The sequence below is a fragment of the Mycolicibacterium hodleri genome (assembly GCF_025822245.1).
Lineage (GTDB): Bacteria > Actinomycetota > Actinomycetes > Mycobacteriales > Mycobacteriaceae > Mycobacterium > Mycobacterium hodleri.
Genome location: NZ_JACKTL010000036.1, coordinates 113,861 through 282,541 on the forward strand (window position 1 = coordinate 113,861; position 168,681 = coordinate 282,541).

Here is a 168,681-nt window from a genome sequence, read left to right on the forward strand (position 1 = left end):
GCAACATTCTCGAGAACCCCGCCTGGTACACGGCGTACACGCCGTATCAGCCGGAGATCAGCCAGGGCAGGCTCGAAGCCTTGCTCAACTTTCAGACGATGGTCGAGGAGCTGACGGGCCTCGAGGTGGCGAACGCCTCCATGCTCGACGAGGCCACCGCGGCCGCAGAGGCCATGACGCTCATGCACCGGGCCGTGAAGGGTTCGGGGAACACCCTGCTCGTCGACTCCGACGTCTACGCGCAAAGCGCAGCCGTGCTGGCCACCCGGGCCGCCCCGCTGGGCATCCGGATCGTCACCGCCGATCTGCGCAACGGCCTGCCGGACGACCTGGCCGACGGCGAACTCTTCGGCGTCGTGGTCCAGCTGCCCGGTGCCAGCGGACGCGTCACCGACTGGAGCGCACTCGTCGAGCAGGCCCACGAGCGCGGCGCACTGGTCGCCGTCGGCGCCGATCTGCTGGCGTGCACGCTCATCACCCCGCCGGGCGAGATCGGCGCGGACGTCGGCTTCGGCACCACTCAACGGTTCGGCGTCCCAATGGGATTCGGCGGCCCGCACGCCGGCTACCTCGCCGTGCACACCAAGCACGCTCGTCAGCTGCCGGGTCGCCTCGTCGGCGTCTCGGTCGACGCGGACGGCTCGCCGGCGTACCGCCTCGCGCTGCAGACCCGCGAACAACACATCCGTCGCGACAAGGCCACCAGCAACATCTGCACGGCGCAGGTGCTGCTGGCGGTGGTGGCCGCGATGTACGCCAGCTACCACGGTGCCGACGGACTCAAGGCCATCGCCCACAAGGTGCACGGCAACGCGCTGGCGGTGGCGACCGCACTGGTCGAGGCCGACGTCGAGGTGGTGCACGACGCCTTCTTCGACACCGTGCTGGCCCGCGTTCCCGGCCGGGCCGAGGAGATCCGCACGGCAGCCAAGGCGCGCGGGATCAACGTCTGGCTGGTCGACGCCGACCACGTCTCGGTCTCCTGCGACGAGGCCACCACCGCCAACCACGTCGAGGACGTCCTGGCCGCCTTCGGTGCGACCCGGGGCGGACACCACTGGGCGGGTCCCGAGATCGCCACCCGCAGGTCGGCGTTCCTCACGCACCCGGCGTTCACCCGCTACCGCACCGAGACCGACATGATGCGGTACCTCCGGTCGCTGTCGGACAAGGACATCGCGCTGGACCGCAGCATGATTCCGCTGGGGTCGTGCACGATGAAGCTCAACGCCGCCGCCGAGATGGAACCCATCACGTGGCCGGAGTTCGGCAAGCAGCATCCCTTCGCCCCCGCCTCGGACACACCGGGTCTGCGCAAGCTCATCGCCGACTTGGAGGGCTGGCTGACTCAGCTCACGGGCTACGACTCCGTGTCGTTGCAGCCCAACGCGGGATCGCAGGGCGAGTACGCCGGCCTGCTCGCGATCCAGGCCTACCACCTCAGTCGCGGTGACGCGCAACGCAACATCTGCCTGATCCCGTCGAGCGCGCACGGCACCAATGCGGCGTCGGCAGCGCTGGCCGGGATGCGCGTGGTGGTCGTCGCCTGCCGCGAGAACGGCGACGTCGACCTCGACGACCTGCGGGCCAAGATCGCCGAACACGGTGACAACGTGGCGGCGCTGATGATCACCTATCCGTCGACGCACGGGGTCTTCGAACACGACGTCGAGGAGATCTGTGCGGCCGTGCACGACGTCGGCGGGCAGGTCTACGTCGACGGCGCGAACCTGAACGCGCTCGTCGGCCTCGCCCGGCCCGGTCGGTTCGGCGGCGACGTCAGCCACCTCAACCTGCACAAGACGTTCTGCATCCCGCACGGTGGTGGCGGCCCTGGTGTCGGTCCGGTCGCGGTGCGCAGCCACCTGGCCCCGTTCCTGCCGGGTCACCCGCTGGCCGACGAGCTCACCGACACCTACACCGTGTCGGCGGCGCCGTACGGATCGGCGTCGATCCTGCCGATCACGTGGGCCTACATCCGCATGATGGGCGCACCCGGCCTGCGCGCGGCGACGCTCACGGCCATCGCGTCGGCCAACTACGTCGCCCGTCGGTTGGACGAGTACTACCCGGTGCTCTACACCGGTGAGAACGGGATGGTCGCTCACGAGTGCATCCTCGACCTGCGCGGCATCACCAAGGCCACCGGCGTGACGGTCGACGACGTGGCAAAGCGCTTGGCGGACTACGGCTTCCACGCACCGACCATGAGCTTCCCCGTGGCGGGCACGCTGATGGTCGAGCCCACCGAGAGTGAAAGCCTCACCGAGGTGGATGCCTTCTGCGAGGCCATGATCTCGATCCGCGCCGAGATCGACCAGGTCGGCTCGGGGGCATGGCCCAAGGACGACAACCCGCTGCGCGGTGCCCCGCACACGGCCGAATGCCTCCTGGTCGAGAATTGGGAGCACCCGTACACCAGGGAGCAGGCCGCCTACCCGATGGGCAAGGGCTTCCGGCCCAAGGTGTGGCCGCCGGTGCGTCGCATCGACAGCGCCTACGGCGATCGCAACCTGGTCTGCTCGTGCCCACCGGTGGAGGCGTTCGCCTGAGGCACCCTCCCCGCGAGCAGACGGAAAGGGCCCTCATTTCCTAGGAATGAGGGCCCTTTCCGTCTGCTCGCGGGGGTCGGGACTAGCCCAGCGCCGCGGTCAGCGCCGTGGTGAGCTCGGGGCCCGCCGAACTGTTCAGGTTTTGGTAGTCCCCGCCGGTGGCCTGTGCCACTGCCTCCCACGTGCTCCGGTCGGGATCGCCGCCGAAGTCGACGACGTTGACCGCGACGGGCCGCGCCTGGTTGAAGTTCTGCTTGATGAAGTCCTGCAGACCCGGGCCGTCGAGCGACTGGTCGGTGTGCGGACCCGCCGTGATGACGAGCACCGAATTGGGTTGACCCTCACGGAAGTTGGCGACCGCCTCCGGGTACAGCAGGCGCAGGGTGGTGAAGGACACCGCACCACCGTTGCTGGGCACCTGACCGTTGAGGTTGGTGGTCAGCACCTGCGAGCGCGGCGTGCCGCCGACCTGTTCGTCGAGCGGCCCCATCGGCACCTCCGAACGCCCTGCCACGCCGTCGAAGGTCCACAGCCCTACCGCCGAGGTCGACGGCAAGGCCTGTAGCCGAGCGGTGAGCGCGGCAGTGACGTTGGCCAGTCTGGACTTACCGCCCTCGTCGGCGCTCATGGACTGGTCCAGCAGCACCGTGACTGCCGGGTCCTGCGCCGGCGCACTGACCAGGTTGGCCAGGGTGGCCCGCAGCCCAGTGTCACCGATCGAGAGCGGGGCGGGCAGCGCGGCGAAGTCCGTCACGTCGCTTTGCGGCGGGTTGGTCCCCTCGGCGCGGAAGCCTGCCGCCGCGAGGTCGGCGAGGGCTTCGGGCTTGCGCAGGAATCGCGCGAACTCGCTTGCCGCGCTGACCTGTTCCTGGCTCAGCCAGGTGCCGGCCAGCAACACGGTGGGATAGTCGGCCACGGCGGTCGGTCCGGACGGCAGCCAGCCGGCGAGCTTGTCCTTGGCGTCGGCCTGCGAGCCCCGCTGGAAGATTTGCTGCTCGGTGGCGACCACCGCGTGCACGTCGGCGGTGGCCGGGTCGGTCGCGTTCAGCATCGCGTCCATCGCCGTCGACGACTTGTCGTCGGCCAGCTTGGGCTGCGCGGCCCGCAGTGTCGCGATGGCGTTCGCCCCGGACGTCGTGGGTTGGCCCTGCGGTGCCGACGCCGACGCGACGGCCTCGGCGGCCAGATAGGTGGCGTCGCTGTCGCCGGTCATCGGCAACGCCAACTTCAGCGATCCCCAGCCGGGCAGGTTCATCCCGTCCAGTGCGGTGGGATTGCTCTGCAGGCCGGGCAGTGCGTCCCAATTACGTTGTCCGAGAGCGCTCTTCAACTGCGGCCGCATGGCGATCATCACCGGTGAGGTGACCAGGGAGCGACTGTCGCTGACGGTCTTCTCGCCGGACGCGGCTTCCAGGCGAGCCTCGGAGATCGAACTGCCGGGGATCCAGAGGGCGGGCTGGTCACCCAGGTCGGCGGGCCAGGGACCGGCGAAACCGTTGACCACCTGGTCGGACTCGGCGGCCTTGACCCCGACCTTGACGCACTTGTCACCGACCGGGGCCGCGGACTGGTTGTACTTCTCGGCCAGCGGGGTGATCTGGTCGGCGATGGAGGGGTCGACCACCACGGCGACAGCCACCTCGCCGGCCACGCATCGAGCGGCGCCTGCCTGGGAGCGTTCCGAGAGTGAGTCCCCGAAGAATCGCCAGGCGATGACGGCGCCGACCACCACGACCACGGTTACCAGCGCGACGATCACCCCGACGCTGATACCACGCCGTTTGGGGGTGATGGCACGGTGGCTGCCGGTCCACTCACTGCTCTCCCAATCGCGACGATTGGGAGATCCGGGCGTCGTGGCGAACGCCGTGGTGGCGGCTTCCTGCTCCTCGAGGTAGGAGTAGTCGCCCTCGTCCTCGCGTGGGTCCGCCGGTTCGCCGTGCCCCGGTTGGTCGTACTCCTCGTCCTCGAAACCGGGGTCGTCGTAACCGGTTTCGTACTCCTCGACGACGTCGTCGTCGGGGTGATACGACGGGTACCGGTCCTCATACGGTGCGCCCGGCCGATCGTCGCCCGCGCCCGGTCCCGCCTCCGAGGAATCCTCCGGGTCGGGAATGCTATGCCTGCCCATTCCAACCCCTGTACTCGTTGACTCTCGTGGTCACCTGAACCCGCCGAATCCTAGTCACCGGTTGGCGTGACGAGCCTTGAACTCCCGGCGACGGCGATGCAGGATCGGCTCGGTATAGCCGTTGGGTTGCGCGGCGCCGGACAGAATCAGCTCCTGGGCCGCTTCGAAGGCGATGCTGGCCTCGGGATCGGGCGCCATGGGCAGATAGTCGGAGTCCTTGGCGTTCTGCTCGTCGACCACGCCGGCCATCCGCCGCAGGCTGGCCTTGACGTCCTCCTCGGTGATCACGCCATGCCGCAGCCAGTTGGCCAGCAACTGGCTGGAGATCCGCAGGGTGGCGCGGTCCTCCATCAGCGCGACGTCGTGGATGTCGGGGACCTTGGAGCAGCCGACGCCCGCGTCGACCCAGCGCACCACGTAGCCGAGGATCGACTGGCAGTTGTTGTCGACCTCCTCGCGGATCTCCTCCGGCGCCCACGCGAGCTCCTTGGCCAGCGGGATGGTCAGCAGCTGGTCGAGGGTGGTCCGCTTCTTGCCGGCGAGTTCCTTCTGCACCTCGAACACGTCCACCTGGTGGTAGTGCATCGCGTGCAGCGTGGCACCGGTCGGCGACGGCACCCATGCCGTGGTGGCGCCCGCCTTGGGCTGACCGATCTTCTGCTCGACCATGTCGGCCATCAGCTCGGTCATGGCCCACATGCCCTTGCCGATCTGGGCCTTGCCGGACAGGCCCGCGGCCAGACCGACGTCGACGTTGGCGTCTTCGTAGGCCTTGATCCACGGCTGGCTCTTCATCGTGCCCTTGCGGACCATCGGACCGGCCTCCATGGAGGTGTGGATCTCGTCGCCGGTGCGGTCCAGGAAGCCGGTGTTGATGAACACCACCCGGTCGGCGGCGGCCTTGATGCAGGCCTTCAGGTTCACCGTGGTGCGCCGCTCCTCGTCCATGATGCCGACCTTCATGGTGGCCTGCGGCAGGCCGAGCACGTCCTCGACCCGGCTGAACAGCTCGCAGGTGAACGCCACCTCGTCGGGGCCGTGCATCTTGGGCTTGACGATGTAGATGGACCCGCTGCGGCTGTTCAGCAGGGGCCCGTTCTGGTCGTCGGCCTTGAGGCCGTGCATGGCGATCAGCCCGGTGAACAGCGCGTCCTGGATGCCCTCGGGCACCTCGGAGCCGTCCTCGAAGACGATGGCGTCGTTGGTCATCAGGTGGCCGACGTTGCGCACGAACAACAGGCTGCGGCCGGGCAGGGTCAGTTCGGACTCGCCGTCCGGGGCGGTGAAGGTGCGGTCGGCGTTCAGCACCCGGGTGAACGACTTGCCGCCCTTGCTGACCTCTTCGGTCAGGTCGCCGCGGTTGAGCCCCAACCAGTTGCGGTAGCCGAGCACCTTGTCGTCGGCGTCGACGGCGGCGACCGAGTCCTCGAAGTCCATGATCGTGGTGACGGCCGACTCCAGTACGACGTCCTTGACGCCCGCCTTGTCGGTCGACCCGACGGGGGATTCGGGGTCGACCAGGATCTCGACGTGCAGGCCGTGGTGGACCAGGAGGATCGACCACTGGGGCGAGCCGAGTTCGCCGGTGTAGCCGGCGAACTCGTCGGGGTCGGCGAGGCCGACCGCAAGGTCGTCACCGACGGTGACGAGCAGCTGGCCGTCGTCGATCGTGAACCCGGTGGCATCTGCCCACGACCCCGACGCCAGGGGCACGGACTCGTCGAGGAAGTTGCGGGCGTAGGCGATGACCTTGTCGCCGCGCACCTGGTTGTAGCCGTCGGTGCCCTTCTCGGCGCCGTCGGTCTCGGGGATGACGTCGGTGCCGTACAGCGCGTCGTACAGCGAACCCCACCGCGCGTTGGAGGCGTTCAGTGCGAACCGGGCGTTGAGGATGGGCACCACCAGCTGCGGGCCCGCGGTGCTGGTGATTTCCTCGTCGACGCCCGAGGTGGTGATCGTGAAGTCGTCCGGCTCCGGAAGCAGGTAGCCGATGTCGGTGAGGAACGTCTGGTATTCCGCGGCGTCGAACGGTCCGATCACGCGCTGGCGGTGCCACTTGTCGATCTGGGCCTGCAGTTCGTCCCGGCGGGCCAGCAGATCCTGGTTCTGGGGCGCGAGATCGGCGACGACCTTGTCCACGCCCGCCCAGAAGCTGTCGGGGTCGACACCGGTACCGGGCAGCGCTTCGTTGGTGATGAAGTCGTGCAGCACCCGTGCCACTCGCAGATTTCCGACGGTCACGCGGTCAGTCATGATTTCCTCTCTCAAGCGTCGATCCAGCTTACCCGTGGGTAAACCTCGTCCAATCGACCTGCTGCCGCCAGCATCTCGTCACACCGGCTCAGCAATGCCGCCCGCAACGGAGCCGAGCGATCGGCGACGTCCCGCTGCCGGCGCACGTACTCGGTGCGGCCGGCCGCATTCTCGACGGCGATCGGCTCGATGCCGAAGTCCGCCAGATCGTAGGGGCTGGCCCGCATGTCGAGTTCCCTGGCCAGGGCGGCGAGGTCCAGGCAGTCCATCAGCAACTCCGAGGGCACCAGTGCCCCGAGCTTGTAACACCACTTGTACAGGTCCATGTTGGCGTGCACGCACCCCGGTTGTTCGGTGGCGACCTGGGTCTCGCGGCTCAGCGCCTCGGCGTTGCGCGGCGCGGCGGGCGCGGTGAAGAATCGATAGGCGTCGAAGTGGCTGCAGCGCAACGGATTCGACTCAACTACCTCGTCGGTCCCCGCGGCGCCGAGTCGCAGGGGCACCTGCTCGTGGCGCACGTCGGTGGTCCGGTAGACCATCGCCCACTCGTGCAGCCCGAAGCAGTTGAGCCGGGCGGGGCGCTCGGCGGTGGCGCGGAGCAACCCGGCGACGAAGGCCACCGTGTCCAAGCGCGTGCGCAGGTGCTCGTGGCTCGCCGTGACGACGCCTCCGCGCCGGTGGTAGCCCGCGCGTTCGAGGAACGGCTCCGCCGCCGCACCCTGGAGGGCGACACCGAACCCGGGGTGCCAGCGGCGCAACTGCCGGGGTCGCAGGCTGTAGTAGCTGAACAGGAAGTCCCACACCGGATGCGCTTCACCACGCCGAGCCCGCTCCCGGTGGGGCCCCAGGAAGGACTCGGCCCGCTCCAGGTGCGTGCGCTCGCGCTGCGTCCAGTCGGATTCCTCGAGCACCCGGTGCCCCAGGACCACCTCAGACACGGTGGGTCCCGTCGCGCACCGTCCCCACCAGGTCCTCGACCAGGTCCTCCAGCGCCACCAGGGCCGTCACCCGGTCGTCGTTGGTGACGAGGGCCAAGTGGCTGTTGTCCCGCCGCAGCCGCGTCAACGCGTCCGGGACCGGCAACGACGCGGCCAGCCGTGGCAGCGCGCGGACCGTGGTCAGGTCGACGACCGCATCGGGGTCGCTCATCAGCCCGAGCACGTCCTTGATGTGCAGGTAACCGAGGAACTCTCCGGCGGTGTCCGTGACGGGGAAGCGGGAGTAGCCGGTGTCGACCAGGGCCCGTTCGATCGCCGCGACGGTGGGTCCGAGTCCCGGACCGGCCACCGGGACCGCCCGGATGTCGGACAGGGGGATCGCGACGTCGGACACCACGTGGGTACGCACCTGCAGGGCGCGGGTCAGCCTGCCGTGCTCCTCGGGGTCCAGCAGGCCCTCCGACAGCGATTCGGCGATCATCTCCGAGAGTTCCACCGTGGACACCGTGACGTCGAGCTCGTCCTTGGGTTCCACCCCGAACGAGCGCAGGGTCGTGTTGGCACACCAGTTGTAGAAGGCGATGAACGGCTTCGCCAGCCTCATGTAGACGAGGTACGGCGGAATCAGCAGCATCGCGGCCGACTCCGGCCCGGCGATGGCGATGTTCTTGGGCACCATCTCACCGAGGAGCACGTGAAGGGTGACGACGACGCCGAGCGCGATGACTAACGACACCGTGTGCAGGATCGTGTCGGGAATGCCGACGACGGCGAACGGCACCTCCAGGAGGTGCGCGACCGCGGGCTCGCCGACGCGACCCAGCAGGATCGAGCAGATCGTGATGCCCAGCTGGGCACCGGCGAGCATCAACGAGAGCCGCTCACCGGCCCGGATGACCGTGACGGCGCTCTTCTTGCCCTGTTCGGCAAGGGCTTCGAGACGGTCACGGCGCGCCGAGATCAAGGCGAACTCCGCGCCCACGAAGAACGCGTTGGCGCCGAGCAGCACCACGGTGAGGAACACGCCGAAGACGTCGGATCCCATCAGCGCCCCTCCTCCTCGGACTCGCCGCGGCGGCCCAGTTCGGTGAGCTCGAGCAGGTCGATGCGACGGCCGTCCATCTGGGTCACGGTCGCCTGCCAGTGCACGGGATCGTCCAACGGGCCGTCGGGGTCGAATTCGGTGAGCTCGACGGTTTCGCCGGGCTCGGGGATGTGGCCAAGCTCCTGCAGGATGAGCCCGCCAATCGTTTCGTAGTCGCCCTCCGGCGGCCGGAACGACGTCTCGCTCTCGACCTCGTCGATGCGCAGCAGCCCCGAGATGCGCCATCCGTTGCGGACCTCGACCACGTCCAGGGTGGCGTCGTCGTGCTCGTCGCGGACGTCGCCGACGATCTCCTCGATGAGGTCCTCGACGGTGACCATGCCCGCCGTACCACCGTATTCGTCGACCACCAGCGCGGTCTGCAGTCCGTTGGCGCGGATCTGGGTCATCACGGCGTCGCCGTCCAGGCTCGACGGCACCGTGGACACGGGCCGGGCGATGGCCACCAGTTGCGTGGTGGCGCGGTCGGCGACCGGCACGGCGAACGCCTGCTTGACGTGCACGATGCCGACCGTCTCGTCCAGGTCGCCCGCGGTGATGGGAAACCGGGAGAACCCGGTGTCGATGGCCTTGAGCACGAGGTCCGCGACCGTGTCGTCGACGTGCAGCGACTCGATCTTCGAGCGCGGCGTCATGAGTTCCTCGGCGGAGCGCTCACCGAACTGCAGCGAGCGGTCCACCAGGTCGGCGGTGCTGGCGTCCAGGGAGCCGCTGCGCTTGGACGTGCGCACCAAGGAGACGAGCTCCTGTGGTGAGCGGGCGGACCGCAGTTCCTCGGCGGGTTCGATGCCGAGCCGGCGAAGTATCCAGTTGGCGGTGCCGTTGGTCACCTTGATCGCCGGTGTGAGGAACCGGGAGAACCACCATTGCGGCGGGGCCGCCCAGCGCGCGGTGGGCGACGGTTTGGCGACGGCCAGGTTCTTCGGCACCAGCTCGCCGAAGATCATCGACACCGACGTGGCGATCAGCAGCGCCAGGCCAAGTGCGATGCCGTCTCGCGTGTTCTCTGGCACGCCGATCAGGTCGAGCGGCGCGTGAAGCAGCGTGGCGACCACGGGTTCGGCGAGATAACCGGTGGCCAGCGTCGTGATCGAGATGCCCAGCTGTGCGCCGGAGAGCTGAAACGACAGGCTGCGGTGCGCCTTCTGGACGTAGGCGTCGCGCCAGCCGCCGGACTTCGCGTTGGCTTCGACGGTGCTGCGTTCCAGTGCCGTCAGCGAGAATTCGGCGGCGACGAACAGAGCCGTCCCCGCCGTCAGCAGGAGGAAGGCGAGCAGACTGAGGGCAAGACTCATCGGAGCCTCGCACCACGGGCGCCGGGCACGTGGCCCGGCTTCCTACTGGAGGGTTCGGCGTCGGATGGCTCCGAGGAGGCCCGTTCAGGTTCCGGGGCCTCGGCGGGTGCCTGCGGCACGTGTTCCCCTTCGATCGGCGGCGAGATGGCCCAATCGTAGCGGGGCCGCCGCCATTCAGGACACCGTGGAGGTCACCAGCCCGACGGCAGCGGATGACCCTCGGCGAAGCCGGCGGCGGACTGCACGCCGAGGACCACCTTGTCGTGGAGTTCCTCCAGCGTCGTCGCACCGACGTAGGTGCAAGTGCTCCGGACGCCGGAGGTGATGTGGTCCAGGAGGTCCTCGACGCCGCCGCGGGCCGGGTCGAGGCTCATCCGCGACGTCGAGATGCCCTCCTCGAACAAGGCCTTGCGGGCCCGGTCGAACTGGCTGTCGCCCGAGGTCCGTGCGGCGACCGCACGCTTGGACGCCATGCCGTAGCTCTCCTTGTACAGCCGGTCGTCCCGGTCGTACAGCAGGTCGCCCGGCGACTCGTAGGTGCCGGCGAACCAGGAACCGATCATGACGTTGGCGGCGCCGGCGGCCAGGGCCAGTGCGACGTCCCGAGGATGACGCACGCCGCCGTCGGCCCAGACGTGCCCGCCCAGTTGCCGTGCGGCCGCGGAACATTCGACGACCGCCGAGAACTGCGGGCGTCCGACGCCGGTCATCATCCGCGTGGTGCACATCGCGCCCGGGCCGACGCCCACCTTGACGATCGACGCGCCCGCGCTGATCAGGTCGCGCGTGCCCTCGGCCGACACCACGTTGCCCGCGGCCAGCGGCAGGCCGAGGTCGAGGGAGGACACGGCCTTGATGGCGTCGAGCATCTTCAGCTGGTGGCCGTGGGCGGTGTCGACGACCAGCAGGTCGACGCCAGCCTCGGCCAGTGCCTGCGCCTTGGCGGCGACGTCGCCGTTGATGCCGACCGCGGCCGCGATCCGCAGGCGACCCGTGTCGTCGACCGCGGGGGAGTAGATGCCCGCCCGAATGGCACCCGTGCGCGTCAGCACCCCGGCCAGGCGGCCGTCGGGACCGGTCATCACGGCGACCCCGATCGGGTTGTGCTCGAGCTGGTCGAACACGGTGCGCGGGTCGGTGCCCACCGGTGCGGTGACGAAGTCGACCGTCGCGACGTCGCGAACCCGGGCGAAGCGGTCGACCCCACGACACGACGCCTCGGTGACCAGTCCGACCGGTGCACCGGCGGCGTCGACCACCACGGCGGCGCCGTGGGCGCGCTTGTGGATCAGCGCGGTGGCGTCGGAGACCGAGTCCTCCGGCGACAGGGTCACGGGGGTGTCGACGACCACGTCGCGACTCTTCACGAACTCGACCATGTCGCGCACTGCCGAGGTCGGAAGATCTTGCGGCAGAACGACGATGCCGCCACGACGGGCCACCGTCTCGGCCATCCGGCGGCCCGCCACGGCGGTCATGTTGGCCACGACCACCGGGATCGTCGTGCCCGATCCGTCGGCGGTGGAGAGGTCGACGTCGAACCGGGACGCGACGTCCGAGCGTCCCGGTACGACGAAGACGTCGTTGTAGGTCAGGTCATAGGGCGGGTGGTGCCCATCCAGGAATCTCACGCAGGCGACTCACTGCGGTCACCGCTCCACTGGGTGTGGAACTTCTTGCTCGGATCCTCGTCGACGCGTCCGTAGGTGTGGGCGCCGAAGAAGTCGCGCAGACCCTGGGTCAGGGCCGCGGGCAGCCGCTCGGTGCGCAGCGCGTCGTAGTACGACAGCGCGGAGGCGAAACCGGGGATCGGGATTCCCAGCTCGGTGGCCTTGACCACGACCCGGCGCCAGCTGTCGATGCCTGCCTCGACCGCGTCCCGGAAGTACGGCGCGGCGATCAGCGTGGCCAGCTCGCCGTTCTCGTCGTAGGCCTCCTTGATGCGGTTGAGGAACTTCGCGCGGATGATGCAGCCGCCACGCCAGATGGTCGCCATGTCGCCGAGCGTGATGTTCCAGCCGTATTCGGCGCTGCCCGCCTGAATCTGGTTAAAGCCCTGGGCGTAGGCGATGATCTTCGACGCATACAGCGCCTTGCTGACGTCGTCGACGAACTGGGCCGCGTCGTCGGGCTTGGCGCCCAGTTCACCCGAGGCCAGCCCGGTGGTGGCCTTGCGCTGGGCGACCGAGCCGGACAGGGCGCGGGCGAACACGGCCTCGGCGATGCCGGTCACGGGCACCCCGAGGTCGAGGGCCGACTTGACCGTCCAGCGCCCGGTGCCCTTCTGCTCGGCCTCGTCGAGGATGACGTCGACCAGGGGCTTGCCGGTCTTGGCGTCGACCTGCTTGAGCACCTCGGCGGTGATCTCGATCAGGTAGCTGTCCAGGTCGCCCTTGTTCCATTCGGCGAAGATGTCGGCGATCTCGGGGGCGGTCTTTCCGAGCCCGTCACGCAGCAGCTGGTAGGCCTCGCCGATGAGCTGCATGTCGGAGTACTCGATGCCGTTGTGCACCATCTTGACGAAGTGGCCCGCGCCATCGGGCCCGATGTGCGTGCAGCACGGGACGCCGTCGACGTGGGCGGAGATTTCCTCCAGCAGCGGGCCGAGCGACGTGTAGGACTCGGCGGGGCCGCCGGGCATGATCGACGGCCCGTTGAGGGCGCCCTCCTCGCCACCGGAGATGCCGGCGCCGACGTAGTGCAGACCGCGCTCGCGGATGGCCTTCTCGCGGCGGATGGTGTCGGTGAAGAGGGAGTTGCCGCCGTCGATGATGATGTCGCCCTCCTCCATCGCGTCGGCGAGCTCGTTGATCACCGCGTCGGTCGGATCGCCCGCCTTGACCATGATCAGCACCCGGCGCGGCTTCTCAAGCGTCGCAAGGAATTCCGGAATGGTGTCGCCGCGCACGAAGTTGCCCTCGGAGCCGTGTGCCTCGAGCAGCGCGTCGATCTTGGCGGTCGTGCGGTTGTGCAGCGCCACGGTGTAGCCGTGGTGGGCGAAGTTGCGGGCGATGTTGGACCCCATCACGGCCAGTCCGGTGACGCCGATCTGAGCTGTTGCGTTTTTTTCGGGCGAGCTCACGGGCAGCCTTTCGTAGTTGGGTCGACGCGGGAGGGTTCGAGAAACGAATCTAGCCGGTGATCAGTCGCCGCAGCTCGGTGAGCCACGGCACCGCGAGCGCCACGGTGGGCACGACGAGCAGCGCCGCCGCGGTGACGTAGGCCGCGACGGCGAGGGGAACGCTGTTGGGCTTTCCGCAGAGCCGGCGTACCCGGGTCACGGTGTGAGGCCCGCCCGCGGCGAGCGCGCCGGACGGTGCTCGGCACGATGCGCAGGCCACCAGTGCCCTGGCCAGCGGTGTCGGACCGGCGGTCCGGACTGCGGCGTCGTCGGCGAGCAGTTCGATCAGCAGGCGGACGGCGTCGAGCGCGTTGGCGCTGCGGACGAACCGGGGGAACGCGGCGTGGACGGCGGTGAACATCTCGAGCACCAGGTCGTGACGGGCTCGCAGGTGTGCGTGTTCGTGGCTGAGGATGGCCGACATCTCGGCGTCGGACAGGGCGATGAGCGTGCCCTCGCTGACCACGACCCGACTGCGGACGCCGGGCAGGCAGTACGCCAGCGGCTGCGCGACGTCGAGGATGCGCAGTCCGTGGGACCGGCGCAGCGACGGATCGTGGCACCTGCCGACGAGGTCGACCACCATTCGGTGGTGGGCTCGCCGGCGCCGGGTGGCGATCGCGACCTGCACGACGGCGACGACGAGGCGGGCGCCGATCAGCAGGGTGATCGCGAAGACCACGACGTAGAGCACCCACAGCGGCCAACCGAGGACGGCGATTTCGCTGGTGATCGTCGCGGTGGGTCGACCGTCTGGACCTGGGACGAAGAGTCTGCTCGCGATCGCGATGCCGGCGCTGAAGGCGGACAACACCGCGGCCAGCGCGACCGACTGCCACAGCACCACGGCGGCCCGGGGTGCGCGCAACGGCCACGACGAGCGCGCCAACAACGCTGGCACTGGTCCTATGAGGAGCAGCGCGACTGCGGCGAAGGCCAGCGCGGACACACTGTCAGTGTCCCTCAGGCGGTACCCGGATTGCCAGCGGCCGGGCCAGAACCATCCTTGGCCTCCAGTTCGGCCAGGGCGCGTCGCAACGCGGCGGCCTCGTCGGCCCCCACCCGCTCGACGAAGTGGACCAGCGCAGCCTGTCTGCTGCCGGAGTCCGAGGCCTGGTCGAGGGCGTCGACCATGAGGCCGGCGACCAGCTCGTCGCGGCCGTGGGTCGGTGCGTAGCGGTGTGCTCTGTCGTCGCGGTGCTGCACGACGAGGTTCTTCTTGGCGAGGCGCTGGAGGACGGTCATGATCGTCGTGTAGGCCAGGTCTCGCCGTGCCGCCAGTGCTTCGTGCACCTGGCGGACGGTCTGGGGTTCGCGCGAGGACCAGAGGTGATCCATCACTTCGCGTTCGAGTTCCCCGAGTCGCGTCTGTTTGGCCATGTTTCGTTCACTCTCCTGAGCAATGGAATCAGGGTACTACGCGCTTACTACCGTGTGTCGTATGAGTCGTGGGGCGGCGCTGCCCGCACGGCCTGTGAGTCGAGTCACGAAGGGTTTCCCTGCTCGTTAGCCCCACTATAGTAAGGCTAACCTAACTGCAGGAGGTGCCCATGACAGTCGTGATAGACGATCCACTCATCGCACGGATGGCGATCGACCGGCCGCTGCCCCTTCACGAGTCCAGCCGGCGTCTGCGCGAGCTCTACCCCGAGTGTCCGCGCGTGTACGGCGTCGCCGTCATGGGCGACCTGTCCCGGCGGCGATGGTGGCCGTTGACCGACGCGCTGGCCACTGATCGGCTGCAGGCGATGTTCGAGGCGGCGGCTGCCGAGACCGACAACTGCGTCGCCGTCGCCCAGCAGCTCGCCGCGACGCTGGCACACGTGGTCATCGGGCGCGTGGTTCCGCTGCTGGTGCTCGAGGGCAGGGCCTGGGACACCGGGCTGGAGAACCTCTGGGTGCACGTGGACTCCGAGGGCGCCATCGACTGGGTCGGCGTCGTCGACCCCACACTGCGGGCCCTGCCCGACGACGCGCACTTCCGCGCCGGTGCGGGAAACCCTGGCGACCGGATCGTCGCGCTTCCCAACGAGGCGGCGCTGACGACGTGGGTGGCACATCGGAGCCACCGATCGCTCGGGCCGCTGTTCGACAAGCTCGTGCAGGTCAGTGGCGGAGCCATGTCGACGGCCGCGATGTGGCACGTCGTCGGTACCGCCGTCGTGAGCGCGGCCACCCAGGTCCCGTTGCTCGCCGGTTCGAGCGAGCTGACGAGCATGCGGCGCGGGCAGGCCGTCCTCGACGCACTCGTCGGCTTCGGCGCTCCCGTCCGGGGCGTCCGTCGGACGTGCGCGGGGAAGGCCTTGCTAAATTAGGGCAGCCTTGCCTATGCTCATGGCACGCTCGACGACAACTTCACACGACCACCGGACCGCCGCGGAATCCTGAGGGCTGCAGAGATCCCCGGTCCATTCGAGGGTGGGCCCCGCACACGTCACGTGTGCGGGGCCCACCCGTTTTACCGGGGTGTGTTTCCCCGCGGCACTCCGAGCGTGTAGACAATTCCCTTGTGACGACTTGGATGCCCAACGGCGTGGGTGGCGGATTCGACGACGAGATCGGCCTCACCTACTTGGACGTGACGCCCGACGGTGCCAAGGCGCAGCTGACCATCGACGCCAGGCACCTCCAGCCGCACGGCATCGTGCACGGCGGGGTCTACTGCGCCATCGTCGAAAGCGTCGCCAGCGTCTCGGCGGCCACGTGGCTGCAGGCCAAGGGCGCCGGAAGCAACGTCGTCGGGGTGAACAACAACACCGACTTCCTGCGCGCGATCACCGCGGGCATGGTCACCGCGGTGTCCACGCCAATCCACCGCGGTCGCCGGCAACAGATCTGGCTCATCGAGATCACCGACACCAACGACAAGCTGGTCGCCCGCGGCCAGGTACGTCTGCAGAACCTGCCCAACGAGGCCTGACCGCCGGAGCATTCGCGCGTGCGCTGCTGAGTGCGGCCCGCCGTGGCAGGATCGCGACCTATGCGTCTGTCACCGCACGAGCAGGATCGACTGCTCGTCTCCTATGCGGCCGAACTCGCCCGCCGCCGTCAGGCCCGCGGCCTGCGGCTGAACCACCCCGAAGCGGTCGCACTGATCACCGACCACATCCTCGAGGGCGCCCGCGACGGTCGCACCGTCGCCGAGCTGATGAACAGCGGGCGCGAGGTGCTCAGCCGTGACGACGTGATGGAGGGCGTGCCCGAGATGCTCGACGACGTCCAGGCCGAGGCGACCTTTCCGGACGGCACCAAGCTCGTCACCGTCCATCACCCGATCTCCTGAGGTGAGCCGATGATTCCTGGAGAAATCGTCTTCGGCGACGGCGACATCGCGATCAACGACGGTGCCGAGCGCCTCGAGATGGCGATAGTCAACACCGGCGACCGGCCCGTGCAGGTCGGCAGCCACGTCCATCTGCCGCAAGCCAACGCCGCGCTGGAGTTCGACCGCGACGCCGCCCACGGCCACCGTCTCGACATCCCGGCAGGCACGGCGGTGCGCTTCGAACCCGGTATCGCCCAAGACGTTTCGCTGGTGCCGCTCAGTGGCAGTCGCGAGGTCCACGGATTGTCCCTGAACCCGCCAGGAAGGCTGGATACGTGAGCGATCTGTCGCGGAGTCGCTACGCCGCCCTCTTCGGCCCCACCACGGGGGACCGGATCCGGCTGGCCGACACCGACCTGTTCATCGAGATCACCGAGGACCGCAGCGGCGGTCCCGGGCGAGCCGGCGACGAAGCGGTGTTCGGCGGGGGCAAGGTGCTCCGGGAATCCATGGGCCAGTCCAGGGCCACCAGGGCCGACGGGGCGCCCGACACCGTCATCACCGGCGCGGTGATCGTCGACTACTGGGGAATCATCAAGGCAGACGTCGGGATTCGCGACGGCCGCATCACCGCCATCGGCAAGGCCGGCAACCCGGACATCATGTCCGGCGTGCACCCGGACCTGGTGGTGGGACCGTCCACCGAGATCATCGCGGGCAACGGTCGCATCCTCACCGCGGGCGCGATCGACTGTCACGTGCACCTGATTTGCCCGCAGATCATGGAGGAGGCCCTTGGCGGCGGCATCACCACGATCGTCGCCGGTGGCACCGGCCCCGCGGAGGGCAGCAAGGCCACTACGGTCACCCCGGGCTCCTGGCACCTGGCCCGCATGTTGGAGGCGCTCGACCACTGGCCGCTGAACGTGCTGCTCCTTGGCAAGGGGAACACCGTCAGCGCCGAGTCGATGTGGGAGCAATTGCGCGGCGGCGCAGCCGGATTCAAGCTACACGAGGACTGGGGCACCACACCCGCCGCCATCGACGCCTGCCTGACCGTCGCCGACGCCGCGGGAGTGCAGGTCAACCTGCACTCCGACACCCTCAACGAAGCGGGCTTCGTCGAGGACACGCTGGCGGCGATCAACGGTCGCGCCATCCACGCCTATCACACCGAGGGTGCCGGCGGCGGGCACGCTCCCGACATCATCACGGTGGTCTCCCACGCCAACGTGCTGCCCAGTTCCACCAACCCGACGCGGCCGCACACCGTCAACACCCTCGACGAGCACCTCGACATGCTCATGGTGTGCCACCACCTGAACCCAAGCGTGCCAGAGGATCTCGCGTTCGCCGAGAGCCGGATCCGGCCGTCGACGATCGCTGCGGAGGACCTGCTGCACGACATCGGGGCGATCTCGATGATCGGCAGTGACGCCCAGGCCATGGGCCGCATCGGCGAGGTGGTGCTGCGCACCTGGCAGACGGCGCACGTGATGAAGAAGCGCCGCGGGGCGTTGGAGGGAGACGGTGCGGCCGACAACAACCGGGTCCGCCGCTACGTGGCGAAGTACACGATCTGCCCGGCGGTTGCCCACGGCGTCGACCACGAGATCGGCTCCGTCGAAGTCGGCAAGCTCGCCGACCTGGTGCTGTGGGAGCCGGCCTTCTTCGGGGTCCGGCCACACGCCGTCGTCAAGGGCGGCATGATCGCGTGGGCGGCGATGGGCGACGCCAACGCGTCGATCCCGACCCCCCAGCCCGTGTTGCCCCGACCGATGTTCGGTGCCTCACCCGCGGCGGCCGCCGCCACGTCGGTGCACTTCGTCGCACCCCAGGCCGTGGACGACGGCCTCGCCGACCGACTCGCCGTCAACCGGCGGCTCGTCCCCGTGCGCGACGTGCGGAAGGTGGGCAAGGCCGACATGCCGCTGAACGACGCACTGCCGCGCATCGAGGTCGACCCCGACACGTTCACCGTGACGATCGACGGTGACGTCTGGGCCGAGCAGCCTGCGGTGGAACTGCCGATGGCGCAGAGATACTTCCTGTTCTGAGATGTCGAACCTCTCCACCCTGCTGGTCCTAGCGGACTCCCGGCTGCCGACCGGTGGTCACGTCCACTCCGGTGGCGTCGAGGAGGCCGTCACCAGCGGGCTGGTGGTCGACCTGAGCACGCTCCGGGCCTTTCTGCGCCGCCGCATCCGCACCAGCGGACTGGTCACCGCGTCGGTGGCCGCCGCCGTGCACGGCGGCTCGCTGAGCCTGATGGCCGCCGATCTCGAAACAGACGCGCGCACACCGGCTCCCGCCGCCCGCAGGGCCTCGCGCGCCCAGGGCAGAGGCCTCGTCCGGCTGGCTCGCAAGGTGTGGCCCGACACTGACTGGGATGCCGTCGGCACCAGGCCACACCTGGGGGTCGCGGCTGGTGCCGTCGGCGCGGCCAGCGGACTGCTGCCCGAGCAGACGGCCACCTCGGTGGTCTACACGACGATGACCGGGTCGGCCACGGCCGCCCAGCGCCTGCTGGCACTCGACCCCGGTGACGTCGCGGCGCTCACCTTCGAGCTGTCCGCGCTGTGCGACCAGACCGCGGCCGACGCGTCGAAGGAACTCGCCGACCTGTCCGACCCCCTGCTCGACGTGCTCGCCCAGCGACACGCCGAGCGCGACCGCCCGTTGTTCGCTTCCTGAAAGGCCCGCCATGCCACCACATCTGCTCGACGGCGAACCCCACGGCCACGTCGAACGCCCCCGCCGCGTCCGCCACGAAGGTGAACCGCTGCGCATCGGCATCGGCGGCCCGGTGGGCTCCGGCAAGACCGCACTGGTGGCCGCCCTGTGCCGTCAGCTGCGCAACGAGCTGTCGCTCGCGGTGTTGACCAACGACATCTACACCACCGAGGACGCCGACTTCTTGCGCCGCAACGCCGTCCTGCCCGACGAGCGGATCGCCGCCGTGCAGACCGGCGGCTGCCCGCACACCGCGATCCGCGACGACATCACCGCCAACCTCGACGCGATCGACGACCTGATCGCCGGAAACCCGCGACTCGACCTGATCCTCGTCGAATCGGGTGGCGACAACCTGACCGCCACCTTCTCCTCGGGCCTGGTGGACGTGCAGATCTTCGTGATCGACGTGGCGGGCGGGGACAAGGTGCCCCGCAAGGGCGGCCCCGGCGTGACGTTCTCGGATCTGTTGGTGATCAACAAGACCGACCTGGCGCCCATGGTCGGCGCCGACCTCGACGTGATGCGCCGTGACGCGGCGACGGTCCGTGGCGACCGTCCGTTCGTGTTGATCTCGCTGACCGAGGACCCGGCGGCGACGCTGGTGCTGGACTGGGTGCGGCAGCAACTGCGCGTGCCGGTCTAAGCGGATGCTCTCGGAGGTCCTGATCGTCGCGTCTGCCGGCCGCGCACCACGCATCGAGTGCGCGGGTGGCGTGGCGGGCCGGCGCACCGACGCCGACACGGTCCACCTCGTCTCGGCCGCGGCGACGCCGCTGGGTGGGGACACGATCAGGTATCGGGTCGTCGTCGAACGCGGCGCGGTGCTCCGAGTGCGCAGTGCCGCGGCGACGATGGCGATGCCGGGCCCGGTCACCATGGAGAGCAGGGCGGTGTGGGAGCTCGAGGTCGACGGGCTCCTCGACCTGGATCCGCAGCCCACCATCGTGGCGGGGGAGGCCCGGCACGTGACGACGACCCGGTTGGCGCTCGGCGACGGCGGCGGTGTGCGGCTACGCGAGCGCGTGCAGATCGGCAGATCCCACGAGCGTCAGGGCTTCTGGTCGGGCGCGGTGCACGCAGACGTCGGCGGCGCGCCGTTGCTCCGGCATCGCGTCGAGATCGGCGCCGGCGCGGTGACCGACGACGATCTCGGCGCACCGCGGGCGTGCGTCAGCGAATTGCGTTATCCCGAACCGGCTTTCGCCGGGGCGGGCACGATGCTCGAGCTCGCCGCCGGCGGTTGCCTGGCGACCTGGCAGGGCGAGCGACTCTAGCCGCCCGCCCACCGGGTCGATTCCCCGGTCGCTGCGCTCCCGCCCGCCGGGATCAGCTCGCAGCCTTCTCCGTCTCGCGCAGCGACGCGGCCATGTCCTCGAGTTGCTCGATGCGCGTTCGTGCGTAGGCCTGCTGCTCGGTGATGGTCAGCTGACCCCGCTCGCGGCTGAGGAACGTCACCGCCCACGACAACAGCGTCGCGACCTTCGTCTTGAACCCGACCAGGTAGATCAGGTGCAGCCCCAACCATGCCAGCCACGCGATGAACCCGCCGAATTCGAGCTTTCCGACCTGGGCGACCGCGTTGTACTTCGACACCGTGGCCATCGAGCCCTTGTCGAAGTAGCTGAACGGCTCGCGCGGCTTGGGAATGGTGCCGTGCTCGCGTGCCTTGGCCTCGTTCTGGATGATCTTCGAGACGTACTTGGCACCCTGGATGGCACCCTGGGCCATGCCCGGTACGCCCTCGACGAACGCCATGTCGCCGATCACGAAGACGTTCGGGTGACCCGGAATCGACAGATCTGGCAGCACCTTCACGCGGCCGGCGCGGTCGATCTCGGTCTCCGACTGCTCGGCGAGGTCGCGGCCCAGGGGACTGGCCTGCACACCGGCGGACCACACCTTGCAGGCCGCCTCGATGCGCCGGATGGTGCCGTCGGCGTCCTTGACGGTGATGCCGTTGCGGTCGACGTCGGTGACCATCGCGTTGAGCTGGACCTCGACGCCCATCTTCTCCAGGCGCGCCTGGGCCTTCAGGCCCAGCTTCTTGCCCATCGGAGGCAGCACCGCGGGTGCCGCGTCCAGCAGGATCACGTGGGCCTCGGTGGGATCGATGTGGCGGAAGCTGCCCTTGAGCGTCTGGTCGGCCAGTTCCTGGATCTGCCCGGCCATCTCGACACCGGTCGGACCCGCCCCGACGACGACGAAGGTCAGCAGCTTCTTGCGGCGTTCGGGGTCGCTCGACCGTTCGGCCTGTTCGAAGGCGCCGAGGATGCGTCCGCGCAGCTCCAGCGCGTCGTCGATCGACTTCATGCCCGGCGCGAACTCGGCGAAGTGGTCGTTGCCGAAGTAGGACTGCCCTGCGCCGGCCGCGATGACGAGGCTGTCGTAGGGAGTGACGTAGTCGTGCCCCAGCAGCTCGGAGGTCACGGTCTTGTTGGCGAGGTCGACGTGGGTGACGTCGCCGAGTAGGACCTGGGCGTTCTCCTGCTTGCGCAGGATCAACCGGGTGGGCGGGGCGATCTCGCCCTCGGAGATGATGCCGGTGGCCACCTGGTACAGCAGCGGCTGGAACAGGTGGTGTGTCGTACGCGCGATCAGCTTGATGTCCACGTCGGCCCTCTTGAGCTTCTGGGCGGTGTTGAGACCGCCGAAGCCAGATCCGATGATGACGACCTTATGCCGATCCGTTGCCGTAGCTCCGGGGTGGCTCATTGCTGCTCCTCGCGTGCGAAAACCTGTCCAGTACGACTACTAGGTTAGTCGGACACGTTCCCCGGAGTGCGGTGAGATGACCCACCGCACTCCGGGGACACCCGAGGTCTTCGCGCCGGACCCCTGCCGTTTACCCGGCGAGCAGCGGCTTGAGCAGCTCGCCGACCGCGGTCACTCCGCCGGGGTGGTACCCGTCGATGCTGGTGACCGGGCTGAGGATGACACCGTCCACGCCGGCGTCGAGGACCTTCTCCTTGACCTGCTCGGCGATCTGCTCCGGGCTGCCGAACACCGCCTGCTGCCGGAAGTCCTCCGGAATGAAGTCGGCGGTGACGCCCTCGCCGATGATTGCGACGACGAGCATGCTCGTCTCCAGCGTCGCGGGATCCCGGTCGATCTTCTCGCAGTTCTCCTTGACCACCTGAATCTTGCGGGGGAGCTCGTCGAAGCCGGCGATGATGTTGAGGTGGTCGAAGTGCTTGGCGGCCAACGGAATCGTCTTCTTCTCGCCACTGCCGCCGATCATCAGCGGGATGTGGTCACGGAAGCGTGGTTCGGCCATCGCCTCCTGCGTCTTGTAGTACGTGCCGGAGAACGTCGGCCGCTCGCCCTCGAGCATGGGCAGGATGATCTGCAGGGCCTCGCCGAGGCGGTTGAACCGGTCGGTGAAGGTGCCGAAGTCGTAGCCCAGCGAGTCGTGCTCCAGCTCGTACCAGCCGGTGCCGATGCCGAGGATCGCCCGGCCCTGGCTGATGACGTCCAGCGTGGTGATGGCCTTGGCCAGGAGCGTCGGGTTGCGGTAGGTGTTGCCGGTGACGAGGGTGCCGAGCTGCACGCGCTCGGTGGCCGCCGCCAGTGCGCCGAGGGCGGTGTAGGCCTCGAGCATCGGCTGGTCGGGGGTGCCCAGGCCGGGCAGCTGATAGAAGTGGTCCATCACGAAGACGGAGTCGAAGCCGGCGGCCTCGGCCTCCTGCGCTTGGGCGATGACGGTGGGAAAGAGCTGCTCAATCCCGGTGCCGTAGGAGAAGTTGGGGATCTGAAGTCCGAGTCGAATGGTCACGTGTGTGACCCTAGCCACGCCTAACCGGAACGTGTACCCCGTTTCGCTCTCGGCGGACGCCGGAATGAATCCGGGCTCAGGCGAAGCTGGCGAGCGCCCCGTGGCTTACGTGCAGCGTCTGCCCGGTGATGTGCCTGGCCGCCGGGGTGGTCAGGAACAGCGCCAGCCGGGTGATCTCCGCGGCCACGGACGGTGAGGTGGTCGCGATGCCGTCGTAGCCGGGCTCGGCGCCCCGGCCGGACGCGACCGCGTTGAGCGTGACGCCTCGGATTCCGAAGTGCGTCGCCTGTCCCGCAGTCCAATTCGACAGGGCGGCCTTGACCGCGGCCTCGGCGCTGCCCTCCGTGGCGTTGTCGGCGACGACGTTGACGATGGTGCCGCCGGAGCGGAGGTGGTCGCCGAGGATCTGCACGGTCAGCACGGCCGAGAGCACCGTGGCGTCCATCGCCGCGCGCCAGGTGTTGGCGCGCTCGGTCAGCGTGTAGGTGCGGGGGTCGCCACCGTCCCAGCGCAGTGCCGGCACGTTGACGATCGTGTCGAGATGATGCGGGAACTGGCTGCGGGCCTCTTCGAGACTGGACGGGTCGGTGTTGTCGAAGACGATCGAGTCGACGTCGAGTTCCTTGGCCGCCACCTCGAGTTCGTCCCGCCGAGAACCGGCGATGACCACCTGATGACCCGCGTCGCGGAATCCCTCGGCGATGATGCGCCCCAGTTCGGTGTCGCCACCGGTCAGCAGCACGTCCATCATCACGACCTCCTCGTGTTCGACGCTGAACCCAGCGAGTCGCCGTTCATGTTACTGGACAGTAGCTAGGCGATCGAACGCGCCACGCGAAGAATCGTGGGTGTCACCGCGTTGCAGTCGGCCGTGTCCCCGGCGCCGTGAGCAACTCGGGCGGTCTGCCGCGGTGGATCTACGTGCCGGGGTCAACCTGGTCTGCGGACTGCTCGGCGACGGCTCTCCGGGGCTAGCGGCCGACATCACCGCGGCGTCGGCAACCGACCTGCGGCTGGGACCGGGGCAACGGGTCGCCTTCACCGTGAAGGCCCGCAAAGTGTCGATTCATCGCGCGCGGTAACGCTTGCCGAGGCGGCCGCGATCAAGCAGAAGTCGACACCCGCGCACCGCGCGGGTGCCGAGCCGCGCCCCCGTGTGCTCAGCAATCCCTCAAATGCTGACTGCCATTGGGTTTGATTGCTCAGCAATCTCCAAGTTTGGCACTCTAAGAGCAACTCACACTTGCGTCACGGCCGTAACACGGTAGTTTCTTCCCCATGCAGCACCCTCCTCGACGCAGGCGCTTTCCCAAGGCACTGGCCACGGCCGTCCTTGCGGGCGTCACTGCCGTGACAGTCGCGCTTCCCGGTACCGTCGCCCACGCCGATCCCGTCCCGCCGCCGGAGCCGGTTCCCGCACCGGCCCCGGCTCCTGCGCCCGTGCCCGCCCCCGCGCCGGCTCCCGTGGATCCGAACGCTCCGCCGCCGCCGCCCGCCGATCCGAACGCTCCGCCGCCGGCCGATCCCAGCGCGCCGCCAGCGCCACCCCCGGAGCCGGGCCGCGTCGACAACGCCGCCGGCGGCTTCAGCTACGTCGTCCCGGCGGGCTGGAAGGTCTCGGACAACACGCAGCTCTCCTACGGGCAGGCGTTGCTCACCAAGATTCCCGAGGCCGGAGCCGAAGCGCCGTCGGACACGAGCGTCCTACTTGGTCGGCTCGACCTGAAGCTGTTCGCCGGTGCCGAGACCGACAACGCGAAGGCCGCCACCCGCCTGGCGTCCGACATGGGCGAGTTCTTCATGCCCTTCGCCGGCACTCGCCAGGGTCAGGAAGCCGGACCGCTCGACGCGGCCGGCCTCCCGGGCGCCTTCTCCTCCTACGAGGTCAAGTTCACCGACACCACCAAGCCCAATGGCCAGATCTGGGCCGGCGTCGTAGGCGACGTTCCGCCGCCCGGGTCGCCGCGTGGTCAGCGGACGCCGGAACGCTGGTTCGTCGTGTGGCTGGGTTCGGCGAACCACCCGGTCGACAAGGGTGCGGCGGCGACGCTCGCGCAGTCGATTCGGTCGTTCACGCCGCCGCCACCTCCGCCGCCGCCCGCGCCGGATCCCAACGCGCCCGCACCCGATCCCAACGCGCCACCGGCGCGGCCCGGCGTCGGCGTTCCCGTTCCCGTGACGGACGCGCCCCCCGGGATGATGCCGGCTGGCTAATGCGTCGATCGACGGCCGACCGTGCATGTTTCATGCGTCTAATCGTTACCGTCGCCGGGTAGACCGGAACCTGACCCGGCGACGTCGCCGGGCTGGTTCGGCTACTGGCAGGAGTGCGTCATGAACATGGTTTTGGCAACGGAGTTCGTCGCCGCACGATCCAGCACACTCACCAGCGTGGGGTGGATCGGGTACATCATCATCGGCGCCCTCGCGGGCTGGATCGCCGGGAAGATCGTCAAGGGCGGCGGCTCGGGCATTCTGCTCAACATCGTCATCGGCATCATCGGTGCGTTGATCGGCGGCTTCCTGCTGAGCTTCTTCGTCGACACCGCGGCGGGCGGATGGTGGTTCACGCTGTTCACCGCCATCCTCGGCTCGGTCATCCTGCTGGCCATCGTCGGCGCGGTACGCAAGAGGTAACCGCAGCGCGGCTCGGTGTGCCCGCGAGCGGCGGGGGGTCCAGTACCTAGGTCGACAGGTGCCAGACCACGGCCGCCGCGAGCGCACCGAGTCCGTTGAGCGACCAGTGCAGGGCAATGGGCGCGATCAGGCTACCGCTGCGTCGGCGCAGCCAGGTGAAGACGAAACCGGCCGCGCCCGTGGCAATCACGGCCATCACGACGCCGGCGACCATGCCGACGACGCCCGCGCCGAACAGGTCGGTGAAGCCGACGTTGCTGCTGGTCAAGCCGAAGGACGTGGCGATGTGCCACATTCCGAACAACAGCGAACCGGCCGCGGCGACACCCCTGAACCCCCACGCCCGGTCGAGCGCACCGTGCAGCACCCCGCGGAAGGCAAGCTCCTCGGGGATCACGGTTTGCAGGGGAATGATGATCATCGACGCGAGCAGCGCCCCCGAGATGGTGGCGTAGTGGTTGTTCATGAACATCGGCCGGGTCCACGGCAACAGTGCGCCGACGCCGATGACGGTCCCGACCAGGGCGACGGCGCCGATCGCGTACCAGGCACCGGACCGCCAGTGGTCCCGGCCGAGTCCGAGTTCGGTCCAGCCGAGACCTCGGGATCGCACCAGCAGCACCAGGACGATCGCCGCCGCCGGAACGACGACGACGTTGGCCAGGGGGGTGGTGAAGTGTGCGAGCAGGTTCGTCATGATCAACACGACCACCACGACGCCCACGTCGACGTACACCCGGAAGTGATGCAGCGCCGCCATCTGACCGATGAGCGGATGAGGCGGCGCTTCGGCCGTGACGACGTCGGACATAACTCGCCGAGCATACGTCAGGAGCCCATATTGGCAGGTCAACACCGGTACATCGCAGCTGCTCCGACCGGACGCCGACCCGGCCCCCGCGACCTTCGGCCGCTGCACGATACTGATCCGCATGCTTGACACGTGTCAGCTTTTGGCGTCGACGAGGGTGCTGGACCTCGGTGGTGCGGACTCGGACGGGGTCGGCAGGATCTTCGCCGACCTCGGCGCCGACGTGCTGCTGGTCGAGGAACCGGGTGGCGCGGCGCATCGCGCGGCCCGGCCGACCGTGGCGGGATCGTCGATCGCCTTCACGCTGAACAACGCCAACAAGCGCAGCATCGTGCTCGACCCGACCGACGCCGCCGACCGCGCGCGGTTCGCCGAACTCGTCGGCGGGGCCGACGTGCTGGTCGACGGCAGGGGAGCCGCCGGTGCTGCGGCGTTCGGGCCGTCGGTCTCGGAGCTGGCCACGCGGCACGAGCACCTGGTCGCGCTCGAGATCACCGACTTCGGGACGACGGGTCCGCGGGCTGGCTGGCAAGCCACCGACTCCGTGTTCTACGCGATGTCGACCGCGCTGTCGCGGTCCGGTCCGACGGCGGGCCGGCCCGTGCTGCCACCGTCCGGTTTGGCGACGTCGACTGCCGCGGTCCAGGCGGCGTGGGTGGCGCTCGTCGCGTACTACCACCGGCTGCGTACCGGCACGGGCGACTACGTCGACTTCTCCCGGTACGAGGCGGTCGTCCAGTGCCTCGATCCGCCGTTCGGGTCCGAGGGGCAGGCGGCCGTCGGGCAGAAGCAGTCCGGGGAGTTGTGGCGAGGACGCCCACGCAACCAGCAGATCTACCCGACGTTCCCGTGCCGCGACGGGTTCGTCCGGATCTGCCTGCTGTCGGCCCGCCAGTGGCACGGCATGCGGGCCTGGCTCGGCGAGCCCGAGCAGTTCGCCGACCCGAAGTTCGAGACGATCGTCGCCCGCTTCCTCGCCTCGGCAGAACTCAACGCCGCGATCGGGGAGCTCTTCGCGTTGGAGTCGATGGACGATCTGGTGTCGGAGGGACAGCGCCGCGGTGTCCCGATCGCCGCCGTGTTCGCCCCGGCGGAGGCGTTGGCCTCGGAACACTTTCGGTCGGTCGGCGCGCTGACCGAGACCCGGGTCGGCGCCGACTCCACGCTGGCGGTCCCGGCCGGCCCGTTCGTCGTCGACGGTCACCGCGCCGGAATCTCGCGTCCCAGCCCGGTGGCGGGCGACGGCGACGACGGCTGGCTGCAGACGTCGGGTCCGGGGCGGGCGTCGGCCGGCGAGGCCGGGCCGCTGCCGTTCGATGGACTGCGCGTACTCGACCTCGGTGTCATCGTCGCCGGAGGTGAACTCGGTCGGCTGTTCGCCGACCACGGCGCCCAGGTGATCAAAGTCGAGAGCGCCGCCTATCCGGACGGTCTGCGGCAGACCCCACCCGGGCAGCCCATGAGTCGGTCGTGGGCGCTGACCCATCGCAACGAGTACAGCCTCGGACTGGATCTGCGCTCGCCGGAGGGGGCCGCACTCTTCCGCCGTCTCGTCTCGGCCTCCGACGCCGTGTTCGCCAACTTCAAGCCGGGTACCCTTGCCGCACTGGGGTTCTCGCACGACGAGCTGACGAAGGTCAACCCGCGCATCGTGCTGGCCGAGAGCAGTGCGTTCGGTGCGACCGGGCCGTGGAGCGATCGCATGGGCTACGGCCCGCTGGTGCGGGCCACCACCGGCGTCAGCCGGCTGTGGACGTCGGACGATCCCGGGGACACCGGCTTCTACGACGCGACCACGATCTTCCCCGACCACGTCGTCGCGAGGATCACCGCGATCGCCACCCTCGCGGCGTTGATCGGCGGAGGGGATTCCGGCGTCCGCGTGCACATTTCCCAGGCCGAGGCCGCCGTCAACCAACTCGCCACGGCCTACGTCGCCGACGCCGCGCAGGCCGCCGGGCTCGAGCTGGGCGTCGACGACGCGGTGCACGCGGTCTACCCGTGCGCCGGGGACGACGAATGGTGCGTGATCTCCGTGCGCTCCGACGACGACCGCGCCGCTCTGGCTAAGGTGCTGGACGACGAATTGTCCAGCACGGCAGACGGACTCGTCGAACAGGTAGCGCAGTGGACGGCCACCCTGGACAAGGCCGAGGTCGTCGCGGCCGTACAGGCCGCGGGCGTACCGGCCGGACCGATGAACCGTGCGGTGGACGTGCTCCACGATCCGCAACTCGTCCACCGCCACCTCTACGCCGAGATGGTGCATCCGCTGTTCGCGGCGCCCATCTCGACCGAGACCCACCCGGCGCCGTTTCGGCGGATCGCCGACGCGCCCCTGCGGCCCGCTCCGATGCCGGGCGAACACACCCGGCAGATCGTCGGCGACGTCCTCGGCCTCGACGCCACCGAGACCGACCGGCTGATCGCCGACGGCGTGCTCTTCACCTGGACCCCCGACCCCCCACTCGCGTAACGGAAGAAAGGCCATCGTGCCCCTTGATCCCAGAACACCCGTGCTCGTCGGCTATGGCCAGGTCAACCAGCACGACAGCGACGCAGAAGTCGAGCCCGTCGATCTGATGGAGCGGGCGGCGCGGGCCGCGGCCGACGCCCGGGTGCTCGAAGCCGTCGATTCGGTGCGCATCGTCAACCTGCTGTCGTGGCGGTACCGCAACCCCGGTGTGCTGCTGGCCGAACGGATCGGGGCGACCGGGGCCGACGGGCGCTACACCAGCATCGGTGGCAACGTCCCGCAATCCCTGGTCAACCAGGCCTGTCTCGACATTCAGTCGGGAAGCGCCGACACCGTGATGATCGCGGGGGCCGAGACCTGGCGTACCCGGACCAAGGTGCGCGCGGCCGGCGGCAAGCTCGACTACACCAAGCAGGACGACTCGGTGCCCGTGCCGCAGGGCGGCGACGACGAGTTCGTGTTGGCGGGCCCGGTCGAGCTCCGCATTCACCTGGACCGACCGTCGTACGTGTATCCGATGTTCGAGCAGGCACTGCGGATCTCGGCGGGGGAGGCGCCCGACGGGCATCGCCGCCGGATCGGCGAGCTGTGGGCTGGGTTCAGCGCCGTCGCCCAGGGCAATCCGCACGCGTGGAACCGCAATCCCGTTACCGCCGAGGAGATCTCGGAACCGAGTGCGAGCAACCGCATGATCAGCTGGCCGTACACCAAGCTGATGAACTCCAACAACATGGTCGACCAGGGTGCCGTTCTGATCCTGACGTCGGTGGAGAAGGCCCGGCAGCTTGGGATTCCGACCGACCGCTGGGTGTTCCCGTATGCCGGGACCGACGCCCACGACACCTATCTGATTGCCGAGCGCGCCGAGCTCGACCGCTCACCCGCCATTCGGATCGCGGGCGGCCGCGCACTGGAGCTGGCCGGCAAGGGGGTCGACGACATGGACTTCGTCGACTTGTACTCCTGCTTCCCCTCGGCCGTCCAGGTGGCGGCGCGCGAACTGGGGCTCTCGCTCGACGGCGACCGCGCGTTGACCGTCACCGGTGGTCTGACGTTCGCCGGCGGGCCCTGGAACAACTACGTGACCCACTCCATCGCCACGATGGCCGAGCACCTGGTGGCCGCCCCGGGCACGCTGGGCCTGGTGACGGCCAACGGCGGCTACCTGACCAAGCACAGCTTCGGTGTGTACGGCACCGAACCGCCGACGGGCGAATTCCGTTGGGAGGATCTGCAATCCGCCGTCGACGCGGAGCCGACCGTGGTCGCCGAGGATCACTGGGAAGGCGTCGGGACCGTCGAGTCGTGGACGACGCCGGTGAGCCGTGAGGGCGCCGCGGAGAAGGTCTTCCTCGCGGTGCGCACACCAGCCGACACCCGGGCGCTGGCCGTCGTCACCGACGCGTCGGAGGCGGAGACGAGTACCCGCGAGGACATCGCCGGCGTGAAGGTTCGGGTCGACGCCGACGGGACCGCCACCCTCCTCTAGCGCACCCCCCGGCGATTTGTGGCGTTTCGGGAGCGCTGAGCGCTCCTGAGCGACCGCAAATCGCGTCGGGGTCCCTGTTGACTTCGTCGCCACCGCTGCCTATCGTGAGCGCGGTCACGTATTGAAACGTTTCAATGCAGCGGAAGGTGAGCGGTGGATCACGTCGCGAACACTCGGGTGTGCTTCGTCCTACACCTCAAACCCGACCGCGTCGACGAGTACGTCGCCGCCCACGAACACGTGTGGCCCGACATGCTCGACGCGCTGAGGGACGCAGGCTGGCAGCATTATTCGTTGTTCGTCCGACCCGAGGACGGACTCGTCGTCGGATACCTCGAGACCGACGACTTCGCGGCAGCCCAATCCCGCATGGCCGCGACCGAGGTCAACGCTCGCTGGCAGGCCGGGATGGCCGACTTCTTCGAGCACCCCTCCGGCGTCGCGCCCGACCAGGTGATGACACCGCTCACCGAGTACTTCCACCTCGACTGAAGGAACCCATGAAAATCGGAGCGCGCACCACGACCGGATGGCGGGCGACCATCGCGGTCGCCATGTCCAACTACATCGAGGCCGGGTCGATCATCGCGATCGCCACCAGCCTGGCCTTCTGGCAGTCCCAGTTCCACCTCGGCAACTTCGCCGTCGGCCTCCTCGCGGCGTTGAGCGCCAACGCCTTCGGCGCGGCCATCGGCGCCATCCTCGGCGGACCGTTGTGCGACCGGTACGGCCGCAAGGCGATCTACACCTACGACCTGCTGGTCTACATGGTCGGCGTGCTGCTGGCGGCCTTCGCCGTCAACTACGCAATGCTGTTGGCCGCCTTCGTCATCACCGGCGTCGCCGTCGGTGCGGGCGTCCCGGCGTCGTGGACCTACATCGCGGAGCAGGCGCCTGCCGACGGTCGCGCAAAGCACGTCGGCACCGCCCAGTTGGCGTGGTCGGTCGGCCCGCTGATCGGCTTCGGCCTGGCTGCGGCCCTGGCTCCGCTGGGCCTGCTCGGATCGCGCCTGATCTTCCTGCACCTCTTCGTCGTCGCCGCCGTGGTCTGGTGGGTGCGCCAGGGCCTGGCGGAATCCGAGATTTGGGCCGAGGAGGGCCGCGACGAGCCGACGACGGTCAAGAACGCGGTCGGCCTGCGCGGGCTGCGAGGTCTGTTCTCCCGCAAGGTCAACGTCACCGCGCTGCTGTTCCTCGGCGGCATCTATCTGTTCTGGAACACCGTCGCCGGCCAGGCGGGCATCTTCATGCCGCGGGTCTACGACGCCGCCGGGCTGCACAGTGCGATCGCGCAGAACATGCTGCAGGTCCTGGTGTGGGGCTGCACGGTGGCCGCGACGTACTTCGGGTTCATGCGCTACGCCGACCGGGTCTCGCAGCGGCTGCTGTACGTCGTCGGCGCCGGACTCGGCATCCTCGGCTGGATCGTGCTCGTGGCGTTCACCGACGGTGGCGTGCCGACCATGCTGGCGTTCGCCGTGCTGTGGGGCGTCTCGGCGGGCATCGGCGCGCAGGCGTTTTACGGCCTCTGGGCCAGCGAGCTGTTCGCCACCCCGTACCGGGCCAGCGCCCAGGGCGTGATGTTCTGCGTGGTGCGTAGCTTCACCGGCCTGCTGAGCTACTTCTTCCCGACGTTGCTGGCCGTCACCGGGCTGACGGGCGTCGGTCTGCTGCTCATCGGCCTGCTGGCGGTAGCCCTGGTCATCGGCGCCGTGTGGGCCCCGGAGACCAGGGGAAAGTCATTGCGGCAGATCGAACTCGAGCGGTACGGCCCACAGGCGAGCGCAGCGACGCACAATGATGGTGCGGAGAGTCCGACCGCGACGGAGGTGGCAGTCTGATGAACCTGCTCGACAACGTATCCATCGAACTGCCCTCGTGGGCGTTCGGGAACTCTGGCACCCGATTCAAGGTGTTCGGCACCCCCGGCACCCCGCGCACCGTCGAGGAGAAGATCGCCGACGCGGCGACGGTGCACCGCTTCACCGGGATGGCGCCGACGGTCGCCCTGCACATCCCGTGGGACCGGGTCGACGACTACACCGCCCTCGCTGCACACGCCACCGAGCACGGCGTGACGCTGGGGACGGTCAACTCCAACACCTTCCAAGACGACGACTACAAGTTCGGCAGCCTGACCCACGTGGACAAGATGGTCCGGCAGAAGGCGATCGACCATCACCTGGCCTGCATCGAGATCATGAACCAGACCGGGTCTCGGGACCTGAAGATCTGGCTGGCCGACGGCACCAACTATCCCGGCCAGGGCGACATCCGCGGCAGGCAGGACCGGCTGGCCGAGTCGCTCGCGGCCATCTACCAGCACATCGGCGAGGATCAGCGAATGGTGTTGGAGTACAAGTTCTTCGAGCCCGCCATGTACATGACCGACGTGCCGGACTGGGGCACCTCGTATGCTCAGGTGTCGGCTCTCGGCGAGCGCGCGAAGGTCTGCCTCGACACCGGTCATCACGCGCCCGGCACCAACATCGAGTTCATCGTCGCTCAGTTGCTCCGGCTCGGGAAGCTGGGTTCGTTCGACTTCAACTCGCGCTTCTACGCCGACGACGACCTCATTGTCGGGGCGGCCGATCCGTTCCAGCTGTTCCGCATCATGTTCGAGGTGATCCGCGGCGGTGGCCTTGACGCCGGCAGCGACCTCGCCCTGATGCTGGACCAGTGCCACAACGTCGAGGCCAAGATCCCCGGCCAGATCCGCTCGGTGCTCAACGTCGCCGAGATGACCGCGCGGGCAGAGCTCGTCGACGTGGCCGCGTTGACCGTCGCGCAGGAGTCCGGTGACGTACTGGGCGCCAACGAGATCTTCATGGACGCGTTCTACACCGACGTCCGACCGGCAATGGCTCGGTGGCGCGCCGAGCGCGGCCTTCCCGAGCATCCGATGCGAGCCTTCGCCGAATCGGGTTACCAGGACACCGTTGCCGCCGAGCGTGTCGGCGGCACCCAATCTTCGTGGGGAGCATGACCACCATGACCAATCCAACCGTCGACGAGCTGATCGCCCGGTCCAACCGGCTGGGGGCCGACCCGAAGAACACCAACTACGCGGGCGGCAACACCTCGGCCAAGGGGTCCGACGTGGACCCCGTGACCGGCGCGCCCGTAGACCTGTTGTGGGTCAAGGGTTCCGGTGGTGACCTCGGCACGCTGACCGAGAACGGACTGGCGGTGCTGCGGCTGGACCGCATGCGCGCGCTGGTCGACGTCTACCCCGGCGTCGAGCGCGAGGACGAGATGGTCGCCGCCTTCGACTACTGCCTGCACGGACGGGGAGGTGCGGCGCCGTCGATCGACACCGCGATGCACGGCCTGGTCGACGCCGCCCACGTCGACCACCTGCACCCCGACTCCGGCATCGCGCTGGCGACCGCGGCCGACGGCGAGGCCCTGACCAAGCAGATCTTCGGCGATCGCGTGGTGTGGATTCCCTGGCGCAGACCCGGTTTCCAACTCGGCCTCGACATCGCCGAGATCAAGGCGCGCAACCCGCAGGCGATCGGCACCATCCTCGGCGGCCACGGCATCACCGCGTGGGGCGACACCTCGGCCGAGGCCGAGGCGCGGTCACTGGAGATCATCGACACGGTGCAGCGGTACCTCGACGCCAACGGCCGGCCACAGCCCTTCGGCGCACCGTTGGACGGTTACGCGGCGCTCCCCGACGAGCGTCGTCGATCGAGGGCCGCGGAGTTGGCGCCGTTCGTCCGCGGTCTCGCGTCCACCGACAAGCCCCAGGTCGGCCATTTCACCGACGACCCGCGGGTGCTCGAATTCCTGGGCAGCAGTGAGCATCCGAGGTTGGCGGCGCTGGGAACCAGTTGCCCCGACCACTTCCTGCGCACCAAGGTCAAGCCAATGGTGCTCGACCTGCCCGCGGAAGCGTCCGTCGAGGACGCCAAGGCCAGGTTGGCCGAACTGCACGAGCAGTACCGCGCCGACTACGCCGGCTACTACCAGCGGCACGCGGCGCCGGATTCGCCCGCGATGCGCGGCGCCGATCCGGCGATCGTGTTGATTCCCGGCGTCGGCATGTTCAGCTACGGCAAGGACAAGCAGACCGCGCGGGTGGCGGGTGAGTTCTACCTCAACGCGATCAACGTGATGCGCGGGGCCGAGGCCATCTCCACCTACGCCCCGATCGACGAGGCCGAGAAGTTCCGCATCGAATACTGGTCGCTCGAGGAGGCCAAGCTGGCGCGGATGCCCAAGCCGAAACCCCTGGCCACCCGCATCGCGCTGGTCACCGGCGCCGCCTCCGGCATCGGCAAGGCCATCGCGCAACGCCTGGCCGCCGAGGGCGCGTGCGTCGTCATCGCCGACCTGGACGCCGAGAAGGCCAGTGCCGCAGCCGAACAGATCGGTTCCACCGACGTGGCGGTCGGGATCGCCGCCGACGTCACCGACCAGGCGGCCGTGCAGGCCGCCGTCGACGCCACCGTGCTGGCATTCGGTGGGATCGACATCGTGGTCAACAACGCCGGTCTGTCCCTGTCGAAGTCCCTGCTGGAGACGACGGCCCAGGATTGGGATCTGCAGCACAACGTGATGGCCCGCGGTTCCTTCCTGGTGTCGAAGGCGGCCGCCCGCGCACTGATCGACCAGAAGCTCGGCGGCGACATCATCTACATCTCGTCGAAGAACTCGGTGTTCGCCGGGCCCAACAACATCGCCTATTCGGCGACCAAGGCCGACCAGGCGCATCAGGTTCGCCTGCTGGCGGCCGAACTGGGCGAGCACGGAATCAAGGTCAACGGCATCAATCCCGACGGCGTGGTCCGCGGCTCCGGCATCTTCGCGGGTGGCTGGGGTGCGAAGCGCGCCGCTGTCTACGGCGTGCCCGAGGAAGAGTTGGGTGCCTACTACGCGCAGCGCACCCTGCTCAAACGCGAAGTGCTGCCGGAGAACATCGCCAACGCGGCCTTCGCGCTGTGCACCTCGGACTTTTCGCACACGACGGGCCTGCACGTGCCGGTGGACGCGGGCGTCGCAGCGGCCTTCCTCCGATGAGCACCGGCCGGTTCGTCGCGGTCGACCTCGGTGCCACCAGTGGCCGGGTCATGCTGGCCGACGTCGGACCCGGCACCCTGGAGATGCGCCAGCTGAACCGGTTCGCCAACGACCCGGTCTACCTCTGGAATGGCCGGCGCACGGCGATGCACTGGGATCTGCCGGGCCTGTTCGGCCACGTGTGTGCGGGGCTGGCCGAGGCCGGTCGCGTCGCGCCCGACGCGACCAGCGTCGGGGTGGACTCGTGGGCCGTCGACTACGGGCTGCTGCGGGACGGCACATTGCTGGGGCTGCCGTACAACTACCGGGACGCCCGGTGCGCGCGTGGCGCCGACGCGGTGCACGCGACGCTGCCGCAGGACCGCATCCACGCCCGCAACGGGCTGCAGTTCCTGCCGTTCAACACGATGTTCCAGCTGGCCGCGGACAAGCTCGACGGTCTGCTCGACCTCGCCGACACCGCCCTGCTGGTGCCGGACCTGGTCTCCTATTGGCTGACCGGGCGCACGTCGACGGAGCGGACCAACGCCTCGACCACCGGACTACTCGGCGTCGACGGGACGTGGGACACCGAACTGGAGTCGCTGCTCGGTCTGCCGCGCGGCCTGTTCCCCGAGCTCGCCGAGCCCGGCGCCGATCGTGGTGAGGTGTTGCCCGACCTGGCCGAACGGGCGGGGTTCGACGCCGGGCTGCGCGTCACCACCGTGGCGTCCCACGACACCGCCTCGGCCGTCGTCGCCATCCCGATGAACGCGGCGTCGGCGGCCTACGTCTCCTGCGGCACCTGGGCGCTGGTGGGCGTCGAGCTGGGTGCGCCGGTGATGAGCGCGGCCGCCCGCTCCGCCAACTTCACCAACGAGGTGGGTGCCGACGGGCGAATTCGGTTCCTGCGCAACGTGATGGGACTCTGGCTGCTCAGCGAGTCGGTGCGCCACTGGGAGCGCGACGGCTCCCGCGTCGACCTGCCCCTGCTGCTGGAGCAGGCGGCGGCTTGCCCGCCGCCGTCGGAGGTGTTCGACGGTGACGACCCGCGGTTCGTCGAGCCCGGCGACATGCCGGGGCGGATCGCGGCGTGGTACCGGGAACGGGGTCTGCAAGCGCCGGCGAATCGCCCCGAGATGGCGCGCGCGATCGTCGAGAGTCTCGCCGCCGGGTTCGCCAGGGGCGTGGAACAGTCGGCCGCGCTGAGCGGTGTTCCCGTGGAGACCGTCCATCTGGTCGGCGGCGGGGCGAGGAACCGGCTGCTGTGTCAGTTGCTGGCCAACCGGGTGGAGAAGCCGGTGGTCGCCGGGCCGGTGGAGGCCACCGCGATCGGCAACGTGCTGCTGCAGGCGCGGGCCCACGGCCTACTGCGTGGTGACCTCGACGACCTCCGTGGGACGATGGCCACCACGTTGGCAGGCGAACGCATCGAACCGCAACGGACTCCGGCAGGGAGGGTATGACGATGAACGACTCGACGAACCACTTGACGAGGCGACGGATACCGAGCAGGCACGACCTCGCGCCGCTGATGCAATTCAAGAAGCCCGAGTTCGACGCGACCAAGCGCCGGCTCGACAAGGCGCTGACCATCGAGGACCTGCGCCGCATCGCCAAGCGCCGCACGCCGCGCGCCGCGTTCGACTACACCGACGGTTCGGCGGAGGCCGAGCTGTCCATCGCCAGGGCCCGACAGGCGTTCTCCGACGTCGAGTTCCACCCGGCCATCCTTCGCGACGTGTCCAAGGTCAGCACCGGCTGGGACGTGCTCGGCGCGCCGGTGGCGATGCCCTTCGGAATCGCGCCCACCGGATTCACCCGGATGATGCACACCGAGGGCGAGATCGCCGGTGCGCACGCCGCGGCGCGGGCGGGCATCCCGTTCTCGCTGTCGACGATGGGCACCACCGCCATCGAAGACGTCAAGGCCGCGAACCCGCTGGGCCGCAACTGGTTTCAGCTATACATGTGGAAGGACCGCGACAAGTCGATGGCCCTGGTCGAGCGTGCGGTCGCCGCGGGCTACGACACGCTCCTGGTCACGGTCGACGTGCCCGTCGCGGGTGCCCGCCTGCGCGACAAGCGCAACGGCATGTCGATCCCGCCGGCGCTGACCCTGCGGACGGTGGCCAACGCGCTGCCGCGTCCGCAGTGGTGGATCGACTTCCTGACCACCGAACCGCTGGCGTTCGCATCGCTGGACCGGTGGTCGGGCACCGTCGCGGAGTTGCTGGACACCATGTTCGACCCCACGGTGACGTTCGAGGACCTCGCCTGGATCAAGTCGCAGTGGCCGGGCAAGTTCGTGGTCAAGGGCGTGCAGACCGTCGCCGACGCCCGCGCCGTCGCCGACCTCGGGGTCGACGCGGTGCTGCTGTCCAATCACGGTGGGCGCCAACTGGACCGCGCACCCATCCCGTTCCACCTGCTGCCCGAGGTGGTCCGCGAGGTCGGCAAGGACGTCGAGGTGCACCTCGACACCGGCATCATGTCGGGTGCCGACGTGGTGGCCGCGATCGCGATGGGCGCACGGTTCACGCTGATCGGGCGGGCCTACCTCTACGGGTTGATGGCCGGTGGCGAGGCCGGTGTCGACCGGGCGATCGAGATCCTCTCGGGCCAGGTCGAGCGGACCATGCGCCTCCTGGGCGTCACCGCACTCGAGGAGCTCACCCCCGACCACGTCACGCAGCTGGAGCGGCTGACGCCGCGCCGGTTGGCAGCCGAGTCGGGGGACTAGCTTCGGTGGCCGCCGGAATTCGCGACGTCGCCGCGGCGGCGTCGGTGTCCGTCGGCACCGTCTCCAACGTGCTCAACGCCCCGGAGCGGGTGGCGCCCGCGACCGTCGCACGGGTGCAGGCGGCGATCGAGCAGCTGGGCTTCGTGCGCAACGACGCCGCGCGGCAGCTGCGCGCCGGTCGGTCCCGCTGCGTTGGGCTGCTGGTCCTCGACGTGGGCAACCCGTTCTTCACCGACGTGGCGCGGTCCGCGGAAGTCCGTGCCGCACAACACAATTTGATCGTGCTGTTGGGCACCTCGGACGACGATCCCGGACGCGAGCGCGCGTACCTGGAGACGTTCGAGGAGCAACGCGTCTTCGGGCTGCTGATCTCACCGGTGGGTGAGGATCTCGACCGCCTGCTCGCACTGCACCGACGCGGCGTGCCGGTGGTGCTTGTCGACCGTGACGGCACGGGAACGCCATTCGCCTCGGTGGCGGTCGACGACGTCGCGGGGGGTCGCCTCGCGGCGACGCATCTGTGTGAACGGGGGCGACGGCGCATCGCCTACGTCGGGGGTCCCCTGGGTCTCCGCCAGGTCGCGGACCGACTGGCGGGGGCGCGCGCGGCGGTCGACGAATTCCCGGGCGCGACACTGGAAGTGGTGGCCACCGACGAACCCAGTGTGCTGGCGGGCCGCGCGGCCGGGGAACTGCTGTGCGAGCGCCCCGCCGATCGCCGGCCCGACGCCGTCTTCTGTGCCAACGACCTGTTGGCGATCGGCATGCTGCAGGGTCTGGCCGGCGGCGGGGTGAGCGTTCCCGGCGACGTCGCCTTGATCGGCTACGACGACATCGACTTTGCGCGGTCGGCGGCGGTGGCACTGTCGTCGATCCGCCAGCCGAGTGCGGACATCGGCACGACGGCGCTCGACCTGCTGCTGGCCTCCGCGGAGGAGGGCGTGGCCGAGCCCCGGCAGGTGGTGTTCCGACCTGAACTGGTGGCCCGCGCCTCGACTGCGGTGTGACGTCTACTTGATGGTGTACCCGCCGTCGACCACGAGGTCCGCCCCGTTCACCATAGCAGCGGCATCGGAGGCGAGATAGATTGCCGCGGCCGCGATCTCGTTCGGGTAGGCGAATCTTCCGGTGGGGATCAGCTTCTTGAGCGCCTCGCCCTTGGGGTTGTCCCACGCCTTGATGCCGAGGTCGGTCAGCACGACGGTGGGGGAGATGCTGTTGACCCGCACGCCTCGGCCGGCCCATTCGGTGGCGAGCACCTTGGTGATGCCGAGGACGCCGAACTTGGAGGCGCAGTAGGCGACGTGCTCGTCGATGGCGACGCTCGCGGCCTGGGAGGCCATGTTGACGATCGCGCCGCGCCCCGCGGCGAGCATGTGTCTGCCGGCGGTCTGACACATCAGGAAGGTGCCCTTGAGGTTGACGGCCATCGTCGAGTCCCAGTCCGAGAGCGAAAGTTCCTCTGCCGGTGCGAGTCTGGCGATTCCGGCACTGTTGACGAGAATGTCGACCCTGCCGTGGTCGGCGATGACGGCGTCCACGGTGGCCTCGACCGACGTGGGATCGGACACGTCACAGGTGTAGCCGTCGTCGGTGGCGAGGTCCGCGATCGCGACGGTGGCCCCCTTGGTCGCGAAGGCCGCCGCGATGGCCGCCCCGATTCCGGAGGCGCCGCCGGTCACCAGGGCGACCCGATCGGTCAGCCGGAAGTCGAAGTCCACGGTGGGTTCGGTTGCGTCGGGCATGTCTCTCAATCTCTCCTTGTCGGTGGTGGGCATGATCAGGCGAGGACTGCGGTGGCGATGTCGATGTCGGTGACCAGCGACGACACCAGGCCCGAGTTGAGCACGGCCTGGGTGGCGGCGGCCTTTTCCTTGCCCGCCGCGATGGCGATCCTGGTGGGAATCGCACGCAACACCGATTCGTCGATGCCCATCCGGCGCTCGTCGAGCCCGGGCACTCGCTGGCCGTCCGCGTCAAGCAGCAGCGCACAGGTTTCGGCGCACACGCCTGCCGCGTCGAGGGCGCTGGTCTCCTCGTGGGTCAACGCCTCGTAGACCTGGGACGCGCCCGCGGTCCACGCGCCGACCGAGACGATGGCGCAGCTGACCGACGAGTGGCGCGCGGTGGTCTCGCGGATCTGCGGGGTGTCGCCGAGGCTCCGTGCGGTACGGGCGTCGGTGACGACCAGCGGCGCGTACAGCGGCCAGGAGTCGCCCCCGCTGACCTCGCTGATCCGTCGGACGAGGTCGGTGCCGTTGGAGGCGATGGCGCCCGCCATGCCGGTGAGTTGGACGACGTCGCAGCGGGGCAACGCGGTCAGATACGGCGCGATGTGGGTCAGGGTGCGGCCGCAGTCGACGCCGACGACGTCTCCGTCGCGCAGGATCGACTGCAGCAGTTCGGCCATGGCCTTGGCGACGGCGTCGACGTGGTCGGCGGTGTTGGTGGAGTCCGCCGAGACCGCGTAGGCGTGCTCGAGTCCATACCGGCGCTGCAGGGCCGTCGACAGTTCGACGTCGACGGCGCCGGGATTGTGAATCTTGATCTCCACCATGCCCGATTCGAGTGCCTCGTCGAGCATTCGGGCGACCTTGAACCGGGACAACCCGAACTCCTCGGCGATCTGGATCCGCGTCCGCCCCTCGAGGTAGTACCGACGGGCGATCACCGCGCGCTGGAACAGCTCATCGGGCCCCATGGGTCGCCTCCCGTGATTCCTGAACCGTTAGGCTCACACCGCTTCTGCACATATGTGCAGAGACGTTGACATGTGAGCATAGCCATTGCATGATCCACATCACAAAGAAAACTCACGAGCAGCAAGGTTGACAGTTGAGCAGCGACGCCCACGGTCTTGACGACCAAGACCTGGCCGACCTCGCCGGCGAGGTGTTGTCCCGGGAGTCCGCCGCGCTCGGTGCGCTCGTCGGAACGATCGAGTCGTCCGTCGTCGCCGTCGCCCGCCGAATGATCGCCGTGCCGGGCAAGGTCGTCACGACCGGTTCGGGCACCTCGGGAATCATGGCCGAGCGGATGGCGCATCTGCTGTCGGTCTGCGGAACGCCCGCGGTGTACCTCCCGTCGATGGACGCACTGCACGGCGGGATGGGTGCGATCACGCCGGCCGACCTCGTCGTCGCGATCTCGAAGACCGGCCAGAGCAGCGAACTCACCAGCCTCGTCGAACGACTCGGCGTCCGCGGCATCCACGTCGTCGCCGTCACCGAGAGCCCCGACTCGCCCTTCGCCGCCGCGGCGAGCAGCGTCGCGGCGCTGCCGCCGACGCCGGCCGGCGCCGATCCCGGCGACATGATCGCGATGGCGAGCACCCTCGCCGTCGGCGCGTGGAGTGACGCGGTGGCGGTGGTGACCATGTCGATGCGTGGGCACACACTTGGCGACGTCGTCGACGGTCACCCCGCGGGCGGCGTCGGTCAGCGCGTCCTCGGCGACCAGTCGGCACCGGTGGTGCGCGGCGCATGACGACACCGGCGGTCATGGGCGTCGACTCGTCGACCCAATCGTGCAAGGTGGAGATCCGCGACCTGGGCTCCGGGCGGATCCTCGGATCGGGCGCCGCGCCACACCCGCCCGCCTTTCCGCCGTCGAGCGAACAGCATCCGCGGGACTGGGTCGGCGCATTGGTCGCGGCCGCGAATCAGGCCGTCGCCGCGTGCGACGAGAAGCCCGACGTCCGCGCGATCTCCGTCGCGGCGCAGTGCCACGGCTTGGTACTCCTCGACGAACACGGCGAGGTGCTCCGCGCCGCCAAGCTCTGGAACGACACCACCGGGTCGCCCAACCTGGCGCGCCTGGTCGAGCGCATCGGTGCGCGCCGCTGGGTGATGCGGATCGGCACGCTGCCGACGGCCGCCTTCACCATCGCGAAGCTTGCCTGGGTCGCCGAGCACGAACCAGGTCTGCTGGACCGGGTCGCGACGATTCTCCTGCCGCACGACTACCTCACCTACTGGCTGACCGGGGAGAAGGTGACGGATCGCTCCGACGCGTCCGGCACCGGCTACTTCGACGCCGTTGAGGGACAGTGGATTCCGTCGTACCTCGAGGTGGCCGGCGGGGCCAGGGACTGGGCTGCCAAACTGCCGACCGTCCTCGGGCCCGCCGACGCCGCGGGCCGGGTGCTGCCGGCCCGGGCCGCCCTGCTCGGCATCGGTGACGACGTCGTGGTCGGGGCCGGCGGCGGCGACCAGCACGCGGCATACCTCGGTCTCGGGCTGACCGACGGCGACCAGTACTTCAGCATCGGCACCTCCGGCGTGGTGGCGACGTCGTCGCGGGGGCCGGTGTTCGACACGACCGGCGCCGTGGACGGCGTGGCCGACATGACGGGCGGGTATCTGCCCCTGATGAGCACACTCAACGCCGCGCGGGTCGTCGACCGGGCCGCGGTGTTGTTGGGCACCGACCTGGCGGGCATCTCCGAGTTGGCGCTGGCCGCCGGACCCACCCAGGGGCCCGTCCTGGTGCCGTTCCTCGACGGGGAGCGCACCCCGGACCGGCCCGACGCCCGCGGCGCCTTCGCCGACCTGACGTCGTCGACGACCCGGGAGGAACTCGCCCGCGCCTTCGTGGAGGGCCCGCTGCTCTCACTCCTGTCCGGTCGTGACAGCTTGCTGGCGTGCGGTGTCGAAATGCGCGGCGCCGCAACGGCCGTCGGCGGCGGCACGCGCTCGCCCGCGGCACTGCAACTGCTGGCCGACCTGCTCGGCGACGAGGTCACGTTGCCCGACGTGGACGAGGCAACTGCACGCGGCGCCTGCATCCAGGCCGCCGCGGTGGCGACCAAGGCCGACCGTGCCGGGCTGGTCGACCTGGCCAAGCGGTGGCAGCCCGAGGCCAGGATCCGCGTCGAACCTCGCGAGCACGGCCGCGATCTGAGCTGCCTGCGAGCCCGGTGGGCGGCCCTGGCGGCGTCACCCATCCTCGACGGAGCGGGCCGATGATCGCGCTCAACGGGTGGCACCGTGACTTCCCCGGTCTGCTGGCCGGCTCGGTCTACTCCACGCCGGATTCCCGGGTCGCCGCCGCGCAGACCCTGGCCGACACCGGCCTCGACGTGCACGTCGACGTCATGGCGGCCTCGGAGGGCTTGCCCGTTGGCGTGAGTCTGGCCGAGCTGCAGATGATTTCGAGCAGCGTCGACCGCGCGCGGATCGGTGTGCACCTGATCGGCTCCGCCGACTTCGTCGACGCGGTGCTCCCGAAGATCCTCGCGCTCCACCCGGGGGTGGTGTTCCTGCCGTGGGAGGCCTTCACCGCCGAGCGGACCCATGCCATCCGCGCCGCCGGCGGCGCGGCGTGGATCGCGGTCTGGCGGGAATGGGACGGCCTCACCGACCCGCAGTGGCCCGCCGAGCCCGACGGCGTCCTGGTGATGCTGATCGAACCCGGCACCAAGGACCGGTGCCGACTCGAGCGACTGAGTCTGGTCACCGCCTGCACCACCAGATCCCCACTGCCCGTCGCCGTCGACGGTGGCGTCACCGAGGAGATCGCGCCCCTGTGCGCGGCCGCGGGCGTCAGCCAGATGATCGTCGGCCGGGCTCTCTTGACCTCAGAACGAAGGGAAGCGATATGACCACCGATACCAACACGATGCGCGCCAGTGTGATGACGGGCGTCGGCACGCTGCAGATCGAGGACCGACCCGTCCCGACGCCGGGACCCCACGAGGTCCTCGTCGAGGTGGCCGCGGTCGGCGTCTGCGGCTCCGACGTGCACTACTACCGCCACGGTCGCATCGGCGACTTCGTCGTCGAAGCCCCGATGATCCTCGGCCACGAATTGTCGGGCCGCATCTCCGCCGTCGGCGACCAGGTCGACCCCACCCGGGTCGGACAGCGGGTGGCCGTCGAGCCGCAGCACCCGTGCCGCCGGTGCAAGCAGTGCATGGCCGGGCGGTACAACCTGTGCCCGTACATGGAGTTCTACGCCACCCCGCCGATCGACGGCGCGTTCTGCCGCTACGTCGTCATCGACGCCGAATTCGCCCACCCGGTACCGGATTCCATGTCCGACGAGGCCGCCGCGCTGCTCGAGCCGCTGTCGGTTGCCGTGACCACGATGCGCAAGGCACACGTCGCGCCTGGCACCTCGGTGCTGATCGCGGGCGCCGGCCCGATCGGCGTGATCTGCGCACAGACCGCACGCGCCTTCGGCGCCTCTCGCGTCGTCGTATCGGATCCGCTCGAGTCCCGGCGCGAGGCCGTGCTGCGCTTCGGCGCGACCGAAGTCCTCGACCCGATGGTCGACGACGTCGCCGCACTCGATCCTCAGGTCGACGCGTTCGTCGACGCCAGTGGCGCCGCGCCGGCGGTGACGAGCGGCATCAAGGCCGTCGGCCCGGCGGGCTACGTCGTGCTGGTCGGCATGGGCTCCGGCGACTACCCGTTGCCGATCGGCCACATCCAGAACATGGAGATCAACGTGACCGGAGTGTTCCGCTACACCGACACCTGGCCCGCGGCAATCCATTTGGTGAACTCGGGGGCCGTCGACCTCGACGGGATGGTGACCGGGCGATACGACCTCGAGCACGTCGGCGAGGCCCTCGACAGCGACACCGACCCGGCCAGCCTCAAGTCGATCGTCGTCCCGAAGTGAAGGACAGTGCCCTCGTGACCAAGCGCTCACCATTCGACCTGACCGGCCGCACCGCCCTGGTCACCGGCGGAAACCAGGGGCTCGGGCGGGCGTTCGCGTTCGGTCTCGCCGACGCGGGTGCCACCGTGGCGATCGCCGGCCGCAGCGCCGAGCGCAACGAGAAGGTGGTCGCCGAGGCTGCCGCCGCCGGGCACACGTTCCATCCGATCACCGCCGACATCACCAACTCGGCGGACGTGGCGCGGATGACGGCAGAGGCCATCGAGGCACTCGGACACGTCGACGTCCTGGTGAACAACGCCGGCACCTGCTATCACGCCGACTCGTGGGACGTCACCGAGGAGCAGTGGGACGACGTGTTCGACCTCAACGTCAAGGCGCTGTGGGCCTGCTCGCTCGCCGTGGGCGCCCACATGCGCGAGCGCGGATCGGGCTCGGTGGTCAACATCGGGTCGATGTCCGGGCTCATCGTGAACCGGCCACAGATGCAGCCGGCGTACAACGCGTCGAAGGCTGCGGTGCACCACCTGACCAAATCGCTTGCGGCCGAATGGGGTCCGCTGGGCATCCGCGTCAACGCCCTGGCGCCCGGTTACTGCAAGACCGAGATGGCGCCCGTCGACCGACCCGATCTCAAGCGGTATTGGATCGACGACGCACCCCAGCAGCGCTATGCGATGCCCGAGGAGATCGCCCCGAGCGTGGTCTTCCTCGCCAGCGACGCCGCGTCGTTCATCACGGGGTCGGTGCTGGTCGCCGACGGCGGGTACACCGCATGGTGAGCCCGGCCGCCCCCGGGGCCAACCGCCGCGTCGTCGTCAACGCCATCGACGACGTCGTCTTCGAAACCGTTCCCGAGACCGGTCCCGAGGCCGGCGAGGTCCGCATCCGCGGCACCGTCGTCGGCATCTGCGGGTCGGACACCCACGCCGCGTGCGGCCACCATCCGTTCATCGACCTGCCGTACCGCCCCGGGCACGAGGTGATCGGTGTCGTCGACGCCGTCGGCGCCGGGGTCGACGACGCGTGGCTCGGCGCCCGCGTCGTCGTCGAGCCGAACCTCGCCTGCGGGCATTGCACGCAGTGTCGGGCCGGTCGGTACAACATCTGTCAGGAGCTACTGGTTCTTGGCTGCCAGACGCCCGGCGGCCTGGCCGACAGCTTCACCGTCGCCGTCGACCGGGTGATCGCCCTGGATCCCGAACTCGACGACGACCACGCCATCCTGATCGAACCGCTGGCCACCCCGGTGCACGCCGTTCGTCGGGCCGCCGAGACGGTCGGCGACCTGCGGGACCGTCCCGTCGTGGTGATCGGTGCCGGTCCCATCGGGCTGTTCGTGCTGCTGGCGCTGCGCAACGCAGGCGCAAGGGTCGTGGTCGCCGACCTGTTGGCCTCCAAGCGCGAGCGCGCCGAAAGGCTGGGCGCTGCTGGCACGTTCGACCCCACCGCACCGGATGCGGTCGCCTCGGCGCTGGCCCTGCTCGGCGGTCCGGCGGCCGTCGTCGTGGACTGCGTGGCCAGGGAGAGCTCGGTGGGCCAGGCGATCGAGTTGGTCGACAAGGGCGGTGCCGTGATGGTCGTCGGCGTCGCTGCGGGTGCCGTCCCGGTGCGACTCGACCTGATCCAGGACCGGGAGATCGCGCTGATCGGCAGCCTGATGTACGTCCGCGAGGACTACACCGCCGCGATGGAAATGCTCGCCTCGGGTGCCGTCCCGGTCGACGAGATCATCACGGCCCGCTATGACTTCGAACATTCCGCCGAGGCGTTTGGTGCCTCGATGGACCCGGAGAACGTGAAGGTGTTGGTGACGATCGGTGGGGCGAGCGAAGCGACGGGGAGTGTGAGATGAGTTCAGCCATCCTCGAATGTGCCGACATCACCAAGAGTTTCGGCGGGGTCCCGGTGCTCAAGGGCATCACCCTCGACCTGGAACCCGGGTCGGTCACCGCGCTGGCCGGTGAGAACGGCGCGGGCAAGTCGACGCTGATGAAGATCGTCAGCGGCCAGTACAGCGCCGACGCCGGCACGGTGTCGGTGTCGGGCACCCATCTGGCTCCCGGCAACCCGCGCGACGCGGTCCGCCACGGCGTGGCGATCGTCCCTCAGGAGCTGGCGTCCATCGAGGACATGACGGTCTATGAAAACCTGTTCGTGGGACGGGAGATCAAGACCGGACCGTTCCTGAACCGCAAGGCGATGATCGGCGAGGCGAAGGAAGCCCTGGCGGTGTTCGGCGTGGACATCTCGCCCACCGCCCGGATGGGCAGCCTGCCGGTCGGTCTGCGCCAGATCGTGGAGATCGTCAAGGCGGCCCGCACGGGAGCTCAGGTCGTCATGCTCGACGAGCCGACCTCGGCCATCTCCGAACGCGAGGTCGAGGGGCTGTACGGCATCGTCCGGCGGCTGCGCGAGCACGGCGTCGCGATGGTCTACACCACTCACAAGATGGCCGAGATCCGGGCCATCGCCGACCGCGTGGTGGTGCTTCGAGACGGTGGACTGATACTCGACAAGTTGCTCACCGAGGTCTCCGACGACGACATCGTGACCGCGATGATCGGCCGCGAACTCAACGGATTGTTCCCGGATCGGGTCGCACCCAAGTCCGACGCCGTGCTCGAGGTCCGCGACCTGCACGTCGACGGCGCCTCCGAACCGGTGTCGTTCACCGTCGGGTCGGGGGAGATCGTCGGTCTGGCCGGGCTGGTCGGCGCGGGGCGAACCGAATTGCTGGAGGCCATCTTCGGGGCTCGGCACACCAGCTCCGGTGAGATCGTCGTGCGGGGCGCCAAGGTCAAGCGCAACTCGCCGGCCGCCGCGATCACCGCGGGTATGGCGATGGTGCCGGAGGACCGCAAGATCTCCGGTGTCGTGCTGTCGATGAGCGTGCTCGACAACGGGTCGCTGCCGCGGCTGTCGTCGTTCAGCGTCGCGGGCTGGCTCAAGGGCAAGTCCCGCACGACGGCCGTGTCCGACGTGATGAAGTCGGTGCGGCTGCGCAGCAGCGGAATGGGCCAACTCGTCGGCACCCTCTCGGGCGGCAACCAGCAGAAGGTCGTATTGGCCCGCTGGCTGACCGGCGACGTCAACGTGCTGCTGCTCGACGAACCGACCCGCGGGGTCGACGTCGGTGCTCGCAGCGAGATCTACCGCATCATCACCGAATTCGCCGAAGCCGGCATGGCGGTGCTGATGGCGTCGTCGGACATGCCGGAGATCATCGGGCTGTCCCACCGGGCCTTCGTCATGCGCGACGGCACCTTCGTCGGCGAGCTCGACCGCGACGCCCTCGACCATCCGGCGGTGCAGGAATCCGTGTTCCGGATGGCGACTGCACTCGACGGACCCACACACGTCCAACATCCCGACCCGGAGGAACAATCGTGACCACCCCAGTCGACACCGACACGACCCCGGAGCCGTCCGGTAGCACACCGGTCGTCACGTCGCCGATCACGGGGGAGCCCGTGCGGCTGTTCTCCCGTGAGTGGATCGGCGGCATCGCGCTGCGCTACTCGATGGTCATCATCATGCTGCTGGTGATCGCCTACTTCAGTTACCGCAGTGCGCGTTTCGGCACCGTGGACAACCTGCTCACCATCCTGGTCGCGGCGGCGCCGTTCGCGCTGATCGCGCTGGGGCAGACGCTCGTGGTCCTCACCGGCGGCATCGACCTGTCGGTCGGCTCGGTGATCGCCGTGTCCGCCATGGCGGGTGCGGCGACCGCGAAGGCCAACCCGGGCCAGGTGTGGATGACCGTCGGCGTGGCCATGCTCGTCGGTCTGGCGGTCGGCTCGCTCAACGGAATCATGGTGTCGCGCATCAACGTGCCACCGTTCATCGCCACCTTGGGTACGTTGACGGCCGGCTCGGGTCTGGCCTACGTGATCGGTGGCGGCGCCCCGATCAACGGCCTGCCCGCCGAATTCGGCTCCATCGCCAACACCAAGATCTTCGGTCTCACCATCCCGGTCGTCGTCATGATCCTCGGCATCATCGTGCTGGCGATCGTGATGAAGCGGACCACCTACGGCATGCGCGTCTACGCCGTTGGCGGCAACCGCAACGCCGCCGAGATCGCCGGCATCAACGCCAAGAACGTGCTCTTCAGCGTGTATGCGCTCTCGGGTCTGCTGGCGGGCATCTCCGGGGTCATGCTGGCCTCCCGCGTCATCTCGGGACCACCCAACCTCGGGCAGGGCTACGAGCTCGACGCCATCGCGGCGGTCGTCATCGGTGGCGCCAGCCTGATGGGTGGCCGCGGCACCATCTGGGGAACGGTGCTGGGCCTGTTCATCATTCAGACGCTGAACAACGGCTTGGACATCCTCGTCGTGCCCGCCTACTGGCAGGACGTGATCAAGGGTGTGCTGATCGTCGCAGCGGTCGCGGTCGACGTCTGGTCGACGCGGCGAAGAACGTAATCCCTCGTCCTAGAGAACTGCTTCACGACAACGAATGAGAGTGAGTGACCAGATGAGACTGACAACGAAGTTCGTCGCCATCGCCTCGGCGGGGGTGCTGGGCTTGGGCTTGACCGCGTGCGGCGCGGGCGACACCGAGTCCCAGAGCGGCAAGATCCGGATCGGCGTCTCGGTGTACGACATGAGCTCGTTCATCACCGCGGGCAAGGAGGGCATGGACCAGTACGCCAAGGACAACAACATCGAGTTGGTGTGGAACTCGGCCAACCTCGACGTCTCCACCCAGGCCACGCAGGTCGACTCGATGATCAACCAGGGCGTCTCCGCGATCATCGTCGTTCCCGTGCAGGCTGATTCGCTCGCCCCGCAGGTGGCGTCGGCGAAGGCCAAGGGCATCCCGCTGGTCCCGGTCAACGCAGCGCTCAACAGCAAGGACATCGCCGCCAACGTGCAGCCCGACGACGTCAAGGCCGGTGAGCAGGAAATGCAGATGATGGCCGACAAGCTCGGCGGCAAGGGCAACATCGTCGTGCTGCAGGGTCCGCTCGGCCAGTCCGGCGAACTCGACCGCACGAAGGGCATTCAGAACGTGCTCGCGAAGTACCCGGACATCAAGGTGCTGGCGATGGACACCGCGAACTGGAAGCGCGACGAAGCCGTCAACAAGACGAAGAACTGGATCTCGGGCTTCGGACCGCAGATCACCGGCGTGGTCGCCGAGAACGACGACATGGGCCTCGGTGCGCTGCAGGCGCTCAAGGAGGCCGGTCGCACCGGTGTGCCGATCGTGGGCATCGACGGCATCGAGGACGGCCTGAACGCGGTCAAGAGCGGTGAGTTCATCGGCACCTCGCTGCAGAACGGCACCGTCGAGCTCTCCGCGGGTCTGGCGGTCGCCAACGCGCTGGCCAAGAAGGAGCAGGTCAACACCAACCCGGTCTACATCATGCCGGCGATCACGCAGGCCAACGTCGACGTCGCGATCGAGCACGTCGTCACCAAGCGCGCCGAATTCCTGGCCGGACTGTCCGAGCTGACCAAGAAGAACCTCGAGACCGGCGACATCGCCTACGAGGGAATTCCCGGTCAGAAGCAACCGTAAGAACTCGTCCCACAACCCAATTCGTACGACGACTGGAGAGAACACGTATGAGATTGACCACGAAGCTGGGCGTCATCGCCTCGGCTGGCGCGCTGACACTCGGCATGACCGCCTGCGGCGCCGGTGACACCGACGCCAACAGCGGCACCACGAAGATCGGCGTCACGGTGTACGACATGAGCTCGTTCATCACCGCCGGCAAGGAGGGCATGGACACCTATGCCAAGGCCAACAACATCGAATTGGTGTGGAACTCGGCCAACAACGACGTGTCCACCCAGGCCAGCCAGGTCGACTCGCTGATCAACCAGGGTGTCGCCGCCATCATCGTCGTTCCGGTGCAGGCGGATTCGCTCGGCCCGCAGATCGCGACGGCGAAGTCCAAGGGCATTCCGCTGCTGGCCGTCAACGCCGCGCTGGACAGCCCCGACCTGGCGGGCAACGTGCAGCCCGACGACGTGGCTGCCGGCGCGCAGGAGATGCAGATGATGGCCGACCGCCTCGGCGGCAAGGGCAACATCGTCATCCTGCAGGGCCCGCTCGGCGGCTCCGGTGAGATCAACCGCGGCAAGGGCATCGACCAGGTGCTGGCCAAGTACCCGGACATCAAGGTGCTGGCCAAGGACACCGCGAACTGGAAGCGCGACGAAGCGGTCAACAAGATGAAGAACTGGATCTCCAGCTTCGGGCCGCAGATCAACGGCGTCGTGTCCCAGAACGACGACATGGGCCTCGGCGCCCTGCAGGCGCTGAAGGAAGCCAACCGCACCGACGTGCCGATCGTGGGCATCGACGGCATCGAGGACGGCCTCAACGCCGTCAAGAGCGGTGAGTTCATCGGCACGTCGCTGCAGAACGGCACCGTGGAGCTGTCCGCCGGTCTGGCGGTGGCCAACGCGCTGGTGAAGAAGGAAGAGGTCAACAAGGCGCCGGTCTATGTGATGCCCGCCATCACCAAGGACAACGTCGACGTCGCCATCCAGCACGTCGTCACCGAGCGCCAGAAGTTCCTCGACGGACTCGGCGAGCTGACCGCCCAGAACCTCAAGACCGGCGACATCGCCTACGAGGGCATTCCGGGACAGAAGCAGCCGTAACGCAGGTCCGACGACGCGGGGCCGGTCACGTCCGTGGCCGGCCCCGTGTCGTCGCTCGCGATGAGTTCTCGCGCCCTGGGCGGTCCGTACCGACATGACCTTTGAACACGTGCTGGCCGTCGTCCCCGTCACCGACCTGGACACGGCGAAGGCCTTCTACGAGAAGCTCTTCGGTCGCGCACCCGACAACAACCCCATGCCGGTGCTCGTCGAGTGGCAGGTGGTCCCCGGCGGCTGGGTGCAGGTGTTCGTCGACTCCGAGCGGGCCGGCTCCGGCCTGGTGAACTTCGCCGTCGACGATCTGGCGGCGCACGTCGCCGAGGCCGCGGACCGCGGGCTGAGGCCCGGCGAGATCGAGGCCGTGAACAAGGGCGTCGAACTCTCGACGATCGCCGACCCGGACGGCAATCTCATTCGGCTGATCGGCAACTTCCGCGTGGAGTACTGATCACGTAGCGTCGCCGTTACGCCCGTCTCATCGCGCCGACACGTGACTTGGGTACGTGTTGTCGATGACTGACTCACCCACGACCACGACCGTCGACGCCCCGCCGCGCTCGCGGTGGTACACGTCGCTGTTCACCCAACTCCTGGTCGCCATCGTCGCGGGCATCCTGGTCGGCTGGCTCTGGCCCTCGTTCGGTGCCGATCTCAAGCCGGTCGCCGACGCCTTCATCAAGCTGATCAAGATGCTGATCGCCCCAATCATCTTCTGCACGGTGGTGATCGGGATCGCGCACGTCGGCGATCTCAAGTCCGTCGGCCGCATCGGGGTCAAGGCCCTGATCTACTTCGAGGTCGTCACCACCTTCGCGCTGCTGTTCGGACTGGTGATCGCCAACGTCGTCAAACCCGGCGCGGGCTTCGACATCGATCCTCAGACGCTGGCCTCCGGGGCCGACGCCGTCGCCAAGAAGACCGGGAGCGGGGAACTGCCCCACACCGTGGAGTTCTTGCTGAACATCATTCCGACGTCGGTGTTCTCGGCCTTCGCGGAGAATCAGCTGCTGCAGGTCCTCTTCTTTGCGGTGCTCTTCGGGTTGGCGCTCGCCAAGTTCGGTGAGCACGGTCCGCCGGTGGTCTTCGAGCTGATCGAACACCTCAGCAGCCTGCTGTTCACCATCATCGGATGGATCATGAAGCTGGCGCCGCTGGCGGCGTTCGGGGCGATGGCGTACATCATCGGTCAGTACGGCATCTCGTCGTTGGGCAGCTACGCCAAGCTGATCGGCGCCTGCTATCTCGGGGCCGCGCTGTTCATCCTGGTGCTCGGGGTGATCGTGTGGTTCCTCGCCGGCGTCAACCTGTGGCGCTTCGTGGTCTACATCAAGGACGAGCTGTTCCTCGCGTTGGGAACGGCCTCCACCGAAGTGGTGCTGCCACGCATCATGGACAAGCTGATCTTCGCCGGATGTTCGCGCACCACAACGGGCTTGGTGGTCCCAACCGGATACTCCTTCAACCTCGACGGTGCCACCCTGTACCTGTCCATCTGCGTACTGTTCCTGGCGCAGGCGCTCGGCGTCGACCTGAGCCTCGGCGAGCAGATCACGGCCGTGCTGGTGCTCATGCTGACCTCCAAGGGCATGGCTGGCGTACCCGGGTCGTCGTTCCTGGCGTTGTCGGCGACCGTGGCCGCCATCGGGCACGGAGCGATTCCCGTGGCCGCGGTGGCGCTGCTGCTCGGCGCCGACCGGATCATGGATTCGATGCGGGTGTCGGTCAATCTGCTCGGCAACTGCGTGGCGACCATCGTGGTGGCGCGCTGGGAGGGCCAGTTGGACTCCGAGCGCATGAGCGCCGTGCTCCGCGGCGACGTGACCGAACCCGTCGAGGCCGAGGCCGAGGACGTTCCCGACGTCGTCGTGTCGTCACGCTAGGGCTACACCCGCGTCGAGCGTGGGCCTCGTGCACGCGAATTCGCGAAAGTTCGAGCGTAAGGCCCACGCTCGGGGTCAGGGCATCGGGCCCAGCGGTCGTCTCGCCAGCTCCAGCACTTCCTCGGTGGTCAGCGGACTGTGCGGGTGCTGGGACAGGCACCACGGCGCCGTGATCTTGTGAAAGGCAGTGCCTTCGAGCGCCGCGTAGAAGTTTCCGGCCCGCAGTCTGCTGATGTCGGGTACCAGGCCGCCCTTGACCCGCGCCATCTCCTTGGCGACGGCGATCTGGACGGGTGCATTCAGCAGTCCGAACAACTGCGTTGCCGCGTTGCCGGGAATGTTCGGGTTCAGGCCCTTCGGCGCCTGGGTGGCGTAGACCAACCCCAACCCGTACTTACGGGCTTGCGACGACAGCGCCAACGTGCTGCGCGTCGCCACCGTGGTTCGGCCCGAGGGCGCGAAGTTCTGCGCCTCGTCCATCACCAGCAGACCACCGAGCGGTCGGTCGCCGGCGGGATTGCGCTTGATCCAGGCAAACAGCGCCATTTGCAGTTGGTTCACGAACCCTTCGCGCTGCGTTCCGTCAGACAGTCCGACCATGCTGATCACCGACACCCTGGCGCGGTAGCCGTCCGACGGAGTCAGCAGTGCGCCGGGGTCGGCCGGGGCGCCACCGCCACCGAACATCGGGTCGTTGACCATGGCCGCGCGCAGGTTCTGGCTCAACTCCGCGCCCCGGTCACGGGCATTCGCGATGACGCTGACGCCGTCGGGCAGATCGGCGAGTGCGCCGAGGAAGCCGGTCAGCGTGGGCGACGGCCGCCGGCCGTACCACTGCAGCGCTTCTCGAAGCACCGCTCGCGATTGGTTGGCCTTGGGGGTCTTGCCCGCGATGTGGGCGTGGGGTTCCATTGCCGCAAAGGCGGATTCGACTGCCTCGTTGAATTCGTCGTGATCGTCGACGACGCTGGCGAAGTCGGGAAGCGGCTGAAAGGACAGCGGTCGTCCGGCTGAGCGACGCGGCGTCCACACCACCACTTCGGTGTGGTCGAAGTAGTCAGCGGCCAATGCCGAGTCGGCCGCCCGCCAACCGCTGGGGTGTTCAGTCCAGGGCACGCCGAGCCGCGCCAGGTCGTTGTTGGGATCCAACACGATCGACGACACCCCGCGAAGGGCGCACTCCTCGACCAGCCGACGGATCAGCACCGTCTTGCCCGATCCCGATCCCGCGAAGATGGCGGTGTGCTTGCGCAGGGCAAGCAACTCCACGCTGAGCGGCTGCCCGGTGGCGTCGTCGACGCCGAGGGGAATCGCCGTGCTGTTGGCGTGGTCGCGGGGGGCGTCCTTCGTCAACCGCTTGGCCCACGGCTCGCGCTCCGGCTCGGGGATCGGCTCGGGTTCGGGAACCGCCGACGGCGTGGGGATCTCGGCCGCCTCGGGTCCAGCCTCGTCGCCGAGCGCCTCGCGCAGGAAACCCAGCCCATGTGCGGGCTTACGGCTCGTCAACCATCCGACGAGGTCGGGATGGTCGTCGGCGATGAGATCGCGCAGCGCCGATGCGGTACGCAGATCGTCATCCGACAGCGTGAGCGTGCGACCACCGGACTCCCCAAATGCGGCGACCACCTCCGCCGTCTTCGCGCCACCCGGCCACGGGGCGTTCCGCAGAAGGAACAGCTGACGCTTGTCCGCGTTGCTGCCGAAACCAGCTGCGACACAGGCGTTCTTGATCCGATTCTGGACCGCGATGGCGTTACCGCTCGCGATCGCCCGGAATGCCCAGTGCCGTTCGTCGTCGGTCGCCGCGTCGAGGCGCTGCCGAAGTCTGCCGTGCAACGGAACCTGCTTGCCCGGAGGCGGGTCGAGTGCGAACGTCTGCTCGACGTCGCCGCGTTCGATGATCCACGCGTCCAACGCGGCCGACAGCAGGCCTGGCACCGTGATGTCCTCGCCCTCGGGATCCAGAGCCGCCGCACCGACCGCTCGCCTGCGGAAGTCGGCGAACAAACGGTCCAGATCGGTCGTCTCCAACGGTGCGTCGACGGGTGCGGGTTGCCCCGAGTCGGCAGGCGCACTGAGGTGGGCCAGCTCCTCGACCACGTCGCGATCGAGGCATGCGCGGACATGGGCGTCGGCGCGCTGAAGCAGTCGTCGTGGGGTGTATTGCTGCGCGTCGTCGAACGCCGACGGCAGAATAGGCCAACTCGGGTAGGGCGGCGTGAAGTCGACGGCCCGGTAGCTCGCGGTGAACCGGCGTTCGAGAATGGCCCGGCCGATGTCGGCACTCGGAAGTTCGTGCAGCGGCGCGGTTTCGCGGAACCGATCCGCCACCGTGGCCGTTGCCCTCGATCGGATCGACTCCCACACCGACGGCAAGCAGGCCACCACCTCTGCGGTGCGGCGCATCGTCTCGCGGATCGACATGAGCCCATGCGCGACGTGCTCCAGATCGCGGTTGTCGGTGGCGCCGTCATCGCGGCCACCCGTCGACGTGGCGGACTGCGCCAGCAGGGTGTCGATCTGATCGATCGCCATCACCGACGGGCCGGCAAGAGCGACCAAGCGCGAGATGTCCCGCACGCATTCCTGTGGCGTCAACGTCGACACCCCGATCGCCCAATGCCTGCGACCGGTGTCGTCCACGTCTTCTGCGGAGTTGAGGTAGGCCTGCCCGATGTCCTGGATACCGAGATCGTCGGCGCCGAGCAGAGTGAGGGCGCGCAGGGTGTGCTGGGTTTGGCGGACCGTCTGCGGTGCCGCCTTGTGGAGAGCGTTGAGGAAGGTGCTGAGCACCTCCGGTGTCAGTTCGTCCTCCCCGGAGACGGCTCGACGGTCGGCGCGGGAAACGTGAGCCACCGATGCAAGTTCCCACAGCAGTTGCTTCAGCTGGGTTTCGCGGTCCCGAGCCGGCCTGCCGAGACTCTCCAGAATGCTGCTTCGCGCCGACTCCCAGAAGCTGGTGGCGTCGAGGAGTTGCAACAGGAAGAAGAACCCGCCGCCGGCCTGAACCCGTTCGCGGACCTGGCCCAGCAGATGGGTCTTGCCGGAGCCTGCCGTGCCGCGCACGACCACACCCAGCGGGCTGGATTCTGGGTGCCGGTCGGCGTCGGCGAACGCGTCCATCACCTGCTCGAGCGCCTTGTCGTGAATGCCCGGGACGTGGAAGGCGCCTTGGGCGTTCCACAGATCGTCAGCCGACGGCGCGAAGGACAGGCGAAGGGACTTGAGGGCGTCGCGTGCCGCAGGATCCATCACGAGTCGATCGCGATCAGGTGCCGAGCCCGGTTGCCGATCTCGACGGCGGCCGCGTGGTCCTCGTCGGTCAGCGTCTTCTGATTCTCCTCGGGAATGAGGCTGACGCCCGGTGTGCGCTGCATCTGCGTCAGCGCGCGGTCCAACTCGGATTTGGACACGTCGGGCAGTTCGGCGCGCAGTCGCACCAGGTCCACCCAGCCTCCAGCGCGAGCCGCCAGTGTGACGTACGCGGCCCGGACTTGCCCCTCGACGTCCACCTCGTCGTCCAGCGCAGTGAAGACGTCGGCGGGGGCAAGGCCCGCCCGATCGAAGTACCGCCGCAGCGCGCCGAGCACGGTGTAGAGCGCCTTGCCCGGACCCGTGGCGCGCTCAGGTGCCTCAGCACCGATGAGGGCCGCGCACGTCTTCCAACCCCGGTCGGTCAGGTCTAGCGTGATCGCCGGCTTCGTCGCGGTGATCTCGACCAACCCCTTCTCGATCAGCCGTTCCCGGTTGGGCTTGGGCAGCCTGGGGCCCAGTGCGGCGAGGTCGGGGTTACGGACGGGGCGCGCTTCGGCCATCAGAACCAGCAGCACGGCTTGCTCGGTGCCGGTGAGTTCATCGGGGGCGACGCTCAAGGCAGATTCCCTTCATTGGTCTCTTCTGTGACAACAGACTTTCGATGACGTCAACCACGTCCTTGGCCGACGACACGGCACGGGGGAGCTGATGGCGAATGACGACGGGGGCCCCGGCGGGGAGGCGGGTCGACGACAGCGGTAGCCCGCATGCCGCTGAACTCACCCGACCTCCTGCACCGTCGTCGTATCGCACCCATTGTGTCCTACGCGCCGCGTAGGGGTCAGACGACGGCGGCGCGCAGGTCGTCGTCGAGCGACGCCCGGACCAGAGCGGCGGCGAAATCGGCGTCCCGGCCTGCGGCGAGTGCGCTCAACTCCTGCGGATCGGTCGGCAGGCCAAGCTGTTTGGCGGCGTCGCGCGCCCGCTCGTCGTAGTAGGGCCGCACCCACGTCCAGGTGTCCTGCACCTCGCGCAGGAAGATGTCGGACCCGGTCGCCCCGATGCCCTTGAATTGCTGGAGCAGCTTGGCCGCGGCGGCCGAATCCCCGTCGGCGGCGTCGGCGAGCTTGCGCAGGTCGTCACCGTACTCGTCACCGACGGTCTGCGCCATCTCCGTGAGCCGGGTGGCCGAACTCTCGTCGTAGCGGGCGTACCCGGCGCGTCCGAACGCGTCGATCATGGTCTTGCGGTCGGCGTCGCGGACGGCTTCCGGCGTGCGCAGGCCGGCGTGGAACACCTCGCGGGCGGCGGCGACCGCGACGCCCGCGTCGATGGGCTTGCTGGCCAGCATGCACAGGACCAGCAGTTCGAACAGCGGCATCGGGGTGTCCTTGAGCGTGATGCCTGCCTCGCGGGCGTAGGTGGTGCCCGCCTCCTTCAGTAGCCGCTTGGCGATGTCGCCGCGGCGAGAGTCGTTCTGCGCCATGGCGCGGGCATACCCGAGGACGATGGCGGCCAACCGCTACTTCGCGGGAAGTCCTTCGGCGTAGCGAGCGCCCTTGTCGACCCACGTGCGCAGTTGCCGCTTGGTCGCCACACCGGCGGTGTCGACGCGAATCCAGCCGCGCGTCTCACGCCCGGCCATCACCATCGGCTCGACGTGCGCGCGTTCGAGCAGCGCGTCGGTCTCCTCGGTGGGGACGCGGACCATTAACCCGCCCTTGCCGCTGACGCACACGGCCATGTTGCCGCCGACCATGAACGCCAGACCGCCGAACATCCGCTTCTCCTGCACGCCTGCAGTCCCAGCGAGCAGTTCCCGGACACGGTGCGCCAGGTCCTCGTCATAGGCCACCGTCCGAGGTTCTCACGTCGCGGGCGTCCAGCCCAGCCGTGGCCCGAGCTTTTCAGCCAGGTCGGCGACGATCTGGCTGTAGTCGGCCTCCTCGAAGGAGAAGGGCAACGCGAAGGCAATTTCGTCGGCGCGCTGGAATCCGGCGTGCTCGAACAGCTGGTCGGCAAGTTCGTCGGACGTACCGACGTAGTCCTGGGAGAACAGCATGCCCTTCGGTCCCTGCGGAGCCTTGGTGCGCTCGAACCGGCTTGCCGCGTATTCGCGGTAGCGCCGGATCTGGTCGTCGGTCGCGGAATCGGTGGGGATGACGACCAGTCCCTGTGACACCCGGGCGCTTTCGGGCCGGGGGTGGTGGGCGCGGTAGGCGTCGATCTGCTCGCCCTGGATGGTGGCGAAGTCGCGCGACTCGGTGCCCTCGATGCTGACCACCGAACTCGTCAGGTAGTTGACGCCCTGCGCGCCGGCCCACTTCGCCGATTCCAGCCCGCCGCCGTACCACACCCGGTTGGCAAGGCCGGGGGAGTGCGGCTGGACGCGACGGGTGAAGCGTTCGATGCCGACGACGCCCTCGAAGTCGCTGACCGGCTCACCGCGCAGCGCGCGCAACAGCCGCAGCACCCGCTCCTTGGAGAAGTCCTCCACGTCGTGGGTGTCGGGGTAGAGCGCCGTCTTGTAATGGTCGTACATCATCGGAGTACCCACCGAGACACCCGGATTGACGCGACCGCCGGACAGCACGTCGACGGTGGCCAGATCCTCGGCCAGCCGGAACGGGTTCTCCAGGCCAAGCGGAATGACGGCGGTGCCCAGCTCGATGCGCGACGTGCGCTGACTGGCCGCGGCCATGATCGCCACCGGGCTCGAGATGCCGGGTTGCAGGTGCCGGTCGCGCAGCCACACGCTGTCGAAGCCCAGGGCCTCGGCGCGCTCGATGACCTGCAGGGTCTCCTCGATTCCCGGGCCGGGGTTGGCGTCGTCGAATCGACCGATGGTCAGGAACCCGAGCTTGCGCAACGGTTCTCCGCGTCTGGGCATCAGGTGGTCTCCGTATCCATTGCCGTGGTTGTGGGGTGATCTAGGGTGGGTGTGGCGGTGGGGGCCGTCAGGTTTTGTTGACGTTCGTCATCGAATGATGACGGGTGTGGGGATGTGGTGTGGTTCGGGGTGGGTGTGGCGGACGGGCGCGAGCCAGTCACGGCGTCACCCCGGCGTCGCATACTGCGCACGTGACGACACCGACACCGTGGTGGGACAACGACCCCGAGATCGCGGAGATTCGCCGTCGCACGGCCGAGGAGTTCGGAATCGTCCTTGACGCAACCGAATCCGGCGCCACAGGGACCGACGATCCCGACGACTATGACGACTTCGACGACGGCTACTCCGCAGAGCCCGCCAAGCACGATCCCGTCATGGCGGAATTGCTCGACGGCCGCAGCTTGCGACGACTCTCGGAAGCTCGCGAGGCGCTGATGGACGCCCGCGAGGGGTATGACGACGCTCCTGGAGGCTCGCACCGCCGGCTACTCCTGGGGTGAGATCGGCACCGTGCTTGGCGTGTCCAAACAGCAGCTGCACCGCCGGTTCGGCGCACGACAGCGGGGCCGACGGTAGTCGACCCCGCTGTTCGTGCCATCGATCAGGCGGCGACGGTCGCCGCATCGGCCACTGGCTCCAACGCCTGCGCGACGATGTCGGCGACGTCGGTCATCGGCCGGACGTCCAGCGCGTCGAGCACTTCGGCTGGGACGTCGTCCAGGTCCGGCTCGTTGCGAGCCGGGATGAACACCGTCTTCAACCCGTTGCGCTGCGCGGCGAGCAACTTCTGCTTCACCCCGCCGATCGGGAGCACCCGACCGTTCAGCGTGACCTCACCGGTCATGCCGACGTCACCGCGAACCTTGCGGCCGGTGGCCATCGACACCAGCGCCGTGACCATCGTGACGCCCGCCGACGGGCCGTCCTTCGGCACCGCGCCCGCCGGGAAGTGGACGTGGATCTGACGATCCAGCTCCGCGCGGTCGACGCCCAACTGCTCGGCGTGCGCCTTGACGTAGGAGAGCGCGATCTGCGCCGACTCCTTCATCACGTCACCCAGCTGGCCGGTCAACTGCAGGCCGGCGTCGCCGGAGTTCGAGTTCGCCTCGATGAAGAGCACGTCGCCACCCAGGCCCGTGACGGCCAGGCCGGTCGCCACGCCGGGCACCGCGGTGCGTTCCTCGGACTCCGGGGTGAAGCGCGGACGCCCAAGGTAGGCAACCAGATCCGGCTCGTCGATGACGAGGTTCTGCGGATCGACCGCCAACTTCGTGGTCGCCTTGCGCAGCGCCTTGGCGAGCAGCCGCTCGAACTGACGCATGCCGGGCTCACGGGTGTAGTCCGCGGCGATCTTGCGCAGCGCGTCGTCGGTCACCGACACCTCCTCGGGCGTCAGCGCCGCGCGGTCCCGCTGCCGCGGCAACAGGAAGTCCCGGGCGATGGCCACCTTGTCGTCCTCGGTGTAGCCGTCGATCTGCACCAGCTCCATCCGGTCCAGCAGGGCCGACGGGATGTTCTCGATGACGTTGGCCGTCGCCAGGAACACGACGTCGGACAGGTCCAGGTCGAGATCCAGGTAGTGGTCGCGGAACGTGTGGTTCTGCGCCGGGTCCAGCACCTCGAGAAGAGCCGCGCTCGGATCGCCCCGGTAGTCCGAACCCACCTTGTCGATCTCGTCGAGCAGCACGACGGGGTTCATCGAACCCGCTTCGCCGATGGCCCGAACCAGCCGCCCGGGTAGAGCGCCGACGTAGGTGCGCCGGTGTCCGCGGATCTCGGCCTCGTCGCGCACGCCGCCGAGGGCGACGCGAACGAACTTGCGGCCCAGCGCCCGTGCCACTGATTCACCCAGTGACGTCTTGCCGACACCGGGAGGGCCAGCCAGCACCATCACGGCACCGGAGCCACGCCCCCCGACGACCTGCAGCCCTCGCTGGGTGCGGCGGGCCCGCACGGCCAGGTACTCGACGATGCGGTCCTTCACGTCGTCCAACCCGTGGTGGTCGGCGTCCAGGATCTCCCGCGCCGACAACAGGTCGGTGGAGTCCTCGGTCGTCACGTTCCACGGCAGGTCGAGCACGGTGTCCAGCCAGGTCCGGATCCAGCCACCCTCGGGGCTCTGCTCGCTGGAGCGTTCCAGCTTGCCGACCTCGCGCAGCGCGGCCTCGCGCACCTTCTCGGGCAGCTCGGCAGCCTCGACCTTGGCCCGATAGTCATCGGACCCCTCGGGCTCACCCTCGCCGAGCTCCTTGCGGATCGCGGCCAGCTGCTGGCGCAGCAGGAACTCCTTCTGCGTCTTCTCCATGCCGCTGCGGACGTCGTCGGCGATCTTGTCGTTCACCTCGACCTCGGCCAGGTGTTCGGTGGTCCACTCGACGAGGCTGCGAAGCCGCTCGGCCACGTCCTCGGTCTCCAGCAGCTGCCGCTTCTGCACGTCGGTCAGGTACGACGCGTAACCGGCGGTGTCGGCCAGCGCCGACGGGTCGCTGATCTTGTTGACCACGTCGACGATCTGCCACGCCTCTCGGCGCTGCAACATGGCCAGCAGCAGCTTCTTGTACTCGGCGCCCAGCGCCTTGGTCTCGTCGGTCGGCTCGGCGTCGGCGGCCTCGGTGACCTCGACCCACAGGGCGGCACCGGGACCGGTGGTGCCGGACCCGATGTGGGCCCGCTTCTCACCGCGGACGACGGCGGCGGCGCCACCGCCGGGGATGCGTCCCACCTGCACGATGGACGCGATTACGCCGTAGGTGGGGTAGCGGTCCTCGAGCCGGGGCGCGATCAGCAGCTTGCCGCTCTCACTCGCCTGGGCGGCGTCGACCGCGGTCCGCGCAGCGTCGTCCAGTTCGATGGGGACGACCATTCCTGGCAGCACGATCGGCTCGCTGACGAAGAGCACGGGCACTGCGATGTTTTCAGACATCAGACTCCTTCAAAGTTCAGCCTGATGCGCTCAACTATGCGTGGGGGCGGTTTGTTCCCAGGGTGCTAGGCGGCAGCGGCAGCAGCCTCGGCGGCCGCCGAGGCCCGGCGGCCGACCACGACGGTCGCCAGCACGAGGAGCCCGATGACCGGAATGGTGATCGCCGAGTTCACGCCGTTGGCGGCGTCGACGGACAGGTGCGCGATGACCACGAGCCGAATGGCCACCTCGACCAGCAGGCCGACGCCCCACATCGCCGAGAGCCGAACGTGCACGCGGCGGATCCGCCTGCTCTCGTCCGGCGTCGGGTCGGCCTCCCCGGCGGGTCGGAAGCGTTCGCCGACCACCTGGGTCAGCGGCGTACCGACGACGCAGCTGCCGAGGAAGAGCAGGCCGCCGATGCCGTTGACGAACGTGTTGCCGATCAAGATGAGCTTGGGGTCGGTGGTGGCCAGGCCGACGGCCAGGCTCAGTCCGAAGGTCAGCAGCAGGTAGACGGCGAAGGGGTCGAGTCGTCGACTCTTCACCACGCCGTATACGACCCGCGCCCCCGACAGCACGGTCGCCGACAGCAGGGCGACGTACTCGGAGACCCCCAACGCCCGTAGTCCGTAGTAGGCGAGCAGGGGAGGTGCCACGTCGAGCAGGATCGTCTGGAACAGCGGACGCATCGAACGGCGCTGGGCGGAAGCCGGTTCTGTCACCACGGCCACTCTAGCCACGGCACCTGACCGGCGCCTGTGAGGGAATAGTCGGCGGCGTACCCGTGTCGTAGGACACATGGCAAGGGCTGTTCGATACGACCGGTACGGCGAGCTCGACGTCCTGGAGGTGCGTGACGTTCCGCGCCCGCGCCCCGCCAGCGGCGAGGTGGTGGTCGCCGTGAGGGCGGCGGGCATCAATCCCGGGGAGTCGATGATCAGGCGCGGCCTGCTACACGACCGTTGGCCCGCCACGTTCCCGGAGGGCGAGGGGAGCGACCTGGCGGGAGTCGTCGACGAGTTGGGCAGCGGCGTCACCGAATTCGCCGTCGGCGACGAGGTGGTCGGCTTCTCGCTGACGCGCTCCAGTCACGCCGAGTACACCAGGGTGCCCACCGGACAACTGGTCCCGAAACCGGCCGGCGTGCCGTGGGAGGTGGCGGGCAGCCTTTACACGGCCGGCGCCGCCGCCTACGCCGCAGTGCGGTCGGTGGCCCTCGGCGCCGGCGACGTCGTAGCGGTGTCCGGGGCCTCCGGCGGCGTCGGCACCATCGCCGTCCAACTCGCGAAGCACACGGGTGCAACGGTTCTCGGCATCGCGGGCCCGGACAACGACGACTGGTTGACTGCTCGCGGTGTCACGCCGGTCAACTACGGCGACGAGCTGGCCAGCCGCCTGCGCGCCGCGTCGCCGACCGGTCGCGTCGACGCGTTCCTCGACCTGTTCGGCGGCGGTTACGTCGAACTCGCAGTCGACGACCTCGGCATCGCACCCCAGCGCGTCGACACGATCATCGACTTCGCCGCCGTCGAAGCCCATGGGGTCAAGATGGAGGGCACCGCGTCGGCGTCCAGCGCGGCGGTGGTGGCGGAACTCGCCGAGCTGGTCGCCGCCCGTCGACTGGAGATTCCGATCGCCGGAGTGTTCCCACTCGATCAGGTACGCGAGGCGTACCGCACCCTCGAGCGGCGGCACACCCGCGGCAAGCTCGTGCTGAGCATGCGATGACGCCGGTCGAATCGGGCGGCCGCCGTCACGAGGTCGCGGTCGCCAACTCGACGGACTCGACCGCCGCCGGGCCGATCCGCAGGACGCTCGCGGTGGCCACGTCGTAGAACATGCCGTAGACCTCGACCTCACCCCGTCGACACCGCTCCTCGATCATCGGGTGCCGGGTGAGTGCCTCGACCTGCCGCGACACGTTGACCATGCTCAGCTGGTCGACGGGCCCGAAGCCGGCGTCGGCCGCAGCCTGCGCGACCGGGTGGGCGCCGTCGTCGAACGCCGCCACCGCGCCCCGTCCGTTCGCGAGCCACCTCGACATGTGCCGCTCACCCTCGCTGCGTGGCGGCTTGGCACCCAGCAGGGCGTGCATCGCCCCGCAGCTGGAGTGGCCGCACACCACGATCGACGAGACACCCATCTTCTCCACCGCGAACGCCAGGGCTGCCTCGGTCGACGCGTCCGTCTGGTGTTCTGGCACCAGGTTGCCGACGTTGCGGACCGTGAACAGGTCGCCGGGTCCGCTGCCGGTGATCTGGTCGGGCGCGATGCGCGAGTCGGTGCACGTGATGAACAGGGTGTCGGGCCGTTGTGCGTGGGCCAGGCTCTCGACCAGCGGTGAGGTCCGGCTCTGGATGTCGCGTACCGGCGGGCCGTCGAGTGCACTGTCCATGTCGACGGTGCCGTGTTGGCAGATGTCCACCGAGCCGCCGGAGGCTTGATGCTGACGCCGCCAGTCGTCGATCGCCCCGTGGGCCGCGTGGTCGATGAAGTCCACCGACAGGTCGACGGTGACCTTGGCCCCCGGCGGCACCGAGGCCAGCACGCTCGTCAGGCGTGGCAGCGACAGGAAGCTGCACGACCCCTCGATCACGATGCGCCAGTTCCCGTCGTCCTCGCCCTCGCCGACGGGCGTGGCGACGATGCGGGTGCGCACCACGCGCCAGACGGTCAGCGCAATCGACAACGCCAACCCGATCAGCACCCCTTCGAGCAGGTTGAGGAAGACGACGCCGAGGACGGTGACCACGTAGACCGCGATGTCGCCTGTGCGGCGGGCGGTTTCGATGTGCACCCGCTTGACCAGCTGAATGCCGATGACGATCAGCAGGCCGGCGAGCGCCGCCATCGGAATTCGTTCGGCCAGCTCGGCGAAGGGGAGCGCGAACACCAGCACCCACACGCCGTGCATGACCGCCGAGGCCCGGGTCCGCGCACCGGCCGCCACGTTCGTCGAGCTCCGCACGATCACGCCCGTCACGGGCAGGCCGCCCAGGGTGCCCGAGGCGATGTTCGCGGTGCCCTGGCCGATCAGTTCGCGGTCGAAGTTGGTGCGCGGACCGTTTTGCATCCGGTCGACGGACACCGCCGAGAGCAGGCTCTCCACACTCGCGATCAGGGCGACGGTGAGCACGCCCACGGCGAAGGCTCCCCACTGGCCCTCCGGCAGACTCGGCAGAGCGATCGCGTCGAGCAGCGAACCGTCCAACGTGACGCGGTCCACGTCGAACCGGAAGATCACCGCGACCATCGTCGCCGTGACGATGGCGACCAGGGGGCCCGGCACCTTGCCGAGCCGCCCCGGTACCCATCGCCAGCCGACCAGGATGGCGATGACGAGCACGCCGAGGAACACTCCCGGGCCGTGCGCGCCGAGCACCTGTCCTGGTAGTTCCGTGACGTTGCCCCAGGCAGAACTCTGCGAATCGCCGCCCAGCAATACGTGGACTTGTTGCAAGGCGATCGTGAGTCCGATGCCGGCGAGCATCGCGTGAACCACCACCGGCGAGATCGCCAGCGCGGCGCGCGCCACCTTGCTCAGCCCGAAGAGCACCTGGAGGACGCCAGCCGCAACGGTGATGGCACAGGTGACCTTCCAGCCGAACTGGCCGATGAGGCCGGCGACGACGACGGTGAGGCCCGCTGCCGGCCCACTGACCTGAAGCGGTGAACCGCCCAGGGCGCCTGCGACGACGCCGCCCACCACCGCTGCGATCAGGCCGGCGAGGGCCGGCGCGCCCGAGGCTATGGCGATGCCCAACGACAGCGGCAGGGCCACCAGGAACACCACCAGGGACGCGGGCAGGTCGTAGCGAAGAATGGGACCGATCCGTTGGGAGAGTGAACTCCCCGAGCGTTGCAAGATGTCGAGCTCCTGTCGGTCACGGCCACCGGGATCGGCGGCCTCGTGCTCAGCGGTTCACGCCAGTCGGGTATTGACGTGGGCGAAAGCGATTCTCCTGCAATCCAACTAGCTGGACTGCGGGTCAATTCACAAGGGCGAGAGTATTAATGGCGGTTCTGCTCGGCAAGGACATCGGTGCGACGCATAGAGAATGCAAATTTGGCCCGTCATGCGGTGTTGGTGCCGTCACACCCCGGGACGTGCCTTCGGACGTCCACCAGCCATGGAAACGGCTGGCGTGCAACGGGATTGATGTCAAATCGACGACGTGTGTCGGGGAGCCGCCGCTGCGGGCATCATGAGAGGAACCTGTGAGTTGGGTGACAGCCCGGCCGATCGTCGGGACACTCGGAGGCATGACGATGACGTCGACGAACACCGCCCCCCGGCAACCCCGCTCGGCCGTGCTCGGCCAGCTGCCCCCGATCCGGCGGCCCGACGGCTCTGCGATCAAGGTACTGCTGATCGACGACGAGCGCGCGTTGACGAACCTGGTCACCATGGCCTTGAAGTACGAGGGCTGGGAGGTCGACGTCGCGCACGACGGACGCGAGGCGCTGACTAAGTTCGCTGCGACCGACCCGGACATCCTGGTGCTGGACATCATGTTGCCCGACGTCGACGGACTCCGGATCTTGCAGCGGGTCCGCGCCGCGGGCACCTACACCCCGGTGCTGTTCCTGACCGCACGCGACTCGGTGAGCGACCGCGTCACCGGACTCACCGCCGGCGCCGACGACTATCTGACCAAGCCGTTCGACCTGGAGGAGTTGGTTCTGCGGTTGCGCAGTCTGCTGCGACGCGGAGGTGACCCCGTCGCGTCCGCCGACGAACCCGCGGACGAGACCCTCCACGTCGGCGACCTCACCCTCGACGTGGCCAGCCGCGAAGTCACCAGGGCCGACGAGCGCATCGAACTGACCACGACGGAGTTCGACCTGCTCCGGTACCTCATGCGCAACCCGCGCCGGGCGTTGACGCGCGAGCAGATCCTCGAGCAGGTGTGGAACTACTCCTTCGGTGGGCGGACCAGCATCGTCGACCTGTACGTGTCGTATCTTCGAAAGAAGCTGGATCGCGGCCGCGAGCCACTGATTCACACCATTCGCGGTGTGGGATACCAAATTCGGCCACCGCGATGACCGCGGCGTCGACGACCCCGTGGTGGCGCCCCCGCACACTCAGCAGGCAGCTCGTCGGCGGTGTCGCCGTGCTCGTCACCGTCGTCACCTTCGGTACCGGTGCCCTGTCGGTCTACAGCCTGCACACCTACATGACGACGATGAGCGACGCCGAGGTGGAGCATTCCCTGGCAGCGTTCGAGCATTCCTACGAGAAGGTACGGGTTGGCCCGTCCGGCGCCGGCGGTGAGCCGCTGACCGACTTCATCGGGCAGGCGCCGGGCACGCTCATCGCGGTGATGGACGGGGACTCGGTCGTCGACTCGGCGATGTTCTCCGAAGGTGACACCGACGAGACACCGGGCCCGGCGGTCAATTCGCTGCAGTTGGCGTCCTGGAACACCGACCAGCCGCAGACCATCGAACTGGACGGGCTGGGCCGCTATCGCGCCGTCAGCACCGAGGTGGACGACGGCCGGCGGTTGGTGTCGGCGGTCTCGATGGAGAGCGCCAATCGCGTGGTTGCGGCGAAGACCGTTGCCGTGGTGGTCATTACGTTGGTGGCGGCACTGCTGGCTGGGGTCGGAACCGTACTGCTGGTGCGCTGGGCGCTGCGTCCACTGCGCCGGGTCGCGGCCACCGCGGCGAGGGCGGCCAAGATGCCGCTGGCCGATGAGGACCACCGCATCACCACGCGAGTGCGTCAAGCCGACTCCGATCCCGACAACGAGGTCGGCATCGTCGGTGAGACGCTGAATCGCCTGCTGGCCAACATCGACTCGGCCTTGGCGGCGCGCGCGATGTCCGACCGGCGCATGCGCCGGTTCCTCACCGACGCCAGTCACGAACTCCGCACGCCGCTGGCCGCCATCCAGGGCTATGCCCAGCTGACCCGTCAGGAGAGTGCGTCCCTGCCACCCACAACGGAATATGCGTTGGCGCGCATCGAGTCTGAGTCTCGTCGGATGACGTCACTGGTTGGCGACATGCTGCTGCTGTCCCGCCTCGACGAGGGGCAGGGTCTGGAGAATCGTCGGGTCGACCTGACCGCGCTGGTCGCCGACGCGGTGAACGACGCCATCGTCTCCTCTCCCGACCATCGGTGGTCGACCGACCTGCCCGTGGAGTCCGTGTGGGTGATGGGGGACAGGGCGCGGCTCCACCAGGTGGTGAGCAACCTGCTGTCCAATGCGCGCCACCACACTCCGCCCGGTGTCACCGTCACCACCGCACTACGACTGGTGCGCGACGAGGCCGGAGAGGCCGTGCAGCTGACCGTCACCGACGACGGGCCGGGGATCGACGCCACGCTGCTGCCGGAACTGTTCGAGCGGTTCGTCCGAGGCGACCGAGCGAGCGCCGACCAGCCGGAGTCCACGGGCCTGGGCCTGTCGATCGTGGCGTCCGTCGTCGAAGCCCATGGCGGCGCCGTGTCGGCACGCTCCGGCGGAGGCAGCACGCAGTTCGAGGTGCGGCTGCCTCCGGCGGTCGTGACTGCCGGCTAGTGGTTGTGGCACACGACGTCGACGTAGACCGTGTTGTGCAGGTCTGGGTCGATCTTGTTGCCCGACTCGTCGAGGTTCGAGTTGTTCAGCCCGCTCGTGCCGGTGACCTTGCACTGTGACAGCGGCACGGCCGTCGAGCCGTTGAGCTGAACGTGGTGGCCCTGCGCTTCGAGCTGGGCGATGGTGTCGGCGGTCGAGTTGACGCTTGCCGCCGCCGGGGCAGCCAGGCCGAAGCCCACGATCGCGGTCAGGCTGACACTCGCGGCGGCGATTCCGAAGGTACTCATTGAACTCCTTTGTCCAGGTGTCGATTTGATGCTTCTTCACCAGCCTACGGACGGTCGCAGGCGACCCGAGGCGCGGACGACGCACCATCGGGTCGGTCGAGAGTCGTTGAATCACTTGTCTAGCAGCATCTTTCGCCAGTATGTCTCACGGTCTCCGCATGGATGATCGCCCGAGTCACATATCCGACGCATATGTTTGCGTTTCGCATGAAGGAGTTCTGACTCAGTGAAAGATGCTGTTCGATAGGTAAATTGGAACTTGTCAGGCGAGAGTGAATCTCGAAGCACCGAGCAAGGGAGTAGAAGATGAAGATGCGTTACATCGCCGCCAGTGTCATGACCGGACTCGCCGCTGCGGCCGTCGCCGCGGCCCCGATCGCCGGCGCGGCTGCCAACCCCAGCACCGTCACCGACAACGGGCGCGCCACCATCACCGACAAGAAGGGGCACAACGCGATCGTCGTGCAACCGCCGACGGTCTCGTCGCCGAACTCCTACGGCAACTTCTCCTCGCCGCAGCCGTTCATGTTCTTCGACTGATGCTTGGCCGGCGGGCGACCGGCCGCGAAGCGCCACCAGGAAAGGCCCTGACACACCACGGGTGTCAGGGCCTTTGCTCGTGCTGCTCGGTACCGCTCGCACGTGGGGACGGACATGAAAGAGGGGAACCTGCCGTCCGGGGGTGACGGCAGGTTCCCCTTGCTCCTTCTAGCCAGGTTGCTCCGTTACGCGGAGGCCTGTGCTCCCAGCGTCCGCTGGACGTCGGGGATCATCTGCTGCAGCTGCTGACCCCAGTATCCCCAGCTGTGCGTGCCGGTGGCCGGGAAGTTGAACACGCCGTTGGTGCCGCCCGCGGCGACGTAGTTGTCGCGGAAGGCCTGGTTGGTGCGCAGCGTGAAGCCCTCGAGGAACTGCGCCGACATCAGGTTGCCACCATCGGAGCCGGTGTCGAGATCCGACGGCGTGCCGGTGCCGCAGTAGATCCAGATTCGGGTGTTGTTGGCGACCAGCTGGTTGATGTTGACCATGGGGTCGTTGCGCTTCCAGGCCGGGTCACTGGACGGGCCCCACATGCTCTCGGCGTTGTAGCCACCCGCGTCGTTCATGGCCAGCCCGATCAGCATCGGCCACCAGCCCTCGGAGGGGTTGAGGAAGCCCGACAGCGACGAGGCGTAGATCCAGTTCTGCGGGTGGTAGATGGCGTAGGTCAGCGCACTGCCGCCGGCCATCGACAGGCCGACGACCGCGTTGCCGGTCTGCGACACACCGTAATTGGCCTCCAGGTAGGCGGGCAGCTCCTGGTTCAGGAACGTCTCCCACTTGTAGGTGTAGTCCTGGCCGTTGCCCTGCGACGGCTGGTACCAGTCGGTGTAGAAGCTCGACTGACCACCGACGGGCATCACGGTCGACAGGCCGGACTGGTAGGTCCACTCGAACGCGGCGGTGTTGATGTCCCACCCGCTGAAGTCGTCCTGCGCGCGCAGGCCGTCGAGCAGGTAGATCGCGTGTGGTCCACCGCCCTGGAACTGGACCTTGATGTCCCGGTTCATCGCCGCCGAGTGCACCATCAGGTATTCGACCGGCAGGCCCGGTCGAGAGAACGCCCCAGCCGTCGCCGATCCCCCGACGAAGCCGATCAGCCCGGGCAAGGCCACCGCTGCCATCAGTCCAACGGCCAACCGGCGCAACCCCGTACCACGAATCATTCTGACGAACTTCATAACGGCAACAGACCGCCTCTCTCTTTGCTTCTCATGTCTTCAAGCAATCGCCGTTGCTCTTCGAGAGTTAGTGAATCACGCGCTCGTGGTTCGATCCGGCTCTCAACGCCGTCCGGCGACGTCGCAGTTGGCTAACGATTCCGACTCGACGCAGAGACCTTGGCCGCTCGCCGACCGCTGATTTCCGGTGTGACCTGTGTGAATGGAGTGGCCAAAGTGATGACAACCGGGGCCGCGATACGCTGTGTTCGCCACGGGTCGCGGCGCGAACCGGCGCGGTGATCAGGCAAGACTCCGCGAGGCGCCCTCGTACCGGTCGCGGCAGAGGAGGACCCCTCGACGCCGGACGGCGTGTCGCACCCGGCCCGCAGACCCGCTGACGTCGGCGGCGCCGCAGCCGCCAGCAAACTCTCGTGCCGGCGCCAGAGCCGTCAGTCGGCCGTGGCGACCGCGAGCGCTCGCCGCACGTCGGCGTCGCGCTCCTCGATGGTGCGGCCGATCTCTTGCAACAGCAACGGCTTTCGCGCCACCAGCTCCTCGACGTCGGCGCGCTCGATCTGCAGCACGGTGACTTCGTCGAGGGCATAGGCCCCGCCGGTGACGGGTTCGCGGGTCAGCGTGCTCGAGCCGAGGAAGTCACCTTCCTCCAGTGTGCGGACCGGGATGATCGCACCGTCCTCACCGCGGGCGATCAGGCGTACCCGGCCCCTCACGATGAAGGTCATCCGCGTGGGCACCGTGCCCGGGGTCTGGATCGCCTCGTCCGCGCCGTAGCGGGTGAGTCGAAGCGCCGGGATCAGCGCCTGCTGATCGGCCTCGTTGAGGCGCAACGTCGGCGCCACCATCCGCATGGACCTCTCCATCCGGTCCTCGGTCGCGAAGTCGTCCTCGACGTCGTCCAACCGCAGACCCGCCCGCCGCGACGCGTACCAGACCCACCGCAAGAACGTTGCGCGAGTGGCGGTGTCGTCAGCGGGGGAGCGAAGCGGAATGGCCGTGGTGTACTCCCCGGCACCGCTGGTGACGGTCGTCGGATCGGCTTCGCTGCGCAGGTGCGGCAGCGCGCGGGCGACCCCAGTCAGCACCGCGCAGACGTCGTCGGGTGGGTCGTTGGCGGCGAACGTGGTCGTCACCGTGATGGAGTGCTCGCCCGGCGGTCTACTCAGGTTGGCGAAGGACGCCGCGGCGAGCACCGAGTTCGGAATGATGCGTAGACCGCTGCCCGTGTCGATGTGGGTTGCGCGCCAGTTGACTTCGACGACGCGTCCACGCGCCGAGGTCACGTCGACCCAGTCCCCGATCCGGAAGGGCTGTTCGAAGAGCAGCAGCAGGCCCGAGATGATCTGTCCGACGGAATTCTGCAGGGTCAGGCCCAGGACGATCGACGTGATGCCGAGCGCGGTGAACAGGCCACCGACGTTGGCGCCCCAGATGTAGGAGAAGATGATCGCCAGGCCGACGGCGATGACCACGAAGCGAGCCACGTCCAGGAAGATCGACGGCATTCGCTTGCGCCACGAACCTTCTGGTGCGCCCTGGAACAGCGTGGCGTTCAACCCCGACAGCATCAGGATGAGCAGGACGAAGCCCAGCACGGTGGAGATGATGCGGACCGGGGTCGCCTGGGCGGGCACCTCGGTGGCCTTGACGAGCAGCAGCAGCAGCGCAGCCAACGGCAGAATGTAGTTGCGCACCAACCCGACCGGACGCGCCAGGCCGCTGCCGCGCCGGGCTAGTGCAACGCGCAGCTCGGTGAGCGCCACCAACCCGATCGGGAGCCCGATCGCGACGCCGACCGCCCAGTAGAACCAGGTGGAGTCGACGATCCTGGTCACGACCGACGCTCCTTGAGCCGCCAGATGGGTTGCGACTCGGTCCCCACGGTGACCTCGCCGGCGGGGGTGAACTCCCGGGTGTCGCGCATCGCGTCGTAGACGTCGGCCGTCACGTAGACCCCAGGCTGCGGTGAACCGCTCTGCACCTGGTAGGCGAGGTCGACGGCCGCGCCCCACATGTCGTAGGCCACGCTGGCCCGCCCGACGAGCCCGCTGCTGACCCGACCGGTGTCGATGCCGGCCCGCAGGCGCAGGGCGTGCCTGCCCTCGGCGTTGAACCGGTCGACGATCCGGTTCATCTCGACCGCGAAGTCCACGGTGCGCCGGACGTTGTCGATGCGCGGCACGTTGAGACCGCAGCTCGCGAGGTACCCGTTGCGTAGCGAGCGGACCCGCTCGATCCCGAGACCCTCTGCCGCAGCGTCGAATTGACGAACCAGCTTGTTGACGATCGCCAGCGATTCCGCGGAGGTCAAGCCAGCCGACAATTCGTCGAGGCCGACGACGTCGGCGAAGATGACGGTGACGTCCTGGTGGTCCTGGGAGATGGTCTCCTCGCCCTCGCGGTACCGCGCCACCACCTGCTCCGGCATCAGCGACAACATGATGCGGTCGTTCTCCCGCCGCTGCTCGTTGAGCAGGCCCTCCTTGATGGCCAGGTTGCGGCTCATGTCGTTGAAGGCCACCGTCAGGTCGCCGAACTCGTCGCGGGACACCACGGGGATCGTCGTGCCGTAGTCGCCGGAACTGATCTGCTGCGCTCCGCTCTCCAGCCGTCGGATGGGCCGGACGAACAACCGTGCCAACAGCATCGCGGCCAAGCAGACCACGAAGATGATGGCCACCGTCGACAACACCAGCTTTCTGGTGAACGCCGAGACCGGTGCGAACGCCTCGGAGGTGTCGATCTTGGCGACCACGGCCCAGCGCAGCCCGGGAATCTCGGCGGGAGCGTAGGCCTGCAGCGTCTCGTGTCCCAAGTAGTCGTCGGCGATCAGCGTGCCCCGTTGGCCTTGTTGGGCCAGCTTCGTCGCTTCGGTCGCGACGGGTTGCACCAGCGTGGTGCCGTGCTGGCGGATCGAGTTCTGAGCCACGTCGGGCGGCGTGCCCGCCTCGACGGCGTCACGCTCGTAGGCCGGGGCATCTTCGATGAACAGCCGGGAGTTGGAGCGCATCAGATCGTCGGGACCGACGATGAAGGTCTCGCCGGTCATGCCCATCCCGGACCGTTCCCACTGTCCGTCGAAGGTCATCAACTGGTTGATCTTGGAGATGGGGAACTGCAGCGCGAGCACCCCGTCCACCCGTCCCTGCGGCCCGACCGGGGACACGAACCAGGCCGTCGGCTCGGTGGCGGGCTGGTAGTCGCCGAAGTCGGTGATTCCCACGTAGTCCACCGCGTTGGAGTCGAGCGCCTCCCGGTAGGCGTCGCCGAGTTTGCTGCCCTTGTACGGTCCGGTGAGGATGTTGGTGCCGAGGTCGACGCCCTTGTAGGCGCTGTAGACGACGTTGCCCCGGGTGTCGAGCAGCAGGGCGTCCTCGAATTGGAAGCGGGTGACGATCTCGCGGAAGAAGTCGTTGTATCGGGCGTTGGCGGCCGACCACGCGCTGCCGTCGCGGGCGTCGTCGAAGTCGATGGCGGCGTCCCAGTCGGCGGTGGGCTTGTCGTAGGCCCCAAAGGGCACGGTGTAGAGCGACTGGAGATAGGCCGGGGCGCCGGACGTCGGCAGGAGCGCCTGGACGTCGACGTTCTCCCCGGTTTGCGCGTACTCGTCCTTGGCGAAGCGTTTCGTGTAGTAGTCGTCGAGGGCCTGTTCCTGTGCCGGGGTGACGGTGGCGGTGGCGAGTTGGTCGTACCCCGCGGTGAAGTCGGTGATGGCCTGGGTCGCCGTGGACCCCCGTGAATACACGACCAACGAGTTCTTCAGATCCGCGATTCCGTTCTGCAGGCTGCGGCTCTGCGACTGCCGGATCTCGGTCAGCCGGTCGAAGACCGACGCACGCAAGGAACTCCGCCCCGACTGGTAGCCGATCGCACCCACGACGGCCGCGGACAAGATGCTCGTCAGGAGCAGCATCACCAGCAGCTTGGACTGGATGCTGACGCGCGACATCAGCCGGCGGCGGCTTCGCGTGGTGGACGTGGTCGAGTCGGCCGTCCCAACCTGCGCTTGGTTCTCCGTGGAGGTCGTCATCGGTTGCACAGAGTAGCGGGCAAACCCGCTGGTCGCGCCGACTCGCGAATGTTCGGCGCGGTCGACGGGAGCCCGGACTTCGGGCACGGTGGACACATGGCCGATCCGCACCACTTGGAACGTTTCGTCGAGGCGCAAGAACCGGTCGTCGACGCCGTGCTCGACGAGCTTCGTGCGGGGCGCAAACGGTCCCATTGGATGTGGTTCGTGTTCCCGCAACTGCGGGGGCTTGGCCGGACCCCGACGGCCGAGTTCTACGGGATCGCCTCCGGCGACGAGGCGTCGGCCTACCTCGCCCACGACGTGCTCGGTCCGCGCCTGCGGGAGTGCGCGCGGTTGGTCGTCGGGTCCGGAGCGGTCAGCGCCGAAGCGCTGATGGGCCAGGTGGACGCGCTGAAGCTGTGGTCGTCGATGACGTTGTTCGCCGAGGTGGCCGAGGACGACCGGGACTTCGTGGCCGTGCTCGAGACCTACTACGGCGGCGAGCGCGACGCGAAGACCCAGGCAATGCTCTCCGGCCGTTAGACGGTGAGGACGGCCCAGCCGTGCGGCTCGACGTCGAGCGCGTCGACGACGTCCTCCGGCGGCACGCCCGATCCCGCGACGACCCTTCCGCTGCCGCACCCCAACTCCGCCAACGACATCTGCAACGGCGAGTCGTCTACGTTGAGGGCGACGACGAGTGACCCCTCGTCCGACGACGTCCGGTAGACGTACTGACCGTTGGTCAGGTGCAGGGCCGACGTGCGCGCTCGATGCAGCCACGGATGGCGGCGCCGCAGGCCGATCAGGTGCTGGTGCAGACGGAAGGTGTCGTGGCCGAGGTGCTCGGATTCGCTTGGTTGCGTGGGGAACTCCGGACGGACGGCGTCGTCGCCGCCGACGCGCTCCTCCTTGACGCCGCGGTACGCCCACTCGTCGCCGGCGTACACGCTCGGGGTGCCGCCGACGGTCAGCATCACCGCGAGCGCGTGGCCGACGTGGCGTTCGTCGGTGAGTTGGCTGGCGATGCGGGTGACGTCGTGGTTGCCGACGAACGTCAACGGGGCGAAGGTCTCCAGGAACGTGTCATGTCTGCTCAGCGCATGGTCGAGTTCGTGGAAGTTGACGTCGTTGAGACTGCTCCACATCGCCTTCCACAGTTCGTACTGCGTCACGGAGTCGAACGTCGAGGCGGACACGGTGCCCGCGTAGTCGCCGTGGATCACCTCGCCCACGAACCACGCGTCGGGGAATTCCTCGCGGACGCGGGGCAGCACCTTGGCCCAGAATTCGTCGGGCACCGCGTAGGCGGCGTCGAGGCGCCAGCCGTCGGCGCCGCGCCGCAGCCAATGGGTCATGACGTCGACCACGTAGTCGACGACCTCGGGGTTGCGATGGTTGAGGGTGATCAAACCGTCGTGTCCCTCGAAGGTGGCGAAACCGTTGCGGCCCTTGCGGAACCACGAGTCATCCCCGCCCGTCAGCGCGTCTTGGTGCCGGCCGAACTCGCTGCCGACGTGGTTGAAGACGCCGTCGAGCAGGATCCTGAGTCCGCGGCCGCGCGCCTGCTCGACGAGGTGGTCGAAGTCGGAGTCGTCGCCGAGGCGGGGGTCGACGGCGTAGTGGTCCGTCGTGTCGTAGCCGTGCGTCTGGGAGGCGAACAGCGGGCCCAGCGCAATGCCGGACGCGCCGAGTTCGAGGGCGTGGTCGAACCACTCCGCGACGCGGCGCAGTCGGTGTTCGTCGGCGGTGGGAGCCGGGTCGGCGGGGAAGGCGCCGACGAATCCCAACGGGTACACCTGCCACCAGATCGCGTGCTCGACCCAGGCCGGACCGCTCATGCTCGGAACGCCCTTTCGTACATCGCCTTCATCTCCTCGGCCAATTCAGGTGCGGGACCATCGATCTGGACGCCGGGGGCAATGGTCGAGATCGGCAACGGCGCCACCGGCGACGCCGCCACCCCCCACACTTGTTGCCAGCCGACCAGCTGGGCGGTGGACGCCGCGTAGACGATCCGCCCCAGGCCTACCCACGCATGGGCGGCGGCACACATCGGGCAGTGCTCACCGGAGGTGTACACCGTGGCGCGGCCGCGTTCGTCGGCGGTGAGGTTGGCGGTCGACCAGCGGGCGATGGCGAATTCGGGATGACGCGTCGCGTCCCCGTCGCCGATCCGGTTGCGATCCTCGAAGCGCACCACGCCCTCGGCGTCGACCAACAGCGATCCAAACGGCTCGTCGCCGGCGTCCACGGCCTCCCTGGCCAGTTCCACGCAGCGGCGAAGGTGCCCGAGGTCGTCGTCGCTGATCGCCACAGCCGGAGTGTACGCAGCCCCGGGTCTGCGCCGTCCGCGCGTCAGGGGGTAGCACGCCAGGCCGATGAGCAGTGCGCAGAGATGGCCGAGCGAAGTGAAGCTGGTCTGGTAGAGCAGACCGCCCACCACGAGCGCGGCCATGGCCGCCAGATAGCCCCAGCGCCACCGCCGTGGCATGGCATGGAACAGCACCCCGGCGATTCCGACCACGAAGTAGCTGACGCCGACGTCGCGGGCGTCGACGAGCCGGGAGGACGCCACGTTCTCGTGGATGATCCAGTAGAGGTAGCCCTCGCTGACGTAGGTCGCGCCCACGTGACAGATCAGTCCGACGACCGCCCAGCGTAGGTGTCCCAGCCACCGCTCGGCCGGCGCCAGGAACACGGTGAAGATCAGCAGGTACGGCCACCAGTACCGGCCGTCGATCCACAGCAGGCTCTGGAACAGCACGCGCAGCGGGTCGGACGCCAGGTGGTGGATGTTCGTCGAGGTCGACTGCAGCAGGGTCCGCAGGGTCCGCGCAGTCAGCTGATGCTGCACCAGCGTCGTCGCCAGCAGGACCGCCAGCCACGCATAGGTCAGGGGAGCGCTGCGGACGTAGTCCTGGACCCGGTCCCACAGACGATTCACGGTCACCGACGATAGAGGGCGTTGCTGGCAACCAGGGGATGACTAGCCGGAGCCGCAGCACCCGTCGTCGACCGTGGCCGTCCGGCAGGCGCACGACGCCACGATCGGGACGTCGGCGCGGGCGGTGGCACGGTGCAGTTGCTCGGCCACGGCGGCCGCCTCGTCCTCGCGTCCCAACCGGATCAGGCATTCGTGGTACCCGTGCAGGCTCCACACGTTGCCCGGGTGCTGGCAGCAGCGGCTCAGCGTGTCGTCGAGCCCGAGGTCCGCGGCGTACACCGCCGCCGCCTCCTGCACCCGGCCCTGCTCGAGCAACAGCGCCCCGTAGGCGTGCCGGGTCGGCTGCATCCAGCCCCACGGCTCGTCGTACGGCAGGGAGTCGTCGAGTTCGATTGCCCGCCTCAGTATTTCGAAGGCCTCGTCGAAACGTCCTTCGCGATAGGCGATCTCACCGTCCAGCATCGCCACGGCGACGGCGAGGATGTCGCGGCTGGTGTTGTTGAACAGATATCTGCTCTCCGGGATGCCGGCGTAGACGAGGTGCAGGGCGTCGCGTTCGGCGCGCGCCCGAGCCACCCGTCCGGTGGCGGCGTAGGCGATCCCGCGCCCGTAGTGGACGGTCGCCGCCGTGGTGCAGTAGAGCTCGGGGTCGTCGGGCAGGGGATGGGCGATCAGTTCCTCCCAGCGGCCGAAGCGGATCAGCACGTGCACCCGCAACGGCACGAACGCCTCGAGCCAGTCGGCCATCGGCGGCGACTCGATCGACAACAGCTCGGGAGTCAACTGGGCGGCCAGTTCGTCGGCCGCCTGGATCGCCGTCTGGTAGCGGCCCTCGAACATCGCCGAGTAGACGATGAAGTGCAGGTCGTGCGCCCGGTACAGGGAGTAGAAGTTGAGCGGGCCCTCGCGCTCGACGAACCGCCGGTCTGCCTGCACCGCAGCGACATTGGCGTCGACGGAGCTGCGGTAGTCGCCACAGAGCATGTCGATGTGGCTCGGCATGTGCTGGAGGTGGCCGGCGTCGGGCACCAGCCCGCGCAGCAGGTTGGCCGCGGGCAGGGCGACCTCGGGCCGCGCCGACATCTCCATCGCGTGCAGGTACAGGTGGAGCACGCCGGGGTGTCGTCGACCCTCCTCGGTGGCGAGTGCGTCGTCGAGGATCTTCGTAGCTTCCACGACCCGCGAGCCCGGCGCCGGCTCACCGGTCCTGGTGTCCCACAACGCCCACGCCGAGACGTTCATGGCCGCGTCGGCCGCCAGCGCTTGGACGTCCACGTCGTGGGGATGCGCGCGGGCGAGGCTGGCCATCGCGTCGGCGTAGCGAGCGTGACCGGCCGCCAGATCGTCGGTGGGGAAGCGCATGACGAGGGCGTCGACCAAGCCTCGCTCGACGTCGGTCGCGCGGCCGCGACCCGCCAGCGCCAGCTCGTTGCGCGCCCTGCTCAGCGAGGCTTCGAGGTCCTTCGGGTCGAACGCCTCCCACGGCTTGTTGTAGTTCGGACCGATCGAGTAGGCGATGCCCCACCGGGCGACGGCCAGGTCGGGGTCGAACTCCAGCGCCCGTTCGAAGCAGCGGATCGACTCCTCGTGGTTGAACGCATACGCCCAGACCAAGCCGCGGTTGAACCACAGCTGGGCCTGGGCGGACGGCGTCTCAGTCGACCGATGAAAGGACCCGAGGTCGTAATACGGTTCCTCCGGCGCGGACGCGGTAGCGGTCATGACTCGCACGATAAGTCGTCCACGCCTTGGGGGCGAGCACTGCGATCACGGCGAGCGCGAGACCGACGGCGCCCCAGGTGGTCAGGGTGAGAATCGAGGTCAGGGCGCCGTTGCCGCCGAAGTAGGTGACGCTGCGCAGCAGTGCCACCCCCGAGCCCTGCGGGACGATCGAGTTGAACGTCCGGTAGAAGCCCGTGAGCAGCGGCAGTCCGACGGGTCCGGCGGCGGCGGCATTGCCGACGATGATCAAGAACACCGTCACCACGGCCGACGCGACGGTGCCGAAGGCGGCGGCGACACCGGTGACGGCGCCCGCGACGCCGAATGCGTAGAGCCACAGCGCGCCGAACACCTGCCAGGTGTGGGCGGTCAGGGCGCCGAGGACGGCGTCGACGTACCCGGTGACGGCGCCCGCGAGCAGCGCGCAGTACGCCGCGAGGCTGAGGGTGCGAAGGCCCAGGGTGGAGAGCCTGCGGACGCTGCCCATCATCAAGCCGAAGGCGGCGGCGCCCATGGTCGCGCCGATGGACAAGAAGATGACGGCGTAGAACTCGACGGTGCCTTGCGGGTCGGCGGCCGGGGTCGGCGCGACGTCCTCGACGCTCGGCGTCAAACCGGCCTTGGCGGCGATGGCGCGGCCCACGGCCTCCGAGGCGTTGGCGACGCTGCGTCCGCCGCCGCCCGCGACGTAGATCTTCAGGTCGCCGGCGTGGCCGACGGCGAGTGCCGCGTCGGTCTTGCGCTCGTAGACCTGAGCGCGGGCGGCAGCGGCGTCGGCCACCGGGGTCACCTCGAGGTTGTCCTGCGTGCGCATCCCGTCGACCAGCTGTTGCGGTCCGGCGACGGCGACGTTCAGGTGGTGCAGCGTCGGCTTGGCGAACGCGCCGGAGTAGCTCGCGATCATGGCGACCACGAAGACGGTCAGGGCCGCCATCGCCAGGGCCATCTTGCGCACGTCCGCGCGCGAGATCCGTCGGTTGGCCAGGGGGAGATCATGCGGGAGGTGCGCGTGTTCGGGTGGCGCTTCGTGCTTGCCCATGGTGGGTGCCTCTTTCAAGGGGTGGGGTCGGTGGGTGCGGGCAGACGCAGCAGTGCGTCCACGGTGTCGAGGGCCGCGCCCACGCGGGCGCGGAGATCGGAGGCCGGATCGTCGGGCGAGGGGTCCTCCATCCAGGAGCGGAGCACCTCCTGGAATCCGCCGACCAGGAAGCGGCTGACGGCCTCGGGTGCGACGTCGGCGATCGGGCCGACGACGCTCGTGCCCTGCGCGGCGATCTCCTCGCAGGCGGGTAGCAGTTCGTCGCGGAACGCCATGACCACGCGTTGGGTGACGGCGCTGGGCACCACGTTGCGGTACATCGCGCGGTGTTCGGCGGCGAAGTCGAACAAGCCGGTGACCCGCGCCCGTGCGTCGCCCCGAATGTCGGCGACGGCGGCGGCGAAGGCCACGGTGACGGCGGTCGCCACCGCGTCGTCGCGATCGGTGAAGTGGCGGTAGAAGACCTGCCTGCTGACCCCGGCGCGGGCGACCAGGTCACCGACGGTGATCTCGTCGACCGGTCGCTCGTGCGCGAGGTCGAACGCCGCGGTCCGCAGCAGGGTGCGGACGCGTTCGGCGCGCGGGTCGGCGCTCAGGGTGCGGCTGGGCATGTGACGAGCGTAAGCCACTTCGTAGACACGTGACCACGAAATCGGGAGTTAGCTCCGACACCCTCGAATGGTGCTGTGACGGGCGCGACTCGGTGCGGGGCCTAGTGGCCCGCCACCATTGGATCTAGTGGCCCGCCACCATTGGATCTAGTGGCCCGCGACGACGTCCGCCTCGTCGACGACGACGGGATCCTTGGCCCCCGGCAGGAACGAATACAGCACGCACACCACGCCGAAGAACAGATAGCCAAGGGCGACGGTCGGATTCGCGGCCCAGGCCACCTCGGGCGCGTGGATCAGGCCGATGAAGGACAGTACGGCGCCGACCGCCGAGGCGATGGCCGCGTAGAGGAACTTCTTCTCCAGGACGAAGGTGACCATGGTGCCGAGGATCAGGCCGACCAGGACCGCGCCCTCGCCGAGGGTCTGCAGGCCCTCGTAGACCACGCCCGCGCCGTTGAGCTTGGCCATGCCGACCGCGCCCGCCGACGTGCCCGCGGCGTTCAGCGCGTTGTCGATCAAACCGCTGGCCCATTGCGCGAGGTTCGGCAGGATGGCCGCCACCACGGCGACGGCGTGCAGCCTCGGCACCGCCTGGAACGCCTGCGCGCCGATCAACAGGCCGATGTAGAGCAGGATCGGCACGATGGCGGGTACCGGCAGCAGCGCGTCCAGCACCCCGAAGAGGCCGAGGAAGCAGAGGATTCCGATGACGACGCCACTGGCGAGCGAGTAACCCGCGCGCCCGCCCGCGTCCTTCCACCCGGGGTGGCCGATGTACACCGCGGGCGGGAACGGCGAGCCGAACGCCGAGCCGATGCAGGCGCCGGCACCGTCGGCCAGCAGGACGCTGCGCAGGTTGTAGTTGTCACCGGCGGCCGCGGCGCTCTCCACGTTGCTCATGGCCTCGGTGAAGTTGTAGACGCCCAACGGTATTGCCGTGCCCAGTAGCGGAGCCAGATGCGCCAGGCCGGATGCGAGCATGTCGACCCGAAGGTCCGGCACGCCGATCGCGATGTCGGAGACCGCCTGGCTGACGTCGGGTGCGGACATGTAGCCGCCGATCCAGCCGATCGCCGTGCCGACCAGGAGGGCCGCCAGCCCGACCGGGATCCCGAACGGCAGGCGCACGTCGGTGAAGAACCCGATCAGAATGATCGCCATGACGGGCAAGCCGATCCACGCCGCCTCCCACATCTGTGCGGCGGGCCGCATCGAGATGAACGTGATCGAGATGCCGGCCAGGGTGCCGAGCATGGCCGCGCGCGGGGTCAGCTTGCGGATGTAGGGGCCGACGAACGCGCCGATCATCACGATGATGCCGATCATGAACGCCCACGCGAGACCCGCCTGCCAGGCCTGCATCGCGTCCTTGGTCTTCAGGTAGACCGGCAGCATGACCACGAACACCACGATGAACATGTGCGGCACGCTGGGGCCGTAGGGCAACGCCGTGACGTCCGTACGGTTTTCGCGACCGGCGAGACGCCTGGCGAGGAACGTGTAGTACAGGTTGCCGAGGATCAGCGCGACGCCGAGCGCCGGCAGCACCGTGCCCAGCACGTCTCCCGCAGGCACGTTGACCACGCCGATCATCAGACCGGTCAGGGTGAGGACGTTGACGAGGATGTTGAACCCGAGCCCGAAGAAGGCGTTGGTGTCCCCGCGCGTCCACCACGGGATGGACTGCGGGGTCGTGGAATCCGGGGAGTCCGACGGCGGATCGGACGGCGTTTCGGTGACGTCGGTCGACATGATCGGTCCTCTCAGGCCTGGGAAGGCGTTGTCGCGGCGAGGGATTGGATGGCCGGGATCACGGCGGAGGTGTCGGCGACCCATCCGAAGATGCCGCCCTGGGCCTTGATCATCTCGAGGCCGACGCGCTGGAACTCGGGGAAGTACGAACCGACGCAATCGGATACGACCAAACACTCGTACCCGCGGTCGTTGGCCTCCCTGGTGGTGGTGTGCACGCACACCTCGGTGGTCACACCGGTGATCAGCAACTGGGTGATGCCCGCGTCGGTGAGGATGGACGAGAGCTCGGTGGCGTAGAACGCGCCCTTGCCGGGTTTGTCGATCACCACTTCGCCCTCGACGGGGGCGAGCTCGTCGAGGATGTCGTGGCCGTATTCGCCGCGAATCAGGATGCGCCCGTACTTGCCAGGATCGCCGATGCGCTTGCTCGGTGCGCCGCGGTTGAGCTTGGCGGGCGGGCAATCCGAGAGATCGGGCACGTGTCCCTCGCGGGTGTGGATCACCATCATGCCGGCCTCGCGAGCGGCGGCGATCAGCGCGGCCAGCGGGGGCACCACCTTGAGCAGCTGGTCGACGTCGTTGCCGAGGCTCTCACCGAACCCGCCGGGCAGGATGAAGTCGCGCTGCATGTCGATGACGATGAGCGCGGTTCGTCCTGCGACGAGCGGAAACGTCGATGGCTCGGCGGGTACCTCTGCGGATGCCGTCATGCCTGATGCTCCTTCGTACGTGCGGGGGTGGGCGCGACCGCGCGGCCGTCCGCGCGGGGTTCGTCGAGGACCCGGGCCGCCAGGTGCAGCACCGTGTCGTCGCTCAGGGCGGGGCCGAGAAGCATTGCGCTGTAGGGCCGTCCGTCGGTGGTGGTGCCCAGCGGCACGGCGACACCGAGGAGGTCCAGCAGGTTGCCGAAGTGCGTGTAGTGGCCCAGCACGGTGTTGCACTCGATGGGCCTGGCCAGCACGTCGGCCACCGTGAAGGTGGTGCCGACGGTGGGGACGACGAGCACGTCGACCCCCGCCCACAGTCGCCCGACTTCGGCCTTGAGCTCCTGCAGTCGCTGCAGCGCGGCGAACGCGTCGACGGCCGTGTACTTCTCGCCGCTGCGCAGGATGTCGCGCACCACCGGGTGGATCGACTCCGGCTTGGCGGCGAGGAAGTCGCCGAATTCGACGAGGCGCTCGGCGACCCACGGTCCCTGGTACAGCAGGGTGCCCGCGGCGAGGAACGGCGCCAGCGAGACCTCGACGATCGTGGCGTGACGGGCAAGCTGGTCGCGGAACCCGAGGTGCGCGGTGCGCATCGCGTGGTCGCCGAAGAACTCCAGTTCCTCGACCGGTGGCAGCCCGACGCGGACGTCGTCACCGGCGAAGCGCGGCCCGCGGTCGCGCGACCACGCGTCGGCGTCGTCGCGGCCAACCATCACCTCCATCACCCGGTCGACGTCGTCGACCGACCCCGCCATGAGGCTGATGCAGTCCAACGACTTGCAGGCCGGCACCAGCCCGACCGTGCTGATCAGTCCCCGCGACGGCTTGTAGCCGACGACGCCGTTGAGCGCCGCGGGCACGCGACCGGACCCCGCCGTGTCGGTGGCCACCGCGAACGGCACCTGGCCCAGCGCGACCGCCAGGGCGGAGCCCGAACTCGAGCCGCCCGAGATCATCTCGCCGCCGTACACGCTGCGCGGAACGGTGTACGGCGTCCTCGTGCCGTTCAGCCCGGTGGCGAACTGATCCAGGTTGGTCTTGCCGACGTAGAGCGCGCCGGCGTCGAGCAGCCGTTGCACGGCGGGTGCGGTCGCCGTCGCCACGTAGGCGTAGTCCGGACAGGACAGCGTGGTCGGCACGCCCTCGACGTCGATGCTGTCCTTGACCCCGAACGGCACGCCGTAGAGCGGCAGAGTCCTTGCCCCAGGCCGGTTTTCGATGTCGGCCGCGGCGGCCAAGAGTTCGTCGCGCGGCACCGTCGAGAGCCAGGTGCCGTCGTCCCCACGGGCGGCGATGGCGTCGGCCACCCGAGTCGCCGTCTTGGTGGGTGACCCGGTACCCCCGGCGTGGGAGGCGAGGATCTCGGCCACCGAGGGGCCGATCGACGGTCCGTGTGCGTCTTGAGCCATAACTGTCGATTGTCGACAGAATCATTCCGGTCCTGGTACGGCCGTGTGTCGATCGTGTTAGCGATGCGTCCCGAGATCGAGATAGTCCAGGTGACCGTGACCCTCCAGGGCCGACAGCACCGTCATCGCATCGTTGGTCTCCAGCGCCGCGAGGATCTCGCGATGGCGCGCGACCCCGTCCTCGGCGTGGTGATGCCGCGCCTCGGCTCGAAGGTTGATCGCCATGGGCAGTTGCAGCTTCAGCAGGATCGGTTCCAGCGTGATGTTCAGCTGGCGGTTGTCGGCGAGTTCGACGACGGCGGCGTGGAACACGCGGTGGGCGTCGTCGCGCGCCAGGTCGTCGGCCGCGTCGTGCATGCCGGCCAACGCCTCGCGGACCGGCTGAAGGGCGGTGGCCGGATCGGCGAGCGGCAGGGCGGTCTCGACGGCGTGGCGCTCCAATACGTGGCGGAGTGCGAAGAGTTGGAGGATGTCGGCCGGCGACCACTCCGTCACGCGGGACCCCCGGCGCGGCAGGTGTTCGACCAGACCTTGTTGCGCGAGCAGTCTCAACGCCTCCCGTAGTGGCGCCCTGCTGATGCCGAAGTCCGCGCACAACTGCTCTTCGACGATCTTCTCGCCGGGCTCGAGCGCGCCCCGCAGAATCGCGTCGCGGAGCCGTTGGGTGGCCAATTCGACCAGGGTGGCCGGCAGTCCGGACCCGTCCGCCCCCAGCGACCCCACCGCTCACCACCTCCCGCGATCGTCACGTCGACGCTCCGTTGGTGGCCGATCCTAGGGGAGTCGGGTGCCTGACACGAGCCAGCGGCCGAGCCACGACGCCAGTCGAGCTTCGTCACCGCCCCGGCCGGCGGCCGCCAGATATCCGTCCGGGCGGACCAGCAGCCAGGCCGGACCGGAGACGACGCCGGCGGGCAGCGTCACCTCTCGCACCACGACTGCCTGGGCCCACGGGCGGACCGCGTCGGTCAGCGAACGGGCGACCTCCGGCCCCATGTCAGACATCAGCAAGGTCAGCGCCGAGTCGTCGACGACGTCGTAGAGTCTGCCGTCGGCCAGTGCGACGTCTGGCACCCGGTCACCCGCACGCAGGCTGCCAATTCGACCGCCGCCCTTGCTGATCGGGCCCCCGCGGTAGGAGGCGGTGAGCTGTCCGAGCCGCGGCGCGGCCCGGTCCTGCACCGCGGTGCGCGACAGCGCGAGTGGGGCCAGCGTGGTGAGCGCGGCGTGAGTCAGGGGGCTGGTGGAGTTGAACACGGTCGTCGCGCGTTCGGTCATGCCGACGAGTTGGCGGATCACGGGCAGGCGGTCGGATTCGTAGGTGTCGAGTAGTGCGGGCACGGCGTGTCCGCGCAGCACCATCGCCAGCTTCCACGACAGGTTCACCATGTCCTGGATCCCGGCGTTCATGCCCTGGCCGCCGGCGGGGCTGTGGACGTGCGCGGCGTCACCGCCGAGGAAGACGCGGCCTCGGCGCAGCGTGTCCACGACCCGGCTGTTGATCCGGAACCGCGAGCTCCACTGCAGGTCGTAGAGCCGGGCGGGAACGCCGGCGGTGCGGTCGTGGAGGGCTTGGACGTCGGCGAGCGTGGGCGTGCCGGAGTCGCCGGTGACCCCGTCGGGATCGGTGGCCATGAACCGGAACCGGCCCGCTCCCATCGGGAACACCGCGAGAAACCCGTTGGTGGCCAGGAAGATCGACAGCTGATCCTCGGCGATCGCCCCGTCGAGGTGCAGGTCGCCGAGGACGTAGTTCTGCGGGAGCGACCGACCCGCGAAGGGCAGCCCGAGGCTCTTGCGGACGGAACTGTGCGAACCGTCGGCGGCAATCAGGTAGATCGCCGGCACGGTCTCGACGGTGCCGTCCGGCGCGGCAAGGGTCACCTCGACGCAGTCGGGGAGCTCGACCAGTGAGGTGAAGCTCAGGCCGCGTTCGACCTTGACGCCTTGGGAACTTAGTCGCTCGGTGAGCAGGCGTTCGGTCTCGGACTGCGCGAGCATCAGGACGAAGTCGAATTGGCTTGGCATGCGGGTGAAGTCGACGGCCGCGATCTGGCGGCCGCCCACGTGCAGCGCTGTCCGGCGCACCTGGTTGCCGAGGGCGAGCATCTCGTCGGCGACGCCGCGCGGCCTGAGTAGTTCGAGGGTGCGGGACTGAATGCCGAGTGCGCGTGAGGTCGTCGACGGCTCCGGGGCGGAGTCGACGATGCGGACGGGGACGCCCAGCCGCGACAGCTCGAGGGCGGCCGTCAGGCCCGTGGGGCCGGCGCCGATTACGAGTACGGGCAGTTCGCCCCGGTCGAGGAACATGGACGACTTCCGCCGATCGATAAGTCAACACTTGGTGACTTATACGGTAGGCGCGCCGCACGGCCTCTGTCAACACGCGATGACATACCCTCGGGGGATGGTCACCACTCGGTCCCGCAACGCGCAGGAGACGCGCGCCGACATCCTCGCCGCGGCTCGCGCGCGCTTCGGCGCCGAGGGCTACGAGCGGACGACGCTGCGCGCGGTGGCCGCGGACGTCGGCGTCGACCCCGCCCTGGTCATCAGATACTTCGGCAGCAAGCAGGACCTCTTCGCGGCCGCCGTGGAATTCACCCTCGACCTGCCCGATCTCACCGGCGTCGACCCCGACCGGGTGGCCGAGGTGCTGCTGCCCAAGTTCTTCGCCGTCTGGGAGGACGACACCACCTTCGTCGCCCTGCTGCGGGCGGCGATGACGAGCGCCACCGCGGCGGACACCATGCGCAAGGTCTTCGCGACCCAGGTGGCGCCGGTGCTGTTCGCCGTCACTCCCGACAATCCGGGGCAGCGTGCCGGCCTGATGGGTTCCTTCATCATCGGACTGGCGACCACGCGCTACGTCCTGACCAACCCGTTCGTGGCCGATCTCAGCCACGACGAACTCATCCGCTGGGCCGCTCCGGTGGTGCGCCAACTCCTGGTCGGACCCGCGCCGGCGGGGTAGCCGCGCTCGACACCGGCGCTGGAACGTGTTCTAGTTCAGGCGTGCTTGACTTCCCCGTGGAGAACCTCAGCGCCGAGGACGTCGAACGGTTGCGCGGCATCTTCGAGCCGCTGACCCACTCCGTTCGGGAGCTCGTCGACGCCACCATCCGCACCGAGATGGACGCGGAGTCCGTGGCGCTGGCCAAGGCCGAGATCGACGCCGCCACCGCGCGACTGCGCGAACGCCAACTCGAGGGCTCGTTCGGGGTGCGCTTCGGCAGCGACGGCGACCAGATGCCCTGGGGCAACGTCGTGATCGGCATGCGCAACCCCGTCGCGCCGCCCCTGGTCTTCGTGCCGTCGGCCGACGGCGGGGTGCGCGCCGACTTCCACCTCGGCGCCGCCTACGAAGGCCCACCCGGTCACGTCCACGGGGGCGTCGCCGCGATGATCCTCGACCACGCCCTCGGCGGCGCGGCGAGCGCGCCCGACAAGCCGCGGCTGACGGGCACCATCACCATGCGGTACCGCCGGATGACGCCGCTGGGCGCCCTGCACGTCGTGGCCGCCATCGTCCGGACCGAGGGTGTGAAGACGTTCGCGACCGGCCATCTGGCCGACGCGGACGGCGTCACGGTCGAAGCCGAGGGCGTGTTCATCCAGCCGCGGTGGGCCCGCGACTAACTTTCAGCCCGCCATGGTCAGTCGGTGATGCCGACGAGACTGCGCGTGATGTCGCCGATCTCGGCGACCAGGACCCGACTGGACGTGTCGTCGGGCCCCAAGTTCCGGCCGGCTTCGCGAATGCGCTGTTCGGCCGCGGCCAGTCGATCACCGTCGATGCGCCACGGTGCGCCCGGGGCCGTCGGCGCACCGGACAACGCCTCCGCGTACTCGTCGACCGCCACCACGAAGTCGGTGTGCAGCGTGGCGGGCGGCTGCGCGGGCAGGTTGGATTCAAGCGACGCGCACGACGTGGTGATGGCGTTGAGCGCGGTGCGGTAGGACTTCAACCACCGCCGTAGGTCACTCGAGTCCGACGTGGTAGCCCCCGCGGCCGCCTCGAACGCCGCACGGGCCCGGAAGGCCCGCTCCCACGCCGCGGCCAGGGCTTCACCCGGGTGGTCGAGACCGTGCACGAAGGCCTTGATGACCGTTGCGGCGTAGTCGATCTCGGTCTTGAGCAGTTCACCGGCCCGCTGCCGCAGCCGAACCAGCGAATGGTCGGGGAGGACGACGTGCACGAGCACGGCGAGCGCCCCGCCGATCAGCGTCGCGATCAACCGGTCGGTCATGGTGCCGACGTCCGCGGCGTCGCTCACGTCGATCAGGAACACCACGACGGCGGCGAGTGCGGCACTGGTCGCGACGTAGCCGTACGCCGACACGGCGTAGGCGATTCCGAGGGCGAACACCGCGAGCACCGCGGCCGCCAGCCCGGTGGGATGCCAGATGATCGTCACCACCGAGGCCACGACGATGCCGCCGGCGTTGCCGGCCACCCGGCCCGCGCATCTCGTGTAGGTGTGTGCGGTCTCCGGGCGCAGCACGATCAGCACGGTCAACGGAATCCAGTATCCGTATGGGACGTCGGCGAAGCGTTCCACCGCCACCCCGGCGCCGACGCCCGCGGCGAGGCGAAACCCGTGCCGCAGGATGGGCGATCCCCAGGTCAGGTGTGCTCTGATGGCGGCCGCGGCGATCGGCACCGCAGACAGCACACCGCGCCGCCCGAGCCGCGTGACGTGGTCGACGTCGGGCGTCAGCTCGCCGAATCTCAGTGCGACGGCCTCGTGCAACTGATGGGAAAGACGCTGAGCCAGCGCCACGTTCGCCACCGCGACCGAGTCGGTCGCCGCCTCGACCTGCAGCACCCCGAGGCTCGCGTCGCGCTTTGCCGTACGACTGCGACTCGCCACCACGTCGAGCACCCCCGCGGCGGCGCGCAGCACGGTGGCCACCGCTGGGTCGTCGACCGACCTGCCTGCCAACGCCGTCAGCGTCACCGATATCCGTTGCGGCAGGCCGTACCAGGCGCGGTAGGCCAACGGGCGGCGCTTGGCCTGGCGGTCGCTCATGGTCACCGTGTCACGCAGCCAGAACAGCGGCGCCGGGTCCACACCCGCCGACGGGTCGGCGGCCAGACGCTTGGCGTCAGCCCCCAGCGAACGGTATGCCCTCGTCAAGGCGTCCCGTTGGAGTCGCCATCGGCGCCGTGGCCACAACCCGATCAGCACGGCCTGCACCAGCCCGCCGCCTACGGCCAGCAGCGCCGCCACCAGAACGCCCGACAGCGTCGGCGGGACGGGCGGCGCGGTGACGAGCAGGGCGCCGCAAGCCGCGGCGAGCAACCCGGCGTTGGTGCTGATCGCCCATTGAAGGCCGGCGAAGAAGCACCACGCCGTCGCCGCGAGGACGAAGAGCACGCCGTAGGACGAGGTCGACGTGCCCAGCAGGACCGCCGCACCCATCTGAACCGAGAGGGCGCTCACCAGGACCAGCGGCCCGCGCGGACTGTCCTGCAGCGCAGCGGCTCCCGCGATCGCCGCCGCACCGGCGGCCGCCGTCGCCGCACCCGCCGAACCCCAGTGCAGGCCGGCGATCGCGGCGAGCATGACGCCGATGAGGCTGCGCCCCACCGCGCCGAGATCGGGCATGGTGAGTCGCTGCGGTAGTCCCTTCATCGCCTGCCCGTCACAACGAAGACAAAACTACCGGGCCGATCGAGCATTGTGGGTCAGGGCGGCGGCCGTGGCGGTACGTTCGAGCGGTGGAGAAGGTGATCATCACCCTGCGGGGGCCGGCGGGCGACGACGCATGGTGCACCCGGTTGCGCACCGCGGTGTCCGACGACCTGCTGACGCTGGGAGCGCCGGGGCTCGCCGTGAACGTCCGGGACGCGACGGTCGGCGACTCGCTGATGACGTTGACGACGTTGGATCCGCCCGTCGTCGGCTTCGTCGGCATCTGGACCCAGCAGTCCTACGGTCCGCACGTGACGGGCGCGCTGGACCGGTTGAGGGGCGAGTGCGAGCGAGTCGACGCGTATCTCGTCACCGAGTCGGTGCCGTTGCCGCCGCCGCCGACGGCCCCCGGGGCGCGCACGCCCGGTTTCGCCAACGTCGCGATGCTGCGGCGGCCGGCGGACCTCGACGAGGAAACCTGGCTGGCGCGTTGGCATGTCGACCACACGCCGGTGGCCATCGCGACGCAGTCGACGTTCGGCTACGTCCAGAACGCGGTGGTGCGCCCGTTGACGTCCGGCGCACCGGTGGTCGACGCGATCGTCGAGGAACTGTTCCCGCTGGAGGCGACCCGGGATCTGCACGCCTTCTTCGGGGCTGCCAACGACGCCGATCTCGGCGACCGGATGAACCGCATGGTGGCCAGCACGACGGCGTTCGGGGCCAACCGATGCGTGGACACCGTGCCGACGAGTCGCTACGTGATGCGCTCGCCGTTCGCCGCGGAGCTGTCCCGATGACCACCCTCGAGGAGGCCGTCGACCTGGCGTCGGCGGAAAGTGGTCTGGCCGTGGTGTCGACCGTCCGCCGGGACGGGACCGTGCAGGCGTCACTGGTCAACGCCGGTGTCGTCGCGCACCCGGGTTCCGGTGCGCCGGCCCTCGCGTTCGTCACCTACGGCAAGGTGAAGTTGGCCAACCTGCGGGCGCGGCCCCAGATTGCGGTGACCTTCCGCGACGGGTGGCGGTGGGCGACAGTCGAGGGCACCGCCGAGCTCGCCGGTCCCGACGACCCGCAGCCATGGCTGACCGGCGACGCCGTCCGGCTGTTGCTCCGCGAGGTCTTCACGGCCGCGGGTGGTACCCACGACGACTGGGCCGAATACGACCGCGTGATGGCCGAGCAGCGGCGGACGGTGGTGCTGGTCACACCCGGCCGCGTGTACTCCAACGGCTAACGCTTACGCTGCAGCCGTGCTGGTGGAGATCGACGATGCCAACGGGGTGCGGACCCTGACCCTCAACCGCCCGGAAGCGCTGAACGCGTTCAACGAAGCGTTGTACGACGCGACGACGATCGCCCTGCGAGACGCCGACGAGGACCCGGCCGTCGCCGTGGTCCTGCTGACCGGATCGGGACGGGCGTTCAGCGCCGGCAACGACCTCGTCGAGATGCAGGCCCGGATCACCGACCCGGAGTTCCAGTCCGGGCAATACGGCTTCCCCGGGATGATCGAAACCCTTACGGCGCTGCGGAAACCGTTGATTCTCGCGGTGAACGGCCTTGGCGTCGGCATCGGTGCGACGATCCTCGGCTACGCCGATCTGGTGTTCATGTCGACGACGGCTCGGTTGAAGTGCCCGTTCACCAGCCTCGGCGTCGCGCCGGAGGCGGCGTCGTCCTATCTGCTGCCACAGCTCGTCGGCCGGCAGAATGCAGCGTGGATGCTGCTGTCCTCGGAGTGGGTCGACGCGGCAGAAGCGCAGCGGATGGGTTTTGCGTGGAAGGTGTGCGACCCCGAGGAACTCCTCGCCGACGCCCGCCGGCATGCGGAAATCCTTGCCTCACGGCCGATCTCAAGTCTGATCGCGGTCAAGCAGACGATGGTCGAGCCCACTCGCGGCGAGATCGCGGCCGCCGCGGCGCGGGAGTACGCGCAATTCGCCGAATTGCTCGGGGGAGTTGCCAACGCCGACGCACTGGCGTCGTTCGCCGATCGGCGCGAGGCCAACTAGCCTCAGCTCGCGGCGTGCAGGGGGCAGGCCGTCCTCGTACTGGCCGCCTCGATGATGGCTCGCACCGTTCGTCGGCAGCGGCCGCAGTCCAAACCGGCTCCGCACGCGTCGGCGACCTGCTTCGACGTCGACGCCCCGGAGGCGACGAGGTCGGTGACGGCTTGGCTCGTCACGCCGGTGCACAAACACACGAACATCAGCCCGTCACCGCCCCGCGGAATTCAGTTGTCGAATGAGTGTCATCGGCGGAAATGGGCGACGAGGGCGAGCCGGCACGAATGGGAATGGTGCGCTTCCCATTCATCGTCATCGCCTCCTTGGCTGAGCACCTGGTCGAGTTAGCCGAGTCTAACCTTAGTTAGGGGAGGCAGTCCATCATCGGAGCCGTCAGCCGTGGTTTGGCTATCCTCACCTGGGCTTCTGTCTGTCAGGGTCGTGGGAGACGACACGCCACGGGTTGCCCTCGTTGTCTCTCTTGGGCCCGGTCGGTGAACTAGATTCTGGAGGCATGAACGGTGATCCCGACGTCCTGAAATTGCTGAACGAGCAATTGACGAGTGAATTGACGGCAATCAACCAGTACTTCCTGCATTCGAAGATGCAGGAGAGCTGGGGCTTCACCGAGCTCGCCGGACACACGCGCAAGGAAGCCTTCGAGGAGATGAACCACGCGGAGGCCATCACCGACCGCATCCTGCTGCTCAACGGGCTGCCGAATTATCAGCGGCTGTTCTCCCTCAAGGTCGGCCAGACGCTGCGCGAGCAGTTCGAAGCTGATCTGACCATCGAGTACGACGTGGTGGCGCGACTCAAGCCCGGCGTGATCATGTGCCGCCAGAAGGAGGACGCCACCAGCGCGACCCTGCTGGAGACGATCCTGGCCGACGAGGAGCAGCACATCGACTACCTGGAGACGCAGCTCGAGCTGATGGACAAGCTCGGCGAGCAGCTGTACTCCGCCCAGTGCGTGGCACGCCCGCCGCAGTAGGTGCCGACACTACGGGTGCTTCCGCGGGGCGTGCATGCCCGTCACCGGTCCCGTCTTCGTCTCGCTCCAAGCGCGAGACCGGGACGCGCGCCAATCGCGTTCGCGCTCCGCGACCCAGACGGCTACCAGATCACGCCGCACGATCGCGCCTGGCCCACAAACTAGAACCTGTTCCAGAAATTCCGTCTCCGGCGTACGATGCGGCCATGAGCAGAATCGGAGACTTCGACGACGACGCCGCCGGATGGATCGCCCGCTCGCCCGACATCGGCATCGCCATGGCCGGCTACACGAACGCGGTCTACACCAAGAACCGGTTGCCGCTGCGCACGCGCGAGGTGGCCCGCATGGTGATCGCGCTCGACAACGAATGCGTGGTCTGCCAGAACACGCGTGACGCCGCGGGTGCCGAGGCCGGTGTGGACGAGGACCTCTACGACCATGCCGCGGAGTGGCGGACCTGGCCCGGCTACTCCCCGCAGGAGCGCCTCGCCGCGGAGTTCGCCACCCGATTTGCCAACGGGCACACCGAATTACGCGACGATGAACACTTCTGGGAGCGTTGCAACGAGCAGTTCAGTCCCGAACTGCTGACCGACCTGGCCCTGTCGTGCGCGATGTGGTTGGGCATGGGCCGCATGCTGCGCACGCTAGACATCGGTCAGGCCTGCAAGATCACGCTCTAACCTGCGCCGCCGCTCAGCCCGTGCAGAATGGGGCCATGGCAGCCACACCGTTCACCGCCGCGGCCACGTCCACCCTCGAGTCGGCCGGGGTCACCACCCTGGTCGGCACTGTCGTCAACGCGGCCGGTCTGTGTCACGCCAAGACCGTGCCGCTGAGCCGGATGAGCGCGTTCGCCAATCCCGGTCTCGGCGCCAGCCCGGTGTGGCACGTGTTCACCGTCGACCAGGCGGGCATCGCCCTCGGTGGCGCCATCGGCGTCGTCGGTGACCAACGGATCCGCGTCGACGTCGACGCGCTGAGGATCCTCGGCGACGGATTGGCGTGGGCGCCGGGGTCGTTCTTCGACCAGGACGGTGCCCCCGACCCGTTCTGCAGCAGAGGCGCCTTGGCGCGCATCGAAGACCGACTCACCTCGGCTGGTCTCACCGCCCTCGTCGGCCACGAGATGGAGTTCGTCCTCGTCGGGCCCGACGGCGCCGCGCTGCCCTCGCACCTGTGGGCGCAGTACGGGCTGGCGGGTGTCCTCGAGTTCGAGGGCTTCGTTCGCGACGTCGTCGACGCGGCCACGGTCGCCGGGGTGTCCGTCGAACAATTCCATCCCGAGTACGGGGCCAACCAGTTCGAGATCTCGCTGGCACCCAAGTCGCCGGTCGCCGCCGCCGATCAGCTGATCGCGACCCGCATCCTGGTGGCCAGGGCCGCCAGGAAGCACGGGTTCCGCGTCAGCTTGTCGCCGGTACCGTTCGCGGGCAGCGTCGGTTCCGGCGCGCACCAGCACTTCTCGCTGCGGCACGACGGCGTGCCGCTGTTCTCCGGCGGACAGGGCGCCCAGGGGATGAGGCCGGCGGGCGAGGCCGCCGTCGCCGGCGTGCTGGCCGGTTTGGTCGAGGCCCAAGCCCTGCTGTGCGGTTCCATCCTGTCGGGCCTTCGGATGCAGCCGGGCAGTTGGTCGGGTGCCAGCGTGTGCTGGGGCACCGAGAATCGTGAGGCGGCAGTCCGCTTCCTGCGGGGCGGACCCGGCAACGCGCACGGGGCGAACGTCGAGGTGAAGGTCGTCGACCCCTCGGCGAACCCGTACCTCGCGACCGCGGCGATCATCGGGCTGGCGCTCGACGGCATCGAACGCGAACTTCCCCTAGGGGCCGAGGTGCCGGTCGACCCCGGAACCCTGACCGCCGACGAGCGGAACTCCGCCGACATCGGCCTGCTGTCCGACGATCAGGGGGCCGTCGTCGCCGCCCTTGCCGGATCGTCGCTGCTGCGCGGCATTCTCGGTGACGCCGTGGTGGATTCGGTTGTCGCCGTGCGGGGTTACGAGCACGAACACTTCGCCGACCTGACACCGGAACAACTGGCTGAGAAGTTCCGACTGGCGTGGAGCGTGTAGTGGCGAGTGCGCAAGGTGCCACGAGTCTGCGGCACTAGCATTCGCCTCCGACATCTCCGGCGCCCGGGGCGGGGGTTGTCCACAGGCCTTCGGCTTATCCACAGAACGCTTGCAGCGGAATGACTTTCGTCGGAATACGCTCTAAAATCGAAAGCATGTTCGACAGTTTGGTGGCCACCACGGCCGGTACCTCGGCTGCCGGTGCGGTGGACGCGTGGTCGCGGACGGAGTCCGCGGCGTGTGCCCGCAAGGTCGCCGCGATGGCCGGCATGCTTCAGGCCGCCTATACCGCGTCGGGATCGGCGGATCGCGACCAGTGGTGCTTGGACAACTTCGACGCCGTCGCCGCCCACATCGGCGCCGCACAACGCATCACTCCCGGCGCCGCCTCCCACCAACTGCTGATCGCCGTCGCGCTGCATGACCGGTTTCCCCGCGTGGCGGCGGTCTTCGCCGAGGGTCTCATCACCTACGCACTGGTGACGACCGTCGTGCAACGCGGCGCCCTGGTCGTCGACCCCGACGCGCTGCGCAGTCTCGACGAGCTGTTGGCCGAGGCGTTGCGGGGCCGGGAACCCATGTCGGTGGCAGTGCTGGAGAAGACGATCGACGCGTTCGTCGCCCAGGTCGACCCGCAGGCCGTGATCCGGACCGAGACCCGAGCGCGGGGCCGCTCCGTGGACGTGGTGATCGACGAGGACGGCAGCGGCATGGCCACGGTGTTCGCGACCCTGTTCGCCCACGACGCCGAGGCCTTCGACGCCCGCGTGGACGCCCTGGCCCGCACGGTCTGCCCAGCCGACCCGCGCACCCTGGATCAACGTCGCTCCGATGCGATGGGCGCCATGTCCCACGGCGCGGACCGGCTGGCCTGCCTGTGTGGGAGCGAGGACTGCCCGGCCGCCCAGAACCCGCCCTCGACCGGGGTGGTTGTCTACGTGATCGCGAGCCAGGACACGCTCGCCGAGCCGCCCGCGCCCGAGCCGGAAGGCTCAGACGATGCCCTCCATGGCAATGGGAACGCAGAGGACGTTGCCGAAGAGCCTTCGTCCTCCAATGGTGGCGCTGCACTACGAGAATCGCTGACCAACCCCGGTGACACCAACACCAAGGACACCACCCCCGCTCCGGTCGACGAGCGGACCGCCCTTGACGGAGAACCCTCGGCCGTGTTCAGCAAGCCGCTGCGCGAGCTGACGCTCACCGAAGCCCTCACCCCCACCCCGGGTCGCCTGGCTTCGCTGCGGCCCGCCGCGATGACCGGCGGGCAGTTCCTGCGCGGGGCGATCGCCTGCCGCGCCACCGTCGGGGCCACCATCACCCGAATCGTGCATCCCGGGCAAGCCCCACCCGAACCCAGATACCGACCGTCGACGAAGCTGGCCAACTTCGTCCGTTGCCGCGACATGACCTGTCGCTTCCCGGGCTGCCGCGTGCCAGCCACCCATACCGACGTCGACCATACGATTCCGTGGCCCTACGGGCCGACCGCGGCGGCCAACCTCAAGTGCCTTTGCCGTCGACACCACTTGCTGAAAACGTTCTGGTGCGGTCAAAGTGGTTGGCAGGATGAGCAATTCGAAGACGGCACCGTCGTGTGGATCGCACCCGACGGCCGCACCCACGTCACCACCCCGGGCAGCCGACTGCTGTTCCCGGAACTATCCGAACCCACGGCGACAGTGGTTGCGACCGAAGCGGCCACAGCACACGTCACCGGGCTGACCATGCCGCGGCGCACGACCACTCGCTCCGCGGAGCGCAACACGCGCATTCACCGGGAACGCGATGCGAATGGCAACCCTCAGACGACGCCGGTCGCGTCGTACATCCACGACATGTCGGCGTTGGCGAAGTCCTCCAGCCAGCTGGGGGGAGCGTGGTTGGCCAACGCGCTCATGTCCCAGTAGTCCTTCCAGAGCGAGATCTTGCCGTTCTCGACCCGGTGCACGGTGACGAACCGGAGCACAGCCGATTCCCCAGTAGCCCAATGCCATTCCTCGTGGTGCTCGTACATGGCGTCGGCACCGTCGACGACGAGCAGCCCGGTGAAGTTCTCGTAGGACGCCAGCGGCTCCAGGCCGATCTTGAGTCTCTTGACGATGTCCTCGGGACCCTTCGCCGCGGCGGCGGGCCCCACGGGGACGTCGAGGTAGATGCAGTCCTCGGAGAGGAAGGTCTTCAACGCCGCCCAGTCACGCGCGGACAGGGCCGCCCACATGCCGAGCACCGTATCCTCAACCGACACTTGTGAACTCGTCCTTCTGCGCGGCGATGGCGGGGGACTGGTGGGCGGCACGCAGGAAGCGTCCCGTCCGGTGCCGGCCGACCAGGTCGGTGGGCTCACCGTCGAGGAACACCGCTCGGCCGCCGACGAATACCGCCCGCACCGTCTCGCGGTTGCGGTTGACCATGCGCGACAGCCCGCCGTACTGCTCGACGGGCTCCTCGGCGTAGGCGTCCAGGCGGTCGTCGAGACAGGCCGGGTCGACGATCGCGACGTCGGCACGGTCACCAATCCGCAGGTGCCCGGCGTCGAGGCGGTACCAGTCGGCCAGTTCACCGGTCAGCCGGTGCACCGCCTGCTCGACGGTCATGAACGGCGTACCCGCGGCCTCGGCGTCCCTGACGTGGCGCAACAACCTCAAACCCATGTTGTAGAAGGCCATGTTCCGCAGGTGGGCGCCGGCATCGGAGAACCCCATCTGCACACCGGGATCGCGGGCCAGCTTCTTGAGCACCTCGGGGCGGTGATTGGAGATCGTCGTGCGCCACCGCAGCGCCGTGCCGTGCTCCAACACCAGGTCCAGGAAGGCGTCGACGGGGTGGAGGCCGCCGCGCTCGACGCCGACCCGGCCGAAGGACTTCCCGACGACGCTCGCGTCCGGACACTCCACGATCTCGGCGTCGAAGAAGTCGCGGTGCCACACCCGCACCCCGAACTTGCTCTCGTACTCCTTGCGGAACCGGCGGCGGTAGTCCTCGTCGCGCATCATCTCGTTGCGCTCGACCTCGTCGCGGAGGTGCAGCGCCGCGGCGCCGGCGCCGAACTCCTCGAAGATCACCAGGTCGATGCCGTCCGCGTACACCTCGAACGGCACCGGCAGGTGCTGCCATCGGAAGTCAGCGCCGAGGCGGTTGACCAGGCGCGCGACCGGACCCATCAGTGCGATCGCGTACGGATTGGACTTCACGTCGGCCGCCGACAGCAGGCTGGTCTTCAGAGGGTTGCGGAACACGCCGAGCGACTGCGCGATCTGCGACCCCAAGTTGACCGGGTTCTCGATGTTGGGCCCCGACTGTAGGACGCGACCGGCCTTGCGTAGCAACGACTTCAGCCGGCGTTGTTCTCGAGCCCCGGCATACGTCGACGGCAGGGTGCGGGACCGGCAGACGTCGCCGTCGATCTTGTCGAAGAGCAACTGCATCGACGACATGCCGACGAAACCGGCCCGCAGCGCCTCGGCGAGCATGCGCTCCATCTCCGCCTGCTCGGCACGGCTGGGCCGCTCGCGCTTGCGGGTCGCACGGTCGAGACCCATGACCGCGGTACGCATGTCGGAGTGGCCGATGAACGCCGCCAGATTGGGACCGAGCGGCATCGTCTCGAGCGCCTCGACGTACTCCTCACAGGTGCGCCACGTCTTGCGGCCGTCGACCGCGGCGATGACGTGCTCGCGGGGGATCGCCTCGACGCGGCCGAACAGGTCACCGGCCTGGGTGCCGTCGACGTGGATGGTGGACAGCGAGCACGAGCCGAGCATCACCGTCGTCACGCCGTGGCGCAGCGACTCGGCCAGGGCGGGCCCGTTGAGCACCTCGACGTCGTAGTGCGTGTGGATGTCGAGCATGCCGGGCAGCACCCACAGGCCGGTGGCGTCGACGACGCGGGGGCAGTCGGTCGCGTCGAGATCGTCGGCCGAGATCGCCACGACGTGGCCGTTCCGAATGCCGATGTTGCGGACCGCGGACGCCGCTCCGGAGCCGTCGAACCAGCGGCCGTTGCGAATGATCGTGTCGTACGTCACTCCGTCATAGAACAGCGGTAACGCACCCGTGTCAACGAAATCGTGAACAGATCTCCGAAATTGTCTACTGCTCGGCCCATGCGTCGGGCTGGCGGCCGTCTACGTCGGTGAAGCCGTACTCCCTGGCGAGCTGCACCGAACTGGCGGAGCGCTGATTCCACCGCGCCCGGTCGGGGTCGGCCGCGATCGCCGCGACCCCCCGGCCCAGGAAGAGCGGCGTCTCGGATTCGGTGAAGGACGGGGGTGCGACGGGCCCGCCGTCGGCACGGCACGGGTCGAGGGCGTCGCGCCAATTCGTCGCGCTGACCCCGTAGTTCTCGAGCATCATCTCCGAACGCAGCCACCCGGGCGTGACGGCCACCGCCGTGCAGCCGAACGGCGCCAGGTCGTGGCCTTGGCTGAACGCGATCCTGTTGACCGACACCTTGGCCAGGTCGTAGAAGGCCGACAGCCGATAGTGGTGCGCGTTGAACTCGGCCGTCCCGTCGGTCACCTCGACCAGGAGGCCACCGGGCCGGGTGACCAACAGGGGCAACAAGCAGTGCGACGTGATGAGGTGGGTGTCGACCCCGAGTCGGAGGATTCGAAGTCCGTCGGAGAGGTCGTGCTCCCACATCGGCCGATCCCACGTCGACGGTGGCCCCTTGAGGTTCTCGGCACCCCAGATGTCGTTGACGAGCACGTCGACGACGCCGTAGTCGGATCGCAGCCGTTCCGCCAACGCGCGCACCTGAACCACGTCGAGGTGATCGGTCGGGATCGCGACGCCCACGCCACCGAGTTCATCGACGAGTTGTGCTGTCTCCTCGACGGTTTCGGGTCTGTCGTAGTCGGAGCGCAGGTTCACCGTAGAGCTGGTGCGACCCGTGCACACGACCGTGGCACCCGCCTCTCCCAGCGCGGCGGCGATGCCGCGGCCCGCCCCGCGGGTGGCCCCGGCCACCACGGCGACGCGCCCTGCGAGAGCGCGGTTGCCCGCCGGGTTGATCATGACGTCGAGTATCGGTGGTCGGAGGCGTCCGTCATCGCAAGTTGGAAAATCTGCGGGCATACTCGGTTTCGTGACTCCGCTGCAGCGTTACATCGCCGAAGAGATCGCAACCGACCACGTCGAGGGGTTGATGTCCCGTCGCGAAGCGTTCCGCAGGCTCGCGCTGATCGGCGTCGGCGCCGCGGCGGCGTCCTCCCTCATCGCCGCGTGCCGTTCGGCGGACAAGCCCGCCGACGGCACGCCCACCGCCGACGCGCCGGTGACCTCCAGCGGTGCGGCAACGGAGAAGGCGCCTCCGCCGGGGATCGAGAACGCCCTGCAGACCGAGCCCGTCACCTGGGCAGGCCCCCGCGGCGAACTTCAGGGGGCGTGGGCCGCGGCCCAAACCCCCAAGGGCGCGGTCCTGGTGATCCACGAGAACAAGGGGCTCACCGACTGGGTGCGTTCGGTCGCCGGGCGTTTCGCCGGAATCGGCTACTCCAGTCTCGCGGTCGACCTGCTGTCGGCCGATGGCGGCACGGCGGCATTCACCGACCCGGCCGAGGCCACCGCCGCGCTAAGCAAGATCTCCCCGGAGGACTTCGTCGCCGACATGAAGTCGGGGGTCGAGGAACTGCAGCGCCGCACGCCGGGGGTGAAGGTGGCCGCCGTCGGGTTCTGCATGGGCGGTGGCCTGGTGTGGCAACTGCTCGCCTCGGGAGAGCCGCAGTTGGCGGCCGCGGTGCCGTTCTACGGGCCGACGCCCGACAATGCGGACTTCAGCGGTTCCAAGGACGTGGCGGTGCTGGCGTTCTACGGGTCCAAGGACGCCCGGGTGACCGGCACCAAGGATGCGGCCCAGCAGGCACTCGACAAGGCCGGCGTCGTCAACGACCTCGTCGTGGAACAAGGCGCCGACCACGCGTTCTTCAACGACACCGGCGAGCGCTACGACCCCACGGCCGCCGCGGACGCCTGGCAACGCGTGCAAGCGTGGTTCACCAAGTACGTGGGGTAGCACCACCCCTACGACGCGGTTTGAAGATCGGCCGCGCCGGGCAACCCACCTTCCAGCGAGCGCGTCAATAACTGGCGCGCCGAGTCGAAGGAGCCGGACATGAGCACCAACACCGTCATCGCCATCGTCGTGGCCGTCGTGGTGGTCCTGCTGTTGATCTTGGGCCTGTCGTTCATGGCGCGCAGCGCGCGGGACAAGAAGCGCCGCGCCGAGGCCGACCGGATCCGGGATGAGGCCCGCGAGGAGAGCGCGCGGGTGGAGAAGCGCGAGGCCATCGCCGCCGAGACCGAGGCCAAGGCGCGCGCCGCCGCCGCCGAAGCTGAGGCCAAGGCCGCCGAGGCGGCCCGGCTCAGCGACCGCGCCGCCAGCCACCGAGACGAGGCGGCATCCTCACGCGAAGAGCTCGATTCGAAGTTCCAGCACGCGGACTCGCTGGATCCGCGCCGCAAGGACGACGTGGACGCCGCGTATGCCGCCGCCGAGAAGGAACGGGCCAAGCACGAGGAGCTGAACGCAACGGAGCGCACCGAGCACGACGGGCTGCACCCCACGGAGCGTACCGAGCGCGACCCGCAGCATCGCGTCGTGAACTAGGAAGTCAGTTCGGCGGAGACCACGCGACGGGCAGTCGCTTGATGCCGTGGATGAACGCCGACTGCAAGCGGGCTGGATCCCCGACCGCCACGAGGTCGGGGATCTGCCTGTGCAGCTCCTCGAAGGCGACCGTGATCTCGCGACGCGCCAGATTGGCCCCCAGACAGAAGTGGGCACCGCCGCCGCCAAAGCCGACGTGCGGGTTGGGATGTCGTTGCACGTCGAAGGTGAACGGGTCGTCGAACTTCGCGTCGTCCCGGTTGGCCGACCCGTACCACAGCGTCACCTTGTCGCCCACGGCCAGGCGCACGCCGCTGAGCTCCGTCTCCTGGGTGACCGTGCGCCGCATGTACGCCACCGGCGACGCCCACCGCACCACCTCCTCGACGGCGGTGGGCGCGACGGCGTCGTAGTCGTCCCACCAGAGGTCGCGCTGCTCCGGGTACCGGCTCAAGGCCAGAACGCCGTGGCTGATGGCGTTGCGGGTGGTCTCGTTGCCCGCCACGACCAGCAGGATGAAGAAGGACGCCACCTCGGCCGAGGTCAGACGCTCACCGTCGAGCTCGGCCTGCACCAGGCTGGTGGTGAGATCGTCGCCGGGCCGGGCCCGCCGGTCGTCGGCGAGGGCGGCGGCGTAGGCGCCGATGTCCATGGCCACCTTGACGAATTCGTCGAAGTCCGCGGTGATCTCGGGGTCGCCGAAGCCGAGAATCACGTTCGTCCAATTGAAGACGTTCTGATGCTCCGCCTCGGGAATGCCCATCATGTCGCAGATGATCTGAAGGGGTAGCGGCCCGGCGAGCGCGGCCACCAGATCGCACGAACCGTCGGGGTGGTCGGTGATCATCGCCTGCACCAGTCGGCGGGCTCGGTCCCGGACGGAGTCCTCGATCCGCGCGAGCACCCGTGGGGTGAAGGCACTTCGGACGATGTTGCGAAGACGGGTGTGGCGAGGGTCGTCCATGGCGATCATGGAGCCGAAGTACTCGGCCAACTCCGGGGACTGGTCACCGATCACGATGCCCTGCGCTGAACTGAAGATCTCCGGGTGCCGGCTGGCGTGAAACACGTCGTCGTACCGGGTGACGGCCCAGTGCCCCCTGCCCTGTTCGAACCCGTCCTGGACGAACTCGGGGTGCTTGGACACCGGTGCCTCCCGGCGCAGCGTGGTGAACGCACCCTCGCGCACGTCGTCGTCGGCGGCCCAGAAGTCCCACGACCCGAGGTTGACTTCGGACAGCGCGACGTCGGGCGGCGGAGCTCCGTTGACAGGTGTCGAGATACTCACGTGGCCGAGCGTAGCGTCAGGGCCGCGCCTCGTGCCCCGATCGGCCACGAGTGCGTCGCTCCTCCTTCATCTTCGCCTCGAACAGGTGCCGTTCGCCCCCGACGAGCTCGTCGCGGACTCGGCGCTCGTGGTCGCGGAAGGTGCACCAGTAGTCGTCGTCGAACTCCTCGACGATCTGAAACGTCCACCGCCCGTTCAGCACGTTGCGTCCGACCAGGTCGATCTCCAGACGGTCGGCCACGTCGCCGTGGCCCGCCTCGCGTAATTCGTCGCAGGCGTCGCCGAGGGTCAGATCGGCGTGTCCCATCAGTTGGTGAAACGAGTACAGGTGCCCGCGGGCGCGTTCGACGAACTCGAGGGCCTCGGAGACCTTGCCGACCGCGGCGACGGTGTCGTCGTCATTGACTGTCACGCAGAGCAGTTACCCGGTGCACCGCCCGCCCAACCGGACGCCGCATTCCGGCGATGGCCTGCGCGGGGCGGGTGGTCCGTGGTAGCACCGACGGGTGCGCAACCCACATGCAGGACAACCGTTTACGACCTCCGACGCGGAGATCGCAGAGGCGCTCCTCGACGTCAGCATCCCGACTCTGATGCTGACGCTGGTCCACATGTCGGGTGATCCGACCCTGATCCGCGGCGCACTCAAGCCCGCCGGACTGTTCCTCAACGAAGTGCAGGGCTACATGTCGTCCGACGACAAGGCGGCGGCTCGGGCCGTCGCGCTGCGCGTCATCGGCGACTACCGCGATCGCGGATGTCCCGACCCGGAACCGGTCGACGGCGAACTGCTCAAGGAGATGATGGAGTGGCTCGTCTGCGAACCCGTTCCCGACGAGTACGTGCCGATGCTGCTCGAGGAGATGGAGCTCGACGGTAGGGACGGCCGGGCCACCGGCTCCGCCGCATCGGCGGCCGCGCGCGAGGACTTCCCCGTCGTCGTGATCGGCTGCGGAGAGTCCGGTCTGCTGGCCGGCATCCGGCTCAAGGAGGCGGGCATACCGTTCACCATCGTCGAGAAGAACGCCGGCCCCGGCGGCACCTGGTATCAGAACACCTATCCCGGCGCTCGGGTGGACGTCGGAAATCACTTCTACTGCTACAGCTTCGAACCGACCGACCAGTGGACGCACTTCTTCGCCGAGCAACCCGAGCTGCAGGCGTACTTCCAGCGGGTGATGGACAAGCACGACGTCGGACCGCACGTTCGGTGGCAGACCGAGGTCGTGGACGCCACGTGGGACGACGACGCGGCGTCGTGGACCGTTCGCACCCGCGGAGCCGACGGCGCGGAGTCGACGCTGCACGCGCGGGCGGTGATCAGCGCCGTCGGGCAGCTCGACCGCCCGCACGTGCCGCCCATAGCCGGCCGGGAGTCGTTTGCCGGCAAGGCATTTCACTCGGCGGAGTGGGATCACTCGGTCGACCTGCGAGGCCGGCGCGTGGCGATGATCGGCGCGGGCGCCAGCGGGTTCCAGATCGCACCGGCGATCGCCGACGAGGTCGCCCACCTCACCGTCTTCCAGCGCACCGCCCAATGGATGTTCCCGAACCCCAACTACCACGAGGCCGTCGGGGCGGGGGTCCAGTGGGCGCTGCGCCACCTGCCCTTCTACGGCCGCTGGTACCGGTTCCTGTTGTTCTGGCCCGGCTGCGACAAGGGGCTGGCGGCGGCACGCGTGGACCCCGACTATCCCGATCAGCGGTGCGCCGTCAGCGAGATCAACGAGATCACCAGGGTGATGTTCACCGAGTGGATCACGAGCCAGATCGGCGACGATCCCGAGCTGGCGGCCAAGGTCGTGCCGGACTATCCGGCGACGGGCAAACGCACCTTGCAGGACAACGGCAGCTGGTTGACGACGCTGACCCGCGACGACGTCGAACTGGTCCGCACCCCGATCGACCACGTCGAGGTAGACGCGGTGGTGACACTCGACGGCACCCGCCACCCGGTCGACGTCATCGTCTACGCCACCGGCTTTCGGGCCGGGGAGCTGCTGTGGCCGATGACGGTCACCGGTCGAGACGGCCACGACCTTCGCACCCAGTGGGGGGAGCGACCGGCGGCCTACCTCGGCATCACCGTCCCCGGCTACCCGAACTTCTTCTGCATGTACGGTCCCGGCACCAACCTGGCCAGCGGCGGCAGCCTGATCTTTCACTCCGAGTGCCAAATGCGCTACATCTCAGGGTGTTTGGCGCAGTTGATCGACGGCGGGCATCGATTCATGGAGCCGCGCCGGGACAAGACCGACGACTGGGTGCGGCGCAGTCAGGAGGAGATGCGCACAATGGTGTGGTCACAACCGTCGATCGAGCACTCGTTCTACAAGAACAGCCACGGCGAGGTGTACACCCTGAGCCCGTGGCGACTGGTCGACTACTGGGCCTGGACGCGGGTCCCCGAACCGGACGACTTCGTCTTCGGCTGAGTCACGCGGCCGGACACGCCTCGACGACGGCCTTGATCCGCTCCAGGGTCGTCATCAGCCCCTCGCTCAACACTCCCGGCCGCCGTGATCAGGTGTCACCATAGGCGGGTGGCGGACTGGAACGGAGACGAATACGCGGAGCTCAGCGGGTTGCAGCGGACCATGAACACCGAGGCGATGGCCTGTCTGGAGTTCCGCCCCACCGACCGCGTCCTCGACATCGGTTGCGGCGACGGCTTTCTCACCGCGGCGATCGCCACCCTGACGCCGCACGGCGTGGTAGTGGGGGCGGATCCCTCGCACCGCATGGTGGCCACCGCGGCCGGGTCGACCGCAGCCGCGGGCGCCCGGCCGTGCTTCGTCGTCGCCGACGCTCGGGCGCTGCCCTTCGGCGAGGCCTTCGACGCCGCGGTGTCGTTCAACGCCCTGCACTGGGTTCCGGAACGAGAACAGGAACTGGCCCTGAGCCAGATCGCCGCCGTCCTCAAACCCGGGGGATCGCTGGTGGTTCAGGTGGTCTGTGCCGGTGCGCGGCCGAGCCTGGAGGACGTGACGACCACACTGTCGCACCAGCCGCGGTGGGCGCCGTGGTTCTACGGCGTCGACCCGCCCTTCACCCACGTGGATCCCGACGGCTACGGAACCCTGGCGGCGGGTGCCGGGTTGGTCCTCGACGAGCTCGCCGTCACCGATCGTCAGTGGGACTTCGGGTCGCGCGCGGCACTGTTGCAGTGGTCGGCGATGGGATCCACCGCCTGGACCGACCGGTTGCCCGACCGGCACCGCGCGCGTTTCGTCTCCGAGCAGGTGGACGCCTACGAGTCCGTCGCCGGCACCGCCGGGCTCTTCCGCTTCATGCAGATGCGGGCCCGGCTGCATCGCGGGCAGACTGGGTGAGGTGAAGATTCGATTTGGCGTGGGCCTCGGCTCGGGCCCGGAGGCCAGTCCCGCCGAACTCCCGCACCTCGTCGACCGGCTCGAGGCCGCGGGCATCGATTCACTGTGGTTCTCCGAACTGGTCTACACCGACGCCGTCGACCCCTTCGTCGGCATGGCCTATGCGCTGTCGCGCACCACCAAGCTCAAGGTGGGCACGTCGGTGATGATCCTGCCCGGCCGGCACCCGGTGCTCGTCGCCAAGCAGCTCGCGTCGCTGGCCGCCCTGGCCCCCAAGCGGGTCCTGCCCGTCTTCGGTCTGCGGTCGGCATTGGCCGCGGAGCGCGACGTCTTCGTCGTCCCTGACGGTCAGCGCGCCGCGGTCTTCGACGAAGCGCTCCGCTTGCTCAAGGCGGCCCTGCGATCCGACGGTGACGACTTCACGGGCGACTTCTTCTCTGCGACGTCGATGGCCGTCGGCCCGCGCCCGGCAAAGCCGCTCGACATCTGGCTGGGTGGCTCCGCCCCGGCGGCCCTTCGCCGCATCGGACGTCTCGCCGACGGCTGGCTCGGCTCGTTCCTGACCCCCGACGAGGCCCGGCGCGGCCGGGAACGGATCGAAGCCGCGGCCGAGGAGGCGGGTCGCGCCGTGGAGGCCGACCACTACGGAGTCAACGTCGCCGTGGCGGAGAACGGCATTCCCGACGACGTGGCCGCGGCGGTGCGGGCCCGACGCCCCGACGTGGAGCCCACGGACTTGGTCGCCGACGGCTGGCCCGCGCTGCACCGGATGATCGACGGTTACCTGGAGGCCGGGCTGACCAAGTTCGTCATCCGCCCCACCGGCGGTGTCGGCACCGACGAGTTCGTCGACCGGTTCGCCAGCGAACTGTTGCCGCGGGAGAACTGACGCATGGCCGATGAGCGGTGGGGGCGTCGGTGGCAGAGTACGGCCTCACCGCGGGGCGATTACTGACCTGACGGCCGCCAGCAAACGAGGATTACGGCTTGGTGACGCACCTCGGCGGCGCAGCGAACCGATTATCTGTCGACTTCACGATTCGGGTAGTCTTCGACAGAATTGCGCGGACCTACGGGGGAAGGCTCTCGAGCATGCGGAGCCGCTGCCGATATCCACTCTCCAGACGCCGAAGGCTGAACTGTGCCAGACACGAAGAACGACGACCAGGGCCTGAAGCCACACTTCGAAGACGTGCAGGCGCACTACGACCTGTCCGACGACTTCTTCCGGCTGTTCCTGGACCCGACGCAGACCTATAGCTGCGCCTACTTCGAGCGCGACGACATGACGCTCGAGGAAGCCCAGATCGCCAAGATCGACCTCTCGCTCGGCAAGCTGGGCCTCGAGCCCGGCATGACGCTGCTCGACATCGGCTGCGGCTGGGGCGGCGTCGTGAACCGCGCCGTCCAGCGCCACGACGTCAACGTCATCGGGCTCACGCTGAGCCGCAACCAGCAAGCCCACGTCGAGAAGTTGCTCGCCAACTCCGACAGCCCGCGGAGCAAGGAAGTGCGGCTGCAGGGGTGGGAGCAGTTCGACGGCCAGGTGGACCGCATCGTCTCCATCGGCGCCTTCGAGCACTTCGGCCGCGACCGCTACGCCGACTTCTTCAAGATGGCCTACGCGGCGCTGCCCGACGACGGCGTGATGCTGCTGCACACCATCATCAAGCCCAGCGACGAGCAATTCGCCGAGCGCGGTCTACCGCTGACGATGAACAAGCTGAAGTTCTTCAAGTTCATCATGGACGCGAACCCGGTGTCCAACCGGGTCTACCGGAGGCTCGGCTTCGTACCCGTCGGGGAGAACGTGCAGTACGCGTTCGCCGCGTGACCCGAGCCGGGCCGCGTCGACCAGAATGGGCCCAATGGACTCGAGCTTGGCGGGACGCGTGGCACTGGTGACCGGGGGCGGGCGGGGCCTCGGCCTGGCGATGGCCGAGGCCGTGGCCCGGGCCGGGGCGACGGTCGCGCTCCTGGACGTGCGCGACGAGGTCCACGACGCGGCCGGCCAGCTGGGCGCCGCCACCGGCGCGGACGTCGTCGGGGTCACCGCCGACGTGACCGACGAGGCGTCGGTCGAGGCGGCCTTCGCCGACGTCGCCGACCGCTTGGGGGTCGTCGACGCCTTGGTCAACGCCGCCGGGGTGGCGGACACCACCAGTGCGCTGGACATCACGCCCGAGCGGTTCCGATGGATCGTCGACGTCAACCTGACGGGCACGTTCCTGGTCTGCCGGGCCTTCGCGCGGCGCCTGGTCGACGCCGGCCAGACCGGTTCGGCCGTCACCATCGCCTCGATGTCGGGCCTGCGGGTGAACCGGCCGCAGGACCAGGCCGCCTACAACGCGTCGAAGGCCGGCGTCGCGATGCTGACCAAGAGCCTCGCGGTGGAGTGGCTGCCGCTGGGCATCCGGCTCAACTCGATCTCGCCGGGCTACTTCGCCTCCGAGCAGACGCTCGACGTGCCACGGAACTCACCGGAACAGTTCGCCGAGTGGATGGCGCACACCCCGGTGGGTCGGATGGGGGAGCCGCACGAACTCGGACCGCTGGCGGTCTACCTGCTGGGCGACGCGTCGGCGTACGTCGTCGGCCAGTCGATCGTCATCGACGGCGGCTACACCGCCCTCTGACGGGTAGGCCAAGAAGTGGCTACTTCACCCGGTGCTGCGGGCCCTGTTCCTTCTTGTACAGCGCCTTGAGCATGCGGTCGCGGAAGAACGCGTTGTCGATCAGCTTGATGCCGTTGTTCGCCACGGCGGGGATGCCCGCCAATTTGTGGAAGTAGCGGCCGCGCTTGTACTCCCGGCCCCAGGCCGCTTCCATCCGCTGCGCGTAGTTGGTGAAGTCGTCCGGCCCGCCGTTGGTCAGGGCCGCGATGGCGCACTCACCCGCGGCGAGGCCCGATTCGAGTGCCTTCGAGATGCCCGCACCCGAGGCCGGCTTGCCCGCGCCCAGCGAGTCGCCGGTGAAGAGCACGCCCGGGCGCCACGGCGGCCACGCGGTGAAGCCCATCGGCAACCGCCAGGCCCGCACCAGCTTGTCCTTCTTGAGCTCCTCGATGGGCGGCAGGCCCCAGTCGCGCGGCAGGGTCTGCATGAACTCGCCCATGAAGTGGGTGGCGTTGATCTTCTGCCAGTCCTTGTAGCTGTTCACGTAGCCCAGGCCGATGTTGATGCGGCCACCGCCGAACGGGAACACCCACGCGTAACCGGGCAGCTGGTCGCCGTTGAACTTGAGGTTGAGATAGATGTCGAGGGAGTCGGAGTCCGGCTTGTTGGCCGGCATCTCGGCACGGATCGCGATCGCCGAGTAGCCGTTGTACTCCGAGTCGATCTTCAGGGCCCGCTTGATGGGGGAGTAGGCGCCGTCGGCCGCGATCACGGCGTCGCCGAGGACCTTCTCGCCGCTCTTGAGGACGACGCCGACGACGCGACCGGTGGAGTCGAGCTCGGGGCCCGTCACCTCACACGACTGCCTGACCTCGGCGCCCGCGGCCTCGGCGTGCTTGAGCAGCAGGGTGTCGAGTTGCGGGCGGGGGGCGACGTACCCGTGGTTCGGCATGCCGGGACGGGTCGGGAACGACAACTCCCACTGCGACGGGCTGAAGACCGTCACCCGGTTCACCCGGTGGAACTTGTCGACCTCCTCGGCCAGGCCCATCTTCTGGAGATAGCTGACCGCGCGGGCGGTCAAACCGTCGCCGCACGGCTTGTCGCGCGGGAACTCGGCCTTGTCCAGGACGACTACCTTGGCGCCCGTCTGCGCTGCCTGCCAGGCCGCGGCGGCGCCGGAGGGCCCTCCGCCGGCAATCACCAGGTCGTACCGCTGCGTCATGAGTCTCGTCTCGTATAGCTGGGGTATATCGGCTCCAGATGCTACCCGCGCGGCTCGCCGGGTACGTGCCCTCAGCGCGCACTCTGCGCGGTCTTGGCAGGTCAGCACCGTTCAGCCGGTACAGTGAGTCCGTGCGCAGACCGTCTCGGCCCCATCCGGGCACCCCGCCGGGGGTGAAGGTCGACGCCAGGAGTGAGCGTTGGCGCGAGCATCGCAAGAAGGTGCGCACCGAGATCGTGGACGCCGCCTTCCGCGCGATCGACAAGCTCGGCCCCGAGCTGTCCCTGCGCGAGATCGCCGAAGAGGCGGGCACCGCGAAGCCGAAGATCTACCGGCACTTCACCGACAAGTCCGACCTGTTCCAAGCGATCGGCGAGCGCCTGCGAGACATGTTGTGGGCGGCCATCATTCCGTCGATCAACGTGGGTACCGACCCGGCGCGCGACGTCATCCTGCGCAGCGTCGAGAAGTACGTCCACCTGGTCGACGAGCACCCCAACGTGTGCCGGTTCCTGATCCAGGGTCGATTCGCCGAACAAAGCGAGACGATGCGGGCGCTCAACGAGGGTCGCGACATCACCCTGGCGATGGCCGCCATGTTCAACGACGAACTGCGCGAGATGGAACTCGACGGCGCGGCGATGGAACTGGCCGCCTTCACGACGTTCGGTTCCGCCGCGGCGGCCACGGAGTGGTGGCTGGGACCCGGCCCCGACAGTCCCCGGCGGATGCCGCCGGAGCAGTTCGTGGCGCACATGACGACGATGATGCTGGCGGCCATCTACGGCACGTGTGAGCTGCTCGGCATCAAGATCGATCCTGATCTTCCCCTGCACGAGGGCGTCCGCCGCCGCGAGTCCGTGGCCTGATACCGGTACCCGCGTTCCCAGGTATCGTGGCGGCATGACCATCGCCGAAGAGGCAGGCACCGCCGCCGCGCAGCAGAGCCCCGTCCGCACCCGTGCCGTCATCATCGGCAGTGGCTTCTCCGGTCTCGGGATGGCGATCGCGCTGCAGAAGCAGGGCTTCGGCGCCGGCGACTTCGTCATCCTCGAAAAGGCCGACGACATCGGCGGCACCTGGCGGGACAACACCTACCCCGGGTGCGCCTGCGACATCCCGTCGCTCGTGTACTCCTTCTCCTTCGAGCCGAAGCCGGACTGGACCCACATGTGGTCCCTGCAGCCCGAGATCTTCGACTACCTCAAGGGCGTCGCCGAGAAATACGGCCTGCGCCGGTACATCCGGTTCGGCTCCCGCGTCGAGCGGGCGCACTGGGACGACGCCGAGCTGCGGTGGCACGTGTTCACCGCCGACGGGCAGGAGTACGTCGCCCAGTTCCTGGTCTCGGGGGCCGGCGCACTGCACATCCCGTTGATTCCCGACGTCGAGGGCGCCGACGAATTCGCCGGAGCGGCATTCCATTCCGCGCAGTGGGACCACTCTGTCGACATCGCGGGCAAGCGGGTCGCCGTCATCGGCACCGGTGCCAGCGCCATCCAGCTCGTGCCCGAGATCGTCAAGGACGTCGCCGAACTTCAGGTCTACCAACGCACGCCACCGTGGGTGATGCCTCGGCCCAACAACGCACTGCCGGAGTGGATCCGGCGGACGTTCACCGAGGTGCCCGGCACCAGGGCGGCGATGCGGGCGGTGATCTACTGGTTGCACGAGGTGGTCGGCTTCGGCATGACCAAGCAACCGGCGTTGCTCAGAATCGGTGCACTGCTTGGCAAGTGGAACATCCGGCGTGCGGTCAAGGACAAGGCGTTGCGCCGCAAGCTCACTCCCGACTATCGGGCCGGGTGCAAGCGAATCCTCAACTCCGACACCTACTACCGCGGTATCGCCAACCCGAAGACCCAGGTGATCACCGAGCGCATCACGCGGATGACCCGCGACGGCATCGTCACCGCCGACGGTGTCGAGCATCCGGTCGACGTGGTGGTGTTCGCCACCGGCTTCCACGTGACCGACTCGTACTCCTACGTCGACGTCACGGGTCCCGGCGGCGAGGACCTGGTGCAACGCTGGAACCGCGAGGGCGTCGAGGCGCACCGCGGCGTCGCCGTCGCCGACATGCCCAACCTGTTCTTCCTCCTCGGCCCGAACACCGGCCTGGGCCACAACTCGGTGGTGTTCATGATCGAGGCGCAGATCCGGTACGTCGCGCAGGCGATCGCCGCGGTCGACAAGGCGCGCGCCCAGGCGGTGGCACCCACGCGCGCCGCGCAAGACGCGTTCAACGCCGACCTGCAGGACGGCCTGTCCAAGACGGTGTGGAACACGGGGGGTTGCCGCAGCTGGTACCTGGACTCCCACGGGGTCAACCGGGTGCTGTGGAGCGGCATGACCTGGCAGTACTGGCTGGCGACCCGGCGGTTCAAGCGCGACGAGTACCGGTTCATCGGGCGCTGACCACGACACGCCAACCACAAGTGGTTGTGCTGCCACGCGATGTCACACCCCAGTTGTAGTGTCGTGGGAGCTACTCGCCACGCATCGAATTGGGGTTCACAGTGTCTGATGGAATCAAGTTGATCGACCGGGTCTCCGCCATCAACTGGAACCGCGTTCACGACGAGAAGGACGCCGAGGTCTGGGAGCGTCTGACCGGCAACTTCTGGTTGCCGGAGAAGGTCCCGGTGTCCAACGACATCCCGTCCTGGGGCACGCTCAACGACCACGAGAAGCAGCTGACGATGCGGGTGTTCACCGGCTTGACGCTGCTGGACACCATCCAGGGCACCGTCGGCGCGGTCAGCCTGATCCCCGACGCGATCACCCCGCACGAAGAGGCGGTGTACACCAACATCGCGTTCATGGAGTCGGTGCACGCCAAGAGTTACAGCAACATCTTCTCCACCCTGTGCTCGACGGTCGACATCGACGAGGCGTTCCGCTGGTCGGAGGAGAACGTCAACCTGCAGCGCAAGGCCGAGATCGTGATGAACTTCTACAAGGGCGACGATCCGCTCAAGCGCAAGGTCGCCTCCACGCTGCTGGAGAGCTTCCTGTTCTACTCCGGCTTCTACCTGCCGATGTACTGGAGCAGCCGCGCCAAGCTCACCAACACCGCCGACATGATCCGACTGATCATCCGCGACGAGGCCGTGCACGGTTACTACATCGGCTACAAGTTCCAGAAGGGTCTGGCCCAAGCCGACGAGGCGCGCAAGGCCGAACTGAAGGACTACACCTACGAATTGCTGTTCGAGCTCTACGACAACGAGGTCGAGTACACCCAGGATCTGTACGACGGGGTCGGGCTCACCGAGGACGTCAAGAAGTTCCTGCGGTACAACGCCAACAAGGCGCTGATGAACCTCGGCTACGAGGCGCTGTTCCCCAAGGACGAGACCGACGTCAACCCGGCGATCCTGTCGGCGTTGAGCCCCAATGCCGACGAGAACCACGACTTCTTCTCCGGTTCGGGGTCGAGCTACGTGATCGGCAAGGCCGTCAACACCACCGACGAGGACTGGGACTTCTAGGGGTTGCGGACCCGCACCATCGGCAGCAGTGCAAGGGCGGCCACCAACGCGAGCGCGCCGCAGATCACCAGGAAGCGCCAGTCTGCGAGCCACGCGCCGAACAGGGGCATGCCGGCACGGGCGAGGGCCATCGGCACCGTGATCGCGGCGAGCACGCTGGCGAAGTGGGCGACTCCGAACGTGTCCGCCAGGATTGCGGGACGAGCGACCACTCCGACGCCTTGGCCGACCCCGACGGCGGCGACGCACAGCAGACACAGCGGGATGGACAGCCCGACGAAGGGCAGCAGCAGAAGTCCCGCTGCCTGGATGGCGAAGGCCACCGAGGTGGCGGGCAGCAGACGGATGCGGTTGGCGAACCCCGTCAGGACGAGCCGCGACACGATCTGCATGACGCCGATCGCGACCGGCATCGCCGTGGCAATCACCATCGAGTGACCCAGGTCCACGAGATAGGCGACGACGAGGATCAGGAATGCCGACACCGAACCCGCCTGTCCGACGAAGGCGATCAAGAGCAGCCAGAACCGGCGTTGGCGCAGCGCGGCGCCGAGCGGCAGGCCGACCCGATGCGCAATCTGTGTTCGATGCACGGCCCTGGACGGGATGATCCACAGATGACCGGGCACCGCCGTCGCTCCGAACACCGCCGCGAGAATGAGAAGGCTGGTCCGCCAGCCGAACTCGCCGTTCATCCAGCCCAGTACCGGGTAGACGAGGTAGGTCGCCAGCCCGGCGACCATCGCGACGGTCATGATGGCCCGATCACGGTGAGCGGGCCCGGTCGCGAATACCAGCACTGCGAACGCGGCCTCGTAGGTGCACATCACCAGCGAGAAGCCGATGGGCACGAAGCAGAGGTACACCTCCGACAGCGAATCCGCCCGTGACCACAGGGCGACCGCGATGGCGCCGATCGCGGCGCCGGACGTCATCACCGCCCGTCCGCCGAACCGGTCGAGAAGCCGACCGACCGGGAAGCCGGCTACGGCGCCCACGAGTATCGACACGGTCGACGCCCCGGCGATGGCCGTGCGGGACGTGCCGAGATCGGTGGCCATCGGGATGAGGATCACCGGGATGATCTGGATCATCGCGATGTAACCCAGGGAGCTGCTGGCTGCGAAGACCGCGATCAGTAACCGTCGGTGCCTGGTGGTTACCGACGGTGCGAGTACCGTTGCCGGAGAGTCGGTTTCGGCGGTCACCCGCGCAGTAGCGGCAGCAGTTGGCTGCCCTGCCGTTCGATCTCCCGTAGGTAGGGAGTGTCGGACAGCACGAAGTGGGTGATCCCGAGATCCTGGTACTTGCGCAGCGACTTCGCGACGTCGTCCGGGGACCCGACGAGCCAGGTGGTGCCCGCGCCGCCGCCGCCAAACTGCCCCGGCTTCGTGTACAGGTTGTCGTCGAGGACCTCCCCTCGGGCGGCGAGGTCGAACAGGCGTCGCTGGCCGACCGCGGTCCGTCGGTGGGGGTTCTGCGGCAGCGCCCCGTGCTCACCGAATCGGCTGTCCCGCTGAGTGTCTGCCATCTCGGCGACCTTGGCCTCGGCGTCATTCCAGGCTTGCTCGGTGGTGTCGCGCACGAACGTGGTGATGCGCAAGCCGAACTCCAGTGGTCGGTGTTCGCGACCGACCTCGTCGCTCAACGCCTTCAGTCGCTCGATGCGACCCGCGACGCCGTCGAGGGTTTCACCCCAGAACAGCTGGACGTCGGCCTCGGCGGCCGAGACCCGCTCGGCCGCTTCGGAGGCGCCGCCGAAGTAGAGCGTGGGATGACGCCGGTCACCGCGAACGACGATGCGGGGCAGCACCGTTGAGTTCTCGACGTGGAAGTGCTCGCCGTGGAAGGTGACGTTCTCCTCCGTCCACAGCCTGCGGACGAGCTGAAGGAACTCCCGTGTTCTCGCGTACCGGTCGGCTTGGTCCCCGTCGGAGTCGCCGTAGGCGGCCAGATCGTCCTTGCCGGAGACGACGTTGACCCTGACGCGTCCGCCGCTGAGATGATCGAGAGTGGCTGCGGCGGCGGCGAAGTTGGCGGGCCGCCAGTAGCCGGGGCGGATGGCGATGAGTGGTTCGAACGACGTCGTGCGTGCCGCCAGCGCGGCCGCCACCGTGAAGGTGTCCGGTCGACCCCATCCGGCACCGATCAGGGCTCCCTTCCATCCGTTGTCTTCGAGCGCCGCCGCGTGGCTCACCAGCGTCTCGAGACTGTTGTGACCTTCACCGGTGGTGTCGCCACGATGGCCTGGCTCGACTTGGTTCGGTATGTACCAGAGGAATTCGGTACTCATGGCTCCTCCTGTTCGATGCGGGGTGAATGCCGTCGCGCGCTCACCGCGCGAGCCGGGCGAGCTGGGCGTCCCGGACATCGGCGCTCTGGCCCTGGACGAGCAGGAAGAGCGCCGACCGCGCGTGCAGCTGCGCGGTGTCGTCACGGGAGATGCCGCGCCCGGATCGGGCGACGACGAGCGCGCGGGTGATGGTGCCGAGGGCCTCCCCGGTGGCGACCTTGGTGGCCACCCGCTCCGTGATGCGGTGTCGCTCGTCGGCTGCGGCCTTCGCCTCGTCGGCGAGCCCGTAGGCATCGGCACGGAGGGCGTCGACGCGTGGTCGCCAGACTCTGGCGACCCGCCGGGCGTCTGGATGTCGATCCTCGTCGAGTTCCTCGATGACGGTCGCAGCGAGGCCGAAGTACTGCGGCCGGGCATCACCAGCCGTGCCGAGATCCTCTCTGCGCCAATCGGTCAGCGACTGAACCCCGATGACGTCGGACTCGGGGACCTCGACGTCGTCGAGGATGACGCGTTCGGTGCGGCTGCCGCCGACGGCTCCGAGTTCGAGGTGGACCGCCCTGACCCGTGCACCGATGGGAACGAAGGCGGTGACCACGGTCTGGGTCGACGCCTCGACGGCGGCGACCACCAGGATGGTGTTCAGACCCCATCCGCTGACCCAGGAGATCGTGCCGGAGAACGTCCAGCCGTCACCCGTGCGGGTGGCCGCGATGAAGGCCTCGGGGAACCGGCGGACGTCGCTGATCGCCGCGCCGAGCAGGACCCTCCCGGCGAGCACGTCGCGTGACAGGCCCGGCAGTTCGGCACCCCGGTGGTGGTCGGAGGCGATGCGGCCGACCATCGGCGCGTGCTGAGCCCACACCAGCCAGGTGTTGAAGCAGGAGCCGGCGAGGATCTCGTGAATCCTGCGGTCGCCGGCCCGACCGATCGCCGCGCCGCCGAACTCCGCCGGTGCGGTGTGGTTGAGCAGGCCGAGTTCGGCGAGTCGAGATACGTGCGTGGCGGTGACGCCGTCGCGATCGGTTGCAAGCGCGGCGGGACGCAGCACGGAGTCGGCGTGCGCCCTGGCGCGCGCGATGAATGGTTCACCGTCGGCGGCGTCGACCGCTTCTGCAGGTGTCGTCCGGGCGGTGTCCACGGCAGTCACTCCTGGATGTCCAATCTGTAGGCAGCGCCGGATGCATTACCCGGCAGACTGTTTCGCACTGCGCAGCATCGCGGCACGAGAGTCCCGATGACGGACGACTCTACTGCTGCCCAATGTCGTTGATCTGCTTGCGATCAGTGTGAACTGAACCGGTGACGCACCATTCGCCGACTGGTTGACTGCGTTGAAGTATTCAAGCGACCGGTGTCGACTCTCGACGTCGGTCCATTCTCGCCGCGCAGACTGTCGACTCGTCTGCGGGTCTTTGCTGGAAAGGACGAACCCCTTTGTTCGACAAACGATTCCGACGCATCGTGCTGTCCTCGACCGCGGCAGCCGTCGCAGCCACCATGGTCGCGGCATGCGGCGGAAGTTCGTCGACCAACGAACCGGTGGGAGCGCCCGTCTACGGAGGGACGCTGACGTTCTACGACCCCGTCGAGTATCAAGCCTGGGCGTCGACGAACTCGATCTGGTCGAACAGCCAGGTCGCCAACAATCTCGCGGAACGACTGATCTGGCAGGACCCGCAGACCGGTGACTACAAGCCGTGGCTCGCCGAGTCCTATCAGATCAGCGATGACCACCTGTCCTACACGTTCAAGCTCCGGCCGGGCGTGACGTTCAGCGATGGCAGCCCGCTCGACGCCGAGGTGGTCAAACTGAACTTCGACCAGCATGGCTTCGGAGACAAGGCGCTGGGTATCACCCAGGACCCGTTCTGGACCGACTACGTCGGCACCGACGTGGTCGACGACCACACCGTGGCGGTCAAGCTCTCCAAGCCGAACGTCGGCTTCATCCAGATCCTGTCCAACTACCGGGCCAGTTCAATCCTGGGGAAGGCCACGCTGGCGCGGGATCTCAACGGCCAGGGCGATCTGCGCAACTGGGTGGGTACCGGACCGTTCGTCGTGGATTCGGTCACCGGGACGACCGGCGTCACCCTGAAACGGCGCGACGACTATGACTGGGCACCCACGGGGTCGAAGCATTCGGGCAAGGCCTATCTGGAGCGCATCGTGTTCAAGACGGTGCCAGAGGCCGGCACCCGGGTTGGTGCGCTCCAGTCGGGGGAGACGCAGATCGCGAGGAACGTCGCCCCCTATGACGAGGACACGGTGACCGCCGGCGGTGGCACGTTGGTGGCCATCCCCGTGCAAGGGGAGACAAACGATCTGACCGTGCGGTTGGACAATCCGGAGTCACCGTTGCAGGACAAGCAGGTGCGCCTGGCGCTGCAGGCCGCGACCGATCGACAAGCGATCAACAAGGCGGTGCTCTCACCGAACTATCCGATCCCCAGCGGTGCCCTGGTGAAGGGCACGCCGCTTCGGGGCGACTCCAGCAGCTACCTGACCTACGACTTGCAGAAGGCGAAGTCGACGCTGGACGCCGCGGGCTGGCGACCGGGGCCCGACGGCATCCGCGTCAAGGATGGCAAGCGGCTGAGCATTCATCAGCGTGTGGCGCCGTACTACCAAGTGTCGCAATCGGTTCTCGAGGTGCTGCAGTCGCAGTGGCGCGAGGCGGGCGTCGAGATCACGCTCACCAGCCCGTCGTTGACGGAGTACGAATCCCAGGAGCAGACGGCCAAGGACTGGTTCTTCACCCAGGGGCAGACCTCCACCGCGGAGCCGAGCGTCCTTCGAACGTCCTACGGGAGTGACCGTCAGGACGTTCTCGAGAAGACCCCACCGGACGCGACGCTCGACAACCTGCTCGCAGCGCAGTCCTACGAGTTCGACCCGGCCAAGCGCAAGACCGCCATTCAGGCGATCGAGGACTACGTGTTCTCCGAGGGGTACTCGATCCCGCTCTACGACGAGACCCAGGTGTTCGGGCTGGCGCCGACCGTCCAGGGATTCGCCACCGAGTCGACCGGACGGTCGTGGTTCTACGACACCTGGCTCAACGGATAGGGACTGACGCCATGCGCACGTATGTCTTCAAGCGGGTAGGCCAGGCGCTTCTGGTGCTGTGGGCGGCCTACACCGTCTCGTTCCTCCTGTTGAGTGCGCTGCCCGGCGACGCAGTGAACAACAGAATCCAGAATCCCGAAGCACAGATATCGCCCGAGCAGGCCAAGGTCCTGATCGAGTACTACGGGCTCGATCGGCCGCTGTGGGAGCAGTACGGCTCGGCGCTGACCGCTGCCGTGCGGGGCGACCTGGGGTATTCCCTCACCGACGGCCGGCCCGTCACCGAACTGATCGGGGCCGCCCTGCCGAGTACCCTCGCACTCACCGGGTTGGCGCTGCTGTTCGGCATGCTGCTCTCCGGAGTCATCGGGATCGTCGCCAACTATGCACCGTGGAAGTCGTTGCGCGAGTTCGTCGGATCTCTTCCTGCGCTGTTCGGGTCCATCCCCACCTTCGTCGTGGGAATCCTCCTGCTGCAGTTCTTCTCGTTCGGGTTTCGGCTGATACCCGCCTCCGATGACGGCTCGTTGGTGGCGGTGCTCGCCCCGGCGATCACCCTTGGCGTCCTCATCGCTGCACCGCTGGCCCAGGTCTTCACCACGTCCATCCGCGCGGCGCGGGAGCAACCCTTCGCCCGCGTGCTCCATGCGCGCGGCGCCGGCGAGACCTACGTCTTCCGGCGCGGGATCCTTCGCAATTCGTCGATGCCCGTGCTCACCCTGTTGGGGTTGGCGTGTGGCGAGTTGATCGCCGGGGCCGTCGTCACCGAGTCGGTGTTCGCCCGACCGGGCATCGGCCAGCTGACGGTGGGAGCGGTCAGTACTCAGGATCTGCCGGTGTTGCAGGGCGTGGTGTTGGTGGCATCCATCGCCTACGTGACCGTGAACCTGCTCGTCGACGTCGCCTACCCGTTCATCGACCCCAGGGTGCTGGTGAACGGGAAGGCCCGACGAGTCACCGCACGTAGTGCCGCCGCGAGCGCACCCGATCGCGAGCTCGCCGCACTGCCGAACCTTCGAGTGCCACGCCGTCTACCCGTCGAAATGTCCATGCCATGAGCATCATCGCCTCCGATCGACGGCTTGCCGGTCCCGAGCCGAGCGACGAATTCGCCGACGTCGCCAGCCGAACGTCGTCGTCATCGAGGAAGGCAGCGCGGTGGCTGGGCTCCCACTCGGTGCTGGTGGTCTCGGTGGCCGTCTTCACCCTCGCGCTGCTGTGGGCGTCCGTTCCCAGCGCGTTCACCCACTACGACCCCATCGCCATCGACAACGCCGTCAAGCTTCGGCCGCCGTCGGCCGAGCACTGGTTCGGCACCGACCTGCTTGGCCGAGACCTGTACGCGCGCATCGTGTACGGAGCCCGCGCATCCTTGCTCGGAGCGAGCATCGCGGTCGGCGTGGCGGTAGTCATCGGGTCGGTCCTCGGTGCCGTCGCCGGCTGGTTCGGCGGGCTTGGCGACACCGTGCTGATGCGGCTCATCGACGTCCTCCTCTCCATCCCCGGATTCCTCCTGGCGATTGCGATCGTGGTGCTCTACACGGCGAAGACGGGCCACGCGGGTCTGGTTCCTGCGGCGGTCGCGGTAGGTCTGACGACGTCGGCCACCTTCGCACGGCTGATCCGATCCGAGGTGCTCCGGGTGCGGGCGAGCAACTACGTCGAGGCCGCGATCACCAGTGGGGCAACCACATCCGCCATCCTGCGACGGCACGTCATTCCCAACTCGGTGGCGACGACCGTCTCGTTGATCGCGGTGCAGCTGGGCATCGCGATAATCTGGATCGCGTCCCTGAGCTTCCTCGGGCTCGGAGCCCAGCCACCGGAACCCGAGTGGGGCCTGCTGGTCTCCGACGGGCGGAAGTACATCGCCACCCGGGGCTGGCTCACCATGTTCCCCGCCTTGGCGATCATCGCGGTGGTGTTGGCCACCAACAACATCTCCCGTCACCTGTCGAAGCGGAGCGCACGATGACCCATCCACCCGTGCTGTCCATTCGGGATTTGACGGTGGGGTACCGGCTCGGTGGCACTGCGCAACCCGCCGTGCACGACGTCGGCTTCGACCTCGGCCGCGGACAGGTGCTCGCGCTCGTCGGCGAGTCCGGTTCCGGCAAGACGACCACCGGTCACGCGATCCTCGGACTACTGCCCGACAACGGCGAGGTGCTCGCCGGGCGCATCGAGTTCCACGGTCAGGACCTCACCACACTTGGCCCCAAGGCCTGGCGCGAGATCCGCGGGGGATCAATGGCTCTGATACCCCAGGATCCGACGATCTCCCTCGATCCCGTCCGCCGGGTCGGACATCAGGTAGAGGACGTCCTCCGGCTGCACTCGGACCTCGACGACGACGAGCGCCGCGAACGGGTGCACGAACTGTTCGACATGGTCGGCTTCACCGACGTAGAACGACTGCATCGGCAGTATCCGCACGAACTGTCGGGAGGCATGCGTCAGCGGGTTCTGATTGCCGCGGCGGTGGCAGGCAACCCGGATTTGATCATCGCCGACGAGCCGACGTCGGGACTCGACGCCACGGTGCAGAAGCAGGTTCTCGACCTGATCGACGACCTGCGTACGTCGTCGGCGACGAGCGTCGTCCTGATCACCCACGACCTCGGCGTCGCCGCCGACCGCTCCGACCTGATCGCCGTGATGAGACACGGCCGCATCGTCGAATTCGGTTCGACGGACGAGGTCATCGCCGCTCCGCAGCACGCCTACACCCGGCACCTGCTGGACAGCGTGCCGCGAAAGGCGATCTCCACGAGGGGTGTTCGACAGTCGGCCAGTCACGATGAACCCGACGTCGCCATCGAGGTGGCCGATCTGGCCAAGGTCTTCGGCGACATGCCCGCAGTCGACGGCATCTCCTTCCAGGTCCGGCGCGGACAGACCTTCGCCCTCGTGGGCGAGTCCGGCAGCGGTAAGTCGACGACGGCACGCGTCATCACCGGGGTGACGCCGGCGACCTCGGGTCGCGTCGACGTGCTCGGCACGGACATCACCGCGTTGAGTGCCCGCGCCTACCGAGCGCTACGTCGAGACATCCAGGTCGTCTACCAGAATCCGTATTCGTCGTTCGATCCCCGCTTCACCGTCTTCGACGTCGTAGAGGAACCTCTTCGCTCGTTTCAGTCGACGGCGCTGCTGCCGGGGGCCAGACGGCGACGCCGCCAGCAGAGTGTCGACCGCGTGGCTGCGGCACTCGAATCAGCTGCTCTTCCAGCTGATTTCGCCAACCGGCATCCACGTGAGCTCTCCGGTGGGCAACGGCAGCGGGTGGCAATCGCTCGGGCGCTGGTCGTGGAGCCCGAGATCGTGGTGCTCGACGAACCGACGTCGGCTCTCGACGTGTCGGTGGCCGCACAGATCCTGGAGTTGCTGCAGCGTCTGCAGTCCGAGCGCGGACTCACCTACGTGTTCATCTCCCACGACCTCGCCGTGGTGTCGGCGATCTCCGACCACGTCGCAGTCATGCAGAAGGGGCGCATCGTGGAGCAGGGACCCACCGATGCGGTGTTCGCCGATCCACGCGAGCCCTACACCGTGGCGCTCCTCGACGCGATCGCCGGGCGCGACCTCGCCCTCGGAGCATCATGACCCCACTGCAACCCAGCTCGCTCGACGATGCACTGGTCCGGATCCGTTCGGTGTTCGGCGAATTGGCCAAGGGTGCCGCTGAGCGGGATGGCACCCTTGAGCACCCCTACGCGCTCGTCCGCGACCTCGCGGATGCGGGCTTCGGACGGCTGCGGCTGACACGGGAGCGTGGCGGTTTCGGCGTCGACTTGCCGACGCTCTTCGCATTGCTTGCCGAGGCGGGGCAGGCCGATTCCAACATTCCCCAGATCTGGCGGGGCCACTTCACCACCACCGAGATCCTCCGGCGAGAGCGCGATCCCGAGGCCAGGGAGCACTGGTCGGCCGTGATCGCCTCCGGGGCGGTCTTCGGCAACGCGCAATCCGAACCGTCGTCGGTGGTCGCCGGACTCGAATCGACGGAGGACCCGAGTCCGATCACCACGCGCGTCCGAACCGACCGCCACGGTCGTCGCACGGTGTCGGGAACCAAGTTCTACTCAACCGGATCGCGCTTTGCCGACTACATCCGCACGGCCGCAGTCGACGACGAAGGCCGTCGTGGGTTCGTGGTCGTGTCCGCGCGCGACACCGGTGTCCAGCACGTCGACGATTGGGACGGAATCGGACAGCGCCACACCGGCAGCGGAACCACGATTCTCACGGACGTGCCCGTCGAGCCGCATGGCGATCTCGGCCGGGACGTCGACTCGCTGCGTGGACTCGACTCGTTCGTGCAGATCGTGCACCTGGCCAATCTGACGGGTATCGCCCGCAGCGTCGTCGCCGAGACCGTCGACGTGGTCCGGGCCCGAACCAGGACCTCTCGACATGCCTTGTCCCAGAGCGCCGTCGCCGACCCGGACGTACTGGCCGTCGTCGGGCGCCTCCAGGCGCGGAGACTGACCGCCGAGACGCTGCTCGACCGCGCCGCCAAGGCGTTGGAGGCGGCTCACTTGGCAGGAGACGAGGCGGCCTACGGGGACGCCTACGTCGAGACGTCGACCGCACAGGTTGCCGTCATCGAAGCGGTTCTCGACGCGGCGACCACGGCGTTCGACGCCGGCGGATCCTCGACCGTACGTGCCCGACTGCACCTCGACCGGCACTGGCGCAACGCACGGACGCTGGCATCGCACAACCCGGTCATCTACAAGCCCAGGGTGATCGGCGACTTCCTGGTCAACGGCACCCGCCCCACCTCTGGCTACTACGCCGGGCGAAACAAGGGAGAAGACGCATCGTGACCCGTCTGCTGCATCTCAACGTGAACATCCTCAACGCCGGTGTCTTCGGCGGGTCCTGGCGGTTTCCCGGCACCGATGCCCTGGCGAGTTACGGCATCGAGCACTACACCGCGATCGCGAAGAAGGCGGAGGCCGCGAAGCTCGACGCGGTGTTCCTCGCCGACGGCCCCCTGCTGGATCCCAGCATCCGTCATCGCACCGGAAACAGCTTCGAACCCAGTACGGTGCTCGCACGCGTCGCCGCACGGACCGAGCGCATAGGCCTGATCGGAACGCTCTCGTCGTCGTACAACGATCCGGTCGAGATCGCCCGGCGCCTCGGTGATCTCGACTACGTCAGCGGCGGACGGTTCGGCTGGAACGTCGTCACCACCGCCGGACCGGTCGCCGCCCGCAACTTCGGGCGTCTGGACGAACCGGACCACGGCCTGCGGTACCACCGGGCCGCAAGCGTCGTCGAGCAGGTCGTGGCAGCGTGGGACGGGCGCACCGAGCTCCGCTCGCCGCAGGGGCGTCCCGTCATCGTCCAGGCGGGCGGTTCCAGCGACGGCAAGCGGCTCGCGGCACGGGTGGGAGAAGTGATCTTCTCCGCCGACCAGGACATCGACAAGGCGCGGGCCTTCCGCACCGAATTGCGCCGCGGCGCCGCCAACTTCGGCCGCAATCCAGACGAGATCGTGGTCCTTCCCGGATTGTCGACGGTGCTCGGCAGCACCGAGGACGAGGCCGGACGGCGACGCGAACTCCTCGACGACCTGCTCCCCGACGCCTACGCGCGCGACCGGCTGTCCGGGCAGCTCGGCTTCTCGGTCGACGGCCTTGCCGACGACGAGCCAATCCCGACCGAACTGCTCCGCGACCCCACCGCGGCCGGTGGGTCGCAGACCTTCAACCGGGTGGTTCGCGACATCATCGACCGTGATCGACCGACACTCGGGCAACTGCTGAAGACGCTGTCCGGCGGTGGGGGACACCGCATCGTCGTCGGCACGCCGGAACGAATTGCCGACGACATCGAGCGCTGGTTCCGGACCGGAGCGGCCGACGGATTCAACGTCATGCCCGACGTCCTCCCGTCCGGCTTCGACGACTTCGCCGATCACCTCGTCCCCGAGCTGCGCCGGCGGGGCTTGTTCAGGACGGAGTACGACGGCACCACGCTGCGCGATCATCTCGGCATCGGGCTGCCCGTGGCTGGAGCAGTCGGCGATTCACCGTTGGTGAGCGCGACATGAGCCCGGACGCACTGAAGGTCGTCGTCGAGCTCGCGGTGGGGGACGCGCCGTCGCACGTGTCCTTGGCCGACGCCGGTGCGATCGCCGCTGCTGCCGAACGCTCGGGCGTCACCGCGATCCGGCTCGTCGACCATGTCGGCGAGAACGGGGCCGTCGATCCCTCCGTGATCGCCGCCCATCTCGCTGGCAGGTATGCCGACATCGGGTGGTTGATCGACACACCGACCACCCACAACGCGCCGTACAACGTGGCCAGGCGCGTTCTGTCGATCGATCGTGCGACTGGCGGCAGGGCGGGTGTCGTGTTGCTCCCCGGCGTCGGAGACGAGGTGAGCGACGCCGCCGATCCGGACCCCGCCGCGACCGACCCGGCCGATCGCTGGGAGGAGTACGCGCGCATCCTCATCCGGCTGTGGGAGTCCTTCCCCGCGGCCGCTCTGGTCGGAGACCAGGAGGGCGCGGTCGTCGCCGACGACACCCTGATCCGTCCCGTCGACTTCGATGGCCGCTTCTACCGCGTCGCCGGGCCACTGGACGGACCGTCATCGGTGCAAGGACGACCGGTCCTCGTCGCGACGCAACCGGCCTCGCTCGGGTGGTCGCGAGTCGCCAGCGTCGCCGACGTCGTCATCGTGGATGGCAACGAGATCGACTGCGCTGGAGTGGAATTGGAGGCGGCACTGGACGCCATGGGACGAAGCCGGGACGACGTTGCCCTGCTGGCGCGCATCGACTCGCCCGACGCGGTCCCGAAGCTGGCAGGGGTCGACGGGATCGTCGTGGCGATCGACGGCGGTGCACCCGCGATTCTCGACGCGATTCGGGCGGTCGCGCCGCGCACGTCACCTGGTCGGCGCCCAACACTGCGCGCCGAACTCGCCGTACCCCACCCCGAAGGGGCGCTCTCGTGACCGTGGTCGAGAACCAGCCGGACGTCGACCTCACCGTCGTAAGCATCCTGGCGGCCGTTCGGCCCGCGCTGGACCGCATCGGCGCCACCGCACGGACGCGGGAGGACACCCGCGACTACGCCCACGACGACGTTCGGGAGCTGGCGGCCCACGGCATCGGGCTGACCGGAATCGCCCGCCACGAGGGTGGGGCGGGCGGGAGCGTTCGCGACGTCGTCGACCTGGTCATCGCGATTGCCCGCGCCGACTCGAACGTCGCGCAGGCGCTGCGTCCGACCTTCCTGGTGGCCCACCAGATCGCCGAACGGGAAGACGTCCCGTTGCGGGCCGTCAACCTCGAAAGACTGCGCAACGGAGCACTATTCGCCGGAACCGCCAACGAGCGCAACGGCGGTGCCAGCGGCAGTGTGTCGACCACGGCCAGACCGGTCGACGGAGGCTATGTGGTCAACGGCCGCAAGTACTACTCGACCGGCGGCCTGTACGCGTCCTACCTCTCCACGCAGGCGACCACCGACGACGGCACCGTCGTGAGCTTCACCGTGCCCGTCGACCGCGCAGGCGTCCGACGACACGACGACTTCGACGCCATCGGGCAGCGCCTCACCCAAAGTGGATCCACCGAACTCACCGACGTTCAGGTGTTCGACGACGAGGTGTCGATCGTCGGGGAGTCCACCCCGGACAACCCGTGGCGCGGCTCCTTCCCGCAGCTGTATCTCGCTGCGGTACAGGCGGGTATTGCGGCGCGTGCACTGGACGACGCGGTGTTCTTCGCCAGGGAGAAGGGGCGCCCGATCAAACACAGCAGCGCTTCCCAGAGCGTCGCCGATCCCTACGTCCGCGAGACCGTTGGGGAAATCGCGGCTCGCGCTCAGACAGCGCGAGCAGTCGTGCTGATCGCCGCCGAAGCGCTACAGGATCAACGCGGCCTACGTGGCGAGGAGGCCCGCCGGGTCGGCGCCGAGTCCGCAGTGACGGTCGCACAGGCAGGGGTCACGGCCATCGAGTCCGCACTGCGGGCGGCCGAACTGCTCTTCGACGTCGGGGGCGGGTCGATCACCGACCGCGATCTCGGCTTCGATCGTCACTGGCGCAACGCCAGGACCGCGGCCAATCACAATCCGCGCCAATGGAAACTCGCCGTCGCCGGTGCCCACCACCTCACCGGCGAAGAACCGCCCACCAGCGGACTCTTTTGAATCCCATTGGGCACCAACACATCGTAATGAAGGGACTGTCATGACGTTCGATACCGACCGGGTGCTGGGTCGCACGGGAGTGCGGGTCACGCCGCTGACCTTGGGCACCATGAACTTCGGGCGCTGGCAGGACGAGGCCGAGAGCATCCGGATCATCGGCGCGGCCCTCGATGCCGGCATCACCTCGATCGACACCGCGGACGTCTACGCCCAGGGTGTCTCCGAGGAGATCGTCGGCAAGGCCATCACGGGCCGTCGTGACGAGGTCTTCCTGGCGACCAAGTTCCATGGGCAGATCGGGACGGATCGACGATCGGCGGGGAACTCGCGGCGGTGGATCACCCACGCGGTCGAGGACAGTTTGCGTCGGCTCGGCACCGATGCCGTCGATCTGTACCAAGCGCATCGGCCAGATCCCCACACCAGCCTGCTCGAGACGCTGCAGACCCTCAACGACCTGATCCGCCAAGGCAAGATCCGGTACTACGGAACGTCGGTGTTCCCGGCGCACCTCCAGGTCGAAGCCCACTGGCTGGCCGAGAAGTACGGACTCATCGCCCCGCATACCGAACAACTGCCGTACTCGTTGCTGGTACGCGGCGCCGAGCGGGAGGTGTTCCCGGTCGTCCGCCAGTACGGCGTCGGAGTCCTGTCCTACGGTCCGCTGGCGGCAGGCTGGTTGTCGGGCAAGTATCGGGTCGGCGCCGATCAACCGGAGTCGGCTCGCGCAGAGCTGATTCCGGGTCGCTTCGACGTGACGTCCCGGCGGAACCAGCGAAAGCTGGCTGCCGCCGACGCGCTCGCCACGCTCGCCGAGGACAACGGGCTGACCCTCGTCGAGCTGTCCGTTGCGTTCGCGCTCAACCATCCCGCGATCAGCAGTGTGATCATCGGGCCTCGCACCCAGGAGCATCTCGAGACCTACCTCAAGGCGTCAACCGTCCAGCTGAGTGACGACGTCCTCGATCGAATCGACGAGATCGTCGAGCCGGGAACGCAATTCCACGATCGCGACACCGGCCGTGACACCCCGTCGCTGCAGCCCGCCGCACTCCGCCGCAATCAGTGACCACCAGACACCTACGGAAAGGCACCCGACCACATGTCCTTCGGAACCTTCGAAACCACGTACGCCGCGGCCGATGCCCGGTACGAGACCATCCCGTATCGGCGATCCGGCCGGTCGGGCCTGGACCTGCCGGCCTTCTCCTTCGGGTTGTGGCAGAAGTTCGGCACCGACTATCCGTTCGAGACGCAGCGCGAGATCATCCTGCATGCCTTCGATCTCGGCATCACGCATTTCGACAACGCCGACCGCTACGGTCCGCCGCACCGTGCCGCGCAGCAGAACTTCGGACGGGTGCTGGCGAAGGACCTCTCGAGGTACCGCGACGAGATCATCCTGTCCACCAAGGCCGGCGGCCCCATCGGGCCGAGCCCCTACCTGGTGGGCGGCTCCCGCAAGTCGCTGTTGACCTCGCTCGAGCACAGTCTGCGCGATCTCGGCACCGACTACGTCGACGTCTTCTACAGCCACCGACCCGATCCCTCCACGCCACTCGAGGAGACCGTCGGTGCGCTGGTTTCGGCCGTGGAGCAGGGCAAGGCGCTCTACGTCGGCATCTCGAACTACCAGCCCGATCGCACCCACCAGGCCGCGGTGCTGCTGGCCGACGCCGGCGTCCCCCTGCTGGTCCACCAGCCCCGCTACTCGATCTTCGACCGGAGCGTCGAACAGAACGGCCTGCTCGCCTTGGCGCGCGAGGACGGGTTCGGGCTCGTCGTGTATTCGCCTCTCGCGCAGGGCTTGTTGACCAACAAGTACCTGGACTCCATTCCCGACGACGCACGAGCGGTCAACAGCACGTTCCTCGCCCCCGACGTCATCACCGACACCTACCGTCAGCGAACCGCCGAACTCAACAAGGTCGCCGAGGCGCGGGGACAGTCCCTGGCCCAGCTCGCCCTGCAGTGGGTATTGCGCGACCCCACGGTGACCTCGGCGCTGGTGGGCGCAAGCTCGACGTGGCAGCTCGACCACAACGTCAAGGCGCTCGACTTCCCGCCGCTGACCGACGAGGAGTTGGCCCTCGTCGACGAGCACGGCGTGCACGGGACCGGGCTGAACCTCTGACATGACCAGCGTCGCGACCCACCGAATCGGAGCGGGCGTCGAGGACGGTCGCGCGTTCCGGTTGGGCTTCCTGCTTCACCTCGACCGAGACGTGCCGCCCGCCCAGGCCTACCGCGACGCAGTGGACCTTTTCGTCGCTGCAGAGGCCTTGGGGTATGACTCCGGATGGGTGATCCAACGCCACTTCCGGCAGGGAAACGAACACGTGTCCGCCCCGCTGGTGGTGTTGGCGTCGATTGCCGAGCGCAGCAGCAGGATTCGACTGGGGACGGGCGTTCTGGTGCTGCCGCTCGAGGATCCGCTCAAGGTGGCCGAGGACGCCGCGACGTTGGACGAGATCAGCGGTGGGCGCTTGGAGCTGGGCGTTGGCTCGGGTCCGTTCGCCGGGGCGTGGGAAGCGTTCGGAAAGGATCTGGGCGACAGACATCGCACCTTCGACGACTCGGTGGACCGTCTGCATCACGTCCTGAACGGCGGAGCCCTCAACCGAGCGGGGGAGGTCCTGCACCCACCGGGTAGTGGAGTCCGTCGGCGTCTCTGGCAGGCCATCTCGGCTGACCCGACGCAATCCCACCGGGCCGCCGAGCGGGTGGCGACAGCCGCGGACGGGCTGCAACTCTCGCGCGCCACCGCCTGGCAGAACGGCACGGTCGAGGAGGCGCAGATCCGGCAGGCCGACGTCATCGCCACCTACCGCGCCGCATGGTCGGATGCCTCGACGTCTCCACGCGTGCAAGTCTCCCGGGCGGTGTACCCCCACCCGGATCGGGCCGAAGCCGTTCGGCTGGTCACTCCCGGGGTGCGCCGCTGGCAGAGCTGGAGCACTCATGGCGACCCGAGGCGCACCGACACCGTCGAGGAGTACCTGGCCACCGATCACGCCCTTGTCGGACCCAGTGCGGCACTGGCCGACGAGCTCGCCGCCGATCCCGCCCTACGCAACGTCACGGACCTTCTCGTCAGCTTCGTCCCCGGAGTGCCCGACCACGCCGAACACCTTCGGCTGCTCGAGGACACGGCGCGTGACCTGGCCCCGCGCCTCGGATGGCGGCCAGCGATCCGATGACTGGCCTCCACCTGTTCGTCTCCCTGATGACGCCGGGGCATTTCCGCCACTCCTGGCGGCTGCCGCACGCCGATCCGCTCGCCCACGTCGACGTCGACCACTTCACCCGGCTCGCGAGGATCGCCGAGAAGGCGACGATCGACGGCGTGTTCCTGGGGGACGGGCCCGCATTGGGTAGTGAGATTGGTGAAGCGCCGGGGACGGGTTTGGATCCGCTCGTCCTGCTCGGCCATCTGGCGGCGACGACGACGAACATCGGCGTGGTGATCACGAGCTCGACGACGTACAACTCGCCGTACAACCTGGCCCGCCGGTTCCAGGCGCTCGATCACGTCACCAAGGGTCGTGCGGCGGTCAACATAGTGACCACCGGGACATCCTCTGCCGCAGCGAACTTCGGTCTGACCGCCCACCCCGACAAGGACACTCGGTACCGCAGGGCCTGGGAGTTCCTCGACGTGGTCACGCGATTGTGGGACAGCTGGGAGCCGGGTTGGCTCGTCGCGGACAAGGTGGCCGGCCGGTACGCCGACGCCTCGAAGGTTCGGGCCATCGATCACGACGGTGAGTTCTTCTCCGTCGCCGGACCTCTGCCCGTACCGCCGGGCCCGCAGGGACGTCCGGTGGTCGTGCAGGCCGGCGGATCCGAGGGCGGTTTGAGGTTGGCCGGGGAGTTCGCCGACGTCGTGTTCACCGCGGCCCAGACCAAGGCGAAGGCCGTGGCCTTCCGCGACGACATCCGACGGCGGGCCACTGCCGCCGGCCGGCAACCAGACGACGTCAAGGTGTCGCTGGGTGTGGTGGTGCTCGTCTCCGCGAGCGCGGCCGACGCCCACGCCCGCGCCGAGCAGCTCACGGCGACGCTGCCGATCGCGCGCCTCACCGATGACCTCCTCGTAAACCTCGGCCTCTCCACGGGTTCGTTCGGTCCGGATGATCCCATCTGCGCGTCCGACTTGCCGGATACGCCTGCGGGGCAGGCCTTCTCGACGGGGTTCAGTGCGGCGATCAGGGCGTTGATCGCGGAGGGTCCGCGCACACCGCGGGAACTCGTCGTCATGGCCGCCGGCGGCTCGGGGCATCGGCTGCTGGTGGGCTCGGCCGAGCAGGTCGCCGACGATCTGGAGTCGTGGTATCGAGCGGGCACGGCTGACGGGTTCACCATCATGCCTGCCGAGGCCGTCGTCGACGTGGAGAACTTCGCCACCCTCGTCGTCCCGCTCCTGCAGCAGCGAGGGCTGTTCCGTCGCGAGTACCCGGCGTCGACCCTGCGGGAGCGGCTCGGCTTGCCGTTGGCCGTCAGGGCGTCCGGTAGTCGATGACGACGCGGCCGTCGATCTGTCCGCGTTCCATGCGGCCGAACACGTCGTTGATCTCGTCGAGGCGCGCGCTGGCCACCGTCGGGTGGATCAGCCCGCGCGCGTAGAAGTCGAGCGCCTCGACCATGTCCTGGCGGGTGCCGACGATGGAGCCCCGGATCGTCAGGCCCTTGAGCACGATGTCGAAGATCGGCGCCGGAAAGTTGCCGGGCGGCAGCCCGTTGAACACGATGGTGCCGCCGCGGCGGGCCAAGCCGATCGCCTGCCCGAAGGCCTGCGGGTGCACGGCGGTGACCAGCACTCCGTGCACGCCTCCGGTGGCTTTCTGCACCTCGGCCACCACGTCGCTGGTGGCGGCGTTGACGACGACTTCGGCGCCGAAGCTGGTCGCCAGGGCGAGCTTGGCGTCGTCGACGTCGACGGCGACCACGCGCAGTCCCATCGCCCGTGCGTACTGCACGGCGATGTGGCCGAGCCCGCCGATGCCGGAGATCGCGACCCACTGGCCGGGCCGGGTGTCGGTCACCTTCAGGCCCTTGTAGACGGTCACGCCCGCGCACAGGATGGGTGCTATCTCCAGTGGGTCGACGCCGTCCGGGATCCGGGGGGCGTAGGCGGCGTTGACGAGCATGTAGCTGCCAAAGCTGCCGTTGACGCTGTAGCCGCCGTTCTGCTGGCTCTCACACAGTGTCTCCCAACCGGTGCGGCAGTATTCGCAGCTTCCGCACGCCGACCAGAGCCAGGCGTTGCCGACCTTGTCGCCGATCTTCAGGTCGTTCACGCCGTCGCCTTGGGCGACGACGCTGCCGTAGCCCTCGTGGCCGGGGATGAACGGGGGTGCCGGCTTGACCGGCCAATCCCCATGTGCGGCATGCAGATCGGTGTGACAGACGCCCGAGGTCTCCAGCTTCACCAGTGCCTCGCCGTACCCGGGCGTGGGTAGTTCGACGTCTCGAACCTCAAGCGGAGCACCAAATGTGGTGACCACCGCGGCGCGCATCACGTCGACGGTCCGCGGTGTGGTCGGTGAATCGAGCGTCTGAGTCATGATGCGAACCTATGTCGCCTGCGGGCGACGCCGATGGAGTCCAAAGACCCTTCTTCCCAACCGCGGTGACCGGAACTCCTAGTCCCGTCCGAACGTCATCCGGGACAGCATCCGGTCTCGCAGCGTCAGCGTGTGAAGCAGCACCGCGCTGACGTGAGCGATGATCACGACCACCAACAGGTACGCCAGTACCGAATGGGTCTGCCGTAGCGCGAAGAAGACGTCGGCGTCGGCGGGTGCGATGCGGGGCAGCCGGAACAGGCCGAACACCTCGACGGGTCGACTCTCCGCCGACACCATCGCCCAGCCGACGAGCGGCTGCGCCAGCAGCAGGGCGTACATCGACAGCTCGGAGCCGACGACGAGGGCGTGCTCGAACCCGCCGACCGTGTCCGGCAGGGGTGGAGTGCGATGGGTGAACCGGTTGGCCGCGCGGACCACGACGACCACCAGGATGACGACGCCCAGCGTCATGTGCACACCGACCAACGCCGCATAGGAGTCCAGCGAGTTCACCATCACGAACCCGACGAGCAGCGCAGAGAACACCAGCAGTGCGGTCAGCCAGTGCAGGAGGCGGGTCCGCAGCGGATAGCGGATGGTCATGACACCTCTCCCACCTGCACCGCGGACGCGGACTTGGGCTCGCCGGTGCGTGCCCGGTAGGACGCCGCGTACACCGACGAACGAGCGCTCAGCAGCGGATCGTCGGTCGGTTCGATGCCCGGCGGAAGGACCAGCGGGTCGAAGTTGACGTCGCGGGCGTTGCCCGGCGCCTCGGTCTCGGCACCGGTCAGAGTGAGCGTGCCGGCGTCGACGACCCGCCGCTCGGGCGGCCACGGCAGCGTCGCATCCGTCAGCGGGTCCGGCGGTTCGCCCACCACCAGGTGCAGTCGCCAGCTCAGTGGACCGGTCCGCAGTTGCCGCACCAACGCGTCGAACAGGCCGTCGTCACCCGCCGTCGACGGGAGGGCCGCCTGCAGTGGCGTGAACGACCATCGCACCGGGGTGCGCCGCCCGGCGGCGTCGACGACGTAGAACGCGTTGAGGCCGGAGAATGTGCTGTCGGCGAATCCCGGTGTCGGCGGGTGATTCTTGATGACGGCCATCGCGGCCGCGGTCTCGGGGTGCTTGGCCAGGAAGGCGGCCATTGCCGCCGGGTCGGGCTTGCCGGTGCCGGCGACGGTCGCCGAGGCCAGCAGCCGGTCGTAGAACCCGCGTGGCGAATTGTCGGGGAACACGGGCAGATTCAGCATCGCCGTGCGCCACTGGTCCGCCCCCGGCAGCCCGAAGGCCAGACCGAGACCACGCGCCGCCGACGGCGTGTCGGCCATGAACGGGTCCCCGCCGGACAGGGAGAACCGGCCCGTCACGGGGGTGCGCACCCGGCCGAAGACCGCCGCGGACGACAGCTCGGCGCCGTTGCCGTTGCCGTCGAAGTATCCGGTGACGGCCACGCCCTTGGCGTGATTCTTGCGAAAACCTGGGTGGTTGCCGAAGACGGCTCGGAACCCGTCGACGAAGGTCTGTCGGGTGAACGCACCGCCGCCGCCGACCCATCCGTTCGCGAACGCCACGGAGCCGAGGTCGACGGCGACGAAGGCGCCCACGGCGCCGAGGCCGATCAGAATCGACCGTCGGGACACCGGGGTCCCGCGCCAATTCAGCGCGGGGGTGGAGCGATCGCGTGCCATGCCCCCATCATGGGAGGGTGCGCCTCCGCTGTCCTCACCGGTAGCCTGCGCGCCGTCCCCCTGCTAGCAGGAATGCCCCGCTCAGGCTCCCGTGATCGACTCGCGCGAGACCATCTCCACCGCGACGGGTCGGCCCGACTCCAGCGAGGCGACACCCGCCGCGCACACCGCTGCCGCGGCGTAGCCGTCCCAGGCGCCCGGCCCGTCGACGTTCACCCCGGAGCGCACCGCGTCGACCCAGCGCTGGATCTCCACGTCGTAGGCCAGGCCGAAGCGTTCCTTGAAGCTTGGGGTGATCTGCCCGCCCCAGTGCCCCGGCGCGCTCTTGCGCAGCAGTCCGACGTCGAGGCCGATCATCGCACTGCCCAATTCGCCCACGACCTCGGTGCGGACCTCGTAGGCGACACCGGTGGTGACGAACACCTCGACGTCCACGTGCTTGCCCGTGGCGGTCGTGAAGATGGCGATCTGTGGGTCCTGAAGACCCTGCGGTGCACTGGGATTGGCGGCCGGCTTGATGATCTGAACCTGGGTGATCTCCTCGTCGAACAGGAAGCGCGTCACGTCGACCTCGTGAACGAGCGAGTCCTTGACGATCATGGAGCTGTCGAAGTTCGGTGGCACGACGGGGTTGCGGTGTGCGCAGTGCATGACCAGTGGCGTGCCGAGTTGGCCGTCGGCCAGCAGTGCCTTCAACGCCACGTACTCGGCGTCGAAGCGGCGCATGAAACCGACCTGGATCAACCGCTTGCCGAGCTCGGCCTCGCGCTTGACCACCTCCAGCGACGTCGCCACGTCGGTGGTCAGCGGCTTCTCGCACATCACCGGCTTGCCGTGCTCCAGGCAGGCGAGGAGTTGCTTCTCGTGGGTGGTGCCGGGGGTGGCGAGCACGACGGCGTCGACCTCGGCGTCGGCGATCGCGTCGAGCGGATCGGTGATCGCGCGGCAGCCGGGGATGGTCGCGGCAAGCTGCTCGGCCTTCTCGGTCACGTAGTCGTTGACGACGGTGACCCGGGCACCGGCGATCTTGGAACCGATGCGGGCGACGTGGTCGGCGCCCATCATTCCGACGCCGAGGACGGCAAGGCGTAGATCGGACATGCTGTGTGGACTCCTTGACTCGGTCAGCTGAAGCGAACGGACGGCACGCCGCACGACCCGAGATACTTCCGGGTGCGCTGCGCGATGGGTAGGGGTGCATCGACGGCGCAGGGGTACATGTCCTGCTCGACGATCGCGAACACGTCTATGCCGAGGCGCTCGACGGCCGCCAGCAGCGGCGGCATGTCGGGGATGCCCAGCGGTGGCTCGGTCATGGCGCCGAGTTTGACGGCCTCGCCGAACGGAAGGTCCTCGGCTTCGACCTTGGCGCGGACCACGGGGTCGACCTGCTTGAGGTGGAGGTAGCCGATGCGGTCGGGCGCGCGCTCGATGATGGCGATGTTGTCACCGCCGCAGTAGCTGATGTGGCCGGTGTCCAGGCACAGGTTCACGAACGCGCCGTCGGTGCCGTCGAGGAAGCGGTAGACGTTCTCTTCGGTGTCGACGTGGCTGTCGGCGTGCGGATGGTATTGCGCACGCACGCCGTACTTTTCGAACATGGCCTTGCCCAGCTCGTTCATGCCGGTGGTCTTCTTGGCCCACTGGTCGGTGGTCAGGTTGCGGTCCTCGAGCACGGCGCCGGTGGCCGGGTCGCGCCACATCTCGGGGATGACGACGACGTGCTTGCCCCCGACGGCCGCGGTGAGCTTGGCGACGTCCTCGATCTGGGCCCATACCGCATCCCAGGAATCGTCCTGGTGCAGGTGCTCGAACACCGTTCCGGCCGAGAGCTTCAGGTTGCGCCGAGCCAGTTCGTCGGCCAGCTTCTCGGGGTCGGTGGGGAGGTAACCGAAGGGCCCCAGTTCGATCCACTCGTAGCCCGAGGCGGCGACCTCGTCGAGGAAGCGGGTGTACGGGGTCTGCTCGGGGTCGTCGGGGAACCAGACGCCCCAGGAGTCGGGGGCCGAGCCGACCAGGATGTTGCTCATTGTCGCGTGAGTCCTTTCGTGGGGTCCATTCATGGGTGGTGACGACGTCAGGTCGACGTCACGAGGGTGCCCTCGGCTTCGAACCTGTCCTCTAGTTCCTCCAGCGTGGTGCCCTTGGTCTCCGGCACGCAGCGCCACACGAAGTACAGCGAGACGAGGTTGACGGCGACGAACAGTCCGAAGGTTCCCGTCGAACCGAACGTGGAGTTCAGCACCGGGAACAGAAACGAGATGGCCGCATTGGTGCACCACAGCACGAATACGGCGATGCCCATGGCGAATCCGCGGATTCTCATGGGGAAGATCTCCGAGAGCAGCAGCCAGACGCAGGTGCCGATGAACATCTGCACGAAGGCGACGAAGACGATCATGCAGCCGAGGATGACGTAGCTCCGCGTGGTGGACTCGGACAACAGGAACGTCAGTGCGAGCGCTGCCTGGGACGCGGCAACGCCGCTGAACCCGATCAGCAGCATGGTCCGGCGACCGATGTAACCGAGCAGGATGATGCCGATGACGGTGGTGACGACGGACGTGACGCCGACGGCGATGGTGGCGATGAGCGACGCGCTGACCCCGAGACCGCTCTGTTCGAGAATCGTTGGGGCGTAATAGTTCACCGTGTTGATTCCGGTGGCCTGCTGCACGATCGCCAGTCCGCAACCGATCAGCACGACTTTGCGAATCCAGGGCACGTCGCGGATGACCGTCCACGGGGTGCGGCTGCTCGTGGTCCGTTCGGCATGGGCGACGATGGCCTCGAACTCCGCGTCGGCTTCCCGCGAGTCCAGGCTGTAGCCCAGCACGGTTCTGGCCTCCTCGAATCGCCTCTTGAGGCCGTACCAGCGCGGCGAGTCCGGTAGGAAGAGCATGCCGACAAGGAGGGCGATGGCGGGAATCGACGCGACTGCCAACATGATTCGCCAGACGTGGGGGTCGTGAATCACGTGGTCCAGCAGCGCGTTGATGGCGAAGGCGAGCATCTGTCCGGTCACGATCATGAGCTCGTTGACGGTCACCATGCGACCGCGTCGGTCCGGCGGCGCCATCTCGGCCAGGTAGAGCGGGCAGGTGACCGATGCGGCGCCAACGCCGAAGCCGAGGACGATGCGCGCGACCACCATGATCTGGACCGAGGGTGCCAGTGCGCAACCGAGCGCGCCGACGAGGAAGATCGCGCCGCAGAGCAGCAGCATCCGCTTGCGTCCGATTCGGTCGGCGATCCGCCCGCCGAGGAGTGCACCCAGGGCCGCGCCGGGGAACAGCAGCGAGCTCACGACGGTCGCCTCACCGAACGAACTGAGGTCGAGGTCGTCCTTCATGTAGAGCAGGGCGCCGGAGATCACGCCGGTGTCGTAGCCGAACAGCAGGCCGCCAAGTGTGGCGACGACGGTCAGCTTGGTCAGGAATCGACCCGCCGATCGTCCCGTTTCCGTCGTCGCCACGGAGAGGCTCCCGTTCGTCTGGACTAAAGCGCGTTAGTAACGCGCGTGAGGTCTACTATGAACGCGACGACCGAGACGTGTCAAGCGTCACAGCGAGGGGACTGCCCGTGGCCACTCACCGCCCGACCATGGCCGACGTCGCCGTCCGTGCCGGGGTGTCGCGGACGTTGGTGTCGTTCGTCCTGAGCGGTAAACCCGGCGCCAGTGAGGAGACCCGTCGCCGGGTGCTCGAGGTCGCCGAGGAGATCGGGTACCGCCCGGACTCCGCCGCCCAACTCCTGGCCCGCGGCCGAAGTCGGACGATCGGCGTGCTGATGGACGTCCGGCAGCCGTTTCACGCGGAGATGGTCACCGACCTCTATCCGGCTGCCGAAGGCGTGGGATACGACGTGCTGCTGACGGCCAACTTGCCCGACCGTGACGAAACGGAGTCGATCGAGACGTTGATCAGCCATCGGTGTGGCGGCTTGATCCTCCTGGGTCCCACGTCGAACCGAGGTGCCCTGCAACGGATTGCGGAGCGTCTGCCCACCGTCGCGGTGGGAGGTGACGTGGCCGGCAAGCCACTGATCCGCGGCATGAGTTCGGTGCGCACCGCCGACGCCAAGGGGATCCGTCAGGCGGTGAACTACCTCGTCGAACTCGGGCACCGCGACATCGTCCACGTCGACGGCGGGGGCGGCTCGGGTTCGGCCGAGCGCCGACGCGCCTATCGCGCCGCGATGCGCAGCCACGGGCTCGAGGCCGCCTCACGGGTGATCGCCGGTGCCCACACCGAGGAGGCGGGCGCCCACGCCGCACGCACCATCCTCGACGAATCACGCCTTCCGACGGCGATATTGGCGAGCAACGACCGCTGCGCGCTCGGCCTGCTCGACGTGTTCACCCGGTCGGGGGTTCAGGTGCCGTCGGAGTTGTCACTGATCGGATTCGACGACAGCCGGCTCTCGGACTACCCGCTGATCGACCTGACGACGGTGCATCAGGACGCCTCGGGCATCGCCAAACATGCGGTGAGGTTGGCGGTCGGCATGATGGAAGACGAGAACGGTGACCTCCACGACGACGTCGTCCTCGAGCCCAAGCTGGTGGTGCGCGGCACCACCGGAAGACCGCGAGCACGGTGACCATCGGTCCGGTCGGGGGAGGACTGGCGATGGCCGGTGAACTCGACTGGCGAGTGGGCGCCTTCGCGGCGTCCAAACCCCGGCCGCGCCACGCACGTCGTACGGGCGGCGAAGGCATGAAAAAGCCTAACGGCGGCGTTGACCCGCTGGGATCACCACCGTGGACGGGGCGTCGGGCGCGGCGTCCGGTTGCGGCGCAGAGTCGTTGAGAACCAGCGGGCTGGCGGGCCGGAGCAGCGTCATGGTCAGGGCGATCGCCGCCAGGGCACCGGCGAGAGCCGCGGGAGCCAGGAACGCCGCCTCCCCGAAGTGGTGTTGCAGCACGCCGCCACAGACGGCGCCCGCCGTCAGGCCCGCCCACAGCGGGCCTTGAATCCAGAACGACGGCGCCGGCTTGTGCAGGAGGATGTTCGCGAGCCCGGCGCCGAATCTGATGACGGTGCCCGTCACGTAGGTCAGTGCCAGGCTGCGTCCCGCCTCGTCCTGCAGGGTCGCGTTTTGCAGGCCGAGGGCCAGCACGACGGGGTAGGCGTGCAGGGGCACGGCGTCGGGCCCCTGCGGCATGACGAGTCCCACGGTGAGCAGCAGGGCCGTGATGACGAGCAGGGTGGAGAGCCGCCACGGCCCGGACCACGCGGCGATCAGGGTGCCGAGAAAGGCGCCGAAGCAGAACAGCGCTATGACGGAGCCGAAGCGGGCCACGCCGACCCAGTCCAGGGAGCTGGCCGCCTCGCCGAACCGGGTGGTGTTGCCGCTCATGAACGACATGAACAGCTGGCCGTACTCGAGGAAGCCGATGGTGTCGGCCACACCGGCGACCACGGCGAGGCTGATGGCGAAGAAGGTTCTCGTCGTGTCGTCGGCCGGAAACGCCTTGCTTGCCATGGTGTCCTTTGGTCGAGACGTGCGGGCTCGCGCGTCGTCGCGCCGAGACGTCTGTAGCCGGTTCGGTGCGGGCGGAAACATCGCGCGGCGCCCGGTCGACAGACAGTGGCTGCCCGCCATGCCCCCGAAAGGGGTTGCGCACCAACGTTTGACGCCGACGGCAATTGTGGGTGACGCAGAGATCCCCGCACGCTGGGCGTGCGGGGATCTCGGTTCCGGCGGTGTCGGGTCAGGCGTCGCTGCGCTCGTGCGCGTCCTCCATGACCGTGCGGCCGATCTCCGCGTAGATCGTCGGCTTGGTGGTGCGCAGCCACACCGCGTAGCCGAGCCCGATCGCGAAGACCGCGAGGATCATGTACGGCGCGGCCTTGAAGACGTCGGACTTGGCCGCGAGGCCGGCCGCGAATTCGCGGTTGTCCCACAGCAGCCACACCACGTACAGCATCGCCAGACCGCCGACGAGCGGACACAGCAGTGTCGTGATCACGTTGCCGCGGTGAGTCTTCTTGACCCAGAAGAACCAGATGACCGCCGCCGAGCAGATCGCCTGCACCAGCAGGATCGCGGCGGTGCCGATCAACGCCAGCAGCCCGTAGACGTTGACGTAGGGCACCAGGGTGGGGGTGTCGACCGGCGTGCCGTCGGCGTCGGGCACCTGCACCGCGGTGAAGAACGCGAACGACAGCACGATCAGCAGCGTGATGACGCTCTGGATCGTCGACGCGATGTACGGCGACCCGTGCTTGGGGTGCGTGCCGCCGACGGTGGACTTGATTTTCTCGGACGGCACCTCGCGGCCCAGCGCGTAGAGATAACGCGACGCGGCGTTGTGGAAGGCCAGCGCGCACGCGAACGACCCGATGACCAGGAGTCCCTTGTAGACGTCGAGCAGGACGCCGCCGAGGTTGGTTTGAACGAGGTTGAAGAACAGGTCGAGAGGCGAAGCGCTGATGGAGGTTTCGACGGACGCCTTCGCGCCGTTGCCGGCGATCACCATGGCCGAGATGAACGTGTAGAACAAGCCAAGCCCGACGACCGCGATGATGGTCGCCCTCGGAATGATCTTCTTCGGGTTGCGCGACTCCTCGCCGTACACCGCGGTGGTCTCGAAGCCGACCCACGACCAGAACGCGAAGAACAGTCCGATGGCCATCGACCCGGCCGCCGCAGCGGTGCCGAACGCACCGGCGGGCAGGCTCTCGAAGGCGTTGTTGAGCAACACCGTTTGGTTCAGCATCAGGCCGTCGGGGCCGCCGCCGGAGAAGATCACCGAGAACGCGAGGGCGAGGAGGATGAGCACCTCGGCGGTGAGCGTGACGCCGAGAATCGCCGCGGTCAGGCTGATGTCGAAGTAGCACAACGCGGCGATGGCGACGATCGCGACGACGGCGATCGCCAGCCACGGAACGTCGACGTTGAAGATGGTCTTGAGGGCGTCGTTGGCAAAGTAGGCACAGCCGCCGATCAGCGAACCCTCGAACACCACGTAGGCGAACGTGGCGAGCATGCCGCTGGCCATGCCCCAGGTCTGGCCGAGGCCGTGGGAGATGAAGCCGTAGAACGCGCCGGTGGTGGTGATGTGGCGCGCCATCGCGACGTATCCGAGGGCGAACAGCGTCAGGATGATCGTCGCGAACAGGAAGCCGGCCGGGGCGCCAAGTCCGTTGCCAAATCCGACGGCGATGGGCACGTTGCCCGTCATCGCGGTGATCGGGGCGGCGTTGGCCACGGCCATGAAGATGACCGCGACGATGCCGATGGAACCCTTCTTCAGGCCGGTCGCCCGGGCGGCAGCCGGGTCGTCGGTAGTTGCGGATTCGGCACTCATATGGGCCTCCAAGCTTCGGATTCAGTGCACGAGTCGGGGCCGCCACGCTGCGGTCTGTTCCAGAGCGTCGCACCCGCATCCCGATCCGACAACTCGAATGGGCAACTTTGCGTAAAGGTCCCGTCGCGGAACTGACGCAGGCGTCGATCCGCCGATCACCCGGTAGCCGACGCAAAACGGCCCAGATCCCGGGGGATCTGGGCCGTCGTCGAGTTTGCTACAGCGTCGCGGTGTCGATCACGAAGCGGTACCGCACGTCGCTGGCGAGCACGCGCTCGTAGGCCTCGTTGACGTAATCGGCGCCGATGACCTCGATCTCGGGCGCAATGTCGTGCTCGGCGCAGAAGTCCAGCATCTCCTGGGTCTCGGGGATGCCTCCGATCATCGAACCGGACAGGCTGCGGCGCTGCGCACCGAGCGGGAAGAACGGAACCACCATCGGCTTCTCCGGCGCACCCACTTCCACCAGCGTGCCGTCGGTGGCCAGCAGGCCCATGTAGGCGGCGAGGTCGAGAGTCGCCGACACGGTGTTGACGATCAGGTCGAACTTGCCGGCCAGCTTGGTGAACGTGTCGGGGTCGCTGGTCGCGTAGTACTCGTCCGCGCCGAGTCGCAGGCCGTCCTCCATCTTCTTGAGGGACTGGCTCAAGACCGTCACCTCGGCGCCCATCGCGTGCGCGATCTTGACGCCCATGTGGCCGAGGCCGCCGAGTCCGACGATGGCGACCTTCTTGCCAGGTCCGGCGCCCCAGTGGTGCAGCGGGGAGAACAGGGTGATGCCGGCGCAGAGCAGGGGAGCGGCCTTGTCCAGGGGGATGCTGTCGGGGATCCGCAAGACGTAGTTCTCGTCGACGACGATGGCCTGGCTGTAGCCGCCGTACGTGGGAGTGCCGTCCTTGCCGGTGGCGTTGTAGGTGCCGACCATGCCGCCCTCGCCGGTGCAGTACTGCTGCAGACCGGCCTTGCAGTTGTCGCACTCACGGCAGGAGTCGACGAAGCAGCCGACGCCGACGTGGTCGCCGACCTTGTACTTGGTGACCTCGGAGCCGACCTCGGTGACGACGCCGGCGATTTCGTGGCCAGCGACGACCGGGTAGTTGGGCTCGCCCCACTCGGCCTTGACGGTGTGAATGTCGGAGTGACAGATGCCGGCGAACTTGATGTCGAATGCCACGTCGTGCGGGCCGACGTCGCGGCGCTCGATGGTGGTCTTGGTCAGCGGCTCGGTGGCCGAAGTGGCTGCGATCGCGGAAACGGTGGTGGTCATCTTCTCTGCGTACCCTCTTGTCGTCTTGTCAAGCATTCGTCGCCGCCTGTCGTGGCGGCGGCACCAAAATTTGGACGCGTCGTTGCGCCCCCAAGAATGCCAACCGGGGCCGTCGGTGGATTAATCCCCGCGCGGGCACGTCCCAGCTCGTGAGCGTCGCCACGGCGGATTCCCGGTCGTCGGCACTCACTTCGATCTAACCAGGTCGCCGGGATGACCAGCCACCCGTCACACGACGGACACGCGCGAAGCCTGTTGTTAACCGCCCGCCCGTCATCGGTTACACCGCGGCAACCACCGACGGCGCCCGGCCGAGAAAACTGTCACCTGACAGATATGTCGGGACCCACCGACGCCGAGAGCCCCTGGAGTAGCAGTGACCAGCCACGTGCGCGACGCGCCCCCTGCCGACCACCCGGACACCGCCACGACCGCGGGCGCCAAGGCACATGCGAGGGCTCAGCACGGACGGACCGCCGACGCCATGCGCCACGTCCCGGCGGTGAGCAGCCCGACGGCGCCCGACGGAGTATCGGCCGACAGCCTGGTGTGGTCGGAAACCGTTGCGCCCGGCGGATATACGACCGCGGTTCTGGCACGTGGCACGCGCATCCGGTTGACCGACGTCGACGGCGACGCGTGCGCGCACGTCCTGATCCACCGCGCGGACGGTCCGCACGAGCGCCTCAACGTCGCCGACACGGTGAAGGTGCCCTGGCAGGCCTACCTCGGAACGGGACATCCCTTGCTCAGCGGGTTCGGGCGGGTGCTCGCCACGGTCGTCGCCGACACCTCGGGGCACCACGACGCGCTCGCGGGCACCACCACTCGCGCCGGCAACGACGCGCGCTACGGCGCGGGGGCTCCCGAGTCCGCGTCACCGGCGGGGCGTGAGCTGTTGTTGCTCGCGGCCCTCAAGAACGGGCTCGGGACGCGTGACCTGCCGCCGTCACCGTCGTTCTTCAAGGGCGTGCGGGTGGGTTCGGACGGATCGCTCGAGTGGCAGGGTTCCGCGGGCGCCGGCGCGCACGTCGACCTGCTCTTGCACGTCGACGCCATCGTCTCCCTGGCGAACACGGCCCACCCGCTGGACCCACGTCCGGAGTTCACCTGCTCGGCCCTGCGGATGCACGCGTGGCCGGCCGTCGGCGACCTCGACCTCCTGGTGGCCGGTGACCTGGTGGGGCCGCTGCGCCCGGAGCACCGGCAAGCCGCCGCCAACACCGACGCCGACCTGATCGCCCGAGGAGTCCTGTGAACGCCCCGACCGCAGCGACCGACACCGCCCTCGTGCCGGGTGTCGTGGTGCTCGACGAAGAGGTCGGCGCGCGCGCCGCGTGGTCGGCGGTCGTCGCCGCCGGTGACGTGCTGACGATCGTCGACCTCGCAGGCAACCAGGCCGTCGACTGTCTGCTGTACTCCGCCGCGGACACCAGCGTCCGCTACAGCGCCTCGGAGACCATCGCGCGACAGGGTGGCATCGTGCTGACCACGGGATCGGTGCTGCGGGCCGACACCGGAGCCGCCTTGATGACCGTCGTCGGCGACGAGGTCGGCGTGCACGACACCCTCGGCGGCGCGTGCTCCAAGGAGTCGAACACGCTGCGCTACGGCCAGCACACCCGCGCCCAGCACGGCTGCATGGAGAACTTCCTGCTGGAGGGCTCCCGTCACGGGCTCGGCGCGAAAGACCTTGCCAGCAACATCAACTGGTTCATGAACGTGCCGGTGGACCCCGACGGTGCGCTCGGTATCGTCGACGGGCTGTCGGCACCGGGCAAGCGGGTCGCATTGCGCGCCGACGTCGACGTGCTGGTGCTGGTCTCGAACTGCCCGCAGGTCAACAACCCCTGCAACGCCTTCGATCCGACGCCGGTCCGCATGATCGTCACCCGGCCGGGTGAGGCGGCGTGACGCACAGCGTTCTGATCGCCAACCGCGGCGAGATCGCCGTCCGCCTGGTCCGCTCCGCACGGCTGCTCGGCCTGCGCACGATCGCGGTGTTCTCCGACGCCGATCGGGGTGCGCCCCACGTCCGCCTCGCCGACGATGCCGTCCGGCTGGGGCCCGCGGCGCCAAGTGAGAGTTACCTCCGCGCCGACGCGCTCGTCGCCGCGGCGACGGCGACCGGTGCCGACATGATCCATCCCGGCTACGGATTCCTTTCCGAGGACGCCGATTTCGCGTCGGCAGTCGAGGCGGCCGGGATGGCCTTCGTCGGTCCGACGCCGCATCACCTGCGCATCTTCGGCACCAAGCACACCGCCCGGGCCGCGGCGCGTGCCGCCGGCGTCCCCGTGTTCCCCGGCTCGGAGCTGCTCGACGACGCCGCGGCGGCCCACACGGCAGCGGCCGAGATCGGCTATCCCGTGATGCTGAAGGCGACCGGCGGCGGTGGCGGGATCGGCATGCAGGTCTGCCGTGACGCCGCCGAGCTCAGGGCGGCCTTCGACCGCGTGTCCCGGTTGGCCGCGCGCAGCTTCGGCGCCGCCGGGGTGTTCGTTGAACGCTTCGTCGACGACGCCCGCCACGTCGAGGTCCAGATCTTCGGCGACGGTGCCGGCCGCGTGGTCTCCCTCGGTGACCGGGACTGCTCGCTGCAGCGCCGCAACCAGAAGGTGATCGAAGAGGCGCCCGCTCCCGCACTGCCGGAAACGGTTCGCGCCCAGCTGCATTCGTCGTCCCGCGCATTGGCTGCCTCGGTGGGCTATCGGTCAGCGGGCACGGTCGAGTTCGTCTACGACCCGCGCCGCGAAGAGGCATCCTTCCTGGAAGTCAACGCGCGTCTGCAGGTCGAGCACCCCGTGACCGAGGCGGTCACCGGCGTCGACCTGGCGGCGTGGATGTTCCGGCTCGCCCGCGGGGAAGTCGACGTGCTGGCGCCACACCTCGAGGCCGGCACGAACGCCGGGTCCGTCCCGGTGCGCGGTCACGCGGTCGAGGCGCGGGTGTACGCCGAAGACCCCTCCCGCGACTACCGCCCGAGCACCGGAACCCTGGTGGCCGTGCACTTTCCCGACGCCGTGGCCGGTGACCCCGCGCCGCGCGTCGACGCGTGGGTCGAGACGGGCACCGAGGTCACGGCGTCCTACGACCCGTTGCTGGCCAAGGTGATCGCCGCCGGCGTCGACCGCGACCAGGCCCTCGACCGGCTCGGTCGCGCACTCGACGCCACCGTCCTGCAGGGCATCGAGGTCAACGTCGGACTGCTTCGCGCGGCGCTGACCCTCGACGACGTGCGGGCTGCCCGGCACCACACCGGCACCCTCGCCGGCGTCGTCGACCCGCGGCCGCGCATCACCGTCGACGTCGCCGGACTGTCGACCACGGTGCAGGACCTGCCGGGCCGGGTCGGTCTGTGGAGCGTCGGCGTCCCCCCGAGCGGGCCGATGGACGACCTGTCGTTCCGGCTCGGCAACCGGGCGCTCGGAAACGCCGAGGGCGCACCGGGTTTGGAGTGCACCGCCTCGGGGCCCACGCTGCGCGTGACGCATCCGACGACCTTCTGCGTCACCGGGGCGGACTGCCAGGTGACGGTCGACGGCGTGCGCGTACCGATGTGGGAGCCGGTCGTCGTGCCCGCCGACGGGGTCCTCGCGATCGGTGCGGCCGAGACCGCCGGGCTGCGCACCTACGTCCTCGTCGACGGCGGGTTCGACGTACCGGCCTATCTGGGGAGTGCGTCCACGTTCACCCTCGGGCGCTTCGGCGGCCACGGTGGCCGACCCCTGGTGGTCGGCGACGTGCTGCGGGCGACGCCGGTCGCCTCGACCGATCCGAAGGGCGCAGTCCCGCAGCACCTTCGGCCGTCGATGCCGTCGCAGTGGGAGCTGGCGGTCACCGAGGGCCCGCACGGCGCCCCGGAGTTCTTCACCCGCGAGGACGTGGACACGCTGTACTCGGCTGACTACGTCGTGCACTTCAACTCGGCCCGCACCGGGGTGCGGCTGGAGGGACCGCGCCCGAAGTGGGCCCGCCCCGACGGCGGCGAGGCGGGACTACACCCCTCCAACATCCACGACACCGCCTACTCGGTCGGCGCCCTCGACTTCACCGGCGACACCCCGATCCTGCTGGGCCCCGACGGTCCCAGCCTCGGTGGCTTCGTGTGTCCGGTCACGGTCGTGGCCGGCGACCGATGGAAGCTCGGGCAGCTGCGGCCGGGGGACACGGTCCGGTTCGTTCCGATCCGGGCGGTCGACGCGCCGTCCCGATCGGAGGTGGGCCCCGCGCGCATGGCCGCGAGCGTCTCCGTCCGGCGAACCGGCCGCGACGGTGACGACGGCGTGCTGAGCCGCCGCGACGGTGGGGACGCGCCCGCGGTCACCTATCGCCGCAGCGGCGACGACAACGTGCTGGTCGAATACGGTGACATGGTGCTCGATCTCGCGCTGCGGGCCAGGGTGCACGCGCTCGAGGAGCGGCTCGAATCCAGTTCCGTCCCCGGCATTCTCGACCTCACACCGGGAATCAGATCCCTTCAGGTCCACCTGGATCCGGACGTTCTGCCGGTCGACCGGCTCTTGGGCCTGCTCGCCGAACTCGAGGACGACCTGCCCGCCACGTCGGAACTGGTGGTGCCGAGCCGGTCGGTGCGGCTGCCGCTGAGCTGGGACGACCCGGCGACCCGGGAAGCAATCGCGCGCTACACCTCCGGGGTGCGCGACGACGCCCCGTGGTGTCCGTCCAACATCGAATTCATCCGCAGGATCAACGGTCTGGCGAGCCAGGACGACGTCATGGCGACGGTGTTCTCGGCGGAGTACCTGACCCTGGGCCTCGGCGACGTCTACCTCGGGGCGCCCGTCGCCACGCCGCTGGATCCGCGGCACCGGCTGGTGACCACCAAGTACAACCCGGCCCGTACCTGGACCGCGGAGAACTCGGTCGGCATCGGCGGCGCCTATCTGTGCATCTACGGCATGGAGGGTCCCGGCGGATATCAGTTCGTCGGCAGGACCACCCAGGTGTGGAGCCGCTACCGGCAGACGCCGCCCTTCGAACCGGGTAGCCCGTGGCTGCTGCGGTTCTTCGACCGCATCTCCTGGTACCCCGTCACGGCCGAGGAACTGTTCGACCTGCGGGCGGACATGGCCGCGGGCCGGGGATCGGTCGACATCACCGACGGCACGTTCTCACTCGCCGAACACGAGCGATTCCTCGCGGCCAACGCCGACTCGATCGCCGAGTTCCGCGCCGTCCAGGCCACGGCCTTCGCCGCCGAACGAGCCGCGTGGACGGCGGCGGGGGAGTTCGACCGGGCGGAGCGGGCCGAGTCCCGGGTCGCGATCACGTCGACCGACCTGGTCCTGCACGACGACGAACGGCGGGTGGACGCGCCGTTCTCGTCGAGCGTATGGAAGGTCGACGTCGCCGTCGGCGACCGCGTGGTGGCCGGGCAGGCGCTGCTCGCGCTGGAGGCGATGAAGATGGAGACCGTGTTGACCGCACCGGCGGACGGCGTCGTGACGCGGGTGCTGGTCGAGGCGGGCAACCAGGTCGACCCGGGCACTCCGCTCGTCGTCGTCGGGGACCAATCGCGTGAACGCAGGGTGACGGGAGTGCCAGCATGAGTGCAGCGAGAAGCGAAGCGGGATCGCGCATTAGTGCAGTGGAAAGGGTGCGGGCGACCTACGCCGCGATCGAGGCGGCCGAACGGCCGGAGGTGTGGATCTTCCTGCGCGCCAAGGCCGATGCCCTGGCCGACGCCGAAGCCGTCGACGCGGCCGTCCGCACCGGCGCCGACCTTCCGCTCGCCGGGCTGACCGCCGCGGTCAAGAACAACGTCGACGTGGCGGGCCTGGCGACCACCGCCGGCTGCCCGTCGTTCGCGACGAGCCCCGCGGCCGACGACGCCGTCGTCGTCGCCAGGTTGCGTGCCGCGGGCGCGGTGGTGATCGGCGCGACGAACCTCGACCAGTTCGCCACCGGTCTGGTGGGGACGCGCAGTCCCCATGGCGCCGTGCGGGATTCGCGGCGCCCCGACCACATCTCGGGTGGGTCGAGCTCGGGATCCGCCGTCGCGGTCGCCCTGGGCCTGGTCGACGTGTCCCTCGGTACCGACACCGCCGGGTCGGGTCGCGTGCCCGCCGCGCTGCAGGGCATCGTGGGCATCAAGCCGACCTACGGCGTCGTGCCGACCGACGGAGTCGTCCCCGCGTGCCGGTCCTACGACTGCGTGACGGTGTTCGCGCGCGACCTCGACACCGCGGACGCCGCGATGGGCGTCATCGCCGGCGCGGCACGCCCGTTCCCGCCCGACGCGCCGCTGGCGGCACCGGAGATCCCGACGGTCGCCGTACCCCGCGAACTCCCCGGGCTGTCGGCGCCGTGGCGAGAGGCGTTCCTCGCGGCCCGGGCCCGACTCGAGGCGCACGGTGCGGTGATTCGGGAGATCGACCTGACGGACTTCCTCGCCGCCGCGCGACTGCTGTACGACGGCGGCCTGGTCGCCGAACGCCATGACGCCGTCGGCGAGTTCGTCGACGCCCATCGGTCGCAGGTGGATCCGACCGTCGGGGCCATCGTCACAGCCGCGGGCACCGTGTCGGCGACCCAGCTGCTCGGGGATCGCCGCCGCCTCGCCGAGCTCACCGAGGCCGCGTCGACGACGCTGGGCGACTGCGACGCACTCCTGATCCCCACGACCACCGAACATCCCACCATCGCCGAGGTCGGCGCGGACCCGGTCGGCGTCAACTCCCGGCTGGGGACCTACACCAACTTCTGCAACCTGATGGACATGTGCGCCGTCGCGGTGCCGTCCGGCACCGCGGGCGACGACCAGTTCGGCGTGTCGGTGATCGCGAGATCGGGTGCCGATGCGGTCGCCCTCGACGTCGCCCGGCTGGTCGTGTCACCGACGCCCTCCGTCGCGCTGCCCGGTGCGACGTCGACCGCGGGCACGTCGATCCACCGCCCGTGGCCGACGTTCGCCGGCGCCGACGCGACGACCCTGATGGTGGTCGGCGCCCATCTTCGCGGGCAGCCGTTGGCCTTTCAGCTCGAGGATCGGGGCGCCCGGTGGTTGGGGCCTGCCCTGACCGCGCCGGTGTACCGACTGGCGCGCCTCGACACCACTCCGCCGAAACCCGGTTTGGTGCGGGTCGGCGCCGACGACGGCGCCCCCATCGGCGGTGAGCTGTGGCTGGTCGGCACGGCGATGCTCGGCGACTTCCTGGCCGCCCTCCCGGCGCCGATGTCGCTGGGCCGGGTCACGTTGTCCGACGGCACCGAGGTCGTCGGCTTCGGCTGTGCGCTCGAGGCGTGGCGGGCCGGTGAGGACATCACCCACCACGGCGACTGGCCGACCTACCTGAGCAGCGTCTCGGCCGGTTCCACGCTGGTGTAGCGCTCGATCAGCTCGTGGGTGCGCTCGCGTTGGGCGAGCGTGCCGCCGTCGGAGACCCCGAGGACGCGCAGGCACGCGTCGGCCACGTGGATCGGCAGTTCGGCGCGTTCGTCGCCTGGCGGCACCGACCACATGTTGACCAGCGACTCGACCAGCCGGAACGGCAGGTCGGCGGCGGCGACGTGCACCCCGGTCGCGGCGATGACGGCCTGGCTCAACGCCAGGTAGTGCAGTCGCAGGCGTTCCCGGTCAGACCAGAACGATTCGAGTCCGGCCCCCCGGAGTTCGGGCAGCAGGTACAGGGCGCCGAGGTTCCAGCGGCCGGCGAGCAGTTGCCCGCCGTCGAAGGCGGCCAGGGCGTGCAGATGTTCCTGCGCGCTCAGGGCCGGCTCGGCGCCGAGCAGGCTCGGGATGAACGCCAGTGTGGGGCTGACGGTTTGGCCGAGCAAGGCGCAGAGAATGTCGTCCTTGGTCTTGAAGTAGTGGTAGAGCGAGGCTTGGCGGATGCCCACCGACTCGGCGATGGACCGCGTCGAGGTGGCGGTGTACCCCAGCGTGGTGAACAGTTCACCTGCGGCGTCGAGGATCTCGTCACGCGCGGTGACGCCGGGACGCTTCTGGTCGTGGTGTCGGGGGCGACCGGCCCTGGCGAGCGGCATGACTTCATCGTGGACCACGAGGGACCGAAAATGGTCATGTCCCCATGTTTCTGTCACACGACAGAAACGCGCGACACCCATCGGTTACCTAAGCCGCCGTTTGGTTACGCCAGCGACACCCATGGCGGCGACGCGGCCGGAAAACTGTCAGTTGACAGGCGAGCGGCCCATGGACGTGCCGCTGTCCCGCCGACCTCGACACCTACTGGAGCGTTCTCACATGGGCATCGCTGTTTCCGAAGGGGCTGCCATCACCGACGTCGCCACACCAACGGTGCCAACGGTCGCCGATCCCGTCGCGGCCGTCGACGACCTTCACGTGACCTTCCGGCGCAACGGCCGCGACGTGCACGCACTTCGCGGGGTGTCCTTGCAGATCGCGCCGGGGGAGATCCTCGGTCTGGTCGGCGAATCGGGTTCTGGCAAGAGCGTTCTCGGGTTCAGCCTGCTGGGACTGCTGCCCGCCCACACCCAGGTCGACGGCACCGTCACCGTCGCCGGATCCGACATGGTCCACGGCGACGACAAGGCCATCCGCAAGGTTCGGCGCCTCGACCTCGGCGCGGTGTTCCAGGACCCGATGACCTCACTGAACCCCACCATGCGGATCGGCAAGCAGGTCGCCGAGGCGGCGGGCAGTGACACCGAGGCGCTGCGCCTGCTCACCGCCGTCGGCATTCCGGAACCGGGGCGACGCATGCGTGCCTTCCCGCACGAACTCTCCGGCGGCTTGCGTCAGCGGGTGATGATCGCGATCGCCATCGCGGGTGACCCGGATCTGATCATCGCCGACGAACCCACCACGGCGCTGGACGTCACGGTGCAGGCACAGGTGCTGCGGCTCCTGGCGCGGCTTCGCGACGAGATCGGCTGCAGCATCGTCTTCATCACCCACGACCTCGGCGTCGCCGCGCAGATCTCCGATCGCATCGCCGTGCTCTACGCGGGCCGCATCGCCGAGATCGGACCCACGGCTGCGGTTCTCGGCGCGCCGGCACATCCCTACACGCACGGACTGCTTCGGTCGCGCCTCACCCTGAACACCGCGCGTGACCGCAAACTGGCCGCACTCGCCGGTTCGGTGCCAAGCGCGGTGTCCCCGCTGCCCGGGTGTGCGTTCGAACCCCGCTGCACGGTCTCGCGCGACGAGTGCACGACTGCACCGCCCGACCCGGTCGCCGTCGCGGAGGACCGCACCAGCGCCTGCATTCTGCCGATGGCCGAGGTCGCCGACGGGCTGGCCACCAAGTCGCCGAACACCGCCGAGCCGTTCCCCGTCCAGCCCGATGGTCCGGAGTTGCCCCCCTCGGTCGTGCTGCGCGACGTCACCAAGACGTTCTCGGTGACCAAGCGTTGGCTGGATCGCTCCGCCGGAGGGGGCAAACTCCAAGCGTTGCGCGGTGTTTCGCTGCGCGTCGCACACGGCGAGTCGGTGGCCCTCGTCGGGGAGAGCGGCTCGGGGAAGTCGACGCTGCTGCGCGCGATCGCCGGTCTCGAGAAGCCGACCTCCGGCGAGGTGAAACTGGTCGAGGGGCAGCGACCCCAGATGGTGTTCCAGGACGCCGGCGCCTCGTTGACGCCGTGGTTGTCGGTCGGCGAGCTGATCTCCGAGCGGCTCAGCGGCAGTGGTTTGTCGCGGTCCCAACGCAGGGACGCCGTCGTCGAGGTGCTCGAGCGGGTCGGGCTACCCGCCGAGGTCGCCAAGTCCAGGGCAGGTCAACTCTCCGGTGGGCAACGGCAACGAGTCTCGTTGGCACGGGCCACCGTGGTGCCGCCGTCGGTGCTGCTGTGTGACGAACCGACCAGTGCGCTCGACGTGTCCCTGGCCGCCTCGGTGCTGAACTTGATCGGAGATCTGCGACGCAGCCTCGACATGTCGGTGGTCTTCGTGACACACGACCTGTCGGTGGCCCGCGTCGTCGCCGACCGGATCGCGGTCATGTACCTCGGCAGGATCGTCGAGATCGGACCGGCTGAACGGGTCATCGGCGATCCTGCGCATCCGTACACGCAGGCACTCGTCGACTCGATCCCCGACATGGGTCGCGAATCCCGCATCCTGCCAGGCGAACCCGCCAGTCCACTGTCACCCCCGACCGGATGTGCGTTCCACCCCAGGTGCTCGATCTCGGTCGACGCCTGCAGCGGAGCCGAACTCGACGTCCGGCTCGAGGGCGTCCCCGGCAACCCGCACCAAGTCGCGTGCATCGAAAGGCGAGCGGTCTGATGGCAATCGCAACGGCGGCTCCGCCGGCTGTACCGCTGGTGCGTGGGCGCCAGCGCCGGATCCTGTCCCTGCAGTCCCGCTCGACGGTAATCAACTGGGCTGGTTTCTCCCTCATCTTCGTGGTCACGCTGGTCGCGATCGCCGTACCGCTGCTGGCTCCTCACGATCCGCTGGTTCCCGTCGGCATGCCGCTGCAGGCACCCGGCAAGAACGGCTTCCTCCTCGGAAGTGACAGCATCGGCCGCGACATCCTGTCGCGAGTGCTCTACGGCATCCGCTCGAGTTGGTTTGCGGCGCTGGTCGTGGTGGCCGTCGGGCTGCTGTTCGGCGGGTTGATCGGCTTGATCGCCGGCGCGACCGGGGGCTGGGTGGACTCGGTGCTCATGCGCATCACCGACGGGTTCCTGTCGCTGCCCGCCCCGGTGCTGGCCATCGCCGTGGTCGCCGCGCTCGGGCCGAGCTTCGTGCACACCCTGGTGGCGGTGTCGATCGTGTGGTGGCCGTTCTATGCGCGACTGGTCCGCGGTGAGGTGGCGAGGCTGGCGGCCCGTCCGCACGTCGAAGCCGCACGACTGGCCGGAGTGAACCGCTTTCGGCTCGCACGACGCCATCTGCTTCCCGGCGCGGTACCCAATGCGGTGGTCGCCGCCAGCCTCGACGTCGGCACGCTGATCCTCACCCTCGCCGCGCTGTCATTCCTCGGTCTCGGACAGTCCGCACCGGCGGCCGAGCTGGGCGCCGACTCGGCCCGCAACCTGAGTTACTTCCTGCAGCAGTGGTGGATCCCGGTGATGCCCGGGTTGGGCGTCCTGGTTCTGGCACTGATCGGAAACATCGCGGGCGACAGCCTGCGCAACCTGATGAAGACGAGCTAGGTAGGGACATGAAGACCTTCATCGCGGCACGCATCGGTGCCACGGTAGCGATCCTGATCGCCCTGACCGGCGTGATGTTCCTGCTGCAACACATTTCCCCGATGGATCCGGTCAAGGCGCAGCTTGGCGCCCAGGCGTCGGCGCAGGCCGTGGCCGCGCGGCGGGAAGCACTGGGACTCAACGAGCCAGTGCTGGTGCAGTTTTGGCACTACCTGACCGGCGCCGTGACCGGCGATCTCGGCACGTCGTTCCGGACCCGCCACGGCGTCGCGTCCGACCTCGGCACGTTCTTTCCGGCCACCCTGGAGCTGGCGCTCTACGGCCTGGCCTTCGCGTTGGTGCTGGCCGTCTTGCTGGCCTTCAGCACGACGTTGAAGTGGCGTGGCGCCGGCATCCTGCGGGCCATCCTGTTCACCGGGTCGTCGGCGCCGATGTTCCTGCTCGGCATCCTCGGGTTGATCGTGTTCTACAAGGAGTTGGGCTGGGTGCCGGCCAACGGTCGGATCGCCATCGCCAACCCGCCCACCGGACCGACGGGGCTGCTGACCGTCGACGGCCTGCTGCACGGGCGATTCGACGTCGCCGCCGACGCCTTCCACCACCTGATCCTGCCGGCACTGGTCATCGCGATCGGTCCCGCCGTGGCCATCGGGCGCGTCCTACGCAGCAGCCTGCTCGGCGACATCGACAGCGACTACGCCAGGACGGCACGGGCCAAGGGGTTGCCGGAGGGCAAGATTCTGGCCCGCCACGTGCTGCGAAACTCCGTCGGTTCGGCGTTGTCGATGACAGGTCTTCAAGTGGGACTGATGTTCTCGGGTGTGCTGGTCGTCGAGCAGGTGTTCGGTTGGCCGGGCATCGGGCAGTACATCGCCCAGAGCATCCCCGTCGCGGACTTCCCGGCCATCGCCGGCGTCACGCTGATGCTCGGTGCCCTCTACGTCTTCATCAACACGGCGGTGGACCTCATGCAGGCCGCAGCTGATCCACGTATCGCCACAACAGGAGGTTAGGTGCCGAAACAGCCACTCATCGTGGGAAACCCGGTGTTCGTCGTCGTCGACATGCAGGAGAGCGATGCACTTCCCGCCGACGAGATGGGAATTCCCGTCATGCCAGGGCACGCCGAACGCGTCGCAGTCGCCGAGCGACTGCTCGCCGCGGCGCGCGCCGCGGACATCCCGGTGGTGTTCTTCCAAGAGGTGCACCGGCCCAGTGGCGTCGACTTCGGCCGCGAGCTCGACGGCGTCGAGGGTGTGCACTGTGTGGAGGGTCAGCGCGGCACCGACCTCGAACCGACGCTGCGACCGGTGCTCGACGGATCACGGAACGAATTCCACCTCGTCAAGCGGCGCTACTCCGGCTTCATCGGCACCGAATTCGACATCGTGCTCCGCGGCCTCAAGGCCGACACGCTGATCCTCGTCGGCGGTCTCACCGACGTCTGCGTGCACTACACCTTTGCCGACGCCCACCAGCGCGACTACTACGTGCGCGTGGTCACCGACTGCGTCGGAGGGTCCTCGCAGTACCGGCACGACGCGGCACTGGACGCGATGGAGTATCTGCAGACCGGCGCGCTGCGCACCAGCGACGAGATCCTCGCCGCGTTCACCGAGCTCGCCGATCCCGCGCCCGCTCTCGAAGAAGCCATCCGATGACCATCAGATTCCGCGCCATGGCGGCCGTCGCCACCGTGGCCGTCGTCGCGCTGAGTGGCTGCGGGGGTTCGGATTCCGGCAGCAGCACGCCGAATGCCGCGCCGACCGACAAGGTGTTGCACCTGTCGTTCCTGCAGGATCCGGGGCAGCCGCCGGACCCCGACATCTTCTATGCGGGGCAGGGCCTGCTGCTGACCACCAACACCTACGAGGGTCTGCTGCAGTACAAGGCGGGTACCGAGAAGCCGGAGCTGGAACCGCTTCTCGCCACCGAGTGGACCGCGTCCCCGGACAACAAGGTGTTCACCTTCAAGCTCCGCGAGGGCGTGAAGTTCCACGACGGGACGCCGTTCACCTCGGCGGCGGTCAAGGCCTCGTTCGACCGCAGGCTCGCCGTCAACCAGGGACCCGCGTACATGGTGTCCGACGTCGAATCAGTCTCGACACAGGGTGATTACGGCGTCACCGTCACCCTGAAGGCACCCAACTCGGCGTTCCTGGACTACCTGGCCTGCGCGTACGGTCCACGGATGCTCAGCCCCGAGGGCCTGAAGAAGAACGCGGGCACCGACAATGCTCAGACGTATCTCACCAACCACGATCTGGGCACCGGGCCGTTCACGCTGGCCGCCGCCGAGGTCGGATCGCGCTATGCGCTCGAGGCCTACCCGGACTACTGGGGTCCCAAGCCGTACTTCGAGAAGGTGGAGATTCCCGTCATCACCGACGTCTCCGCGCAGCAGCTGCAGTTCAACAACGGCCAGGTCGCGGCGATCCTGCACGACCTGCCGTCCTCGGCCGTGCAGTCCTACCTCGACAACAAGTCGTTCGCGAACTACTCACTGCCGACGATGATGTCGAACTACCTGTACGTCAACCCACACAAGGGGATGATGACCGACGCCAAGAACCGAACTGCCGTCCTGCAGGCCATCGACGTCGACGAACTGGTCAAGCAGACCTACTTCGGGCGCGGCAAGGTCGCGGACCAGATCTACCCGCCCAACGTGATGAGCCCGGAGTACGCGAAGCAGTCCGTGCCGCACGACCCGTCGGTGCTGACGGCGTTGGCCGGTAGCCTGCCCGCCGACCAGAAGAACGTCACCATCGGCTACGACTCCAGCAACCCCGACAACCAGTTGGTGAGCAACCTGATTCAGACCCAGCTCGCCGCGGCCGGCCTGACGGCCAAGGTGCAGGCGTACCCGACCTCGGAGACCTTTGGCTGGGTCGGAACCGACGGCCAGACCGCACCGGAGATCTTCGTCGCACTGGCGTGGCCGGACGCGCCGTCGCCCTATACGTGGGGCCACATCTCGTGGGACGCGACGGGTGGACTGAACTACCTGGGCTGCTCGGCGCCACCGGTGAGCGACGCACTCGCGAAGGGTCTGCCGGACGGGTCGCCCGAGGCGTTCTCACAGGCCGGTCTCGAGGCGGTCAAGACGGGCTGCTGGCTGAACATCGCCAGCGTCAACGACTTCGTGGTGGCCCAGCCGTGGCTCAAGGGCGTCGAGCAAGCGCACGTCGTGACCAACCCGAACTCCTTGCGCCTCGCCGCGCTGTCGGCGGGCTGATGACCGGGCTGGCGCGCAAGAGCGGTGTCCGCAGGATCGTCCTGTTCACGCTGGGCTGGGAGGATCTGCCGAAGTCGGTGTCGGTGTACGGCGCCCCGGAGGAACAATTCCGGTGCCCCGTGCCAGGGGTGCTGCTGCAGACCGACGGCGGGTGGGTGCTGCTAGACACCGGGTTCAACACCGCGTTGATCCGCGATCCGGCCCTGCATCGAAGGTACTTCCCCTCGATGGAGTATCAGCCGCTGCTACCCGGTCCCGGTGAACCAATCGAGGAGTCGTTGTACGAGATTGGCGTGGACATCGACGACATCCATCTCGTGGCGCTGTCGCACCTGCACGTCGACCACGCCGGTGGACTCAAGTTGTTCGCCGGCAAGGTGCCCGTGCACGCGCAGCGTCGTGAGTTGGAGTACGGACTGTCGAATCATCCGGTGCCGCAGAGCCATGCGATCTTCCGGGTGGACTTCGACGATCCGACCATCGACTGGCGCCTGGCGGACGGGGAGGCCGAGATCGCGCCGGGGATCACCGCGATACCCACCTACGGGCACACCCCTGGGCATCAGAGCTTCATGGTGGAAATGGACGAGTCGGTGGGCGGGGACGGGTTCGTGTTCGCCTTCGACGCCGCCGACCTGACCGAGAACATCGAGCACGAGCGTGCCATCGGCGGCTACGTCGACGTCGAACCCGAGGAGACCGTCGAGCCGATCCGCCGACTCAAGGAGCTCGCGGCGAAGAAGGGTTATCCGTTGATCCCCGGTCACGATCCGCACGTGTGGCCGGAGTTGACCACCCACTTCCACGAGCGCTTCGGTCCGGTACCGGCATAGATGGACGTCATGATGGCCGAATGCACCGGGCTATGGCGGCGCACCCTCCTCGTCGGCGCCGACGGATCGCGGGATACCGGCGGGAACGTTCGGTGGCTCCAAGGCATCACCGCCTACGTCGACTCCCGAGGGTTTGCCGGCCCACTTCACCAGCACGGCAACGTCTTCGAGTGGCATCGCGACGTCGACCTCGAACCACCGGGGCCGTTTCCCGACGCCGGGGCGATGCATTGGGACGGTGACGTCCTCGTCGAGACCGGCGTCCACGAAAACTACTCCGAACACTGGGTGCGCGACGCGGACTCGGCGGGTGGGTGCGCAGCGGCCTTCCTGCGATCTCCCGACGGGTCGAGCGGACTGCTGATGCGCGTCGGAGACCTCTTCGGTTGGGCGGGTTCGGGGTCGGTGGTGATCGGTGCGCTCGGCGGGGTGGAGTGGACGAATTTGGAAATCGCGCCGTCGGATGACCACGTCGACGCCGTCGGCCAGCGATGGCGCGTGCAACGATGCGAAGGGAAGTCAATCACGTGACCGGTATGACCTCGTTTACCTCGGTGCCGATCGTCGACGTCAGCGGTCTGCGATCGCCGGACGCCGCCGACCGTGACCGGGTGTCGGCCGAGATCGGAAGAGCGGCAAGTGAAGTCGGATTCTTCTACGTCAGCGGTTCCGGCGTCGACGAGTCGACGTTCGACCGCATGCTCCAGGCCACCAAGGAGTTCTTCGCGCTGCCGCTCGACGAGAAGATGCGAAGCTACATCGGCCTGTCCCGCTGTCATCGCGGCTACGTGCCGATCGGCGAGGAGGGCGTCGAAACCGCCGCGGACGCCGTGCCCGACCTCAAGGAGGCGTTCGACACCGCGCTCGACCTGCCCGCCGACGACCCCGACTACCTGGCGGGCAACCCGATGCTCGGTCCGAACGCATGGCCGGAGCTGCCGGGCTTCGCCGAGGCCGTGACCGACTACTACGAGGCGGTGCTCGAGGTCGGACATCTGCTGCTGCGGGCGTTCGCCGTTGCCCTGGGGGAGGATCCCGAGGTCTTCACCCGGCACGCCACCAAGACCCCGAGCCAACTGCGGCTCGTGCACTATCCCTACAACCCCGACGCGCGGGACGGACTCGGCATCGGGGCGCACACCGACTACGAATGCTTCACGCTGCTGAAGCCGACGGCGCCGGGGCTCGAGGTCCTCAACGGTGCAGGGGAGTGGATCGACGTCCCCCCGGTGCCGGGAACCTTCGTCGTGAACATCGGTGACCTACTCGAATTGTGGACCAGCGGTGCATTCGTCGCGACCAGCCACCGCGTCCGAAAGGTCGCCGAGGAGCGCTACTCGTTCCCGCTGTTCTTCAACGTCGACTACGACACCGAGGTGAAGCCGCTGCCGCAGTTCGTCTCTCCCGACACGCCGCAACGCCCGCCGCTGAAGGCGGGGGAGCACCTGTTCGCCCAGACGGCACAGAGTTTCGCGTACCTGCGACAGCGCGTCGAGAGCGGCGAGCTGTCACTGCCGGAGGGCTCGCTGAAGCTCAATCAGTTTGGCCAGCAGGCACTCTTGGGCGTCGAGTGACCCGCGTGCACTACGCCCTCATCACCGTCCCCGTTCTCGAAGGAGCCACCCGATGACCACCAGATTCCGCGCCCTTGCCGCGCTTGCCGCAACGGCCGTCCTCGCGTTGACCGCCTGCGGCGGTTCGGATTCGGGCAGCAGCACGCCGAATGCCGCACCGACTGACAAGGTGCTGCACTTGTCCTTCCTGCAGGATCCGGGGCAGCCGCCGGACCCCGACGTGTACTACGCGGGGCAGGGCCTGCTGCTGACGACCAACACCTACGAGGGTCTGCTGCAGTACAAGGGGGGTACCGACAAGCCGGAGCTGGAACCGCTCCTCGCCACCGAGTGGACGGCGTCTCCGGACAACAAGGTGTTCACCTTCAAGCTCCGAGAAGGGGTCAAGTTTCACGACGGGACGCCGTTCACCTCGGCGGCGGTCAAGGCGTCGTTCGATCGACGCCTCGCCGTCAACCAGGGGCCCGCGTACATGGTGACCGACGTCGATTCGATTACCACACAGGGTGATTACGGCGTCACGATCACCCTGAAGGCGCCGAACTCGGCATTCCTGGACTACCTGGCCTGCCCGTACGGACCGCGGATGCTCAGCCCGGAGGGGCTCGCGAAGAACGGCGGCTCCGATCACGCGCAGGGATACCTGACCAACCACGACCTTGGCACGGGACCGTTCACGCTGACCGCCGCCGAGGTGGGCTCGAAGTACGAACTGACCGCCTTCGGCGACTATTGGGGCACCAAGCCGTACTTCGAGAAGGTCGAGCTCCCGGTCATCACCGACGTCTCCGCGCAGCAGCTGCAGTTCAACAACGGCCAGGTTGCGGCGATCCTGCACGACCTGCCGTCCTCGGCGGTGCAGTCCTACCTGGACAACAAGGCCTTCACCAACTACTCGCTGCCGACCATGATGTCGAACTACGTCTACGTCAACCCGCGCAAGGGCATGATGACCGACGCCAAGAACCGCACCGCCGTGCTGCAGGCCATCGACGTCGACGAGTTGGTCAAGCAGACCTACTTCGGGCGCGGCAAGAGAGCCGAACAGATCTACCCGCCGAACATGATGGCCGCCGAGTTCGGCAAGCAGACGGTGCCGCACGATCCGTCGGTCCTCACGGCTCTGGCGGCAAGCCTGCCCGCCGACCAGAAGTCCGTCACCATCGGCTACGACTCCAGCAACCCGGACAATCAGTTGATCAGCAACCTGATTCAGACGCAGCTGGCCGCCGCCGGCCTCGACGCCAAGGTGCAGGCCTATCCCACGTCGGAGATCTACGGCTGGGTCGGCACCGACGGGCAGTCCGCGCCGGACATCATGACCTACCTCGGCTGGCCGGACGCGCCGTCCCCGTACACGTGGGGTCACATCTCGTGGGATGCCGACGGTGGCCTGAACTTCTTCGGATGCTCGGCGCCCGCGGTCACCGCTGCCCTGAACAAGGGTCTGCCGAACGCCTCGGCCCCGGACTATTCGACTGCCGGCGAAGAGGCGGTCAAGACCGGCTGCTGGTTGAACGTCGCCGACGTCAACGACTTCATGGTCGCCCAGCCGTGGCTGAAGGGCGTCGAGCAGGCGCACGTCGTGACCAACCCGAACTCGCTGCGCCTCGCCGCGCTGTCGGTCGGTTGATGGCGACGCTGGTCCGCCCCGGCGGTGTCCGCCGGATCATCCTGCTGACGCTCGGCTGGGAGGAACTGCCGAAGTCGGTGTCGGTGTACGGCGCCCCTCCAGAAGAGCGGATGCGGGAACCCGTGCCCGGTGTGCTGCTCCAGACCGACGGCGGCTGGGTGCTGCTGGACACCGGGTTCAACACCGCGCTGGTGCGGGATCCGGCCCTGCACCGGAGGTTCTTCCCGACGGTCGAATACCGCCCGGTGCTGCCCGGCCCCGGCGAGCCGATCGAGCAGCGGCTCGCCGAGGTGGGGGTGGACTTCGAGTCGATCCACACCGTGGCCGTCAGCCACCTGCACCACGACCATGCCGGCGGGCTCAAACTCTTCGCCGGCAAGATTCCGGTGCACGCCCAGCGCCGTGAACTCGAGTACGGGCTGTCGAATCATCCTGAGCCCGAACGCAATGCGATCGTGCGGGTGGACTTCGACGACCCGACCATCGACTGGCGTCTCGCCGACGGAGAGGCCGAGATCGCGCCGGGGATCACCGCGATACCCACCTATGGGCACACCCCGGGACACCAGAGCTTCATGGTGGAGTTGGACGAATCGGTGGGCGGTGACGGCTTCGTGTTCGCCTTCGACGCCGCCGACCTGACCGAGAACATCGAGCACGAACTCGCCATCGGCGGATTCATCGACGTCGAACCGGAGGAGACCGTCGAGCCGATCCGTCGGCTCAAGGAACTCGCGGCCCGTAGGGGCTACCCGTTGATCCCCGGTCACGATCCGCACGTGTGGCCGGAGTTGACCACGCACTTCCACGAGCGCTTCGGCACGGTGCCTGCGGAATCGATCGCCGAATAGCGCTGCGTCAGTTGATCGGTGCGTTGACCACCACGAGGTCGGCGAGGATGCCGCGGGCGGCCACGATGCCCTCCCCGGTCTGCCACACCTCGTCGTTCACGACGTACACGCGGTTGTCGCGCACCGCGGACAGCTTCTTCCACGCCTCGCTCTCGAGCACCTCCGGGGCGCGTGCCTTGGCGGCGGGAGAGTCGAAGGACAGGAAGACGACGTCGCCGTCGGCCGACGAGAAGTCGGTCGACTTGGACACGTCTGAGATGCCGACCTCCTCGTAGGGCTTGTCCTTGAAGCGCTGCGTCGCGGGGCGGTCCGCGCCGACCGCGCCCAGGATGCTGGCCGGGAAGTCGTCGAGGCCGTAGACGCGCAGCGTGTTCTCGGTCAACTGCACGACCGAGACCTGGTAGTGCGTGGCGTCGTTGTCGGCGCCGACCTTGTCGGCGGCCCGCTCGAACCCGTCGACCAGCTGATTGGCGGCGTCGGCGCGGCCCGTCGCGGCACCGACCGTGCGCAGCGTGTCCTGCCAGCCCGGACCGGGGGCTCCGGTGAACACCGTCGGGGCGATCGCCGACAGTTCGCCGTAGGCCTCCGGCGTCAGGGCCTGGGAGCCGAGGACCAGGTCGGGGTTCGCGGCCTTGATCTCGGCGAGGTCGGGTGACGAGCGGTCACCGGCTGCGGGCACGTCGTGGATCACCGCGCCGAGGTAGGACGGTTGGCCCGAGGACCCGTCCCGAGGGGCGGCAACCACGACGCGCGACTGCAGTCCGAGCGCACACAGGGCGTCGAGCTGGTCACCGGAGAGCACGGCGATGCGTTGGGGGTCGGGGGCCACCTCGGTGGTGCCGGCGGCGTGGCGCACCTCGCGGTTCGGCGGGTCGTCGAGCGGCGCCGGGTCGGGCGCGCACGACTCGTCGGGTCGGCGCTCATTGCCCAGGACGGCCGCCCCGGCGATCTTGGTGGTGCTCGTCACCGGAGAATTGGCGGGCGACGCCGAGTCCGGGGCGCCGGGTGGGTTCGGCGAGCCCCCACAGCCGGTGGCCAGCGTCGCCACGACCGCCGTGGTGACGGCTGCCGCGGCGGCGATCGGACCCATCCGCGAGCTCAGGAACGCCACGCCGCAGACGGTACCAAGCCGCGGGCCGCCCGCCCGCCCGTCGACCGCGTCCGGGCCGTTCGAGCCTGGTCACGAGCCGTCGAACGGAGACTTCTTACCAAATACGACACTTTGTAGGACCCATGGCGCGACACCGCCCGGCGGGGGATAAGATTGCCGACGAGCCCACGGGTTCGCCCGTCGATATTTTGGAGGACCTGTTGGTAGCCGAAGCGCCCCCAATCGGAGAACTCGAGGCACGCCGTCCGTTCCCGGCACGGATGGGTCCCAAGGGCAACCTGATCTACAAGCTGGTGACCACCACCGATCACAAGCTGATCGGCATCATGTACTGCGTCGCCTGCTTCGTCTTCTTCTTCATCGGTGGCTTGATGGCGCTGTTCATGCGCGCCGAGCTGGCCCTGCCCGGTCTGCAGTTCCTGAGCAACGAGCAGTACAACCAGCTGTTCACCATGCACGGCACCGTGATGCTGCTGTTCTACGCGACGCCGATCGTCTTCGGCTTCGCCAACCTGGTGCTGCCCCTGCAGATCGGCGCACCCGACGTGGCGTTCCCGCGTCTGAACGCGTTCTCGTTCTGGCTGTTCCTGTTCGGCGCGCTGATCGCGATCGCGGGTTTCATCACCCCCGGTGGCGCCGCCGACTTCGGCTGGACCGCGTACTCCCCGCTGACCGACGCCATTCACTCGCCCGGTGCGGGTGGTGACCTGTGGATCATGGGCCTGGCCGTCGGTGGTCTTGGCACCATCCTCGGTGGCGTCAACATGATCACCACGGTGGTCTGCATGCGCGCCCCCGGCATGACGATGTTCCGGATGCCGATCTTCACCTGGAACATCCTGGTGACCTCGATCCTGGTGCTGCTGGCCTTCCCGCTGCTGACCGCCGCGCTGTTCGGCCTGGCGGCCGACCGTCACCTGGGTGCGCACATCTACGACCCTGCCAACGGCGGTGTGCTGCTGTGGCAGCACCTGTTCTGGTTCTTCGGCCACCCCGAGGTGTACATCATCGCGCTGCCGTTCTTCGGCATCGTCTCGGAGATCTTCCCGGTGTTCAGCCGCAAGCCGATCTTCGGTTACACGACGCTGATCTACGCGACGCTGGCCATTGCGGCCCTGTCGGTCGCGGTGTGGGCGCACCACATGTACGCCACCGGCGCGGTGCTGCTGCCGTTCTTCTCCTTCATGACGTTCCTGATCGCCGTGCCAACGGGCATCAAGTTCTTCAACTGGATCGGCACGATGTGGAAGGGGCAGTTGACCTTCGAGACACCGATGCTGTTCTCGGTGGGCTTCCTCGTCACGTTCCTGCTCGGTGGCCTGTCCGGCGTGCTGCTGGCCAGCCCCCCGCTGGACTTCCACGTCACCGACTCGTACTTCGTGATCGCGCACTTCCACTACGTGCTCTTCGGCACCATCGTGTTCGCCACCTACGCGGGCATCTACTTCTGGTTCCCGAAGATGACGGGCCGCCTGCTCGACGAGCGCCTGGGCAAGTTGCACTTCTGGCTGACGTTCATCGGCTTCCACACCACCTTCCTGGTGCAGCACTGGGTCGGTGACGAGGGCATGCCCCGCCGTTACGCCGACTACCTGCCCAGCGACGGCTTCACGACGCTGAACGTCGTCTCGACGATCGGTGCGTTCATCCTCGGCATCTCGACGATCCCGTTCGTCTGGAACGTGTTCAAGAGCTGGCGCTACGGCGAGCCGGTCGTGGTGGACGATCCTTGGGGTTACGGCAACTCCCTGGAGTGGGCGACCAGCTGCCCGCCGCCGCGACACAACTTCACCGAACTGCCCCGGATCCGTTCGGAGCGGCCGGCGTTCGAGCTGCACTACCCGCACATGGTCGAGCGGATGCGCGCCGAGGCGCACATCGGTGGCGGACCGCACCCCTCTGGCGGTGACGTCACCGAGAACGACGACGTCAAGGTCCGTAGCTGATCGAGTCGTAGGGGCCGTTCGCAGTAATGAGTGGGTCAAGCGTGTCGGTTCTCATCACCGTCACCGGAGTCGATCAACCAGGTGTCACGTCGGCCCTCTTCGAGGTGCTGTCGCGGCACAAGGTGGACCTGCTCAACGTCGAACAGGTGGTGATCCGCAACCGGCTCACGCTCGGTGTGCTGGTGGCCGGACCGGCTGACGTCGCCGGGGGAGCGCACCTGCGGGACGAGGTGACCACGGCGATCCAGGCGGTCGGCCTGGACGTCACCATCGAACGCAGCGACGACCTTCCGGTACTCGGGGAGCCCTCGACGCACACGATCGTCGTGCTGGGCCGACCCATCACGGCCGAGGCGTTCGGGGTGGTGGCCAATGAGGTCGCCACGCTCGGCGTCAACATCGACTTCATCCGCGGGGTGTCGGACTATCCCGTCACGGGTCTGGAGCTGAGGGTCTCGGTGCCGCCCGGTGCGGCCTACGGCCAGCTGCAGACGGCGTTGGCGCGGGTGGCCGCCGCCGAGGGCGTCGACATCGCGCTGGAGGACTACAGCTTGTCGCGACGGGCCAAGCGGCTCATCGTGTTCGACGTCGACTCGACCCTGATCCAGGGCGAGGTGATTGAGATGCTGGCCGAACGGGCCGGTGCGTTGGCCGCCGTCGCCGAGGTGACGGACGCGGCGATGCGCGGCGAGCTGGACTTCGCCGAGTCGCTGCACAAGCGGGTGGCCACGCTCGCCGGACTACCCGCGACCGTGCTCGACGAGGTGGCCGACCAGATCGAGTTGACCGCGGGAGCGCGGACGACGATCCGAACGCTGCGCCGCCTGGGCTACTACTGCGGCATCGTCTCCGGCGGCTTCCGTCAGGTGATCGAGCCGTTGGCCCACGACCTGATGATGGACTTCGTGGCCGCCAACGAACTCGAGATCGTCGACGGCGTCCTGACTGGGCGCGTGGTCGGCAACGTCGTCGACCGGCCCGGAAAGGCCAAGGCGCTCAGGGACTTTGCCCAGCAGGTCGGCGTCCCGATGGAGCAGACCGTGGCCGTCGGTGACGGTGCCAACGACATCGACATGCTGGCCGCCGCCGGGCTCGGCGTCGCGTTCAACGCCAAGCCCGCGCTGCGCGAGGTAGCCGACGCGTCGCTGAGCCATCCCTACCTGGACACGGTGCTGTTCATCCTTGGCGTGACGCGCGGCGAGATCGAGGCGGCCGACGCGGTCGACGGGACGCTGCGCCGCGTCGACATCCCCGACGACTAGGTCGACTAGATGTTCTTCGCAGGCAGGTTGTGAACGGTGAGGCGTTCTATGGGTGACTTGCCGCCGATGCCGGTGTGGGGTCTGTGGTGATTGTAGAGATGAACCCAGGCTTGTTCTTCGCAGGCAGGTTGTGAACGGTGAGGCGTTCTATGGGTGACTTGCCGCCGATGCCGGTGTGGGGTCTGTGGTGATTGTAGAGATGAACCCAGGCTTGGTAGGTCGCTGCGCGGGCTTCGTCGGTGAGGTAGGTCTGGGCGTAGGCCCACTCTTGGTTGAGGGTGCGGTTGAATCTCTCCACTTTCCCGTTGGTCTGCGGACGGTAGGGACGGGTGCGTTTGTGGGCGACATCGGGACCGAGCGCTTGGGCGAACAGTGTTGAGCGATAACACGATCCGTTGTCGGTCAAAACGCGTTTGACGTCGATTCCGTGGCTGGCGAAGTACGCCTTGGCCCGCACCCAGAACGCCGCGGCGGTCTCCTTGCGTTCATCGCCGAGGATCTCCGAATACGCCAACCGAGAATGGTCGTCGACGGCGTGATGGACGAAGGCGTACCCCCGGCCGCGTTTCTTGTTGTGGCGGTTGCCGATGGTGCGGCCGAGCTTGCGATGCCCGCCACCGTCGGGGATGCGTCCGAGCTTCTTGATGTCGACGTGCACCAAGTCTCCGGGGGCGTCGTGCTCGTAGCGTCTCGGTGCCGGTGTGCGTACCGCCAATCCGGTGGCCTGGTCCAGATCCCGTAGCAGCGGCATCCGGTAGCGGTGCAGGACGGCTTGCACGGTCGACCGGGGAATGAGCAGGTGATAGGCGATGCGATGTGGCCCCCACCGGCGCTCGAACCGCAGGCCGAGGATGCGCTGTTCGGTCCTACGGCAGGTCCGGTGCGGGCTGGTGCGTGGCCGACTGGAGCGATCCGCCATGCCCGCCGCGCCGTGGGCGCGGTAGCGGTCGGCCCACTTCTTGGCCGTCGCCGGCGAGCACTGGAACCGTTCAGCCGCGCGGCGGTAGGTCCATCCGTGATCCACGATCGCCGAGGCGAGCCGAGATCGCCCCTTCGGAGTCAGACAGGCATTAGCGTGGACCATGAGGACCTCTCGGTATTGGGGTGCGTGTGGTAACCACACCGATACCGGAGGTCCTCACCTACTTTCGGAAGCCACGCCGTTCACAACCTGCCTGGTCATTACA

General features: G+C 68.5%; 146 protein-coding genes and 1 pseudogene (1 of these 147 running past the window's edge). 87 read left to right on the forward strand and 60 right to left on the reverse strand.

Annotation, left to right across the window (positions count from 1 at the left end; all coding sequences use genetic code 11):
- On the forward strand, positions 1-2,552 hold the 3' portion of the coding sequence (gcvP, locus tag H7J06_RS16075; RefSeq protein ID WP_264039957.1) for an aminomethyl-transferring glycine dehydrogenase. The gene continues 331 nt to the left of window position 1, outside the view; the window shows 2,552 of its 2,883 coding nt (coding positions 332-2,883); its start codon lies beyond the left edge, outside the window; it ends in the stop codon at positions 2,550-2,552.
- An 82-nt stretch (positions 2,553-2,634) separates the two neighbouring features.
- Here gcvP and H7J06_RS16080 read toward each other — a convergent pair whose 3' ends face one another.
- The 9 genes from H7J06_RS16080 to H7J06_RS16120 all read right to left on the reverse strand — a co-directional run bounded on the left by H7J06_RS16080 (position 2,635) and on the right by H7J06_RS16120 (position 14,775).
- A complete protein-coding gene (locus tag H7J06_RS16080) occupies positions 2,635-4,683 on the reverse strand; it encodes a substrate-binding domain-containing protein (RefSeq protein WP_264039958.1) in 2,049 nt (682 codons plus the stop codon).
- Positions 4,684-4,737: 54 nt separating this feature from the next.
- Positions 4,738-6,936, reverse strand: a complete 2,199-nt coding sequence (locus H7J06_RS16085) for a malate synthase G (RefSeq protein ID WP_264039959.1) — start codon at positions 6,934-6,936, stop codon at positions 4,738-4,740.
- A gap of 11 nt (positions 6,937-6,947) precedes the next feature.
- Complete coding sequence (locus H7J06_RS16090) at positions 6,948-7,874, reverse strand: 3-methyladenine DNA glycosylase (protein WP_264039960.1); 927 nt, start codon at positions 7,872-7,874, stop codon at positions 6,948-6,950.
- Positions 7,867-8,919, reverse strand: a complete 1,053-nt coding sequence (locus H7J06_RS16095) for a hemolysin family protein (protein WP_264039961.1) — start codon at positions 8,917-8,919, stop codon at positions 7,867-7,869. Before H7J06_RS16095 ends, H7J06_RS16090 begins: the two co-directional genes overlap by 8 nt.
- A complete protein-coding gene (locus tag H7J06_RS16100) occupies positions 8,919-10,274 on the reverse strand; it encodes a hemolysin family protein (RefSeq protein WP_264039963.1) in 1,356 nt (451 codons plus the stop codon). Before H7J06_RS16100 ends, H7J06_RS16095 begins: the two co-directional genes overlap by 1 nt.
- Before the next feature lie 191 nt (positions 10,275-10,465).
- The gene (locus tag H7J06_RS16105) at positions 10,466-11,905 is read right to left on the reverse strand and encodes a GuaB1 family IMP dehydrogenase-related protein (protein ID WP_264039964.1); all 1,440 of its coding nucleotides are present in this window, start codon (positions 11,903-11,905) and stop codon (positions 10,466-10,468) included.
- Complete coding sequence (gene gnd / locus H7J06_RS16110) at positions 11,902-13,356, reverse strand: NADP-dependent phosphogluconate dehydrogenase (RefSeq protein ID WP_264039965.1); 1,455 nt, start codon at positions 13,354-13,356, stop codon at positions 11,902-11,904. The genes H7J06_RS16105 and gnd overlap by 4 nt, the downstream gene beginning before the upstream one ends.
- A 49-nt stretch (positions 13,357-13,405) precedes the next feature.
- Positions 13,406-14,344, reverse strand: coding sequence for a M56 family metallopeptidase (locus H7J06_RS16115; protein WP_264039967.1), 939 nt, complete (start codon positions 14,342-14,344; stop codon positions 13,406-13,408).
- 14 nt (positions 14,345-14,358) lie between these two features.
- A complete protein-coding gene (locus H7J06_RS16120; protein ID WP_264039968.1) occupies positions 14,359-14,775 on the reverse strand; it encodes a BlaI/MecI/CopY family transcriptional regulator in 417 nt (138 codons plus the stop codon).
- 170 nt (positions 14,776-14,945) lie between these two features.
- Between H7J06_RS16120 and H7J06_RS16125 the strand changes: the two genes are divergently transcribed.
- The 8 genes from H7J06_RS16125 (at position 14,946) to H7J06_RS16160 (ending at position 20,670) form a co-directional block, all read left to right on the forward strand.
- Positions 14,946-15,710: an iron reductase gene (locus H7J06_RS16125; RefSeq protein ID WP_264039969.1), complete on the forward strand. Its 765-nt coding sequence runs from the start codon at positions 14,946-14,948 to the stop codon at positions 15,708-15,710.
- A 194-nt stretch (positions 15,711-15,904) separates the two neighbouring features.
- A complete protein-coding gene (locus tag H7J06_RS16130) occupies positions 15,905-16,315 on the forward strand; it encodes a PaaI family thioesterase (protein ID WP_142554898.1) in 411 nt (136 codons plus the stop codon).
- Positions 16,316-16,375: 60 nt separating this feature from the next.
- On the forward strand, positions 16,376-16,678 hold the full coding sequence (locus tag H7J06_RS16135) for an urease subunit gamma (protein ID WP_264039971.1): 303 nt from the start codon (positions 16,376-16,378) through the stop codon (positions 16,676-16,678).
- Positions 16,679-16,687: 9 nt separating this feature from the next.
- The gene (locus tag H7J06_RS16140) at positions 16,688-16,999 is read left to right on the forward strand and encodes an urease subunit beta (RefSeq protein WP_264039972.1); all 312 of its coding nucleotides are present in this window, start codon (positions 16,688-16,690) and stop codon (positions 16,997-16,999) included.
- A complete protein-coding gene (locus H7J06_RS16145) occupies positions 16,996-18,717 on the forward strand; it encodes an urease subunit alpha (protein WP_264039973.1) in 1,722 nt (573 codons plus the stop codon). The genes H7J06_RS16140 and H7J06_RS16145 overlap by 4 nt, the downstream gene beginning before the upstream one ends.
- Position 18,718: 1 nt before the next feature.
- Positions 18,719-19,354, forward strand: a complete 636-nt coding sequence (locus H7J06_RS16150; protein WP_264039974.1) for an urease accessory protein UreF — start codon at positions 18,719-18,721, stop codon at positions 19,352-19,354.
- A 10-nt stretch (positions 19,355-19,364) separates the two neighbouring features.
- On the forward strand, positions 19,365-20,039 hold the full coding sequence (ureG, locus tag H7J06_RS16155; RefSeq protein WP_264039975.1) for an urease accessory protein UreG: 675 nt from the start codon (positions 19,365-19,367) through the stop codon (positions 20,037-20,039).
- Positions 20,040-20,043: 4 nt separating this feature from the next.
- Positions 20,044-20,670, forward strand: a complete 627-nt coding sequence (locus tag H7J06_RS16160; RefSeq protein WP_264039977.1) for an urease accessory protein UreD — start codon at positions 20,044-20,046, stop codon at positions 20,668-20,670.
- A gap of 52 nt (positions 20,671-20,722) precedes the next feature.
- Here H7J06_RS16160 and H7J06_RS16165 read toward each other — a convergent pair whose 3' ends face one another.
- From H7J06_RS16165 to H7J06_RS16175, 3 genes are all read right to left on the reverse strand, one after another.
- On the reverse strand, positions 20,723-22,108 hold the full coding sequence (locus H7J06_RS16165) for a type II NADH:quinone oxidoreductase Ndh (RefSeq protein WP_264039978.1): 1,386 nt from the start codon (positions 22,106-22,108) through the stop codon (positions 20,723-20,725).
- 130 nt (positions 22,109-22,238) lie between these two features.
- Complete coding sequence (locus H7J06_RS16170) at positions 22,239-23,168, reverse strand: LLM class F420-dependent oxidoreductase (RefSeq protein ID WP_264039979.1); 930 nt, start codon at positions 23,166-23,168, stop codon at positions 22,239-22,241.
- A 76-nt stretch (positions 23,169-23,244) separates the two neighbouring features.
- Positions 23,245-23,916 (reverse strand): SDR family oxidoreductase, encoded by a 672-nt coding sequence (locus tag H7J06_RS16175; RefSeq protein ID WP_264040125.1) that lies wholly within the window; start codon positions 23,914-23,916, stop codon positions 23,245-23,247.
- A gap of 163 nt (positions 23,917-24,079) precedes the next feature.
- Between H7J06_RS16175 and H7J06_RS16180 the strand changes: the two genes are divergently transcribed.
- The 3 genes from H7J06_RS16180 (at position 24,080) to H7J06_RS16190 (ending at position 25,805) form a co-directional block, all read left to right on the forward strand.
- Positions 24,080-24,250, forward strand: a complete 171-nt coding sequence (locus H7J06_RS16180) for a TOBE domain-containing protein (RefSeq protein ID WP_308205797.1) — start codon at positions 24,080-24,082, stop codon at positions 24,248-24,250.
- A 196-nt stretch (positions 24,251-24,446) separates the two neighbouring features.
- Positions 24,447-25,382, forward strand: a complete 936-nt coding sequence (locus tag H7J06_RS16185; protein WP_264039980.1) for an APA family fibronectin-binding glycoprotein — start codon at positions 24,447-24,449, stop codon at positions 25,380-25,382.
- A gap of 120 nt (positions 25,383-25,502) precedes the next feature.
- Entirely contained in the window at positions 25,503-25,805 is a 303-nt protein-coding gene (locus tag H7J06_RS16190) for a GlsB/YeaQ/YmgE family stress response membrane protein (RefSeq protein WP_264039981.1), read from the forward strand.
- Between the two features lie 46 nt (positions 25,806-25,851).
- Here the strand turns inward: H7J06_RS16190 and H7J06_RS16195 are convergent, their stop codons facing one another.
- A complete protein-coding gene (locus H7J06_RS16195) occupies positions 25,852-26,616 on the reverse strand; it encodes a CPBP family intramembrane glutamic endopeptidase (RefSeq protein ID WP_264039982.1) in 765 nt (254 codons plus the stop codon).
- A 115-nt stretch (positions 26,617-26,731) separates the two neighbouring features.
- Between H7J06_RS16195 and H7J06_RS16200 the strand changes: the two genes are divergently transcribed.
- The 9 genes from H7J06_RS16200 to H7J06_RS16240 all read left to right on the forward strand — a co-directional run bounded on the left by H7J06_RS16200 (position 26,732) and on the right by H7J06_RS16240 (position 39,338).
- A complete protein-coding gene (locus H7J06_RS16200; RefSeq protein ID WP_264040126.1) occupies positions 26,732-29,092 on the forward strand; it encodes a CaiB/BaiF CoA-transferase family protein in 2,361 nt (786 codons plus the stop codon).
- 16 nt (positions 29,093-29,108) lie between these two features.
- Complete coding sequence (locus H7J06_RS16205) at positions 29,109-30,581, forward strand: acetyl-CoA acetyltransferase (RefSeq protein ID WP_264039983.1); 1,473 nt, start codon at positions 29,109-29,111, stop codon at positions 30,579-30,581.
- A 153-nt stretch (positions 30,582-30,734) separates the two neighbouring features.
- Positions 30,735-31,073 carry an L-rhamnose mutarotase gene (locus H7J06_RS16210; RefSeq protein WP_264039985.1) on the forward strand — a complete coding sequence of 113 codons (339 nt, stop codon included), beginning with the start codon at positions 30,735-30,737 and terminating at the stop codon, positions 31,071-31,073.
- Between the two features lie 8 nt (positions 31,074-31,081).
- Positions 31,082-32,422 (forward strand): MFS transporter, encoded by a 1,341-nt coding sequence (locus tag H7J06_RS16215; protein WP_264039986.1) that lies wholly within the window; start codon positions 31,082-31,084, stop codon positions 32,420-32,422.
- Positions 32,422-33,567: an L-rhamnose isomerase gene (gene rhaI, locus H7J06_RS16220; protein WP_264039987.1), complete on the forward strand. Its 1,146-nt coding sequence runs from the start codon at positions 32,422-32,424 to the stop codon at positions 33,565-33,567. The genes H7J06_RS16215 and rhaI overlap by 1 nt, the downstream gene beginning before the upstream one ends.
- 5 nt (positions 33,568-33,572) lie before the next feature.
- The gene (locus H7J06_RS16225) at positions 33,573-35,609 is read left to right on the forward strand and encodes a bifunctional aldolase/short-chain dehydrogenase (protein ID WP_264039988.1); all 2,037 of its coding nucleotides are present in this window, start codon (positions 33,573-33,575) and stop codon (positions 35,607-35,609) included.
- On the forward strand, positions 35,606-37,054 hold the full coding sequence (locus tag H7J06_RS16230) for a rhamnulokinase (RefSeq protein WP_264039989.1): 1,449 nt from the start codon (positions 35,606-35,608) through the stop codon (positions 37,052-37,054). Before H7J06_RS16225 ends, H7J06_RS16230 begins: the two co-directional genes overlap by 4 nt.
- Positions 37,055-37,056: 2 nt before the next feature.
- The gene (locus H7J06_RS16235) at positions 37,057-38,331 is read left to right on the forward strand and encodes an alpha-hydroxy acid oxidase (RefSeq protein WP_264039990.1); all 1,275 of its coding nucleotides are present in this window, start codon (positions 37,057-37,059) and stop codon (positions 38,329-38,331) included.
- 5 nt (positions 38,332-38,336) lie between these two features.
- Complete coding sequence (locus H7J06_RS16240) at positions 38,337-39,338, forward strand: LacI family DNA-binding transcriptional regulator (RefSeq protein ID WP_264039991.1); 1,002 nt, start codon at positions 38,337-38,339, stop codon at positions 39,336-39,338.
- A 3-nt stretch (positions 39,339-39,341) separates the two neighbouring features.
- Here the strand turns inward: H7J06_RS16240 and H7J06_RS16245 are convergent, their stop codons facing one another.
- Entirely contained in the window at positions 39,342-40,076 is a 735-nt protein-coding gene (locus H7J06_RS16245; protein ID WP_264039992.1) for a GolD/DthD family dehydrogenase, read from the reverse strand.
- 35 nt (positions 40,077-40,111) lie between these two features.
- Complete coding sequence (locus H7J06_RS16250) at positions 40,112-41,032, reverse strand: sugar-binding transcriptional regulator (protein WP_264039993.1); 921 nt, start codon at positions 41,030-41,032, stop codon at positions 40,112-40,114.
- 134 nt (positions 41,033-41,166) lie between these two features.
- Here H7J06_RS16250 and H7J06_RS16255 point away from each other — a divergent pair, with 134 nt between their 5' ends.
- The 12 genes from H7J06_RS16255 (at position 41,167) to dctA (ending at position 53,467) form a co-directional block, all read left to right on the forward strand.
- The gene (locus tag H7J06_RS16255; protein ID WP_264039994.1) at positions 41,167-41,817 is read left to right on the forward strand and encodes an SIS domain-containing protein; all 651 of its coding nucleotides are present in this window, start codon (positions 41,167-41,169) and stop codon (positions 41,815-41,817) included.
- A complete protein-coding gene (gene xylB / locus H7J06_RS16260; RefSeq protein ID WP_264039995.1) occupies positions 41,814-43,298 on the forward strand; it encodes a xylulokinase in 1,485 nt (494 codons plus the stop codon). Before H7J06_RS16255 ends, xylB begins: the two co-directional genes overlap by 4 nt.
- On the forward strand, positions 43,295-43,933 hold the full coding sequence (locus tag H7J06_RS16265; protein WP_264039996.1) for a beta/alpha barrel domain-containing protein: 639 nt from the start codon (positions 43,295-43,297) through the stop codon (positions 43,931-43,933). The genes xylB and H7J06_RS16265 overlap by 4 nt, the downstream gene beginning before the upstream one ends.
- Positions 43,930-44,958, forward strand: coding sequence for an NAD(P)-dependent alcohol dehydrogenase (locus tag H7J06_RS16270; RefSeq protein WP_264039997.1), 1,029 nt, complete (start codon positions 43,930-43,932; stop codon positions 44,956-44,958). Before H7J06_RS16265 ends, H7J06_RS16270 begins: the two co-directional genes overlap by 4 nt.
- Positions 44,959-44,972: 14 nt before the next feature.
- Entirely contained in the window at positions 44,973-45,740 is a 768-nt protein-coding gene (locus tag H7J06_RS16275) for an SDR family NAD(P)-dependent oxidoreductase (protein WP_264039998.1), read from the forward strand.
- On the forward strand, positions 45,734-46,813 hold the full coding sequence (locus H7J06_RS16280; protein ID WP_264039999.1) for a zinc-dependent alcohol dehydrogenase: 1,080 nt from the start codon (positions 45,734-45,736) through the stop codon (positions 46,811-46,813). Before H7J06_RS16275 ends, H7J06_RS16280 begins: the two co-directional genes overlap by 7 nt.
- Positions 46,810-48,351 (forward strand): sugar ABC transporter ATP-binding protein, encoded by a 1,542-nt coding sequence (locus H7J06_RS16285; protein ID WP_264040000.1) that lies wholly within the window; start codon positions 46,810-46,812, stop codon positions 48,349-48,351. The genes H7J06_RS16280 and H7J06_RS16285 overlap by 4 nt, the downstream gene beginning before the upstream one ends.
- Entirely contained in the window at positions 48,348-49,388 is a 1,041-nt protein-coding gene (locus tag H7J06_RS16290) for an ABC transporter permease (RefSeq protein ID WP_264040001.1), read from the forward strand. The genes H7J06_RS16285 and H7J06_RS16290 overlap by 4 nt, the downstream gene beginning before the upstream one ends.
- Positions 49,389-49,440: 52 nt before the next feature.
- Positions 49,441-50,490 (forward strand): substrate-binding domain-containing protein, encoded by a 1,050-nt coding sequence (locus H7J06_RS16295; protein ID WP_264040002.1) that lies wholly within the window; start codon positions 49,441-49,443, stop codon positions 50,488-50,490.
- 47 nt (positions 50,491-50,537) lie between these two features.
- Entirely contained in the window at positions 50,538-51,587 is a 1,050-nt protein-coding gene (gene xypA, locus H7J06_RS16300; protein ID WP_264040004.1) for a sugar ABC transporter xylitol/L-sorbitol-binding protein XypA, read from the forward strand.
- Positions 51,588-51,681: 94 nt separating this feature from the next.
- Positions 51,682-52,035: a VOC family protein gene (locus H7J06_RS16305; RefSeq protein WP_264040005.1), complete on the forward strand. Its 354-nt coding sequence runs from the start codon at positions 51,682-51,684 to the stop codon at positions 52,033-52,035.
- Positions 52,036-52,099: 64 nt separating this feature from the next.
- The gene (dctA, locus tag H7J06_RS16310) at positions 52,100-53,467 is read left to right on the forward strand and encodes a C4-dicarboxylate transporter DctA (RefSeq protein ID WP_264040006.1); all 1,368 of its coding nucleotides are present in this window, start codon (positions 52,100-52,102) and stop codon (positions 53,465-53,467) included.
- A gap of 75 nt (positions 53,468-53,542) precedes the next feature.
- Here the strand turns inward: dctA and H7J06_RS16315 are convergent, their stop codons facing one another.
- The 5 genes from H7J06_RS16315 to H7J06_RS16335 form a co-directional block, all read right to left on the reverse strand.
- A complete protein-coding gene (locus H7J06_RS16315) occupies positions 53,543-56,719 on the reverse strand; it encodes a helicase HerA domain-containing protein (RefSeq protein WP_264040007.1) in 3,177 nt (1,058 codons plus the stop codon).
- Positions 56,719-57,339 (reverse strand): hypothetical protein, encoded by a 621-nt coding sequence (locus tag H7J06_RS16320; RefSeq protein WP_264040008.1) that lies wholly within the window; start codon positions 57,337-57,339, stop codon positions 56,719-56,721. Before H7J06_RS16320 ends, H7J06_RS16315 begins: the two co-directional genes overlap by 1 nt.
- A 224-nt stretch (positions 57,340-57,563) precedes the next feature.
- Entirely contained in the window at positions 57,564-58,208 is a 645-nt protein-coding gene (locus tag H7J06_RS16325) for an HhH-GDP family DNA glycosylase (protein ID WP_264040127.1), read from the reverse strand.
- Positions 58,209-58,244: 36 nt separating this feature from the next.
- On the reverse strand, positions 58,245-58,577 hold the full coding sequence (locus H7J06_RS16330) for a TfoX/Sxy family protein (RefSeq protein WP_264040009.1): 333 nt from the start codon (positions 58,575-58,577) through the stop codon (positions 58,245-58,247).
- A 12-nt stretch (positions 58,578-58,589) separates the two neighbouring features.
- Positions 58,590-59,612: an LLM class flavin-dependent oxidoreductase gene (locus H7J06_RS16335; RefSeq protein WP_264040010.1), complete on the reverse strand. Its 1,023-nt coding sequence runs from the start codon at positions 59,610-59,612 to the stop codon at positions 58,590-58,592.
- A 191-nt stretch (positions 59,613-59,803) separates the two neighbouring features.
- Here H7J06_RS16335 and H7J06_RS16340 point away from each other — a divergent pair, with 191 nt between their 5' ends.
- Entirely contained in the window at positions 59,804-60,115 is a 312-nt protein-coding gene (locus tag H7J06_RS16340; RefSeq protein WP_264040012.1) for a hypothetical protein, read from the forward strand.
- 101 nt (positions 60,116-60,216) lie between these two features.
- Here the strand turns inward: H7J06_RS16340 and lon are convergent, their stop codons facing one another.
- Complete coding sequence (gene lon, locus H7J06_RS16345; RefSeq protein ID WP_264040013.1) at positions 60,217-62,538, reverse strand: endopeptidase La; 2,322 nt, start codon at positions 62,536-62,538, stop codon at positions 60,217-60,219.
- Positions 62,539-62,603: 65 nt separating this feature from the next.
- The gene (locus tag H7J06_RS16350) at positions 62,604-63,242 is read right to left on the reverse strand and encodes a VC0807 family protein (RefSeq protein ID WP_264040014.1); all 639 of its coding nucleotides are present in this window, start codon (positions 63,240-63,242) and stop codon (positions 62,604-62,606) included.
- A gap of 76 nt (positions 63,243-63,318) precedes the next feature.
- Between H7J06_RS16350 and H7J06_RS16355 the strand changes: the two genes are divergently transcribed.
- Positions 63,319-64,248 (forward strand): NADP-dependent oxidoreductase, encoded by a 930-nt coding sequence (locus H7J06_RS16355; RefSeq protein WP_264040015.1) that lies wholly within the window; start codon positions 63,319-63,321, stop codon positions 64,246-64,248.
- Positions 64,249-64,273: 25 nt separating this feature from the next.
- On the opposite strand, the gene H7J06_RS16360 is transcribed toward H7J06_RS16355, so the two are convergent.
- Entirely contained in the window at positions 64,274-66,385 is a 2,112-nt protein-coding gene (locus H7J06_RS16360; protein ID WP_264040016.1) for a SulP family inorganic anion transporter, read from the reverse strand.
- 398 nt (positions 66,386-66,783) lie between these two features.
- Between H7J06_RS16360 and H7J06_RS16365 the strand changes: the two genes are divergently transcribed.
- Together H7J06_RS16365 and H7J06_RS16370 are read left to right on the forward strand one after the other, a co-directional pair.
- Positions 66,784-67,569, forward strand: a complete 786-nt coding sequence (locus H7J06_RS16365; RefSeq protein ID WP_264040017.1) for a response regulator transcription factor — start codon at positions 66,784-66,786, stop codon at positions 67,567-67,569.
- Positions 67,566-69,053, forward strand: a complete 1,488-nt coding sequence (locus H7J06_RS16370) for a sensor histidine kinase (protein ID WP_264040018.1) — start codon at positions 67,566-67,568, stop codon at positions 69,051-69,053. The genes H7J06_RS16365 and H7J06_RS16370 overlap by 4 nt, the downstream gene beginning before the upstream one ends.
- On the opposite strand, the gene H7J06_RS16375 is transcribed toward H7J06_RS16370, so the two are convergent.
- On the reverse strand, positions 69,050-69,340 hold the full coding sequence (locus H7J06_RS16375) for a hypothetical protein (RefSeq protein ID WP_264040019.1): 291 nt from the start codon (positions 69,338-69,340) through the stop codon (positions 69,050-69,052). The genes H7J06_RS16370 and H7J06_RS16375 overlap by 4 nt on opposite strands.
- A gap of 306 nt (positions 69,341-69,646) precedes the next feature.
- Between H7J06_RS16375 and H7J06_RS16380 the strand changes: the two genes are divergently transcribed.
- Positions 69,647-69,880 (forward strand): hypothetical protein, encoded by a 234-nt coding sequence (locus H7J06_RS16380; protein ID WP_264040021.1) that lies wholly within the window; start codon positions 69,647-69,649, stop codon positions 69,878-69,880.
- A 185-nt stretch (positions 69,881-70,065) separates the two neighbouring features.
- Here H7J06_RS16380 and H7J06_RS16385 read toward each other — a convergent pair whose 3' ends face one another.
- From H7J06_RS16385 to H7J06_RS16395, 3 genes are all read right to left on the reverse strand, one after another.
- Entirely contained in the window at positions 70,066-71,061 is a 996-nt protein-coding gene (locus H7J06_RS16385) for an esterase family protein (protein ID WP_264040022.1), read from the reverse strand.
- Positions 71,062-71,492: 431 nt separating this feature from the next.
- Positions 71,493-72,896, reverse strand: coding sequence for a mechanosensitive ion channel domain-containing protein (locus H7J06_RS16390; RefSeq protein WP_264040024.1), 1,404 nt, complete (start codon positions 72,894-72,896; stop codon positions 71,493-71,495).
- Complete coding sequence (locus H7J06_RS16395; RefSeq protein WP_264040025.1) at positions 72,893-75,091, reverse strand: adenylate/guanylate cyclase domain-containing protein; 2,199 nt, start codon at positions 75,089-75,091, stop codon at positions 72,893-72,895. Before H7J06_RS16395 ends, H7J06_RS16390 begins: the two co-directional genes overlap by 4 nt.
- Before the next feature lie 96 nt (positions 75,092-75,187).
- On the opposite strand from H7J06_RS16395, the gene H7J06_RS16400 reads away from it, so the two are divergent.
- Complete coding sequence (locus H7J06_RS16400; RefSeq protein WP_264040026.1) at positions 75,188-75,616, forward strand: DUF1810 domain-containing protein; 429 nt, start codon at positions 75,188-75,190, stop codon at positions 75,614-75,616.
- Here H7J06_RS16400 and H7J06_RS16405 read toward each other — a convergent pair.
- The 10 genes from H7J06_RS16405 to H7J06_RS16450 form a co-directional block, all read right to left on the reverse strand.
- On the reverse strand, positions 75,613-76,914 hold the full coding sequence (locus H7J06_RS16405; protein ID WP_264040027.1) for an alpha-amylase family protein: 1,302 nt from the start codon (positions 76,912-76,914) through the stop codon (positions 75,613-75,615). The two genes, H7J06_RS16400 and H7J06_RS16405, sit on opposite strands and share 4 nt — an antisense overlap.
- On the reverse strand, positions 76,911-78,026 hold the full coding sequence (locus H7J06_RS32640; protein WP_372515322.1) for a rhomboid-like protein: 1,116 nt from the start codon (positions 78,024-78,026) through the stop codon (positions 76,911-76,913). The genes H7J06_RS16405 and H7J06_RS32640 overlap by 4 nt, the downstream gene beginning before the upstream one ends.
- A gap of 36 nt (positions 78,027-78,062) precedes the next feature.
- Positions 78,063-79,742 carry a tetratricopeptide repeat protein gene (locus tag H7J06_RS16415; protein ID WP_264040029.1) on the reverse strand — a complete coding sequence of 560 codons (1,680 nt, stop codon included), beginning with the start codon at positions 79,740-79,742 and terminating at the stop codon, positions 78,063-78,065.
- A complete protein-coding gene (locus tag H7J06_RS16420; protein ID WP_372515323.1) occupies positions 79,675-80,781 on the reverse strand; it encodes an ABC-2 transporter permease in 1,107 nt (368 codons plus the stop codon). Before H7J06_RS16420 ends, H7J06_RS16415 begins: the two co-directional genes overlap by 68 nt.
- A 14-nt stretch (positions 80,782-80,795) precedes the next feature.
- Entirely contained in the window at positions 80,796-81,392 is a 597-nt protein-coding gene (locus tag H7J06_RS16425; RefSeq protein ID WP_264040030.1) for a TetR/AcrR family transcriptional regulator, read from the reverse strand.
- A 147-nt stretch (positions 81,393-81,539) separates the two neighbouring features.
- Positions 81,540-83,147 (reverse strand): SulP family inorganic anion transporter, encoded by a 1,608-nt coding sequence (locus H7J06_RS16430; protein ID WP_264040031.1) that lies wholly within the window; start codon positions 83,145-83,147, stop codon positions 81,540-81,542.
- 11 nt (positions 83,148-83,158) lie between these two features.
- Positions 83,159-83,860, reverse strand: a complete 702-nt coding sequence (locus H7J06_RS16435) for a cysteine hydrolase family protein (protein ID WP_264040032.1) — start codon at positions 83,858-83,860, stop codon at positions 83,159-83,161.
- Positions 83,857-85,266, reverse strand: a complete 1,410-nt coding sequence (locus H7J06_RS16440; protein WP_264040033.1) for an allophanate hydrolase — start codon at positions 85,264-85,266, stop codon at positions 83,857-83,859. The genes H7J06_RS16435 and H7J06_RS16440 overlap by 4 nt, the downstream gene beginning before the upstream one ends.
- A gap of 57 nt (positions 85,267-85,323) precedes the next feature.
- Positions 85,324-85,989 (reverse strand): GntR family transcriptional regulator, encoded by a 666-nt coding sequence (locus tag H7J06_RS16445; RefSeq protein WP_264040034.1) that lies wholly within the window; start codon positions 85,987-85,989, stop codon positions 85,324-85,326.
- Positions 85,990-86,040: 51 nt separating this feature from the next.
- Positions 86,041-87,576 carry an FAD-dependent oxidoreductase gene (locus tag H7J06_RS16450; RefSeq protein ID WP_264040035.1) on the reverse strand — a complete coding sequence of 512 codons (1,536 nt, stop codon included), beginning with the start codon at positions 87,574-87,576 and terminating at the stop codon, positions 86,041-86,043.
- Positions 87,577-87,673: 97 nt separating this feature from the next.
- On the opposite strand from H7J06_RS16450, the gene H7J06_RS16455 reads away from it, so the two are divergent.
- Both H7J06_RS16455 and H7J06_RS16460 read left to right on the forward strand, forming a co-directional pair.
- Positions 87,674-88,240: a TetR/AcrR family transcriptional regulator gene (locus H7J06_RS16455; protein WP_149482761.1), complete on the forward strand. Its 567-nt coding sequence runs from the start codon at positions 87,674-87,676 to the stop codon at positions 88,238-88,240.
- A gap of 41 nt (positions 88,241-88,281) precedes the next feature.
- Positions 88,282-88,905, forward strand: coding sequence for a PaaI family thioesterase (locus tag H7J06_RS16460; protein ID WP_264040037.1), 624 nt, complete (start codon positions 88,282-88,284; stop codon positions 88,903-88,905).
- Positions 88,906-88,922: 17 nt separating this feature from the next.
- Here the strand turns inward: H7J06_RS16460 and H7J06_RS16465 are convergent, their stop codons facing one another.
- Positions 88,923-90,905 carry an FUSC family protein gene (locus tag H7J06_RS16465; RefSeq protein WP_264040038.1) on the reverse strand — a complete coding sequence of 661 codons (1,983 nt, stop codon included), beginning with the start codon at positions 90,903-90,905 and terminating at the stop codon, positions 88,923-88,925.
- Between the two features lie 86 nt (positions 90,906-90,991).
- On the opposite strand from H7J06_RS16465, the gene H7J06_RS16470 reads away from it, so the two are divergent.
- From H7J06_RS16470 to H7J06_RS16480, 3 genes are read left to right on the forward strand one after another with little or no spacing between them, the layout of a single operon-like run.
- A complete protein-coding gene (locus H7J06_RS16470; RefSeq protein WP_264040039.1) occupies positions 90,992-91,705 on the forward strand; it encodes an EthD domain-containing protein in 714 nt (237 codons plus the stop codon).
- Positions 91,702-92,142, forward strand: coding sequence for a TIGR03618 family F420-dependent PPOX class oxidoreductase (locus H7J06_RS16475; protein ID WP_264040040.1), 441 nt, complete (start codon positions 91,702-91,704; stop codon positions 92,140-92,142). The genes H7J06_RS16470 and H7J06_RS16475 overlap by 4 nt, the downstream gene beginning before the upstream one ends.
- Positions 92,143-92,158: 16 nt before the next feature.
- Positions 92,159-92,920, forward strand: coding sequence for an enoyl-CoA hydratase/isomerase family protein (locus tag H7J06_RS16480; protein WP_264040041.1), 762 nt, complete (start codon positions 92,159-92,161; stop codon positions 92,918-92,920).
- Between the two features lie 2 nt (positions 92,921-92,922).
- On the opposite strand, the gene H7J06_RS16485 is transcribed toward H7J06_RS16480, so the two are convergent.
- Positions 92,923-93,117, reverse strand: a complete 195-nt coding sequence (locus H7J06_RS16485; RefSeq protein WP_264040042.1) for a (2Fe-2S)-binding protein — start codon at positions 93,115-93,117, stop codon at positions 92,923-92,925.
- A gap of 311 nt (positions 93,118-93,428) precedes the next feature.
- On the opposite strand from H7J06_RS16485, the gene bfr reads away from it, so the two are divergent.
- The 4 genes from bfr to H7J06_RS16505 all read left to right on the forward strand — a co-directional run bounded on the left by bfr (position 93,429) and on the right by H7J06_RS16505 (position 97,892).
- Positions 93,429-93,908 carry a bacterioferritin gene (gene bfr, locus H7J06_RS16490; protein WP_264040044.1) on the forward strand — a complete coding sequence of 160 codons (480 nt, stop codon included), beginning with the start codon at positions 93,429-93,431 and terminating at the stop codon, positions 93,906-93,908.
- Between the two features lie 206 nt (positions 93,909-94,114).
- A complete protein-coding gene (locus H7J06_RS16495; RefSeq protein WP_264040045.1) occupies positions 94,115-94,594 on the forward strand; it encodes a carboxymuconolactone decarboxylase family protein in 480 nt (159 codons plus the stop codon).
- Between the two features lie 35 nt (positions 94,595-94,629).
- Complete coding sequence (locus H7J06_RS16500) at positions 94,630-95,982, forward strand: type I glutamate--ammonia ligase (protein WP_264040046.1); 1,353 nt, start codon at positions 94,630-94,632, stop codon at positions 95,980-95,982.
- 155 nt (positions 95,983-96,137) lie between these two features.
- On the forward strand, positions 96,138-97,892 hold the full coding sequence (locus H7J06_RS16505; protein WP_264040047.1) for an HNH endonuclease signature motif containing protein: 1,755 nt from the start codon (positions 96,138-96,140) through the stop codon (positions 97,890-97,892).
- Here H7J06_RS16505 and H7J06_RS16510 read toward each other — a convergent pair.
- The 3 genes from H7J06_RS16510 to H7J06_RS16520 all read right to left on the reverse strand — a co-directional run bounded on the left by H7J06_RS16510 (position 97,787) and on the right by H7J06_RS16520 (position 101,001).
- Entirely contained in the window at positions 97,787-98,230 is a 444-nt protein-coding gene (locus tag H7J06_RS16510) for a nuclear transport factor 2 family protein (protein WP_264040048.1), read from the reverse strand. The genes H7J06_RS16505 and H7J06_RS16510 overlap by 106 nt on opposite strands.
- Positions 98,220-100,010 carry an N-acyl-D-amino-acid deacylase family protein gene (locus H7J06_RS16515; protein ID WP_264040049.1) on the reverse strand — a complete coding sequence of 597 codons (1,791 nt, stop codon included), beginning with the start codon at positions 100,008-100,010 and terminating at the stop codon, positions 98,220-98,222. The genes H7J06_RS16510 and H7J06_RS16515 overlap by 11 nt, the downstream gene beginning before the upstream one ends.
- Positions 100,011-100,074: 64 nt before the next feature.
- A complete protein-coding gene (locus tag H7J06_RS16520; protein WP_264040050.1) occupies positions 100,075-101,001 on the reverse strand; it encodes an SDR family oxidoreductase in 927 nt (308 codons plus the stop codon).
- Positions 101,002-101,071: 70 nt separating this feature from the next.
- Here H7J06_RS16520 and H7J06_RS16525 point away from each other — a divergent pair, with 70 nt between their 5' ends.
- Complete coding sequence (locus H7J06_RS16525; protein ID WP_264040052.1) at positions 101,072-101,998, forward strand: dienelactone hydrolase family protein; 927 nt, start codon at positions 101,072-101,074, stop codon at positions 101,996-101,998.
- 99 nt (positions 101,999-102,097) lie between these two features.
- The gene (locus H7J06_RS16530) at positions 102,098-102,592 is read left to right on the forward strand and encodes a hypothetical protein (protein ID WP_264040053.1); all 495 of its coding nucleotides are present in this window, start codon (positions 102,098-102,100) and stop codon (positions 102,590-102,592) included.
- A 4-nt stretch (positions 102,593-102,596) separates the two neighbouring features.
- Here the strand turns inward: H7J06_RS16530 and H7J06_RS16535 are convergent, their stop codons facing one another.
- Both H7J06_RS16535 and H7J06_RS16540 read right to left on the reverse strand, forming a co-directional pair.
- Complete coding sequence (locus H7J06_RS16535; RefSeq protein WP_264040054.1) at positions 102,597-103,880, reverse strand: cytochrome P450; 1,284 nt, start codon at positions 103,878-103,880, stop codon at positions 102,597-102,599.
- Between the two features lie 16 nt (positions 103,881-103,896).
- Positions 103,897-104,292: a hypothetical protein gene (locus H7J06_RS16540; protein ID WP_264040055.1), complete on the reverse strand. Its 396-nt coding sequence runs from the start codon at positions 104,290-104,292 to the stop codon at positions 103,897-103,899.
- Between the two features lie 94 nt (positions 104,293-104,386).
- Between H7J06_RS16540 and H7J06_RS16545 the strand changes: the two genes are divergently transcribed.
- From H7J06_RS16545 to H7J06_RS16565, 5 genes and pseudogenes are all read left to right on the forward strand, one after another.
- Positions 104,387-106,315, forward strand: coding sequence for a flavin-containing monooxygenase (locus H7J06_RS16545; RefSeq protein WP_264040056.1), 1,929 nt, complete (start codon positions 104,387-104,389; stop codon positions 106,313-106,315).
- Between the two features lie 108 nt (positions 106,316-106,423).
- A complete protein-coding gene (locus H7J06_RS16550; protein WP_264040057.1) occupies positions 106,424-107,212 on the forward strand; it encodes a class I SAM-dependent methyltransferase in 789 nt (262 codons plus the stop codon).
- A gap of 1 nt (position 107,213) precedes the next feature.
- Positions 107,214-108,101: a TIGR03854 family LLM class F420-dependent oxidoreductase gene (locus tag H7J06_RS16555; protein ID WP_264040058.1), complete on the forward strand. Its 888-nt coding sequence runs from the start codon at positions 107,214-107,216 to the stop codon at positions 108,099-108,101.
- A 252-nt stretch (positions 108,102-108,353) separates the two neighbouring features.
- Positions 108,354-109,102: pseudogene (locus H7J06_RS16560) on the forward strand (class I SAM-dependent methyltransferase); the annotation flags it as partial.
- A complete protein-coding gene (locus H7J06_RS16565) occupies positions 109,081-109,848 on the forward strand; it encodes an SDR family oxidoreductase (protein WP_264040060.1) in 768 nt (255 codons plus the stop codon). The pseudogene H7J06_RS16560 and the gene H7J06_RS16565, both read left to right, overlap by 22 nt.
- A 19-nt stretch (positions 109,849-109,867) precedes the next feature.
- Here H7J06_RS16565 and H7J06_RS16570 read toward each other — a convergent pair whose 3' ends face one another.
- A complete protein-coding gene (locus tag H7J06_RS16570; RefSeq protein WP_264040061.1) occupies positions 109,868-111,052 on the reverse strand; it encodes an NAD(P)/FAD-dependent oxidoreductase in 1,185 nt (394 codons plus the stop codon).
- Between the two features lie 131 nt (positions 111,053-111,183).
- Here H7J06_RS16570 and H7J06_RS16575 point away from each other — a divergent pair, with 131 nt between their 5' ends.
- From H7J06_RS16575 to nrdF, 3 genes are all read left to right on the forward strand, one after another.
- The gene (locus H7J06_RS16575; protein ID WP_264040062.1) at positions 111,184-111,921 is read left to right on the forward strand and encodes a TetR/AcrR family transcriptional regulator; all 738 of its coding nucleotides are present in this window, start codon (positions 111,184-111,186) and stop codon (positions 111,919-111,921) included.
- A 34-nt stretch (positions 111,922-111,955) separates the two neighbouring features.
- Complete coding sequence (locus H7J06_RS16580; RefSeq protein ID WP_264040063.1) at positions 111,956-113,470, forward strand: flavin-containing monooxygenase; 1,515 nt, start codon at positions 111,956-111,958, stop codon at positions 113,468-113,470.
- Positions 113,471-113,583: 113 nt separating this feature from the next.
- Entirely contained in the window at positions 113,584-114,546 is a 963-nt protein-coding gene (gene nrdF / locus H7J06_RS16585; protein WP_372515327.1) for a class 1b ribonucleoside-diphosphate reductase subunit beta, read from the forward strand.
- Here the strand turns inward: nrdF and H7J06_RS16590 are convergent.
- From H7J06_RS16590 to H7J06_RS16600, 3 genes are read right to left on the reverse strand one after another with little or no spacing between them, the layout of a single operon-like run.
- Positions 114,543-115,754 carry an MFS transporter gene (locus tag H7J06_RS16590; protein ID WP_264040065.1) on the reverse strand — a complete coding sequence of 404 codons (1,212 nt, stop codon included), beginning with the start codon at positions 115,752-115,754 and terminating at the stop codon, positions 114,543-114,545. The genes nrdF and H7J06_RS16590 overlap by 4 nt on opposite strands.
- Entirely contained in the window at positions 115,751-116,839 is a 1,089-nt protein-coding gene (locus H7J06_RS16595) for an LLM class flavin-dependent oxidoreductase (RefSeq protein WP_264040066.1), read from the reverse strand. The genes H7J06_RS16590 and H7J06_RS16595 overlap by 4 nt, the downstream gene beginning before the upstream one ends.
- 40 nt (positions 116,840-116,879) lie before the next feature.
- Entirely contained in the window at positions 116,880-117,980 is a 1,101-nt protein-coding gene (locus H7J06_RS16600; RefSeq protein WP_264040067.1) for an acyl-CoA dehydrogenase family protein, read from the reverse strand.
- Between the two features lie 296 nt (positions 117,981-118,276).
- On the opposite strand from H7J06_RS16600, the gene H7J06_RS16605 reads away from it, so the two are divergent.
- The 12 genes from H7J06_RS16605 to H7J06_RS16660 are packed head-to-tail and all read left to right on the forward strand — an operon-like array spanning position 118,277 to position 132,613.
- Positions 118,277-119,911: an ABC transporter substrate-binding protein gene (locus tag H7J06_RS16605; protein ID WP_264040069.1), complete on the forward strand. Its 1,635-nt coding sequence runs from the start codon at positions 118,277-118,279 to the stop codon at positions 119,909-119,911.
- An 11-nt stretch (positions 119,912-119,922) separates the two neighbouring features.
- Positions 119,923-120,969, forward strand: a complete 1,047-nt coding sequence (locus H7J06_RS16610; RefSeq protein ID WP_264040070.1) for an ABC transporter permease — start codon at positions 119,923-119,925, stop codon at positions 120,967-120,969.
- On the forward strand, positions 120,966-121,886 hold the full coding sequence (locus H7J06_RS16615; protein WP_264040071.1) for an ABC transporter permease: 921 nt from the start codon (positions 120,966-120,968) through the stop codon (positions 121,884-121,886). The genes H7J06_RS16610 and H7J06_RS16615 overlap by 4 nt, the downstream gene beginning before the upstream one ends.
- Complete coding sequence (locus H7J06_RS16620; protein ID WP_264040072.1) at positions 121,883-123,517, forward strand: dipeptide ABC transporter ATP-binding protein; 1,635 nt, start codon at positions 121,883-121,885, stop codon at positions 123,515-123,517. The genes H7J06_RS16615 and H7J06_RS16620 overlap by 4 nt, the downstream gene beginning before the upstream one ends.
- Positions 123,514-124,743: an acyl-CoA dehydrogenase family protein gene (locus H7J06_RS16625; protein WP_264040073.1), complete on the forward strand. Its 1,230-nt coding sequence runs from the start codon at positions 123,514-123,516 to the stop codon at positions 124,741-124,743. The genes H7J06_RS16620 and H7J06_RS16625 overlap by 4 nt, the downstream gene beginning before the upstream one ends.
- Positions 124,740-125,978 (forward strand): LLM class flavin-dependent oxidoreductase, encoded by a 1,239-nt coding sequence (locus H7J06_RS16630; RefSeq protein ID WP_264040074.1) that lies wholly within the window; start codon positions 124,740-124,742, stop codon positions 125,976-125,978. Before H7J06_RS16625 ends, H7J06_RS16630 begins: the two co-directional genes overlap by 4 nt.
- Positions 125,975-126,889, forward strand: coding sequence for an LLM class flavin-dependent oxidoreductase (locus tag H7J06_RS16635; RefSeq protein WP_264040077.1), 915 nt, complete (start codon positions 125,975-125,977; stop codon positions 126,887-126,889). The genes H7J06_RS16630 and H7J06_RS16635 overlap by 4 nt, the downstream gene beginning before the upstream one ends.
- A complete protein-coding gene (locus H7J06_RS16640; RefSeq protein WP_264040078.1) occupies positions 126,886-128,091 on the forward strand; it encodes an acyl-CoA dehydrogenase family protein in 1,206 nt (401 codons plus the stop codon). The genes H7J06_RS16635 and H7J06_RS16640 overlap by 4 nt, the downstream gene beginning before the upstream one ends.
- Before the next feature lie 40 nt (positions 128,092-128,131).
- Positions 128,132-129,160 (forward strand): aldo/keto reductase, encoded by a 1,029-nt coding sequence (locus H7J06_RS16645; RefSeq protein ID WP_264040079.1) that lies wholly within the window; start codon positions 128,132-128,134, stop codon positions 129,158-129,160.
- 33 nt (positions 129,161-129,193) lie between these two features.
- Entirely contained in the window at positions 129,194-130,225 is a 1,032-nt protein-coding gene (locus H7J06_RS16650) for an aldo/keto reductase (RefSeq protein ID WP_264040080.1), read from the forward strand.
- A 1-nt stretch (position 130,226) separates the two neighbouring features.
- Positions 130,227-131,291, forward strand: coding sequence for an LLM class flavin-dependent oxidoreductase (locus H7J06_RS16655; protein ID WP_264040081.1), 1,065 nt, complete (start codon positions 130,227-130,229; stop codon positions 131,289-131,291).
- Positions 131,288-132,613 (forward strand): NtaA/DmoA family FMN-dependent monooxygenase, encoded by a 1,326-nt coding sequence (locus tag H7J06_RS16660; RefSeq protein WP_264040082.1) that lies wholly within the window; start codon positions 131,288-131,290, stop codon positions 132,611-132,613. The genes H7J06_RS16655 and H7J06_RS16660 overlap by 4 nt, the downstream gene beginning before the upstream one ends.
- Here H7J06_RS16660 and adhP read toward each other — a convergent pair.
- The 6 genes from adhP to H7J06_RS16690 form a co-directional block, all read right to left on the reverse strand.
- Complete coding sequence (gene adhP / locus H7J06_RS16665) at positions 132,591-133,658, reverse strand: alcohol dehydrogenase AdhP (RefSeq protein ID WP_264040083.1); 1,068 nt, start codon at positions 133,656-133,658, stop codon at positions 132,591-132,593. The two genes, H7J06_RS16660 and adhP, sit on opposite strands and share 23 nt — an antisense overlap.
- A 78-nt stretch (positions 133,659-133,736) precedes the next feature.
- On the reverse strand, positions 133,737-134,264 hold the full coding sequence (locus tag H7J06_RS16670) for a cytochrome b (RefSeq protein WP_264040085.1): 528 nt from the start codon (positions 134,262-134,264) through the stop codon (positions 133,737-133,739).
- Positions 134,261-135,352, reverse strand: coding sequence for a catalase family peroxidase (locus H7J06_RS16675; protein WP_264040086.1), 1,092 nt, complete (start codon positions 135,350-135,352; stop codon positions 134,261-134,263). The genes H7J06_RS16670 and H7J06_RS16675 overlap by 4 nt, the downstream gene beginning before the upstream one ends.
- 81 nt (positions 135,353-135,433) lie before the next feature.
- Positions 135,434-136,453: a Gfo/Idh/MocA family protein gene (locus H7J06_RS16680; RefSeq protein ID WP_264040087.1), complete on the reverse strand. Its 1,020-nt coding sequence runs from the start codon at positions 136,451-136,453 to the stop codon at positions 135,434-135,436.
- A gap of 23 nt (positions 136,454-136,476) precedes the next feature.
- The gene (locus H7J06_RS16685; protein ID WP_264040088.1) at positions 136,477-137,382 is read right to left on the reverse strand and encodes a sugar phosphate isomerase/epimerase family protein; all 906 of its coding nucleotides are present in this window, start codon (positions 137,380-137,382) and stop codon (positions 136,477-136,479) included.
- Positions 137,383-137,429: 47 nt separating this feature from the next.
- Entirely contained in the window at positions 137,430-138,827 is a 1,398-nt protein-coding gene (locus H7J06_RS16690) for a sugar porter family MFS transporter (RefSeq protein ID WP_264040089.1), read from the reverse strand.
- A 128-nt stretch (positions 138,828-138,955) separates the two neighbouring features.
- Between H7J06_RS16690 and H7J06_RS16695 the strand changes: the two genes are divergently transcribed.
- A complete protein-coding gene (locus H7J06_RS16695; RefSeq protein ID WP_264040131.1) occupies positions 138,956-139,954 on the forward strand; it encodes a LacI family DNA-binding transcriptional regulator in 999 nt (332 codons plus the stop codon).
- 126 nt (positions 139,955-140,080) lie between these two features.
- On the opposite strand, the gene H7J06_RS16700 is transcribed toward H7J06_RS16695, so the two are convergent.
- The 3 genes from H7J06_RS16700 to H7J06_RS16710 all read right to left on the reverse strand — a co-directional run bounded on the left by H7J06_RS16700 (position 140,081) and on the right by H7J06_RS16710 (position 143,934).
- Positions 140,081-140,839 carry a YoaK family protein gene (locus H7J06_RS16700; RefSeq protein WP_264040090.1) on the reverse strand — a complete coding sequence of 253 codons (759 nt, stop codon included), beginning with the start codon at positions 140,837-140,839 and terminating at the stop codon, positions 140,081-140,083.
- Between the two features lie 229 nt (positions 140,840-141,068).
- Entirely contained in the window at positions 141,069-142,667 is a 1,599-nt protein-coding gene (locus H7J06_RS16705) for an APC family permease (protein WP_264040092.1), read from the reverse strand.
- Between the two features lie 217 nt (positions 142,668-142,884).
- On the reverse strand, positions 142,885-143,934 hold the full coding sequence (locus tag H7J06_RS16710) for an NAD(P)-dependent alcohol dehydrogenase (RefSeq protein ID WP_264040093.1): 1,050 nt from the start codon (positions 143,932-143,934) through the stop codon (positions 142,885-142,887).
- 376 nt (positions 143,935-144,310) lie between these two features.
- Here H7J06_RS16710 and H7J06_RS16715 point away from each other — a divergent pair, with 376 nt between their 5' ends.
- From H7J06_RS16715 to atzF, 4 genes are read left to right on the forward strand one after another with little or no spacing between them, the layout of a single operon-like run.
- Entirely contained in the window at positions 144,311-145,192 is an 882-nt protein-coding gene (locus tag H7J06_RS16715) for an urea amidolyase associated protein UAAP1 (RefSeq protein ID WP_264040094.1), read from the forward strand.
- Positions 145,189-145,848 (forward strand): urea amidolyase associated protein UAAP2, encoded by a 660-nt coding sequence (locus H7J06_RS16720; RefSeq protein WP_264040095.1) that lies wholly within the window; start codon positions 145,189-145,191, stop codon positions 145,846-145,848. The genes H7J06_RS16715 and H7J06_RS16720 overlap by 4 nt, the downstream gene beginning before the upstream one ends.
- Complete coding sequence (gene uca, locus H7J06_RS16725; protein WP_264040096.1) at positions 145,845-149,507, forward strand: urea carboxylase; 3,663 nt, start codon at positions 145,845-145,847, stop codon at positions 149,505-149,507. The genes H7J06_RS16720 and uca overlap by 4 nt, the downstream gene beginning before the upstream one ends.
- Positions 149,504-151,285 (forward strand): allophanate hydrolase, encoded by a 1,782-nt coding sequence (gene atzF, locus H7J06_RS16730; RefSeq protein ID WP_264040097.1) that lies wholly within the window; start codon positions 149,504-149,506, stop codon positions 151,283-151,285. Before uca ends, atzF begins: the two co-directional genes overlap by 4 nt.
- Here the strand turns inward: atzF and H7J06_RS16735 are convergent.
- A complete protein-coding gene (locus H7J06_RS16735; protein WP_264040099.1) occupies positions 151,246-151,944 on the reverse strand; it encodes a TetR/AcrR family transcriptional regulator in 699 nt (232 codons plus the stop codon). The genes atzF and H7J06_RS16735 overlap by 40 nt on opposite strands.
- A gap of 220 nt (positions 151,945-152,164) precedes the next feature.
- Between H7J06_RS16735 and H7J06_RS16740 the strand changes: the two genes are divergently transcribed.
- Genes H7J06_RS16740 through H7J06_RS16785 form a run of 10 tightly spaced genes read left to right on the forward strand, consistent with a single transcriptional unit; the run spans position 152,165 to position 163,175 of the window.
- Positions 152,165-154,171 (forward strand): dipeptide ABC transporter ATP-binding protein, encoded by a 2,007-nt coding sequence (locus H7J06_RS16740; RefSeq protein WP_264040100.1) that lies wholly within the window; start codon positions 152,165-152,167, stop codon positions 154,169-154,171.
- The gene (locus H7J06_RS16745; RefSeq protein WP_264040101.1) at positions 154,171-155,046 is read left to right on the forward strand and encodes an ABC transporter permease; all 876 of its coding nucleotides are present in this window, start codon (positions 154,171-154,173) and stop codon (positions 155,044-155,046) included. Before H7J06_RS16740 ends, H7J06_RS16745 begins: the two co-directional genes overlap by 1 nt.
- An 8-nt stretch (positions 155,047-155,054) precedes the next feature.
- Complete coding sequence (locus H7J06_RS16750; protein ID WP_264040102.1) at positions 155,055-156,059, forward strand: ABC transporter permease; 1,005 nt, start codon at positions 155,055-155,057, stop codon at positions 156,057-156,059.
- The gene (locus H7J06_RS16755; RefSeq protein WP_264040103.1) at positions 156,060-156,707 is read left to right on the forward strand and encodes a cysteine hydrolase family protein; all 648 of its coding nucleotides are present in this window, start codon (positions 156,060-156,062) and stop codon (positions 156,705-156,707) included.
- Entirely contained in the window at positions 156,704-158,284 is a 1,581-nt protein-coding gene (locus H7J06_RS16760; RefSeq protein WP_264040104.1) for an ABC transporter substrate-binding protein, read from the forward strand. The genes H7J06_RS16755 and H7J06_RS16760 overlap by 4 nt, the downstream gene beginning before the upstream one ends.
- Positions 158,284-159,117, forward strand: coding sequence for an N-acyl homoserine lactonase family protein (locus H7J06_RS16765; RefSeq protein WP_264040105.1), 834 nt, complete (start codon positions 158,284-158,286; stop codon positions 159,115-159,117). The genes H7J06_RS16760 and H7J06_RS16765 overlap by 1 nt, the downstream gene beginning before the upstream one ends.
- Positions 159,118-159,129: 12 nt before the next feature.
- The gene (locus tag H7J06_RS16770) at positions 159,130-159,648 is read left to right on the forward strand and encodes a hypothetical protein (protein ID WP_264040107.1); all 519 of its coding nucleotides are present in this window, start codon (positions 159,130-159,132) and stop codon (positions 159,646-159,648) included.
- Positions 159,645-160,691 carry an isopenicillin N synthase family dioxygenase gene (locus H7J06_RS16775; protein ID WP_264040108.1) on the forward strand — a complete coding sequence of 349 codons (1,047 nt, stop codon included), beginning with the start codon at positions 159,645-159,647 and terminating at the stop codon, positions 160,689-160,691. The genes H7J06_RS16770 and H7J06_RS16775 overlap by 4 nt, the downstream gene beginning before the upstream one ends.
- Before the next feature lie 52 nt (positions 160,692-160,743).
- Entirely contained in the window at positions 160,744-162,324 is a 1,581-nt protein-coding gene (locus tag H7J06_RS16780; protein ID WP_264040109.1) for an ABC transporter substrate-binding protein, read from the forward strand.
- Positions 162,324-163,175, forward strand: a complete 852-nt coding sequence (locus tag H7J06_RS16785; protein ID WP_264040110.1) for an N-acyl homoserine lactonase family protein — start codon at positions 162,324-162,326, stop codon at positions 163,173-163,175. The genes H7J06_RS16780 and H7J06_RS16785 overlap by 1 nt, the downstream gene beginning before the upstream one ends.
- Positions 163,176-163,182: 7 nt before the next feature.
- Here H7J06_RS16785 and H7J06_RS16790 read toward each other — a convergent pair whose 3' ends face one another.
- On the reverse strand, positions 163,183-164,265 hold the full coding sequence (locus H7J06_RS16790) for an iron-siderophore ABC transporter substrate-binding protein (RefSeq protein ID WP_264040132.1): 1,083 nt from the start codon (positions 164,263-164,265) through the stop codon (positions 163,183-163,185).
- 221 nt (positions 164,266-164,486) lie between these two features.
- On the opposite strand from H7J06_RS16790, the gene ctaD reads away from it, so the two are divergent.
- Positions 164,487-166,232, forward strand: coding sequence for an aa3-type cytochrome oxidase subunit I (gene ctaD, locus H7J06_RS16795; RefSeq protein WP_264040111.1), 1,746 nt, complete (start codon positions 164,487-164,489; stop codon positions 166,230-166,232).
- 26 nt (positions 166,233-166,258) lie between these two features.
- A complete protein-coding gene (gene serB, locus H7J06_RS16800) occupies positions 166,259-167,494 on the forward strand; it encodes a phosphoserine phosphatase SerB (RefSeq protein ID WP_264040112.1) in 1,236 nt (411 codons plus the stop codon).
- A 46-nt stretch (positions 167,495-167,540) separates the two neighbouring features.
- On the opposite strand, the gene H7J06_RS16805 is transcribed toward serB, so the two are convergent.
- On the reverse strand, positions 167,541-168,578 hold the full coding sequence (locus H7J06_RS16805) for an IS481 family transposase (RefSeq protein ID WP_264040113.1): 1,038 nt from the start codon (positions 168,576-168,578) through the stop codon (positions 167,541-167,543).
- Between the last annotated feature and the right edge of the window lie 103 nt (positions 168,579-168,681).

Bases quoted from the DNA above. Each gene is read 5' to 3' on its own strand.
- H7J06_RS16080 (WP_264039958.1), bottom strand. From the start codon at position 4,683: ATGGGCAGGCATAGCATTCCCGACCCGGAGGATTCCTCGGAGGCGGGA.
- H7J06_RS16085 (WP_264039959.1), bottom strand. From the start codon at position 6,936: ATGACTGACCGCGTGACCGTCGGAAATCTGCGAGTGGCACGGGTGCTG.
- H7J06_RS16095 (WP_264039961.1), bottom strand. From the start codon at position 8,919: ATGGGATCCGACGTCTTCGGCGTGTTCCTCACCGTGGTGCTGCTCGGC.
- H7J06_RS16100 (WP_264039963.1), bottom strand. From the start codon at position 10,274: ATGAGTCTTGCCCTCAGTCTGCTCGCCTTCCTCCTGCTGACGGCGGGG.
- H7J06_RS16120 (WP_264039968.1), bottom strand. From the start codon at position 14,775: ATGGCCAAACAGACGCGACTCGGGGAACTCGAACGCGAAGTGATGGAT.
- H7J06_RS16125 (WP_264039969.1), top strand. From the start codon at position 14,946: ATGACAGTCGTGATAGACGATCCACTCATCGCACGGATGGCGATCGAC.
- H7J06_RS16135 (WP_264039971.1), top strand. From the start codon at position 16,376: ATGCGTCTGTCACCGCACGAGCAGGATCGACTGCTCGTCTCCTATGCG.
- H7J06_RS16140 (WP_264039972.1), top strand. From the start codon at position 16,688: ATGATTCCTGGAGAAATCGTCTTCGGCGACGGCGACATCGCGATCAAC.
- H7J06_RS16150 (WP_264039974.1), top strand. From the start codon at position 18,719: ATGTCGAACCTCTCCACCCTGCTGGTCCTAGCGGACTCCCGGCTGCCG.
- ureG (WP_264039975.1), top strand. From the start codon at position 19,365: ATGCCACCACATCTGCTCGACGGCGAACCCCACGGCCACGTCGAACGC.
- H7J06_RS16160 (WP_264039977.1), top strand. From the start codon at position 20,044: ATGCTCTCGGAGGTCCTGATCGTCGCGTCTGCCGGCCGCGCACCACGC.
- H7J06_RS16165 (WP_264039978.1), bottom strand. From the start codon at position 22,108: ATGAGCCACCCCGGAGCTACGGCAACGGATCGGCATAAGGTCGTCATC.
- H7J06_RS16175 (WP_264040125.1), bottom strand. From the start codon at position 23,916: ATGGACGTGCTGCTGACCGGTGGCGACACCGAACTGGGGCGCATCATC.
- H7J06_RS16185 (WP_264039980.1), top strand. From the start codon at position 24,447: ATGCAGCACCCTCCTCGACGCAGGCGCTTTCCCAAGGCACTGGCCACG.
- H7J06_RS16190 (WP_264039981.1), top strand. From the start codon at position 25,503: ATGAACATGGTTTTGGCAACGGAGTTCGTCGCCGCACGATCCAGCACA.
- H7J06_RS16195 (WP_264039982.1), bottom strand. From the start codon at position 26,616: ATGTCCGACGTCGTCACGGCCGAAGCGCCGCCTCATCCGCTCATCGGT.
- H7J06_RS16215 (WP_264039986.1), top strand. From the start codon at position 31,082: ATGAAAATCGGAGCGCGCACCACGACCGGATGGCGGGCGACCATCGCG.
- rhaI (WP_264039987.1), top strand. From the start codon at position 32,422: ATGAACCTGCTCGACAACGTATCCATCGAACTGCCCTCGTGGGCGTTC.
- H7J06_RS16225 (WP_264039988.1), top strand. From the start codon at position 33,573: ATGACCAATCCAACCGTCGACGAGCTGATCGCCCGGTCCAACCGGCTG.
- H7J06_RS16230 (WP_264039989.1), top strand. From the start codon at position 35,606: ATGAGCACCGGCCGGTTCGTCGCGGTCGACCTCGGTGCCACCAGTGGC.
- H7J06_RS16235 (WP_264039990.1), top strand. From the start codon at position 37,057: ATGAACGACTCGACGAACCACTTGACGAGGCGACGGATACCGAGCAGG.
- H7J06_RS16245 (WP_264039992.1), bottom strand. From the start codon at position 40,076: ATGCCCGACGCAACCGAACCCACCGTGGACTTCGACTTCCGGCTGACC.
- H7J06_RS16250 (WP_264039993.1), bottom strand. From the start codon at position 41,032: ATGGGGCCCGATGAGCTGTTCCAGCGCGCGGTGATCGCCCGTCGGTAC.
- xylB (WP_264039995.1), top strand. From the start codon at position 41,814: ATGACGACACCGGCGGTCATGGGCGTCGACTCGTCGACCCAATCGTGC.
- H7J06_RS16265 (WP_264039996.1), top strand. From the start codon at position 43,295: ATGATCGCGCTCAACGGGTGGCACCGTGACTTCCCCGGTCTGCTGGCC.
- H7J06_RS16270 (WP_264039997.1), top strand. From the start codon at position 43,930: ATGACCACCGATACCAACACGATGCGCGCCAGTGTGATGACGGGCGTC.
- H7J06_RS16280 (WP_264039999.1), top strand. From the start codon at position 45,734: ATGGTGAGCCCGGCCGCCCCCGGGGCCAACCGCCGCGTCGTCGTCAAC.
- H7J06_RS16285 (WP_264040000.1), top strand. From the start codon at position 46,810: ATGAGTTCAGCCATCCTCGAATGTGCCGACATCACCAAGAGTTTCGGC.
- H7J06_RS16295 (WP_264040002.1), top strand. From the start codon at position 49,441: ATGAGACTGACAACGAAGTTCGTCGCCATCGCCTCGGCGGGGGTGCTG.
- xypA (WP_264040004.1), top strand. From the start codon at position 50,538: ATGAGATTGACCACGAAGCTGGGCGTCATCGCCTCGGCTGGCGCGCTG.
- H7J06_RS16305 (WP_264040005.1), top strand. From the start codon at position 51,682: ATGACCTTTGAACACGTGCTGGCCGTCGTCCCCGTCACCGACCTGGAC.
- dctA (WP_264040006.1), top strand. From the start codon at position 52,100: ATGACTGACTCACCCACGACCACGACCGTCGACGCCCCGCCGCGCTCG.
- H7J06_RS16315 (WP_264040007.1), bottom strand. From the start codon at position 56,719: ATGGATCCTGCGGCACGCGACGCCCTCAAGTCCCTTCGCCTGTCCTTC.
- H7J06_RS16325 (WP_264040127.1), bottom strand. From the start codon at position 58,208: ATGGCGCAGAACGACTCTCGCCGCGGCGACATCGCCAAGCGGCTACTG.
- H7J06_RS16335 (WP_264040010.1), bottom strand. From the start codon at position 59,612: ATGCCCAGACGCGGAGAACCGTTGCGCAAGCTCGGGTTCCTGACCATC.
- lon (WP_264040013.1), bottom strand. From the start codon at position 62,538: ATGTCTGAAAACATCGCAGTGCCCGTGCTCTTCGTCAGCGAGCCGATC.
- H7J06_RS16355 (WP_264040015.1), top strand. From the start codon at position 63,319: ATGGCAAGGGCTGTTCGATACGACCGGTACGGCGAGCTCGACGTCCTG.
- H7J06_RS16365 (WP_264040017.1), top strand. From the start codon at position 66,784: ATGACGATGACGTCGACGAACACCGCCCCCCGGCAACCCCGCTCGGCC.
- H7J06_RS16370 (WP_264040018.1), top strand. From the start codon at position 67,566: ATGACCGCGGCGTCGACGACCCCGTGGTGGCGCCCCCGCACACTCAGC.
- H7J06_RS16375 (WP_264040019.1), bottom strand. From the start codon at position 69,340: ATGAGTACCTTCGGAATCGCCGCCGCGAGTGTCAGCCTGACCGCGATC.
- H7J06_RS16380 (WP_264040021.1), top strand. From the start codon at position 69,647: ATGAAGATGCGTTACATCGCCGCCAGTGTCATGACCGGACTCGCCGCT.
- H7J06_RS16385 (WP_264040022.1), bottom strand. From the start codon at position 71,061: ATGAAGTTCGTCAGAATGATTCGTGGTACGGGGTTGCGCCGGTTGGCC.
- H7J06_RS16395 (WP_264040025.1), bottom strand. From the start codon at position 75,091: ATGACGACCTCCACGGAGAACCAAGCGCAGGTTGGGACGGCCGACTCG.
- H7J06_RS16400 (WP_264040026.1), top strand. From the start codon at position 75,188: ATGGCCGATCCGCACCACTTGGAACGTTTCGTCGAGGCGCAAGAACCG.
- H7J06_RS16405 (WP_264040027.1), bottom strand. From the start codon at position 76,914: ATGAGCGGTCCGGCCTGGGTCGAGCACGCGATCTGGTGGCAGGTGTAC.
- H7J06_RS16415 (WP_264040029.1), bottom strand. From the start codon at position 79,742: ATGACCGCTACCGCGTCCGCGCCGGAGGAACCGTATTACGACCTCGGG.
- H7J06_RS16420 (WP_372515323.1), bottom strand. From the start codon at position 80,781: ATGGGCAAGCACGAAGCGCCACCCGAACACGCGCACCTCCCGCATGAT.
- H7J06_RS16425 (WP_264040030.1), bottom strand. From the start codon at position 81,392: ATGCCCAGCCGCACCCTGAGCGCCGACCCGCGCGCCGAACGCGTCCGC.
- H7J06_RS16430 (WP_264040031.1), bottom strand. From the start codon at position 83,147: ATGTCGACCGACGTCACCGAAACGCCGTCCGATCCGCCGTCGGACTCC.
- H7J06_RS16435 (WP_264040032.1), bottom strand. From the start codon at position 83,860: ATGACGGCATCCGCAGAGGTACCCGCCGAGCCATCGACGTTTCCGCTC.
- H7J06_RS16440 (WP_264040033.1), bottom strand. From the start codon at position 85,266: ATGGCTCAAGACGCACACGGACCGTCGATCGGCCCCTCGGTGGCCGAG.
- H7J06_RS16450 (WP_264040035.1), bottom strand. From the start codon at position 87,576: ATGTTCCTCGACCGGGGCGAACTGCCCGTACTCGTAATCGGCGCCGGC.
- H7J06_RS16455 (WP_149482761.1), top strand. From the start codon at position 87,674: ATGGTCACCACTCGGTCCCGCAACGCGCAGGAGACGCGCGCCGACATC.
- H7J06_RS16465 (WP_264040038.1), bottom strand. From the start codon at position 90,905: ATGAAGGGACTACCGCAGCGACTCACCATGCCCGATCTCGGCGCGGTG.
- H7J06_RS16475 (WP_264040040.1), top strand. From the start codon at position 91,702: ATGACCACCCTCGAGGAGGCCGTCGACCTGGCGTCGGCGGAAAGTGGT.
- H7J06_RS16485 (WP_264040042.1), bottom strand. From the start codon at position 93,117: ATGTTCGTGTGTTTGTGCACCGGCGTGACGAGCCAAGCCGTCACCGAC.
- bfr (WP_264040044.1), top strand. From the start codon at position 93,429: ATGAACGGTGATCCCGACGTCCTGAAATTGCTGAACGAGCAATTGACG.
- H7J06_RS16495 (WP_264040045.1), top strand. From the start codon at position 94,115: ATGAGCAGAATCGGAGACTTCGACGACGACGCCGCCGGATGGATCGCC.
- H7J06_RS16500 (WP_264040046.1), top strand. From the start codon at position 94,630: ATGGCAGCCACACCGTTCACCGCCGCGGCCACGTCCACCCTCGAGTCG.
- H7J06_RS16505 (WP_264040047.1), top strand. From the start codon at position 96,138: ATGTTCGACAGTTTGGTGGCCACCACGGCCGGTACCTCGGCTGCCGGT.
- H7J06_RS16520 (WP_264040050.1), bottom strand. From the start codon at position 101,001: ATGATCAACCCGGCGGGCAACCGCGCTCTCGCAGGGCGCGTCGCCGTG.
- H7J06_RS16530 (WP_264040053.1), top strand. From the start codon at position 102,098: ATGAGCACCAACACCGTCATCGCCATCGTCGTGGCCGTCGTGGTGGTC.
- H7J06_RS16565 (WP_264040060.1), top strand. From the start codon at position 109,081: ATGGACTCGAGCTTGGCGGGACGCGTGGCACTGGTGACCGGGGGCGGG.
- H7J06_RS16570 (WP_264040061.1), bottom strand. From the start codon at position 111,052: ATGACGCAGCGGTACGACCTGGTGATTGCCGGCGGAGGGCCCTCCGGC.
- H7J06_RS16580 (WP_264040063.1), top strand. From the start codon at position 111,956: ATGACCATCGCCGAAGAGGCAGGCACCGCCGCCGCGCAGCAGAGCCCC.
- H7J06_RS16595 (WP_264040066.1), bottom strand. From the start codon at position 116,839: ATGAGTACCGAATTCCTCTGGTACATACCGAACCAAGTCGAGCCAGGC.
- H7J06_RS16610 (WP_264040070.1), top strand. From the start codon at position 119,923: ATGCGCACGTATGTCTTCAAGCGGGTAGGCCAGGCGCTTCTGGTGCTG.
- H7J06_RS16615 (WP_264040071.1), top strand. From the start codon at position 120,966: ATGAGCATCATCGCCTCCGATCGACGGCTTGCCGGTCCCGAGCCGAGC.
- H7J06_RS16620 (WP_264040072.1), top strand. From the start codon at position 121,883: ATGACCCATCCACCCGTGCTGTCCATTCGGGATTTGACGGTGGGGTAC.
- H7J06_RS16625 (WP_264040073.1), top strand. From the start codon at position 123,514: ATGACCCCACTGCAACCCAGCTCGCTCGACGATGCACTGGTCCGGATC.
- H7J06_RS16635 (WP_264040077.1), top strand. From the start codon at position 125,975: ATGAGCCCGGACGCACTGAAGGTCGTCGTCGAGCTCGCGGTGGGGGAC.
- H7J06_RS16645 (WP_264040079.1), top strand. From the start codon at position 128,132: ATGACGTTCGATACCGACCGGGTGCTGGGTCGCACGGGAGTGCGGGTC.
- H7J06_RS16650 (WP_264040080.1), top strand. From the start codon at position 129,194: ATGTCCTTCGGAACCTTCGAAACCACGTACGCCGCGGCCGATGCCCGG.
- H7J06_RS16655 (WP_264040081.1), top strand. From the start codon at position 130,227: ATGACCAGCGTCGCGACCCACCGAATCGGAGCGGGCGTCGAGGACGGT.
- H7J06_RS16660 (WP_264040082.1), top strand. From the start codon at position 131,288: ATGACTGGCCTCCACCTGTTCGTCTCCCTGATGACGCCGGGGCATTTC.
- adhP (WP_264040083.1), bottom strand. From the start codon at position 133,658: ATGACTCAGACGCTCGATTCACCGACCACACCGCGGACCGTCGACGTG.
- H7J06_RS16670 (WP_264040085.1), bottom strand. From the start codon at position 134,264: ATGACCATCCGCTATCCGCTGCGGACCCGCCTCCTGCACTGGCTGACC.
- H7J06_RS16675 (WP_264040086.1), bottom strand. From the start codon at position 135,352: ATGGCACGCGATCGCTCCACCCCCGCGCTGAATTGGCGCGGGACCCCG.
- H7J06_RS16680 (WP_264040087.1), bottom strand. From the start codon at position 136,453: ATGTCCGATCTACGCCTTGCCGTCCTCGGCGTCGGAATGATGGGCGCC.
- H7J06_RS16685 (WP_264040088.1), bottom strand. From the start codon at position 137,382: ATGAGCAACATCCTGGTCGGCTCGGCCCCCGACTCCTGGGGCGTCTGG.
- H7J06_RS16695 (WP_264040131.1), top strand. From the start codon at position 138,956: ATGGCCGACGTCGCCGTCCGTGCCGGGGTGTCGCGGACGTTGGTGTCG.
- H7J06_RS16700 (WP_264040090.1), bottom strand. From the start codon at position 140,839: ATGGCAAGCAAGGCGTTTCCGGCCGACGACACGACGAGAACCTTCTTC.
- H7J06_RS16705 (WP_264040092.1), bottom strand. From the start codon at position 142,667: ATGAGTGCCGAATCCGCAACTACCGACGACCCGGCTGCCGCCCGGGCG.
- H7J06_RS16710 (WP_264040093.1), bottom strand. From the start codon at position 143,934: ATGACCACCACCGTTTCCGCGATCGCAGCCACTTCGGCCACCGAGCCG.
- atzF (WP_264040097.1), top strand. From the start codon at position 149,504: ATGAGTGCAGCGAGAAGCGAAGCGGGATCGCGCATTAGTGCAGTGGAA.
- H7J06_RS16735 (WP_264040099.1), bottom strand. From the start codon at position 151,944: ATGCCGCTCGCCAGGGCCGGTCGCCCCCGACACCACGACCAGAAGCGT.
- H7J06_RS16740 (WP_264040100.1), top strand. From the start codon at position 152,165: ATGGGCATCGCTGTTTCCGAAGGGGCTGCCATCACCGACGTCGCCACA.
- H7J06_RS16745 (WP_264040101.1), top strand. From the start codon at position 154,171: ATGGCAATCGCAACGGCGGCTCCGCCGGCTGTACCGCTGGTGCGTGGG.
- H7J06_RS16750 (WP_264040102.1), top strand. From the start codon at position 155,055: ATGAAGACCTTCATCGCGGCACGCATCGGTGCCACGGTAGCGATCCTG.
- H7J06_RS16760 (WP_264040104.1), top strand. From the start codon at position 156,704: ATGACCATCAGATTCCGCGCCATGGCGGCCGTCGCCACCGTGGCCGTC.
- H7J06_RS16765 (WP_264040105.1), top strand. From the start codon at position 158,284: ATGACCGGGCTGGCGCGCAAGAGCGGTGTCCGCAGGATCGTCCTGTTC.
- H7J06_RS16770 (WP_264040107.1), top strand. From the start codon at position 159,130: ATGGCCGAATGCACCGGGCTATGGCGGCGCACCCTCCTCGTCGGCGCC.
- H7J06_RS16780 (WP_264040109.1), top strand. From the start codon at position 160,744: ATGACCACCAGATTCCGCGCCCTTGCCGCGCTTGCCGCAACGGCCGTC.
- H7J06_RS16785 (WP_264040110.1), top strand. From the start codon at position 162,324: ATGGCGACGCTGGTCCGCCCCGGCGGTGTCCGCCGGATCATCCTGCTG.
- H7J06_RS16790 (WP_264040132.1), bottom strand. From the start codon at position 164,265: ATGGGTCCGATCGCCGCCGCGGCAGCCGTCACCACGGCGGTCGTGGCG.
- serB (WP_264040112.1), top strand. From the start codon at position 166,259: ATGAGTGGGTCAAGCGTGTCGGTTCTCATCACCGTCACCGGAGTCGAT.
- H7J06_RS16805 (WP_264040113.1), bottom strand. From the start codon at position 168,578: ATGGTCCACGCTAATGCCTGTCTGACTCCGAAGGGGCGATCTCGGCTC.